General features: G+C 71.9%; 180 protein-coding genes, 2 pseudogenes and 1 riboswitch (2 of these 183 cut by a window edge). Of the genes and pseudogenes, 92 read left to right on the top strand and 90 right to left on the bottom strand.

Translation table 11 applies throughout. The features are described from left to right. From WME96_RS29650 to WME96_RS29630, 5 genes are all read right to left on the bottom strand, one after another. On the bottom strand, positions 1-2,944 hold the beginning of the coding sequence (locus tag WME96_RS29650; RefSeq protein ID WP_437284954.1) for an AAA family ATPase. Its footprint begins 3,017 nt before the window's first position; 2,944 of the gene's 5,961 nt are visible here — the first part of the coding sequence; its start codon is at positions 2,942-2,944; the stop codon falls past the left edge of the window. 320 nt (positions 2,945-3,264) lie between these two features. After that, complete coding sequence (locus WME96_RS29645) at positions 3,265-4,026, bottom strand: acetolactate decarboxylase (RefSeq protein ID WP_437284953.1); 762 nt, start codon at positions 4,024-4,026, stop codon at positions 3,265-3,267. After that, entirely contained in the window at positions 4,007-4,471 is a 465-nt protein-coding gene (locus WME96_RS29640) for a MarR family winged helix-turn-helix transcriptional regulator (protein WP_437284952.1), read from the bottom strand. Before WME96_RS29640 ends, WME96_RS29645 begins: the two co-directional genes overlap by 20 nt. 129 nt (positions 4,472-4,600) lie before the next feature. Then, a complete protein-coding gene (locus WME96_RS29635; protein ID WP_437284951.1) occupies positions 4,601-5,740 on the bottom strand; it encodes a GIY-YIG nuclease family protein in 1,140 nt (379 codons plus the stop codon). Between the two features lie 214 nt (positions 5,741-5,954). Beyond that, the gene (locus WME96_RS29630; RefSeq protein ID WP_437284950.1) at positions 5,955-6,410 is read right to left on the bottom strand and encodes a DoxX family protein; all 456 of its coding nucleotides are present in this window, start codon (positions 6,408-6,410) and stop codon (positions 5,955-5,957) included. A gap of 215 nt (positions 6,411-6,625) precedes the next feature. On the opposite strand from WME96_RS29630, the gene WME96_RS29625 reads away from it, so the two are divergent. Continuing rightward, the gene (locus WME96_RS29625; protein ID WP_437284949.1) at positions 6,626-7,561 is read left to right on the top strand and encodes a LysR family transcriptional regulator; all 936 of its coding nucleotides are present in this window, start codon (positions 6,626-6,628) and stop codon (positions 7,559-7,561) included. Positions 7,562-7,709: 148 nt separating this feature from the next. Here the strand turns inward: WME96_RS29625 and WME96_RS29620 are convergent, their stop codons facing one another. From WME96_RS29620 to WME96_RS29590, 7 genes and pseudogenes are all read right to left on the bottom strand, one after another. After that, positions 7,710-8,390, bottom strand: coding sequence for a hypothetical protein (locus tag WME96_RS29620; RefSeq protein WP_437284948.1), 681 nt, complete (start codon positions 8,388-8,390; stop codon positions 7,710-7,712). Continuing rightward, positions 8,387-8,776, bottom strand: a complete 390-nt coding sequence (locus WME96_RS29615; protein ID WP_437284947.1) for a hypothetical protein — start codon at positions 8,774-8,776, stop codon at positions 8,387-8,389. Before WME96_RS29615 ends, WME96_RS29620 begins: the two co-directional genes overlap by 4 nt. Positions 8,777-8,858: 82 nt before the next feature. Next, positions 8,859-9,362 carry an SRPBCC family protein gene (locus WME96_RS29610; protein WP_437284946.1) on the bottom strand — a complete coding sequence of 168 codons (504 nt, stop codon included), beginning with the start codon at positions 9,360-9,362 and terminating at the stop codon, positions 8,859-8,861. Continuing rightward, positions 9,337-9,699 carry an ArsR/SmtB family transcription factor gene (locus WME96_RS29605; protein WP_437284945.1) on the bottom strand — a complete coding sequence of 121 codons (363 nt, stop codon included), beginning with the start codon at positions 9,697-9,699 and terminating at the stop codon, positions 9,337-9,339. The genes WME96_RS29610 and WME96_RS29605 overlap by 26 nt, the downstream gene beginning before the upstream one ends. Before the next feature lie 205 nt (positions 9,700-9,904). Further along, complete coding sequence (locus tag WME96_RS29600; protein ID WP_437284944.1) at positions 9,905-10,990, bottom strand: hypothetical protein; 1,086 nt, start codon at positions 10,988-10,990, stop codon at positions 9,905-9,907. A 282-nt stretch (positions 10,991-11,272) separates the two neighbouring features. Continuing rightward, positions 11,273-11,935 carry a Gfo/Idh/MocA family protein gene (locus WME96_RS29595; RefSeq protein ID WP_437292376.1) on the bottom strand — a complete coding sequence of 221 codons (663 nt, stop codon included), beginning with the start codon at positions 11,933-11,935 and terminating at the stop codon, positions 11,273-11,275. Positions 11,936-12,025: 90 nt separating this feature from the next. After that, a pseudogene (locus WME96_RS29590) lies at positions 12,026-12,369 on the bottom strand (Gfo/Idh/MocA family protein); the annotation flags it as partial. Positions 12,370-12,886: 517 nt separating this feature from the next. Between WME96_RS29590 and WME96_RS29585 the strand changes: the two are divergent. After that, positions 12,887-13,924 carry a hypothetical protein gene (locus WME96_RS29585; RefSeq protein ID WP_437284943.1) on the top strand — a complete coding sequence of 346 codons (1,038 nt, stop codon included), beginning with the start codon at positions 12,887-12,889 and terminating at the stop codon, positions 13,922-13,924. Here WME96_RS29585 and WME96_RS29580 read toward each other — a convergent pair. The 6 genes from WME96_RS29580 to WME96_RS29555 form a co-directional block, all read right to left on the bottom strand. Next, on the bottom strand, positions 13,921-14,295 hold the full coding sequence (locus tag WME96_RS29580; protein WP_061617915.1) for a hypothetical protein: 375 nt from the start codon (positions 14,293-14,295) through the stop codon (positions 13,921-13,923). The genes WME96_RS29585 and WME96_RS29580 overlap by 4 nt on opposite strands. 70 nt (positions 14,296-14,365) lie before the next feature. Then, positions 14,366-15,400, bottom strand: coding sequence for an aspartate-semialdehyde dehydrogenase (locus WME96_RS29575; RefSeq protein ID WP_437284942.1), 1,035 nt, complete (start codon positions 15,398-15,400; stop codon positions 14,366-14,368). A 167-nt stretch (positions 15,401-15,567) separates the two neighbouring features. After that, positions 15,568-16,830, bottom strand: coding sequence for a glucose-1-phosphate adenylyltransferase (locus WME96_RS29570; RefSeq protein ID WP_437284941.1), 1,263 nt, complete (start codon positions 16,828-16,830; stop codon positions 15,568-15,570). Positions 16,831-17,162: 332 nt separating this feature from the next. After that, positions 17,163-17,810, bottom strand: a complete 648-nt coding sequence (locus WME96_RS29565) for a hypothetical protein (RefSeq protein ID WP_437284940.1) — start codon at positions 17,808-17,810, stop codon at positions 17,163-17,165. 273 nt (positions 17,811-18,083) lie between these two features. Then, positions 18,084-19,742, bottom strand: coding sequence for a serine hydrolase domain-containing protein (locus WME96_RS29560; protein WP_437284939.1), 1,659 nt, complete (start codon positions 19,740-19,742; stop codon positions 18,084-18,086). Between the two features lie 158 nt (positions 19,743-19,900). Further along, on the bottom strand, positions 19,901-20,728 hold the full coding sequence (locus tag WME96_RS29555) for a TIGR02452 family protein (protein ID WP_437292375.1): 828 nt from the start codon (positions 20,726-20,728) through the stop codon (positions 19,901-19,903). Between the two features lie 320 nt (positions 20,729-21,048). Between WME96_RS29555 and WME96_RS29550 the strand changes: the two genes are divergently transcribed. Beyond that, entirely contained in the window at positions 21,049-21,513 is a 465-nt protein-coding gene (locus tag WME96_RS29550; protein ID WP_437284938.1) for a MarR family winged helix-turn-helix transcriptional regulator, read from the top strand. Positions 21,514-21,593: 80 nt separating this feature from the next. Next, positions 21,594-22,154, top strand: a complete 561-nt coding sequence (locus tag WME96_RS29545; protein ID WP_437284937.1) for a carboxymuconolactone decarboxylase family protein — start codon at positions 21,594-21,596, stop codon at positions 22,152-22,154. Positions 22,155-22,248: 94 nt separating this feature from the next. On the opposite strand, the gene WME96_RS29540 is transcribed toward WME96_RS29545, so the two are convergent. Beyond that, complete coding sequence (locus WME96_RS29540; protein ID WP_437284936.1) at positions 22,249-23,649, bottom strand: serine/threonine protein kinase; 1,401 nt, start codon at positions 23,647-23,649, stop codon at positions 22,249-22,251. Positions 23,650-23,975: 326 nt separating this feature from the next. Here WME96_RS29540 and WME96_RS29535 point away from each other — a divergent pair, with 326 nt between their 5' ends. The 8 genes from WME96_RS29535 (at position 23,976) to WME96_RS29500 (ending at position 37,871) form a co-directional block, all read left to right on the top strand. Then, on the top strand, positions 23,976-24,701 hold the full coding sequence (locus WME96_RS29535) for a hypothetical protein (protein ID WP_437284935.1): 726 nt from the start codon (positions 23,976-23,978) through the stop codon (positions 24,699-24,701). Between the two features lie 8 nt (positions 24,702-24,709). Continuing rightward, on the top strand, positions 24,710-28,735 hold the full coding sequence (locus WME96_RS29530; RefSeq protein WP_437284934.1) for a serine/threonine-protein kinase: 4,026 nt from the start codon (positions 24,710-24,712) through the stop codon (positions 28,733-28,735). A gap of 291 nt (positions 28,736-29,026) precedes the next feature. Then, entirely contained in the window at positions 29,027-30,064 is a 1,038-nt protein-coding gene (locus tag WME96_RS29525) for a deoxyhypusine synthase family protein (protein ID WP_437284933.1), read from the top strand. Positions 30,065-30,107: 43 nt separating this feature from the next. After that, on the top strand, positions 30,108-31,151 hold the full coding sequence (locus WME96_RS29520; RefSeq protein ID WP_437284932.1) for an NAD-dependent epimerase/dehydratase family protein: 1,044 nt from the start codon (positions 30,108-30,110) through the stop codon (positions 31,149-31,151). Positions 31,152-31,186: 35 nt separating this feature from the next. Continuing rightward, positions 31,187-33,073 (top strand): FAD-binding oxidoreductase, encoded by a 1,887-nt coding sequence (locus tag WME96_RS29515; protein ID WP_437284931.1) that lies wholly within the window; start codon positions 31,187-31,189, stop codon positions 33,071-33,073. 73 nt (positions 33,074-33,146) lie between these two features. Next, entirely contained in the window at positions 33,147-33,758 is a 612-nt protein-coding gene (locus WME96_RS29510) for a cytochrome c-type biogenesis protein CcmH (protein ID WP_437284930.1), read from the top strand. A 133-nt stretch (positions 33,759-33,891) separates the two neighbouring features. After that, positions 33,892-34,099: riboswitch (cobalamin riboswitch) on the top strand. A 257-nt stretch (positions 34,100-34,356) separates the two neighbouring features. Next, positions 34,357-36,855, top strand: a complete 2,499-nt coding sequence (locus WME96_RS29505; protein ID WP_437284929.1) for a ribonucleoside-diphosphate reductase subunit alpha — start codon at positions 34,357-34,359, stop codon at positions 36,853-36,855. Positions 36,856-36,914: 59 nt separating this feature from the next. After that, positions 36,915-37,871, top strand: coding sequence for a ribonucleotide-diphosphate reductase subunit beta (locus WME96_RS29500; RefSeq protein WP_437292374.1), 957 nt, complete (start codon positions 36,915-36,917; stop codon positions 37,869-37,871). A 21-nt stretch (positions 37,872-37,892) separates the two neighbouring features. Here the strand turns inward: WME96_RS29500 and WME96_RS29495 are convergent, their stop codons facing one another. Then, positions 37,893-38,192 carry a DUF7676 family protein gene (locus tag WME96_RS29495; protein WP_437284928.1) on the bottom strand — a complete coding sequence of 100 codons (300 nt, stop codon included), beginning with the start codon at positions 38,190-38,192 and terminating at the stop codon, positions 37,893-37,895. Between the two features lie 294 nt (positions 38,193-38,486). Here WME96_RS29495 and WME96_RS29490 point away from each other — a divergent pair, with 294 nt between their 5' ends. The 3 genes from WME96_RS29490 to WME96_RS29480 are packed head-to-tail and all read left to right on the top strand — an operon-like array spanning position 38,487 to position 41,006. Continuing rightward, positions 38,487-39,335, top strand: coding sequence for an MbnP family copper-binding protein (locus WME96_RS29490; protein ID WP_437284927.1), 849 nt, complete (start codon positions 38,487-38,489; stop codon positions 39,333-39,335). A 1-nt stretch (position 39,336) separates the two neighbouring features. Next, positions 39,337-39,870: a carboxypeptidase-like regulatory domain-containing protein gene (locus WME96_RS29485; RefSeq protein WP_437284926.1), complete on the top strand. Its 534-nt coding sequence runs from the start codon at positions 39,337-39,339 to the stop codon at positions 39,868-39,870. Continuing rightward, entirely contained in the window at positions 39,867-41,006 is a 1,140-nt protein-coding gene (locus WME96_RS29480) for an MbnH family di-heme enzyme (protein ID WP_437284925.1), read from the top strand. Before WME96_RS29485 ends, WME96_RS29480 begins: the two co-directional genes overlap by 4 nt. A 24-nt stretch (positions 41,007-41,030) precedes the next feature. On the opposite strand, the gene WME96_RS29475 is transcribed toward WME96_RS29480, so the two are convergent. Together WME96_RS29475 and WME96_RS29470 are read right to left on the bottom strand one after the other, a co-directional pair. Next, positions 41,031-43,301: a thrombospondin type 3 repeat-containing protein gene (locus WME96_RS29475; RefSeq protein ID WP_437284924.1), complete on the bottom strand. Its 2,271-nt coding sequence runs from the start codon at positions 43,299-43,301 to the stop codon at positions 41,031-41,033. Between the two features lie 246 nt (positions 43,302-43,547). Then, positions 43,548-45,638 (bottom strand): hypothetical protein, encoded by a 2,091-nt coding sequence (locus WME96_RS29470; protein WP_437284923.1) that lies wholly within the window; start codon positions 45,636-45,638, stop codon positions 43,548-43,550. Positions 45,639-46,073: 435 nt separating this feature from the next. On the opposite strand from WME96_RS29470, the gene WME96_RS29465 reads away from it, so the two are divergent. From WME96_RS29465 to WME96_RS29445, 5 genes are all read left to right on the top strand, one after another. Then, complete coding sequence (locus tag WME96_RS29465) at positions 46,074-46,778, top strand: alpha/beta fold hydrolase (RefSeq protein WP_437284922.1); 705 nt, start codon at positions 46,074-46,076, stop codon at positions 46,776-46,778. Between the two features lie 127 nt (positions 46,779-46,905). Next, the gene (locus WME96_RS29460; protein WP_437284921.1) at positions 46,906-48,438 is read left to right on the top strand and encodes an NfeD family protein; all 1,533 of its coding nucleotides are present in this window, start codon (positions 46,906-46,908) and stop codon (positions 48,436-48,438) included. Beyond that, entirely contained in the window at positions 48,435-48,908 is a 474-nt protein-coding gene (locus tag WME96_RS29455; protein WP_437284920.1) for an NfeD family protein, read from the top strand. Before WME96_RS29460 ends, WME96_RS29455 begins: the two co-directional genes overlap by 4 nt. Positions 48,909-48,959: 51 nt before the next feature. After that, a complete protein-coding gene (gene floA / locus WME96_RS29450; RefSeq protein ID WP_437284919.1) occupies positions 48,960-49,952 on the top strand; it encodes a flotillin-like protein FloA in 993 nt (330 codons plus the stop codon). Between the two features lie 186 nt (positions 49,953-50,138). After that, on the top strand, positions 50,139-51,764 hold the full coding sequence (locus WME96_RS29445; protein ID WP_437284918.1) for a hypothetical protein: 1,626 nt from the start codon (positions 50,139-50,141) through the stop codon (positions 51,762-51,764). A 198-nt stretch (positions 51,765-51,962) separates the two neighbouring features. Here WME96_RS29445 and WME96_RS29440 read toward each other — a convergent pair whose 3' ends face one another. Both WME96_RS29440 and WME96_RS29435 read right to left on the bottom strand, forming a co-directional pair. Then, a complete protein-coding gene (locus tag WME96_RS29440) occupies positions 51,963-53,048 on the bottom strand; it encodes a fatty acid desaturase (protein WP_437284917.1) in 1,086 nt (361 codons plus the stop codon). Between the two features lie 479 nt (positions 53,049-53,527). After that, on the bottom strand, positions 53,528-54,499 hold the full coding sequence (locus WME96_RS29435) for an FAD-dependent oxidoreductase (RefSeq protein WP_437284916.1): 972 nt from the start codon (positions 54,497-54,499) through the stop codon (positions 53,528-53,530). Between the two features lie 252 nt (positions 54,500-54,751). Between WME96_RS29435 and bluB the strand changes: the two genes are divergently transcribed. Beyond that, complete coding sequence (bluB, locus tag WME96_RS29430; RefSeq protein ID WP_437284915.1) at positions 54,752-55,420, top strand: 5,6-dimethylbenzimidazole synthase; 669 nt, start codon at positions 54,752-54,754, stop codon at positions 55,418-55,420. A gap of 43 nt (positions 55,421-55,463) precedes the next feature. Here bluB and WME96_RS29425 read toward each other — a convergent pair whose 3' ends face one another. The 8 genes from WME96_RS29425 to WME96_RS29390 form a co-directional block, all read right to left on the bottom strand. Continuing rightward, positions 55,464-56,807 (bottom strand): formylglycine-generating enzyme family protein, encoded by a 1,344-nt coding sequence (locus WME96_RS29425; RefSeq protein ID WP_437284914.1) that lies wholly within the window; start codon positions 56,805-56,807, stop codon positions 55,464-55,466. Between the two features lie 187 nt (positions 56,808-56,994). After that, a complete protein-coding gene (gene ilvD, locus WME96_RS29420; protein WP_437284913.1) occupies positions 56,995-58,872 on the bottom strand; it encodes a dihydroxy-acid dehydratase in 1,878 nt (625 codons plus the stop codon). A 55-nt stretch (positions 58,873-58,927) separates the two neighbouring features. Further along, positions 58,928-60,640 (bottom strand): cytochrome c/ABC transporter substrate-binding protein, encoded by a 1,713-nt coding sequence (locus WME96_RS29415; RefSeq protein WP_437284912.1) that lies wholly within the window; start codon positions 60,638-60,640, stop codon positions 58,928-58,930. A gap of 7 nt (positions 60,641-60,647) precedes the next feature. Further along, complete coding sequence (locus WME96_RS29410) at positions 60,648-61,259, bottom strand: SCO family protein (protein WP_437284911.1); 612 nt, start codon at positions 61,257-61,259, stop codon at positions 60,648-60,650. Beyond that, the gene (locus tag WME96_RS29405; protein WP_437284910.1) at positions 61,256-63,280 is read right to left on the bottom strand and encodes a cytochrome D1 domain-containing protein; all 2,025 of its coding nucleotides are present in this window, start codon (positions 63,278-63,280) and stop codon (positions 61,256-61,258) included. The genes WME96_RS29410 and WME96_RS29405 overlap by 4 nt, the downstream gene beginning before the upstream one ends. A 389-nt stretch (positions 63,281-63,669) precedes the next feature. Next, complete coding sequence (locus WME96_RS29400; protein WP_437284909.1) at positions 63,670-68,400, bottom strand: copper oxidase; 4,731 nt, start codon at positions 68,398-68,400, stop codon at positions 63,670-63,672. A gap of 479 nt (positions 68,401-68,879) precedes the next feature. Next, complete coding sequence (locus WME96_RS29395) at positions 68,880-69,116, bottom strand: hypothetical protein (protein WP_437284908.1); 237 nt, start codon at positions 69,114-69,116, stop codon at positions 68,880-68,882. Positions 69,117-69,162: 46 nt separating this feature from the next. Beyond that, positions 69,163-69,954, bottom strand: coding sequence for a class I SAM-dependent methyltransferase (locus WME96_RS29390; RefSeq protein ID WP_437284907.1), 792 nt, complete (start codon positions 69,952-69,954; stop codon positions 69,163-69,165). Between the two features lie 867 nt (positions 69,955-70,821). Between WME96_RS29390 and WME96_RS29385 the strand changes: the two genes are divergently transcribed. From WME96_RS29385 to WME96_RS29370, 4 genes are all read left to right on the top strand, one after another. Continuing rightward, complete coding sequence (locus WME96_RS29385) at positions 70,822-71,352, top strand: hypothetical protein (protein ID WP_437284906.1); 531 nt, start codon at positions 70,822-70,824, stop codon at positions 71,350-71,352. A gap of 274 nt (positions 71,353-71,626) precedes the next feature. Then, the gene (locus tag WME96_RS29380; protein WP_437284905.1) at positions 71,627-73,543 is read left to right on the top strand and encodes a type IV pilus twitching motility protein PilT; all 1,917 of its coding nucleotides are present in this window, start codon (positions 71,627-71,629) and stop codon (positions 73,541-73,543) included. A 1-nt stretch (position 73,544) separates the two neighbouring features. Beyond that, on the top strand, positions 73,545-74,618 hold the full coding sequence (locus tag WME96_RS29375) for a type IV pilus twitching motility protein PilT (RefSeq protein ID WP_437284904.1): 1,074 nt from the start codon (positions 73,545-73,547) through the stop codon (positions 74,616-74,618). 73 nt (positions 74,619-74,691) lie between these two features. Next, positions 74,692-75,510: an arylamine N-acetyltransferase family protein gene (locus WME96_RS29370; protein WP_437284903.1), complete on the top strand. Its 819-nt coding sequence runs from the start codon at positions 74,692-74,694 to the stop codon at positions 75,508-75,510. Positions 75,511-75,523: 13 nt separating this feature from the next. Here WME96_RS29370 and WME96_RS29365 read toward each other — a convergent pair whose 3' ends face one another. From WME96_RS29365 to cysS, 4 genes are all read right to left on the bottom strand, one after another. Then, positions 75,524-77,158 carry a DUF1592 domain-containing protein gene (locus WME96_RS29365; protein WP_437284902.1) on the bottom strand — a complete coding sequence of 545 codons (1,635 nt, stop codon included), beginning with the start codon at positions 77,156-77,158 and terminating at the stop codon, positions 75,524-75,526. After that, positions 77,155-78,546 (bottom strand): DUF1552 domain-containing protein, encoded by a 1,392-nt coding sequence (locus tag WME96_RS29360; protein WP_437284901.1) that lies wholly within the window; start codon positions 78,544-78,546, stop codon positions 77,155-77,157. The genes WME96_RS29365 and WME96_RS29360 overlap by 4 nt, the downstream gene beginning before the upstream one ends. Before the next feature lie 360 nt (positions 78,547-78,906). Further along, the gene (locus WME96_RS29355) at positions 78,907-81,432 is read right to left on the bottom strand and encodes a LamG-like jellyroll fold domain-containing protein (protein ID WP_437284900.1); all 2,526 of its coding nucleotides are present in this window, start codon (positions 81,430-81,432) and stop codon (positions 78,907-78,909) included. Between the two features lie 644 nt (positions 81,433-82,076). Next, entirely contained in the window at positions 82,077-83,612 is a 1,536-nt protein-coding gene (gene cysS, locus WME96_RS29350) for a cysteine--tRNA ligase (protein ID WP_437284899.1), read from the bottom strand. A 363-nt stretch (positions 83,613-83,975) separates the two neighbouring features. On the opposite strand from cysS, the gene WME96_RS29345 reads away from it, so the two are divergent. Further along, on the top strand, positions 83,976-85,031 hold the full coding sequence (locus WME96_RS29345; RefSeq protein WP_437284898.1) for a class I SAM-dependent methyltransferase: 1,056 nt from the start codon (positions 83,976-83,978) through the stop codon (positions 85,029-85,031). A gap of 135 nt (positions 85,032-85,166) precedes the next feature. Here WME96_RS29345 and WME96_RS29340 read toward each other — a convergent pair whose 3' ends face one another. Then, positions 85,167-86,732: a serine/threonine-protein kinase gene (locus WME96_RS29340; protein WP_437284897.1), complete on the bottom strand. Its 1,566-nt coding sequence runs from the start codon at positions 86,730-86,732 to the stop codon at positions 85,167-85,169. A gap of 118 nt (positions 86,733-86,850) precedes the next feature. On the opposite strand from WME96_RS29340, the gene WME96_RS29335 reads away from it, so the two are divergent. Further along, positions 86,851-90,807, top strand: a complete 3,957-nt coding sequence (locus WME96_RS29335; RefSeq protein ID WP_437284896.1) for a protein kinase domain-containing protein — start codon at positions 86,851-86,853, stop codon at positions 90,805-90,807. Between the two features lie 311 nt (positions 90,808-91,118). Continuing rightward, the gene (locus WME96_RS29330; protein ID WP_437284895.1) at positions 91,119-91,901 is read left to right on the top strand and encodes a hypothetical protein; all 783 of its coding nucleotides are present in this window, start codon (positions 91,119-91,121) and stop codon (positions 91,899-91,901) included. Between the two features lie 53 nt (positions 91,902-91,954). On the opposite strand, the gene WME96_RS29325 is transcribed toward WME96_RS29330, so the two are convergent. The 5 genes from WME96_RS29325 to WME96_RS29305 all read right to left on the bottom strand — a co-directional run bounded on the left by WME96_RS29325 (position 91,955) and on the right by WME96_RS29305 (position 97,738). Then, positions 91,955-93,994: a protein kinase domain-containing protein gene (locus tag WME96_RS29325; RefSeq protein WP_437284894.1), complete on the bottom strand. Its 2,040-nt coding sequence runs from the start codon at positions 93,992-93,994 to the stop codon at positions 91,955-91,957. Positions 93,995-94,093: 99 nt separating this feature from the next. Beyond that, entirely contained in the window at positions 94,094-94,729 is a 636-nt protein-coding gene (locus WME96_RS29320; protein WP_437284893.1) for a hypothetical protein, read from the bottom strand. A 26-nt stretch (positions 94,730-94,755) separates the two neighbouring features. After that, a complete protein-coding gene (locus WME96_RS29315) occupies positions 94,756-95,277 on the bottom strand; it encodes a hypothetical protein (RefSeq protein ID WP_437284892.1) in 522 nt (173 codons plus the stop codon). 69 nt (positions 95,278-95,346) lie between these two features. Further along, positions 95,347-96,363 carry a fibrinogen-like YCDxxxxGGGW domain-containing protein gene (locus WME96_RS29310; protein ID WP_437284891.1) on the bottom strand — a complete coding sequence of 339 codons (1,017 nt, stop codon included), beginning with the start codon at positions 96,361-96,363 and terminating at the stop codon, positions 95,347-95,349. A 196-nt stretch (positions 96,364-96,559) separates the two neighbouring features. Beyond that, positions 96,560-97,738, bottom strand: coding sequence for a PAS domain S-box protein (locus tag WME96_RS29305; RefSeq protein WP_437284890.1), 1,179 nt, complete (start codon positions 97,736-97,738; stop codon positions 96,560-96,562). Positions 97,739-98,077: 339 nt separating this feature from the next. Between WME96_RS29305 and WME96_RS29300 the strand changes: the two genes are divergently transcribed. The 5 genes from WME96_RS29300 to WME96_RS29280 all read left to right on the top strand — a co-directional run bounded on the left by WME96_RS29300 (position 98,078) and on the right by WME96_RS29280 (position 104,975). Beyond that, the gene (locus WME96_RS29300) at positions 98,078-98,977 is read left to right on the top strand and encodes a 1,4-dihydroxy-2-naphthoyl-CoA synthase (protein WP_437284889.1); all 900 of its coding nucleotides are present in this window, start codon (positions 98,078-98,080) and stop codon (positions 98,975-98,977) included. A 461-nt stretch (positions 98,978-99,438) separates the two neighbouring features. Continuing rightward, complete coding sequence (locus WME96_RS29295) at positions 99,439-101,319, top strand: glycoside hydrolase family 9 protein (protein ID WP_437284888.1); 1,881 nt, start codon at positions 99,439-99,441, stop codon at positions 101,317-101,319. 214 nt (positions 101,320-101,533) lie between these two features. Beyond that, positions 101,534-103,474, top strand: coding sequence for a DEAD/DEAH box helicase (locus tag WME96_RS29290; RefSeq protein WP_437284887.1), 1,941 nt, complete (start codon positions 101,534-101,536; stop codon positions 103,472-103,474). A 200-nt stretch (positions 103,475-103,674) separates the two neighbouring features. Further along, positions 103,675-104,007, top strand: coding sequence for a DUF4398 domain-containing protein (locus tag WME96_RS29285; RefSeq protein ID WP_437284886.1), 333 nt, complete (start codon positions 103,675-103,677; stop codon positions 104,005-104,007). Between the two features lie 17 nt (positions 104,008-104,024). Further along, complete coding sequence (locus WME96_RS29280) at positions 104,025-104,975, top strand: OmpA family protein (RefSeq protein ID WP_437284885.1); 951 nt, start codon at positions 104,025-104,027, stop codon at positions 104,973-104,975. An 85-nt stretch (positions 104,976-105,060) separates the two neighbouring features. Here the strand turns inward: WME96_RS29280 and WME96_RS29275 are convergent, their stop codons facing one another. After that, complete coding sequence (locus WME96_RS29275; RefSeq protein WP_437284884.1) at positions 105,061-105,849, bottom strand: hypothetical protein; 789 nt, start codon at positions 105,847-105,849, stop codon at positions 105,061-105,063. Positions 105,850-106,025: 176 nt separating this feature from the next. On the opposite strand from WME96_RS29275, the gene WME96_RS29270 reads away from it, so the two are divergent. Continuing rightward, complete coding sequence (locus tag WME96_RS29270; RefSeq protein WP_437284883.1) at positions 106,026-107,240, top strand: NAD(P)H-dependent flavin oxidoreductase; 1,215 nt, start codon at positions 106,026-106,028, stop codon at positions 107,238-107,240. A gap of 52 nt (positions 107,241-107,292) precedes the next feature. On the opposite strand, the gene WME96_RS29265 is transcribed toward WME96_RS29270, so the two are convergent. Then, positions 107,293-108,078: a hypothetical protein gene (locus WME96_RS29265; protein ID WP_437284882.1), complete on the bottom strand. Its 786-nt coding sequence runs from the start codon at positions 108,076-108,078 to the stop codon at positions 107,293-107,295. 186 nt (positions 108,079-108,264) lie between these two features. On the opposite strand from WME96_RS29265, the gene WME96_RS29260 reads away from it, so the two are divergent. After that, positions 108,265-109,107, top strand: a complete 843-nt coding sequence (locus tag WME96_RS29260; protein WP_437284881.1) for a CPBP family glutamic-type intramembrane protease — start codon at positions 108,265-108,267, stop codon at positions 109,105-109,107. Positions 109,108-109,218: 111 nt separating this feature from the next. Here WME96_RS29260 and WME96_RS29255 read toward each other — a convergent pair whose 3' ends face one another. Next, positions 109,219-109,980: an SDR family oxidoreductase gene (locus WME96_RS29255; protein ID WP_437284880.1), complete on the bottom strand. Its 762-nt coding sequence runs from the start codon at positions 109,978-109,980 to the stop codon at positions 109,219-109,221. A 290-nt stretch (positions 109,981-110,270) separates the two neighbouring features. Here WME96_RS29255 and WME96_RS29250 point away from each other — a divergent pair, with 290 nt between their 5' ends. Beyond that, complete coding sequence (locus tag WME96_RS29250; RefSeq protein WP_437284879.1) at positions 110,271-110,468, top strand: hypothetical protein; 198 nt, start codon at positions 110,271-110,273, stop codon at positions 110,466-110,468. A 45-nt stretch (positions 110,469-110,513) separates the two neighbouring features. Here the strand turns inward: WME96_RS29250 and WME96_RS29245 are convergent, their stop codons facing one another. Then, positions 110,514-111,776 (bottom strand): SLC13 family permease, encoded by a 1,263-nt coding sequence (locus WME96_RS29245; RefSeq protein ID WP_437284878.1) that lies wholly within the window; start codon positions 111,774-111,776, stop codon positions 110,514-110,516. A 165-nt stretch (positions 111,777-111,941) separates the two neighbouring features. On the opposite strand from WME96_RS29245, the gene WME96_RS29240 reads away from it, so the two are divergent. Together WME96_RS29240 and holA are read left to right on the top strand one after the other, a co-directional pair. After that, positions 111,942-112,448 (top strand): hypothetical protein, encoded by a 507-nt coding sequence (locus WME96_RS29240; RefSeq protein ID WP_437284877.1) that lies wholly within the window; start codon positions 111,942-111,944, stop codon positions 112,446-112,448. Positions 112,449-112,543: 95 nt separating this feature from the next. After that, positions 112,544-113,602: a DNA polymerase III subunit delta gene (holA, locus tag WME96_RS29235; protein WP_437284876.1), complete on the top strand. Its 1,059-nt coding sequence runs from the start codon at positions 112,544-112,546 to the stop codon at positions 113,600-113,602. Positions 113,603-113,706: 104 nt separating this feature from the next. Here the strand turns inward: holA and WME96_RS29230 are convergent, their stop codons facing one another. The 5 genes and pseudogenes from WME96_RS29230 to WME96_RS29210 form a co-directional block, all read right to left on the bottom strand. Then, the gene (locus WME96_RS29230; RefSeq protein ID WP_437284875.1) at positions 113,707-114,543 is read right to left on the bottom strand and encodes a hypothetical protein; all 837 of its coding nucleotides are present in this window, start codon (positions 114,541-114,543) and stop codon (positions 113,707-113,709) included. A 692-nt stretch (positions 114,544-115,235) separates the two neighbouring features. Further along, positions 115,236-116,126 (bottom strand): annotated as a pseudogene (locus tag WME96_RS29225) (PA4780 family RIO1-like protein kinase); the annotation flags it as partial. Positions 116,127-116,475: 349 nt separating this feature from the next. Then, the gene (locus WME96_RS29220; protein WP_437284874.1) at positions 116,476-116,991 is read right to left on the bottom strand and encodes a putative immunity protein; all 516 of its coding nucleotides are present in this window, start codon (positions 116,989-116,991) and stop codon (positions 116,476-116,478) included. A gap of 113 nt (positions 116,992-117,104) precedes the next feature. Continuing rightward, positions 117,105-118,001, bottom strand: coding sequence for a DoxX family protein (locus tag WME96_RS29215; RefSeq protein ID WP_437284873.1), 897 nt, complete (start codon positions 117,999-118,001; stop codon positions 117,105-117,107). Positions 118,002-118,106: 105 nt separating this feature from the next. Continuing rightward, a complete protein-coding gene (locus WME96_RS29210; RefSeq protein WP_437284872.1) occupies positions 118,107-118,685 on the bottom strand; it encodes a superoxide dismutase in 579 nt (192 codons plus the stop codon). A gap of 441 nt (positions 118,686-119,126) precedes the next feature. On the opposite strand from WME96_RS29210, the gene WME96_RS29205 reads away from it, so the two are divergent. After that, positions 119,127-119,831, top strand: a complete 705-nt coding sequence (locus WME96_RS29205; protein ID WP_437284871.1) for an NADPH-dependent F420 reductase — start codon at positions 119,127-119,129, stop codon at positions 119,829-119,831. A 33-nt stretch (positions 119,832-119,864) separates the two neighbouring features. Here the strand turns inward: WME96_RS29205 and WME96_RS29200 are convergent, their stop codons facing one another. Further along, entirely contained in the window at positions 119,865-120,515 is a 651-nt protein-coding gene (locus tag WME96_RS29200) for a glutathione S-transferase family protein (protein ID WP_437284870.1), read from the bottom strand. Positions 120,516-120,694: 179 nt separating this feature from the next. Further along, the gene (locus WME96_RS29195) at positions 120,695-121,378 is read right to left on the bottom strand and encodes an HAD family hydrolase (RefSeq protein WP_437284869.1); all 684 of its coding nucleotides are present in this window, start codon (positions 121,376-121,378) and stop codon (positions 120,695-120,697) included. A 141-nt stretch (positions 121,379-121,519) separates the two neighbouring features. On the opposite strand from WME96_RS29195, the gene WME96_RS29190 reads away from it, so the two are divergent. The 8 genes from WME96_RS29190 to WME96_RS29155 all read left to right on the top strand — a co-directional run bounded on the left by WME96_RS29190 (position 121,520) and on the right by WME96_RS29155 (position 132,471). Then, positions 121,520-122,833, top strand: a complete 1,314-nt coding sequence (locus tag WME96_RS29190; protein WP_437284868.1) for an efflux RND transporter periplasmic adaptor subunit — start codon at positions 121,520-121,522, stop codon at positions 122,831-122,833. Beyond that, positions 122,830-126,120, top strand: coding sequence for an efflux RND transporter permease subunit (locus WME96_RS29185; RefSeq protein WP_437284867.1), 3,291 nt, complete (start codon positions 122,830-122,832; stop codon positions 126,118-126,120). The genes WME96_RS29190 and WME96_RS29185 overlap by 4 nt, the downstream gene beginning before the upstream one ends. Before the next feature lie 44 nt (positions 126,121-126,164). Further along, positions 126,165-126,434 (top strand): IS66 family transposase, encoded by a 270-nt coding sequence (locus tag WME96_RS29180; protein WP_437284866.1) that lies wholly within the window; start codon positions 126,165-126,167, stop codon positions 126,432-126,434. 662 nt (positions 126,435-127,096) lie between these two features. Then, complete coding sequence (locus WME96_RS29175) at positions 127,097-127,984, top strand: alpha/beta hydrolase family esterase (RefSeq protein ID WP_437284865.1); 888 nt, start codon at positions 127,097-127,099, stop codon at positions 127,982-127,984. 193 nt (positions 127,985-128,177) lie between these two features. Beyond that, positions 128,178-129,980, top strand: a complete 1,803-nt coding sequence (locus tag WME96_RS29170) for an acyl-CoA dehydrogenase (protein WP_437284864.1) — start codon at positions 128,178-128,180, stop codon at positions 129,978-129,980. Positions 129,981-130,085: 105 nt separating this feature from the next. Further along, entirely contained in the window at positions 130,086-130,601 is a 516-nt protein-coding gene (locus WME96_RS29165) for a sirohydrochlorin chelatase (RefSeq protein WP_437284863.1), read from the top strand. 200 nt (positions 130,602-130,801) lie between these two features. Continuing rightward, positions 130,802-131,488, top strand: a complete 687-nt coding sequence (ribA, locus tag WME96_RS29160) for a GTP cyclohydrolase II (protein WP_437284862.1) — start codon at positions 130,802-130,804, stop codon at positions 131,486-131,488. Positions 131,489-131,490: 2 nt separating this feature from the next. Then, complete coding sequence (locus tag WME96_RS29155) at positions 131,491-132,471, top strand: universal stress protein (protein ID WP_437284861.1); 981 nt, start codon at positions 131,491-131,493, stop codon at positions 132,469-132,471. Between the two features lie 115 nt (positions 132,472-132,586). Here WME96_RS29155 and WME96_RS29150 read toward each other — a convergent pair whose 3' ends face one another. The 7 genes from WME96_RS29150 to glmU form a co-directional block, all read right to left on the bottom strand. Further along, positions 132,587-132,940, bottom strand: a complete 354-nt coding sequence (locus tag WME96_RS29150) for a Na+/H+ antiporter subunit G (RefSeq protein WP_437284860.1) — start codon at positions 132,938-132,940, stop codon at positions 132,587-132,589. Beyond that, positions 132,937-133,215 carry a K+/H+ antiporter subunit F gene (locus WME96_RS29145; protein WP_433927343.1) on the bottom strand — a complete coding sequence of 93 codons (279 nt, stop codon included), beginning with the start codon at positions 133,213-133,215 and terminating at the stop codon, positions 132,937-132,939. The genes WME96_RS29150 and WME96_RS29145 overlap by 4 nt, the downstream gene beginning before the upstream one ends. Continuing rightward, complete coding sequence (locus WME96_RS29140) at positions 133,212-133,709, bottom strand: Na+/H+ antiporter subunit E (protein ID WP_437284859.1); 498 nt, start codon at positions 133,707-133,709, stop codon at positions 133,212-133,214. Before WME96_RS29140 ends, WME96_RS29145 begins: the two co-directional genes overlap by 4 nt. Next, on the bottom strand, positions 133,706-135,364 hold the full coding sequence (locus WME96_RS29135) for a monovalent cation/H+ antiporter subunit D (protein WP_437284858.1): 1,659 nt from the start codon (positions 135,362-135,364) through the stop codon (positions 133,706-133,708). Before WME96_RS29135 ends, WME96_RS29140 begins: the two co-directional genes overlap by 4 nt. Next, on the bottom strand, positions 135,361-135,705 hold the full coding sequence (locus tag WME96_RS29130; protein WP_061620654.1) for a Na+/H+ antiporter subunit C: 345 nt from the start codon (positions 135,703-135,705) through the stop codon (positions 135,361-135,363). Before WME96_RS29130 ends, WME96_RS29135 begins: the two co-directional genes overlap by 4 nt. Continuing rightward, positions 135,706-138,621, bottom strand: a complete 2,916-nt coding sequence (locus WME96_RS29125; RefSeq protein ID WP_437284857.1) for a monovalent cation/H+ antiporter subunit A — start codon at positions 138,619-138,621, stop codon at positions 135,706-135,708. Positions 138,622-138,942: 321 nt separating this feature from the next. Further along, a complete protein-coding gene (gene glmU, locus WME96_RS29120; RefSeq protein WP_437284856.1) occupies positions 138,943-140,367 on the bottom strand; it encodes a bifunctional UDP-N-acetylglucosamine diphosphorylase/glucosamine-1-phosphate N-acetyltransferase GlmU in 1,425 nt (474 codons plus the stop codon). 165 nt (positions 140,368-140,532) lie between these two features. Between glmU and WME96_RS29115 the strand changes: the two genes are divergently transcribed. Both WME96_RS29115 and WME96_RS29110 read left to right on the top strand, forming a co-directional pair. Then, a complete protein-coding gene (locus tag WME96_RS29115; RefSeq protein WP_437284855.1) occupies positions 140,533-144,306 on the top strand; it encodes a hypothetical protein in 3,774 nt (1,257 codons plus the stop codon). Between the two features lie 5 nt (positions 144,307-144,311). Then, positions 144,312-145,811 carry an OmpP1/FadL family transporter gene (locus WME96_RS29110; RefSeq protein ID WP_437284854.1) on the top strand — a complete coding sequence of 500 codons (1,500 nt, stop codon included), beginning with the start codon at positions 144,312-144,314 and terminating at the stop codon, positions 145,809-145,811. On the opposite strand, the gene WME96_RS29105 is transcribed toward WME96_RS29110, so the two are convergent. The 5 genes from WME96_RS29105 to WME96_RS29085 form a co-directional block, all read right to left on the bottom strand. Next, positions 145,777-146,277, bottom strand: coding sequence for a host attachment protein (locus WME96_RS29105; RefSeq protein ID WP_437284853.1), 501 nt, complete (start codon positions 146,275-146,277; stop codon positions 145,777-145,779). The two genes, WME96_RS29110 and WME96_RS29105, sit on opposite strands and share 35 nt — an antisense overlap. Before the next feature lie 630 nt (positions 146,278-146,907). Beyond that, positions 146,908-147,405: a hypothetical protein gene (locus WME96_RS29100; protein ID WP_437284852.1), complete on the bottom strand. Its 498-nt coding sequence runs from the start codon at positions 147,403-147,405 to the stop codon at positions 146,908-146,910. 110 nt (positions 147,406-147,515) lie between these two features. After that, positions 147,516-148,124 carry a hypothetical protein gene (locus WME96_RS29095; RefSeq protein ID WP_437284851.1) on the bottom strand — a complete coding sequence of 203 codons (609 nt, stop codon included), beginning with the start codon at positions 148,122-148,124 and terminating at the stop codon, positions 147,516-147,518. Between the two features lie 833 nt (positions 148,125-148,957). After that, complete coding sequence (pip, locus tag WME96_RS29090) at positions 148,958-149,920, bottom strand: prolyl aminopeptidase (protein ID WP_437284850.1); 963 nt, start codon at positions 149,918-149,920, stop codon at positions 148,958-148,960. A 142-nt stretch (positions 149,921-150,062) separates the two neighbouring features. Then, positions 150,063-151,907: an AMP-dependent synthetase/ligase gene (locus WME96_RS29085; protein WP_437284849.1), complete on the bottom strand. Its 1,845-nt coding sequence runs from the start codon at positions 151,905-151,907 to the stop codon at positions 150,063-150,065. A 298-nt stretch (positions 151,908-152,205) separates the two neighbouring features. Here WME96_RS29085 and miaB point away from each other — a divergent pair, with 298 nt between their 5' ends. The 4 genes from miaB to WME96_RS29065 all read left to right on the top strand — a co-directional run bounded on the left by miaB (position 152,206) and on the right by WME96_RS29065 (position 156,135). Beyond that, a complete protein-coding gene (gene miaB, locus WME96_RS29080) occupies positions 152,206-153,687 on the top strand; it encodes a tRNA (N6-isopentenyl adenosine(37)-C2)-methylthiotransferase MiaB (protein ID WP_437284848.1) in 1,482 nt (493 codons plus the stop codon). Position 153,688: 1 nt separating this feature from the next. Further along, on the top strand, positions 153,689-154,261 hold the full coding sequence (locus WME96_RS29075; RefSeq protein WP_437284847.1) for a gamma carbonic anhydrase family protein: 573 nt from the start codon (positions 153,689-153,691) through the stop codon (positions 154,259-154,261). Further along, on the top strand, positions 154,258-154,458 hold the full coding sequence (thiS, locus tag WME96_RS29070) for a sulfur carrier protein ThiS (protein WP_437284846.1): 201 nt from the start codon (positions 154,258-154,260) through the stop codon (positions 154,456-154,458). The genes WME96_RS29075 and thiS overlap by 4 nt, the downstream gene beginning before the upstream one ends. Positions 154,459-154,671: 213 nt before the next feature. After that, on the top strand, positions 154,672-156,135 hold the full coding sequence (locus WME96_RS29065) for a VanW family protein (protein WP_437284845.1): 1,464 nt from the start codon (positions 154,672-154,674) through the stop codon (positions 156,133-156,135). An 87-nt stretch (positions 156,136-156,222) separates the two neighbouring features. Here WME96_RS29065 and WME96_RS29060 read toward each other — a convergent pair whose 3' ends face one another. Beyond that, positions 156,223-157,440: a cytochrome P450 gene (locus tag WME96_RS29060; RefSeq protein WP_437284844.1), complete on the bottom strand. Its 1,218-nt coding sequence runs from the start codon at positions 157,438-157,440 to the stop codon at positions 156,223-156,225. A gap of 288 nt (positions 157,441-157,728) precedes the next feature. Here WME96_RS29060 and WME96_RS29055 point away from each other — a divergent pair, with 288 nt between their 5' ends. The 3 genes from WME96_RS29055 to WME96_RS29045 are packed head-to-tail and all read left to right on the top strand — an operon-like array spanning position 157,729 to position 160,966. Next, positions 157,729-159,099, top strand: a complete 1,371-nt coding sequence (locus tag WME96_RS29055) for an ABC transporter substrate-binding protein (RefSeq protein ID WP_437284843.1) — start codon at positions 157,729-157,731, stop codon at positions 159,097-159,099. Further along, positions 159,096-160,094: a carbohydrate ABC transporter permease gene (locus WME96_RS29050; RefSeq protein ID WP_437284842.1), complete on the top strand. Its 999-nt coding sequence runs from the start codon at positions 159,096-159,098 to the stop codon at positions 160,092-160,094. The genes WME96_RS29055 and WME96_RS29050 overlap by 4 nt, the downstream gene beginning before the upstream one ends. Further along, on the top strand, positions 160,091-160,966 hold the full coding sequence (locus tag WME96_RS29045) for a carbohydrate ABC transporter permease (protein WP_437284841.1): 876 nt from the start codon (positions 160,091-160,093) through the stop codon (positions 160,964-160,966). The genes WME96_RS29050 and WME96_RS29045 overlap by 4 nt, the downstream gene beginning before the upstream one ends. A gap of 495 nt (positions 160,967-161,461) precedes the next feature. On the opposite strand, the gene WME96_RS29040 is transcribed toward WME96_RS29045, so the two are convergent. After that, positions 161,462-162,424, bottom strand: coding sequence for an MBL fold metallo-hydrolase (locus WME96_RS29040; RefSeq protein ID WP_437284840.1), 963 nt, complete (start codon positions 162,422-162,424; stop codon positions 161,462-161,464). Between the two features lie 202 nt (positions 162,425-162,626). Continuing rightward, positions 162,627-163,598, bottom strand: a complete 972-nt coding sequence (locus WME96_RS29035; protein WP_437284839.1) for an aldo/keto reductase — start codon at positions 163,596-163,598, stop codon at positions 162,627-162,629. Between the two features lie 290 nt (positions 163,599-163,888). Here WME96_RS29035 and WME96_RS29030 point away from each other — a divergent pair, with 290 nt between their 5' ends. After that, positions 163,889-164,443 carry a hypothetical protein gene (locus tag WME96_RS29030; RefSeq protein ID WP_437284838.1) on the top strand — a complete coding sequence of 185 codons (555 nt, stop codon included), beginning with the start codon at positions 163,889-163,891 and terminating at the stop codon, positions 164,441-164,443. A 22-nt stretch (positions 164,444-164,465) separates the two neighbouring features. On the opposite strand, the gene WME96_RS29025 is transcribed toward WME96_RS29030, so the two are convergent. After that, the gene (locus tag WME96_RS29025; RefSeq protein ID WP_437284837.1) at positions 164,466-165,428 is read right to left on the bottom strand and encodes a LysR family transcriptional regulator; all 963 of its coding nucleotides are present in this window, start codon (positions 165,426-165,428) and stop codon (positions 164,466-164,468) included. Positions 165,429-165,704: 276 nt separating this feature from the next. Here WME96_RS29025 and WME96_RS29020 point away from each other — a divergent pair, with 276 nt between their 5' ends. The 4 genes from WME96_RS29020 to WME96_RS29005 all read left to right on the top strand — a co-directional run bounded on the left by WME96_RS29020 (position 165,705) and on the right by WME96_RS29005 (position 170,567). Then, a complete protein-coding gene (locus WME96_RS29020) occupies positions 165,705-166,253 on the top strand; it encodes an ester cyclase (RefSeq protein WP_437284836.1) in 549 nt (182 codons plus the stop codon). 567 nt (positions 166,254-166,820) lie between these two features. After that, entirely contained in the window at positions 166,821-168,149 is a 1,329-nt protein-coding gene (locus WME96_RS29015; RefSeq protein WP_437284835.1) for a vanadium-dependent haloperoxidase, read from the top strand. An 85-nt stretch (positions 168,150-168,234) separates the two neighbouring features. Then, positions 168,235-169,353 carry an acyl-CoA dehydrogenase family protein gene (locus WME96_RS29010; RefSeq protein WP_437284834.1) on the top strand — a complete coding sequence of 373 codons (1,119 nt, stop codon included), beginning with the start codon at positions 168,235-168,237 and terminating at the stop codon, positions 169,351-169,353. 299 nt (positions 169,354-169,652) lie between these two features. Beyond that, a complete protein-coding gene (locus WME96_RS29005; protein WP_437284833.1) occupies positions 169,653-170,567 on the top strand; it encodes a hypothetical protein in 915 nt (304 codons plus the stop codon). A gap of 100 nt (positions 170,568-170,667) precedes the next feature. Here WME96_RS29005 and WME96_RS29000 read toward each other — a convergent pair whose 3' ends face one another. Continuing rightward, positions 170,668-171,879 carry a vWA domain-containing protein gene (locus WME96_RS29000; protein ID WP_437284832.1) on the bottom strand — a complete coding sequence of 404 codons (1,212 nt, stop codon included), beginning with the start codon at positions 171,877-171,879 and terminating at the stop codon, positions 170,668-170,670. 385 nt (positions 171,880-172,264) lie between these two features. On the opposite strand from WME96_RS29000, the gene WME96_RS28995 reads away from it, so the two are divergent. From WME96_RS28995 to WME96_RS28985, 3 genes are read left to right on the top strand one after another with little or no spacing between them, the layout of a single operon-like run. Next, on the top strand, positions 172,265-173,197 hold the full coding sequence (locus WME96_RS28995) for an ABC transporter ATP-binding protein (RefSeq protein ID WP_437284831.1): 933 nt from the start codon (positions 172,265-172,267) through the stop codon (positions 173,195-173,197). Then, positions 173,194-174,030, top strand: coding sequence for a hypothetical protein (locus tag WME96_RS28990; protein WP_437284830.1), 837 nt, complete (start codon positions 173,194-173,196; stop codon positions 174,028-174,030). Before WME96_RS28995 ends, WME96_RS28990 begins: the two co-directional genes overlap by 4 nt. A gap of 5 nt (positions 174,031-174,035) precedes the next feature. Then, positions 174,036-175,127 (top strand): hypothetical protein, encoded by a 1,092-nt coding sequence (locus WME96_RS28985; protein WP_437284829.1) that lies wholly within the window; start codon positions 174,036-174,038, stop codon positions 175,125-175,127. A gap of 82 nt (positions 175,128-175,209) precedes the next feature. Here the strand turns inward: WME96_RS28985 and WME96_RS28980 are convergent, their stop codons facing one another. From WME96_RS28980 to WME96_RS28950, 7 genes are all read right to left on the bottom strand, one after another. Further along, positions 175,210-177,018 carry a hypothetical protein gene (locus WME96_RS28980; protein ID WP_437284828.1) on the bottom strand — a complete coding sequence of 603 codons (1,809 nt, stop codon included), beginning with the start codon at positions 177,016-177,018 and terminating at the stop codon, positions 175,210-175,212. Beyond that, positions 177,003-177,332 (bottom strand): hypothetical protein, encoded by a 330-nt coding sequence (locus tag WME96_RS28975; RefSeq protein WP_437284827.1) that lies wholly within the window; start codon positions 177,330-177,332, stop codon positions 177,003-177,005. Before WME96_RS28975 ends, WME96_RS28980 begins: the two co-directional genes overlap by 16 nt. 26 nt (positions 177,333-177,358) lie before the next feature. Then, positions 177,359-178,399, bottom strand: coding sequence for a Kelch repeat-containing protein (locus WME96_RS28970; RefSeq protein ID WP_437284826.1), 1,041 nt, complete (start codon positions 178,397-178,399; stop codon positions 177,359-177,361). 219 nt (positions 178,400-178,618) lie between these two features. Further along, complete coding sequence (locus WME96_RS28965) at positions 178,619-181,186, bottom strand: TonB-dependent receptor domain-containing protein (protein WP_437284825.1); 2,568 nt, start codon at positions 181,184-181,186, stop codon at positions 178,619-178,621. Positions 181,187-181,429: 243 nt separating this feature from the next. Then, positions 181,430-181,918 (bottom strand): GNAT family N-acetyltransferase, encoded by a 489-nt coding sequence (locus WME96_RS28960; protein ID WP_437284824.1) that lies wholly within the window; start codon positions 181,916-181,918, stop codon positions 181,430-181,432. Between the two features lie 135 nt (positions 181,919-182,053). Further along, a complete protein-coding gene (locus WME96_RS28955) occupies positions 182,054-182,176 on the bottom strand; it encodes a hypothetical protein (protein ID WP_437284823.1) in 123 nt (40 codons plus the stop codon). Between the two features lie 65 nt (positions 182,177-182,241). Continuing rightward, positions 182,242-182,493, bottom strand: coding sequence for an addiction module protein (locus WME96_RS28950; protein WP_437284822.1), 252 nt, complete (start codon positions 182,491-182,493; stop codon positions 182,242-182,244). An 810-nt stretch (positions 182,494-183,303) separates the two neighbouring features. Here WME96_RS28950 and WME96_RS28945 point away from each other — a divergent pair. After that, entirely contained in the window at positions 183,304-184,176 is an 873-nt protein-coding gene (locus tag WME96_RS28945) for a hypothetical protein (RefSeq protein ID WP_437284821.1), read from the top strand. Positions 184,177-184,193: 17 nt separating this feature from the next. Here the strand turns inward: WME96_RS28945 and WME96_RS28940 are convergent, their stop codons facing one another. Then, positions 184,194-184,430: a hypothetical protein gene (locus WME96_RS28940; RefSeq protein ID WP_437292444.1), complete on the bottom strand. Its 237-nt coding sequence runs from the start codon at positions 184,428-184,430 to the stop codon at positions 184,194-184,196. On the opposite strand from WME96_RS28940, the gene WME96_RS28935 reads away from it, so the two are divergent. Continuing rightward, positions 184,389-184,526, top strand: a complete 138-nt coding sequence (locus WME96_RS28935; RefSeq protein WP_437284820.1) for a M48 metallopeptidase family protein — start codon at positions 184,389-184,391, stop codon at positions 184,524-184,526. The two genes, WME96_RS28940 and WME96_RS28935, sit on opposite strands and share 42 nt — an antisense overlap. 31 nt (positions 184,527-184,557) lie before the next feature. Here WME96_RS28935 and WME96_RS28930 read toward each other — a convergent pair whose 3' ends face one another. Both WME96_RS28930 and WME96_RS28925 read right to left on the bottom strand, forming a co-directional pair. Next, on the bottom strand, positions 184,558-185,505 hold the full coding sequence (locus tag WME96_RS28930) for a hypothetical protein (protein WP_437284819.1): 948 nt from the start codon (positions 185,503-185,505) through the stop codon (positions 184,558-184,560). Between the two features lie 436 nt (positions 185,506-185,941). After that, positions 185,942-186,871, bottom strand: coding sequence for a hypothetical protein (locus tag WME96_RS28925; protein WP_437284818.1), 930 nt, complete (start codon positions 186,869-186,871; stop codon positions 185,942-185,944). A gap of 489 nt (positions 186,872-187,360) precedes the next feature. Between WME96_RS28925 and WME96_RS28920 the strand changes: the two genes are divergently transcribed. From WME96_RS28920 to WME96_RS28895, 6 genes are all read left to right on the top strand, one after another. Continuing rightward, entirely contained in the window at positions 187,361-189,295 is a 1,935-nt protein-coding gene (locus WME96_RS28920) for a hypothetical protein (RefSeq protein ID WP_437284817.1), read from the top strand. Beyond that, positions 189,292-189,876: a hypothetical protein gene (locus tag WME96_RS28915; RefSeq protein WP_437284816.1), complete on the top strand. Its 585-nt coding sequence runs from the start codon at positions 189,292-189,294 to the stop codon at positions 189,874-189,876. The genes WME96_RS28920 and WME96_RS28915 overlap by 4 nt, the downstream gene beginning before the upstream one ends. Before the next feature lie 106 nt (positions 189,877-189,982). Further along, entirely contained in the window at positions 189,983-190,354 is a 372-nt protein-coding gene (locus WME96_RS28910) for a hypothetical protein (RefSeq protein ID WP_437284815.1), read from the top strand. A 314-nt stretch (positions 190,355-190,668) separates the two neighbouring features. After that, positions 190,669-190,818, top strand: a complete 150-nt coding sequence (locus WME96_RS28905; protein WP_437284814.1) for a hypothetical protein — start codon at positions 190,669-190,671, stop codon at positions 190,816-190,818. Between the two features lie 399 nt (positions 190,819-191,217). Next, entirely contained in the window at positions 191,218-192,195 is a 978-nt protein-coding gene (locus WME96_RS28900) for a phosphorylase family protein (protein WP_437284813.1), read from the top strand. Positions 192,196-192,311: 116 nt separating this feature from the next. Next, positions 192,312-194,450, top strand: coding sequence for a tetratricopeptide repeat protein (locus WME96_RS28895; RefSeq protein WP_437284812.1), 2,139 nt, complete (start codon positions 192,312-192,314; stop codon positions 194,448-194,450). A gap of 316 nt (positions 194,451-194,766) precedes the next feature. On the opposite strand, the gene WME96_RS28890 is transcribed toward WME96_RS28895, so the two are convergent. Next, positions 194,767-196,671: a DUF4215 domain-containing protein gene (locus tag WME96_RS28890; protein WP_437284811.1), complete on the bottom strand. Its 1,905-nt coding sequence runs from the start codon at positions 196,669-196,671 to the stop codon at positions 194,767-194,769. 547 nt (positions 196,672-197,218) lie between these two features. On the opposite strand from WME96_RS28890, the gene WME96_RS28885 reads away from it, so the two are divergent. From WME96_RS28885 to WME96_RS28870, 4 genes are all read left to right on the top strand, one after another. Beyond that, on the top strand, positions 197,219-197,488 hold the full coding sequence (locus WME96_RS28885; RefSeq protein WP_433927297.1) for a hypothetical protein: 270 nt from the start codon (positions 197,219-197,221) through the stop codon (positions 197,486-197,488). Between the two features lie 472 nt (positions 197,489-197,960). After that, entirely contained in the window at positions 197,961-199,343 is a 1,383-nt protein-coding gene (locus WME96_RS28880) for a protein kinase domain-containing protein (RefSeq protein WP_437284810.1), read from the top strand. Positions 199,344-199,564: 221 nt separating this feature from the next. Next, positions 199,565-200,359: an alpha/beta fold hydrolase gene (locus WME96_RS28875; RefSeq protein WP_437284809.1), complete on the top strand. Its 795-nt coding sequence runs from the start codon at positions 199,565-199,567 to the stop codon at positions 200,357-200,359. Between the two features lie 13 nt (positions 200,360-200,372). Further along, positions 200,373-202,310 (top strand): PAS domain-containing sensor histidine kinase, encoded by a 1,938-nt coding sequence (locus WME96_RS28870; protein WP_437284808.1) that lies wholly within the window; start codon positions 200,373-200,375, stop codon positions 202,308-202,310. Between the two features lie 61 nt (positions 202,311-202,371). On the opposite strand, the gene WME96_RS28865 is transcribed toward WME96_RS28870, so the two are convergent. After that, positions 202,372-204,042, bottom strand: coding sequence for an NTP transferase domain-containing protein (locus WME96_RS28865; RefSeq protein WP_437284807.1), 1,671 nt, complete (start codon positions 204,040-204,042; stop codon positions 202,372-202,374). A gap of 208 nt (positions 204,043-204,250) precedes the next feature. Between WME96_RS28865 and WME96_RS28860 the strand changes: the two genes are divergently transcribed. The 6 genes from WME96_RS28860 (at position 204,251) to WME96_RS28835 (ending at position 212,427) form a co-directional block, all read left to right on the top strand. Then, the gene (locus WME96_RS28860; protein ID WP_437292373.1) at positions 204,251-204,712 is read left to right on the top strand and encodes a (2Fe-2S)-binding protein; all 462 of its coding nucleotides are present in this window, start codon (positions 204,251-204,253) and stop codon (positions 204,710-204,712) included. Beyond that, positions 204,709-206,844 (top strand): molybdopterin cofactor-binding domain-containing protein, encoded by a 2,136-nt coding sequence (locus tag WME96_RS28855; RefSeq protein WP_437284806.1) that lies wholly within the window; start codon positions 204,709-204,711, stop codon positions 206,842-206,844. Before WME96_RS28860 ends, WME96_RS28855 begins: the two co-directional genes overlap by 4 nt. Positions 206,845-206,855: 11 nt before the next feature. Next, positions 206,856-207,449, top strand: coding sequence for a hypothetical protein (locus WME96_RS28850; RefSeq protein WP_437284805.1), 594 nt, complete (start codon positions 206,856-206,858; stop codon positions 207,447-207,449). A 157-nt stretch (positions 207,450-207,606) separates the two neighbouring features. Beyond that, on the top strand, positions 207,607-208,767 hold the full coding sequence (locus WME96_RS28845) for a hypothetical protein (RefSeq protein WP_437284804.1): 1,161 nt from the start codon (positions 207,607-207,609) through the stop codon (positions 208,765-208,767). A gap of 153 nt (positions 208,768-208,920) precedes the next feature. After that, the gene (locus WME96_RS28840; RefSeq protein WP_437284803.1) at positions 208,921-209,505 is read left to right on the top strand and encodes an SgcJ/EcaC family oxidoreductase; all 585 of its coding nucleotides are present in this window, start codon (positions 208,921-208,923) and stop codon (positions 209,503-209,505) included. Positions 209,506-209,949: 444 nt separating this feature from the next. Continuing rightward, positions 209,950-212,427 (top strand): SGNH/GDSL hydrolase family protein, encoded by a 2,478-nt coding sequence (locus WME96_RS28835; RefSeq protein ID WP_437284802.1) that lies wholly within the window; start codon positions 209,950-209,952, stop codon positions 212,425-212,427. Positions 212,428-212,460: 33 nt separating this feature from the next. Here WME96_RS28835 and WME96_RS28830 read toward each other — a convergent pair whose 3' ends face one another. Next, positions 212,461-213,198: a hypothetical protein gene (locus tag WME96_RS28830; RefSeq protein WP_437284801.1), complete on the bottom strand. Its 738-nt coding sequence runs from the start codon at positions 213,196-213,198 to the stop codon at positions 212,461-212,463. Between the two features lie 232 nt (positions 213,199-213,430). Between WME96_RS28830 and WME96_RS28825 the strand changes: the two genes are divergently transcribed. The 3 genes from WME96_RS28825 (at position 213,431) to WME96_RS28815 (ending at position 218,557) form a co-directional block, all read left to right on the top strand. Beyond that, positions 213,431-213,841: a CBS domain-containing protein gene (locus WME96_RS28825; protein WP_437284800.1), complete on the top strand. Its 411-nt coding sequence runs from the start codon at positions 213,431-213,433 to the stop codon at positions 213,839-213,841. A gap of 67 nt (positions 213,842-213,908) precedes the next feature. Then, positions 213,909-215,648, top strand: a complete 1,740-nt coding sequence (locus WME96_RS28820; protein WP_437284799.1) for an acyl-CoA carboxylase subunit beta — start codon at positions 213,909-213,911, stop codon at positions 215,646-215,648. Between the two features lie 2 nt (positions 215,649-215,650). Continuing rightward, positions 215,651-218,557 (top strand): biotin/lipoyl-containing protein, encoded by a 2,907-nt coding sequence (locus WME96_RS28815; protein WP_437284798.1) that lies wholly within the window; start codon positions 215,651-215,653, stop codon positions 218,555-218,557. A gap of 88 nt (positions 218,558-218,645) precedes the next feature. Here the strand turns inward: WME96_RS28815 and WME96_RS28810 are convergent, their stop codons facing one another. After that, positions 218,646-219,410 (bottom strand): zinc-dependent peptidase, encoded by a 765-nt coding sequence (locus WME96_RS28810; protein ID WP_437284797.1) that lies wholly within the window; start codon positions 219,408-219,410, stop codon positions 218,646-218,648. A gap of 166 nt (positions 219,411-219,576) precedes the next feature. Between WME96_RS28810 and WME96_RS28805 the strand changes: the two genes are divergently transcribed. Further along, complete coding sequence (locus WME96_RS28805) at positions 219,577-221,835, top strand: 5'-nucleotidase C-terminal domain-containing protein (protein WP_437284796.1); 2,259 nt, start codon at positions 219,577-219,579, stop codon at positions 221,833-221,835. Positions 221,836-221,941: 106 nt separating this feature from the next. After that, entirely contained in the window at positions 221,942-222,568 is a 627-nt protein-coding gene (locus tag WME96_RS28800; protein ID WP_437284795.1) for a glutathione S-transferase family protein, read from the top strand. A 12-nt stretch (positions 222,569-222,580) separates the two neighbouring features. On the opposite strand, the gene WME96_RS28795 is transcribed toward WME96_RS28800, so the two are convergent. Continuing rightward, on the bottom strand, positions 222,581-223,324 hold the full coding sequence (locus WME96_RS28795; protein WP_437284794.1) for a formylglycine-generating enzyme family protein: 744 nt from the start codon (positions 223,322-223,324) through the stop codon (positions 222,581-222,583). A gap of 92 nt (positions 223,325-223,416) precedes the next feature. On the opposite strand from WME96_RS28795, the gene WME96_RS28790 reads away from it, so the two are divergent. From WME96_RS28790 to WME96_RS28775, 4 genes are all read left to right on the top strand, one after another. Then, entirely contained in the window at positions 223,417-223,839 is a 423-nt protein-coding gene (locus WME96_RS28790; RefSeq protein ID WP_437284793.1) for a hypothetical protein, read from the top strand. Between the two features lie 145 nt (positions 223,840-223,984). After that, entirely contained in the window at positions 223,985-224,704 is a 720-nt protein-coding gene (locus WME96_RS28785) for a hypothetical protein (RefSeq protein WP_437284792.1), read from the top strand. A gap of 144 nt (positions 224,705-224,848) precedes the next feature. Continuing rightward, on the top strand, positions 224,849-225,553 hold the full coding sequence (locus WME96_RS28780; RefSeq protein ID WP_437284791.1) for a hypothetical protein: 705 nt from the start codon (positions 224,849-224,851) through the stop codon (positions 225,551-225,553). Between the two features lie 21 nt (positions 225,554-225,574). Continuing rightward, complete coding sequence (locus tag WME96_RS28775; protein ID WP_437284790.1) at positions 225,575-227,146, top strand: NFACT RNA binding domain-containing protein; 1,572 nt, start codon at positions 225,575-225,577, stop codon at positions 227,144-227,146. Positions 227,147-227,154: 8 nt separating this feature from the next. Here the strand turns inward: WME96_RS28775 and WME96_RS28770 are convergent, their stop codons facing one another. The 4 genes from WME96_RS28770 to WME96_RS28755 form a co-directional block, all read right to left on the bottom strand. Further along, the gene (locus tag WME96_RS28770; RefSeq protein WP_061613874.1) at positions 227,155-227,613 is read right to left on the bottom strand and encodes a tellurite resistance TerB family protein; all 459 of its coding nucleotides are present in this window, start codon (positions 227,611-227,613) and stop codon (positions 227,155-227,157) included. Positions 227,614-227,638: 25 nt separating this feature from the next. Then, positions 227,639-228,418 (bottom strand): HAMP domain-containing protein, encoded by a 780-nt coding sequence (locus tag WME96_RS28765; protein ID WP_433927276.1) that lies wholly within the window; start codon positions 228,416-228,418, stop codon positions 227,639-227,641. Between the two features lie 329 nt (positions 228,419-228,747). Beyond that, positions 228,748-229,785: a hypothetical protein gene (locus tag WME96_RS28760; RefSeq protein WP_437284789.1), complete on the bottom strand. Its 1,038-nt coding sequence runs from the start codon at positions 229,783-229,785 to the stop codon at positions 228,748-228,750. Between the two features lie 215 nt (positions 229,786-230,000). Next, the gene (locus WME96_RS28755) at positions 230,001-230,123 is read right to left on the bottom strand and encodes a hypothetical protein (protein ID WP_437292443.1); all 123 of its coding nucleotides are present in this window, start codon (positions 230,121-230,123) and stop codon (positions 230,001-230,003) included. Here WME96_RS28755 and WME96_RS28750 point away from each other — a divergent pair. Next, positions 230,105-230,296: a pyrimidine/purine nucleoside phosphorylase gene (locus tag WME96_RS28750; RefSeq protein WP_437284788.1), complete on the top strand. Its 192-nt coding sequence runs from the start codon at positions 230,105-230,107 to the stop codon at positions 230,294-230,296. The two genes, WME96_RS28755 and WME96_RS28750, sit on opposite strands and share 19 nt — an antisense overlap. Here WME96_RS28750 and WME96_RS28745 read toward each other — a convergent pair. Then, positions 230,257-230,686, bottom strand: partial view of a glycoside hydrolase family 43 protein gene (locus WME96_RS28745; protein ID WP_437284787.1) — the 3' end only. The gene runs 1,211 nt beyond the window's last position; the window shows 430 of its 1,641 coding nt (coding positions 1,212-1,641); its start codon lies off the right edge, out of view; its stop codon occupies positions 230,257-230,259. The two genes, WME96_RS28750 and WME96_RS28745, sit on opposite strands and share 40 nt — an antisense overlap.

Below are 230,686 nucleotides of genomic sequence, written 5' to 3'. Positions count from 1 at the left end.
TCCAGAAGACGATCTGCTGTCCGAACAGCGTGAACACCGAGCCCTTCGCGGTGAGGGACTGGCCCCTGTCCGCCAGGTCGTGGGCGAGCTTGCCGAACCGATAAGCCTCCTCGTATCGCCCGAACCACGGGCCGAGCACCCGCGCGAAGGCGGTGTACGCCTGCGCGGAGGCCTCGGCGTTGCCGTGGCGCAGGCTGAGCTTGACCATGCGCGCGACGAGCAGATAGTGCAGGTTCTGGTCCACGAAGTAAGCAGGGATGGCGACGCCCATCAGGACGCTCACCGCGACCTTGATCTCCGGGTGCGCCATCGGGGGCAGGTGGATGAGATCCTCGATCGGCCGGTCGCCGAGGGCCTGCAGGACGCTCTCGGTCTCCTCCTCGATCTGCGCATCGGAGACATGGAGCGGCAGGTCGATGTCCCAGGCGCGCAGGCACGACAGCCCGATCTCCACGGCGCGGGCGCACTGCCCGCGGGTCACGTTCAGCGCGACGGCGATCTCGACCACGGCGGCCCGCTCGATCGGGGTCCTCGCGCGATCGATGAGCTCCCCGAGCAGCCGCTCGGCGTCCTCGAAGCTGCCGGTGACGTACGCGGCGCGCGCGCGCTCGAAGGTCAGGCTGTAGGTCAGATCGTACTGCGCCTCCCAGCGGTCGTCCGAGAGCAGGGCCATGCCGGCGGCGAAGAGGGCGGCGGCGGACTCGTAGGCCGCCGCGGCCTTGGCCCTCCTGCCGGCGCGGAGGTTCAGCGCGGCGAGCTCGTCCCGCTCCGCCCGCGAGCGGAGGAGCGCGGCGCCGCGGTTGAGGTGGTCCACGACGTCGAAGAGCGCGTCGTCGCGCTCTTCGACGCGCCGCCCCCTCAGGAGCAGCCGGCCGATGCAGAGGTGCATCTCGGGGAGCTGCGCCGCCGGGATGAGCGCGTAGGCGGCCTGCCGCACCCGGTCGTGGAGGAACCTGTAGGAGCCGTCCCGGCGGAGGATCAACCCCTCCTGCTCGGCCTCCGCGAGGGCCTCGCCGAGCTCCTGGAGCGGACGGTTCGCGACGACAGCGAGGGTGTCGCCGGTCAGGCTGCTGCCGAGGCACGCGGCGAGCTTGAGCGCGTCCTGCGCGCGGCCCGAGAGCCGCTTCAGCTTCCCCGAGAGCAGCTCGACGACGTTGTCGGTGAAGCCCTTGTCGCGGATCGCGGCCGTGTCCCACCGCCACGCGCGCTCCTCCGCGTCGAAGGCGATGAGCCCCTCTTCGTGCAGCGCGATCAGGAACTGGATCACGAAGAAGGGGTTGCCGCCGGTCTTCTCGTGGATCAGCGCGGCGAGCGGCTCGACCTTCTCGGGCCGGGCGTGGACCGCCTCCGCGACGAGCGCCCCGACGTGCGCGGTGGACAGCGGCGCGAGGACGATGTCGGAGATCGAGGCGCCGCGCTTCTGCGCGTCGGCCAGGACGAGCGACAGCGGGTGCGCCGGCCCGACCTCGTTGTCCCGGAAGGCGCCCACGAGCAGGAGGTGCCCGGCCTCGGCGTAGGTGACGAGCTGCTCGAGGAGCTGGAGGCTGCCGGCGTCGGCCCACTGCAAGTCGTCGAGGAAGAGGACCACGGGGTGCTCCCGCTGCACGCACGCCGCGACGAAGCGCTGGAGCGTGGCGTGGAACCGGCGCCGGGCATCGGGGGCCGGGAGCTCGGGCACGGGGGGCTGCGGGCCGAGCAGCAGCTCCAGCTCGGGGAGCACGTCGACGAGCAGCCGGCCGTTCGGGCCGAGGGCCTCCCGGAGGCGCTGCTTCCAGCGCTCGATCTGCTCCTCGCTCACGCACAGGATCTCCTGCACGAGCCCCCGGAAGGCCTGGAGGAACGCGAGGTAGGGGATGTCCCTCCTGAGCTGATCGAACTTGCCGGACAGGAAGAAGCCCCGCTCCCGCGCCACCGGCCCGCGCAGCTCGGCGACGAGCGACGACTTGCCGATGCCCGAGTAGCCCGACACCAGCACGAGCTCCGGCCGGCCCTGCGCCGCCACCCGATCGAGCGCGTCGAGCAGCGCCTCGACCTCGCGCTCGCGGCCGTAGAGCCGCTGCGGGATCTGGAACCGGTCGGAGACGTCGCGCAGGCCGAGCGCGAACGGCTCGACCGTGCCGCCTGTCCGCCACCGGGAGAAGCACTGCTCCAGATCGTGCCGCAGGCCGAGCGCGCTCTGGTAACGCTCGTCTGCGGCCTTGGCGAGCAGCTTGAGCACGATCGCCGACAGCAGCGGGGGGATCGAGGGCACGACCGCGTGCGGCGGGCGCGGCCTCTGCGCGATGTGGCAATGCACCCATTCCACGGGATCGCTGGCGTGGAAGGGCAGGGTGCCCGCCAGCATCTCGTAGAAGGTCACGCCGAGGGAATACAGGTCCGCGCGCTCGTCGACCCAGCGGTTCATCCGGCCTGTCTGCTCGGGCGCCATGTACGCGAGCGTCCCCTCGATGAGCGCGTCGTGGGCGGGGGCGCGCGACTGGCGGGAGGCCAGGCAGGCGATCCCGAGATCGGTGATCTTCACCTCCCCGGTCTCGGGGTTATGAAGCAGGTTCTGAGGCTTGATGTCCTTGTGAATGACGTGATGTCGGTGCAGCTCGGCGAGCGCGCCGGCGAGGCGGAGGGCGAGGGGAAAGAAGCGATCGAGCGGCAGCGGCCCGTCGATGAGCTGGTCGAGCGAGCGGCCGCCGAAGTCCTCGAGGATCAGCGCGACCTGGTCGCCGTACGCCTCGATCGCGCGCGGCTTGACGACGGCCGGCGTGTCGAGCGTCCCGGCGATCTCGTGCTCGTGGTGCAGCCGGCCGAGGGCGCGCGGGCTCGCGTGGTCGCGCCGCAGGACCTTGAGCACAACCGGTCGACCGTCCTGCCGATGCCGCGCTCGGTAGAGGATCGTGTCTGCCCCTTGGTGCAGGACCTCCAGCACGAGATAGCGTGAACGATCGGGCATAGGGAGATCCTAGAAGGCCGGAGCGGCCTCCCGGGCGCCAGCGTCGATGGGATGTTGCCAAAAGCGCCGCGCTTCGCCACGGACAAATGGCGGCGCGCTCTCGCGCACAGGCTGACCGCCCGCAGCGAACGCCTACGCTGTTGGGCGCAGAGAGCCCGGACCTTCCGTATCCGTCTCGGCCGGATGCGAGGGAGCTCCACGAGGAACGTGGCGCCGGCGCCAGGTTTGCTCTCGACGCGGAGGGTGCCGCCGTGCGAGGTCACGGTCCAGCGCACGATGTAGAGCCCGTGTTGATACCGTGTTGATACGGAGATCGAGCTTCAACGCGCCGGCAAGAGGACGCGCGCTCCGCGAGCGAGCGTCACGCTGTCCACGTGGCCCATCAGAGGTCGCTCCGGCAGGACGACGTGAAAGTGCGTGTTCGACCCCATGTGCGTGAAGACGCCGTGGTGGCGCTTCGAGAAGAAGCCCACCAGCGTCCCTTCGGCCGCGGGGAGCGTTCCGCTCACGGACGCCCGGACATGGTCCGCGTGCCCGCCGCCGGGGGCGAGCTTCCTCCCGTCGATGACATGCCAGCTCAGGTCGCGGAAGCTCCCCCGCACCTGGACCGGGACGGCGTCCTCCGCGTCGATGCCGCGCTCCCGCAGTAAGGCCTCGATGCGCGCGTCGATCTGCCCGTCCGGCACGTCGGCGTCGAGCGTCGCCTCCTGCCAGCGCGCGACGCTCGCCACCACGAAGAGCGCCGCCTGCTCCTCCGCCCCCGCGGGGCGGACGTCGAGCGTCCCGTCGTCGCGCGCATAGGACGTCCAGATCGCGTCGTCGACGACGGTCACCTCGCCGCGCAGCTCGCTGAGCGCGCCGACGCCGAACGCGTGCGGGCCCGGGACGACGTCGCCGATGCGCACGGCGGGCCCCGTCTGCCCCTCGTGCATGATCGCGCGGAGCGCGCCGAACGAGCGGACCGACACCGCGGCCGGCGCGCTCCGCGCGGACCCCGCGGCGGTCTCTCCCGAGGGCGCGCAGGCCGCGATCGAGGACAGGAGAAGGGCTCCGACAGGAACGCTAGCTCGCCTCGCTCGCATGGGATGGCTCCTCGGTCGCGCGCCGGAGCGCGCTGTTCAAGATGTGCAGGGCGCGCACCACGGCGTCGCGCTCCGCGCAGGGGATGGCGTCCAGGATCGACTGGAACCGCAGCAGGCTCTGCTCTTCCAGCCTGCCCGCCAGGCGGCGCCCGGCCGCGGTGAGCCGCAGGCGGCGGACCCGCCCGTCCGCCTCGCTGACGTCCTGCGCCACGCGGCCGTCGTCGCGGAGGCGCTGTATCAGCCGGGTGACGTTGCTCTTGTCGACGCCGAGCGCCCTCCGCAGGTCGCTCTGCGAGAGCTGCACGCCCGCCTGCTCGGCCTCGGCGAGGATCGCCAGGGCGTGCGCCTCGCGCGGCGCCACCTCGACGCCGCAGGGCGTGCGCTCCTCGTCCAGCAGCCCGAACCCGCGCACGAAGGCGCGCACCTCGGAGCGGAGCTCTCTCATGGTCACCACGCCAGGTGAGCACGGATAGTTGCGCATGGCAACCATTTCGTTGCGTAGAGCAACCATCTCCTCAACGCCGCGGGGCGTCCCCGGCGCCGGGCGCGGGGGCGCCGCGGCGGGCCCCGGCGGCTATGCGCTGGAGCCAGGGGGCGGCTGCGTGCGCGAGAGCTCGTCGGGGTACCGCTGGAACCACGACGACAGCAGCAGCACCTCGTCGATCTCGCCGAGCGGCACCGGCGCGGCCGCGGGCTCGACGGGGCCGAAGACGTCGGCCGCGAGCCGGGCGAGCGCGCGGTGATCGTCGTCCGAGCGCGGCGCGGGGACCTCGGCGCGGACGCTGCCGCGGCGGACGAGGTAGACGCGGTCGTCGCCCTCGTGGCCGGGGACGGTGTAGAGGAACGAGAGCGACCCGAGCGCGAAGCGGAGCCGCTGGAGCTCCCCGCGCAGGGCGGTGAGGCGCTGGATCCTGTCGCGCAGCGCCGCGGCGCGCTCGAACTCGGCGCGCTCGCGGCACGCCTCCATCTCGTCGCGGAAGCGGCCGATCGGGCCCTCGCTGTGGCCCTCGAGGAAGGCGCGGGCGAGCGCGACGCGGTCGGCGTACTCCCGCGACGAGCAGCCCGCGACGCAGGGGCCGAGGCAGCGCTTGATCTCGTAGCGGATGCAGCCGGGCGTGCGGCGCTCCAGCGAGAAGAGCGATCGCTGGTCGTCGAAGCGCATCGGCACGTCCTCGGCGCAGTCGCGCAGCCCGAGCGCGTTGGAGAGCGCGCGCACGGCCTCGCGGACGCGTCCCGCGCCCGTGAACGGGCCATAGTAGAGCGCGCCGGGGTCGCGCGCGGGGCCGCGCACGACATGGAGCTTCGGCGCCGGCCCCCGCGTGACCTTGATGAAGGCGTAGCGCTTGAGGTCGCGCTTCATGGCCACGTTGAAGCGCGGCCGCAGGCGCCGGATGAGCCTGAGCTCGGCGAGGAGCGCCGCGAACTCGCTCGGACAGTACTCCCACGCAACATGGCTCGTCGCCCGCAGGATGCGCGCGCCCTTCTCCTCGGGGTCGCAGCGGAAATAGCCGAGCAGCCGCGTGCGCACCCGCTTCGATTTGCCGACGTAGAGGACCGAGCCGTCCTCGCCGAACATGCGGTAGACGCCGGGCCGGTTCTCGGCGCCCGCGCGCACGAAGCCGCGGAGCAGCGCGAGCCGCTCTTCGTCGGCAGGTCCCTTCCGCGCCGGGAGCAGCGCCTCGCGCGACATCGGCGCATGTTCTTGCCAGTCCATGGCGGCCGCGCAAGGCGGGCTGCGCGCGGGGGCGGCGTCGACAGGCGAGCTCGGGAGACGCGGGAGGCGAGCTCAGGAGATGCGGAGTGAGCGTCCGTCGACCGGCGAGCCCGGGCACCGCCGTCCACGCCTGCCGGCTCTACCTCGTGGCGCGCCGGAGCGAGCGCGACGCACGATGGGAGCGCGCGTCGGGGCTGGATGGGCGCTGTCCTGCTCAAGCGGCGCTCTCGGCCGCCTTGAGCTTGCCGCGCTGTGCGCCGGAGCGCTCCGCGGCGCCGGCGTCGACGCGCGCAGCGAGCATCGGGCGGAACGCCGCGCGGTACGCGTAGGCGAGGTAGATCTCGAGGGCGAGGACGAGCCACGCGACAGGGTTCGGCGGCGTGAGGAAGGTGTGGAACGCGACGATGTTCACGACGATGGGCGCGAGGAGCGCCAGCGCGAGCGGGACGTAGCGGTTCGAGAGCAGGAGGGCGCCCGCGACGACCTCGGTGCCCTTGAGCAGCGGGAGCAGGTACCCGCTCGCCGCCAGCGCGCCGGCGAAGCTGGCGGCGGCCTCCGGGATCGGCGGCTGCGGCAGGAACTGCAGGAAGCCGTTGAGCCCGAAGACGAGGAACACGAGCCCCTGGAGCGTGCGGGCGGCGGCGGGAGCGAAACGTTTGATGTTGTTCATGACACGAGCCTCGCTGGGTGAGGCGGGCTCTCCCGGTCGGAGCGCCCGCCCCCCTGATGTGGTCGCTCGCGGCGCCCGGTGCTATTGTGCAACGGTTCAACTCAGCGTTGCGCCAGCGCAACGTGACCGGTGCAACACGGCCGGCGCGTCCCGACCGGGGCCACCAGGCCGCAGCTGCCTCGCAGGAGGCGCTTCCACCCCCGCGAGGTCCCCGCATGCCTTCCCCCCGCGCGACAGCCCGACCCCAGCCGCCCCGGGCGCCCCAGCTCGACGAGATCGCCGCCTTCGCCCGGGTGGCGGAGCTGGGCTCGTTCACGGCCGCGGCCGCGCAGCTCGGCGTCCCGAAGTCGACGGTGAGCCGCGCGGTGACGCGCCTGGAGGAGGGCCTCAAGGTGCGGCTGCTCCAGCGGTCGCCGCGCGCCGTGGCGCTGACGGACGCGGGCCGCCGCTTCTTCGGCGACGTGGCGCCGCACATCGCCGGCCTGCGCGACGCCGCGCGGGCGCTCGACGCCTACCAGGGCCAGCCGCAGGGCCTGATCCGGCTGAGCGCGCCGCCCGACAGCGGAGGGTCGTTTCTGGGCGAGATGCTGGTCGAGCTCAGCGCGCGCCATCCGCTGCTCTCCGTCGAGGTGGACCTGTCCTCTCGCCAGGTGGATCTGGTGCGCGAGGGCTTCGACGTGGCGCTGCGGGCGACGCGCGAGCTCCCGGACTCGTCGCTGGTCGCGCGCAAGCTGCTCGACTCCGACGTGCAGCTCTTCGCTGCCCCCTCGTACCTCGCGCGCCGCGGCCTCCCCCGCGCGATGGACGAGCTGGCCGAGCACGAGCGGGTGATGTTCCTTCCGGGCGCCCGGCGCGGCCAGTGGCCCCTCGACCACGCGGACGCCGTCTGCAATGCGATGGCGACCGGGCGCATCGCCACCGACAACTTCCAGCTCATCCGCTCGGTGCTCCGCGCGGGCGGCGGCATCGGGCCGCTCCCGCGCCTCCTCGCCGCGCCCGACCTGGCGAGCGGGCGCCTCGTCCATGTGCTGCCCGAGTGGTCGGAGCGCGCGGGGACCCTGTACCTCGTCTACCCCAGCGCGCGCCACGTGGCGCGGAACGTCGCTGTGTTCCGCGACTTCGTCGTGGCCTGGGTGAAGCGGCTGGCGTGAGCGCGGCGGCCGGCTCGCGCGCCCACCTCGCCGCGGCGCTCGACAGAAGAGAGATTTCAACGCCAAGGCGCAAAGGCGCCAAGGCACAAAAATGCATGGCAATTGTTGAGCTCGGCGAGCCCGAGCCCGCGACGCCCGTATCGGCGGCTCACCGGTCGAAGGCGAAGAGCACCAGCGTGGTCTGGTCGAGGCTGAAGGGATAGAACCCGGCGGCATAGCAGCCGATGAGCGGGTGGAAAGGGTTCCCCTCGAGATCATCGCTGCCCTCGGCCAGCTGCCACTCGATGCACTCGAGGGCATCCATGTAAGCGTAGGCGAGATACCAGCGCGCGGGCTCCACGCCGTCGCGCGGCAAGCGCGCCTCGACGTCGAGATCTGGAGAGAGCTTGTTCCAGAGCACGAGGTCGCCGACGCGGAGGAACAGATCCCCGGGGCGAGGCGCCGCGCCGGTCTGGAGGTCCACGCAGTGCTTTGCCTGATCTTGCAGCGTCCAGCCGCGAGCCTTCGAGTGGCGCGATGACAGCGGCTTCAGCGCCGAGAACTTCCAGTCCCACGGCTGTTTGCACACGCGATCGCGGAGCGCGGTGAACTCCCGCCAGCCGCCCCGGGCCGATCGCGTCTCCACGGCGGCCGGAAAGACCTCCGGCAGGTGCGTCCGCGCGCGCACGTTGTGCTCCCTCAGGAGCCGCGCCGCCCGCGCTTCCGCCGCCGGATCGCGCGGCGGAACGAACCAGTCGGTGGCCGCCCACTCGGCGAGGATCTGCCGGATCGACGCGGTCGCCGCCCCGTACTCGCGCTCGGCCGGATCGAAGTCGAGCGTCCCTCTCACGGCGAGAACCTCCCGAGCGTCGTCCTTCGCCCGTCGTGCTCCAGGCGAACCAGCGCGACGCCCTCCTCGCCGCCGGCGATGCCGACGCCGGACACGAGCGATCCGATGACGGGGGAGAGCTCGGTTGTTCCCAGCATGTAGATGCGCCCGGCGGGGATCAGCTCCTCGACCGCCTCGCGGAGCGCGCGCACGGCCTCGCCGAAATCGACGGTCGTGTCGCCGAGCTTGCGGCGCGCGAGCGCGACGATGCGTCGATCGCGCTCGCTGAGCGCGATCCCGTCGAGCGGCTCGGTTCGCCGCCGGATGCCGGAATCGCCGCGCGCTACAGACCCGGAGATTCGCCTGGATACGAGCTCGCTCCCGGGGCCGGTGAAGACGGGGATCACACGAAGGTTCTACACCCCGCACGAGCCCGCGGCAACGGGGGCGCCCGCCGCCTGGACAGGCCCCTTCACGCGGCCAGGAGGCTCATGACCGCTGGAGCTCCGCGAGCAGGTCCTCGAGGCGGTCGTAGCTGATGCCAGCGCCCTCGGCCATCCCGGTCGAGAGGACGATGTCGCGCACCTCCAGCGACGGATAGCGCACCGTGACCGTCATTCGTGTCTTCCCGCCCTCCTCGGTGAAGACCGATGTCACCACGGTGACGGTGTCCGGATACTGCTCGAAGATCTCGGTGAACACGAGCCGGCTCGGCGGCGAGATCTCCCGGTATTCGCCGTAGAAGGCGAACTCGCCCCCGGGGTGGCGGTTCACGAAGCGCCACGCGCCGCCCGGGCGGAGATCGATCTCGCAGACGGGCACCGAGTAGCCCTCGCCCAGGCAGCCCCACCACCGCTTCACGTGCTCGGGCTTCGTCATCGCGTCGAACACGAGCTGCCTCGGCGCGTTGAACACGCGCGTCATGCGGACCTCCTGCTCCGACGGGGTCGAGACCTGGAAGCTGTCCTTATTCACCGCGCTGCTTGCGATCATGGCTCTTCTCCTCCTCTGCTGTGAGCTCTTGCAGGTACCTGTCCAGCCGATCGAGCCGCCCTTCCCAGAGGTGCCGGTAGTGCTCGGCCCAGTCGACCACTTCCTTCAACGGACTCGCCTCGATCCGGCACCGCCGCCACTGCGCGTCACGCCGCCGCTCGATGAGCCCCGCGCGCTCGAGCACCCGGAGGTGCTTCGAGACAGCCGGCATGCTCATGTCGAACGGCGCCGCGAGCTCGGTGACCGAGCACTCGCCCGCAGCGAGGCGGGCCAGGATCGCCCGGCGCGTCGGGTCCGCCAGGGCTGCGAACGTGGTGCTGAGCTGGTCGGTCGGCATGGGTACTTAACCGATTGGTTAATTAACCTGTTGGTTAAATACGGCGCGGACCCGTGCCTGTCAAGGAGATCCAGCGCGATGGCGCGACCCGTGGCCCGAGATCCTTGATGCAGCTGGATTGAAAAAATGCAGCAGGGCCACCGCGCGGCAGCGCGGTGGAGCGGTTCTTCCCGGCGCGGCGCGCCGGGTGCCGGCCGCCGGGGAGCTACTTCGGGAGCTTCATCACGGTGCCGCCGGCGCTGTTCGTCCAGTAGACGCTGGTGGCGTCGACAGCGATGCCGAGCGGGTGGTCCTGCCCCGTCGCGAGCGTGATCGGCGCATCGTCGCCGAACCGCGCCGCCATCACGGTGCCTCCGTCGTTGGTCCAGTACACGCCGGCGCCGTCCACCGCGATCCTTCGCGGGTTGCGTTGCCCGTCCGCGATCACGACGGGATCGCCGCCCTCGAGCGGCGCCGCCATCACGGTGCCTCCGTCGTTGGTCCAGTAGACGTGCGTTGCGTCCACCGCGATGTCCTGCGGCTTGCTCTGGCCGTCCGCGATCACGACGGGATCGCCGCCCTCGATCGGCACCTTCATCACGGTGCCGCCCTCGTTCACCCAGTAGACGTGCGTCGCGTCCACCGCGACGGCCAGCGGTGAGTCTTGCCCCTCCGCGAGCGCGACGGCGTCGCCGCTGCCGTCGCTCGGCACCTTCATGACCGTGCCCAGGCCGCCGCTCGTCCAGTAGACGCTCGCCTCGTCGGCCGCGATGTCCAGCGGGTAGGTCTGGGCGCTCGCGAGGAACTCGAAGGCGCCTTCGAGCGATGTCAACATGATGTACTCGAGGCCCGTATCCGCATAATAGACGTTGCCGGCGCCGAGCGCGATGCTCACGGGATAGAAGGGAGGATCTGCCTCGATGAAGAGGGTTGCGTTGCCGCCGCCGACCGGTACCCACATCACCTTTCGAGCGCCAGGATCGACCCAGTAGACCGTGGTGTCGTCGACAGCGATGTCGGCCGGCGCGACGCCGCCCGACGCGAGGACCAGGGGCTCGCAGCGCGAGTCCACGCACGCCTGTCCCAGGCAGTAGTGGCCACAGGCGCCGCAGTGCTCCGGATCGGAGCTCGTGTCCGCGCAGGCGCCGGAACAGAACGTCAGGCCATCGTCGCAGGCGGCCACCCCGCCCCCGCCGGAGCCGGACGCCGCCGCGCTCGTGGCCTCGGAGGTCGCAGGATCGAAGTCTCGGCTCTCGGGGCTGCACGCGACAGCCGAACAACAGAGGATGCTCATCAGGAGAAAGCGCTTCATGGAGCGCATCGTATACCGAAGCCTCTCCCCTCGACGTCGCCGACAGCACGGCCACGCCGGGAGAGCGGCGGGCGCGCTGCTCGTGACAGCGCCGGACGCGCGCCGCCTAGTTCCGCCGGGCAGAAATCCCGCCAGGGATCTGCCTCGCGAGAAGAGAGATTCAACGCAAAGGCGCCAAGGCGCAAAGACGCAAAAAGTCATGAAATAATTGATTTTTTTGCGCCTTGGCGCCTTTGCGTTGAAATCTCTGCTGATGCCTGGCCGGACTCCTGGCGGGCGGAACTAGCCCTTGTCCGGCGGCGGCCCCCGGAAGGCGTCCAGCCCCGCGACCGGCTCCAGCTTCACCGGGCGCCCCTCGCGCGCCGAGGTGTAGATCGCCTCGATGAGGCGCATGTCCTGGAGCCCCTCCTCGCCCGGCGTGTGCGGCGGCCGGTCCTGGCGCACGCACTGCGCGAAATGGTCCATCTCCAGGGCGAAGTGGTTCTTCTCGGGCAGCTTCCGCTCGCTCGCGTCCTCGATCGGGCTGCCTTGCATCTTGCGCGAGACGCGCATGCGGAGGCCCTGGTACGGGAACGCCGGGTCCATGTCCGCCCAGCCCTCGGGCCCCATGACGCGGAGGCGCTTCGACTGGTGGCAGCTGTAGCTCGTGGAGCAGACCGCGCGCGCCCCGCTCGGGAACCGCAGGAAGAAGTCGACCGTCTCGTCGACCTCGCGGAAGCGCGGGTCGTCGGGCGTGCTGTAGGCCGACCCGAGCACCTCGATCGGCTCCTCTCCCGTGAGGTAGCGCGCCGCGTTCAGGCAGTAGATCCCGATGTCCGGGAGCGCCCCGCCCCCGGCGAGCGCCTTCTTCAGCCGCCACTGGTTCGGGTCGCCCTGGTGCTGGGCGTTCACCGCCGTGATCGTCTTGATCGGGCCGATCTCCTTCGCCCGGCAGAGGCGGATCATCTCGCGGTGATGGGGCTCGTACTGGAGCCTGTAGGCGACCATCAGCTTGCGATTCGCCTTCTTGCACGCGTCGATCATCTCCGTGCACTCGGCCGACGTGTTGGCCATCGGCTTCTCGCAGAGCACGTGTTTGCCCGCCTGCGCCGCGCGGATCGTGTACTCCGGTGCATGCTGTTGGGCAGCACGATGTAGACGACATCGACGGCCTTGTCGTCCTTCAGGCGGTCGAACGTCTCGTAGCCGTAGACGCTCTTCGGATCGATCCCGTACTGCCCGGCCACCCGCGCGGCCTTCTGCGCGTCTCCGCTGACGAGCGCCGTGGGCCGCGCGTACTTGCACTGGCCGAAGGCCGGGAGGAGCTCCTCGAGCGAGAGCCGCCCGAGGCCCACGATGGCGAACCCGACGCGCTTGTCCGGGGCGAGCGGGGCGGGCATCTCCTCGGATTCACGCTCGGTCGGCGCCATCAGGCGAGGCAGCTTGACGGGCGCCGGCGAGTCCGGGGACGCGCCCGCGCCGCTCTCCGCCCTGGCGCACGCGGCGCCCAGCTTGGCGATCGCGCCCGCGACCACGACCCCGCCGGCGGTCCGCAGGAGGCCGCGCCGGGATACCATGTCTCCGGATCCACCCATCGAGAGGCTCCTTGTCGTGGAAGGGCACCCGACCCCTCCGGCGGGCCGCAGGCTTGCACGGCCGCGCAGCGCGCGAGCGTCGGGTGCGGCCGGATTCTCGCCCTCGGACGGCGACGTAGCCGCCTGAGGAGCGCGAGCACCAGCCGGCCCACGCCGGAGGCGGCCGAGGCGAGCGCGAGCGGCGCCGCCCCCCGCGGGCCCGCGCGCGCCTCATTGCCGTGTTTCGCGCGGGACGCGGCTTGGATACGCTGTCTCGCGAGCTCGCTCGTCACGCCCGTGGATCCGGGGCCGAGCACCCATCGTTCGAGGCCCCGCACCCGACATGTATCGAACCGCCGCGTCCCGCCCGCCCGAGCCACCCCGCGAGTGGCAGCTCCTCGTCGAGGCCCGCCTGTACGAGCACCTCGGCGTGCCCGAGGCCTGGCTCGCGCGCGTCGGGAGCACCGTCGCGCTGCTCCTCGGCGCGCGCGTCCTCGTGCCCGAGCACCACGGCGAGCAGCGCGCGCGCCTCTTCGACGACCTGCGGCGGGTCGCGGGCCAGCCGCCGCCGCTCCTCGCGCCCGGCTCGTTCGGCCTGGAGCGCGTGTGCGCGCCGGGCGAGGAGGAGGCCTCACCGCGGCACGTCGCGGTCTGCCCCTGGCCGGACGGCGCGGGCATGACGCTGGGGGGCATCGCGCGCTACCTCCCGGGCTCCCGCTTCGAGCCCGGCGCCGCGGTCGAGGTCGCCGCACAGCTCGCGCGCGCGCGGCTCGCCGTGCCGCACGCCGACTTCACGTACGCTCGCGTCATCGTCTTCGAGACGGGCGAGGTGTGCGTCGCGCCGCCGCTGCCCGAGACCGAGCGCTCGGCGATGCCGAGTTACACCGGGCTCGAGTTCCTCGACACCCTGGGGATGAGCGCCTCCTCGCTCGACGTCTCGCTCGACGTTCGGGCGCCCGCCTTCGGCGTGGCGTCGGCGCTCTTCGAGCTCGCCACGGGCTTCGGCGAGGCCGGCGCCGAGGCGAAGCGCCGGTTCCTCTCCGGCGCGGCCGCGGCGCAGCCCGCGCGCCCGCGCCACCCGCTGCCGTCCGACCTCGGGGTGAGCGACCGCGAGATCGACGGGCTCGTCGCGCGGGGCACGTCGGGCGAGGCGCCGCTCCCCGAGCTCGCGCAGGCGCTCGCCGCGCTGAGCCAGGCGCTCGACGGCGCGGCCGCGCTGGGCCGCGCCGTGCGCGCGTGCGTCGCCGCGGCCGCGCCCGCGCCGCCGCACGTCCAGACGTCGGACGGCAGGCGCGTCTACATGCTCTTCCCGGACGTGCAGGAGCTCCCCATCGGGGCCGGCTGGCCCGGGGGCGGCGCCGTGACGACGCCGCGGCGCTAACCGCAGCGCGGCACCTCGTCCAGGCTGAAGAAGACCTGCTTGCCCAGCGAGCGGGACAGCTCGACCATCTCGTCGGCGCCCTTCGAGGGGCCGCCGATCCGCAGGCACGCGTCGCAGCGCGCGACGAGCCGGCGGGCGACGGGGTGGAAGATCTCGTTGAAGATCTCGTCGCCGATCTGCCGCGACCCGGCGTGCTCGATGAGCGGCAGCGCGAACCACTCGCCGAGCACGGGGAGGTGGCCGGCGCGGAACAGGCGCACGGCCATGTCGTTCATGGCGCGGACGTTGGCCGCGATCAGGGCGGGGTCGTCGTTGGTGCCGGAGCGATACGGCCCGGCGACGAGGATCATGAGGGGCTGGGCGGTTGTCATCGTCTTGAGTCCGGAAGGGGAGCGTTGAGTCCGGAAGGGGAGGGCGGCGCCGCCCGGGCGGGCGCGCTGGTCAGGGGGCCTGCAGGTCCCGATCGGCGCTCTGGAACCAGCGCGTCGCGATGCGGACCGCGTTGGTGGCCGCGCCGAGCCGGAGGTTGTCGCCGACCACGGTGAGGCAGACGCTCTTCCGGTCGCGGTCCCGCGCGTCGGGGCGGATCCGCCCGACCAGCGCGAGGTCGCGGTCCTGCACGCAGTGGAGCGCGCTCAGGCCCTCGCCCGCGGCGCCGGGGAGGTACTTCACGTAGGGCGACAGCGCCGGGTCGCTCAGGATGCTCGTCACCCGCTCGAGGTCCACCGGCCGCTCGAACGTGACCCACGCGTTCTCGTAGTGGCCCACGGCGACGCCGACGCGGCAGCACTGCGCGGAGACGCCGAGCTCGGGCATGCCGAGGATCTTGCGGCTCTCGAAGATGAGCTTCCGCTCCTCGGAGGAGAAGCCGCTCTCGTCGGTGCCGCCGTTGTGCGGGACGGTGTTGCCCGCGTAGCCCGACAGCTTGAACGGCAGGCCCAGCCGATCGAGGGCCTGGTAGCCGTCGCGCGCGTCCGCGAGGAACGCGTCGAGGGCGGCGATGCCGGCGCCGCTGACCGCCTGGTAGGTGCTCACCGTGACCGCGCTCAGCCCGAACTCCCGGCGCAGCGGCGAGAGCGCGAGCGTCAGCGGGATGGTCGTGCAGTTCGGATTGGCCACGAGGCGGACCGACTCGTCGACGATGCTCGAGTTCACCCCGGCGGTGACGAGCGGCACCTTCGGGTCGGCGCGGTACGTGTTGCTCTTGTCGATCACGCGGTACCCGAGGTCGAGCAGCCGCGGCACGTACCGCTTGCTGTGCTCGTCATCCAGGGCCACGAACGCGAGGTCCCCGCGGGGGGCGTCCTGCGCCTCGAGGCGCGACGCGCCGAGCACCTCGTACGACTTGCCGTCGAGGGTCAGCTCCTGGTCCCGGCTCGCGAACAGGGCGAGCGTTGCGCCGGGCCACGCCCGCGCGATGAGGGTGATGGTCTCGCGACCGACGAGGCCCGTAGCGCCGAGAATGCAGATTCGCATGGGACCGCTCTTTACCAGAGCAGGGCCCAGCCGACGAGGGGCCTGGCGAGAGGGCGAGACAGCCGGATGAGCACCGCGTTATGATGCGGTGCGTTATCCTGAATCGATGGGAACGTTGGCGGGGACGTCCATGGGGACGTCGACGGAGGAGCGACGGGGGCGTGCGCTCAGATGATCGTGCCCGGGGGGACGACGGCGTTCTTCGGGACGACCACGACGCCCTCGCGCGCCGCGTAGAACTCGGCGTCGGTGTCCTCGCGATCGGGCAGGTTGCGGATCACCACCCCTTCGCCGATGCGCGCGTTCTTGTCGATGATGGCGCCGTCGATCTTGCACCCTCGGCCGATCCCGATGGGGGGCAGCCCCCGCGTGCTCTCCGGGGCCTGGACGTGGAACAGGGACTCGTAGTCCGCGCCCATCATCACCGTGTTCGACATGGTGACGTGGGGCCCGATCGACGAGAGCTGCCCCACGACCGAGCGGCAGATCTTCGACTCGATGATCCGGCTCCCCTCGGCGAGCAGCACCTGATCGAGCACCGAGCCGGCCGTGACGTGGGCCGGGGGGAAGAACTGCGGGCGGGTGTAGATCGGCCGCTGCGGATCGTAGAACGAGAACGGAGGGTTGGTGTCGGTGAGCGCGAGGCTGGCCTCGTAGTAGCTCCGGATCGTGCCGATGTCCTCCCAGTACCCGTCGAACGTGTAGGTCACCATCCGGTGGGTGTCGAGCGACTGCGGCAGGATGTGCTTGCCGAAGTCGGACGAGTTGTCGCGCTCGAGCATCTCGTAGAGCGCCTTCGCGCGGAAGATGTAGACGCCCATCGAGGCGAGCCACGGGTTCTTCGGGTCCGGCGTCTGCCGCACGTTGTCGAGCAGCTTCATGTCCTTCGGCTTCTCGATGAACTTCACCACGCGCCCGGCGTCGTCGGTGTCCACGATGCCGAGGCGGGAGACCTCGGCGGTCGGGACGGGGCGCACGGCGAGCGTGACGTCGGCCCGGGTCTCGCGGTGGCGGGCGAGGAAGGGCTCGTAATCCATGCGGTAGAGGTGGTCGCCCGAGAGGATCATGACGTCGCGCGGGTTCGGCGACTTGACCTCGACGAGCTGCTTGCGGACCGCGTCGGCGGTGCCCTGGTACCACTCGCTGTGGTTGGGCGTCTGCTCGGCGGCGAGGATCTGCACGGCGCCCGCGGAGAAGACGTCGAACCGGTACGTCTGCGTGATGTGGTTGTGGAGAGAGACCGAGTTGTACTGCGTGAGGATGTGGATGCGGTTGAAGCCCGAGTTGAGGCAGTTGCTGATCGGGATGTCGACCAGGCGGTACTTGCCCCCGGTCGGGACGGCTGGCTTCGAGCGCAGCTTGGTGAGCGGGTAGAGGCGGCTTCCGACGCCTCCGCCGAGGATCAAAACCACCACGTCGTTGTGCTTCAAGCGGACCTCCGCGAGGTGAGAGGGGACGGTTCGACGCCCGGAGCGATGGGCGCGACTAGACTAGCCGAACATCGTGATCGGTCGAGCCGAATACCGGCGCGCGCGGGGCGCGGTGGCGTCGCGGCCCTCGCTATCACCGGAGCGCCCTCAGGGCAACATGCGTGGTGAGGCGGAGACGCGGAGACGCCGATCTCCGGCGTTTGTCGTGCGTTCGAGGTGGGGATTGGACCGGCGCGCCCGCGCCGCGCCGCCTCGCCGCAGCGGCGATGAGCGGTGGCGGGCGGGCGCGCGGGGCCTTCAGGCGAGGAGAGAGTCGACAGCTTCGCCGGAGCTCAGCGGGGCGCCCCGGAGCCCTGCGTGCCGCCCGCGTTGCCGCTGCCCTGGCCCGGGCTCTGGGCGCCGGTGCCCGTGCCCGTGGTGCCACCCTTCTTGTTCTGCGAGCCCGTGGTGCCCGAGGCGCCCGTCGTGCCCGTGGTGGGCGACTGCTGGCCGCTGCTCGTGTCGCCCCGGAAGCCGCCGGGGGTCCCCGCGCCCGGGCCGGTCGCGCCGGTGCCCGTGCCCGTCGCGCTGCTGCCCGAGCCGGTCGCGCCGGTGCCCGTCGCGCCGGTGCCCGCGCCCGTCGCGCCGGTGCCAGTACCCGTCATACCGCTGCTGCCGGCGCCGGTCATACCGCTGCTGTCGGTGCCGGTGCCCGTCGCGCCGCTGCCCATGCCCGTCCCGGAGGCGCCCTGCCCGGTCCCCATGTCGCTGCCGGTGCCCATGCCGCCCATCGAGGGCTGACCCGTGGTGCTGCCGGTGCCCGGAGCGCCGCTGGCCCCGGTGCCGCTCGCGTCCGAGCCCCACGGCGACTGCGTTCCCGTGGTGCCCTGAGAGCCGCTGGCCCCGGCCGGGCTCTGCGCAGGCTGCGAGTTGCTGGAACACCCGATACCGCCGAGAGCGATCAAGGCCGAAAGCGCGACAGAGTGAACGAGATATCTCATGGTCGATCTCCTCGCTGCCGCCCGAGACGGGCGATCAGCGTTGAAGCGAGCCTCCAGTTCCCCGGAGGCTCGCTGGAAGAACAACGGAAAGCCGTTGAATGAGCGGAGCCGGCGCAATGCACGAGGCGAGCCACCTCCATGGCACCGCCGGAAAATCGGTAGCCGCCGCGCTGCCGTTCAGCGAGCTCTACCGTCGTTTCGTGTGGGGGCGCTCTGCCACAGGTGTGGCACGATGGCTGAGACCGCGGCGCGACGGCAGGGCCGCAGGCGAGCTCAACGGCAGCGCGCTGGCCGGGCGTTCCGGCGCGCGCCCTCCCAGGCGGTCGCGCCCGTCTGCTCCTCCACGCTGAGCGACGTGATCAGCGGGTCCGGCGAGGTGTCCACGCGCACGGCCACCGACAGCGCGCCGTGCTCGCAGCGGAGGCCGAAGCGCGCCGACGTCGCGCTCTCCACCATGGCCGAGCCGTCGAGCGCGCACGCGCCCATCCGCGAGCCGACGTCGCGCAGCTCCTGCCGCAACGTCGTGAGGTGATCCTCGGGGAACCAGCCGGGGCGGAGCCTGCGGTCGAGCACGTCGGTCCGCGCGCGACCGATGACCGAGGCGACGGCCTGGGCCGCGCGGCGGACGGAGGGGGAGGGCGGGACGACGCGCGCGACCATCGCGCCGGTGGCCTGGAGCCTGCCGAGGACCTTCTCGTTGAGCGACTCGAGGTCGGCGCCGGCCACGTTGGCGAGCGAGACGACGCCGACGCCGCGCTCGGGCAGGAGGACCACCGAGGCGGAGAAGCCGTCGATGAGGCCGTTGTGGAAGACAACGTGGCCGAGGTCGCAGTCCTCGCGCACGTGCCAGCCGAGGCCGGGGCCGTCGGCGCCGCCGGCGGCCGGGAAGGCCGAGCCGTTGCGCGCCATCATGTGCGACTCGCGCACCGTGCTCCGCCGCAGGGCGCCCGTCTCGGGCGCGTCGCGCGCCGGCCAGGCGGCGAGCTGGAACCCGATGAAGCGGCCCATGTCGGAGAGGCTCGCGTAGAGCCCCGCGGTCGACTCGGAGGCCCCGAGCCGCCACGGCAGGATCGGCGTCACCGCGCCGCCGGCGCGCACGTGCGGCGACGCGAGCGAGGCGGGCGGCACCTCGGCGCCGTCCCAGGCGGCGTCGCGCATGCCGAGCGGCGCGAGCAGCGCGTCGTGCACGTAGCGCCGGTAGGGGACGCCCGCGGCGCGCCCGACGAGCAGCCCGAGCAGCGAGTAGCCGAGGTTCGAGTAGGACGTCTCGGTGCCCGGCGCGCTCTCGAGCCCGAAGCCGTCGAGCGTGGCGAGGATCTCGCGCTCGGTGACGTCGCGCGCCGTGGACGCCGGGGAGAACACGCCGAGCCGGGGCAGGCCGGAGCTGTGCGTGAGCAGGTCGCGCACCGTCATCGGCCGCGAGTCGCGCGTCGGGTAGACGACGCCGGCGAGCGCGGGCAGGTAGCGCGCCGCCGGGGCGTCGATCGACAGCCGCCCTTCGTCGCGGAGCCGCAGTATCGCCGCGGCGGTCAGCGCCTTCGTGATGGATCCGATGCGGAAGCGCGTGTGCTCGTCGACCGCCCCGCCCAGCGCGACGTCCCGCACGCCGATCACCTTCTGGATCGCGAGCTCCTCGTCGATGACGACGCCGAGCGCGAGGGCGGGCAGGCGCTCCCGCTCCGCAGCCCGCTGCGCCAGCCCCTGCACCTCGGCCGTCACCGAGCGCAGCCTCCGCCCGCGCTCCGGATCGAGGAAGCGCGGGGTCGGCGCGGGCTCGCTGGCGAAGCGCTGGACGAGCGGCGCCGGGGCGGCGGCCTTCACGGCGCGCGGCGCGGGCGGGGCCGACGCGCATCCGCTCACGATCGGGAGCGACCCGGAGAAGAGGGCGGCCGTCGCGAGGAGCACGGCGAGCTTGTTGTCAGTCGTCCTCAAGGCGGAACCATGAGTATCCCCCCTCAATCATGGTCCGACCAATCGAAATGAGCCGACGCAGGATTTCCGCTTTCGATTTTTCCATTGGGGGTAGACGGGAGGAGTGCCCTCGACGTGCGCCGGAGGGCATGTCTCCCAGGGTGTGACCCGCGCTGGCGCTAGGCGCTGGCGAACCGCTCGCGGAAGGCGCGGTAGTTCGGCTGATCGTCGCCCCGGTCGTACACAGCGAACACGACGCGCGAGAACGCCCCGCGGAAGCGCGGGTGCTCCAGCGTCTGCGCGAAGACGTCGGCGACCTCGCGGGGGTCGTTGCGGAAGACGCCGCACCCCCAGGCCCCGAGGACGAGGCACCGGTGCTCGTGCGCGCCCGCCGCGGCGAGCACCGTGGCCGCGCGGCGCTCGAGGGTCGCGCGGATGTCCTGGTCCACCGAATCGTCCCGCAGGAGCGCCTCTCCGGCGTTCGGCGCGGGCATGGTGATGATCGAGAGCGCGAAGGGCCGCTCCAGCAGCGCGTGCTGCTCGTCGCGGAAGAACGGCACTTCCGGCGAGTAGATGAGGTGGTCTGTGTACAGGAAGCTCCCCGAGGCGCGGTTCTGGTCGTAGTACTCGCGCTGCTCGACCAGGCACGCGTACAGCGCGGAGCACCGGGCGAGGTCCTCCTCCTGGGCCTTGGCCCCGCGCAGGAACCCGCCCCCGGGGTTCTTGGCAGACGCGAAGTTGAGCGCGACGACGCGGGCCTCGCCCTCCTGCTCGACGAGCCGCCGCCCCGCCGCCCCCGTGGTCTCCTCGGTGACCTCGATCACGGGCGGCCTTTCGAGGCGCACCGTCGGCTCCCACGTGTCGAGTGAGCCGGGCCGGTAAAGCACGGTCCCCTTCACCGCGGCGAGCACGCGGTCGCGGATGCGGACCGTGGCGCCCGAGGGCGAGGTGTACTCTCCCCGACTCCCGATCTGCACGGTGTCGGCGGCGACGCTGGTGAGCTTCATGGCGCAAGGATTGGCGAGCCGCGGCCCATCGTCCAGCGAAACGCGCGCCGCCGCGCGATCCCCCTTCACCGGCGTCTCTGCGGACGCCGTCACCGGCTCCTGCGCCGCGACACGGCCGGCCTCGGCCTCGCCGGGCACCTCGCGCTCGAGCGCACCGCCGTGCCCTCGGCCGGCGAGGCGCTCGGCCTGCTCGCGCTCGGGCTCGGCCCCGCGGGCGCCGCGTTCTCCGCGTGGGACCACGCGACGAAGCACGGCGACCTGCCGCAGCAGCATGATACTTGTATTGACAATTGATTCCTCCGCGTTACGCTCGGTCCACGATGCGCGACCAGTTCACGGCCGACGGCGGGATCATCCTCGACAACGCGCTCGGCTACTGGGTGTCGCGCGTGTACCTCGCGTCCCGCGCCGCGATGTACCGGCGCTTCCGCGCGCACGGCGTCGAGGTCACGCCCGAGCAATGGATGGTGCTCGTCCGGCTGTGGGAGCAGGAGGGCGTCACGCAGACGCACCTCGCCGAACGCACCTTCCGGGACGTGCCCACGATGAGCCGCATCCTCGCGCTCATGGAGCGCGACGGGCTGGTCGAGCGCCGTCAGGACCCGACGGACCGGCGCGCGCGGCTCGTGTACCTGACCGCGCGCGGGCGAAAGCTCCGCAAGGCGCTGTCGAGCGAGGCCATGGCCCTGGTCGACGCGCTGCGCGCCGGCATCCCGGAGGACGACCTCCTCACGACCCGGCGCACGCTGCAGCGCATCCTCGCGAACCTCGAGCCCGAGGGCTGAGCGCGGCGCCGCGCCCCGGCCCTGCCCTTCGACGCCCATTTACTTGTATTGACAACCATTTGCCCCGAGGAGACTCCTTCATGAGCCAGCCCGCCGCCGCGTCCGCGCATCCCGCTGCTTCCCCCCACTTCCCCGCCCACACGCTCGACACGGCGCCGGCGGCGGCGCGCCCTGCGCTGGCGCAGACCGCGCAGAAATTCGGGTTCCTGCCGCTGCCCGTGGCCCGCTTCGCGACCTCGCCGCTCCTGGTGCGCGCCTTCGACGAGCTCAAGGCGCTCTTCGAGGGGGCGACGCTCTCGCCGGTGGAGCGCGAGGTCGTGGTGATGGTGGTCGCGGCCGAGAACGGCTGCGATCTCTGCCGCGCGATGCACCGCGGGCTCCTCCTCCGCGCGGGCGCGCCGCCCGCGGTCGCCGCCGCGCTGTTCGAGCGAGCGCCGGTGCCCGACGCGCGCCTCCAGGCGCTGGCGGCGTTCACCGAGGCGGCGCTGCGCGAGCGCGGTCAGGTGTCGGACGCCGAGCTCGACGCCCTCGTCCAGGCCGGCTTCACCGCCGAGCAGGCCCTCGAGGTGATCGTCGGGATCGCCGCCTTCACCCTGTCGACGTTCGCGAACCGGATGACCCGCAGCCACGCGCTGCGCTGACGCGCCCGGGGTCGGCGGCGCTCGCAGCGCCCCGCGCCCGCGCGCCCCGCGATCGCAGCGCCCCGCCAGCGCGCTCGTCACGCGGGGCGCCTCGTCACGCGCGGCGCCGCGCGGGCGCCTCGCCGCCGTCGAGGCCCGCTGTCGCGCTCGGCGTCGCGAACACCCCCCGCACGTCGTCGGCCGGCGCCCACAGCCCGGCGCACATCAGCGCGCCCCCCGTGATCTCGGGCGGCGTCGTCGGGCGCGCCTGCACCTCGTCCGCGTGCACGCACACGTTGACGTGCACGCGCGCGTCCGCCCCGTCGCGCCGGGCCAGCGCCTCGTGCAGCGCCGTCGCGAACTCGAGCGCCGCGCGGCGCTCGCCGTGCTGCTCGGCCGCGTCCGCCGGCAGCAGGCGCACCCCGAGCACCTCGTTGCCGGTGGTCGAGGCCAGGATGAACCCCGCGCTCGAGAGCTGCGACTCGGCCATGTCGAGCACCTGCCCGATGTCGGCCGCGAGCCCCTCGTCGAGGTCGTCGGAGCCGCGCGTCCGGACCTCCAGGTACACCGCCACCGCCGGCACCGTCGGGTCGGGCCCGCTCTGCACGCCCGACGCGGGCTCGCCGATCGCCTCCCGGAGCGCGCGCACCAGCTCTTCCACCGAGCTGAATCGCCGCTCCCGCCGCTTCTCCATGCAGCGGAGCACCACCGCGTCGAGCTCGAGAGGAAGCGGGACCCGCAAGCTCGGGGGCATCGGCGGCTCCTCGAGGTGCTTGCGGACCATCTCGTCCATATCGTGTGTATGGAATGGTAGTCTCCCCACCAGCATGCGGTGGAGGAGCACGCCGAGCGCATAAACATCCACCCGAGCATCGATGGGGCCGCCAAGGATCTGTTCCGGCGCCATGATCGATGGCGTCCCGGGCATTCTTCCGGCGGTCGTCAGCCAGGTCTGACCCTCCTCGGGCCCCATCAGCTTTGCGATACCGAAGTCGAGCAGCTTCACGGTGCGCGGCTTGCCGGAGCAGATGAAGATGTTGCTCGCCTTGACGTCGCGGTGGATGATCCCCGCGGCGTGCGCGGCCCCGAGCGCCGCACAGATGGGCTCGAACAGCTCCAGCGCTTCCCGGGGCGCGAGCCGCGTCTCGGCCCTGATCAGCGCGTCGAGCGTCTGCCCCTCGAGGCGCTCCATCGCATAGAAGGGCTGGTGGTTGTCCATCTCACCTACTTCGTAGATTTCTACGATGTTGGGGTGGGAGATGAGCTGCAAGGCTTCGATCTCGCGAGCGAATCGCTCGACCACCCGGCGAGAGTGGGCTACCGCCTCGCTCAGCACCTTCACCGCGGCGGGCCTCCCGGTTCGGGCGTGCCTCGCTCCATAGACAACGCCGCAACCGCCGCGCGCGATGAATCCCTCGAGGATGTAATCGCCGGCGACGGTGCCCGGCGGGAGCTCGCCGCGGGCGCTGGCCCTCTCGACATCGGAAAACGGCCTCGTCTCGTCTTCTTTCGTCATCTCCCCTCACCGCGCGGCGCGTCAAGGGCTGCCGTGCGCGCCGCTGTCTCGCTCTCGTGCGATCTTTGGTGAACCGGTATATGCAGGAGCGTTTCCAAATGGTAACTTAAACTTGGCCGCTACTCGACACTGAAACGCTGGGACCGTCGCCGAAAGGGGGAACCGAGATGTTCCTTTGCTGTACGCGGACTGTTGCGCTGCTCGCAATACCTCTGGTTACTACCGCCTGCATCGGGGCCGAGATCGACGAACAACCGGATGAACCGATAGAGGAGGCCGAGGAGGCCATCGTCATCGGGAATAGCCTGATTGCCAACAGGCTGGCATTGAACGCGCTCACGCAGACCGCCCTCACCCCGCTCACGCTCAGCCAGACCGCGCTGACCCCGGGCTCCCTCAGCCCGAGCTCGCGCGCGGCCATCCAGAATCCGGGAACGGACGGCACCCTGTCAAGGGAGCTCCTGCGGTACGTCGTGAGCTGTGCGCTGAGGCCGGACCAGTCGTTCTCGTTCTCGTGGACCGACAGCAGCGGGGTCACACACGCGGAGACCTACGCCGGCAACCTCGGGATCGCGGACTGGTGGGTCTACGGTCCGCTGACCGATTCCTACTTCCAGCGCTGGATCTCGGCGTGCCTCGCCTCGCGGACGAACTGGTACGGCGTCTCCGTGAACATCTCCCTGCGCGGCACCCAGAACCCGCTGGCCTCGCCGGCGGGGGAGCGCTCGGCCTACACGGTGAGAGAGGGCGCGTTCTGGGGCAACGTGTTCAGCCCGACGCCCTATCTGCGCTCCTGCCACGCGCCCGAGGGCATCAACCGCGCGCGGAGCCTGAAGCGAGATTGTGCGGCAGGTCACCTCGCCAGCGATCCGGCGACCGGGGGGACGGTCACGCAGGCGTGTGGTCCTATCGCGCTCACGGGCTCGTGCGATACGATCTGCAACCGCGAGCCCGATGCTCTCGGCGGCTTTTACTCCCGATGTCTCGACAATCCCGCGACCTCGTCCACGGCGTACACGGAAGTGGTGATCACGTCGTTCTTGCCCCCGTAGGATCGGGGATGCGCTTCGAGGCAGCGCGAGGCGAGGAGCCGGACGGCGCGCCGGTCGAGGGCAGGCGCTGCCCGTCGTGCGGGCGGAGGAACCAGGGCTCGTGTCCCGAGTGCCCGGCGCACCATCGGCCGCTGCCGTATGACGCGACGGTGCTCGACATCACCGAGGTCGTCCAGGTCGCGCTGCCCCGCTTCGCCGGCTACCGGACCCTCAGGATCCTCGGGCAGGGCGGCTTCGGCACCGTCTTCGAGGCCGAGCCCGAGGGCGGCGGGGCGCCGGTGGCCATCAAGCTCGCGCGCGCCGATCGCCGCGGGGCAGGGCCGCGCCTGCGCCGTGAGATCAACGCGCTCCTGGCCGTGGGCGCCCCCTGCGTGCCGGCCGTGCTCGCGTGGGGCGCGCTGGACGACGGCTCGCCATACGCGGTGCTGACGCGCGTCGCGGCGCCGACGCTCGCCGCGCGCCTCGCCGCCCGCCCGGCGCCGCGCGTCGACGAGGCCGCGCGGCTCGGCCTCGCGACGCTCGGGGCCCTCGATGTCGTCCACGGGCGCGGGTACGTGCACTGCGACCTCAAGCCCGAGAACATCTTCGTCGACGGGGCAGGGGAGGCGACCCTCATCGACCTCGGCATCGCCCGCGTCGTGGGGCGGCGAGGCGCCGCCGAGGACGAGGATCTCGCCCTCGGGACGGCGGAGTACATGGCGCCGGAGCAGTCCGCCGGGCGCGCGGACCTCGACGCGCGCGCCGACATCTACGCGATGGGCGTCATCCTCTACGAGCTCTTCGCCGGCCGGCCGCCGTTCTGGGGGCCGCGCGCGGCGGTGCTCGAGGACCACAGGAGCCGCAGGCCCCCGCGCCTGTCGTCGCGCGCGGCCGTGCCGAGGGCGATCGAGGAGGTGGTGCACCGCTGCCTGGCCAAGGACCGGAGCGAGCGGTTCGCCAGCGCGACCGAGCTCCGCGCCGCGCTGGAGCTCGCGCTCGCGGACGAGGTGGCGGCGAGCGAGCGCGGCCGGCCGCAGGCGGCAGGCGGCGCCACGCGCCGCGCGGCGGGGCTGCTGTTCTTCGAGGGCGCGGCCGATCGCGCGGTCGTGCAGCGCCGGGTCCGGGCGCTCGGCGGCGAGCTCGCGCACGCCTCCGGCTCGCGCTACGCGGCGGTCTTCGGCCACGAGGGCGCCGCGAGCCCCGCGCGCCACGCGCAGCGCGCGGCCGACGAGCTCCTGCGGGAAGGGCTGTGCGAGCGGGTCCTGATCGATCTCGCGCCCGTCTCGGTCCAGGTCCGGCCGGGCGGCGCGACGCGCTTCCTGAGCCCGCTCTTCTCGCGCGCCGAGCGGTGGCCCGCGGCGTCCGGGCCGCCGGGACCGTTCCTCACGCCCGCGGCCGCGGCGGCGCTCCCCGAGGCCCCCGTCGCGGCGGAGGACGAGGTCGCGTGCGCGCCGACGCTCGGCTCGGTCGGCGCGGTGCGCGAGACGACGGATCCGGGCGCGTTCATCGGCCGCCGCGAGGTCCTCGAGCAGCTCCTCCGCGCCGCCGAGGAGGCGGTCCGCCTCAAGCAGCCCACGGTCGTGTCGGTGCTCGGCGAGCCCGGGTACGGGAAGAGCCGCCTCTTCGCCGAGCTCGGCAAGAAGGTCCGGGAGCTCTTTCCCCAGGCCAAGGTGATCGAGCTCCGCGCGCAGGAGCCCACGAGCGGCGCCGAGGACGCGACGCTCCAGGAGCTCGTGCGCGAGGCGCTCAACGTCCCCGACGCGCCCCCGCAGAGCGCCGCCCGCGCGGTGATCGAGGAGCGGCTCGGCGCTGCGCTCGGCGAGGAGCTCGGCGCGGGGCTGGCGATGGCGCTCGGGTGGGTGGACGAGCGGACGGGCAGCGACGTCTTCCCCGAGATCGAGGCGCTCAAGGCCGCGCCGGGCGCGCTCCGCTCGGCGCGCATCCGGGCGGCCGGCGAGTGCCTGCGCCAGCGCGCGGCCTCCGCGCCAGTGCTCGTCCTCCTCGACGACGCGCAGTTCGCGCACGACGCGACGCTCGCGACGCTCGAGTACGCGGCGCTCGCGGACGGGGCTGCGCCGCTGTGGATCTGCGCGATGGGGCGCCCGGCGTTCGCCGAGGTGCACCCCTCCTGGGGCGAGCGGGCGGCGCGGCGCGAGGTCGTCCGGCTCGGCGCCCTGGACGCGGAGAGCGCGCGGGCGCTGTGCCGCCGGCTTCTCCTGCCGGCGCGGGACGTGCCGGAGCAGGCGATCGATCGCCTGCTCGAGCGCTCGCAGCAGGTGCCGCTGCTCCTTGTGGAGCTCGTGCACGGGCTCAAGCGGGAGGGGATCCTGCGCCGGCACCCGCGGGGCAACGCGTGGTACCTGGCGACCGACGAGCTCGATCGCCTGCCCACGCTGCCGCTGCTCGATCCGCTCGCGCAGGGGGAGATCGCGGCGCTCGGGCCGGCGCTCGGCGCGCACGCGCGGCTCGTCGCGCTGCTCGGCGCCGAGGTGTCGCTCGACGAGATCGCGGGCGTGCTCGACCACCTGGACCGGCGCGGCGAGGGCGCGGCCTTCCCCCTCGACGCGCGGATCGGGACCGAGCGCCTGGTCAGGGCGGGCGTGCTCGTCGCCGATCGGAAGGGCCGGCTCGGCTTCCGGCACGCGCTGATGCGGGAGGCGATCGCGCACGGCGTCGCCGAGGCGGAGCGGCGGAGCATCCACGTCGCGGCCTACGAGCACCACCGGCAGGCGGCCCACGAGAGCCGGGAGCAGCGGTGGTTCAAGATCTCGTACCACGCCGCCGAGGCGGGGCTCGCGGCGGTCGCGGAGGAGGCCTACCTGGAGCTCGCCGAGCGGGCGAGGGCGCGCCACGTCTATGTCGAGGCGGAGCTCCACTACAGCCGCGCGCTCGCGCAGCCGGTCGAGGGGCGCGGCGCGCGGCGGAGGGCGGCGTACAGGGGCCGGGGGCTGATGCGCTACCGGCTCGGCCGCTACCACGACGCGCTCGGCGATCTGGAGCGCGCGCGGGCGATGGCGGTCGAGGAGGGCGACAGGATCGAGCAGATCGAGCTCCTGCTCGACGAGGCCACGGCGCTCGACTGGATGAGCGACTACGGGAGATCGAAGGAGCGGGTGGAGCAGGCGAGGGAGCTCGCGCAGGGCGAGCTGCCGCCGGCGCTCACGGCGCGCCTGTCGATGGGGGTGGGGCGCTCGCTCATCCACGAGGGCCGCGAGGACGCGGCGGCGCCGCCGCTCGAGGACGCGGCGGCCCAGGCCGAGGCCGTCGGCGACGACGGCTACGAGACGCTGGTGATCTCGCTGCTGCTCCTCGGCTTCGTCTATCCAGGGCTGGGCAAGCTGGACCAGGCAGGGGCGGTCCTGGAGCGGGCGATCCGGATGTGCGAGGCGCGCGGCGATCGCCTGCACCTTGGGTCCGCGATCAACAGCCGAGCGCTCCTGCGCGCGTGCCTCGGGGACCACGAGGGCATGATCCTGGACACGTGCCGCCTGCTCGCCATCTCACGCGAGCTGGGGCTGGGGACGATGGAGCTCGTGGGGGAGTTCAACCTCGGCGAACATTTCTACCTGATGGGCAACGTGGACATCGCGATGTCCCATGTGGAGCGGGCCGTGGCGCTCGAGCGGCAGCAGCGGGGGGACGAGGCGCGGCCGGTGGTGCAGCTCCTCCTCGCGAGGGTGCTCCTGTACCGGGGCGAGGAGACCAGGGCGCGGGAGATCATCGAGGCGATCCGGAGCCAGCAGGAGAGGGCCGCCGTGGAGGGGCGCGGGGGCATGGAGATGGCCCCCTCGGAAGAGGTGCAGTGGTCGATGATCGACCTGTCGACGCGGGAGGCGACCGACGAGGCGTGGGACGAGCTCGAGGAGCGGTCGGCGCGCTTCTCGGTGGGGCAGGAGCAGATCGAGGTCATCGAGGCGCGGGCGCGGGCGTGCGCGCGGCGCGGCCGCCACGCCGAGGCGCGCGCGGCGCTCGAGCGGGCGATCGAGGCAGCGGGGAGGATCCCCAACGTGATGCGGGAGCGGCTCGAGCGGCAGCGAGGGAGCCAGCCCGGATGAGCCTCTTGCGCTGATCCCGCCGGGGCGCTGCGACAGGCCCGCCGCTGCGAGGCCCGATGGCCTACGTGCGGAACCATGGCCGAAGCGTCCGGCCATGGGGGCGCATCGAGGGGGTCGAGGCGCTCGCCCTCGGGCTTGACACGATTGTCGTAATGCGTGCTACGGTGCCCCCGAAGCCACCCGACGCTGCGATGGCGGCCCGGCCCGCGCCGGTCCGTAGGGCGTCCCTGGTGGCCTGCGCGACCCGAGACCACCGGGACGACCTCCGTGGTCGCCGAGGCTCGGTGGAACATGGCTGGGACGAAGAGCGCGTCCACGACGCTGCCCCTGCTCACGTTCGTTCTTCGCAACTACAAGAATTTCAACGCCCGCGCGACGCGCGACGCGCTCCTCGCCTACTGGGAGCACATCGAGCGTGGGGGGAAGATGTTCTGGGCCGTGGCCGGGGCGATGTCCTCGGCCCAGCTCGGCATCACGCTGGCGCCGGCCATCCGCGCCGGCCTGATCCACGGCATGTCGGTGACCGGCGCGAACCTGGAGGAGTCGCTGTTCCGCCTCGTCGCGCATGACGCTTATCACGACTTCCCCGACTACCGTTACTTCACCAAGCAGGACGACACGCGGATCCTCGAGAACCGGATGCGGCGCGTGACCGACACCAGCATCCCCGAGGACGAGGCTTTCCGTGCGGTGGAGAAGCACATCGTCCCCATGTGGGAGCGGGCGACGGCGCGCGGCGAGCGCCGCTTCTGGCACGAGTACTTCTACGAGCTGGTCCGGGCGGTCGAGCCCGCGCTCCACCGCGGACCGCCCGAGGAGTGCTGGTTGCTCGCCGCCGCGGAGGCCGGGCTGCCGCTGGTGGTCCCGGGACACGAGGACTCGACCTTCGGCAACATCTTCGCGTCCTACGTGAGGCGGGGCGAGTGCAGCGCGAGCATCGTGAAGTCGGGTATCGAGTACATGGCCGATCTGTACGATCAGTACCGCGCGCTCAGCGCAGGCGCGGGCGTCGGGTTCTTCCAGATCGGCGGGGGCATCGCGGGGGACTTCCCCATCTGCGTGGTGCCGTCGCTCAAGTACGATCTCGACGAGCCGGCCCGGCCCTGGGCCTACTTCTGCCAGATCTCCGACTCGACGACATCCTACGGCTCGTACTCCGGCGCCACGCCGAACGAGAAGATCACCTGGGACAAGCTGACCGCGGACACACCCATGTTCGTGATCGAGTCGGACGCCACCATCGTGGCGCCGCTCCTGCTCGGAGCGCTGCTCGAGTGCAAGAGCCACCCGGCCGAGGCGCGGGCCATCATCGAGGCCCACGGCGCGTGAGCGTCGGCGGCTCTCCTTACCCCTGAAGCGAGGTTGCAAGACGATGAGCAAGAAGAAGGTCCTGATCACGGGCGGCGCGGGCTTCCTCGGGATCAATCTGGTGCGGCACCTGCTCGAGCGCGGCTATGAGGTCACGTCGCTCGATCTCCTGGACTTCGATTACCCCGAGCGGTCGCGCATCCGCGAGGTGCGCGGGGACATCCGCGACGCGGCGGTGGTCGACGCGGCGGTGAAGGGGCAGGACTTCGTCGTGCACACGGCGGCCGCGCTGCCCCTGTACACGCCGGAGGAGATCTACACGACCGACGTGATCGGCACGCGCGTGGTCATGAGCGCGGCGCGCCGCCACGGCGTCGAGCGCGCCGTGCACATCTCCTCCACGGCCGTGTACGGCATCCCCGACCACCACCCGCTCAGCGAGGACGACCGGCTCGACGGCGTGGGCCCGTACGGGCAGGCCAAGATCCAGGCCGAGCTCGTGTGCCTGGAGGAGCGCGGCCGGGGGCTCGTGGTGCCCATCATCCGGCCCAAGTCCTTCATCGGCCCGGAGCGGCTCGGGGTCTTCGCGCTGCTCTACGACTGGGCGCTCGACGGCAAGGGCTTCCCCATGATCGGCGACGGCAAGAACCGCTACCAGCTCCTCGACGTGGCCGATCTCTGCGAGGCCATCTACCTGTGCATGACGAAGGACGCGGCGGTCGCCAACGACACCTTCAATATCGGCGCGAAGGACTTCACCACCATGGGAGAGGACTACCAGGCGGTGCTCGACGCGGTGGGCAAGGGCAAGAAGATCGTGCCCTTCCCCGCGGCGCCGGCGGTGCTCGGCCTGCGCGCGCTGGAGGCGATGGGCCTGTCGCCGCTCTACAAGTGGGTCTACGAGACGGCATCGAAGGACTCGTTCGTGTCGATCGAGAAGGCCGAGCGGCAGCTCGGCTTCGCGCCGAAGTATTCGAACAAGGACGCGCTGGTGCGCAACCTCGAGTGGTACCGGGCGCACCGGAGCGAGTTCGAGAGCCGCTCGGGCGTGACCCATCGCGTGCCCTGGAAGCAGGGCGCGATCGGCCTGTTGAAGGCGTTCTTCTGAGCCAACTGAGGTCGTCGACGGTGAGAGGTGATGACATGGATCAGGAGCGAGGGTTGCGGTCGCGCATCGAGCGCGCAGGAGCGAACGTCGCGAGCCGGCTGGGCTGGGGTTCGCGGGGTGGTGGCGGCAGGACACCGGCGCCCGCGGCGCCGCTCGGTGACGAGGAGGAGGCGCTCGACGGCTGGGGCTTCAAGGACACGCGCTTCGTCGTGAAGCCGGACGGCCACGTGACGCTCACGGGACGTCGCTACAACCTCAGCGGGCTCGATCTTCCGAAGTTGCTGCCGTGGCTGTCGGGCATTCTTCAGGCGCCGCTCGCCTACGACAACCGCAACGTGCCCCGCTATCCGCCCGCGGTTCCCGCCGCGCGGCGCGACGAGGCGCTGCTCGAGGCGCTCCGCGGCTTCCTCCGCGACGATCAGGTGAGTGACGAGCCGCTGGTCCGGCTGCGGCGTGGCCACGGCCACACCGGGGCCGAGATCTGGGCGATTCGCTACGGTCGGCTGCCCCGCGTCCCCGATCTCGTCGTTTTCCCCGAGGCGCACGCCGAGGTGGAGCGCCTCGTCGAGGTGGCGCACGAGCGCGGGGCCTGCCTCGTCCCCTTCGGCGGCGGTACCAATGTCACCGACGCCCTGCGCTTGCCCGTCGACGAAGCGCGTGTCGTCATCGTGCTGGACATGCGCCGCATGAACAAGCTGCGCTGGGTGGACCCGGTGAACCGCACGGCGTGCATCGAGGCGGGCGCCACCGGACGGCACATCGCCGCCGAGCTGGCCAGGCACGGGCTGACGCTCGGACACGAGCCCGACAGCGCGGAGTTCTCGACGCTCGGCGGGTGGATCGCCACGAACGCGAGCGGGATGAAGAAGAACCGCTACGGCAATGTCGAGGACATCGTGCTCGATGTCACGGCAGTGACGGCCCGAGGCGTGATTGAACGTCCCGCCGTGGGCCCGCGCGAGAGCGTCGGCGTCAACCCGAAGACCTTCCTGTTCGGGAGCGAGGGGAACCTCGGTATCATCACCAGCGCGGTGGTCAAGGTCTGGCCCCTGCCCGAGGTGCAGCGCTACGCGAGCGTGATCTTCCCGGACCTCGAGCGCGGCTTCCAGTTCCTCTACGACCTGCAACAGAGCGGCGCCGTTCCTGCGAGCGTGCGCGTGATGGACAACACCCAGTTCCATTTCGGACAGGCGCTGAAGCCGGCCTCGAAGGGCCTCGCCGCGCGGCTCAAGAGCCAGGCAGAGGCGCTCGTGGTGACGCGGATCAAGGGCTTCGACCCGCACAAGATGTGCGTGGCGACGGTGGTCTTCGAGGGCACGGCCGCGGAGGTCGCCTTTCAGGAGCGAACGCTCCGGGCCATCGCGGCGCGCCATGGTGGCCTCCAGGGAGGCGCCGCCAACGGGGAGCGTGGCTACCAGCTCACGTTCGGTATCGCGTACATCCGCGATCTGGCGTTCGAGCACTGGGCCATCGCGGAGAGCTTCGAGACAAGCGTGCCATGGTCGCGCGCGCTCGAGCTCTACGAGCGGGTCAAGCGCCGCGTGGAGCTCGAGCACGAGCGCCGCCGGCTACCCGGAAGGCCCTTCTTCACCGGTCGGATCACGCAGGTCTATTCGACTGGCGTCGCGATGTACTTCTATCTCGGTTTCTACGCGAAGGGCGTCGCCGACCCCGTTGCGGAGTATGCCGCCCTCGAGCACGCGGCGCGTGAGGAGATCCTCGCCTCCGGCGGCACGCTCTCGCACCACCACGGCGTGGGGAAGATCCGGCAGGACTTCCTCGGCGAGGTGTACTCCGAGGGCGCGCGGACGGTCATTCGCGAGGTCAAGCGCGCGCTCGATCCGGACAACCTCTTCGGCGCCTCGAACCACGGCGTGCGCGGCGCGGTCGCGCTGGCCGGCGAGACGGAGCAGGCGCCGTGACGGTGCCGCGCGGTGACCAGCGCGACATCGTGTCGCAGGGCCGTGGAGGTCGATAGCGGTAGTCTGTCTCGCCATGAGCCAGCGAGAGCACCGCGGCGCTGCGGATGCCCCGGTCCGTGCCCCTCACCGCGCGCGCGACGTGAGCTCGACGCTGCGTGTCCGATCGCCGCGGAGCTCGCGCGGGCGTCGCGCGGCGGCGCTGGTCGTCGCCGTCGCGGGCGTGGTCCTCAGCGGTAGGGCCACGCCCGCGACGACCAGCACGGCAGCGGGCGAGCTCGCCGACTCGACAGCGGCGCCCGGCGAGAGAGCGCTCGAAGGGCGCCTGCTCGCGCCTTGTTGCTGGGATCAGACACTCGACATCCACGAATCGCCGGTGGCGCAGGAGCTTCGTCGCGAGATCCGAGCGCGTCTCCGCCGGGGCGAGGCCGTCGACAGAGTCGAGCAGGACCTCATCGCGCGTCATGGGGAGCGTATCCGTGCGGCGCCTTCGTCCGGCGTCCTTGGCCAGGTTGCCCTGGGCTTGATGCTCGGCATCGCGGCGTCGTTCCTCGGGATCTTCGCCCTGCTGCGCTCGTGGAGGCGGAGCGCCGCGCAGCCGGCTCCGTCCAATCTGGCCATCGCGGCGCCTGTACGTGACGAGTACGACGAGCGCCTCGACGACGAGCTCCGGAGGCGCGACGCGTGAGCACGCCCTCGCTGTGCACCCTTGGCGCGGTTGTCGCGCGCCGGGCATCGATGGTCGATGGCCGGTCGTCGCTCCGCTCCTCTCCTCAGGTGCCCGCCACAACATCTCGCTTGACCTGCGCCCCGCACCGCAATATGTAGTGGCTCATGTTGGTGCCTCGGGCTTCGGCCCGGGGCTCAAAAGGGAACCCGGTGCGAATCCGGGGCTGCCCCGCAGCGGTAAGCGAGAACGATCTCCACGACGAGCACTGGCCCTCGGGCTGGGAAGCGGTGGACCGTAGGAAGCCGGCGAGAGCCGGAGCGCTCGCGAGCCCGAAGACCTGCCAACGTCCAGCGCCGGGGAGACATCCCGCGCCGGTTTGACCTGGAAGCCTCGAGGGAGGCGGGTAGGTCCGAGCTGGCGCAGACTCTCGCGCTTGTCCCGGTTCCGACCCCCTCCCGCGTTGTCTTCCTTTCGCCCGCGGGGGCGAGCGGTCGGTCCGAAGGGCTCTCCTGGAGAGCCTTGCGCGCTCGCGCACATCGGCTGGCTTCTTCGCTCTCGCGGCATCGACGCGAGCGGTCCGGTACCGCTCCGACGAAGCTCGACGAGGAGGATTGCCATGCTGAGCGACACAGTGACGATGAGCAACGGCGCGGCGCCGTTGCGGGCGCGGGGCGCGAGGAGCGGAGGCGCGGAGGAAGCGCTCCCGCACACGACGATGCGGGTGAAGAAGCGCGACGGGTCGAGCGAGCCTGTCGACGTCAACAAGATCGTCCGGGCCGTGAGCCGCTCTTGCGCGGCCCTGTCCGACGTGGACGCGCTCCGCGTCGCCACCAAGACCATCAGCGGCCTCTACGACGGCGCGACCACGCGCGAGCTCGACCAGCTCTCCATCCAGACGGCGGCGTCGCTCATCGCAGAGGAGCCGCAGTACGCGAGGCTCGCGGCGCGCCTGCTCGCGACCTATATCGACAAGGAGGTCCGCAATCAGGAGATCCACGCCTTCTCGCAGTCCGTCGCCGTCGGGCGGCGGCTCGGCCTCATCAACGAGCGGCTCCACAGCTTCGTCGCGCAGAACGCCCGCAAGCTGAACGACGCGATCGAGCCGGGGCGGGACCACGAGCTCGAGTACTTCGGCCTCCGGACGCTCTACGATCGCTACCTCCTGAAGCACCCCGAGACGCGCCTCGTCACCGAGTCGCCGCAGCAGTTCTTCCTGCGCATCGCCTGCGCGCTCTCCGAGACGGCGGCGCAGGCGGTCGAGCTCTATCGCCTGTTCTCGTCGCTCGACTACCTCCCGAGCTCGCCCACGCTGTTCAACGCCGGGACGAGCCACGAGCAGCTCTCGAGCTGCTTCCTGCTCGACTCGCCCGAGGACCACCTCGAGACCATTTACCAGCGCTACACAGACGTCGCGATGCTCTCGAAGTTCTCGGGTGGCATCGGGCTCGCCTACCACCGCGTGCGGTCGCGCGGCTCGCTCATCGAGAGCACCAACGGGCACTCGAGCGGGATCGTGCCGTGGCTCAAGACGCTCGACGCGTCGGTCGCGGCCGTGAACCAGGGCGGCAAGCGCAAGGGCGCCTGCTGCGTCTACCTCGAGCCGTGGCACGCCGACGTCGAGGAGTTCCTCGCGCTGCGCGACAGCACCGGCGACGAGGCCGCGCGCACGCACAACCTGAACCTGGCGAACTGGGTCCCGGACCTGTTCATGAAGCGGGTCGAGGCGGACGGCGAATGGAGCCTCTTCGACCCGAAGGAGGTGCGCGACCTCCCCGATCTCCACGGCGACGAGTTCGAGCGCCGCTATGCCCAGGCCGAGGAGGCGGGCATCGCAAAGAAGACAATGAAGGCGCGCGAGCTCTACGCGCGGATGATGCGCACGCTCGCGCAGACCGGCAATGGTTGGATGACGTTCAAGGACAAGGCGAACCGCGCCTGCAATCAGACGGCGCTGCCGGGCCGGACCGTGCACCTCTCGAACCTCTGCACCGAGATCGTCGAGGTGACCTCGAAGGACGAAGCGGCCGTGTGCAACCTGGGCTCGATCAACCTCGCGCGCCACACCGTCAACGGTGAGGGCGGCGCGGTCGCGTTCGATTTCGAGAAGCTGGCGCGCACCGTGCGGACGGCGGTCCGCCAGCTCGACCGCGTCATCGACCTCAATTACTATCCCATCGCCGCGACGAGGCGCTCGAACCTCCGCTGGCGGCCGGTGGGGCTCGGGCTCATGGGCCTGCAAGACGTGTTCTTCCAGATGCGCTTGCCCTTCGACGCCGGCGCCGCGCGGGACCTCTCGAGGCGGATCTCCGAGGAGGTGTATTATCACGCGCTCTCGACGTCCGCGGACCTCGCCGCCGAGAAGGGGCGCCACCCGGCGTTCGACGAGACGCGCGCCGCGCGCGGCGAGCTCCAGTTCGACGCGTGGGGCGTGGTGCCGGAGGACACGGCGCGCTGGGAGGCGCTCCGCGCGCGCATCCTCGCCGAGGGGCTGCGGAACTCGCTGCTCGTCGCGATCGCGCCGACCGCCACGATCGCGTCGATCGCAGGCTGCTACGAGTGCATCGAGCCGCAGGTGTCGAACCTGTTCAAGCGCGAGACGCTCTCTGGCGACTTCCTCCAGATGAACCGCTACCTCGTCGCGGAGCTCAAGCAGCGCGGCGCCTGGAACGACGCGGTGCGCGCCCGTCTCAAGCTCGCGGAGGGCTCGGTCCAGGGGCTCGACGAGCTGCCGGAGGAGGTCCGCGCCGTGTACCGGACCGCCTGGGAGATCCCGATGCGCTCGCTCATCGACATGGCGGCGGAGCGCGGCGCCTTCATCGATCAGAGCCAGTCGCTGAACCTCTTCGTCGAGAACCCCACCATCGGCCAGCTCTCGAGCATGTACTTCCATGCATGGAAGAGGGGGCTCAAGACGACGTATTACCTCCGATCGCGCCCCGCGACGCGCATCGCCAAGGCCACCGTGGATGCGCCCCCGGACCGGGCGCCCGCGGGCGACGCCGGGCCCCGCGAAGGCGGCGGAGGGACGGCGGCGCAGGCGCCCGCGGGGGCGAAGGCTGCCGCGGACGTGGCGTGCGCGCTCGAGAACCCCGAGGCGTGCGAGGCCTGCCAGTGAGCCGCGTCGGCCGCCCCGCGCGCCTCCTGGATCCGGGCCAGTGCCTCACGCTGCGCCCGATGGCCTATCCGGCCTTCTTCGAGATGTACCGCGCCGCCATCAGGAACACATGGACCGTGGAGGAGGTCGACTTCTCCACGGACGTGGGCGACCTGAGGAGGATGACCGACGCGGAGCGCCACCTCGTGCAGCGCCTCGTCGCGTTCTTCGCCACCGGAGACTCCATCGTGGCGAACAACCTCGTGCTCAACCTGTACAGGCACATCAACGCCCCGGAGGCGCGGATGTACCTGTCTCGGCAGCTCTACGAAGAGGCGCTGCACGTCCAGTTTTATCTGACGCTCCTCGACACGTACATCCCCGATCCGGAGGACCGCCACCGCGCCTTCGCGGCCGTCGAGACCATCCCCTCGATCCGGAAGAAGGCCGATTTCTGCATGCGCTGGATCGACTCCATCCAGTCTTTGAATCAACTGGAGTCGCGCTCCGAGAGGCGGCAGTTCCTCCTGAACCTCGTCTGCTTCGCCGCGTGCGTCGAGGGGCTCTTCTTCTTCGGCGCTTTCGCGTACGTGTACTTCCTGCGCTCGCGCGGCCTGCTCCACGGGCTCGCCGCGGGCACGAGCTGGGTCTTCCGCGACGAGAGCGCGCACATGCGCTTCGCCTTCGAGGTCGTGAGCACGGTCCGGCGCGAGGAGCCCGAGCTCTTCGACGCCGGCCTCTCGCGGTCGATCCTCGAGATGATGGATGAGGCGATCGACTGCGAGGCCCAGTTCGCGGACGATCTCCTCGGCGCCGGCGTCGCGGGCCTCTCGGCGCGCGACGTGCGCCGCTACCTCGAGTTCTGCGCGGACCAGCGGCTCGTCACGCTCGGCATGCCGAGGCGCTACGGGGCGAAGAACCCGTTCTCGTTCATGGATCTGCAAGACGTCCAGGAGGTCACGAACTTCTTCGAGCGCCGCGTCTCGGCGTATCAGGTCGGCGTCTCGGGGGAGGTCGTCCTCGATGGGGTGTTCTGATGTCCAACGGACTCAGGCGCCTCATCCGCATATCTGCGGGCGCCGAGGCCCATCGACCGGCGCTGGCTCGGGCGGCACGCCCGCGAAGCGCGCGCGCAGGTCCATCCAGAGCGCGAGCCTCGACCAGTCCGGCTCCTTGACGGGCTTCATGCGCTCCTGGTCGAGCCACGGGTTCGGGAAGAACACCGTCATCATCTGCTCGTCCCGCCCGCTCCAGAGCCCCGATCCCCGGCTCCTCGGGCGTCCGTTCGCGTCCAGATCGCGGTAGAACGCGGCGCGCGCGCACTGCCGCCAGCGCGCGAGCTCCCGAGGGCCTCTCAAGCGCTCTGAGGCGTCGCTTCCTCGAGGAGTCTCTCGGTAGCCACGTCGCCTGTGGATGCGACCCTGACAGCCATCTGTCGAGCTGCCTCAGGTGCGTCTACACTGGCTTTTTCTAGGCGCTCCTGGGGCACACCTCGCACGGATGCCGCCGGCACCCTTCGGAGGGCGCCGCGAGGTGCGACAAATTGATGCATCCCAGGAGAGCCGACCGTCGAGTAGGCTTCGCTCCGCTCCGGCGCGGCGGTGACGACGCTGCGGCCTCGTAGCTTGAAAGGTTGTCCGATGGTTGGTTCAATGGCTCGCGTCACGTTCCTGGGCGTGACCTGTCTCGCGGCGCTGAGCGGGTGCGGCGAGGGCGACGAGGACGTCGCCTCGAAGACGTTCGCGCTGAGCTTCGCCGCCAAGGTCGGCGACAAGCCGTTTTCCTGCACGACCACATTCGACGGCGTCGGCACGACCCGATCGGCGGTGAAGCCGCTCGATTTCCGGATGTACGTCTATGACGTCCGGCTCGTGCGCGACGACGGGTCCGAGGAGCCGCTCTCGCTCGAGCAAGACGGCACATGGCAGCGCGACAAGGTCGCGTTCCTCGACTTCGAGGACGGCACGGGCACATGCGAGACCGGCAGCCCGGAGACGAGGACCGAGATCGTGGGCACCGCCCCGGCCGGTGATTACGCCGGCGTCCGGTTCAGCCTGGGGTTGCCCCCGGAGATGAACCACCTGGACGCGGCGACAGCCCCGGCGCCCCTGAACATTCCCGGTATGTGGTGGTCGTGGAAGGGCGGCTACAAGTTCGTCCGCCTCGACCTCATCTCGACGATGAACCCGACGTACTTCTTTCACCTCGGAGGTACGAAATGCGAGGGTACCGTCAGCGAAGGCTTCTCGTGCGCGGCCGACAACGTCGCCGACGTGCGTCTTGACGGCGTCGACCCGGAGTCGAGCACCATCGTCTTCGATATCGCCAATTTCTATGCCGAGTCCGACCTCGACCACCAGGTCGACGGCATGACGGATCGCACCTCCGGCTGCATGTCGTTCGAGGGCGATCCCGAGTGCCCGCCCGTCTTCAAGGCGCTCGGCATGGGCTTCGACGGCGCGAGCCCTTCCGCTCCGCAAACCGCGTTCCGGGTGGAGTGAGATGTACCTTCATCGGCCAGCGGCCAGCCTCATCGCGCCGCTCTTGATCTGCGCGCTTGCCGGCTGCGGCGCCTCCGACGAGGACATGGACGAGCCGAGCGACGCGGAGGTCCTTCCGGGCGACCCTGGCTTCCAGCGCGATCCGGCGCTCAACGTGGACAACATCAGCGCTGCTGCGGAGAAGCGCAGCCACAACATGGGGCAGAACTGCATGGGCTGCCATCAGCCCCATGGGCCCGGCAAGGGGCTCTTCACCGCTGCCGGGACGGTGTACGCGCCGTCGGGCACGCCGGTCGCAGGCGGAACGGTCGAGCTCCGCACAGCCGCGCAAGGCGAAGGAGATCTCGTGCTCTCGGTCGCCATCGACGGGAACGGGAACTTCTTCACGACCGAGCCGCTGCCCTTCCCGGACGAGGCGCTGTTCTTCTTCCTGCGCGCGCCGGCCGGAGGGGGGACCAACAACATGCCTTTTCCAAGCATCTCAGGAGCTTGTAACCTGTGTCACAACGAGCAACGCCGCATTCTGCTGGAGTGACCCGCGCAAGCACGTCGGCGGCGCTCCTCGCGCTCGCGGTGGCGTCCTGTGGCGGCGAGGCGGAAGCGATCCCGCCTGTCGATAGCTATGAGCTCGCCCTGCCCGTCGGCTTCCCGAAGCCGTGGGTGCCGCCCGACAACCCGATGACCGAGGCGAAGGTCGCGCTCGGACGCGCCCTGTTCTTCGACAAGCGCCTCTCGGGCAACGGGACGATGGCGTGCGCCTCGTGTCATGAGCGCGACAGGGGCCTCGCCGACGGCAAGGTGACCCCGACCGGCTCGACGGGGGACGCGATTCCGCGCAACGCGATGGGGCTGGCCAACGTCGCCTATTTCCCGCTGCTCACGTGGGGCAACCCCACGCTGGCGTCGCTCGAGGAGCAGGCGCTCGTCCCGATGTTCGGCGAGAGCCCGGTCGAGCTCGGGATCACCGGGGCCGAGGACGTCGTCCTCGGCCGGCTCCGCGGCGATGATGCGTACAAGGCCGCGTTCGTCGCCGCGTTCCCCGGCGAGAGCGAGCCGATCACGCTCGACACCGTCGTGAAGGCGGTCGCGACGTACGAGAGGACGCTCATCTCCGGGCGCTCCGCGTACGATCGTTTCACGTACGGCGGAGAGGCGGGCGCGATGTCCGAGGCCGCGTTGCGCGGCATGGACCTCTTCTTCTCCGAGCGGCTCGAGTGCTATCACTGCCACAGCGGGATCAACTTCACGACCGCCTTCCGGAGCGCCGAAACGAAGCAGGCGGAGATGGATTTCCACAACACCGGCCTCTACAACCTCGGCCCGGACGGGAGTTATCCGCCCGGCGGAGAGGGGCTGTTCGAGTTCACCGGCGACCCGGCGGACAAGGGGAGATTTCGCGTTCCCTCGCTGCGCAACGTGGAGCTGACGGCGCCCTACATGCACGACGGGAGCGTGGCCACCCTGGAGGAGGTCGTCGACCACTACGCCGCAGGAGGCAGGACCATCAAGGACGGGCCGTTCGCAGGTGTGGGCAGCAAGAACCCGAACAAGAGCTCGCTCATCAGGAGTTTCACCATCACGCCAGAGGAGAAGGCGGATGTCGTGGCCTTCATGAAGAGCTTGACCGATCCGGAGTTCGCGGCCGTCGTGGATGGCGCGCAGGCGCCGTAGCCCCCGGCAAGCGACGCTAGCACCTCACGCCTGCCTCCGGCCGCGCGCGACCAGCAGCGCGCCGCCGAGGAGCGCGAGCCACGGCGCCGGCGCGCCGCTCGCTGGTGGGCCGCCCGCGGCGCGACAGTCGCAGCCGTCGCCGCCGCCGCCGAGCCCGCCGGCGGTGCCCCACGAGGGCAAGGCCCCGCCCGATGAGCCCGCCGTGCCCGACGCCGTCGCGCTCGACGCGGCCACGCTCGACGCCGCGGCGCCGCCGCCGCCTTCCCCGCCCGGACAACCCCGGTGCGCGAACGGCCCGGCCGCGGTCGGGCAGTCGTCATCCAGGTCGCCCACGAAGTCGTTGTCGTCGTCCGCGTCGCAGTCGTCCCCCACGCCGTCCCCATCCGCGTCGGTCTGAGCAGGGTTCGCCGCGGCCTTGCAGTTGTCGCAGTCATCCCCCACGCCGTCGGCGTCGGTGTCGGCCTGATCCGGGTTCGGGACGGCAGGGCAGCTATCCACGCCGTCGATCACACCGTCGGCGTCGGAGTCGAGGACATCCTCGTCGCAGGCGTCGCCGGTCCCGTCCTCGTCCGCGTCGCCCTGCCCCGGATTGGCCGCTAGCGGGCAGTTGTCCGCGTCGTTGTGAACGCCGTCGCCGTCGTCGTCGATATCGCAGGCGTCGCCGACGCCGTTCGCGTCGGAGTCCGCCTGATCGGGGTTCTGCGTGCGAGGGCAGTTGTCGCCCACGACCACGCCGTCACCGTCACCGTCGACGGCGCCGGGCGTCGGCGCGGCGCACGCGGCCCAGGTCGACGACAAGGGCTCGCCGGTCTCGACCGCGCCGGTCACCCCGTTCCCCCCGCTCGCCGCCTGGGCGCCCTCGGTGAGGTCCAGCCGGCAGCTCCCGCCGTCGGCGGACAGCGGCGCATGCCGTGCGACGTCGTCCGCCGCGTCGGCCAGGTAGGCGCTCCGCGCCGTCCCCGGATCCGGCCCGTCGAGCGATTCACCCGTCTTGTCGACGGGGGCATTCGGCCCCGTCGCGCCATAAAAAACGTAATCGACGTCCTTCACGAGATCGCTCACGCCGTCCCAGGTAAACAGGATGAGACACTCGTGGTCGTTCGTCAGCCCGCGCGTCTCGCCCACCGAGCCAGGGAGCGGCACCCGCATGTCGGGCACCGCGGCGGCCGACTTGCTCTCCCCCTCACCGAAGGTGCCTGCGTTGTGGATCTCATAGGTGGGGTGCGAGCCCCAGCCCGTGAACGTCCTCGTCTCCCCGCACCCCATGCGAAAGCACTCCGCGCCTCCGAGCGACACCGTCTGGACCTCGCCCGGGCCGATCCTGGCCCCGTCCGGGAAGCGCACAAGGAAATCATTCGTGTTCGGGAGCGAGGGGCGCTCTGCGACGATCTGGTAATAATATCGATAGTCGGCGAGATAAACGTCGGACAGGTCGACCGGGGCGCGGCCCGGGTTGTAGATCTCCACGAACTCCGCCGCCGCCGGGTGGACGCGGAGCTCCGTCAGGAGGAGCTTCGCGGGGCTCGACACCCGCGCGCGCATCCGGCCGTGGAGCGCGTCGAGCTCCAGCGTGACGACCTGCCCCGCCGCAGCGCTGAACGCCCCGCTGGACGATTCCTGCGGGGCGTAGCTCCAGCCGTTCGCCCCGAGCTTCGTGCTCGAGGGGCCCTGCGCCGCGAACTTGAAGAGCGCGCCGGGGAGCGCCGTCGGGGCCACGAAGCGGTACGTATGGACATGATCGCCCGCGACGCGATCGCCGAGGCGGCCGTCGTCGCGCGCGACCGTGATCGTCGAGGTCGAGCTCCAGTCGGCGTCGCCCACGGAGCGCTGCCAGTCTCCGACCGCGACCCACACCTGGGGTGCGCCCTCCGCGTTCATCGAGGCGCTGCGCGAGTCGGAGGTCGATTCGGTCGCCGGCAAGAACCCCTGTGCGGTCAGGTCGCGTGTGTCGTAATAAAAGATGACATCGTGGGGCGCTGTCCCGCCGGCCAGCGTGAAACGCAGGTTGTCGCCGGTGGCCGTACCCGCGCCGCCGTCGCGGAGGTCGACGCCGTTGCGCGAGATCTTGTACTCGACCGCTCCCTGCGCCGCGAACGAGACGATCGCCGTGAAGATGCCGTCCCCCGCCGCCGCGTCGGGGGCCGCTCCGTCGTCGCGCAGGGGCGCGCCGGCGCGCGCGTTCCAGGCGCCGAGCTCCGGCGCAGAGCCGGTCACCGTCGGCAGGGCGAGCGCGGTCCTGGCCAGGAGCGAGAGCAAGGCGAAGCTGAGACCGACCGATGAACGGCGTCGTCGCACGTGGCCACCTCGGTGCCGGGGCGAAATATCCGGACGTGTGAACCCTAGCGCAGGACGGACGAACAACGAAGTCACAAAGCAGGAAGAGAGCCAGCGCTCGTGTGGCGCGCGCGTGTGTCATCCATCGATGTGCGCTGAATCTGGCCTTCAGTCGCCTCAGCGCCGCGGAGAGGCCTCGACGTCGCGGCGAGGACGCCGTGGCCGGGCCGCGCGGCCAGCCCGGTGGGACCGGGCTCGACCTCGTCGTCACCGCGAGACGACCGCAGTGACGGGGCGAGGCAGATCCTCACGATGCGGCACGCCCGCGAGAACACCCTTTGCGCCCGCCTGGCCGGCGAGGTCGCCCACCCCGTCCAGCAGGGCGTGCGCCCTCGCGTAGTCCAGCGCCGCGCCGGCGGTGTCGCCCCGCTCACAGCGCAGGTCGGCGCGCGCCCTGAGCACGGCGGCCTGACCCGCGCGGTCGCCGAGCGCCTCGCAGAGCCGGAGCGCATCGTCGTAGTCGCGCTCCGCGCCCGGGAGCGCGCCCCGCTGGCGGCGCAGGTCGCCGCGGGCCTTGAGCGCGACGGCCTCGCCGCGGCGGTCGGCGCTCTCCCGGTACAGGAGGATCGCATTGCCGTAGTCGCGCGCCGCGAGCGCCGTCTGCCCCTCTCGCAGGCGCAGGTCGCCGCGGGCCTGCCACGTGCGCGCGTGCGTCTGCTCGTACCCGAGCGCCCGGAGGAGCTCGGGCTGCGGGACGACCTCGCGCGCGGCGCGGGGGATCGCCCCGCGGCGCTCGTCGGCGCTGCTCGGCGGCGACCGGAGCTGGCTGAGGACGCGCTCCTCCACGCCCTCGAGGATGTAGAGCGCCCGGTCATAGTCGCGCGCCGCGCCCGCGAGGTCGTCCTCCCGGAAGCAGAGATCGCCGCGGGCCTTCAGCACGTTGGCCTCGCCGAGCCGGTCGCGGCAGGTCCTGAGCAGCATGAGCGCGCAGCCGTAGTCGCTCGCCGCCCCCTGCGCGTCCCCCTGGTCGAGCCGGAGGTTGCCGCGCGCGAGCAGCCCCATCGCCTCTCCCGTCCGGTCGGCCGCTGCCCTGAAGAGCGGCAGCGCCCGCTCGTGGTCGCGCGCGGCGGCCGCGAGATCCCCCTGCCGCCTCCGCAGGTCGCCGCGGAGCAGGAGCGCGGTCGCCTCGCCCCGCGCCTCGCCGGCCGCCTCGAACGTGGCGAGCGCCTCGCCGTAGTCCGCCGCGGCGGCCTCGAGCTCGCCCTCCCGCACGCGCACGCCGCCGCGCGCGAGGAGCTCCTTCGCGCCGCGGACGCGATCGTCCTCGGGCAGCGGCGTGCACCGCGACGCCGCGCGCTGCGCGCTCGCGCGCACGGCCTTGCGCAGAACGTCGCGGTGGCCCGGCCGCCCGCGATCGCGGGCGGCCGGCGTGGCCCGGAGCGTCCCGAAGGTGCCCCGCCGCTTGCTCGCGAGCTCCGCGCGGCGCGCGCCCTCGAGCGCCGCCTGCGCGCGCGCGCGCAGGTCGGGCAGCGCGTCTCCCGCGAGGCGCGCCGCGTCGTCGAGCAAGCGGTGCTGGACCTCGGCCGGCAGCCCGAGATCGAGCACCGTGCAGGCGTCGACGAGCACCCGCGCCAGCACCTCGCCGCCCCGCCCGCCGTCCCGGAAAGGCGCCGTGTCGAGGGCCGCCAGGAGATCGCCGGCGACGCGCCGGCGCATCGCCGCCTCGGGCCGCCCCTCGACCGCGGCCGTCCAGAAGAGGAGCGCCTGCATCGCGCCCGCCGCGCCGCGGAGCAGGGCGTCCCACCGCCCCGCGTCGCCGGCCACGTCCTTGCGGGCCACCTCGCGCATGGGCGCCGTCAGCCGGTAGGTCTGGGAGCGCTGCTCGAACGACACGAGCCGGCCGTGCACGAGGAGCTGCAGCGGCCGCGCCGCGGAGGGCGCGGGCCTCCCCGCCGCCGCGGCGACCACCTCGAGCGGCGCGCCCGCCGCCGGCAGCGCGGCGAGCGCGTGCACCACGCCGCGCGCGTCCTCGCCCAGCGACTCCAGCGCGTCGCCGAAGACCACCCCCAGGATCTCGCCCTCGGCGCCTTCCGGATCCAGGTACATCGCATTTTTGCGCACGTACGCTTCGGCCGACATCCCCGTCCGGCGCAGCGTGGCGGCGGCGATCTCGATCGGGGCTGGCAGATACCCGAGCGCGGCGATCAGCGCATAAGCCCACTGGACCTCGGCGGCCGGCGGCGCGTCCGTCCCCCATGCACCCTGCGAGAGGACGGACAGCGCAGCGGAGATCGAGAGCGCCGAGACGTTGAGCTCAGCTGTCTTCCGATCTCCCGACGTGGAGCGGAACCTCGACATTTCGCCTCTGTTCATTCCAGAAGAGCTGGTTATCCGCGCAGGCGGCGCCGGGCTGTCGGCCCTTGACGACACGCCTGCTGGCTCCCGATGAGCCTGAAGTCTGCTGCTATGGCGCGGAGCTTAGCGCGGCGCAGGACGCGCTCAACAGCCTTCCAGGGTTTCGTGCGGCGCCGCGGCCGGCGCGCCGCGCTCCGTATCATCGCGCCGCGCCCGCGCTGGCACACGCCCGGCATTGGCTTGCCGCTCATGCGGAAGCGCCCTCGACGAGGTGGAATGAGCGGAGCCTGCGCCGAAAGCCGGCCTGGCGCCACGAGCTTGTCCGTGCCGCGGCGGGCGCGCCGAGAGAAGATCTTGCTCAGGCCCGAGCGCCCTGCGAGACGACGAGGGGCGCCGGAGGAAAGCCGCGGGCGGGAGATCCGGGCCGGCGGCGCGGTCGTGTTTGTGACCGAGACGGGCAGCGGGAGGCCGGCGGTGCTCCTGCCCAGCATGCTGATCAGCGGCATGAGCTACGGGCCGATCGTCGAGGCGATGCGGCGGCGCGCCCGGGTGATCGTCATCGAGCTGCCCGGCTCGGGCCGCGGCGGGCGGCTCCGCGCGCCGTGGACCCTGGAGCAGTACGCGCGCTGCGTCGCCGAGGCGCTCCAGGCATTGCAGCTCGAGGGGGTCACGCTGATCGGTCACTCGATGTCTGGCGCGGCGGCGCTGGTGGCCGGCGCCCTGTACCCCGAGCGGCTGTCGGGGCTCGTGCTTGTCGGTTCCGTCGGAGTCGGCTCGCCGCGGTCGCTGCTGGCGCTCGTCCTCGGGCGCATGGCGGACATGCGGATCGAGCCCCGGTTCGCGGTGCGCGCGGCGCCCGCGTTCCTCTACAACCTGCTCGTCCACACGCGGAGCGCGCTGCGCTTCGTGCGGCTCGCCGCGGAGGCGGAGCTGAGCGGCTACGCCGCGCGCCTGCGCGTGAGGACGCTGATCGCATGGGGCGCGCGCGACAGCACGGTGCCGCTCGGCTCCGCCCTCGCGCTGAAGCGCCTGATCCCCGACGCGACGCTCGTGGTCTCCTCGAAGGGGAGCCACGACTGGATCGTGGAGCGACCCGCGGAGTTCGCGGACGCGGTGGCGAGCTTCATGGATGGCGGCGGTTGAGCGCGGGCGGGCGCTGACCGGCCGCGCGAGGGGGGTATCGGGGCGCGCCGGCGTGCGCTAGCCTCGTGGCGGGGTCTTCGTCGTGAATCTCGGCAGCGCGGCGCGCCGCCGTGAGAGGGAGTGGGGATTGACCGGTTGGTGGCGCCTGGTGGAACAGGCAGCGAGGCGGGCGCGGCGCGCGATCCCGCTCCTCGCGCTGATGGCGACGATGGCGCTGTGCCGCCCCGCGCGCGGCGAGGCGGCCCCGGCGTCGAGCGGGGGCGCGAGCGGCGCGGCCGCCGCCCCCGCGCCGCCGGGCCCGCGGCCTCTCCCGCCGATCCCCGGCGCGGGGAAGGTCACCGTTGTCGCGATCGCCGGCACGATCGATCTCGGCCTCTCGCCCTTCCTGGAGCGCGTCGTCGCGGCCCAGGGCGAGGGCGATCTGCTGGTGCTCGACATCAGCACGCTCGGCGGGCGCATCGACGCCGCGCTCGCCGTCCGGGACGCCCTGCTGCGCGCCCGCGCCCGCACGGTGTGCTGGGTCAACCCGCGCGCGATCTCGGCCGGGGCGCTCATCGCGTTCGCCTGCGACGTCATCGCCGTCGCCCCCGGCGCCACGATCGGCGCGGCGACGCCCGTGCAGATCGGCGAGGGGGGCGAGATGAAGCCGGTCGCCGAGAAGGTCGTCTCGTACATGCGCAAGGAGATGCGCGCGACCGCGGAGGCGAAGGGCCGGCGCGGCGACATCGCCGAGGCGATGGTCGACGCCGACGCCGAGGTCCCCGGGCTCGACGAGAAGGGCAAGCTGCTCACGCTGGACGGCCCGCAGGCGCTCGCGTGGGGCGTCGCCGAGGTGCAGGCCGGCACCGAGGCAGAGCTCCTCGGCGCCCTGGGCCGCCCCTCGCCCGGCGAGATCGCGCGTCCGCGCCTCAGCTCTGCCGAGGCGCTCGCGCGCTTCCTCTCCGATCCCACGCTCTCCGGGCTCCTCATGACCCTCGGGATGCTCGGCATCCTCCTCGAGCTCTATGCGCCGGGCCACGGCGTCTCGCTCGCCGTCGGGCTCTCGTGCCTCGGGCTGTTCTTCTTCGGGCACCACGTGGTGAAGCTCGCGGGCTGGGAGGAGATCGCGCTCTTCGCCGCCGGCGCGATCCTCATCGCCGTGGAGCTCCTCGCCCCGGGGCACGTCGTGCCCGGCGTCGCGGGCGCGGCGTGCGTGGCGAGCGCCCTCGTGCTCTCGCTCCTCGACCTCGAGCGCGTGCCGATCGACGTCGCCTGGCACGCCGGCTGGCTGCCGCGCGCCCTGGCCACAGCGAGCGTCTCCCTCGCGGCGACGGCGGTGCTCGCCGCGGTCGCCGCCCGCGTCGCGCCGAGGACGCGGCTCGGGCGGCGGCTCGTCCTCGACACGGCGATCCGCGCCGTCGCCACCGGGAGATCTCCCGAGGGCCCCGCGGCGTCCGCGTCGCCGCTCGCGGATCGGCTCGGCACGGCCGCCACCGATCTGCGCCCGTCCGGCAAGGTCGAGATCGATGGGCGCCGCGTGGAGGCGCTCTCGGCGTTCGGTTACGTCGAGGCGGGCGCCCGCGTCCGCGTCCTCCGCGCGGAGGGCGGCCGGCTCGTCGTGAGGGCGATCGCGCGCAGCGCGGAGGACGCGGACGACGCGGGCGAGGAGGCCGGACCGTGACGCCGGTGCTGCTCGTCGTCGCGCTGCTCGTGGCGGGCCTCGTGCTGCTCGCCATCGAGGTGCTCGTCATCCCCGGCATCGGCCTCGTCGGGCTGCTCGGCGGCGCGGCGGTGCTCGGCGCGGTCGCGGTCGCGTGGGCGACGCTCGGGGCCGCGCACGGCCTGCTCGCCCTCGGCGCGGGCGTCTGCGCGACAGGGCTCCTGTTCTGGGCTCTCCCGAGGACCGGGGCGGGCCGCAGGATGGTGCTGCTCGAGACCCAGCGGAGCGGGCGCGGCCCGGACGCGCGGCTCGCCGCGCTGGTCGGCAAGGAGGGCAGGGCGCTCACGCCGCTCCGCCCCGCCGGGACGGTCGAGATCGAGGATCGCGCGGTCGATGTCGTGACCGACGGCCTCTACGTGGAGGCCGGCACGCCCGTGCGCGTGGCGAGCGTGGAGGGGAACCGGGTCGTCGTCGAGCCGCGCGAGCCCTAGGGAGCGCGGGAGCGGCGGCCCTTCACGGACAGGGACGGGTGGAGAGGGGATATGGAGATCATCTCGGTCATCGTGATCGGCGGGCTCGTGCTCGTCGCGGTCATCGCGACGCTGTACATGGTGCCGCTCCGGCTGTGGGTCGCCGCGCAGGCGTCGGGCGCCGGGGTGTCGATGCTCACGCTCATCGCGATGCGCCTGCGCCGGGTGCCGCCCGACCAGATCGTCAACGCGCGGATCAGCGCCGTGAAGGCCGGCCTCGAGGGGGTGTCGGTCGACATGCTCGAGGCGCACTACCTGGCCCGCGGGCGGGTGGAGGCCGTCGTCAACGCGCTCATCTCGGCGGGCAAGGCGGGGATGGAGCTCGACTTCTCGCGCGCGGCCGCGATCGACCTCGCCGGCCGCAATGTGCTCGAGGCGGTGGCGATGTCGGTGAACCCGCGGGTCATCGAGACCCCGAAGGTCTCGGCGGTGGCCAAGGACGGCATCCAGCTCCTCGCGATCGCGCGCGTGACGGTGCGCGCCAACATCGATCGCCTGGTCGGCGGCGCGGGCGAGCAGACGGTGCTCGCGCGCGTCGGCGAGGGCGTGGTCTCGACCATCGGCTCGGCCGACGACTACAAGCACGTGCTCGAGAACCCCGACACCATCTCGAAGAACGTGCTCAAGAAGGGCCTCGACGCCGGGACGGCGTTCGAGATCCTCTCGATCGACATCGCCGACGTGGACGTGGGCTCCAACATCGGCGCGAAGCTCCAGACGGAGCAGGCCGAGGCGGACAAGCAGGTGGCGCAGGCCAAGGCGGAGTCGCGCCGCGCGCTGGCGGTCGCGCAGGAGCAGGAGATGAAGGCGCGGACGCAGGAGATGCGGGCGAAGCTCGTCGAGGCCGAGGCGACGATCCCGCTCGCGATGGCCGAGGCGCTCCGCACGGGCAAGCTCGGCGTGATGGACTACTACAACATGCGCAACGTCATCGCCGACACCGAGATGCGCCAGGGCATCGCCGGCACCACGGGGGGCAAGCCCGACCCCGTCGGGGAGTCGTGAGGTGCCGCCGCGGGACGTCGCGGGCCCGCGCTGGGCGTGGCTCGCCCGCCGCGAGGGGCTCGCGCGGCGCTTCGTGCTGGCCGAGGTGCTCGGCCCGCCGCGGGCGCTGTCGCCTCTACCGTCGCTTGCGCCCACCGCCGGCCCCGCGGCGGGCGATCCGCGCCCGCAGGACGCTGGACGGGCGCCATGGATGAGCTCGGGGACTTCCTCGGCTACGCCCTCGCGGCGGCCTGGCTGATCGCCAAGCTCGTCATCAAGCTCGCGGGCCGCGACGACGCGCGCGACGCTGCGCCGCCCGAGCGCGCGGGCGAGGCGCAGCGCGTCGCGCCGCCCGATGAGGCCGCGCCGGCCGCCGACGTCGCGCCGCGCAGCCGGGCGCCGCGGGCGGTGGTGCCCTTCGGCGCCGCGCGCGCCCCCGACGAGGCCCGGCAGCGGGCGGCGCTCCTGCGACTCGGCGAGCTCGACCGCAGCGCCGCCGCGCTCGGCGAGTCGGTGCGCCACGAGCGGGCGAACCGGCGCTTCGCGGACGCGCTCACCCGGTTCGTGCCGGAGGAGATCGCGCGCGCGCGGGCGGCCGCCGAGGCGGGCGCCCCGGCGCGCGCGGTGGAGGTCGCGGCGGACGACATCGAGCTCGTGCTGGGCGAGATCGCGGTGCTCGCGCGGCAGCGCCGCGATCCGTCGCTCCTCGCCGAGCTCGGCGACGCGGACGCCCTCGCGGAGGCCTGCTACGCCCCCGTGATCGCGTTCGCGCGGGCCGAGGGGCTGCCGCTCCGGAGCGGGTTCCCGGCGACGCAGCTCACGCCCTTCGACCTCGCCATCTGGACGGGCTTCATCCCGACGTCGATCGCCCCCATCTTCCTGCCCGCCGATTTCTTCGCCACGCCGCTGCGCTGGCCGGCGCTCGCGCACGAGATCGGCCACGATTTCCTGGCCTCGATCGACGACCTCGAGCCCGCGCTGCGCCGCGAGCTCGGCCTGCCCGACGCGGGCGCGCGGCCGCGCTCGCTCGCGCTGGACGACAGTGACGTCCCGAGCTCCGAGCTCCGGCGCGTGTTCGGCGCCTGGTTCGAGGAGATCTTCTGCGACGTCTTCGGCACGCTCATGTTCGGCCCCGCCTACGTGCTCACGATGAGCGAGCTGTTCTTCCAGGAGGGCGAGCCGTACGCGTCGCTCGCCGTCCACAGGGACGTGACCGGCGCGCGCTACGACGAGCACCCTCCGCCGCACCTGCGCGTGCTCATCGGGTGCATGGTCCTCGAGCGCGTCGGGCTCGGCGAGAGCGCGCGCGGGCTGCGGGAGGCGTGGGCGCGCCGCCACGCCGAGGTGAGCCTCGATCACCTGATCTGGCCGGTGAGGGGCGCGTGGATCCCGCTCCCGCTGCAGCCGTGCGCCGAGATGGCCGCGTCGATCGTGGAGCGCCTCTATGCCGGACCGCTGCTGGCCCTGTCGGGGTTCGGCCTGCAGGACATCAGCGGCCTCGATCACGGCCCGCACGAGCACCAGGAGGCGCTGCGCGCGCGCGACGCGCTGCTCGCCGGCCGGGTGCCCGCGGTCCGCGACGCGCGGGCGCTCCTCGCGGGCGCGGTGCTGGCGGCGCACTGGGCGCCCGAGCGGGCGCTCGCGATCCTGACCAGGGCGCGCGCGGCGATCCCGGCGCTCGGCACGGGCGAGCGGCGCCCCGACGCTTTCGCGCCGGCCCGGGGCGCGTCCGGCGCCCCGCTGGACCGCCGCGCCGTGACCGAAGCGCTGCTCTTCCGGGAGATCCTGCTGCCGCCGAGAGCGCTCCGCGGCCGCCGCCGCGCGCGGCTGTAAAGCGGCGCTCGGACGAGAATGGTTGAATCGCCAGGACCCGAGGGGCGTCCATGAGAACGAGCCTGGACGCCAGAGAGGCAGGGAAGGCGCTCTCCGATTCTCTCGGCGTGCCTGCGTGATGGCGGTATTTTTATTGGAATCGGAGCGGCAAACGCGGCCGAGCACCGGGCGGTGACGGGTCTGCCCGCGATGATCGGATCAGAGGGCGTCGAGCTCGGCGGCCGGCGCCACCGGGGGGATGGTGTGGATCGTCGGCGCGCGCGGCGCGGCGAGGCTGCCTGCCGCGATCAGGGGCAAGGGCGCGCGCGGTGGGGGGAGGCTGTCCGACTGGAGCTTGAGGAGCTCCTCGCGCTGGTGCTTCCACACGGTCCGGTACCGGAAGAACGGCACGGCCGGGTAGAGGTGGTGGATCAGATGATAGGTCTGCCCGAAGAGCAGCACGTTGAGCAGCGCGCTGTCGACGGCGCGCGTCGCGCGATACCGGTTCTGCGCGGCCGTGATCCCGTGCGGGTAATGAGGCAGGTAGTCGAACGCGAACGCGAGGAAGAAGATCGCCACCCGCGCCGGCACGATCCAGTAGAGGACCGCGAGCTCACCGACCCCGAGACCGAAGGCCAGCGCCACGAGCGCGAGCATGGCCGCGAGCGTCGCGACCGTCTCGAGCCGCTCGCCGCGCCGCTGCGCGCGGTAGGAGCGCAAAAATAAATAGTAGTAATGAAGGTCCTGTGTCGCCCACCGGAACGGGAGGAGGTACCACGGGCCGCGACCGCTCCAGTGGTCGGGATCCCGATCCGCCTCGTTCGTGTGCTTGTGATGCTCCATGTGGAAGTGACGCACGGCCGGGAACGGCGCCATGAGCAGCAGCCCCGACAGCCGACCGACCACGCCGTTCAGCAGCGCCGAGCGCGCCAGCGACCGGTGCGAGGCCTCGTGCATCGGCGTGAAGGCCGCATAGGCGGCCACCGCCGCGGCGAGCACCGCCGGCACGGTCGACACCCAGCCCGCGATGCCCGCGACGACGGCCGCCGCCCAGAGCGCGTACGACCCCGCGAAGAGCACCAGCGTCGGCCACTCGATCGGCCGGGTCTGCAGCAACCCGCTGGCCAGCGGCAGGACGCTCCAGAGCGCGGGCCGCCCCGACGGCCGCCCTGATGGCCGTCCCGACGGCCGCCCCGACGGCCGCCCCGAGGGGCGGCTGCAGCGATTCTCGTCGTTGTTCATGGTGACATTCCAGGCCGCCGGCCGCCCCGATGGACGACTGAGTCGATTCTCGTCGTTGTTCATGGCGTTCAAGACTCCCGGGGGAAGCTTCGGTTCTTCAGATTTGTGACAGCGGACGATGCACGCCGGACCCTGTGGAAGCGCAAGCGAAGGTTCGACCACCTCGGGACCGCGCTCTGGGATCGCACCGAGAGGTCGTCAGCGGCCAGCGATCTCCAGCGCGAGGTCCTCCTCGGCCATTCCCTCGAATGCCTCGATTGATCAGGGGAGCGCCGTGGGCGGTTCCACTGCGAGAGAAGGCGGGAGTTGCTCGCAGACGAGCACGAATCCAATCTAGCAGCCTCGCAACAGGAGTACAACGAGACTTTCGGAGCAATGCGTTGGGCTTCTGGTTAGCTGGATTCCAGAAGCAGGCTCGGCAGTTACGCTGCCGCGTCTCGTTCGCTTCCGGCTTCCGGCCGCATCGCTCCTGCGAAGGGCCGTTCCGAGCGCGTGGCGCCGGGAGCTCGGGAGCGTCAAAAGAGTGCTGACGCGGGGCTGCCCTATACGCAGCAGCGCGTCGAAGCGTCGACGTGCCGCATCATCGAGCGCACCTCGTCGGCGCAGCCCCACGCGAGCGTGTATCCGGCGCCGCCGTGGCCGTAATTGTGGATCACGCGGCCTTCGCGCTCGAGGCGAACGGCGTTCCGATACGGGCGCAGCCCGGCGCGCGCGCCGGCCAAGCGGCCTGGTCTGAGCCCCGCCGCGCGCACCCGCTGGAGCATCGCGTCAGTGCGCTCCGGGTCAGGCACCAACGAGCGGTCGTCAGCGGACGGAACAACACAGCCGCCAATCACGATCTCGCGGCGCCGCGGGATGACGTAAATGAGCGCTGATTCGTCCCTTTCATCACCCAGTGCGACATCTGGGTCGATATCGCCTGGCTCCGTGATCGCGACCTGGCCATAGAGGCCGAGGAGCTCCGCGTCGCCCGTGAGCGCGCGCGCCCCGAGCCCGGTGCAATTCACGACGCAGTCGCCCTCGACCGCGGCGAGCGATTGAACGCGCTCGACGCGCACCGGGCTGTCGAGCTGCGACTCCAGCCAGGGCAGGTGCAACGACGGCTCGATGCGCGGCGCCGTGAACCGGAAGCCGTGCGGCGCGCCGAGCGGGTGCGGCCCGGCGTCGATCGAGAGGTCGGGCACGCACGGGGCCCACCAGGGCGGGCGCGTGTCGTCCGCGGACTCGAGGCAGGTCAGGACGTCGACGCCCGCTTCCGGGTGCTCCCGCGCGATGCGCGTGAGCTCGTCGAGGCTCTTGCGCGACCACGCGTTGACGCGCTCGGGCGGGCTCGCCCGGAAGGGATACCACAGCGCGGCCGCGGCCGCGGACGTCGTGCGCTCGCCGCGCTCGGCCGCGATCACCTGCACCCGATGGCCGTCGCGCTGGAGCACGACCGCCGTGGTCAAGCCGATCACCCCTGCGCCCACGACGGTGACGTGCAGCTCCGGGGATCGCCCTTCCGATGGATCCACGAGCGCGCTCTAGCATGCTGCACCCCTGCGTCGAGAGCGCGCGCCGCGCTCCGGTGCCCGGCGGCGGTCGCGCGTCTGTGCCATGCAGCCGGCGGCCGTCCCTCGCGCTTCACCCCGCGCCCCGGACGGCGCCGCGCGGCCGCCGTCGTGCCCGCGCCGCGCGCGCTGCCGCCGCCGCGTGGGCGGTGCTACCCGTCTCGTCCGCTGCGCCAGGATCGCCGGTGTCCGGCGGCGCGGCGCGCGCGAGGGACCATGTCGAGCTACCGCTTCAACGATCCGGAGATCGCCGCCGTGTACCGCGCCATCCACGAGCGGCGTGACATGCGCCACTTCCTGCCCGATCCGGTGGACAAGGACGCGCTCGCCAGGCTGCTCGCGGCCGCGCACGCCGCGCCGAGCGTGGGCATGATGCAGCCCTGGCGGTTCGTGCGGATCACGGCGCCGGAGCTCCGGCGCGACATCCACGCGCTCGTCGAGGCGGAGCGCCTCGCCACCGCGCGCGCGCTCGGCGAGCGCGAGGACGAGTTCATGCGCCTCAAGGTCGAGGGCGTCCTCGAGTGCGGCGAGCTGCTCGTCGTCGGCCTGATGGCGGGGCGCGAGGCGCACGTGTTCGGCCGCCGCACGCTGCCCGAGATGGACGTCGCCTCGGTGGCCGCGGCCATCCAGAACCTGTGGCTCGCCGCGCGCGCGGAGGGGCTCGGCGTCGGGTGGGTGTCGCTGTTCGAGCCGCGCGACCTCGCCGCCCTGCTCGGCATGCCGCCGGGCAGCCGGCCGCTGGCGATCCTCTGCGTCGGTCACGTGGCGGAGTTCTACGATCGGCCGATGCTCGAGGCGTGCGGCTGGGCGGCGCGCCGGCCGCTCTCGGAGCTCGTCGCCGAGAACGCCTGGCCCGAGGACGGGGCCGCAGGCCGCGGCGCGTGACGGCCGCGCGCCCGCGAGGCGAGCGCGGCGGCGCCCCGCGGAGCTACAGATCGCGCGCGCACCGGGCCCCGATGTTGTTCACGCGATCGGTGGGGTTGCCGGCGTCGCGCTCGGCCACGCGCATGTCCTTCGCCGGCGCGCGGAAGCTCCCGCCGCGTTGCACCCGCATCGGATCGTCGCCCTCCGGGCGGCGCAGCTCCACGCAGTCGATGCACGGCGTGAGGAGCTCGTCGTGCGACCAGTCCATCACCCACTCCCACACGTTTCCGGCCAGGTCCGAGTGACCCCATCGCCCGTCTCCCCTCGGCTTCGAGCCGACCGGCAGGATGTCGCTCAGCGCGCAGCTGCGCGCGGCGCTCCCATCCCCAGTGCAGTCGAACGCGGCGCGGGTGACGTCGACGTCGTCCGCTCCCCACGGGAACGTCCGGTGCTCGTCGCCCCCGGCAGCCGCGTAGTTCCATTCCGCTTCGGAGGGCAGCCGGCCGCCGTCCCACGCGCAGAACGCGAACGCCTCGAACCAGGTGATGCAGTTGATCGGCAGCTCCTCGTTGGCCCCGGGCTCGTCGGTCCACGTCCAGAGGTTGTCGCCATTGCACTTCAGCGCCGATTTCAGCGCCGCAGTGTTCGACGTGAGCATACCTCTCCAGTTCGCGATCCACCCGCTGCCGTCGACGTGCGGGTGCCGGCCGGCCCCGATCGCGGGCGGGTTCGCCTGTACGCCCTGTCCGGCGTCCACGAAGGCGCGGAATCGCCCGACCGTGATCTCGTACTTGTCGAGCCGGAAATCGCTCACGGCCGCAGGGAACGAGTCGTCCGTGCTCGATATACCGTCGTAGCTCCTCAGGTACGTGCCGCAGGGGACCAGCGCGCCGGCGCAGCAGTCCTCCGTGGCGCCGGGCCCGCAGGTCGCCCCGGCGCCGTCGCCGCCGTCCGTACAGCTCGGCGGCACCTCCGCCACGTCCGCGGAGCCGCACGTGTTCGGGCAGCCCGGCTCCCCGCACGTGTCGCAATCCGTCCCGTCGCACCCCCCGCAGGCCCCGGAGGCATCGCACACCTCGCCGCCGTCCTCTCCGCAGGGCGTTCCCGCGGGCCGCGGCCGCTCCGCGCACGCGCCGTTGATGCACACGGCCTCCGTGCAGTCGCCCTGCGGCGAGGGGCACTGCGCCGCATCGATGCAGGCGTCGCTCGAGCCGCCGCTGCTGCCGCTGGTGCCGCCGTTGCTGCCGCTGCTGCTGCCGCCGGCCCCGCTGCCGGTGGTGCCGCTGCCGGTGGTGCCGCCGGCCCCGCTGCCGCCGCTCCCCGCGTCGTTGTCGCTGGGGAACAAGCGAACCTTCTGGCTGCAACCGAACACGAGCGAGACGGACGCAAAGAACACCAATGATCTCATGTGTGCCAAGATACACCACCGCTCGCGTCATGTCGCCGCGCCCGATGGCGAATCGGCGCGGAAACGCGCGGGGGCCCCGCGGCGGCCAGGGCGGCCGCCGCGGCAGGGGCGCCGCGCGCGTCGCTGTGTCGTGGGCTCTCCGGGGCTCGTTCAGGCGGAGCGGCGATTCGAGCTCACCCGCGACTCGTCACGCGCGCCGGCCCGGCTCGATCTGATTGACGTCGCGGACAGCGCCGTTCGCGGCGCTCGTGGCCATGAGCGCGTAGGCGCGCAGGGCAGGGGAGACCTTCCGGTCGCGGTTCGGCCGGAACGCGTCGGCGCCCTGCGCCTCGGCCGCGCGGCGCCGGCGCTCGAGCTCCGCGTCGCTGACGAGGACGTCGATCGTCCGGGCGGGGATGTCGATCCGGATGCGGTCGCCCTCCTCGATGAGCGCGATGGCGCCGCCCTCGGCGGCCTCGGGCGAGACGTGCCCGATGCTCAGGCCCGACGTCCCGCCGCTGAACCGGCCGTCCGTGATCAGGGCGCACGCCTTGCCGAGGCCCTTCCCCTTCAGGAACGACGTCGGATAGAGCATCTCCTGCATGCCAGGGCCGCCCTTCGGGCCCTCGTACACGATGACGACAACGTCGCCCGAGCGGATCTGGTCGTTCCAGATCGCGTCGCACGCAGCCTCCTGCGAATGGAACACCCGCGCCGGCCCCTCGAACTTCCAGATCGACTCGTCGACGCCCGCGGTCTTCACGATGCAGCCGTCCGCGGCGATGTTGCCGTAGAGCACGGCGAGGCCGCCCTCGCGGCTGAAGGCGTGGTCGACGTCGCGGATGCAGCCCTTCACCGCGTCGTCGTCGGTGTCGGCGAAGTACTTGTCCTGCGAGAACGCGACCGTGGTCGGGACGCCGCCCGGCGCGGCGAGCGAGCGCTTCTTCGCGGCCGCCGTCGCCGTGGGGCGGCGGATGTCGTTCTCGTCGATCGCCTCGCCCAGCGTGCGCGCGTGCACCGTGCCCGCCTCCCGGTGGATGAGCCCCGCGCGGTCGAGCTCCCCGAGGATCGTCAGCACGCCGCCCGCGCGGTGCACGTCCTCGACGTGGTAATGCGACGACGGCGCGACCTTGCAGATGTTGGGCACCTTGCGCGACATGCGGTCGATGTCCGACATCTTGAAGTCGACCTGGGCCTCGCGGGCGGTCGCCAGGAGGTGGAGCACCGTGTTCGTCGAGCCGCCCATCGCGATGTCGAGCGCCATCGCGTTCTCGAACGCCTCGAACGTCGCGATGCTCCGCGGCAGCACCGAGGTGTCCCCCTCGACATAGTGCTTCTGCGCGAGCGCGACGACGCGCTTCGACGCCGCCTCGAAGAGCTCCCAGCGCGCCGCGTGCGTCGCGAGCAGCGTCCCGTTGCCGGGCAGCGCGAGCCCGAGCGCCTCGTTGAGGCAGTTCATGCTGTTGGCCGTGAACATGCCGGAGCACGAGCCGCAGGTCGGGCACGCCGACCGCTCCATCGCCGCCAGATCCGCGTCCGTCACCTTGTCGTCGCTGGCCGCGATCATCGGGTCGATGAGGTCGAGCTTCCGGATGAGCGGCTTGCCGTCGCGGTCATGCGTCCCGACGATCTTGCCCGCCTCCATCGGACCGCCGGAGACGAAGACGGTCGGGATGTTGAGCCGCATCGCCGCGAGCAGCATGCCGGGCGTGATCTTGTCGCAGTTCGAGATGCACAGGAGCGCGTCGGCGCAGTGCGCGTTCACCATGTACTCGACGCTGTCGGCGATGAGCTCCCGGCTCGGCAGCGAGTACAGCATGCCGGCGTGGCCCATCGCGATGCCGTCGTCGATGGCGATGGTGTTGAACTCGACGCCCCACCCGCCCGCGGCGTCGATGACCTTCTTCGCCCGCTGCCCCACGTCGTGGAGGTGGACGTGCCCCGGCACGAACTGCGTGAAGCTGTTGGCAATGGCGATGATCGGCTTCTCGAAGTCCGCATCTTTCATGCCGGTGGCGCGCCACAGCGCGCGCGCCCCTGCCATGTTGCGTCCCTGAGTGGATGTACGACTGCGGTATCCGGCCATGCCGGGAACCTACTCCGTTCCAGCCTTGGCGCCTAGCCGACAGGCGGGGCCGGCGTCAGGGGACGACCTCGACCCACGCGGACACGGGCGTGAGCTCGGTCGAGCCCGCATCGACGGCGGTGAGGCTCGCCCCGTACGCGCCGACGCGCCGGTTCCTGCCGAAGGTGATCGCCGGGCCCGGGCCGGGATCGAAGCCCCGCAGCCCCTCGAGCGCCGCGATGAGGCCGGGGCGGGTGAGGTGGGCGCCCGCGCGCTTGAGCGCCTCGACGAGGACGCGCGAAGCGGCGTAGGCGCTCGCCTGGAAGGCGATGTGCCGCGGCGGGATGCGGTGGCGCTCGAGGAACGACGCGAGCGCGCGCTGGGCGAGCTGCTCCGCCTCGTCGAGGGGGTCCGGGTGGAGGAGCAGCACCCGCGCGGCGGCGGCGCGCCGGAGCGAGTCGGGATCGCGCCGCAGCAGGAACGCGGGCGCATAGAGGGCGGGGCGCGGGCCCGCGGAGGGCGGTGACGCGGCGAGCCAGCGCGAGAGCTCGTCGCCCTCGCCGGCGAGCAGGACGGCCCGCGCACCGAGGCGCGCCGCCGCGTCGGCCAGCGCGGCGGCGTCGAAGCGGCCCGGCTCGAAGGGGCGCGAGACCGGGGGCGGCAGGTCGCGGCGCAGCGCCTCGGCGCGCGCCCCGCGCAGGAAGGCGTCCCCTCGCGGGTCGGCCGGGTGGACGACGAGCACGGCCCCCGCGCCCGCAGGGGCGGGGGCGTCGGCGAGGTGCGCGACCGCGACGCGCGCGAGCATGTCGAGGCCGGGCTGGAGGTGGAACACGACGCCATATCCCGGATCCGCGGCGGGGAGCCCGGCGCCGAGGGGGCCGACGAGCGGCACCTCGTCGGCCGCGAGGCGCGCCGCGGCGTCGCTGCGGTCGTCCGCGTCGCCGCCCCAGACGCTCCCGACCAGCGCGAAGACGCGCTGATCCAGGAGGCGCGAGGTCGCGCGCGCGCCGTCGAGGGACTCCTCGCTGTCGGCCACCACGAGCTCGAGCCGCCGGCGGAACACGCCGCCCTGCGCGTTCACCTCGGCGAACGACGCGGCGAGGACGTCGCGGGCCGCGGCGCCCGCCGCGGCGAAGCGCCCGGTGAGCGGGAGCGCGGCGCCGAGCCGGAGCGCCTCCGGCGAGACGCCCGGATCGGCGTCGCGGCCGAGGCAGCGCAGGTAGGCGACCAGGTCGGCGAGGTGCGCGCCGTCGAGCCGGTAGCGCGGCATGACGAGGTGGAGCTCCCGCCCGCCCGGCGCGCGCCCGTCGCGGACGGCGGCCGCGAGCGTCGCCTCGGTGTGCGGGCCGCCCGGGCGATCGGCCGAGAAGAGCCGCTCGGGCGTGAGCGGCGGCGCGGCGACGCCGCCCTCCGCCGTGCCGTCACCGCTCCGGCCGTGACAGCTGGCGCAGGCCGCCGCCTCGCCGTGCAGCGCGGCGCCGCTCGCGCCGAGGCGCCCCTCGACCGGCTCCCCCGAGGCGAGGGCCCCGCGGTGGAAGAGGCGCCTGCCGCGCAGCGCCGCCGGGCTCAGCTCGGCGCACGACGCCGCCTCGCCGCACGACGCCGCGCCGGCGCACGGCGCCGCGGCGCCCGTCGACGCGGCCGCGGCGCTCGGTGATGCGCCGCACGCGCCGCACGCGCCGCACCCGGCGCCCCTCAGCGCGGCGGCGAGGCCGAGCGCCGAGAGCGCGGCGGCGAGGCCGAGCGCCGCGAGCGCGCCGCGCCGCCGCTCCGTCACGAGCCGGCCCATCTCCACCTCACGGCGGGTCGTTGAGGTGATCCACGAGGCGCACGATCGTCTCGGGGCGCTCCGTGGCGGTCGTCTTCAGCCACATGCCGGTCCTCGTGTCGCCGATCAGCAGCGTGGAGGTGTGCTCCTCGGGCTTCTTCGTGAGCCCGCCGAGGCGCCCGAGCACCGTGTCCACGTTCTGCGGGGTGCCGGTCAGGAAGCGCCAGCCGTGGCCCGCGTTGAACCTCGCGGCGTACTGCTTCAGCACCTTCGGCGTGTCGTTGACCGGGTCGACCGTGATCGTGAGGATCATGATCTCCTTGCCGGCGCGCTTGCCGAGGAGCGCCTGCACGCGCGCGAGGTTCGCGGTCATCGTCGGGCACGCGCCCTTGCACGAGGTGAAGGCGAAGTGGATGAGAACCTTCCGGCCGCGCAGGAGGTCGGTGTAGAAGCGGCGCGGGCGCCCGTCCTGGTCGACGAGCTCCGTGTCGGTGAAGTACGCGGCCGAGGCCGCGTCGTCGCTGGCGGACGCGCCGCCGACCTGCGCGCGCGTCCGCTCGGGCGCCGGCTCCCCGGCCGGGCTCGCGGCCGGCAGCGCGAGCGCGAGCGCCGCCGCGAGCAGGGGTGCGCCGCGCCTCATCGCGCGCCTCCCGCGTCCGGGGCGTCGCCGGGCGAGGCGGCGTGGAGGTCGCCGGGCGAGGCGGCGTGGAGATCGATGAACGGCAGCGCGCCGAGCGGGGCGTTGCGCGACTCCGCCGCGAGCAGGAAGCGGTACTGACCGGGCTCGGGGGGCGTGAACGTCACCGAGAAGGCGCCGTCCGGCTCGGCGCGGGGCTGCACGGTGTCCCGGAAGCCGACAGGGAATCGGAAGATCATCACCTTCATCTCCTTTGCTTCGAGCGGAGGCGCCGAGGCCTTCGGCGTCGCGCGGAAGCGCAGCGTCGCGGGCTTCGACACCTCGAGATCGGCGCCCGCGTCGAAGAGCGGCTCGACGGTGAGCCCGGGCGAGCGGTCCTCGGCCGGGACGGCCGAGGGCGCGACCGTCGCCTCGAGGCAGGCGGAGACGCCGCGATCGCGGAGCAGCAGCTCGACGTCGTGCACGCCCTCGTCGCCGAGCCGGACCGTCGCGGCGTACACGCCGGGCTGCACCTCCTTCAGCGATCGATCCTCGAGGAGCGCCGCGCGGGGCTCTCGCCCGTAGTTCGAGAGCGTGCCCATCGGCGCCATCATGCCCTCGACGTAGTAGTAAAGGACCTTGTCGGCCGGGCTCGCGACGATGGCGCCGTTGCCCTCGGGCAGGACGGCGAACGGCGTGGCGCCCCTCCCGCCCTTGGCGGCCCGCGGCGGCTGCTGCCCGACCTGGACCTCGACGACCGCGGGCTTGCCGGGCCGCTCCAGCGAGGGCAGCTCGATGAGCGAGACGCGGCTCTCGCCGAGGTTCCTCACGTAGGCGTACATGTCCGAGAAGGCGACCGCGTCCGGGCCCGCGAACCCGGGGAGCGTGTGCGCGAGCGCTCCCACGGAGGCGTCGAGGATCGACACCTCGCCCTTCGCGGGGTTCAGCGCGAAGGCGAAGCGGCCGCCCGGCGCGAACGCGACCGCGCTGACGCCGGCCTTCACCGCGACGCGCCCCGCGACGGCGCGGCGCCCGGCGTCGAGGATCACGATCTCGCCCCGCGGCTCGTTCGCGACGTAGACGGCGTTCGCGCCGTCGCTCGCCGCGACGGCGGCGGCGCCCTCGCCGACCTCGATCTCGGCGACGGGCTCGAGGGTGCCGGTGTCCACGGCGGTGACGGTGCGGGCGTCGCGGCTCGTGATCCAGGCGGTGCGCCCCTGGCTCGAGAACGCGAGCTCGTGGTGACCGGGGCCGGCGCGCAGCGTCTTCAGCACGCTCGCCGCGCGCGCGTCGACGACGCTGACCGTCCCGTCGCCGTCGTTGCCGACCCACACGGTCCGCCCGTCCGGCGCGACCGCGACGCGCATCGGCTCCGCGCCGACGGGCACGTTGGCCGTCACCAGGCTGCGCCTCGTGTCGACGACGGCGAGGCCGCGCCCGCCCTGGAGCGTCACGTAGAGGCGGTCGCCGTCCGGGTGGAGCGCGAGCGACGTGGAGCCCGCCGCGAGGGTGACGATGCTGCGCAGCTTGGTCCGGGTGAACGCGAGCTGCGGGTTGATGACCGACAGCGTGTTGTCCTGGTTCTGCGTCCACAGGAGGTACGCGTTCATGTCCACGTCCGGGCGGAGGGCGATGCGCCCGGCCATGAAGCTCCTGATCTTGTCCTGGCACCCGGCGTCGTCCGGCGGCGCGTCAGCGCGCCTCGACATCCACGCGAGCGGCCCGAGGTCGCGCGCGGGCGCACCCGTCACCGCGTCGGTGATCGTGAACACGGCGGTCGCGTCGGTGCGCGCCTCCGGGCGGTCTCCGGCGCCGGGGAGCGGCCGGAGCTCGAAGGCGATCGACAGCCCATCTCGCTCGACCCGGCTCACGACCGGGCTCCGCTCGCCCTCGCGCGGGCCCTCCGCGGGCGCCGCGGCGGCAGCGGGCGGGGCAGGCGTCTCCCGCCGACTGCAGGCCGGCGCCGCGGCAGCGCCGAGGACGCATGCGATCAGCATCGACGCATCCCAGCCAATCGCCCCGAACAGCCTGTTCGAATCTGACACGCGTTCTCTCCTGGCATGCACACACCGGCGTGCGCCTCGCCCGGACGCGCGCGCCCGGCGCGACCCATCCGATCGCTGGTTCGGGCCGTCGCCGATGTATCGGCGAAGTCGCCGCCCGGTGTTCGAGATACCGAATCTGTAGGCGCGCGACATCGCGGTCAAAGGGAATCTCGCGTGATCTTCGGCCTGTCTCGTCCGCGGACAGAGCGACATCGCGATCGTCTATGGGCGGAGACGCGAGCGCCGGCGCGCACGGAGCCGTGTGTCTCGGCGAGAGCTCGTCCGACCCGGCTCACCGTCGCGCCGCGCCCCGGCCGGCGGGGCGCGGGCGCGCTGGAGAGCTCGTGGATTGGTGGCGGGGGCGAGCCGGCGTGACGTGACGAAGGCGCTTACCGCGTGACGCGGAAGATGCCCCAGAGGCCGTCGGAGACCTTGAAGCTCGGCTGGTCGAGGTAGAGCCGGTCGCCGGGGACGGCGAACTTCCCGCCCGCGCCGAAGAACGGGACGACGTTGTGGTGCGTCATGGCGCCGACGGGGTGCTCGACGGCGATGTTCAGCACCTCGTCGTTCTCGCCGATCCGCCGGGAGTACGCCCCCGCGGCGAAGGGGTTGTGCGGCCACTCCGCGCCCCAGAGCGCGAAGGCGTGCTGGCGCCGGTGTGCGGACGGATTCACGATGCGCACGCGCAGCTGCTGCGCGGCGCGGGCCCTGAAGATCGGCGTCGCCGGATCGTCGCCGGCGAAGATATCGCGCAGGTCCCTCTCGTTGAGCTCCACAAGCGCGAGCTCGGGCTTGATCCCGAGCCGCGCCCAGAACGGCTCGGTGCGGTAGTTGAAGGCCTCGTGGCCCGTGTCCTCCGCGTCGTCCTCGGCGCTGTAGTTCCGGAGGGCGGTGCCGCAGTTGAGGCTCTCATCGGCGCACTGGAACTTCTCCTTGTCCGAGTGCAGGGCGACCTCGTCCTGATAGACGAGCACGAACTCCCGGAACGATCGCCTGGCGCCGTGCTCGTCCGTGAAGGTGATATCCGCCTGGGCGCGCGTGCCCCGGTCGGTGCGCCAGGTGGCGCCCTGAGGCTCGACGATGAGGGCGCCGACGGCGCCGTGCATGCCGTGGTTCACGACGTCGGCCATGTCCTTGAGGTTGATCGCGCCGTACTCGACGGCCCGGTGCTCGCCGAGGTCGAGCCTGCCCTTCTGGGAGATCTCGCCGGCATACCACGTGTATTCGCGGGACTCGCCGGGCGCGACGGTCTGCACCGGGTTGTGCCCGACGTTGGCCCCGTCGTCGGTCCTGACGTCGTAGGACACGAGCTGCGGGTGCAGCGAGACGTGGTTCGACGGCCTGACCTGGTTGGTGTTGAACCCGTCGACGATCGGCGGATTGTAGTTCCAGTGCGGCGTCTTCGGCAGCCTGCGAGGCAGGTCGTTGACGAGCGTCACCTTGATGCAGTCGCCCGCGGCGGCGCGCAGGATGAGCGGCTCCGGGGCGTAGTCCTCGTCGCGGAGGCGCGGAAGATCCTCGTCGTGGACGAACAGGATCGCATCAGGATCGTAGAGTTTGAATTTCTCGTTGTAGGTGAGGCGGCCGCCCGGCAGGTTGTCCTTCGCGGTGATCGCGTGGACGGTATACCTGGTCACGGGCGCGTCCGCGGGGCAGATCGGGAAGCGCCTGGGCCCGTGCGGCGCCTCGTCCCGGGCCCGGGGCAGCGGCCGGAGGCCCGGGGTGCCCCGCGGGTGGATCCTCAGGATGCCCCACATGCCGTCCCAGAGGTCGTCGGTGGTCGCGCTCTGGTACATGTAGTCGCCGGGGCCACCGGCGCTGCGCGCGGAGGCCGTGGGCCCGAGCCCGAGCTCGAAGTGCTCGGAGATGCCGAGGGGTTGAGCGTTCGTGAAGCCGCTGTCCGGGTCGGCGACCTCCCTGAGCCATTTCTTGCCGTTGATGGAGAGGACGTGCTGTTCCTCCTGCGCGCCCTGGAGGAGGCGCACCCGGACGTCGTCGCCCTCATGCGCTTCGAGCAGGGGCGTGTACGGATCGCGGTGGACCCGGGAGCTGAACACATTGTGCATCTCCCCCTCGGCGTTCGCCTTCTGCTTGACCTCGCCCGTATGGCAGTCGCGCTTGGCGATGCGCAGCGGGATCGGCTCGTTGCGGTAGTTGACGAGCCCTCCGCCGGGATCGGCCGCGGAGATCGCCTCCGGCGCGAACACCTTGCGGTGCTCGACCGCGAGCGGGAGCGGCGCCTCCTGCACCGTCGGCGGGTTCACCGGGTCGCCGCACTCGTCGAAGAGGAGGGCGAAGTCGGCGATGGCGAGGTTGAACTCGCGGAACGGCCTCAGCGGGGAGCCCCTCGGGGGAATGATGTCGGCCTGGAAGCTCGTGGGCCCGCCGTCGAAGCGCGTGCCGAACTGCGTTCCTGTCTTGGGGTCGAACCATTCCGAGCCGGGCGGCTCGACGACAAGCCCCATGTAGAGGCCGTGCTGCTGGTGAGAGGAGGGGCCGAAATGGTCGTGAGAGAAGGAGGCGTTGAGGGTGCGATCCTGATCTTTCTGATTCACCACCGGGGAAGCCCACCACCGCTGCACCGTGGTCTGCAGGCCGTATCCCGCGTGTGGCATGCGGTAATGTTGCTTCGGGATCAGCCGGACGCGGATGCCGCCCTCCTCGGTCGAGCCGTCGGCCCAGAAGGCGCCGCCGAGCGCGTTGGCCGCCGCGATGCGCTGCAGGACCTCCTGCGCCGCGAACGTCCCGTCCTCGTAGTTGAAGCCGTTTCCCGAGCCGTCCGAGGACGTGACGTCGAACTTCACCAGGTGGATGTGCTGGCCGACGGTGTCCGTGGGCGTGTAGATCTGGAACGGGTCCTCTTCCAGGGCTTCGGGGAGGCGGTTCGTCGCCTCGAAGACGACGCACTCGCCCGATTCGGCGCGGACGAACAGCGGCTCCGGCGGCCGGCGGCCCGCCAGCGTCGCGTCGACGTCCTGCTCGAGGACCTGGATGCGCATCTGCCGGTCGCGCCAGCGGTGCCGGTTGACAACGGCGTCGAGCTGGATCACGGCGCTGCGATACTTGCGCAATCCCGCCTCCGGCGGGCAGGGGTTCGCATAGGGCGCGCCCGGCGCCGGCGGCTGGCCGTTCACGACGAACTTCGATGGCTCACCTTCCGGCGTGAACGCTGGATACGCCGCCGCAGGGAATCCTTCTGGCGTCGTGACCCGCTCCGCCCGAGGGGGGACCAGGCCGGCGTGGAAATCCTGGGCGTCGAGCTCAGCGGGCGTCCCCGCGTCGGGCAGCAGCTTGAGGTTTGCCTTGATCAGGTCCACAGCGAACCTGCGGCGCTCCCCGCCGAAGATAGCGCCGCCCGGCGGCACGCTCGTGACGATGTGGCGCGGGAGCCCGCCGTCGACCACGAGATCGCGCGGCGGCTGAGAGGCCCTGTGGCCTTCCTGGGCAGCGATGTAGAACGGATACCCCGGCAGCGCCGGCCGCACCTTCTTGCGGCCGCCGGGCAGCTCCACGACCGTGGGCTTGTAGGTCGGCATGGGCGGCATCCCGAGCTCCGGAATGGGCACCACCGCGGGGATGGGCGTCCCGCCCTTGATCTCGCCGTCCGGCAGCAAGCGATCGCGCGTGCCGGCCTCGAAGACGTCGTGGTTGCGGATGAGCTCCCACATGCCCTGCGCGAAGTGGGGATACAGGTGGCAGTGGAATATCGCGTCTCCTGGCGTCAGGTTGACGTTGCCGGCCCGGGTGATGTTGTAAGTGAAGGCCCCGCCCGGACCGATGGATTGCGCGTCCAGGGTCATGCCGTTCTCGTTGTTCGGCGCCTTCAACCACTGGTGGGAATGGAGGTGGAAGACGTGCGTCTCCTTCGGGCCTGCGTGGATGTTCCTGATCCAGACGGGATCGCCGAGGTAGGCGTGATGGACGTTCGAGGGGTCGTCCGGGAACAGCGCCCGCGTCGCGCGGCCGCGCCTGTCCCGCTCGACGACCATCGCTGGATCGCCGTTGGCCCACGAGGTCAGGAAGAACTCCTCGTACTTGCACTCGACGCACTCCTTGCTGGGGCCGATCCGCTGCCGGTTGGCGAGGAGGATCGATCCGAACCCGGAGGCGCCGTAGTTGATCCCGAAGCCGTCGCGCACGCCGTGGAAGTCCTCGTCCTTGTCGAGCTCCGGGAACGCCTGGACGGCCCTCAGCTCGTCGTGGAAGAGCGCCGTGAACTCGCGGAACCGGCCCCGGGCCACCGGGATTGGTCCGTCGAGCTGGCTCTCGTCGTAGCCGGCGATGATCGCGTTGAGGTCGCCGTGGACGATCTCGTTGTCGTCGTTGAGCATCCTGAGGATCGGCTCGCCGCGCTCGTCCACCGCGTCGTAGTCGATGAGCGGCGTGCCGTCGGGGTTCGTCCCGGAGAACGAGGCGGCCTTCAGCTCCTCGGCCGTGACCTGCGACCGGTAGGCGATCGCCCCCGCCGGCTCGACGGTGACCGCGCCGAACAGCCCGAGCACCGTCAAGGCGCCGTCCCCCTCGCCGCCGCCGGCTATCGGGGTGCCGCTGTGGAAGAGGAACGTCCCCTCGCGGTCGGCGAAGAGCTCGTAGCGGCGCGTCTCGCCGGGGTCGGCGAGGGAGTCAGGCCCGTCGCCGACGTTGCCGCCGAGCGCGTCGATGTCTCTGATCTGGAGGCCGGCGACGTGCACGGACGCGCTCCTCGTCCTCGGGGAGTCGCCTGGTCGCCTGTTCGCTGGCCGGAGCAGGTTGGTGAACTTGATCTGGAGCTTGTCCCCGACGTTCACGCGCAGCACGAGCGGCCTTGGCCGCTTGCCGGGCCGCAACATGACGTTGCCGGGGCGGAGCGGCTCACCCGGCCGGATGGGCACGACGTCCCGCTTGAGCGCGTACATCATGCCCTCGGGGTTGAACGACCCGAATCGATTGTAAACGTAGACCTGATCGAGCGCCACGACGTCGGCGTACACGGTCCTGCCCGTCGTGGCGCGCTCCTCCGTCACCCTCTCGACCGCTTCACGAGCCTCGTCGGTCGGCTCGTCGTCCGGGCCAACGCAGCCAGCCAGCCCGAGCGCCACGGCAGCCCAGCCAAGCGCTTTGAGCAGTTTGTTTCTGAACAAGTTACCCCCCTATCCGGCGCGCACACACACACACGTGCGTCTTACCCTGGACGTCCAGCGCTTCCCGCGCTCGTCCAGAGCTTCACCACCGACATGGCTGGCGGCCGTCCGCCGAAGACTGGCCACCAGAGCCGGACCGAGGTCCGGGTAAGCGACTTTGTGAGATTGATATATTGTCGTCAAATAGAATTGCTCGCGTCCGCCTGCGGCGCCGCTGTTCCGGGTGGAACACGAGCTTTACGACGATCGCGTGCTCGATCTGGGCTGTGGGTATGCTGGAGAGTCGAGCGCGTCTCCCGCCACGCAGGCGCCGACGGACGGGACGACAAGGGGCTGTGATGGCGCTCCTCGCCGAGGCGCTCGATCCGCACGTCCTGGCCAGGAGCGCCGCCAGGCCCCTCGACGGGGCGGGCTCCCGTCCACGACGTCGTGACACGCCGTCCCGGCCGCGCTGCGCGGCGAGCCTCGCTGGCGGGGGACTATCGGCCTTGCGGCTTCGACCACCGATCCACGGCGACCATCGCGGCGCCGAGACCATCGATGTACGTGCCGTGCCGGAACGTCGCGCGCTTGAGCGCCGCGACCAGCGTGACCAGGATCTGGCGCGCCTCGTCCCGCTCCCGCCGCAGGTCCTGGACCTCATCCCGCGACGGCCGGTTGACGGCCGCAGGTTGCCCGGCGTCCTTCGTGCCTGTCTGCTTTGTTCTCTCGGACATGGGTCTCATCCTCCCATACCAAAGTAGCGCTCTCCTGCCCGCGTCATCAACCTCCTGATGAGGTATTTGAATCGCTGTTCGTATCCCGGCCCACGTCGGCTTCGGAGCGCGCGACGAGGGTGACGAGGCCGCGCGCGATCTCGCGATGAACGACGCGGAAGCCGGCCGCTTCGAGCGCGCCGCAGACCCAGTCCGGGGAGAGCCGCAGCTTGCGATAGAAGCTCGCTGACATCCTCCACCGGCCGTCTTCTCGGCTGCGCGTGTGGACGATGTCGTGCACCTTGACGGTCTCCGGTTCGTACTCGAGGAAACAGGTCATGATCACATCGGCCGAGTCGTGAACCGGGATGAACCGATCGACGCCCTCGAGCTCGCGGGTGAGGTCGCGAAACGTGAGCGCGAGCCGGCCGCCCGGGGTGAGCCGGCGGGCGCAGCCGGCGAACATGCGCTCCACGTCGGCCTTGCTGCCAAGATGAGGGAGCGTGTCGCCCATGCACACGGCGAGCTCGCAGAGGGGGCCTGATCGCTCCAGCGCCTCGAGGAGATCGGCTTGCACGAGGTCGACGGGGAGCTGCCCGCGGCGCGCGGCGAGCTCGGCGAGGAGCTTGTCGGAGGTGTCCACCGCCGTCACCCGGAACCCGAGCTGCGCCAGCGCGAGCGACTGAAAGCCGGAGCCGCACCCGAGGTCGATGGCCTCGCAGGGGCGCTCGGGGCCGGCGCGCAGGCCGAGGCGCTCGAGCAGCGCGCGCTGCTCGGCGACCTTGGCGTCGTGATCCCCGAACATCCGCGAGTAGTGTTCGGCGAGGAGCGTGTCGTAGTGATCGGCGACGGTGGGCATGGCTCTCTTTCTCCGCGGCCATCCTACAGCCGCGGGCGAGCCCGCCGCACGAGCGCCCCGCGTCGAGCACGCCGAGCACGCCAAACACACACGGACGCACGGTGGCGCACCAGAATCGTGTGCGCTCGAAAATTTCTGTTCTGCTTTGACGTGTTCGTGATATCTTGATTGGAACGCGACTTTTACTCCGACATCGAATCTGGCGTCATCGATGTTGGAAGGCATCGGGAATGATCCCGGAGCGATGTTGAGGAGGGAGAGGTCGCGCTGCTGTGCGCAGGTGGTTTCGTCGGACGGGGAAGAATGAGATACGGCGCGCTTCGACCGAGCGCGCCTGTCGCTCGCGCGGGCCTGACGCTCTTCGAGAGCGCGCCTCGCGCGAAGCGCGCTGACGGCCCCGTCGGCAGACCAGCCAGGCAAGCCGGAGAGCCCGGGCGAGCGGTCAAGCCGGGTGACCAGGCAGCCGGAACGACGAACGAGCCAGAACGACAGGCGAGCCAGAACACCAGGTGAGCCCAGGCGAGCCGCGCCGCGCTCTCGCGCGCGCCGCTCAGCCAGCGCCGGTCGGCCTCGCGCTCGCCAGGACGCGAGAAGCGGACCGAACGGTGAACGCCGGTGAACGCCGGTGAACGCCGGTGAACGCCGGTGGCCTGTGACGCAGTCCGAGCGACGCTCGGCGCGAGGCGGCGCGTCGAGCGTGGCAGCCGGCTGAACAGCGCGGGTCCTGGTGCTGGTAAGCGCTGCTGAGAAATGAGTTGCGGAAAGTGCCAGTCTCAGGCACGATCAAAGGTTTTTGCACCGGGGTGTCTGCGGTCTCGCCGGGTGGACGCGGGCCGCGGAACACATCGGAACGAAGGAGCGGAGTGCATGAAGACGGTTGGCAATTGGCTCTCCAGGTGTTCGCGATCGCTCGTCGCGGCGGGCGTGGCTGCGCTCCTCTCCTCCACGCCGAGCGCGGCCTCGGCAGAGGGCCCGGGCGCGGCGCAGCAGGCTGCGCCCAAGGCCGCTCCCGCGGCGGCCGGGGTCGCGGAGAGCGCGCCTCTGGCTGAGTCCGCTGATGCCCCCGGTGCGGGGGAGTGGGACAGCTACTCCGTGGAGGTGTACGGCATGCTGGTCTCCCGCGCGGGGAAGGTCGCGACCCTGCTGCCGCTCGTGGCCACGACCGCGACGCCCGTCGCCGCGGGCACCAAGGCGGTGCTCTTCCGCAGGATCGAGGATCCCAAGAGCTCGAGTCCGGCGAAATGGGTCGAGATCGCCAGGGTGACCATGAAGAAGATCGAGTCGACCGGCAACATGCAGCTCACCATCGACTCGGAGCACCAGGCGGCGACCGGCGACAAGGGCAAGAGACCGGGGCACTTCGTGAAGGGCGCCCGGCTCAAGCTCGCGATCCAGTAGCGCCGACATCGCCTGTCCGCCGAGGGGCCGCGGCGTGAGCTGCGTCGCACCGGGCGGCGCGGCGATCGCGCGTTCGCGCGTTCACCGCGCGGCGTACCGGGAGCGGGGCAGGGGTGGGAGCGGCGGCGCGAGCAGGGGAGGGGGCGGCGGTGGTCGCGTGGACCACGCCTGCGGCGCGCGCGGTCCACCTGCGGATCTCGACGGCCACGCACGACATTTTGAAACGCCGGGCCTCATCGTTGGTAGAGTCGACTTGCGGAGACGAGCGACGACGATGAACGCCCTTCGATCCTGGCTCTCGCAACTGAATCGCGCCGAGGTGACCGAGTTCGCCGTGGCCACGGGGCGCATGCCCAGCGTCAAGGTCTCGGGCGCCTTCCAGGCGGTCGATCCCGCCGCCCTCTCGACGGAGGACATCCTCATGCTCCTCAGCGCGCTCGGCGGCGGCCGCTTCATCGAGACCCTCGGCGCGAAGCCGTCGCAGTGGCACATCCGCATCGAGGGCATCGGCGCCATCTCCGTCGTCGCCGCGCGCCAGGGCGACCTCGTGCACGCCCGCATGACGCGGATGCAGCCCTCGACCGGCGCGTCCGGCGCCGCGGCCGCCGGATCCGGCGCAACGGCGGCCGCCTCCGGCACCGCGGCGACGGCCTCCGGCGCCGCGGCCGCCGCGGCCGCGGCGCCGCCTGCCCGCCCCTCGCAGCAGTTCTCCATGCGGGAGCACCTCGCCCCCGATGAGGCGCAGCGCCCGCCGCGCGAGCCCGAGGCGAAGCGCACGAGCTCCTCCGAGATCGCGATCGACCTCCGCGGTGCCCCGCCTCCCGCCGAGCCTCGCCCGGGCCGCGCCTCGACCCCGCGCCTCGACCCGCGAGCCGACGAGGCGCCGGCCGCCGAGCGCGCCCCGCCGGCCCCGCGCGCGCTCACGCCGCTGCCCCAGGAGCCCCGCGCCGCGCGCGCGGCCGCGGCGGGCGCGCGGGCGCGGCCCTCGTCCGCCGACATGCAGGCAGGCGCCCTCGACGGCCTGCTCGCCATGGCGCGCGACCAGGGCGCGAGCGACCTCCACCTCGTCGCCGGCCGCCCGCCGCTCCTGCGCGTCGCGGGCGAGCTCGTGCCGCGCGGCGATCCGCTCGACCCGGCCGCGGTCGAGTCGCTCCTGCTCCCTCGCGTCCCCGCGCGCCTCGCGCCGGTGCTCGCGGCCGAGGGCTCCTGCGACTTCGCCCTCGAGCTCGGCGCGCTCGGCCGCTTCCGGGTGAACATCGCGCGCCACCGCCAGGGCTACAAGGGCTGCTTCCGCCTGATCGCGCGCAGCATCCCCACCCTCGCGTCGCTCGGCCTGCCGGACGCCATCGGGCTCGCCACCCGCCATCACCAGGGACTCATCGTGATCACGGGGCCGACGGGCCACGGCAAGACCACGACGCTGACCGCGATCGTCGATATCCTGAACCGCGAGACGAGCCACCACATCATCACGGTCGAGGATCCCGTCGAGTTCGTCCACGCGCGCGGCAAGGCGATGATCAGCCAGCGCGAGGTCGGCACCCACACCCGCTCCTTCGAGAACGCGCTGAAGGCGTCGCTGCGCGAGGACCCCGACGTCATCGTCGTCGGCGAGCTCAGGGACACGGCGACGGTCCGGATGGCGCTGGCGGCGAGCGAGACGGGCCACCTCGTCCTCGGCACCATGAACACCCCGAGCGCGGCGAAGACGATCGATCGGCTGATCGACCTCTTCCCGCCCGGCGATCAGCAGCAGGTCCGCGTCACGCTCGCGGGCGGCCTCCGGCTCATCGTCAGCCAGCGGCTCCTGCCGAGCGCCGACGGCCAGCGCATGGTCGCCGCGGCCGAGGTCCTGCCCGGCTCGGTCGCGCTCTGGAACCTCATCCGCGACTCCAAGACGTTCCAGATCCCGAGCCTCCAGCAGCGCGGCAAGGGCCTCGGGATCATCCGCCTCGACGACTCGCTGGCCGAGCTCGTCCGCGCTGGCAAGACCACGCTGGAGGCGGCGCTCGCGGTCGCGGAGGCGCCCGACGAGCTCGAGGCCGTCCTCGCCGGCAAGCGGCAGCCCGCGCTGACGCCCGACAGGCGGCCGCCCGCGCCGCCGCCGGACGCCTCGAAGGCCGCCGCCCCCGAGGCGGGCAAGGGCCTCTTCGAGCGCGCGGGCGCGCTCTTCGGGAAGAAGGGAGGCTAGCGTGGCCAGGATCGACCGCCTCTTCGACGAGCTCCTGTCCAGGAAGGGCAGCGACCTACACCTCGGCGTCGGCTATCCGCCCCTCGTCCGCGCCCGCGGCGAGCTGATCGCCGTGCGCGACACGCCCCTCGACACGGCCGAGATGGAGGCGCTCCTCTTCGAGATCACCACCCCCGAGGAGCGGCGGCGGATCGTCGACGAGCTCGACCTCGACTTCGCCTACTCCTACGCCGACAAGGCGCGCTTCCGCGCCAACTACTTCTACAAGACCACCGGGCTCGCGGCCGTCTTCCGCACCATCCCGAGCAAGATCCTCTCCCTCGACGACCTCGGCTGTCCCGAGATCATCCGCCGGCTGTCCGATCGGCCGAGCGGCCTCATCTTGATCACGGGCCCGACGGGCTCCGGCAAGTCCACGACGCTCGCGGCGATGATCGACCACATCAACCGCTCGCGCGCCTGCCATGTCCTCACGATCGAGGACCCCGTAGAGTTCGTGCACAGCCCCATCCGGGCGCAGATCACGCACCGCGAGGTCGGCCCCGACGCGGGGAGCTTCGCGAGCGCGATCCGCAGCGCCGGGCGGGAGGACGCCGACGTGATCCTGATCGGCGAGCTCCGGACCAACGAGACCATGAAGCTCGCCTTGCAGCTCGCGAGCTTCGGCGTCCTCGTGTTCGGCACGGTCCACACGAACAGCGCCGCGGCGACGATCGACCGCATCATCAACGCGTTCCCCGCCGACGAGCAGCTCCAGGTCCGCGGCATGCTCTCCGAGAGCCTCGCCGCGATCATCGCCCAGCAGCTCCTCCGCACGAAGGACGGCGCCGGCCGCGTCGCCGCGCACGAGATCCTCGTCGGATCGAGCGCGCTCTCCGCGATGATCCGCGAGGGCAAGACGTTCCAGATCACGAACCTGATGCAGGCCGGCCGCTCCGCCGGCATGCAGACGATGGACATGGCGCTGGAGCGGCTCGTCAAGAAGGACACCATCTCCGTCCAGGCGGCGCTCGAGAAGGCGATCGACAAGGACAGCTTCCAGCGGCTCTTCGCCGAGCCGCAGGCGCTGTCTTGATGAAGAAGTGTTTCGCCGCGACCCGGGCGGCGCCGCGCGCGCCCGGGCCGGCGTATCCTCGCAGGAACGAACCATGCAGCCGACCGCACAGGACAGCCATCCGCTCGACCTCGACGCCTACCTGAACCGCATCGGCTACCGCGGAGCGCTCGCCCCGACGCGGGAGGTGCTCGACGCGCTCCACACCGCGCACGTCCGCTCGATCCCGTTCGAGAACGTGGACGTCCTGCTCGGCCGCGGGATCCGCATCGACCTCGGCAGCGTGCAGGCGAAGCTCGTCCAGGCGCGCCGCGGGGGCTACTGCTTCGAGCACAACAGCCTGTTCGTCGCGGTGCTGCGCCGGATCGGGTTCAAGGTCACGACGCTCATCGCGCGGGTGCGCTTCCTGCAGAGCGACATCACCCCGCGGTCTCACATGCTGTCGCTGATCGACATGCCCGGCGGGCCGCTCCTCGCGGACGTCGGCTTCGGCGGGCCGGGCCTCTCGCGGTCCGTGCGGCTCGTCGAGGGCGAGCTCCAGCCGCAGGACGTCGATGTGGTCAGCCTCCGCCGGGAGGGCTCGTCGTTCTGGGTGCTCGAGTCGAGGATGGGCGAGCAGCCGCAGGACCTCTACGCGTTCACGCTCGAGGAGAACCACCCTGTCGATTACGAGGTGGCGAACCACTTCACGTCGACGCACCCGGGCTCGCTGTTCGTGAACAACCTGATCGCGGCGCTCCCCACGCCGGAGGGCCGCGTGACGCTGCGCAACCGCACCCTGGGCGTGCTCCGTCACGGCCAGCTCGAGCGCGTCGAGCTCGACCGCGAAGCGATCGTCGGCGTGCTCCGGGATCGCTTTGGGCTGGAGCTCCCGGCCGGGGCGCAGCTCTCCTGCCCCGGCCTGGACGCCTGAGGAGGGGAGAGGGCTACTCCCGGCGGACGCGGGCGCGCATGTGCTCGGTGCCGGCGAGGCGCGCGAAGAACTCGAGCAGGCCGATCTCCCCGCTCATCAGGCCCTGCTGGACTTCACCGATGGCACACTCGGAGCCGAGCGCCCCGCCGTAGGTGTAGGTCGACCCGAGCTTGCTCACGCACTCGGTCACCTCCGGCGTCGCGGCGAGCGTCTCGGCCAGGCCCCTCGCGCCGACCACGGGCCGCTCCTCGCCCGCGACGGCGATGTAGCCCGAGTCGTCGATGGCGAGCCCGCCCTCGTCGGCGCGGTAGCGCCCCGTCTCGTCGAAGTGCTCGAGCGCGAAGCCCGTGGGATCGAACTTCGCGTGGCACACGTTGCAGCCGTCGGCCGAGATGTGGATCTGCTCATAGCGCGCGCGCGTGGTCGTCTTCCCCGGATCGGGCTTCGTGATCGCGGGGATGTTCTCCGGCGGCGGGGGGATGTAGCCGCAGAGGAACCGCTCGAAGACGAGCAGGCCGCGGTGCGTGGGCGACGAGCCGTCCATGCGCGAGTTCCCGGCGAGGATGGACCCGTGGGCGAGCAGCCCGATGCCCCGCTCCGCGGGCCGCTCCACACGCTGGAAGCCCTGACCGGTGACGTTCCCGTACCCGTAGAAACCCGAGAGCTGGGCGTCGAGGAAGGTATACGGCGCGGTCAGGAGCTCGGTGACGCCCGCGCCGCGGGTGTAGATGACCTCCTCGAGGAAGAGGCGTGTCTCCTCCTGCATGAGGGCGCCATACGTGCTGAAGTCGGGGAGGTTCTCCTTCGCGATCCCGTTGACCTTCCCGTAGCTGAGCCACTGCTGCAGGAAGCGGCTCAGCGCCTCGTGCCCGCGCGGCGTGCTCAGGAGCGCGCGCGCCTCCTCGACGAGCGCCTCCGGCGACCCGAGCTCCCCGCGCGCCGCCTTGTCGAGCAGCTCGGGCGTGGGCGTCGTGCCCGTGTAGTTGTAGGCCAGCGCCGTCGCGATCTCGTGCTGCGACAGCGCATAGCGACCGCCGCTCGGCGCGCCGATCTCGGAGCGGTAGAACGCGTGGGGCGACTGGATCATGGAGACCAGCGTCCACTTGAGCCCGACGCGGAAGTCGGACTTCCCGCTCACCGACGTGTGGAGCGCCAGGAGCTCGCCCTTCTCCTCCTCGGTCACCGGGCGGCGGAACAGCCGCAGCCCGTGCCGGGCGACGAACTCGGCGGCGCACTCGGGGCCGGGCTGCGTCGCCGCGCACGGGAGCGAGGCGGCGAGCGCGGCCTCCGCGGTCACGACGTCGGCGACCTCCTCTGCCGTGCTCAGCAGCTCCTTCGCGGTCTGGGCGCCGACCTGCAGGGTCTCGGCGTCGTTGGTGAAGCCGAGCTCCGAGGTCGGGTCCGTACCCAGCCGCACGCCCGACCACGCGGCCGCGCCAAGCTCGGGGAAGATGTCGCGGAGGCTGTTCTCCAGCTCCAGGGCGGTGAGCCGCCGCAGCACCGGAGCGCCGACCTGCGCCTGCTCGCACGAGCCGCCGGGGATGACAGGGCCCTTCTCGGGATCGACTTCACCGCCGATGTTGCCCGCGCCGCACGCGAGGACCGATGACGAGAGCCCGGCGATCAACCACGTTTGCCAGCGGTTCATGACTTCAGCTCCTGGATCGGCCGCGCCGGGGTCGCGCCGAGCTTCTGGATGGAAACGCCCATGGCCTCGCCGAGCGTGGCCAGCATGTTGACGTGGTCGGTGTCGACGTCGACGACGCCGCGGCTCGCGATGCGGCCGCCGGCGTTGCCGATCAGGATCGCCGGGAGGTACGAGTGGACGATCTGGTTCCCGGAGAGGTAGACGTCGTGGACGCTCGAGTTGTGATCCGCGCCGTCGCCGATCTCGCTGCACACGTAGATGAGCGAGTTGTGCAGGACGGTGTTGCCGGGATCGAGCGGATCGGGCTGGTCGAGGAGGGTGAGCAGCTTCTCCGCGAGCCGCGCGAAGAACCAGCTCTGGACGGTCGCGAACTCCGTGCGACCCGGCGCCTCCCGGGAGTGCGACGTCGCCCCGTGGTACGCCTTCGCGCTCCCGGGGCCTCCGTCGAAGTTCATGGGGAGATCGCAGTTGACCCACAGGTTCTGCATCGTGACGACGCGCGCGGTGCCGCACACCATCGCGTTGGCGGCGACCTCGAGGTGCGCGTCGACGACGCTCCGCAGGTTCGCGTGCTCGAAGACGCTCTTGCCCGCCAGGGCGTCGAGCGCCGGGAGCGCCGGTCTGCTGCTGCAGCCGTTCGTGACCGGCCTGTCGCCCGCCGCCTTGAGCGAGCGCACCGACTCGAGGTGCACCCCGAGCTTCTTCTGCTCGCTGGTGAGGCCCGAGAGCGCGCGCTGCATCTTCTCGATCTGACGCTCGGTGAGCCCCAGCGCCTCGTTGCGGAACGCCGTCTCGTCGGCGGCCGGCGCGCTCCCGTCGCCCTGCTGCCCGCCGCCGACGGCCCCGAGCATGTCCGCCGCCGCGGCCGCGGGGTCCTCCGTGGGGCGCACCCAGACGCCGCCGTGCCTGATCAGGTAGGAGTTCTTGTCGAACCCGGTCCCGTCCTGGTTCCTCGGGTACGGGTTGGCGCCGAGGTTGTAGGCGTCGACGCCCAGCGCCTGCGCGATGAGGTGATCGATCGAGTCGGCCCCGGCGCCGTCCTTGACGCCGGTGAGCACGCCGGAGACCGCCTCGTGGTTGCTGAAGCCGTTGATGCCGAGCCCGCGGCAGACATTGACGTATTTGCCGAATGGCGCGAGCGGCGAGAGGACGGTCGAGCCTTTCAGGAAGTCCGCTCCCGCGCCGTACGGCTCGGCGTACTCCATGGGCATGCCGTGGGGCACGAAGTAGATGAACAGCCGGACCGGCGCGGCGCTCGGCTCGGCCATCGCCAGATTGCTCATCCGGAAGGCCAGCGGCGCCGCGATGCCGGCCCCGAGCGCCTTCAAGAAGACGCGTCGGCCCAGCGCAAGATCGCTCTTTTTGTGCTTGTTCTCAAGATAACGCATCTCGTCGTCTCCATTCGGGCAAGCAAGAAAGCCCCGTGGATGATCACCGTCGTGTCGTCGCGCTGTCGTGGCGTGACGCCGCCGCCCGGTCGGCGTCGCGACGGCGTGACGCGCCGTCACGCGCGCCGCTGCAGCGGCGTCGTCCTGTCGACATCGCGTGTGTCGCGTCTGTCGTGTTTACATCGTCAAGAAAGATAGGTTGGTATTCAACTTATCTCACGGCTGGCGCGCGAAGCAACCGCCGCGCTGGCGATATCGTGCTCTCGCGGCCCGGCATGCAGACGCCAGGGCGCTCCGCGCGGGGGCGGCGGAGCGGCTACCCGGCCGCGCCGCCGCCCCTCGCCCCGGGGCTGGGGAGGATCAGTGGACGCGGCTGATGCCGCGGCGGATGAACGCCGAGCGGCTCGCGGCGGCGTCTACGGGCGCGCCGAGCCGCGCCGCGGGCGCGCCGGCCGCGAGGGCCGGAGCAGGCTCGCAGACCAGCGCCGCCAGATCCTGATTCCGGCGTCCGAGATCGTTCAGCGTGCGCAGCTCGCCGGTCACCGGGTCAGAGATGGTGATCCCGGTCATGAAGCCCGACAGGGACGTCTCGCCCCCGGGGAACCTCGGGTTCACGTGCAGGAACGGCGTCCCGGTCTCCGCCCCGCCGTGGCACCCGTTGCAGGTGTTGAGCGAGAACTTGTGCCGCGCCTCGTTGTTGAGGATGCCCGGAGCGGTCCACGCCGTGAGGTTGTTGAACGACGAGCCGCCGAGGAACGGAGCGCCCTGGAACATCTCCGGCACCGTGTGCCGCTCCGCGATGATATCGGCCTCGTTCTGGTTCACGAAGTCCGCGAGCGTGGGCGTCCCGTCGAAGCCGAGATCCGGCGTCAGCTTCACGGTCTCCGGGCGCAGGAAGCCCGTGTCCGCCGAGAGGACGAACTCGCGCAGCTCCCACGGCCCCGCGAGCGCGATCTCGTTGGTGCGGAGCTGCCCCAGCGAGCTCCCGTTCGGCCTGCCGGGCGCGGCGTTCCGACCCGCGAAGCGCGTGGTGATCTCCTGGAGCGCGGCGTTGTACTCCTCGGACGGGAAGGGCAGGCTCCCGAGGGCGTGCCACGCGTTCGCCCAGTCGAGCACGTCGGCCTCGGTCGACGCGGGGAGCTTGTACTCCAGGATCACGGTGAACTGCTGCGCGAAGCCCTGGCTGAAGACGCCGAACACGAACCTGCCCTCGCCCGCGTGACCTTCGGCCAGGTTCCGCACGTCGATGCGGTTGACGATGCCGAGCAGCAGCAGCGGCGCCCGCTGGAGGTCGAGCGACCCGTCGGCGTTCCGCGGCCACTCGTCGAGCACGACCTGCTGGATGGCGGGGCGCGCCGGGATCGTGAAGCCGTTCACGACCTGATCGGACAGCCAGCTAGTGAAGAGCTCCTCGACCATGGCCGGCGCGTCGGCGGGCGTGGGCGCCATGTCCTCCATCAGGCGCGCGAACGTCCACGCGCCCGTCCGCGGATCGTCCGGCGGACCATCGGACGTCGTGCGGATCGGATCCTCGACCACGCTGAGGTGCTTCACGAAGATCTCTCGGCTCGTCCTGACGAAGCACCCCGTCGGCTCGGTCAGCTCGTAATTGAGGGTTCCCGACGCGGCGAGGAACTCGGGCGAGTTGAAGTTGAACACGGAGAACGGGATCTGGTGGACTCCGGGCTCCGCGTCCTCGCTGCCGGTCACGGTGACCGGGAACGTCACCGTGGCCCCGGGCTCGACGCCGGGGAAGAACTGGGGATCCGCGAAGACGTTGATCCCCACGTCGCCGGACGACTGGAGGAAGTAATCCCCCGGGAAGCACGCGCCGACATCGTTGTTGGTGACGGCGACCTGGTAGGTCACGGGGGTGTTCGGCGCGACCGGCCCGCTGCTCTCCGGCGTGACCGTGAGCGTCGTCGGCCGCCTGATGCAGGAGAGCTGGCCGATCTCGTTGACGGTCGTCGGGCTGGCGGAGAGCCAGACCTCGTCGAGCAGGCCCATGAATTGCTGCTTCTGCGGGTTGTTGCCGATGTGGATCGGCGCGTTGATGTCGGCGATCGTGCCCGGCGCGCTGATCTGGCCGAACTGCTCGCCGTTCAAGAAGAGCCGCACGAACCTGCCGTCGTAGATGCCCGCGACGTGCGTCCACACGTTGGCCTCGATCGCGGCGCGGGAGGTGACCGTCCGCCCGTCCTGGAGGGTCACGGAGAACCGCACCTCGCCGTTCCGGACCACGAGCGCGAAGCTCGAGTCTCCGTTGCCCTTCTCCTGCGCGATCGTCCGCACCGTCGACCCGGACACGGAGGTCGGGTTGACCCACGCGGCGACCGCGAGGTTCTTCCCGAACGTGAAGCGGGGATCGTCGTCGACGGTGACGGTGTCTTTCTTGTTGTCGAAGGAGATGCCGAGGCCGCTGATGCCCTGCGCGCAGGCCGCCCCTGCGGAGCGGGTGGCCGTCGAGCCGTTGCCCGACGAGTCGAGCAACTCTGTCGTCGAGCCGCCGCAATCGTCGAACTGCCAGAAACCGACGCCCGGCGGGCCGACCGGCGGATCGACAGGGCCACCGCCCACGCCGCCGCCATCGCCGCCGGTGCCGGTGGTGACGGTGGTGACGCTCGAGCTGCTGCTGCCGGTGGCGCCGCCGGCGCCGCCGCCGCCGCCGACACCGACGCTGACGCCGACGCCGCCGACGGTCACGGCGATCCCCGAGCCGGTCGGCGCGTCCGCCTCGCCGAGCGCCAGGTCCGCATCACCGAATGAGCCTTCATCGACGCCATAGCTTCCGCATGCGGCGGCGCCCAGGGCGACGAGGGCGAGCACTGCAGCCGAGCTGGTTTTGGTTGCTAGAGGATGGGCGAAGCCGAAGGAGAGGTTCCGCATCTACGTTCTCGTTGGGTAAGAGTTGACCGCGCGAGCGCCGGCCGATTGCAGCCGGTGACGCGAGCAGGCGTCGGTGTGACCCGATCGGGCTGTCCGGGCTTGGGCGCTTGTGCGAGTCGCCTGATTGGCAACCGCTATGCCCGATCTGAAGGAGCGATTTCCCCCCTGCCGCGTCGATGCCCGTTGTGCCTGGCCATGATTTCGAAGCCCGACTCTGGCACAGCTGGCTCAGCTACAATACGACGCCGGATGGGCTCGTCGCCGGACAAGCACGCTTCCAGCACTTCCGCTCGTGCGTGCACCGAGGCGCGGCCGACAGCGCTCCTCGCGTCTTGCTGGATTCCGCACGGCGACCCCCTTCGTTCAGAACGCAGCGCGGCGAGCGCCGGCCGTGCCGCGACGCGATGGCGTCATGAAGGTGTGCCGGCGTGTCCCGCCGCGCAGCGGCGGCCCCGGCTCCGGCAAGATTCCGGCGCGCGGTGGTCTATCGGTCCTGTCACGGACTCTGATACAGGCGTTCGACGGCGGAGCTCATCCGCCTTGAAGAAGGGCCCAGCGCGACGCCCTCGGCCTCAGCGCCTCTCGTGCGCCTGCCCGCCGCGGGGGGCCGGTCCGGGTCCGTCTCCCGCGCGGGAGCGCTCCGCTCAGGTGCTCCAGCGCGGGCCTTGCGGCGTGTCTTCGAGCACCACCCCCGCTTCGGCGAGCAGGTTGCGGATGGCGTCCGCCTTGGCGAAGTCCTTCGCCTTCCGCGCGGCCTGGCGCATCGCGATCAGCCGGTCGACGGCGGCGTCGCCGCCGCGCCCCGCCGCGCCCTCGGCCGGGGCGAACGCGTAATCGGCGACGAGCGCCGGATAGAGCGCCGGCTCGACGACCTCCACCCCGAACACCGCGAGGTGGCGCGCGATGGCGCGATAGACGGCGAGCAGCGAGGCGCGGTCGTCGCATTGCTCGATCCCCGCCGAGTAGAGCGCGCTCACGTAATCGAAGAACGCGGCCACGGCGTTCGGCGTGTTCAGGTCGTCGTCCATCGCCTCGATGAAGCGCGCGATGAAGCGCTCGGTGTGCTCCCCGAACCGGCCGTGGACATACTGGTGGCGCATGCGCGGGACGCGCTCCTCCTCGGGCCGCTGCGACGCGTACGCGCCCGGGGCGAGGGGCTCGTCGCCCGCGCCGCGCAGCTTCTCCGCGAGGACCGCCGCGAGCTTCTTGATGCGCGCATAGCCCTGGGAGGCCTGCTGGAGCAGCTCCCAGCCGAACGGGAGCTTGCACCGGTAGTGCTGCGTCACGAAGAACCACCGCGCCTCGTCGTGCCCGTGCCTGGACAGGAGCTCCTCGATGCAGATGACGTTACCGAGGCTCTTCGACATCTTCATGTCCTTGAGATCGAGGTGCTCGGGGTGCAGCCAGTAGCGCACCCAGGGCCTGCCGCAGAGCGGCTCGCTCTGCGCGATCTCGTTCTCGTGGTGAGGGAACATGTTGTCGATGCCGCCGCCGTGGACGTCGAAGTGGTCGCCGAGCAGCGCCGTGCTCATCGCCGAGCACTCGATGTGCCAGCCGGGGCGCCCCGTCGGCCAGGCGTCCTCCCCGGTGCGCCAGGCCGGCTGGGTCGGGTCGGTCGGCTTCCAGAGGCTGAAGTCCGCGGGGTGCCGCTTCCGCCCGAAGTCCTCCTCCACGCGGCCGCTCGCGCCGACCTCCTGCTCGTCGACCTTGCGCCCCGAGAGCTCACCGTACGACGCGCAGGTGGCGACCTCGTAGAAGACCTCGCCGTTCACCGTGTACGCGTGGCCCTTCTCGATCAGGCGCTTTATCATGTCGACCTGCTCGTCGACGAAGTCGGTCGCGCGCGTGTAGGCGGCGTAGTCCTTGATGTGGAGCTTGCGGCAGTCGCGCCGGAACGCCGCGATGTTCCGCTCGGCGACGTCGACGGCGCCCTCGCGCTCGTTCGCGCGCTGCATGATGCGGTCGTCGATGTCCGTGTAGTTGATGATGCTCAGCACATGATAGCCGCGGTACTCGAGGTAGCGGCGGAAGACGTCCCAGAAACAGTAGGTGCGCGCATGGCCGATGTGCATCGGAGCGTAGACCGTGAGACCGCATGTGTAGATGCGCACGATCTTCGGCTGGGCGGAGACGAAAGGCTCCTTCTTCCTGGTGAGCGTATTATGGACCTTGAGCGGCATCGGCCACCTGCGTGAGTGTGCGAGCTTTCTTCTGGACCGGCTACGCTACCCCGGCCCCGCCGCCCGGTCAACGCGGAACGTCGGCGCCTTCCGCGAGGATTCCCGAGAGTTTTCGGGCTTTTCCGGCGGCTCTTGTGCCTTGGCTGCCCTGGCGCGGGCCCGGGTGAGGCGGCGCTTCTTGTTCGCTCCTGCTCGCTCCTCGCCCGCTCCTCGCCCGCTCATCGCCGCCGGCGCGTTCGCCCCGCTGCTGCCCTGTCTCGCGCCGGGATGGACACCCGTCCTCGCGCTGGTCTGCGCGGAGCTCGCCGCGCTGGACGCTTGCGGCCGTCGCCTCTTCAGTCTACGCCGCCGTGCATGCACACCATGTCCAGAACGGTCCTGTTCGTCCTCGCCGGCGCGCTCACCGCCTGCGCGGGGAGCCCCCCGCCCGTCGAGAGCGCTCCGCCGCCTGCCCCGCCTCCCACGCAGGCTCCGCCGCCCGCGCCGGCCGCGCAGCCGGAGGTCGCGGCGCCGCCCCAGGTGGATCCCGCAGAGGAGAAGAAGAAGGCGGAGCTCGCCAAGCTCGCCGAGGACACGAAGGCCATGGAGGCCAAGGCCGACCAGGAGGCGGCGCGCTTCGACGACGCGCTCAAGGCCGAGGTGAAGGCGCTCGTCGCGGCCAATCACCCGAACACCGGCGCGGCGCTCCGCGCAGCGCTCAAGGGGAAGCACCGCGCTCCGGGCAACGCCGAGCGGGACGCGGCCCGGCACCCGGTCGAGACGCTCGAGTTCTTCGGCCTCAAGCAGACGAGCACCGTGATCGAGCTCGGGGCGGGTGAGGGCTGGTACACCGAGCTGCTCGCGCCCGTGCTCGCGAAGAAGGGAAAGCTCATCGTCACGTCGTTGGATCCGAACGGCCCCGCGGACTCGCGCAATACCCTCTACGGAAAGCGGGTGAAGCGCCTGCTCGACAAGTCGCCCGACCTGTTCGGCAAGGTCGAAGTCGCCGTGATCGACCGGGATAACCCGAAGCTCGGGATCGAGGGCAAGGCCGACCTCGTGATCGCCATTCGCGAGGCGCACGGCTGGCACCGAAACGGCAAGTTCGACACCTACGTCGCGGAGGCGTTCAAGGCGCTCAAGCCGGGCGGCGTCTTCGGCATCGTGCAGCACCGCGCCAAGCCCGACGCGAACCCCGACGAGAGCGCGAAGCAGGGCTACCTCCCGGAAGCGTGGGTGATCCAGAAGGTCGAGTCGGCGGGCTTCAAGCTCGGCGGCAAGTCCGAGGTGAACGCCAATCCGAAGGACACGAAGGACTACCCTGAAGGGGTCTGGACGCTGCCGCCGAACTTCCGCCTCGGCGACAAGGACCGCGCGCGCTACGCCGCCATCGGCGAGAGCGACCGCATGACCCTCAAGTTCGTCAAGCCCGCCCGCTGAACCGCCGCGCCCGGCGGCGCCGCGAGCCTCCTCGATCGGCTCGCGGCGCGCCCGCGGCGCGCTCCTCACGTCGACCAGGACATCGCGCGTGCGCGCCGGGGCGCGCCTCGCCGGTCGCCTCGACCGCCGTCCGCCTCACGCGGGCGCGTGATCTCCGTCCGGCGGCCGGCCGACCACGCGGCGCATCGGGATCGTGGCGCCCGGGGCGCCCGAGGCGCGGTGGGAGGCGAAGCCGAGGCCTTCGAGCAGGGCCGGCGACGCATAGACGCCGGGCGCCGCCGTCTCCGGCAGGCACGACGAGAGCTCGACGACGTTGCCGCCCACCATGGACCCGTCCTCGGTGAGCACCACCTCGCCGGCGTGGAGGCACAGCCGGATGCCGACCCGCCGATCGCGCTGCCCGGCCCGGTCGAGCCGCTCGTACAGCGAGAGCGCGGCCGCGATCGCGCCGCGGCGCGCCTCCTCGCCGCCCCGCTCGTCGCGCGGCCAGTCCGCCGAGAGCAGCACGCTGGTGCTCGTGACCGCGAGCGGCGAGAAACCGGCGGCCGCGAGGTCGGTCATCGCCTGCGGGAGCACGGCCTCGAAGTCGGTCAGGAACGAGTCGGTGGGCGTCTCGAGCGCCCGGGTCTCGGCGAGCACCTCGACGAGCAGCCCGATCGCCAGGCGCCTGACCCGGCCCCCTTCCATGGCGTCGGGGCGTACGACCCGCTCCGTGGCGGCCCGGACCTCCTCCAGGAACGCGGTGACGTCGGGCTGGCGGCCCGCGGGGTCCTTGCTCATGGCCCGCACGACGATATCGTCGAAGGCCGGGTCGACCGGCGCGTGCAGGCTCGGGCGGGGCGGCGCCTGGTGCAGGTGCAGGTGGCGCAGCACGGGATACGCGCTCGCCGAGAACGGCATGGATCCCGCGATCATCGTGTAGAGCAGCGCGCCCAGCGCGTAGACGTCGGTGCGCATGTCGACGGGCCGGTTGAGGAGCTGCTCGGGCGACATGAACGCCGGGGTCCCCACGACGTGCCGCGACGACGTGAGCGAGAGGTCCGTCGTGTCGAGCAGCTTCGCGATGCCGAAGTCGAGCAGCACGACCCTGGGGCTCCCGCTCTGCTGCCCGCCCTGCTCGCACAGGATCACGTTCGACGGCTTCACGTCCCGGTGGATGATCCCGACCGCGTGCACCGCGGCGAGCGCGCCGCAGAGCGGCTCGAGGATCGCGAGCGCCTCGTCCGCCGGGAGCCGGCCGCGCGAGAACAGGTGCTGCTCGAGGCTCCTGCCCTGCAGCAGCTCCATGGCGTAGTAGGGCCGCCCGTCGTCGAGCCGCCCGACGTCGAGGATCTCGACCACGTTCGGGTGCCGGATCCGCCCGATCGCGTCCACCTCGCGCTGGAAGCGGAGCACCACGTCGGCGCGCGAGACCAGCTCGGCGTGCATCACCTTGACCGCCGCCGGCGCCCCGCTCGCCGCGTGCACGGCGCGGTAGACGACGCCGAACCCGCCCTCGGCGATGACGCCGTCGAGGAGGTACTCGCCGGCCCTCATCGCCGCGGCGATCGGGATGCGCGGGCCGTCGCCGTCTCGCTCGCGCGTCTCGAGCGTGCGCTGGTCCCATGTCGCCGACGTCCCGAGCGGCGGCCCGTCCACGACGGGCGCGTGGGTCGACGGCGCGACAGCGGACGACTCATCGTCTCGAGAGGAGTTCTTCATACATGACAGGTGCGGAGTTCGCGCGCTACTGTAGTCGTAAGCCGGGGTCCAATGCGACCCTTGGCTGCCTCGGCACCGCTGAAACATGCACCGTTGCGCGGTATGTCACGGGCGGCTCATGGGGGCTGCGCCGTGCGTCAGAGACGGCTTCACGCCGCCGCCCGGCGCGCGCGATGCCGTGGAGCGCGCGTCGCCCGCCGTCCCGGGCTTCACCCTCCTCGGCCCGCTGGGCCACGGCGGGTTCTCCGACGTCTGGGCCGCGCATCGGGGCCACGACGGCGCGCCGGTGGCCATCAAGGTCGCGCGGCAGGCGACCCGGCTCGTGCGCGAGCGATTCGAGCGCGAGGCCGCGCTCGCCGAGCGCGTGGGCGTGCCGCACGTCGCGCAGCTCTACGAGCGCGGCGAGCTCGCCGATGGCCGGCCGTACCTCGCGATGGAGCGGCTCTTCGGCCGCACCCTCGCCGAGGAGCTCGCCGCGCTGCGCGCGCCGCTCGATCCCGACCTCGTCGCCGGGCGCGCGGACGCGATCCTCGCCGTGCTCGAGGCGACGCACGCCCGCGGCGTCGTCCACCGCGATCTCAAGCCGGAGAACCTCTTCCTGCTCGGCTCGACCGGCCGCGCGGTGCTGCTCGATTTCGGCCTGGCGAAGCTCGCCACCGCCGAGGGCCAGCCCGCCGCGTCCGCCGCCGCGACGCGCGCCGGCGACGTCGTCGGGACCCCGGAGTACATGGCCCCCGAGCTGCTCCGGGGCGACGCGGCGCGGATCGACGCGCGCGCGGACATCTATGCCTTCGGCGTGATCCTGTTCGAGCTGCTCACGCTGCGCCCGCCGTTCGTCGGGGACGAGAACGCCGTCGAGCACGGCCACCTCGCGCTGCGCCCGCCGCGGCCGGGCGACCTCGCCGAGGTCCCCGAGGGGCTCGAGGAGCTCACGCTCGCCTGCCTCGCCAAGGACCCGGCCCGCCGCCCGGACAGCGCCGCCGCGCTCCGGCGCACCCTGCACGCCCTGCGCGCGCGGCCCCCCGCCGACACGATCCCGCCGCCCTCCGCGCCGCGCTCGGCGCCGCGCTCCGCGCCCCGGTCGTCGGCGCAGGCCGACGGCCTCGCGACGGCGGCCGCCGAGGGCAGGCAGCCCGTCGCGCTGCTCTTCGCCGAGACCGGCGCCGGGCCGGTGATCGCGGCGGTCGGCGGCCGCCGCGGCTTCATCGCGCGGCAGCGGGGGCAGCGCTGCGTCGCCGTGTTCTCCGCGAGGGACGTCGACGACCCGGCCCGGGCCGCCCTCGCCGCCGCGCGCGAGCTCGCGCAGCGCGGCGGCGTGCGCGTCGCGCTGCACCTCGCCAGCGTGCGCCTGCGCCGCGTCGCCGGCGGGCTGCACGCGGTCTACGGCACCCCGGTCGAGCGCCCCGAGACGTGGCTCCCGGCCGAGCCCTGGTGCGGCCTCGCGATGACCGGGGAATTCGAGCGCGCGCTCCCCGACGAGGAGCTCGCGCCCACGCCGCCGGACGCGCCGGACAGCGTGGCGGAGCCGCCGCTGCTCGGCCGCGACGACGTGCTCTCGGCGCTCGCGGGCAGCGCGACCGACGCCTTCGACGGGACGTGCCCCGGCCTGTTCACGCTGGTCGGCGACGCCGGCCTGGGCAAGACGCGCCTCACGGCCGAGGCCGCCTGCATCGCCGGCGTGCCGGTCCCCGACGTGCGCGTCGTCGCGGTGCGCGCGCTCCACCCCATCCACGGCGGCGCGTCGCACGCCGTGCGCTCGCTCCTGCGCGTCGCGCTCGACGCGCCCGACGAGGCCCCCGACGACCCGCGCGCCCTCTGCGTGGCGCGGCTCGGCGAGCCGCTCGGGGCCGCCGCCTGGGAGGCCGTCGCGGCGGCGCTCGGCTGGGCGAGCGCCAAGGGCGGGCGGCCGTCCGGCGCTGCCCGCCACAGCCTGATGCTGGCGCTCGCCGAGTCGCTCCGCGGCCGGGCGCGCCGCGGCCCGCTTGCCGTGATCCTCGACGACGCCGACCAGGCGGACGACGTGCTCCTCGACGCCCTGGAGTACGCCACGCTCGACGGCGAGGGCGTCCTCCTCTGGGTCGTCGTGGCCGCGTGCCCGCGCTTCGAGCAGGCCCGCCCGAGCTGGGGCCAGCGCAGCCAGCGCCACACCCGCGTGACGCTCGCGCCGCTCGCCGAGCCGGCGGCCATGGATCTCGCCTCGCGCCTGCTCTTGCCGGCGGAGTACCCGCCCGCGGAGACCCTCCGCCGGCTGGCCGGCTGGGCGGGCGGCAACCCGGATTGCCTGCGGCAGATCGTCCGCTCGCTCAAGCACGCGGGCGTCGTGCGCCGGCGCGCCGGCGGCGGCTTCTACGTCGCGACCGCCGAGGTCGAGGCGCTGCCGCCCGTGCCGGCGTGGCAGTGGCTCGCCGCGCGGCAGCTCGACGACCTGCCGCCGGAGCTCGCGGCGTGCGCCCGGGTCTGCTCGGCGCTCGGCAAGTCGTTCGATCGCGCCGAGCTCGAGGCCGTGCTCGACGGCCTCGATCGCGCGGGCGCCGCCGGGCCGATGGTCGACGCGGGCTTCGGCCTCGCGGCGCTCGTCGAGCGGCGGATCCTGCTGCGCGAGGTCGACGGCCGCGGCCGCGCCGGCGAGTGGCACGCGTTCCAGAACGCGATCCTCCAGGAGGCCGTCTACGAGATGCTGGACCCGACGCACCGCGCCGCGATCCACCGGAGCGCCCTCGGCTACTGGCGGGCGCAGGTGGCGGCCGGCTCGACCGGCGGGCTCCGCGCGCTCGCGCGCCACGCCGCCGCGTGCGGCGAGCGCGCCGAGGCCGCCGACGCTCACCTCGCGCTCGGCGATCTCGCGTCCGCGCGGCACGACGCCGTGGAGGCGGACCAGCGCTACGACGCCGCGCTGCACGTCGCCGACCCGGCCGACGCGGGCCGGCGCGTGCGCGCGCTCGCGGGGCGCGGCAGGAGCCGGTACCGCATGTGCCGCCTCCAGGAGGCGCGGGCCGATTTCGGCGACGCGCTCGCGCTCACCCGCGCGCTCGGCGACGCGCACCTCGAGGCGACGCTCCTGCTCGAGGACGCGACCGCGCTCGACTGGGCGTTCGAGTTCGAGGAGTCGGCGCGCCGCGTGGAGGAGGCGCGGCCGCTCGTCGAGGCGCAGCGCTCGCCCGAGCTCTCGCTGGGCCTCCGGGTCGCCGAGGGGCGGACCTTGTGGCGGCGGGGGCGGACCGAGGAGTCGACCGCGGAGCTCGCGGCGTGCGCCGAGCGCGCCGCGGCGTCAGGGGACTACGACGCCCGCGTCCTCGCCCTGATGATGCTGTCGTTCCAGCTCGCGTCCGCGGGGCGCTGCGACGAGGCCGAGGTCGCCTTCCGGGACCTGATCGCCCTCGCGGCGGGCGCCGGCGACCTGTTCCACCTGTGCGCGGCGTACACCAACCGCACGGCGCTGTGGGCCTGGAGCTGGTCCTTGCCGGGCGCGGTCGACGACCTGCGGCGCGCCGTCGATCTCGCGCGCGAGCTCGGCAATCCCTGGCTGGAGAAGGTCGCCTCGTACAACGTCGCCGTGCTGCTCCACTGGAGCGACAGGCAGCGCGAGGCGCTCGCGCTCGCCCGGCGCTCCCGCTGGCTGGAGGAGCAGTCCTCCGAGCGCCCGATGCCCCAGACGGCGATCCTGATCGGGCAGATCCACCTCGCGCTCGACGAGTACGAGCAGGCGAACCAGCTCGTCCTCTGGATCGAGCGATCGTGCGCCCTCGGCCCCGGCGACCTCGCCGACTACACCTTGCTCCGACTCGTGCTCTCCGAGGTCGGGGTCCGGCCGGCCGGCCCGCCCTCTCTCTCGTGGAGCGCGGCGATCGAGCTCGCGAAAGAGCTGCCCTTCGTCGAGGTCACGCTGCTGCTCCTGTACTGGCGCGCGCGGACGGCGCTGCGTCGAGGACACACCGATGAGGCCGCGGAGGCGCTCGCGGGCGCGCGGGAGCGCCGCGGGGACAGCCCCATGTGGCTGTCCCGCTTCGGCGAGCTCGAGCGCGCTCTGGACGAAGCCACGCGAACTCCGGACGTTCATCCAACCCTGTCGGCCTGAGTCGACAGAGCATGTTCCGTCGTGTGTTCAGGCGAGTCCGTAGTTCCGTACAAGCGCTGTGTACTGGTTTTCAGTATTGCGCGTCTTCCGCCAAGGTGAAACAATTGCAATTACAGGAAGAGCGAGAGCACCGGCAGCAAGGCGCCTCAGTTCTCTTGATTTCGTGAGGTCCCTTGGAGGAAATCTGCATGTTGGCGATCCGATCCGTCGCTGTCGGTCTTGTTTGCGCTGGTGTGCTCACGGCGGGGTGCCTCGGTTCATCGGACACTGAGCCGACGGACCCTGCGCCGATCGAGTCGGCGGAGCTGCCGATGCGGCGCGAGGTGGCGCCCATCGGCGTCAACGGCCTGAAACCGAGCGATTTCTGGGCGACCGACAACCGCGCCGCGCTCCGCGCGCTCGGCGCCGCTGCGCTCGTCGCCGCCGGGGACGTCCTGGTCGCGACGCCGCTGCTCGCGACCGCCGGCGGGAGGAGCGTGCTCGATCATCTCATGCGCTGCGCGCTGCCGCTCGATCGCGTCGTCTACGGCCCTGGCGGCGAGGCGTTTTACGGTGAGTTCGGGTTCGCGCCCGCGTGGACCGGGCGCGCTCTCAACACCTCGGAGCAGCGGTGGGTCTCGGCGTGCATGTTCCAGCACCTGAACGGCTCCGGCGAGCACGTCGATATCCTGCTGGATGGCAGGCACTCCGCGCTCGATTTCCCCCGGGACGAGGCGCCGTTCACGGAGTTCGTCGTGGAGGACGCCACGACGTACGGCAATGCCTTTCTCCCCGGGGCCATCGTCGGATTCACCTGCATCAACCCCGACATCGCGGGGGCGCTGTCGGCGCCCTCGCTGAGCTGCCCGCTGGACCTCAACCTCCTCGTCCTGGAGCGCTCCTGCGGGGTCGTACCGACGTGCGGGATGGCCTTCGTGGGGCTCTGCGATCTGGTCTGCGCGAAGGACGCCGCCGGCGACCAGACGTGCCACACGCTCCCGCTGCTCGGGCCGCTCCTCGCACCGCTGCTCGGGTCGGCCTATCCCGAGACGATCCGGACCGAGCTGCGCGACAGCGACATCCTCCCGCTCTACCCCGGCTGCGGCCTGCTCTGACCGGCGCCGCGCGCGGCCCGGCCGGCGCCGGGGTGAGGCGCCGCGCCGACTCGCTACGTCCCGAGCCGCGCCTTGAGCTGCTGAATCGCCTCCGCGATCGCCTTGTCGTCGCGGAAGCAGCACGGGTCGGTCCGCCTGCACCGCGCGCCGTGCAGCACCTGGAGCTCGAACAGCGTGCGCTCGTCGCCCTCGGCGGCGGCGCGGCCGAAGAGCGCCCGCTTGCCGTTGCAGGTGGCCTTGCGGAACGCGTAGGTGACGCGGAGCGCGGGCGTCGCGCGCGCCATCACCGCGGGCCGCGCCAGGATCTCGCTGGCGCGCCGGGCGGCCTTCGTGCCCCCGCGCGCGCGCACCACGTCGAGCAGCACGTCCAGCCCGCCGGTGCCCAGCTTGTTCGTGAGCAGATCGAAGACCTGATCCGCCGCCGGGTTGTCCTCCTCGAACGCGATCCCTGCCACGGTGGATATGACCTCCTCGCGCAGGCCCCTGCTCAGCAGCATCTCCGGGTCGGCCTCCGCGAGGGCCAGCATCGATCGCGCCGCGTTCACCCAGTTCCTGGTCGCCACCGCCCGGCTGAGCTGCGCGCGCACCGCCCTCGGGCCGGTGGTGTCGTCCTCGGGCGGCGCGCTCGCGGGCGGCGCCGGCGGCGGCGCGGCTGGTGCGGGCGGGGGCTCCACGGCGACCACCGCGGGCGCCGCCGGGGTCGCCGCGGGCCGCCGCAGGGCGAGCCAGATCGCGCCGCCGCCGATCGCGAGCGTCGCCAGGCCCGCCAGCGCCACCGCGAAGGGGACCCAGCCGGCCGAGGGCCTGGCCCGGCCGTGCGCGTGCGCGAGCAGGGTCCGCCGTGGCCCCGACCAGACCGGCTGAGCCCTGGGCGCGGCCTGCCCGGCCTGCCCCGGCGCGGGCTGTCCCGCCTGTCCCGGCGCGGGCTGTCCCGCCTGCCCCGGCGCCGCCTGCCCGGCCCGCCGCGGCGCGGGCTGCCCGGCCAGCCCCGGCGCCGCCTGCCCGGCCTGCCCCGGCGCGGTCGTCGCGACCGCCGCCGGAGCCGGCGCCGCCGCGCGCGCGACCGCCGCCAGCGCCTCATCGAGCGCCGCGATCGCGTCGTTCGCCGTCTGGTAACGGAACGACGCGTCGTGCTCCATGAGCCGCGCCACGACCTGCTCGACCTCGCGGGGCACCTCCAGGTCCGGCGCGCGCGCGCGGAGCGGCGGCGGCCCGGCCGGCCCTTGCTGCTTGAGCCGCTCCACGACGTTCTTCGCGTCGAACGGGTGCTGTCCGGTGAGCATCTCGTAGAGCACCAGCCCGAGCGCATACAGGTCCGCGCGCGCGTCCACCGCGTCCATCCCGCGCAGCGCCTCCGGCGCGAGGTACGCGAGCGTACCGAACACCTCGCCGGCGCTGGTGAGGGCGGGGCGCGGGCTCGACGTCTTGCGGACCTGGCTCGACAGGAGATCGACATCCACCTTCGCGAGCCCGAAGTCGATGAGCCGCACCTGATCGTGCGTGTCGAGCAGGATGTTCTGCGGCTTCACGTCGCGGTGGACGATCCCCTTCTCGTGCGCCGCCGACAGCGCCGACGCGATCTGGCGCGCGACGCGGAGCGCCCGCGCCGGCTGCAGCCGCCCCCCCGCGGTCACCTCCTTGAGCGGCGTGCCGGCGACGTACTCCAGGATGAGGAAGTACGACGCGTCGTCCAGCTGACCGAAGTCGATGGCCGCGACGACGTTCGGGTGCCGGATGTGCGCGCCCGCGACCGCCTCGCGCTCGAACCGCGCCACGAGCTCCGGCATCCGCCGCGCGAGCGGCCTGAGCAGCTTGATCGCGACCTGCTTGCGGAGGTGCACCTGCTCGCCGCGGTACACGGCGCCCATCCCGCCCTCGCCGATCAGCTCGTGGACGCGGTAGCGCCCCGAGATCAGGCTCCCGACCAGCGCGTCGTCACCCGCGGCGGCGGCCGCCGCCTCGATGTCCTCGGCGAGCGCCGAGCTCGAGAGCTCCTCCGGAGGCGGCGCGGCCGGCGCTCCGGGCCGCGCCACCGTGAGCTCCTCGATGTAGGCCGACTCCAGCGGCTCCTCGGATCCCGGCGTCTCCGGCATGCGGCGCAGGATATCAGGAGAGCCGGCGCCCCGGGCAACCCGCGCGGCGCCCGCGTCCGCCGCGGGTGCGCGGGAGTGCGCGCCGCGGGGCGACGCGCCTCACAGGAGGAACGAGACGCCCAGCGAGAACGCGGGATACCCGAGTCGCATCGTCAGCGTGACGTTCTCCGTGAAGTGGAAGCGCCCTCCGACGAACACGACCGGCGAGACCCCGGGGAGCACGCGTCGGTCCACGTCGCCGAGGTAGAGCGAGAGCCCCGGCTCGCCGAAGACGGACCACCGCCGGTGAAGCCAGAAGTTCCACTGCATCACGACCGAGCCGAACAGGTAGTTCGACGCGTCCCCGTACTCGTCGACCTCGGTGCAGACGCGCGTGCCCGCAGGCCCGTTCTCGAACCGCGTGCAGTCGCCACGGTAGTTTCCTCTGCCCCCGTAATGAATGCCGTCGATGCCGAAGCCGATACCGACCGAGTCGTTGAGTTTCTGGATGAAGCCGTTCGGGGCGATGTCGATGGTGGCGCGGAACCCGGCGCCGACGCCCGCCCCGACGCCGGGACCCAGCGGCTCGAACGGCGCGATGAGCAGGTGCGGCTCCAGCTCGACCTTGTAATCGGGGCGGTCGCCGGGGCGCTTGATCGTCATCTGCGCTTCGCCGACCCCGGCCCACCCGACCGTCAGCGCCACGAACGAGAGCGCAGCGGCCAGCAGGCGCGGCGCGCGAAGCTGCGAAGTCATCGCTGTCTGCATGATCTCGGTCTCCATCAGCATGCGCCGCACGTGCGCGAGCCGTTCGGGCACATCACCGGTGCGCCGCCGTCGAGGCAGGTGACGCGGCACTCGCCGCCCACGTTCTCGCAGAACACCTCGCACGAGCCCCGGCACTCGACCTCGCAGGTCGTGACGTTACGGCAGGTCACGACGCTGTTCGATCCGACGATGACGCCGCACCGGCTGGTGTCGTGGCACTCGTACCGGCAGCCGCGGTCGCAGATGGCCCCGCACGACGCGGTGTTGTGGCACTCGAGATCGCAGTCGTCTCCGCAGGAGGCCGAGCACTCGTCGACGTCGAAGCACTCGAACGAGCACCCGTGCTCGCAGACGGCGCCGCAGCGATCCATCTGAAAGCAACGCTGGTTGCAATTGTCACCGTCGCAGCCGAGGTAACACTCGTCTCCCTGGGAGCACTCGCACGCGTCTCCCTCCACGCAGGCGGCGCTGTTCCAGCAGCTCGCCAGGCAGAGGCCTGCGAGGAGCATGAGCAATGTCAGTGCATAGAAGCGCATGTCCGGGCGAGCATACCTTCGCCGCCCGAGGGTGTCACGAAATCCGCGGAGGTACGCCCGCCGCGAGGCTCACCACCGCGCCCAGCGGGAGATTCGCCTCACGCGGGTATGGAGGGTGCCGTCGCTGGCGAGCGCGAGCCGCTCCGCGATGTGCGTCCCGAGGTGGGGACCCCAGCCACCGTCGTCGAACGGCGCGTCCGCGTCCGCGCCGAGGTTGTACTCCCAGCATTGCGCGTAGTGTTGCGTGACGTTCTGGTGCTCGAGCGCGCAGTTCCCCGGGGACGGGTCGCCGTCGTGATCGTGGGACGACCACCCCGACATGAAATGGGCAACGAAGATGTCGGCGTTCCCTGTCGTGTGCTCGGGCCGGAGGAGCTTCATGGTCTCCGGGTCGATGCCCTCCGCGCTCGCGCGCATGACCTCCTTGACGGTCCCCTCGAGATCCTCGATCTCGTCGCGGTACTCTCGACCGACGACGTAGAGCGAGCCCCGGTAGAAGTTCTGACCGAGCCCCGGCTCTCCCCTGGTCCCGAGCCGCTCGGCGTAAGGGATGTCCCAGAACTGCAGCGTCTTTCCCGCCTCCGACCCGACGCTGTTGTAGAGGAGCGCCCACCCGCCGCCGTCCGTCACCAGATCGCACCATGCGGCGAACTCCGGCTCAGGGCCGGGCCCGTCCGGATCGAGCGAGTAGACGTCGCTCGGCAGGCCGCGGGGGACGTCCCCGCACCGGGCGTATGTGCACCCCTTGTTCACCACGCCGTCACAGTCCTCGTCCTCGGCGGTGTCGCAGCGATCGGGCGCCGGCAGCACCTGGCCAGCGCACGGGCCGTATTCGTTGCCCTGCTCGTCGCAGACCCTCAGGCCGGCGCGACAGGCGCCGCGGTTCAGCGTGCCGGGCGGTCCCCCGTAACAGGCGTCCTGGCTTCCAGGATCGCAGGGGCGCCCGCCGCCGCCGCCGGCGCTCGCGGCCGAGCCGCCGCCGCCGGCGCTCGCGGCCGAGCCGCCGCCGCCGGCGCTCGCGGCCGAGCTGGCCTCGTCGAACCTCCGCACCTTGGTCGAGCAGGACGGCGCGGCGGCGAGCAACACGACGGCTGCGCAGCAGGCTCCTGCGACCGAGCCCTCGCCGAGTACGATGCGACCTTTGCGTGTGCGAGCGTCTGCCACGCTGCCTTATACACCAGCCGCCCCGGCGTGTGCACCGGCCCGTGCGCCGGGGGGCGGGGAGGCTTCGCCGCCGCGCGCCGGGGGGCGGGGAGGCTTCGCCGCCGCGCGCCGGCGGTCGTTACAGGGGGCGGACGTGGGCCGGGATCTGGCCGCTTTGCAGCGCGAAGGTGATGGCGCTCTGGAGGGTGCTCTTCGTGAGGATGCCCGCCAGATCGAGCCCCAGCCCGACGAGCGTCTGCGCCACCGCCGGCCGGATGCCGGTCAGGATGGTCCTTGCGCCGAGGAGCTGCAGCGCCTTCGCCGTGTCGACGAGCGCGGAGGCGACGCGCGTGTCGATCTCCTTGAGCCCTGTCACGTCGAGGATGACAATCTGCACCTGCGTCGACTGGACTCCATCGAGCGCGACCGACATCACCTGTCCGATCCGCTCCGAGTCCATCTGGCCCACGAGCGGCATGACCACGATGCGATCGGTGATCGGGATGAGCGGCGTCGACATCGCCTGCATCGAGTCGCGGAGCCGCGCGAGCGTCCGCTCGAGCTCCCCGTGCACCTCCTTGTAGGACGTGACGTCGTGGGCGGTGCCGTAGACGAGCCGGCGCGACGGCTCCTCGGACGCGTCCATGTGCGCGGTCCACGCGAGCCACTTGTACGATCCGTCCTTGCACGCATAGCGGTTGTCGAACCGGATCGTCGTGCGGCCCTGGAACAGGGCGGTGGCCTCGGCGAGCGTCGCCTCGCGGTCGTCGGGGTGGACGAACTCGATGAACGGCTTGGCGGTCATCTCCTCGGGAGACCAGCCGAGGGTCTGCCTCCACGCCGGGTTGGCGTGGCGGAAATACCCGTTTGCGTCCAGGGTCACGAGGAGGCCGACCGAGACCTGGAACAGCTTCTCGTACACCGTCGCGAGGTGCGTCACGCGCGCGAGCTCATCCGCCCGCTCCCGGTCGCTCGTCACGTCCATCGCCGTGGCGTAGATGAGGCGCTCCTCGGGGGCGTCGTCCATGTCCACGCTCGCGGCCCAGCCGAGCCACCTGTACGAGCCGTCCTTGCACCGATAGCGGTTGTCGAACCGGGCGTGCGTGTGCCCCTGCAAGAGCTCGGCCGTCGCCGCGAGCGTGGCCTCGCGGTCGTCGGGGTGGACGAACTCGATGAACGGCTTGCCCCGGAGCTCGTCGAGCGACCAGCCGAGGATCCGCTCCCAGGCGGGGTTCAGATCATGGAAGTGGCCGCGAGCGTCCGCCGTGGCCAGCAGCCCTGCCGAGACCTGGAAATGCTTTTCGTGGCTCAAGCCCATGTCCTCCCCTGCACGGTCACGGCGCGCGCTCCTCGTCGCGCCCGTCTGCTTATCCGGTGTTCCCCGCCCGAACGCAGGTGAGCGCCGTCCCGCGCCGTCCGGCCGGAGCGCGCGGGCGCACACCGCCAAAGCGAGGTCGACCCCACCGATGCGTCGGAGCTCGCTTGTCCACGAGATCGACTTTTATGTCAAGGGTGTCCGTGGCGCCCTGGCGCGACCGAAAGGGGCGGCCGGAGCCGTGGGTAGGCGCGCGTCTCTCGTCGGCGCCCACTGTCGGTGTCACCGCGGTTGCCAGGCCACCATGAGGCGGGTAGGGTCCGCGCCCACAAGGAGTGGACCATGACAGTCTCTACGATTTTCGACCCGGCGCGCTGGCGTGAGGTCGAAGGGTTCTCGTTCGAGGATCTCACGTACCACCGCGCCCTGGACCAGGGCACCGTGCGCATCGCGTTCAACCGCCCCGAGGTGCGCAACGCGTTTCGCCCGCGCACCGTCGACGAGCTGTACACGGCGCTCGAGCACGCGCGCACGACCGCGGACGTGGGTTGTGTGCTGATCACCGGCAACGGGCCCTCTCCCAGGGACGGCGGCTGGGCGTTCTGCTCCGGCGGAGACCAGCGCATCCGCGGGAAGGATGGATACAAGTACGAGGGGGCGAGCGCGGGGCAGGCCGATCCGGCGCGGCTCGGCCGACTCCACATCCTCGAGGTGCAGCGGCTCATCCGGTTCATGCCCAAGGTGGTCATCGCGGTGGTGCCCGGCTGGGCGGCCGGCGGAGGTCACAGCCTCCATGTCGTCTGCGACATGACCCTCGCGAGCCGCGAGCACGCGATGTTCAAGCAGACGGACCCGGACGTCGCGAGCTTCGACAGCGGGTATGGCTCGGCGCTGCTCGCGCGGCAGGTCGGGCAGAAGAAGGCGCGGGAGATATTCTTTCTCGGGCTCGACTACACGGCAGAGCAGGCGGCGGCGATGGGGATGGTCAACGCCGTCGTCCCCCACGCCGAGCTCGAGGAGGAGGCGCTGCGGTGGGGCGCGATCATCAACTCGAAGAGCCCCACCGCGATGCGGATGCTGAAGTACGGTTTCAACCTGCCTGACGAGGGGCTGGTCGGACAGCAGCTCTTCGCCGGCGAGGCGACGCGGCTCGCCTACGGCACGGAGGAGGCGCAGGAGGGACGAGACGCATTCTTGGAGAAGCGGCGTCCAGATTTCAAGCGCTTTCCCTGGCACTACTGATCGCGGCGCGCCGCCCGGTCCCCGGCGGGCGCCGCCGCCCACCTCGGGCGGCCGACGATCGCGCATAAGTATTCGAAATCAGAAAGAAAAATCTTGATGAACTCGGCGCTCGAGGCGAGACGGTCGCGGCGGCATGTTCTGGTAATTTTGTAAAATTTTGTCGTTGACGGATGTGGTACGGCGGGTTCACTGCGTCGTGACGCATGATCTCGATGACGCCGCAACGCGTGATACCCGAGGCGAGGACGTCACGAGATCTCGACGCGCCCTCGGCCCGCATCCGCGCTTGACAACGACACCGACTCCATCGATTGTTGCGCGGTCATAAGGTTCCGTGCGCGTCGTCTCTGCTGCGGGACTGTCAACTTTAGCTGGAGATGCTGATTATGCTTTTGGCTTCAAGGTCGGCTGGTTGGAAGCGTTCGTGGCTGTCTCTGGGAGGGCCGCTCCTTCTGGCGCTCGTGGGCGGCCTCGCCGTGGTCGGCTGCGGCGACGACGATCCCTCGAATGGCACGGGCGGGTCGGGCGGGTCGGGCACGGGCGGGTCGGGCACGGGCGGCGCCGGCGGCGCCGGCGGAGCCGGCGGAGCCGGCGGCGAGGAGCCGATCGAGACGGTGCCGCCGTCCGGTGATGAGCTGATCCGCGTCAACCAGGTCGGGTACCTGCCGAACGCAGCCAAGTTCGCGACGGTCGTCGCCGCGGCGGACAAGCCGCACGAGTGGGAGCTCGTCGACGCCGGCGGCACGGTGATGGCCCGGGGGGCGACCCACGTCGTGGGCACCGACGCGAGCTCCGGCGAGCACGTGCACACCATCGACTTCACCGACTTCGTCGCGGCCGGCCAGGGGTTCACGCTGCGCGTCGGGGACGTGTCGAGCCACCCGTTCGACGTGAGCCCGACCATCTACTCTCAGATGAAGTACGACGCGCTCGCGTACTTCTATCATAACCGCTCCGGCATCGAGATCCTGGAGCAGTACGTGGGCCCGGACCACGCGCGTCCGGCGGGGCACATGCCGGACCAGGCGCCCTGCGCCGCGGACATCGGCTGCTCGTACACGCTCGACGTCACCGGCGGGTGGTACGACGCCGGCGATCACGGCAAGTACGTGGTGAACGGCGGTATCTCCGCGTGGACGCTGCTGAACCAGTACGAGCGCCTCGTCGCGCTCGGGTCCACCGTGGGCGACTTCGGCGACGGCAAGCTGAAGATCCCCGAGAACATGAACCAGATCCCGGACCTCCTCGACGAGGCCCGGTGGGAGATCGAGTTCTTCCTCAAGATGCAGGTGCCGGAAGGCGAGGAGAACGCGGGCATGGTGCACCACAAGATCCACGACGCGGAGTGGACCGGCCTGCCGCTGGCCCCGCACGAGGATACGCAGCCGCGGTACCTGCGCCCGGTCAGCACCGCGGCGACGCTCAACGTGGCCGCCTCCGCGGCGCAGGCGGCGCGCATCTGGCGCGAGCTCGATCCCGCGTTCTCCGAGGCGTGCCTCGAGGCCGCGACGCGGGCGTGGGACGCGGCGAAGGCGAACCCGGAGGTCATCCCGAACGAGGGCGAGGTCGTGGGCGGCGGCGCCTACGGCGACGGCGAGCTGAGCGACGAGTTCTACTGGGCGGCCGCCGAGCTCTTCATCACCACGGGCGACGCCAAGTACCAGGCCGAGCTCGCGGCCTCGCCCTACACCGAGGAGCTCCTCGGCGCGCCCGGCACGTTCAGCGCCATGACGTGGGGGCAGGTCGACGGGCTGGGCGCCATCTCGCTCGCCGTGGTCGACGCCCAGCACTCGGCGGCGGAGCGCGAGGCGGCGCGGACGAAGCTGACCGCCATCGCCGACAAGTACCTCGATGTCATCGGCGCGGAGGGCTACCGGGTCCCCTTCAAGGCGGACGAGACCGGGTATCCCTGGGGCTCCAACTCGTTCGTGCTCAACAACATGCTCGTCCTGGCGCTGGCGCACGACTTCACCGGCGAGCAGAAGTACCTCGACGGCGTGGTGTCGGGCGCGGACTACATCCTCGGGCGCAACGCGATGGACAAGTCCTATGTCTCCGGCTACGGCGAGAACCCGCTGAAGAACCCGCACCATCGCTTCTGGGCTGCCCAGCTCAGCGACGAGTACCCGGCCGCCCCGCCGGGCGCGGTCTCCGGCGGCCCGAACACCGCGCGTCAGGACCCGATCGCCATGGAGCAGATCGACGCCGCGTGCGCGCCGCAGAAGTGCTATATCGACGACATCGAGGCGTGGTCGGTCAACGAGATCACGATCAACTGGAACGGCCCGTTCGCGTGGGTCGTGTCCTGGCTCGACGAGAAGGCCACCCAGACCGGCCAGTGACGTGAAGCGCCGCGCGGTCACACGGACCGCGCGGACCTCACGGACCGACCAGACCGACCAGACGAACCGCCGCCCGGCCCCGCCATCCCGGCGGGGCGAGCCGCGGCGAGCCTCGGGCACGCCGCAGGACGGCACGCCGCGGGACGGCGCGCCGTCCCGCGGCGTGCGATTGGCCGCGACAGCCGTCCAGCTTCTGCTAGGTTGCGCGGCTTTCATGAATCCAGACTCACCGATCGACGCCTTGCCCGCGCCGCTCGCGGGCGCGCTCGCCCGCCGCGGCTTCACCTCCCTCACGCCCGTTCAACAGGCCGTCCTCGCGCCGGAGCTCGCCGGCCGGGACCTCCGCGTCTCCTCGCAGACCGGCTCGGGAAAGACCGTGGCCATCGGCCTCGCGCTCGCCCCCCGCCTCGAGCGCGCCGTCGCCGAGCGCGCCGCCGCGGCCTCGCCCGAGGGCGCGCCCCGGACCACGGCGGCCCCGGCCGCGGTCATCATCGCCCCCACGCGCGAGCTCGCCGCGCAGATCGCCGGCGAGCTCGGCTGGCTCCTCGCGCCCCTCGGCGCGCGCGTCGCCTGCGTCACCGGCGGCACCAGCTTCGGCGCGGAGGCGCGCTCGCTGCGCCGCGATCCGCTCGTCATCGCCGGCACGCCCGGCCGCCTGCTCGACCACCTCGAGCGCGGGACCGTCGATCCGCGCGGCGTCGTCGCGCTCGTGCTCGACGAGGCGGACCAGATGCTCGACCTCGGCTTCCGCGACGAGCTCGAGGCGATCGCCGGCCGGATGCCCGCGGACCGCCAGACCCACCTCGTCTCGGCCACCTTCTCGCGCGACGTCCGCGCGCTGGCCGATCGCTTCCAGCGCGACGCGGTGAGCGTCGAGGGCACGCGCCCCGGCGCGGCCAACGGCGACATCGCGCACGTCGCCCACCTCGTGCTGCCGGCCGAGCGCGACGCGGCGCTCGTGAACCTGCTGCTCCTCGCGCCCGGCGAGCGCACGCTCGTCTTCGTGCGGACGCGCGAGGGCGCCGCCGAGCTCGCCGACAAGCTCACCGCGCTGGGCCTGCCCGCGGGCGCCCTGAGCGGCGACCTCGAGCAGCGCGAGCGCACGCGCACGCTCGACGCGTTCCGCTCCGGCGCCATCACCACGCTGGTCGCGACCGACGTCGCCGCCCGCGGCATCGACGTGCCCGAGGTCGGGCGCGTCATCCACGCCGATCCCCCGGGCGACCCCGAGATCTACACGCACCGGAGCGGCCGCACCGGCCGGGCGGGCCGCAAGGGGACGAGCGTGCTGCTCGTCGCGCCGTTCGCGCGCGAGCACGCGCTGAGGCTGCTCCGGCGCGCGCGCGTCGAGGTCACGTTCCGGCCCGCCCCGTCGCCCGCCGACGTGCTGCGCGCCGCCGACGAGCGGCTCGCGGCCGAGCTCGCCGCCGCGCGGCGGGTCGACGCGGCCGACGCGAGCGCGGCCGACGCGGCCGACGCGAGCGCGGCCGACGCGGCCGACGCGGCCGGGGAGAGCGCGCGCGAGCGGTCGGGCCCCGCGCCCGAGCCGCGGCTCATGCAGCTCGCCGCGCGCCTGCTCGCGGACATGGACGCCACCGAGCTCGTCGCGGCGCTCCTCGCGCGGGCGAAGCACACCGGCCCCTGCGCCCCGCAGCCCGTCACCGCCGTCGCGCCGCCCCGGTCCGAGCCGCCGCCGCGCGATCGCGCCGCCGGGCATCGCGGCGACGCCGTCCGCCACGGCGGCGCCGTGTACCGCCCCGCCGGTCGCCGGGACGACGCCGGCCGCTTCGGCGGCGCTGCGCTCCGCGGCGACGTCGCCCCTCGCGGCGGCGCCGCTCGCCGCGGCGACGTCGCTCCTCGGGGCGGCGCCGCGCGCCGCGGCGACGCGGAGCACGCCCCGCGCCTCCCGTTCGTGCCCTTCCAGGTCAACTGGGGGGAGCGCCACGGCGCCGATCCCCGGCGCCTGCTCGCCCTCGTGTGCCGCCGCGGCGGCGTGTCGAGCCAGCAGATCGGCGCGATCCGGATCGGCAGCACCGCGTCCGTCGTCGAGGTGGCCTCCCCCGCGGCGCCCGACTTCGCGCGCGCGGTCAACCAGCCCGACGCGCGCGACGCGCGGATCCGCATCGTCCGCGCGAGCTCGATGCGCATCGACTAGCCGGAAGACCAGCCGCGCCGCGCGCGCGCGGCCGCGCCGCGAGCGCGGTCCCGCGCGCTACGGGGATAATTGCCTTGAAAGGCAGGGGTTTCCTGATTTCTTGACGACCTCAGGTGTTGTACAAGGGACGGGTGAACCGAAGCCCGAACAACAAGCCAGCCACACGCCGTCTTGCGAGCCCGGCCGCAGTGCTCGCAGCATTGCTCGGTCTTGCCCTCGTCGGATGCGGCGGCAGCGTGCCCCCGCCGAACGACCAGCTCGCCGCGTCGCAGGCCGCGATTCGCGCGGCCGACGAGGTGGGCGCCGGGACCGACCCGCAGGCCACCCTCCACCTGAAGCTCGCCAACGAGCAGATCGAGCAGGCCAGGCAGCTCATGCAGGCCGGCGAGAACGAGGCCGCCCTGCCGCTCCTCGAGCGCGCCGAGGCGGACGCCGAGCTCGCGCTGGCGATCGCGAAGGCGCGCGCCACGCAGGCCCAGGCGGAGGACGCGCTGAAGCAGGTCGAGCAGCTGCAGCAGGCGGGGGTCAAGTGAAGCGAGAGGTGAAGGTGATGGCTTCTGGAATGAAGAACCTGTCCTTGCCGGCCCGGTCCCTCGCGCTGTGCGCGGCGCTCTACGCGGCGTCGGGGTGCAGCGCGGCGATGCCGCCGAAGGAGCTCGTCGAGGCCCGCACGAGCTACAAGCGCGCGGCCCAGGGCCCGGCGGCGAGCCTCGCGCCCGCCCAGCTCGACACGGCGAAGCAGGCGCTCTCCCGCGCCGAGGGGGCCTTCAACGAGGAGCCCGAGTCGCAGCAGGCGCGCGACCTCGCCTACATCGCCGACCGCAAGGCGCGGGAGGCCGAGGCGGCGGCGGCGCTCGAGCAGGCGCAGCGCGACAAGGCCGAGGCCGAGCAGAACTTCAAGGAGCTCTCGCACGAGCAGCTCGCCACCGCGAAGGAGGCGCTGCAGACGAACCAGCAGCAGATCGAGCGCGAGCGCCAGGCGCGCGCCCAGGCCGAGAGCGGGCGGCTCCAGGCCGAGAGCGCGCGCACCGAGGCCGAGAAGGCCCGCAAGGAGGCCGAGGCGGCGCGGCGGGAGGCCGAGCGCGTCGCGAACGCGGCGCTCGCGAGCCTGAAGGAGATCGCCGCGGTGAAGGAGGAGAAGCGCGGCGTGGTCATCACGCTCTCCGGCGCCGTCCTGTTCGCCTCGGGCAAGTCCGAGCTCCTGCCGATCGCCAAGGAGAAGCTCAACCAGGTCGCGACCACCCTGAAGGACCAGGGGTCGCCGCCGCTCCGGATCGAGGGGCACACCGACTCGACCGGCTCCGCCCAGGCGAACCGCAAGCTCTCGCTCGATCGCGCCGACGCCGTGAAGAACCACCTCATCAGCGTGGGGCTCCCCGCCGACAAGATCACGACCGTCGGCCACGGGCCGGACCGCCCGGTGGCGGACAACGCGAGCGTCGAGGGCCGCGCCAACAACCGGCGCGTCGAGATCATCGTCAACCCCACCAGCGCGCAGTGATGCGCGCCCCGGGCCGCGCGCCCCGTCGGGGTGGCGGCCCGGGAAGGCTGCAGCGCGGCCCGGCGCGAGCCCGTCCGCGCCGCCGTCACCGCGGGCGGCGCGCGTCGTCACCCGAGGGGGCGCGCCGCGCGAAGGGCCTCGGGGCGGGCGCGCTGCCGGCGTGGATCGCCGCGCCCCTGGCCGACCGGGGCCTCGACGGCGCAGGCTCGGCGCGCGCCGCGCCGGCCGCGATCTGCGCCTCGAAGGCGTCGAACATCGCGGTGAGCTGGCGGTAGCACCGCTCGACGAGCTGCAGCGCCTCTCTCTGCGCCTCGTCGTCGAGCTCGAGGGTCTCGATACGAGCGTCGTTGCATTCCTCGAAGACGTCATGGGCCTTCTCGACGTCGAGGTGTGTCTGGGAGAAGTAACGCAGGCGGCGCCGCTCGCCGGTGCGCTCGAGGTAGCGCGCGAAGCGCTCGAAGAACACGTGTCCCGCGGATTCGAGCGTCAGGAGCAGGGTGAGCTGACTGGCGTCGTGGCGCGCGGTGAACGCCTCCGACATCAGCGCGAAGCTCGCGCTCCGCGCGGCGTCATGAGGCTGCGCGAACAGCTCCGCCGCCGTGGGCAGCTCGATGCCGAGCGCCTTCAGATCCGCGACGAACCAGCGGTCGTGCCCCGCGTCCTCGAGGCGGTGGCAATGGATCATGCGCTTGTATTCCGGATCGGTCGCGCGCTCGTCGCTGATGCGCAGGATCTCCTGGAATGTCATCACGAAGAACGTCAAGCAGAGCGGAAAGGGCGCGAGCTGCTCGATGGGCGGGTTCTTCTCGAGGCGGGCGAAGAACGGGTGACCGGTGAAGCGTGCCTGATGGCGCAGGATGTGTTCTTGGATCATTTTCATGGCCTGGTCTTCTCCGAAAGCCGCAAATTGATGCAAACCGTATACCGAAAAATGGCCAATTCGGTAAGCTGCCATGCCGTCCAGAGCGAGGTTTGCTGTAAGCTGTTGCCAGCGGGTGAGGGCAGGGGTGGGAGCGCAACATGACCAAGACGAAGAGTGCGAGGGAAGCAGTGCACAAACTCGATCGGCGTACGTTTCTCGACCTCCTGGGGCTCGGTGGGCTCACGCTGTCGATCGGCGCGGGGTGCGGGCCGGCCGGCGCGGCGTGGGAGGAGGACGAGCGGTTGTCGGGCCAGTCGAGCGCCGCATTGCGGCTCTCGCTCACGACCCGGCTCACGACGGATTACGGTGTTCGATACCCGCTCGCCAGCGCCGGCATGGCGTTCGTCAGCCTGCCTCCGCTCGTGGCCGCGGTCTCCAACGCGGGTGGGATCGGCGTGCTGGGCTCGTCGACCGAGCCGCCGCCCGTGGTGCAGGCGCGCATTCGAGCCACCAGGGCGCTCACGTCGAACCTGTTCGGCGTGAATTTCATCGTCGAGACGGGGCCTGGGGGCTCCTTCGTCACGCAGGAGCATATCGACGTCTGTATCGCCGAGGCGGTAGAGCTCGTGGTCTTCCACTGGAACGCGCCCGAGGTCGCCTGGGTCGACGCGCTCCACGCGGCGGGGGCCAGGGTCTGGGTCCAGGTGGGCTCGGTGGCGGCGGCGCGCGCCGCGATCGCGGTCGGCGCGGACGGGATCATCGCGCAGGGGTCTCAGGCAGGCGGCCACGCCCGGGCCACGCTGACGAGCAGGGACCTCGTGCGCGAGATCCGCAGGCACGTGAACCCTGCGCTGCTCCTCGCGGCGGGGGGCATCGCGGACGGCGTCAGCGTCCTCAAGGCGCTCTATCACGGCGCCGACGGCGTGGTCGCCGGCACGCGCTTCGTCGCGTCCACCGAGGCCTACGCCCACCCCGATTACAAGGCTCGCCTCGTGGCGGCGGGCGCCGGGGCCACGGCGATACAGACCTTCTTCGGCCCGGAGTTTCCGGATCAGCGCCAGCGCGTCCTGCGCAACCGCGTCGTCAGGCAGTGGGCCGGGAAGGAGTCGAGGATCCCGGTGCCGCCGCCCCCGCCCGCCACCATCGGCACGACCGTGCTGTTCCCCGGAGTCCTGGACATCCCTTATGTGATGCCCAAGTTCAGCGCCATCGTCCCCACGCCGGACACGGTGGGCGATCTCGAGGAGATGGACATGCCCGCCGGCTCCGAGAGCGTCGTGACCGTCAAGAGCGTCAAGCCCGCGGCCGAGATCGTGACGGAGATGATGGGCGAGGCGCAGGCGATCCTCGACCTGCTCGGCGGCCAGGTGCGCAGCGCCGAGGCGATCGAGGCGGCCAGGTAGTCCGACGACGACGCGTCGGACTCTGGCAGGAACAGGAAGAGGAGAGCCTCGGTCAGGGGCGGTGGACGTCGTCCCGCGCCGCACGCCGTGCGAACGGGCGCAGGGCGTGCGCCCTCACGCTCTGGACGCCGGCGCCTCTCGCCGGCTCTCGCCTTGACGCCGGGAGCCCGGCGCGCGCCGCGGCATCGGCGATCTGCGCCTCGAGCTCGTCGAACATCCCGTGGAGCTCGCGGTAGCACCGGTCGACGAGCTGTAGCGCCTCCGCCCGCGCCTCCGGGTCGAGGACCATGGACTCGAGGCGAGCGTCGGTGTCCTCCCCGAGGACGCCGTGCGCCTTTCCCATGTCGAGGTGCGTCCGGGAGAAGTAGCGCAGGCGCCGCTCGCCGATGCGCTCCAGGTAGCGCGCGACGCGATCGAAGAAGACGTGCCCCGCCGAATCGAGCGCCAGCAGCAATGCGAGCTGGCTCGCGTCGTGGCGCATCCTGAACGCCTCCGCGACGAGCGCAAAGCTTGCGTCGCGCGCGGCGTGGTGAGGCTGGCCGAAGAGCTGCGCCGGCGTGGGGGGCTCGATGCCGAGCACCACCAGATCGTCGAGGAACCAGCGGTCGCGACCGGCGTCCTTCAGGCGATGGCGGTGCACCATCCGCATGTACTCCGGATCCCACACGCGCTCGTCGCAGACGCGCAGGATGTCCTGGTACGTCATCACGAAGAACGTCAAACACAGCGGGAACGGCGCGAGCTCGGCGAGGGGCGGATCGGCCTCGAGTCGGGCGAAGAACGGGTGGTCGCTGAAGCGCGTCTGGTGGTGCACGAGGTGCTGCTGAATCGTTTTCATGGCCTGTCTACTGCTCCGGGGGCTCGCGTGATTGCAAAGCTGATTGCAAAACGCATACCCGGAGCCGTTACGGCCGCGTTCGCCGTACCGCGACGGTCGTGAATTATGTTGTCGGACGATCGACGGCGGGACGGCCGCCGGGCTTCCGCGTTGTGCTGCGGCCGGCCGCGGTGATAAGCACGGCGCGTGATCGGACGCTTTTTCCGAGGGATCTGGCAGGAATACGTGATCGACCTGCGCGACCGGCTCGACGCCGAGGCCGCGCTTTACCGGAGCACCACGCCGCCGGGCGAGGTCAGCCGCCGCATCGCGAGCGTGTTTCTCACGGTGATCGGCGTGCTCATCTTCGTCCGCTTCGCCGGCAACGAGAACGACACGCGGTGGATGGTCCAGGGCCTGCGCGCCGTGGGCCTCGATGACGTCGCGGCGCGGCTCCACGACGCGCTGAACACCTCTCCGGACCGCCGGTTTCACCAGCGGATCGTCTGGGCGGTCGGCCGCCTCACCGGCTATCTGGTCCCGACCCTCCTCGTCGCCCGCCTCGTGCTGCGCGCGCCGATCCGGAGCCTCGGCCTGCGCGTCCGCGGGACGGCGCGGCACATGTCCATCTATGCCTTCTTCTTCGCGGTGATGGCGCCCGTGCTGTACGTCGCGTCGCTCTCGCCGGCCTTCCAGGCGAAGTACCCTTATTACAAGCTCGCGCGGGGCGAGGACCTGTGGCCGTGGTTCTGGGGGTGGGAGGCCCTCTACGCCGCGCAGTTCGTCGCGCTGGAGTTCTTCTACCGCGGCTTCTTCATCCACGGGATCCGCCGCGCGCTCGGCTATTCATCCATCTTCGTCATGATGGTGCCTTACACGATGATCCATTTCGGCAAGCCGCTGCCCGAGACCCTCGGCTCGGTGCTCGCCGGGTTCATCCTCGGCACGGTGAGCCTGAAGAGCGATTCCATCTGGGGCGGGTGCGCGATCCACGTCGCGGTCGCGACGTCGATGGACCTGCTCTCCCTCTCTCACCAGGGGCTCTTGTGAGCTCGGACAGGCACGCAGCGGCATCGAGGGGCGCGCGGGCCGCGGAGGGCGAGGTCGACGGCGCCCGCGCGGAGCGGGGGAAACGCCGCGGCGGGAGGTCGGGGGTGGACGTCAGGCCAGGGTCCTGCCGCCGTTCACGGACAGCTTCTGGCCCGTGATGAACCTGGCGGCGTCGGACGCGAGGAACGCGACGGCGTCGCCGATCTCGTCCGGCGTCCCCATGCGCCGGAGCGGGTTGCCCGCCGCGTAGGACTGCTTGTGGGCGTCGGTCAGGCCCTCGCTGGCGTGGCGCTCGACCGGGATCCACCCGGGCGCGACCAGGTTGACCGTGATCCCCCACGGGCCGAGCTCCTGCGCCCACGAGCGCGTTAGGCCGAGCTGCGCCCCCTTCGCCGACACGTAGTTCGAGAACTCGGGGACGCCCTGCTCGAACACCTCGGAGCCGATGTGGATGATCCGCCCCGCGCGGCGCTCCTTCATCTCGGGCACGACCGCCTGCGAGAGGAGGACCGGGCTCTTCACGAAGAACTCGAGCTGGTCGAGGCAGTGACGCCAGGTCAGCTCCTCGAGCTTCACGTACGGCTGCGGGCCCGTCGCGTTGAGCACGAGCACCTCGACGGGGCCGAAGCGCGCCCGCACCTCGCCTACGAGGCGGACGACGTCCCGCTCGTCGCGCACGTCGGCCTGGAACGCCTCAGCCTCGCCACCGCTCCGGCGGATGTCCTCGACCACGCGCGTCGCTCCCTCGCGCCCGCCGAAGTAATTGACCGCCACCCGCGCGCCGGACCCCGCGAGCTTGCGCGCGATGGCCGCGCCGAGGCCGCGGGAAGCGCCAGTGACAAGGGCGACTCGTTTCGATAGATCGTGCGCCATTCAGGGCCTCTCCAGGAGATGGGTGACCGCGGTTCGCTCGCCTCTGCGCGGGAGATCGGCCGCTCCGGCGCGCCTCCGGGAGCCTCGCTCCCGCGCGGCGCTGCGGGCCGCGCGCGCAGAGGGTCGAGCGCGGTCACGGCAGGTGTAGACACTGTGATACAGCAATACAAGATTTTTCCGTCTGCCGTTCTTCAATGACGTCGGGCACAGGCCTGCTCGTCCCTCCGGAGCGACGCTATTTCAACGCACCGCGCTACTCCACCCGCGCTGATGGGCGTATGCTGGATCACATGAAAACGCGTGTCGTTCCTCAGGCCCTGCGACCTCTCGTGATGCTCGTCGTGGCCCCTGCTTTCTGCGCCGCCGTGGGCATCACCGTGATCCACGCGTGGATCGACGGGCGGCGCAGGCCGCCGCAGCGGCGGCTGCCCGGACGCGCCGCGGCGCGGCATGAGCGCCCCCGTGCGCGCGAGCAGGCGCAGCTCTGATCGACACGGTGCGTCCGGCGCGCGACGGCCGGATCAGCGCGCGGCTCAGCGCACGAGCAGGAGCCAGAGGAGCGCGGCGGCGGTCGACGCGAGCGTCACCGGGACGCCCACCCGGGCGTAGGAGCGAAAGCCGATCTCGCGCTCGGCGCCCACGGTCTCGACGACGATGATGTTCGCCACCGAGCCGAGCAGGGTGAGGTTGCCCGCGAGGGTGGAGACCAGGGCCGTCGCGATCCAGGCGAGGTGCGGATCGGGCTGGCTCTGGATGTACGACTCCGCGAGCAGGATGAACGGGACGTTCGAGACGATCTGACAGCCGACGAGCATCGCGATGCTCAACCCGAGGACGCCCATCGTCGGCCCCGCGGGCAGGAAGGGGCTCGCCGCACGCAGCGCCTGCTCGGGCATGCCGGTCTTCTGCAGCCCCGCCACGACGATGAAGAGGGCGCCGAAGAACACGAGCACCGTCCACGAGACCCGCTCGAACAGGACGTTCGCGTCGCGCCGGTGCAGCAGGATGGCCGCGGTCGCGCCGCCGATCGCCGTCCACGCGAGGTTGGCGCCGAGCACGAAGAGGACCGAGACGACCGCGACGCAGACGAGCGGCGCGAGGGCGCTCGGCCGCGCGCCCTGCGACGACGCCGGCGCGGGCTCGGGCGCCGGCGCAGGCTCGTGGGGGAGGGCGCGCGCCGCGAGCCGGCGGCGGAGCAGGAGGTGCAGCGTCACGGCCGTGACGGCGAGCCCGACCAGCGCCGCCGGGCCGGCCTCCAGCAGGTACGCGCGGTACGAGATGCCGGAGAGGTGGCCGACGAGCATGTTCTGCGGGTTGCCCGCGAGCGTGAGCGCGCTGCCGGCGTTGGCGCCCATCGCGAGCGCGAGGAGGTACGGCACGCGATCGAGCCCCGCGCGCCGGGCGGTCCGGTCGACGAGCGGCGCGAGCATCACGCAGACCGAGTCGTTCAGCAGCACCGCGGAGGCGAGCCCGGAGCCGAGCGTGACGAGGTAGAGGAGGCGGACCGGCGACAGGCGCCGCCGCGCGACCCACGCGGCGGCGCGCTCGAAGACGCCGGCCATCTCGAGCGACGCCGCGAGCAGCATCATCCCGAGCAGGAGGCCGATGGTGTTCGGCTCGATCGCCGCGAACGCCTCGTGCGGGGTCAGGCCGGCGCCGGGGTCGAGCACGCTCAGGAGGACCATGGCGCACGCGCCGGCGAGCGCGCCGGCAGGGCGCCCGATGGGCAGGATCGCCAGGCGCCGCGCCGCGATGAGCACGTACGTCGCCGCGAAAACAAGGAGGACGGACCACACGGCGCGGCATCAGAGCGATCCGGCGCGCGGCTGTCAAACGGGGCCGCGGCGCCGAGGCGGGCGGACGCGGAGGCGCCTCGCCGCCGGCGCGCATTCCGGCTAAGCAGCGACGGCCGTGGACCGGCGCGGGGGCGGAGCTCCCGGGCTCCGCGGGAACGCCAAGGCATGGGCAGGCAGCTCTCGACCCCCACCGCGATCCTCCTCGGCAGCGCCATGATCGCCGCCGCGGTCTACCTCGGCCTCCGCCACGGCCCGGCCGCCGTCGCCCCGGACGCGCGCGCCGTCGACGGGGCGGAGGCGCTCCAGGCCGGGCCGGCGGCCTCCGCGCCGCCGGCGCAGCGCGCGGGCGCGACGGCGCCGCCGAGGGCGCCGAGCGTGCCGCGCGACGAGATCGCGCGGCAGGCGGCGCGCGCGCTCGACGCGCACCGGCCGGCGATCGTGGCGCGCTGCTACGAGCCGGCGATCGCGGCGCAGCCCGAGCCGCGCGCGGTGAAGTACGTCTTCAACATCACGTTCGACGCGCAGGGCCGGCAGATCGCGCGCGGCCTCATCGAGGACCGCGAGACAGCGCGGCCCGAGGTCACCGCGTGCCTGGTCGGCGCGCTGCCGCCGGTCGAGATCGCGCCGCCGGGCGCGAACGTGCGCGTGGACGTCCCGTTCTCGCTGCCGTGACGGAGGCCCGGGCTCGTCGGGCCGGGCGCGAGCGCGTCGCCCTTGACGCACCCGCCTGAACGCCCGATGCCGGAGCGGTGACGCCCGACCAAGCCTTGAAGGAAGCGACAACCGGCGCGCTCCGCCCGGTCTACGTGGTGCTCGGCGAGGAGCGCTGGCTGGTCGATCGCGTGGTGAGCGCGATCCGGGAGGCGGCGGCCAAGGGGGGGATCGCCGGCTTCAACGAGGACAAGTTCACCGCGGGCGACGCGTCGATCGAGTCGATCCTCGGCGCCGCCCGCATGCTCCCGATGATGGGCCCGCGCCGCTTCGTGCTCGTCCGCGGCGTCGACCGGTGGGAGAAGAAGGACGACAGCGACGACGGCGACGGGGAAGACGAGCGCGGCGCGGGCGGCGCGGGCGGCAAGCGGGGCGTGTCGAAGCAGCTCAGCCCGCTCGACGCGCTCGCGGAGTACGCCAAGGCGCCGTCGCCGAGCGCGGTCCTCGTCCTCGTCGCGCCGAAGCTCCACGGCCAGCGCCGGATCGTCACCGCCGCGAAGAAGGGCGACTTCCTCGTCGCGTGCGAGCCGTTGAACCGCCGCGCGCTGCCCGGCTTCATCACGACCATGGCCCGCGAGAAGGGCAACCCGATCGCGGGCGACGTGGCCGAGCAGCTCGCCGAGCTCGCCGGGCCCGAGCTCGGCTACGTCGTCGACGCGATCGAGCGGCTCTCGCTGTACGTGGGGCCGAAGCAGCCGATCACCGAGGACGCGATCGCGCAGGTGGTCATCCGCGTCCGGCAGAGCACCGTCTGGGAGCTCATCGACGCGCTCGGGAGGCGGCGCCTCGACCGCGCGCTCGCGGCGCTCGCCGACGCGTACGACCCGCGCGACGGCGGGCTGCGCCTGCTCGGGGCGGTGTCGTGGTCGGTCCGGCAGATGGTGAAGTTCGAGTCGGCGCTCGCCGCGGGCGCGAGCCAGGCCGAGGCCGCCCAGCGCGCCGGGGTGGCGCCGTTCAAGGCGAACGACGTGGCGCAGTCGGTCCGCCAGCTCCCGAAGGGCGCGCTCGCCGGCTGGATGCGCATGCTCGCCGAGACCGACCTCGCCCTGAAGAGCAGCCGCCGCCCGGCGCAGGCGGTGCTGGAGACGATGCTGATCGAGATGTGCTCGCGCTGAGCGGCTGGCTCCGGTGTCGTCGTTTCCGCAGGCGTACTCGGCGGCGGGGACGGCGCCGCCCCAACGCGATCGATTGTGAGCGGGCTAGCCCGGTCTGCCGTCCTTCACGGCTGGACGGCCTGGATCCCTGTCGCCTGGGCCCCGCGGGTGATGTTGACCCTGCACTCGGCAAACGGACAGTCCGAGACCTTCACGCGCTGGTAGAAATCGGTGGTGCCGAGCGTGCCGGTGCCCACGGGCATGCCCTCGGGGATGGGGACGAGAAATTCGGTGCCGCCCGGCACCTCCGGGGCCGCCTCCGCCAGGCTGGAGTCGTAGCCATCCCAGCCATTCTTGGCCCTGCACCACGCGCGGTTCAGCTCTCGTTCGTCGTAGGTGAAATAGAAGCCCTGGGTCGGGTCATACCAGGGATCTGCGGGATCCACGTCGACTCCCGGCTCGATGAGGACCAGTGCTTCCGTTCCTCCCACGATGACGCCGGCCGGTAGACGCAGGCGGCGTTCGACGAACCAGTCTACCGCGACGGCTGTCATGGGTTCACCGCCGATCCGGACCGTCAGCCGCTGGGGGCCGCCGCTCGACGCGAGCTCCTTCACGGGGTCGAGCTCGAATGCGGGATAGCTGCATCCCCAGCCGAAGTCCGAGGCGAACTTCCAGCCGCCGGAGGCCACTTGCGGGATCCGCACTCCATCGATGTCGACCTCGATGTCGTCGTAAAAATGACACTCCTCGGCGGAAACCCAGCTGTTGGCCACACAGAGGCCGTCGTCGTTGAGAACCACGGTGACCTTCCCCTTCCCCTCATCGAAGACGCCGCATGCGCCGAGGGTCAGCCGAGCGGCGGTCAGCGCCGTCCCGGGCGAGTCGGGGGGGGCGGGGGTGGCCTCTCCTTCCAGCGGCACGCGCGGGCTGCACGCGGCGACTGCGATGGAGACGATCACGACAAGGCCGCGTCTCATGACGTGAACCGGAGCGCCGGCCAGGTCGGCATGCGGAGCTCGGGACCGCGAGAGGAGCATGGGAGCCATGGTAACACGCTGCCGACACGGCACCAGCGCTGCTCCGGCCCGCGGGCGACCCCACGCGGGACCTATCAGGGGTTCCGGCGCGTGCCCGAACGCCGATCGCTGGTGCTCACCGAGATGACGACACGGCGGCGTGGCCGCGACGCCTCCTGCGGCTCCCCGTGCTGCGGCTCCCCTTGCTGCGGCTCCCCTTGCATCGCCTGGTGCTGTTGAGGCCTGTGCGGCGCCTCGTGGCGCTGCGGCCTGTGCGGCGCCTCGTGGTGCTGCGGCCTGTGCGGCGCCTCGTGGTGCTGCGGCCTTTGCGCGGCCTGGTGCTGCGCGGGCCGTTGCGCCGTCGCATGCTGGGCCGACCGATGGTCTGGCCCCTGCTGCTGTGGTCGCTGCCTCGCCTCGTACTGCACCGGCGGTCGTCCTGATGGGTGCTGCGGTGGCCTCTGGGCAGGCGCGTTGCCCGCGTACGGCTGCCTCGGGTCAGGCCCGGCGTTGTGCGGCCTTTGCCCTGGTCCGTGTTGCTGCGGCCTTCGACCGCCCCCGTTCCCGGCATGCGCAGCCGGCCTCTCCGCCTGCCGCGGTCGGTCCCGCGGATCGGCCGTTCGCCCCTCGGTCGTGGGCGCCTCGGGCGCGGGCGATTGGGCGGCCTTCGGCGCTCCCCGCATGCTGATGCCCTGGCGCTCGCGGCGCTTGCGCTCGTCGTGGTTCGCGTCGCCGATGAGGTCGAGCACAGCGCGGGTATCCACCCTTCGCTCGGAGACCCAATGGCGACCGGTCAATCGGGTCTCAGGCGTGAGCGCGCTGTTGGCGTAGAGCTCCCACATCTCCTCGCCATAGGCGGCTCGCCGCTGCTCGGGCACGAAGCGCGTGAGGAAGCGATGGAGATTGTCGACGTCACGGAGCAAGAGCTTCCTGGCGTTCTGGTTCCTCGCGGCGTCCACCGATTGGGGGAAGTCGATGATCACCGGCCCGTCGGCGCTCATGAGCACGTTGAAGTCCGACAGATCGCCGTGCACGACGCCGGCGCACAACATCCGCACGACCTCGCCGATCAGGCGATGGTAGACCCACCTGGCCTGATCTCGGTCCAGGCTCGTTTCGGCGAGGCGAGGCGCGGGGTAGCCGTCGGCATCGGTGACCATCTCCATCAGGAGGACGCCGTCGATCGCGTGGTACGGCGTCGGCACGCGGACGCCTGCGTGGCGCAGGCGGTAGATCATGTCGACCTCGGTCGAGCGCCAGGCGGCTTCGTCCTGGGCCCGGCCGTGGCGCGAGCGTTTGTCCATCGCGCGCTGGTCGCGGCTGTTGCGCACCCTGCGGCCCTCGGTGTACGCCGCTCGGTTCTTGAAGCTGCGGTTATGCGCTTCTTTGTAGACCTTCGCGACGCGCAGCTCGCCGCCCGACCGGACGAGGAAGACCACCGCTTCCTTTCCGCTCATCAGCGGCCGCACAACCTCGTCGATGAGCCCTTCGTCGACCAGCGACGCGAGGTTGCTCGGAATTTGCATGTTCTCGTGGGTCTTCGTTTCGTGGGAGGAAAAATCTCCCGGCCTCCTCTTGCCGCAAAAGATGGTGCGCTGCAACCGTACCGGATGCTTCGGCGGCCGCGTCGCGCTCTGGTCGCCGCGGTGCGTCATCCACGGCTTAGACGGTCCGCGCACCCCGCGGTGAGCTGGTGCCGAGGTGCTGCTCGCGAGGACACCGGCATCTCTGCGATGGACGAGGGCGCCGAGCTGCGCGTCGACGCCCTGATCCAGTCGCTCTGGCGCGACCTCGACCTGGATCGGGCCGCGCCGCACGCACTCGAGCAGACCGAACCGGGAGAACGTCACGTCCTCTCGCGGCAGCGGCGTCGGCTCAGTCGACGAACACGTTCCAGCAGAGTGCGTTTCGCAGTTTCTGGTCGTCAAGGACGAGGTCTCGTATCTCGTCGGGCAGTCGTTCCCACTGCCACTGGCGTTCGGCTCGCGCGGCCGCGTCCCCCTGGCCCGATGGTGCGGCTTCCCTGGCAGCCCTGATGGCGTACGCCGCAGCCCCTAGCTCATGGGCGGCCACATGCGCCACGGCCACCGCCTGACCCGCCGAGAGAGCGGCCATCCGGGCGGCGGGGGGCGCCTCGCGGCCTGCGGCGTTGGAAGCGAACGCCGCGTTGTGACACTCTCTCATCGTGGCCTCACCTCGGGTCCACGCCCGCACCAGCGCGATAGCCCTACGCGGCCGGTCATCCTCTGGGCTGTACGCATCGAAGAACCCCAGGACGTGCTGTGCGCAGTCAGCGGACCAGAGTGCCAACGCGTGATGGGTGCCGTCATCCAGGAGCCCTCCGCGGCGGATCGTGATGAACCGTGGGTCACGTTTCTTGGGAAGAATCATGGTGCTCCTCCGTGCGCTGTCCATCGATATACCCGATCGACAGCGCAACACCGGGACATCGCGCACCGCCAGCGGGCCCCACGCCCGGAAGGCGCCAGGGTGGGTAAAAATCGTCAGGTGGACACGGGGCGTCCGAGCAGGCGCTGCCGGAGCTCGGGGTTGCGGATCGAGCCGGTGATCGCGAGCAAAACGAGCACGATGATCAGCGGCAGGTATTCCGGAAGCGTGAAGCCGCGGGTCATGTTCGTGGCCAGAGCGCCGGAGAAGTAGCCGACCATGAGCACGAGGGCGATCACGGAAGAGCGCGGGATGAGGAAGAGGATCGCGAGGCAGATCTTCGTGATGCCGAGCGGCACGGTGATGTCCGTGATGCCCAGCCGCTCGATGAACGCCGCGCCTTCCTGGTTCGAGGGGGGCATGAGCTGGAGGATGCCGCTCGCCAAGGTGGCGAGGGACAGGAGGACGGTCAAGATCCACGAAACGGTCTTGCCGGCCTTGCCCGGGTTCGGGACGGACTCCGGACTCCGCGCGCGGGTGAGAAGCTCCGGCGTGCGGAAGTACGCGCCGATCGTCATCACGAGGATGAGGACGAACGGGAACCACGGCCAGTTGCCTTCGACGTCATGCGTGAGGCCGGTGGCCGTCGCGCCGCCGAGCACGCCGACCATCATCACGAAGCCGAGCGTGGCGGTGCGGGGAACAAGAAGGAGAACGGCGGCGATGATCTCGAGCGCGCCGATCAGGTAGCGATGATCCCAGACGCCGATCGCCTTCACGAAGTCGGCGTTGGGGGTGCCATCCGGGATGAAGAATTTCGCCAGACCGGAGGCGAAGATCATGAAGAGCGCCAGCAGGACGGTGGGCGTCCAGCCGAGGATTTGCCGAGAGCGGGTCGTCATGTGGCCCCGATGATAGCAAATCAGCAGCATATCGCCGCGATCTGCTTCGTCGAGGAAGATGCCGGTCGGCGGCGCGCCTTGGCCGCGCCGTCGAAGGCGCGGGAAGAGCACCCTACACGACCGCGCGCTCGCGCTCTGGATCGAGCTCCAACAGGTTGGAATGATCCTCGTCGTTGGTTGCGGGCGCGCTGGCCATCGCCTTCGGGGCCTGAAGGGTCACAGCTTCGAGGCGGCGTGGTCCCAGTTCACCAGCTTCCACCATGCCTCGACGTACTTCGCCCGGGCGTTGCGGTAATCGATGTAATACGCGTGCTCCCACACGTCGCACGTGAGCAGCGGCGTCTTGCCCTCCGTGAGCGGGCATCCGGCGTTGCCCGTCTGCACGATCTCCAGCTTGCTGGAGCTATTCTTCACCAGCCAGGCCCAGCCCGAGCCGAACTGGCCGACGGCCGCGGCGCTGAACTTCTCCTTGAACGACGACACGCTTCCGAACGCCTCCTCGATCGCCGCGCGCAGCGCGGCGGTAGGCTCACCGCCGCCCTGCGGCTTCATGCTGTGCCAGTAGAACGTGTGATTCCACACCTGAGCCGCCTGGTTGAAGACCGCGCCGGACGTCGTGCGGACGAGATCCTCGAGGCTCTTGCCCGCGAGCGCCGCGTCCGCGGCGACGAGCTCGTTCAGCTTCGTGACGTAGGCGTTGTGGTGCTTGCCGTGGTGAAAATCGAGCGTCTCGGCCGAGATGTGGGGAGCCAGTGCGTCTTTGGCGTACGGGAGCTCGGGAAGAGTGAAGGTCATGGTTCTGTTCCTCGTGTTGCGTGTCGACGGCCGCGCGCTCGTCGCAGCCCGTTGTGAGTAGCTCGGCGGAGGCCTTCGGGGGGCGCTCCAGCCACGAATCGAACGTCCGCGCTTCGCGGTCCAACAGCCGCTCCACGCCGCCGGGGCCGGCGGCACCGTAGCAACCCCGGACGGCGCGCGTGGCGCCTTGCCAACGAGTTGGCAGGTTTCCATCCATTTGGAGAGACGGCCTCCCGGCCAGCGGTTCCGTGGCGCCGCTGACCGACCACAGCCGACCGGGGCCGGCGCAACGCCCTCCTGCGCGGGCCGGGGGCGGCTCGTCGTGGTACAGCCCGTCCCGGCGTGAGCGGCGCGAGCGATCGCCCGTCTGCGTCGGACGATGCACCTGGACCGCCGGCCTCCGCGCTCGATCGTGGGCGGCGCGGCTCGAAGGAGTGACGAATGAGGATCGGAATCATCGGCGCCGGCTTGATCGGCGGGTCGCTGGCGAAGCTGCTGGGGAAGCTCGGCCACCAGGTCGTGATCGCGAACTCGCGCGGGCCGGACACGCTCCGCGAGGTCGCCGCCGAGACCGGGGCCACCCCCGTCACGGCCGCCGAGGCCGCGCGCGGCGGCGAGATCGTGGTCGTCACGATCCCCCAGCGCGCTGTCGTGGACCTGCCGAAGGATCTCTTCGCCGGCGTGCCCGCCGACGTGGTCGTGATCGACACCAACAACTACTACCCGGTCCGCGACGGCAGCATCCCGGCCATCGAGGCGGGGCAGGTCGAGAGCGCGTGGGTCGCCGAGCAGATCGGGCGGCCGGTGGTCAAGGCGTTCAACAACATCTACTTCGAGAGCCTGCTCGCGAAGGGCAAGCCGAAGGGCACGCCCGGGCGCGTCGCGCTCCCGATCGCGGGGGATCCGCCGGAAGCGCGGGCGAAGGTCATGCGCCTCGTCGACGAGCTCGGCTTCGATCCGGTCGACGCCGGCGGCCTCGAGGACTCGTGGCGCCAGCAGCCGGGTACCCCCGGCTACATCCACGACCTCGACGCGCCTCGGCTGAAGCAGGCGCTGGCCGCGGCCGAGCGGAGCCGCGTCCCCGAGTACCGCAAGGCCTCGGACGACTGGCTGCGATCGCTCATCGCATCGCAGAGCCCGAGCTGATCGGATCGGCTGACGCTGCGGCCCTGCGGCGCCTCAGGAGCCCTGGAGGGGCGGGACCTCCGGGAGCTCCGGGGCGTCGAGCCCCGCGAACGGATCGCGCCAGGCGTCGAGCTGCCACAGGCGCGCGTGCCAGGCCGCGACATGCGGGTAGTCCGCCAGCGGCAGCCCGGCGAGATCCGCGAACGGAAGCACCGACGCCACGCGAAAGTCCGCATACGAGACCGCGTCCCCGACGAGCCAGTCCCTGCCGCTCAGGACCTGATCGAGCAGCGTCGCCGCTTCGGCGAACCCCGAGAGCCCCTCTGCCACGATGTCGTCGCGGATGGGACCGAGCCCGTAGCGCTGCTTCGTCACGCGCTCGAAGTGGACCTTGTCGCACGCGGCGATGAAGTTGTGCGTGCCCCAGCTCAACCAGCGGATCATCTCCGGTTGTGCGGCGCCGGTGCGCCAGAAGTCCGAGCCCATGAGCTGCGAGAGGCGGCACGCGATCGCGTCCGTCTCCCAGAGCGACTGGTTCCCCTCGACCAGGATGGGCAGGCGCAGGTTCGGATTCAGCGCTCGAAACTTCTCCCGCTGTGACGGGTCGAGAGGCGCCGCGTGGACGCACTCCACGGGTGCGTCGAGGTGGCGCGCCACGGCAACGGCGACCCGGGGGTTCAAGTTTCGGCTGAAGTACAGTCTCATGGTTCGTCCTCTCCTGCCAGCTCGCTCTGTGCGCCCATGCGGAGCTACGACATCGCTCACGTTGATCAAGCGAGAGATGAATCGCCAGGACGCCAAGGCAGGATTCTCTTCCTGGCTTCCCTGGTGTCCTGGCGATTCGAAGCTCTGCGCTCTTCAGGCGGTCTCAACCGTCTGTCGCTCTAGCCGAGCAGCGCCTCGAGCACGCCCTTCGCCTGGAGATCGCGGAAGCTGTGGGTCGGGGCGCAGGCCTCGAGCTCCGCGAGGGTGTAGGTGCCGGTGGCCACGGCGATCGACTCGGCGCCGATCGCCCGGGCGGCCGCGACGTCCTTGGGCGTGTCGCCGATGACGACGACGCGGCACGCCTCGAGCGGCGCCTCGAGCGTGGCCGCGCCGCGCGCCGCGCCGATGCGCAGGAGCTCGTCGCGGCGCTCGTGATCGCAGCCGAAGCCGCCGAACGCGAACCGCTCGTAGATGCCGACGCGCGTGAGCTTCGCCTGCGCCCCCGCGCGGACGTTCCCCGTGCCGAGGCCGACGGCGCACCCCGCTCGCCGGGCGGCGGCGTCGAGCGCCTCGAGGACGCCGTGGTGCACGCGGGTGTCGCCCGCGAGCGACATCTCCTCCGCGAGGACCTCGACGTAGATCGCGAGCAGCGCGTCGATCGCGGGCTCGGTGACCTCGCGCCCGAGCGCCTCGAGCCCCGCCCGGATGATGGCCCTGTCGGTCATGCCGGCGAACGAGAACCCCTCGCACGCGTCGCTCCGGCCGGCGGCCCGGGCGAACGCGCGTTCCATGGCGCGCCGTCCAGCGCCGCCGGTGGAGAGCAGGGTGCCGTCGATGTCCCAGAGCAGGACGGTGGGGTGCATGTCCCCATGGTAGATGCGGCGCCCGTGAAGGGCGAGCGCGGAGGCTCGGCCCGCGGGCGCACGGCACCCGGACACTCCGCAGCCAGGCCGCCCCGCGAAGCACGCGCGCTCGTCCAGAAGTTGCGCTAAGCCTCGAACTCGATGGCGCTCCAACCGATCCGCGTCGCCGCGCTCGCCCTCGTGGCGGGGCTCCTCTTCCTTGGATCTCCGGCCTGCAAGAAGGGCGAGGAGGCCTCGCCCGACCAGGGGCGCAGGCCAGGGAAGCAGGGGATGAGCTTCCCCGTCGAGGTCATGCCCGTCGCGGCCGAGCGCGTCGAGTACGCCATCCCCGCCGTCGGGACGGTCGAGGCGTTCGAGCAGGTGCAGCTCACCGCGCGCGTCGCCGGCGTCGTCGAGGCGGTGCGGTTCATGGAGGGCGACGAGGTCAAGGCGGGGCAGGTGCTCGTCGAGATCGACCCGGCCCGGTACAACCTCGCCGTCCGCGCGGCGCGCGCGACGCTCGACCGCATGACCGCCACGCAGGCCGAGGCCGCCGCGGGGCTCGAGCGGCGCGAGGCCGAGGGGGCCGAGGGCGTGTTCAGCAAGGAAGACGTCGCGTCCTGGCGCTCGAGGGCGGCGACCACCGCCGCGCAGGTCGCCGAGGCGAAGGTCGCCGTCGACCAGGCGCTCCTCAACCTGCGCGACGCCTACGTGCGCGCGCCCATCGAGGGGAAGATCCAGACGCGCACCGTGCAGACCGGCCAGCACGTGGCGGTCGGCACCGTGCTCGCGACGCTCCTCCGCCGCGATCCGCTCCTGCTCCGCTTCCAGATCCCCGCCGCCGACGCCCCGCGCGTCAGGCCCGGCATGGAGGCGCGCTTCCTGGTGAAGGGCGACGCGCGCACCTACGGCGCGAAGCTGACGCACGTCGCCGACGCGGCCGATCCCGCGACGCGCATGGTCGCCGTGACCGGCGAGGTGCTGGGCGAGGGCAAGGAGCTGCTCCGCCCCGGCACCTTCGCCGAGGTGACCGTGCCCGTCGGCGCGAGCGGCGACGCGCCGGTGATCCCGCAGACCGCGGTGCGGCCGAGCGAGCGCGGTTTCCTCGCGTACGTGGTCGACGGCACCACCGCGCGCGAGCGCGTGCTCTCGCTGGGGCTGCGCACGCCGGACGGGCGCGTCGAGGTCAAGTCGGGGCTCTCCGCGGGCGAGCGCCTCGTGGTGCGCGGCGCGGAGGCGCTGCGCGAGGGGGCGCAGGTCCGCGTCGCGCCGCCCGGGAGCATGCCCGGAGGCCAGCCCGCGGGGCACGCCGGGGAAGGCGCCGGCGCGCCGCCGGCCGGCTCGGCGCCGGCAGCTCCCGCCGACGCGCCGCCGACCGGCTCGGCGCCGACGGGACCCGCCGGCGCCGAGCCGCCGGCGCCGGCAGGCTCGGCGCCGCCGACCTCTCCCGCCAGCTCGACGCGGAGCGCGCCATGAACCTCACCGAAGCGTGCCTCAGGAAGCCGGTCTTCGCCTGGATGCTGATGGCGGCGACCATCGTCTTCGGCCTCGTGGCCGTGTCGCGGATCGGCATCAGCCAGTTCCCCGACGTCGACTTCCCCACGATCACCATCTCCGCGACGCTGGAGGGCGCCGCCCCCGAGATCATGGAGCACGACGTGGTCGAGCCGCTCGAGGAGGCGGCCGTCCAGGTCGAGGGCATCCGGTCGATCACGTCGACGTCGCGCCAGGGCAGCGCGTCGGTCACCATCGAGCTCGACCTGTCGCGCGACGTCGACGTCGCGCTCCAGGACGTGCAGACGAAGATCTCCCAGGCGCAGCGGAACCTGCCGCTCGACCTCGACCCGCCCGTCGTCTCGAAGAGCAACCCGGAGGACCAGCCGATCATGTGGGTCGGGCTCTCCGGCCCGTTCTCGCCGCAGCTCGTCGCCGACATCGCGCGCTACCGGCTGAAGGAGAAGCTCCAGACGGTGCCCGGCGTCGGCGAGCTGACCCTGGGCGGCTACCTCGAGCGCAACGTCCGCATCTGGATCGACGCCGACCGCCTCGCCGCCAAGGGGCTCACCGTCGCCGACGTCACCGACGCCCTGCGCCGCCAGCACATCGAGCTCCCCGCCGGCCGGCTCGAGACCGAGGGGCGCGAGGTCAACGTGCGCGTCATGGGGGAGGCGCTCGACCTCGCGACGTTCAAGCGGATCGTCATCCGCCAGGGCAACCCCGCCGCCCAGCCGGGCGCGGCGACCGCCGGGCCGACAGGTCCGCCGTCGTCGGCGCGCGCCACCGTGTACCTGGAGGACGTCGCGCTCATCGAGGACGGCTTCGAGGACGTCCGCCGGCTCGCCCGCGTGAACGGCGAGCCCGCGCAGGGCCTCGGGGTGAGGAAGCAGCGCGGCTCGAACGCGGTCGAGGTCGCCCAGGGGGTCCGGGCCGCGCTCGCGGAGGTCCAGAAGACGCTGCCCGAGGGGATGGAGGTCGGGGTGAACTTCGACTCGACGAAGTTCATCGAGGAGTCGGTCCACGAGATCGAGCTCGAGCTCGGCATGGCCGTCGCCCTCACGGCCCTCGTCTGCTGGATGTTCCTCGGGTCGCTCTCGAGCACGATCAACGTCGTGCTCGCGATCCCGATGTCGCTGCTCGGCACGGTCGCGGCGATCTATTTCCTCGGGTTCACGCTGAACACCTTCACGCTGCTCGGGCTCTCGCTCGCCGTGGGCATCGTCGTCGACGACGCGATCATGGTGCTCGAGAACATCCACCGGCACGCCGAGGGGGGGAAGGACCGCGTCCGCGCCGCCCGCGACGGCACGGCCGAGATCACCTTCGCGGCGCTCGCCGCGACGCTCGCCGTCGTCGCGATCTTCATCCCGATCATCTTCATGGAGGGGGTGGTCGGGCGGTTCTTTCTCCAGTTCGGCGTGACCCTGTGCATCGCCGTGCTCCTCTCGTACCTGGAGGCGATCACCCTCGCGCCCGCGCGCTGCGCGCAGATCCTCGACGTCTCGCGCGAGGGCCGCAGCCGCGTCGGGCGGCTCGTCGACCGCGGCTTCGAGAAGCTCGCCCGCGGCTACGGGTGGACGCTCGCCCGCGCGCTCCGGTTCCCGGTCGTGGTCGTCCTGCTCGGCGCGCTCCTGTTCGCCGGCGCGATCGTCACGATGCAGCGGCTCCCGACCGAGTTCGTCCCGTCGCAGGACCAGGGGCGGCTGCTCGTCCGGCTGCAGACGGCGGTCGGCTCGGACATCGAGGAGACGGACCGGCTCTTCCAGCGCGCCGAGAGGTTCGTGGGCGAGCATCCGGCGGTGTCGCGGGTCTTCGCGGTGGTCGGCGGCTTCGGCGGGGGCGCCGTGAACACGGGCATCCTGTTCGTCACGATGAAGCCGACGGACGAGCGGACGATGTCGCAGGCCGATCTCCAGGGCGCGCTGCGCAAGGAGCTGAACGGCTACGCCGGCCTGCGCGCGGTGGTCCAGGACATGTCCCAGTCGGGCTTCACGGCGCAGCGCGGGTTCCCGGTCGAGTTCTCGATCCGCGGCCCGGACTGGGGGGAGCTCACGAAGCACAGCGAGCGCATCCGGGGCGAGCTCGCGCAGAGCGGCCTCGTCGTGGACCTCGACACGGACTACCAGCTCGGCATGCCCGAGCTGCGCATCACGCCCGACCGGGCGCGCGCGGCGGACCTCGGCGTGAGCGTCGAGGCGATCGCGACGACGCTGAACACGCTGGTCGGCGGCGGTCGCATCGCCAAGTACAACGACGACGGGCGCCGCATCGACGTGCGCGCGCGCCTGCTCGCCGAGCAGCGGAGCCGGCCCGAGGACCTGGCGCGCATCCAGGTGAGGAGCGCGTCGGGGGCGCTGGTCCCGCTGACGTCGGTCGTGAGCTACGAGGAGCTCCCCGCGCTGCAGGCGATCACGCGCCGCGACCGCGAGCGCGCGATCTCGATCTTCGGCAACATCGCGCCGGGGCACTCGCAGGGCGAGGCGGTCGCGCGCGTCGAGGAGCTCGGGCGGGACCTGCCGGCCGGCTACCGCCTGGTGCTGGGCGGCGCGAGCGTGACGTTCCGCGAGTCGATGGGCGGCCTCATCTTCGCGCTCGTGCTCGGGATCCTTGTCGCGTACATGGTGCTGGCGTCCCAGTTCAACTCGTTCCTGCACCCGGTCACGGTGCTGACGATCCTGCCGCTGTCGATCGCCGGCGCCGCCTTCGCGCTGCTCTTCTCCGGGCAGACGCTGAACATCTTCAGCATGATCGGGATCCTCCTGCTCATGGGGATCGTGAAGAAGAACTCGATCATCCTGGTGGATCACGCCATCGAAGTGCGCCGCGAAGGCGGACGCACGACCGACGAAGAAGCGAGGCGCGGCGGAGCGGCCCATGAGGAAGCGCGCCGCGAAGGCGCGGCCCACGAGGGAGCGCCCGGCGAGGGGGGGCGCGGCGCGGGGGCAGTGGAGGTCATGGACGCCCGCACGGCGATGCTCCGCGCCGGCCCGGTGCGGCTGCGCCCGATCCTGATGACCTCGATCGCGACGTTGATGGCCGCGGTCCCGTCGGCGCTGGCGCTCGGCCCCGGCGCCGAGATCCGGGCCCCGATGGCCGCCGCGGTCATCGGAGGACTGCTCGTCTCCACGGCGCTGAGCCTCCTCGTCGTGCCGGCGTTCTACGTGCTCGCCGACGACGTGCAGGGGCGCGTCGCGCGGCTCCGGGCGCGGCGCGCAGGGCGAAGCGCGCCCGCCAGCACGGCGCACCCGGCCACGCCGCAGCAATAGCGGCGCCCTCCCTCCACCGGCGGCGTTACCGGCGTGGCGGCCCCATGGAGAGCGTCTGGCCCACCGCGGTCAGCGGCGGACCGGTGATGATCGCCTCGCTGCCGGAGCGCCCGATGGACAGGTACCTTGCCGATCCGAGCCTCCTGGCCCACCTGTTCGTCCACGAGCTCGATGACCACACGCCCTGCTACCGACAAGACGTGGAGTCCGACCGGCACGGTCTCCGCATCGGCCGCGGCAACATGACACGCTGGCAGTACAATTGTGGTCGGGCAGTCCGGCGATGGCCGCGATCCGGCGCCCACCCCTCTTAACGCGGCGCTCCGAAGGAGCCCTGCCAGCCATGTCCTCCCTCGGCCTCGAAGAACCCCGTGGGCCGGTCGATTGGAATTGACACCCGTAATGTGAGCGTTCACATTCCAGTCGAGGGCCATCCTTTTGTTTCGGTTTGCTCGGGTCTTCCCGAGTACCGGGCTCCTCGTCAATCTGAGCCATTCGGTCGATTTTTACACCGATCCTGTTCGCTCGGCCGTCGCGGAAGCGATCGCCGATCGATGGTGATCGGCGTTTTGCCAGGAGCGATCCGATAGAGGACGCTACAACCCTCGCTGGTTCGACGGCTGTCGTGAAATCCTGGTTGCTGTCCACCGGAGATGATTTCGTCGAGAATCCGGCGATGCTGGCGAAGCGACCGGGAGGTGAGTGTGCGAGTCGCCGTTGACGCGATCGAATCGTTTTGTTTCCTTTTCACCTGATTCCGGTACGTAGGAGACCTGTGATGCAAGATCAAACGTTCAGTCGACTCGCCCTTTGTGCCACCCTTGCGAGTTGGGTCGCGATTTCGTGCGCCCCCGCCGAGTCCGACTCGAACAACGACGGAGGGGGCGGAGGGGGCGGAGCGACGGCGACCAGTTCCGTCAGTAGCGCGAGTAGCAGCGCGAGCGGCAGCGGCGTTACGACCTCTAGCAGCACCACCGTGGCTGGGACCGGCGGTGACAACAGCAGCGGGAGTGGCGGGGTCGAGCCGACTGGCAGCGGCGGCAATGGCATGGGCGGCTGGCCCGAAGGCGCCATTCCCATGGGGAACGCGCCTGTGCCGAGCGCAGGGTGCGGCAAGGCAACCACGCTGACGACCAAGGAGTATACGATCTCGAGCTCGGGCCAGAATCGCGTGTACTACGTCGATATGCCCAAGAACTACGACATGAACAAGCCCTACCGGCTGTTCTACACCTCACATTGGATCGGCAGCCGCTGGCAAGACGTCGAGGGGCAAGACTTCTACTTTCTCAAACCGCAGATGGAGGCCGACGGAGAGCAAGCCATCTTCGTGGCCCCCTCCTCGGACGGCGCAACGTGGCAAGAGAAGGACCACGCGCTGTTCGACGACATCATGGCGTTCATGAATGAAAATGTCTGCTACGACACGACCCGCGTGTTCGCGACCGGCTTCAGCTTCGGAGGGATGATCACCTATTCGCTGTCGACGAACCATCAGGCGGAGATCCGTGCGGCCGTGGGCATCGCCCCGGCCAACTACAACATCTGGTTGCCTGAGAAGACGCGTAAACCCATTGCCTGGATGCACACGACGGGCATGAGCGACGGGACTTGCCCGTGGGTGAACAACGAAGGTCAAAAGAGAGGGGCCAAGTTCATCGCCCTCGAAAAGGCCGAAGACAACGGCTGCACGATTCCGGACAACATCCCGACTTCAAACGGCGCGTACAGCTGCTACGATTTCAAGGATTGCGATCCGGAACATCCGACGCGGGTGTGCACCTTCGGCGGCGGGCACACGAACATCGACGGCAATCCGAACTGGATTCCCATCGAGTCGTGGAAATTCTTCAAGCAGTTCTGACCGACGTCCTCGCCGCGGACGGGACCCTCGCCCGCCCGTAGCGCCGCGCTCGAGGCGCCTCGCGTCCGCGAGCGCTCGCCGGACCCATGGCCGCGACAGGCCCTCGACATCCCGCGTCGTGCGCGCCTACCTTGCGCCGAGGCCGAGGCCGAGGCCGAGGCCGAGGCCGAGGCCGAGGCCGAGGACAGGCACCATGACCGCTCCGCAGAACCCGCTGCTCAACGACCGCGACGTCGACTTCCTCCTCTACGAGGTGCTCGACGCCCCGCGCCTCTGCGCGCTCCCCTGCTTCGCGGATCACGCGCGCGAGACGTTCGACCTCTACCTCCAGAGCTGCCGGCGGCTCGCGCGCGAGGTGCTGTTCCCGACGTACAGGCCGGTGGACGCGTCGCCGCCCCGCTTCGAGGAAGGCGCGATCTCCGTGCACCCCGCGCTCAAGCAGGTCTTCCGGCCGCTCGTCGAGCTCGGGATGCTCACGGCGACGCGGCCGGCGGCGGTGGGAGGTCAGCAGCTCCCGCTCGTGGTCGCGACGCTCGCCGGCGCGTACCTGATGGCGGCCAACCTGAGCGCGTGCGGCTACCTCGGCCTGACGACGGGCGCGGCGCACCTCATCGAGGCGTTCGGCGACGACGCCCTGAAGGCCACGTTCATGACCCGGATGTACGCCGGCGAGTGGACCGGGACGATGGCGCTCACCGAGCCCCAGGCGGGCTCGAGCCTGGCCGACGTGCAGACGCGCGCGGCGAAGACCGACGCGGGGCACTACCTCATCCGCGGGTCGAAGATCTTCATCTCGGGCGGGGACCACGACCTCACCGAGAACATCGTCCACCTCACGCTCGCCCGCATCGAGGGCGCGCCGCAGGGGATCAAGGGGGTGAGCCTGTTCGCCGTGCCGAAGCGGCGGCCCGAGCGCGGAGAGCTCGTCCCGAACGACGTGGAGGTCGCCGGCATGATCCACAAGATCGGCTGGCGCGGGATCCCGAGCCTGGCGATGAGCTTCGGCGAGCGGGGGGACTGCCACGGGTACCTCGTGGGCAGCCCCCACCAGGGCATCGCCTACATGTTCCAGATGATGAACGAGGCGCGCATCATGGTGGGCGTCAACGCCACGGCCACCGCCTCGGCGGCCTACCACGAGGCGCTCGGCTACGCGCTCGCCCGACCGCAGGGCCGGCGGCTCGGCGCGAAGGACCCGCAGGCGCCGCAGGTGCCGATCATCGAGCACGCCGACGTGCGCCGCATGCTGCTCCGGCAGAAGGCGATCGTGGAGGGCAGCCTCGCGCTGGTCGCCACGACGGCGATGTACGCCGACCTCGCGGACCACGCGGCCGACGCGGAGGAGCGGGAGCGCGCGCAGCGGCTGCTCGACCTGCTCACGCCGATCGCCAAGACGTTCCCGGCCGAGAAGGGGTTCGAGTCGAACGCCCTCGCGGTCCAGGTCCACGGCGGCTACGGCTACTCGAGCGAGTACCTGCCGGAGGCGTGGCTCCGGGACCAGAAGCTCAACTCGATCCACGAGGGGACGACGGGGATCCAGGGCCTGGACCTCCTCGGCCGCAAGGCCGTGGCCGGGGGCGGCGCCGCGCTCGTGGCGCTCGGCGGCGAGGTCCAGCGGGCGATCGGCCGGGCGCAGCGCGCCGGGGTCGATCCCGCGTGGGGCGAGCGCCTCGGCGTGGCGATGACGCTGGTCGGCGAGGTGACGGCGCACCTCGCCGAGGCGGGGATGCGCGGCGACGTCGAGCGGATGCTGCGGCACAGCGCGGACTACATGGAGCTCGCCTCCACCGTGGTGGTCGCCTGGCAGTGGCTCGCGATGGCCGCGGCGGCGCGGGAAGGGCTGGCCGCGGGCGCCTCGCCCGCCGGCTTTTACGAGGGCAAGCTCTGCGCGGCGCAGTACTGGTTCTCGACCGAGCTGCCCCGGGCCGAGGCGCTCGCGGCGCTCTGCCGCTCGGGCGAGGACTCGTACGCGCGGATGAAGCCGGAGTGGTTCTGAGGCGCGCGCGCCGCGCGCGGCTCGAAGCGCCGGGGCGCGCCGTGCGCCGTGCGCCGTGCGCCGTGCGCCGTGCGCCGTGCGCCGTTAGAAGAGAGGAGCTGTCGCATGGGTCGCACGAAGAAGGCCGTCATCCTGGTGGGGCACGGGGCGCCGGCGGCGGACTGCCCGCGCGAGCTCGTCACGCGCCTCAAGGCGCTGGAGGGCCGGCGCGCGGCGTCCGGGGGCGGGCCGCCGAGCCCGGAGGAGCGCGAGGTCGAGGCGAAGGTCCGCGCCTGGCCGCGCACGCCGGAGAACGACCCGTACCGCGCCGGCATCGAGCGGCTCGCCGCGGAGCTCGCGCCGCTGCTCGACGGCGCCGAGCTCCTCGTCGCCTACAACGAGTTCTGCGCCCCGACGCTGGCCGAGGCCGTCGCGACCGCGGCCGCGCGGGGCGCGGACGAGATCGCCGTGATCCCGTCGATGATGACCCCCGGCGGCGTCCACTCCGAGGTGGAGATCCCGGAGGCGATCGCGCGGCTCCGCGCCGAGCACCCGTCCGTCGCCCTCCGCTACGCCTGGCCCTTCGACCTCTCGGCGGTCGCGCGCCTGCTCGCCGCCCAGCTCGCGCGGGACCTCGGCTAGGCCGCCGGGGCTGCGCAAATGTTGCCGCTATGTCCGCGGAGCAACAACTTGGAGAGCTTACCTTGTCCCTGTCCGATGCTTACGCTACTTGATTGACGCCGCCTTCAGGGGTGGCCGTACAAGGGCAGGGTAGCGGGCAGACACGACGCGCCGTTCCTTGCTTGACACGAGACCCAGGATTCCTCCACCAGGAGAGCGAGATGTACGTCCCGACGACGGCGATCCGGCCTCAGCTCGATATTCGCGCCCAGGCACCCGTGCCGACGAAGCACGGCGTCTTCCAGATGTTGGTGTTCCACTGGGGTGGGACCGCGAGCTCCGACCAGGGGCTCTCGCCCGACCACGTCGCCCTGATCATGGGCGACGTGCGCGGCAAGTCGGACGTCACCCTCCGCGTGCACTCGGAGTGCCTCACGAGCGAGGTGTTCGGCTCGCTGAAGTGCGACTGCCGCGAGCAGCTCGAGTCGGCCCAGGCCGAGATCGGCCGCCGCGGGCTCGGCGTCGTCCTCTACCTGCGGCAGGAGGGGCGCGGCATCGGGCTCGCCAACAAGATCCGCGCGTACCAGCTCCAGGCGTTCGGCCACGACACGGTCGACGCCAACCGCATCCTCGGCCTGCCCGACGACGCCCGTGGCTACGAGCCCGCCGCGGCGATGGTCGACCACCTCGGCATCGAGTCGATCCGGCTGCTCACGAACAACCCGGACAAGGTGGAGGCGCTCCGCGCGCTCGGCGTGCGGATCTCCTCGCGCTCCCCGGCCATCGTCCCGGCCAACCCGTTCTCCGCGCCCTACCTCGAGGCGAAGCGCCTCCGGATGGGCCACGCCATCCCGTCGCTGCGCGACGGCGCGGCCGCCGAGAGCGCCGCGGCCGGCGACGCCGAGTAGCGATGACCGAGAGTCTGAAGGAGCCGGAGGCAGGCGACGGGCAGCCCGAGACGGGCGGGGCCGAGACGGGCGGGGCCGAGCGGTTCCGTTCGTTGCTCGTCCCCGTCGATCTGACGGCCATCTCGGACCGCGTCCTCGGCCGAGTCGCGCTCCTGCCCCTGGCCGACGGAGCTCGCGTCACGCTGCTTCACGTCGTCCCCGGCAACCTCCCCGTCAGGGCCCAGGACCGCGCCGAGCGGGATGCCAGAAGAGCGCTCGCGGACGAAGCGCGGCACCTCGCGAAAGCTCTGCCCAGGGGCGTCGACGTCGAGCCGGTGGTGAAGATCGGCAGCTCGGCCGCGGAGATCGCAGGCTGCGCGACCTCGACGGGGGCCGAGCTCATCGTCATGGGTCGCGGCGGCGGCCGCGCGCTCCGGGACACCTTTCTCGGCTCGACCGCGGAGCGCGTCATCCGCCGCGGGCAGCTCCCGGTCCTCGCGGTTCGGCTGGCTCCTCGCGCGGTGTACAGCCGGCCCGCGGTCGCCCTCGACCTCGAGCAAGGATCCACGGATGCGCTCGCTCTGATGCTCCGGTTGATCCCGACCCCGCGGCCGCGTGCCACGGTGATCCACGCATTCGACACGCCCTATCGCGGCGTCGCCTATCCCAGCCTCTCGGAGGAGGACGCAGAGGAGTGGCGCAGCGAGCTCGAGCGAACAGCGACACAGCAGATCGCGAAGCTGCTCGCTGCCTCGCTGGCGCAGGCCAAGGTGCGTCCAGCAGACGCGCCGCCCTGGAAGACGCATGTCCGGTGCGGCTCCGCGCGGCGCGTGATCGAGAAGGCCGTCAAGAAGGCAGAGAGCGACCTCCTGGTGCTCGGCACCCACGGCTATTCCGGGGTCGCTCACGTCTTCCTCGGGACGGTCGCTGGAGACGTGCTGCGTCAGGTCGCCTGCGACGTGCTGGTCGTGCCTGCTCGGCCACGCGCCGAGGAGCCCGAGTGAGCCTGCGTCCTGCCCTCATCTTCCTCGGTGGTCTGGTCGTCCTCATCGTCTGAGCTGAGCTCCTGCTCCGCGGCTCCTGCTCCGCGGGCGGCGCGCACCGCCGCGGCGCTGACGCTCAGGAGTCGCGGCGCAGCGTGAGCGGAGGGGGCGTGTCGGCCGCTCCCGCGGCGCGGCGGCGGAACAGCGCCACGCGCGCCAGGAGCAGCGTGGTCACAGGGACCGTGATGGAGAGCATGATGATGATGAGCCACGGGTGCAGCACGGGCCGGGACTCGATCATCGAGAAGTAGAGGATGCCCGCCAGCGCCACGCACCAGCTGCCGAAGGTGTACGCGAGCGCAGGGGGATGCATGCGCAGGAAGAAGTCTGGCAGGCGCAGGAACCCGAGCGCGGAGATGACCACGAACAGGCCGCTCAGCACGAGCAACGCCGCGACCACCGCCTCGACCCAGAGGGGGAGCTGGTTCATTCGATCACCTCGCCTCGCAGGATGAACTTCGCCATCGCGGATGAGCTCACGAAGCTGAAGAGCGCGATCAGCAGCGCGGCTTCGAAGTACGTGTCGCTCCGGTGACGGATGCCGAGCACCAGCATGACCAGCATCGCGTGGAAGTAGAGCAAGTCGAGCGCGAACACGCGATCCTGCGCCCGCGGCCCCCGGATCAACCTGATGACCACCAGGACCGACGCGACGGCGTAGCAGCCGAGCGCGAAGGCGATCGCGCCAGACAGGAGTGCGCTCATTCGAAGATCTCCCTGAGAGGCTCCTCGTAGCGAGCCTTGAAGCGGGCGACGAAGGCGCCTTCGTCACCGACATCCCACACGTGCAGCAGGAGCGCGCTGCGATCGAGCGCGAGCTCCGACCACACCGTGCCCGGGACCACGGTCGTCACCATGGATAACGCGGCCAGCCCGAGGGGGTCACGCAGATCGAGGGGCACGATCACGAACTTCGACTGCGGTCGCCGCCATCGCCAGGTGACCACGCCCCAGGCGACCTCGAAATTCGAGACCAGGACGTCGTAGCCGACCCTCAGGATGAAGCGCACGACGACCAGCGGCCGCCGCACCCGGGGGTTCGTCAGCCGCAGGGTCGAGGTGAGGAGCGGCACCGCCAGCGCGAGCCCCAGCCCCAGGACGATCTGGCCCACGCTCGTGGAGCGCGCGAGCGCCAGCCACAACGCGAACAGCGCGGCGGACAGGAGCGGCGCGGGCGCGAGCTTCTCGAGGAAGGTCACGGTGCGCCCTCCGCTTCGATCACGGCGCGCGTCGGTCCCGGACGAGGCCTCATCGACAGGACGGCCTCGATGTACGCCTCCGGCGCGTGCAACCCGGCGGCTGTCGCCCTCGTGGTGCGTAGGACCGGCTCAGCGAACAGCGTGAGCAAGACGCAGCAGAGGAGGAGTCCGAGGACGGAGGCGGCCTCGACGACCTTCAAGCGGGGCGGGAGCCGCTCACCCCTCGACCAGAAGTGTCGAATGCCCGCCCTCGCGAGGGAGATGGTGGCCGCGAGCCCCGAGAGGAGCAGCAGCCCGAAGAGGAGCCACGCGGCGGACGGGACGGGGGCGCCGGTGCTCGCGTGGCCGCCCCCTCGGGGCGACAGGAGGGCGGTCAGCAACGAGGCCTTCGCGACGAAGCCTGAGAGCGGCGGCAGCCCTGCGACGAGCAGCGCGCAGACCATGAACGCCAGGCCGAGCAACGCGAGGGACACGGGGAACGCTCGGGCGACGAGCGGCGCCTCCTCGTCATCGAGGTTGGTGTCCTCGCCCGGCTCCACATCGAGGTCCGGCACCCGCCGCTCTCCATCGGAGCCGATGCGCTCCACCAGCTCGACGAGGAGGAAGAGAGCGCTCACCGCCAGCGTGGCGCTCAGCATGTAGAACAGCGCCGCCGACGTGACCGCGGGGGTCCCCGTCCCGAGCGACGCGAGGAGCGTCCCCGACGACACGATCACCGAGAAGCCCGCGATGCGCCCGAGGGACGTGGAGGCCATGAGGCCGATCGCGCCGAAGGCGAGGGTCGCGAGCCCTGCGTAGAGCAGGACTGTCCCCCCGAACTGCGCTGAAGCGCCCGCGGAGAAGAACAGCGTCCACAGGCGCACGAGCACGTAGATACCCACCTTGGTCATCAGCGCGAAGAGCGCCGCGACAGGCGCGCTCGTGGCCGAGTAGGCGGGCACCAGCCAGGCGTTGAGGGGCCAGATCGCCGCCTTGATGAGGAACGCCACGGCGAGGACCGCCGCGCCTGCATGCAAGAGCCCGCGATCGCGCGCCGGGACGAGCGCGAGCTTCTCGGCGATGTCGGCCATGGAGAGCGTGCCCATGACGCCGTAGAGCACCGCGAGGCCGACGAGGAAGAGCGACGACGCGAGCAGGTTGACCGCGATGTAGTGGAGCCCCGAGCGCACCCGCGGCCACCCGGATCCATGAAGATGCAGGCCATACGAGGCCGCGAGCATCACCTCGAAGAACACGAAGAGGTTGAAGAGGTCTCCCGTGAGAAAGGCGCCGTTGAGCCCCATCAATTGAACCTGGAAGAGCGCATGGAAGTACGCTCCTGCACGGCCCCACGCGGCCTCCGCGTACACGGCAGCGCAGAGGCTCACCACGCCGACCAGCACCAGCATGAGCGCAGAGAGCCGGTCCGCGACGAGCACGATCCCGAAAGGCGCCTCCCAGTTCGACATGAGATACACACCGACGGCGCCGGGCGAGCCGCCAGCGTTGGCGCCGCGCATGATCTCCAGCGCCACGAGGAGGCCTGCCAGGGCCGCGCCGATATTGGCGATCGACTTGGCGCGCTTGCGCTTCTCGCCGAGCAGGAGCAGCAGGGCGGCCGTCATCAGCGGCAGCACGACGGGCGCGACGATGAGGTGCGGGAAGCGCTCGGTCACGGCTCCTCCCGCGTTCCATCCACGTGGTCGGTGCCGCTGAAGCCGCGCGAGGCGAGGAGCACGACGAGGAAGAGCGCCGTTGTCGCGAACCCGATCACGATGGCCGTGAGCACGAGGGACTGCGGCATCGGATCCGTGTAGTGCTGGAGATCGGCGGGCACGCCAGGTCGCACGATCGGCGGCTTGTCGATGAAGATGCTCCCCATGCTGAAGATGAAGAGGTTCACCGCGTAAGAGAGCAACGTGAGCCCCATGATCACCTGGAAGGTCCGCGGGCGCAGCACGAGCCAGATCCCGGATCCGCCGAGCACACCGATGACGAGCGCGAGCAGGGCTTCCATCTAGCTCGTGCCCTTGCTCGTCGACGACGCCGGGCTCTGTGCTGGTCGCCGGTGCGCACGCAGCGACTGGTGAGCGAGCGCCGTGAGGGTGAGGAGCGTCGCGCCCACGACGACCGCAAACACGCCGAGGTCGAAGAAGGTGGCGCTCGGCAGGTGGACCTCGCCGACCAGCGGCAGCCTGACGTGCGCGGTGTGCGTCGTGAGGAAGGGGTAGCCGACGGCGAGCGCGCCGAGGCCCGTCGTCGCCCCGAGCAGCAGTCCAACGGCGATCCAGCGCGCCGGACGGAGGCGCGCGCGCGCCTCCAGCCAGAGCGCCCCCGAGACCATGTACTGCATGAGCATCGCGATCGCGACGACGAGTCCGGCCACGAAGCCGCCGCCTGGCTCGTTGTGCCCACGAAGGAGGAAGTGCGCTGCGACGAGGACGGAGACCGGCAGGAGCAGGCGTGCGATGATCGCCGGCACCATCATGTATCCGCGCGCGGCGTCCTCGGCCGTGCGCGGCTTCACGAGATCGGTGACGACATCGGCCGGAAAGGCTCTCTGTTGCTGGGGCTGCTCGATGCTCTCCGGGGGCGGCCGAAAGCGGCGCAGGAGGGCGTAGACCGTGAGCGCGACCGCGCCGAGGACCGTGATCTCGCCGAGCGTGTCGAAGGCACGAAAGTCGACGAGCATGACGTTGACGACGTTGGCGCCTCCTCCTTCCGGCAGCGCGCGGGCGAGGAAGAACGGTGAGATGCTGTGCGGCGCCGGCCGGGTCAGCATGGCATAGGAGAGCGCGGCGAGGCCGCTGCCGCCGCCGATCGCGAGCAGCAGATCGCGCGCGCGCCGCACCCTGTCGCGGGCCCTGACAGGCCTCGAGATCCCTTCGATGCGCATCGGCAACCAGCGCAGCCCGAGCAGGAGCAGGATGGTGGTGATGACCTCCACGACGATCTGGGTGAGGGCGAGGTCGGGCGCCGAGAACCACATGAACGTCAGGCAGGTGACGAGGCCCGCGCCGCCCATCAACGTGATCGCGATCAGCCGGTGGAACTTCGCCATCACGGCGGCGCCGACCGCGCAGACCGCGCCGATGACCCACAAGAGCACGAACGCAGGCGACGCGGGGAGCCGGTCCCGGTCGCCCCACTCCAGCGGGACGCCGCGCGCCGCGAGGAGCGCGAGGAGGAGCGCGACCGCGATGATCGCGAACATCTGCGTCTGGAGCCGTCGAGTTCCGACGAGCCGGAGGGCCCTTCGCGAGAGGCGCGTGAGCCCGAGCAGCGCGCTCTCGAACAGCCGCCTTGCGTTGAGCCGTCCGACGAAGGGCGTATCCTGGAGTCGCCCCTGCTCCTGGTGCTTGCGCAACCAGAGGTACCCGACGACGCCGCCCGAGATCGCGACGAGGCTCATGATGAAAGGCGGGTTGAAGCCGTGCCATACGGCGAGGCTGTACTCGGGGAGCGCCCCGCCGACCACCGGGCGGGCTGCGGCTGCGAGCGATGGTCCGATGGAGATCGCGGGCGCGACGCCGACGATGAGGCAGCTGAGCACCAGGAGCTCCATCGGCGTCCGCATCCACCGCGGGGCTTCTTCCGGCTGCCGAGGAAGATCGGTCGACGGGGGGCCGAAGAAGATGTCGTAGCCGAAGCGCAGCGAGTACACGACCGCGAAGACCGCCGCGATCGTCGCCAATACCGGGAGCGCCACTTCCACCGAGCGGTGCGCGGACAAGAACACCGTCTCGGCGAAGAACATCTCCTTCGACAGGAAGCCGTTGAGCAGCGGCACGCCGGCCATCGCGCCGCTCGCCACGAGCGCCAGCGCGCCGGTGTGAGGCATGGAACGAATCAGGCCATTCAAGCGACGGATGTCGCGCGTCCCGGTCTCGTGGTCGACGACGCCCGCGGCCATGAACAGCGAGGCCTTGAACGTCGCGTGGTTCATGATGTGGAAGACGCCGGCGACGGCGGCGAGCGAGCTGTTGAGCCCGAAGAGGAGCGTGATGAGGCCGAGGTGGCTGATGGTCGAGTAGGCGAGCACGCGCTTCAGATCGTTCTGGAACATCGCGATGTACGCGCCGAGCAGGAGCGTCGTCATGCCCGCGCCGCTGACGATCCAGAACCACAGCTCGGTCCCCGAGAGCACCGGCCAGAGCCGCGCGAGCAGGAATACGCCCGCCTTCACCATGGTCGCCGAGTGCAGGTAGGCGGACACCGGCGTCGGCGCGGCCATCGCCCGCGGCAGCCAGAAGTGAAACGGAAACTGAGCGCTCTTGGTGAGCGCACCAAGCAAGATGAGGGCGAGCGCGACCGGGTAGAGCGGGTGTGCCCGCACGAGGTCGCCCGAGGCGAGGGCCACATCGAGCTCGTAGCTGCCGACGATGTGGCCGAGGATGATCACACCGCCGAGGAGCGCGAGCCCGCCCGCGCCGGTCACGGTGAGCGCCATGCGCGCTCCCCGCTGCGCGTCCACCCGGTGATGCCAGTAGCCGATGAGCAGGAACGAAACGAGGCTCGTGAGCTCCCAGAAGACGACGAGCTGAACGAGGTTGCCCGAGACCACGACGCCCAGCATCGCGCCCATGAACGCGAGGAAGAACGCGTACAGGCGCGCCACCGGATCCTCGGGGGACATGTAGTAGCGCGCGTACAGACAGACGAGGGCGCCGATGACGGTGATGAGCACCGCGAACATCCACGCGAACCCGTCGATCCTGAGGACCAGATCGAGACCGAGCGAAGGCACCCACGAGATCGTCTCGCGAATCACGCCCCCGTCGCGCACCCGCGGGAACAGGCTGATGACCCAGGCCGCCGCGCCGGCCGACACGAGCCCTGCGCAAGCCGCCAGCTCGGACCGCGCCCGCGTCGGCAGGAGCGCGGTGAGCACGCTTCCGAGGAACGGCAACAGGAGCAGGGCGACCACCGGCATGGCGCGCGAGTGTACTTGCTGACCGCACCGGTTTCAGCCAAAAGGCGGGAGGGGTCGCAGCGTTTCCGACACTGCGTGGCGGCGCCAAGGTGCCCGTCGAACGAACCGCTCCGCGGAGCGGTTCGTTCGACATCAGGCGCGCCTGTCACGACCGAGCCAGCGAGTCGCGCCGCGAAGAGATGTCGTGACGAGACGGGACCCGATCGCCGGCAAAAGCGCTCAAGCGGAAGATATCGTGAGCTCGAACAGGAGTTCCCACGGTTCTCAGGATGCCGCGCGACCTCGTCGGCCCCGGGGCCGGAGGTCGCGCACCCACGCCCGCTACTTCTTCGCGGCGTCCTTCAGCCGCGCCTTGAGCCGCGCGGCGTAGCCTTCCTTGTTCTCCTGCTTCACCCGGCCGATCGCGAGCGCCTCCTCCGGCACGTCGCGGGTCACGGTCGTGCCCGTCGCCACGTAGGCGCCCGCGCCGATCTTCACCGGGGCGACGATCTGCGAGTCGCTGCCGATGAAGGCGCCGGGGCCGATCTCGGTCCGGTGCTTCCGGAAGCCGTCGTAGTTGCAGAAGATCGTCCCGGCGCCGACGTTTGCGCCCTCGCCGATGTCGCCGTCGCCGAGGTAGGCGAGGTGGTTCGCCTTCGCGCCCTTGCGGACCACCGTCTTCTTCGTCTCGACGAAGTTGCCGATGTGCGCGTCGGCCTCGATCTGGCTGTCCGGACGGAGGTGCGAGAACGGCCCGATCTGCGCGCCGGCGCCGATCGACGACTGCGAGGCGACCGTGTACGGCTTCACGGAGGCGCCGGCCTCGACGACAACGTCCGTGAGGACCGAGCCCACGTCGATGCGCGCGCCCGCGCCGACGCGCGTCTGGCCCCGCAGCACCACGGCGTGCTCGATGACCGCGTCCGGCTCGACGACCACGCCCGCGTCGATACGGGCGCTCGTCCTGATCGTGACGCCGCTCCGGCGCAGCGCGTCGGCGATGCGGCCGTAGAGCACCTCCTCGGCCGCGGCGAGCTGCGCGCGATCGTTGATGCCCACGAGCGAGCCGACGTCCCTGGCCACGACCGCCGCGGTGCCGCCGGCCTTCGCCGCCTGCGCGACGATGTCGGTCAGGTAGAGCTCGCCCTGGGCGTTGTCGGTCGTCAGCCCGGCGAGCGCGCGCCCGAGGAAGGCGCTGCGGGCGAGGTAGACGCCGGGGTTCACCTCGGCGATCGCGCGCTCCTCGGGGCTCGCGTCCTTGTGCTCGCGGATGCCGATCACGCGGCCGGCGCCGTCGCGCAGGATCCGGCCGTAGCCCGTGGGGTCGGCGACCCGCGCGGTGAGCATCGCGATCGGCGCGTCGGGGGCGCCGTCGAGCGCCTCGCGGAGCTGCGTGAGCTGCCACGGATCGAGCAGCGGCGTGTCGCCGCAGAGGATCAGCACCGCCTCGGTGCTCGCCTCGATCTGCGGCATGGCGCAGCGCACCGCGTCGCCGGTGCCGCGCTGCTCGGGCTGGAGCGCCGTGCGGACGGCCTTCCCCCGGGCGCCGAACGCCTTGTCGAGGGTGGCGGAGACCTCGTCGCGGCCGTGGCCGACGACGACCACGACGTCCGAGGCGCCGGCGGCGATGGCCGCGTCGACGACGTAGTGGAGCATCGGCCGGCCGCAGAGCTCGTGGAGCACCTTCGGTCGGGCGCTCTTCATGCGGGTGCCTTGGCCGGCGGCGAGTACGACAGCGGTGAACGGGGCTTGTTGGGCGGTCGCCATCGCCCGCAGCCTACCACCGTCAGGCCCGCCGCCGTCCCCGCCGCCGTGCAGTGAGCGTGGAGAATGCGCGCCGCGTCACGGTCCCGCCCACCCGCGCGAGCACGAAGGGCCTACCACCTGGAGCGGAATCGTCTACCCTGGAGGTGTCTTGGGGAGGTTGTCGTCATGCGCAGGCGCACGCTGCGTTCCTCGGCCGCGGAGGTGTTTCGGCTGGTTGCGCTCGCCGCGGCCGGGGCGGTGGCGGCCTCGTGTCACGAGCCGCTCGACACCCGGCGGGTAGCGCCCCCCAAGGCGACGCTCGGCGACGACGTCTTCGGCGTGCTCTGCGACCGCGTGGGCGCGTCGAGCCTGAACGAGGACCACACAGGCGCCTCGTACCAGCGCGTCTGCCACTACGACAGCGAGGGCCGCTACGAGGACAGCGTCGACGTGGCGCTGCTGCCGCCCGTCTCCGGCGAGAAGGCGGAGCGGGCGCGCCGGCTCGGCGTGGCGAAGGTCGAGGCGATGGCGCGGTGGCGCGGCGACCTCGTGCGCGCCGTCAACGCCGCGGTGCCCGACGTCGAGATCGACAACGTCGCGGCCGGGGAGGGGGGCGGGAAGATCCGGCTGCACGACGCCTTCCTGAGCCTGTCGCAGACGATCGCGCCGCTCTACGAGACGAACCCGTTCGAGGCGGGGGCGCCCCCGGTGCTGCCCGAGTCGACGCGGGGGATCGGGCGGCTCGCCGCGGCGTTCGCCGGCAGCGAGGAGGCCTCGGGCAAGCTCGCGCAGATCGGGGAGCGGAAGGGCTACCGGCCGGCCGGCGTGGCGCTCGGCGCGGCGCGGGCGGCGCTCGAGTACCCGGAGCTCCGCGCGATGACGCGGGCGTCGCTCGACGTCCTCGGCCCCGGCGGGGCGGGGGAGGCGGCCCTCCAGGCGCTCCTCGCCGCCGGCAAGGGCGAGCTGCTCGCGATGGAGCCGACGACCTCGCGCGAGGAGCCCCTCGCGATCGACGAGGCCACCGCGCAGCCGAGCCGGCCGCGCACCCTGGTCGAGCTCGCGGGCGCCGTCGCGCTGGCCGAGCACCCGCGGTTCGCCGAGCGCGACGCGGCGCCGCCGCGCTACGTCGCGCGCCGCGACCGGCGCGGCTTCGCGCTGCCCGCGGGGGAGGGCGTCCCCGCGCCGTTCGCCGACGAGGACGGCGACGGCCTCGCCGACGTCGACGCGTTCGGCCGCTTCGTCGACGCGGCCGGGACGCCGCTCCCGCTCGACCCGCCGTTCGCGGTCCCCGGCGTCGCCCCGTCGCAGGAGCCGGACCGGTTCGGGCGGCCGTCGCCGGAGCGCTACGCGTACATCGACACGTCCCGCACGCTCGCCGCCGCGGCGCTGCGCTCGATCGCGCCGCTCCTCGACGCGACCCGCTACGCGGGCGACGGGGACCCCGCGCCGTGGAAGACCGAGCACGAGGGGCTCATGTACGCCCTCGCCGGCTCGTACCTGCTCTTCGGCGACCGCGAGGAGGCCCGGTACGATCCCGCGCGCGGGAAGGTCCTGCCGCCGGACGCGACGTGCGACGGCTGTCTCCGGTACCGCCGCTTCCGCGGGGAGGACTCGCCGCTCGCCGACCTGGCGCACGCGGTCGGCCAGGTGCTCGCGGACCGGGACTCGGACGCCCTCCTCGTCACGCTGATCGATCTGCTGGAGAACCACGAGGCGGAGCTCGCCCGCATGACCGGCGCGGCGCTGCGCATCCGCGATCTCGCCCGCGAGCACGACCGGCTCGCGGCCGAGGGCAAGGAGCCGGTCGCGGAGATCGCCGACGAGGCGCCGCTCGGGGACGAGCTGGCGGCGGTGCTCGGCAGGGCCGTCGAGCAGCCGGGGCTCGTGGCGCGCCTGCTCGAGGCGCTCGCGAGCGACGCGCTCCTCGCCCAGCACGGCGGCGCGCGGCACGCCGGTGATGCGGTCGCGGCGATGCTCACGACCCGCGACCAGTACGCGTACAACCCGAGCAACCTGAACGGCCCGGCCATCAACCTCTCCGTCGGGGCGCCGTCGACGGCCGACCCGCGGACCCCGGTCGACCCGACGAAGCCCAGGGCCGGCGACAACCGCTCCAACATGGAGCGGCTGATGCACCTCATGCACGACACCGCCGGCGTCCGGCAGTGCAACAAGGAAGGCGCGGTCGTGACCGTCTTCGGCCTCACGGTGCCCTTCGTCGAGTTCACCGAGTGCGAGCTGTTCCAGATCGACGACCTGGCGGCCTTCTACCTCGACTCGCTGCTCCCGGAGGGGCACCCGAAGCGGGCCGAGCTCGAGGTGAAGCCCTCGGCCCTCGCGCTCCTCGTGACCGACTCCATCCTCGAGTCGGCGAGCGGCATCACCGGGCTCACGGGCCACCCGACGTCGGCCGCGCTCAGCCGGCTCATCTACTTCGGCGCCGACTCGGAGCGGTACCCGGGCCTGCGCGACCTCGATCCGCTGCGGGACCTGGCGAACGAGACGACCAACCAGTTCATCTCCGGGTCGCTCGAGCCGGCCGGGACGATCCACTGCCCGAGGAACGCGCTCGGCGTGAACGAGTGCAGCACCCCGGAGAACCTGATCCGGGTGCGCCACCCGGGGACGACCTTCCTGATCGAGCGGCTCGGGCTCGGCGCGTACCTGAGCCCCATCGTGCAGGCGTTCGCCGAGGTCGGCCCGGACACGACGGGCGAGGCGATCCTCATCGATCTCTTCAGCACGGCGTACCGCCACTGGCCGGGCAAGGAGCACGGGCCCGAGTGCATCAAGGCGGGCTCGCCGGCGACCAACACCGCGTACTGCTCGGAGGCAGGGGCCAACTCGTACGAGCCGCTCCTCGCCGACGTGCTCCGGGCCGAGGACGTCCTCGCGTCGTCGGTCGCGTTCGCGAAGATGGCGACCGACCCGTCGGCCCCGGTGACGGTGCAGCGCGGCCCGAGGGCCGGCCAGGCCTGGACGAAGGCGCAGGCGATCGAGAAGCTCGCGCGGATCCTCTTCAGCGCCGACCACGCGGCCAGCGTGGGCATGGTCGACCGGTGGGGGAAGAAGACGGCCACGTGGGCCGACGGCCGGACCCAGGAGCAGCTCACCGGGTTCACCCTCCTCGCCGACGCCCTGAACCGCATCGACGCCCGCTTCGAGGAGAGCAGCGCGCCCGACGCCGCGGAGCGAAAGGGGCAGTGGAAGCGCGCCACGGACGAGCTCATCGACGCGCTGCTCGCGGTCGAGGGGTCGGGGCCGGAGGCGCGGTTCAAGAACCGCGCGCTCCCGCAGATGGGCGCCGTGGTCCTGCGCGCGCTCCGCGAGCAGCTCAACGCGCGGTGCCCGGATCGCGAGACCACCGGGCGGTGCGCCTGGGCGCAGAAGGAGCTCGGCGCCAAGGTCGTCGACCTGGTGAGCCACCCGCTCTTCGCGGGCCTCGCCGATGTCATGGAGTCGATCCGCGCCCACGAGCCGGCGCGGCGGGAGGTCGAGCGGTTCCTCTCCGCGATGCTCGACGCGGACGGGGACGCGTTCCCGGCGCTGCTCGCGACGGTGGTGGACGGGGCGCAGATCCTCGCCAACGACGACGTGCTCGCGCCGCTCCTCAGGACGGCGGCCGTGGCGCTGAGCCCCGCGGGGGACGCCGAGGGGCCGGGCGCGGCCGACGCCGGGCTCGAGGCGCTCAAGGCGCTCAACGACGATCGGTACGACAGATACCACGCGATGGATCACATTCTCCCGGCGCTGGTGGCGCCGATGGCGGACGGCCGCGCGCCGGTCCAGGTGTTCCTGGACGCGATCGCCGACGTGAACCGCTTCGACGCCGAGAGCGCCGCGCCGCTCTCGGCGGAGGACTACCGGCAGGTGTTCCTCTCGACGCGGGATTTCCTGCTCGATGAGACCCGCGGGCTCGAGCAGATCTACGCCATCATCAAGAATCGACCTCACGAGTGATCCCCGTGCAGAAGCTCATGATCCGCGCGGCGATCCTCGCGGCGGCCGCCGCCGGGGCGCTCGCCGTGCCCGCGGGGGACGCGGGCGCGGCCGGGCTCTATTTCACCGATCGCGGCGTGCGCCCGTCGTCCCGCGGCGGGGCGTACATCGCCGGGGGCGACGACCTCGGGGCGATCGCCTACAACCCCGCGGGCGTCTACGAGGCCGGCACCCAGATCCTGATCGACGCCGGGCTCTTCGAGTGGCGCAGCCAGTACACGCGCCAGGCGATCGTGCGCCAGGTCGATCCGAACACCGGCGAGCCGACGGGCGCGAGCTTCGTGCAGACGATGGCCCCCGTGACCGGCACCGCGCCGGTGCTGCCGATCCCCACGCTCGCGGCGTCGTTCAAGGTCGACCCGCAATGGGTCGTCTGGGGCGGGGTGTGGGCGCCGTACGCGGCCATCGCCAGCTACCCGGAGCAGGTGAACGGCATGCCGGCGCCGCAGCGTTATGCGCTGTTCACGATGGATGGCTCGCTGCTCGCCTTGCTCGGGGTCGGCGCGTCGTACGCGCCGTCGCCGACGTGGCGCCTCGGCGCCTCGATCGGCGCGGTGGTGGGCACGTTCAACAGCCGGATGGTCGTCTCCGGGTGCGTCCCCGAGCGGATGTTCTGCGCGCCCGAGGACCCGGAGTGGGACATCCACTCGGAGCTCTCGGTCGGGCCGATCGTGGCGCCGACGGGCCAGCTCGGGGCGCTCTTCGTCCCGAGCCGGGCGTGGCGCGTCGGCCTGGCCTTCCAGCTCCCCGTCTGGGTGCGCGCGCCGGCCACCGTCCGGGCGCGGCTCCCCGCGGCGCCGTTCTTCGAGCGCGCCGTCCAGGAGGGCGAGGACGCCGACGTCTCGTTCGACCTGCCCTGGATCCTCCGCGCCGGCGTCGAGGCGCGGGTCGAGGACGACCTGCGCGTGGAGCTCGGGCTGGGCGTCGAGGGCTGGGGCATGCACGACGACATCCTCGTCGAGCCCGACGGCCTGGTGCTCCGCGACGTCGTCGGTTTTCCTGAGGAATTTCGAGTACCTGCGGTCGAGTTCCCCCGGCGCTTCGAGGCCTCGTTCTCCGCGCGGCTCGGCGGCGAGTACTCGGTCGAGCTCGCGGGCAGGCGGTGGGATCTGCGCGCCGGCGCGAGCTTCGAGCAGACCGCCGTCCCGCCCGAGTACCTCACGGTCCTCACGATCGACGCGACGAAGGTGACCGCCGCGGCTGGCCTCGGCGTGCACCTCGGCCGGTGGCGGCTCGACGCGAGCTACGCGCACGTGTTCGCCGCGGGCGTGAAGGTGGATCCGGCGGACGCGCGGGTGCCGCAGGTGAGCCCGGTGCGGGCCAACCCGCCGGAGCACCCGAACACCATCAACGGCGGCGCCTACAGCGCCCGCGCGAACGTCGTGGGGCTCGGCGTCGCCTACACGTTCGAGGCGGCGCCGGAGGACAGCGCTACTCCGCGCGCAGCTCGCGCAGCCGCTCGGTGAGCCGGGGGCCGTCCAGCCAGCTCAGGTCCTTGTCCACGCTCGACTCAATGTGGTTGCTGACCTGCTTGCTCACCGTCCCGCGGAGCAGGCCGAGGAAGTGCGGTGGAGCGATGAGCACCAGCGACTCGTAGGCGTGCTCGTTCAGGCCCTTCTCCAGCACCTCCGCGAGCTCCTGGGCGAACTTCTGCTTCTCGACCTCCTTGGGATCGGTGTCGGGCGCGGCGCCCGGACGGCCCAGATACGTGCCACCCCCGCCGCCGCTGATGTTGCCGTTCCCGCCCGGGGTGCCGTTCGGCTTCCGGCCGTGCGCGTCGGCCATCAGATCCCGCACGCGCGCCCGGCTCTCGTCATGAGTGTAGGACTCGAGCAGGGTGAAGCCCTTGCCCGCAGGCTCTTCACGATAGAGCTGGGCGCGGCTTGCGTCGGAGACCAGGATCCACGTCTTCCGTGCTGCCTTGTTTGCCATAAGCCTCCACAGGGAATCAACCCTTCCCTTTGTCTACGTTAAAGACCGACCCCCCCCAGCGCAAGCGGCCAGAGAGCCCAAACCGACGAGATTCGACCGGATTGCACGCAAGGGCGCAGGATCGAGCAGGCTCATCCTCCTCCATATGCATGAATTCGAGGAGAACGGGGGAGGGCGAGAGCGGCTCAGGAAGTTGTTGAGCGCGAAATACGGTTCTCGGTGTACGAGCCAAGGCCGCAGCAGGCGGCTCGGTATCTGGAGACGTGACGACCGATCGCACCCTTCGAGGCCATGGCCCCGACGCGGGCTCAACCGCAGGGCCCCGGACCTGGTGACCTCGCGACGGCTGGCCCGTCGCCACGGACCGCCGTGATCGCGTCGCTGTCTGAGAGGCTCACCCACGCCGTCGCGCTTGGGGACGAGGAGGCGGCCCGGGTCGTTCCGGCGATCGGTCCGCTGCTCGGCCTGGCCGCCAGCACCGGAGGGGCGAGCACGGGTTGACCGGGCGCCCGGGTAGGACAGATGCGGAGACGCGCGAGGGATCTGGCGAGGACCGCCGAGCTCCTCGGCGGCTCCGCGCCTCAGCCGGCGAGGACGAGCCGATCGGGGAGCTCGGGGGGCGACGCGCCGTCAATCCTTGAGCACCTTGAAACCAGCCAGCCAGCCCTCGTCATTCTCTCCGGGATAATAATAGATATACGGATAGCCGGCAGGGTTATCGTGCCATGGCGCGAGCTCATTCCCGCTGGGCTGGTCGTAGCGAAGCGTGATCCGTGACATGTAGTCAATCCAGTGCAGGTAGGGAACGGGGGGAGTATCTCTCACCTCGACCCCGCACGAGATGCCAGCCGAACCTTCGATCGACTGAAACAGCACGCATACCTTCGCGTACGGCCAAGTATAGGGGAGGTCGACTTGGCCCACGAAGTGGGTGTTGACCTGTACCTCGTGAGCTTCGGTTGCTGTGAAGTCCTCCGAGCTCACATGTGTACAAACCTGTCCAGCGCCATAAGCGTGGCAATCGAAATGATGGTATCTTCTTATCTTGCTGGCCGCGCTGCTGAAGGTTCCCGACGCGACGATGAACCCGACCACGAACGAGGCGACCAGAGTGGGACTGATTTTCATGCTACCTCACGTTCTTCGCCGCGAACGCGCACGGAGTGCCCATGCAAGGCAGCGCGCCATGCGATGCCGCGAATCAACGGGTCCACAGTGCCTGTTGCGACGAAGGAAGTTTATTGACAGTTGGAGAATATGACGGGATTTGCGACATTGGCCGCTTCGCCGTCTGGTCTCTTCAACACGATATCGATGGCGCAGTTGACTGAATATTTGGAATGTGCAACTGCGGCGAACTGCTGGGTTGCTTTCTGGTGCGTCGCCCATCGGAGCTGGGCCACGCACCGCCGGTCCTTGCACTCGACGTCTTCGAGGTCGAAGCCGAGCCGCTCGGAGAGCGCGCCCAGGTCGGTCCGCAGCGATTTGGAGGCCTGCGGCGCCCAGGTCGGGTCCACCTGTGCCCGCTCGAAGTCCTGGAGCGCCGTGGCGAACCTCTCTTGAACGCGAGCACTCTCGGCCTCGTCATCCACGGCTTGATCCGTGGAGCTATCTTGTGGTTGGGGCGCCTCTTGCCCCCGCAGCTCCGCGAGCTCCTCCTCCAGGCGAGCGAGCCGCGCGCTCGTCATGGCTTCGTCGGTCCGGGGCCGACGGCCGCGATCCGGCTCGCTCGCCGGCGCTCGCGCGACGTCCGCCACCGGCTCCGGGGCGCTCGGGAGCTCGTTCTTGCCGGCCACGACGGCGGCAGCGATGCCCGCCGCCGCCCCCACCAACGCAACCGATGCCATTCGCAACCACGACATTGCATGCCTCGAGAGGCCCGCTGGCGCTCCAGATCCGGGCGCCGGGGCGGTTCCCCGGCGGCGGATCACCGCCGCTGGCCGTGTTACAAGCCTCGACCACTCACTCGCCTCCACAGCCCGGTGAGCGATCTGTGTTGCTCCTGTCCCATCCTCCTCTGGCCGTACAGCGCAGCTTCCTCGGCGCCCGGCCGCCAGGTGCACGGGACGTGATGAAGCCCGGCCGTCGATGCCGGGACGACCCATGAGAGCCGGTGTGCATCGCGGCGGCGCAGCCGCTCAGCTCCAGCCTTCATGTCCGGACGATTCCTGTCTTACGTTGCCATGGAGAAGAACCGTCCAGACGAATAGAGCAAATGCAAGCTCCGGGCCACCACCTGGCACGTGGTCTCGGGCTCGTTCCGGCGAGAAATTGCAGAGAGGCGAGGGCCGTACGGCGTGACATGCCACGGTGCGGGGCGTGACATCTCATGCTCACTACGGTCGGCTGGCACGTGCCACGTGGCACCGCTCGGCTGGCACGTGCCACGTGGCACCGCTACGAGCGGGCGTGCCATCACGCCATCGACGAGCCAGCGGCTCCGGCGCCTCGCGCCGAGCACGCGCACGGACCCAGGAGGTCTCGGTCCCGTCGCGGCGATGCACCTAAATGCGATCGCGCTGGCCGGGGACGCGGACGAAGGCGGCTCGCAGGAAGGGCGCTCCGGTGCTCATGCGGCGATCGTACCGCACGCTCGCCTGCGCGCGCTCGCCTGCGCGCGCTCGCCTGCGCGCGCTCGCCTGCGCGCGCTCGACCGAGCAGAGGGGCGGCCGGCCGCTCGTCAGCGGAACCGGTCGGTCGCCTCGACCAGCTCGTGCAGGATGCCCGGTTCCATCGCCGAGTGCCCCGCGTCCGCCACGATGCGCAGATCGGCCTCGGGGAACGCACGGTGGAGCGCCCACGCGCTCTCCGCCGGACAGACCACATCATAACGGCCCTGCACGATGACGGTGGGGATATGGCGGATCCGGTGCACGTCGTCGAGGAGCTGCGTCTCTGTGGTGAAGAACCCCTTGTTCATGAAGTAGTGGCACTCGATCCGGGCGAACGCGAGCGCGAAGTCGTTCCCCGCTGTCTTCGCGACGAGCTCGGGGTTCGTGAACAGGCAGCTCGTCCGCCCCTCCCAGACGCTCCACGCGCGCGCCGCCCGCTGCTGCACCTCGGGGTCGGGGCTCGTGAGCCGCCGGTGATACGCGGTGAGCAGGTCGCCCCGCTCGGCCTCGGGGATGAACGTGAGGTACTCCTCCCACGCGTCCGGGAAGAGCGCGCTCGCGCCCCGCTGATAGAACCAGTCGAGCTCCTGCTTCCGCAGGAGGAAGATCCCGCGCAGCACGAGCTCGGTCACGCGCGCCGGGTGCCGCTCGGCGTAGGCCAGCGACAGCGTGCTCCCCCACGAGCCGCCGAACACCTGCCACCGCTCGATGCCGAGGTGCTCGCGGAGCGCCTCCATGTCCGCGACGAGGTGCCAGGTGCTGTTCTCCTCCAGGCACGCGTACGGCGTGCTCTTGCCGCAGCCCCGCTGATCGAAGAGCACGATCCGGTAGGCGGCCGGGTCGAAGAAGCGCCGCTGCTTGGGCTCCGTGCCGCCCCCGGGGCCGCCGTGCACGAAGATCACCGGCTTGCCGCGCGGATTGCCCGACTCCTCGAAATAGATCTCGTGCACGTCGGAGACGCGGAGCCTGCCGGCGCGGTACGGTTCGATCTCGGGATACAGCGTCCGCCTCTGCGTGCCTGTCATGGTCATGCCGCCCCGCTCCCGTCCGTCGACCGGCGCCCGGATGGCGCCAGGGTGCGCCCAGCGTACGCCAATGTGCGCCGCGAGGGGAAGGGCGGGGCGGCGGGGCGCGGAGCCGCCCGGCGGGGTGCGGAGCCGCCCGGCGGGGCGCTCAGCCGGGCGGCGCGGCCTCGCGCGGCTCGGCCCTGGTCGCGCCGCTGTAGAGCGCGTCGAGCACGGGAGCGTACTTCTGGAGCACCACGCGCCGCTTCAGCTTCAGGGTCGGCGTGAGCATCCCGTTCTCCGCGGTGAAGTCCTCGTCGGTGAGGGCGATCTTCTTGACCTTCTCGAACCCCTTCGCGTCCGACGAGCACCTGTCGACCTCCGCCTGGACGCGCGCGATCACCCGCGGGTGCTTCAGCATCGCGCCGGGCGAGTCGAACGTGAGCCCCTCGCCCCGCGCCCACTCGGCGAGCGCCGTCAGCTCGGGCACGATCAGCGCCACGTTGAAGAGGCGGTTGTCGCCGTACACCATCGCGTTGTTGATCAGCGGAGACAGCTTGAGCTTGTCCTCGATCGGCGACGGCGCGACGTACTTGCCGTTCTCCAGCTTGTACTGCTCCTTGATGCGGCCCGTGACGTGGAGATAGCCCTCCTCGTCGAGGTAGCCGAGATCGCCGGTGCGGAAGCCGCCGTCCTCCGTCATGACGGCCTTGTTCTCCTCGTCGCGCCTGTGATAGCCCACCATCACGTTCGGGCCATACACCACGATCTCGCCCTGTCGCGAATCGTGCGTCGAATCATGCGTCTCCGACCTGTCGATCTCGACCCTCACGCCCGGGATCGGCTTGCCCACGGTGCCGAGGCGGCGGGCTCCCGGGTAGTTCACCGCGACGACGGGCGACGTCTCGGTGAGGCCGTATCCCTCGTAGACGGTGATGCCGAGCGCGTCGACGAACTCGGCCACCTCGTAGGAGAGCGCCGCCCCGCCGCTGATCGCATATTTCAGCTTGCCGCCGAACTTGTCGCGGATCTTCGAGAAGATGACCCGGTCCGCCGCCGCGAGCGTGAGCCGCTCGACGAGGCCGAGCGCCTCGCCCTTGTTCTGCTTCGCCGCGGCGCGCAGCCCGGCGCGGAACAGGCCCTGGATGAGCGCGGGCTTCTCCGTCATCTGCTTCTGCACGCCCTCGTAGATGCGGCAGAAGATGCGCGGGACGCTCATCAGCACGGTGGGGTGGACCTCGGCGAGGTTCGCGACGATCTTGTCGACCGACTCGCTCAGCGCCATCGACCCGCCCACCGTGACCATCACGTGGAGCTCGCCTGTATGGCCGAACGAGTGCGCCCACGGGAGGAACGACAGGCTCCGGTCGGCGCTGCCGAACGGGATGAGATCGAGCACCGCGCAGACGTTCGACGCGATGTTGCCGTGCGAGAGGATCACCCCCTTGGGGTTGCCGGTCGTGCCCGAGGTGTAGATGAGGCACGCCGTGTCCGCGGCGGTCGGCTCGATGGCCGGGGCCGGGCTCTTCTCGCCCGCGGCGAGCAGCGCCCCGTACGAGATGCTCTGTGCGCCGGGCGCGCCGCCCGGCTCCTTCGGCTCGAAGAGACAGACGATGTGCTTCAGCGAGGGCGCCTTCTCGGGGAGATCCCTGCACTTCTCGTAGATCTGCGGCGTGGCGACGATCGCGCCCACGGCCTCGCAGTCGTTGATGATGAACGCCCACTCGGCCGGGAGCTGCGCCTCGTACATCGGCACGACCGCGACTCCCATGCTGAAACAGGCGTAGGCCGCGACCGCCCACTCGACACGGTTGTTCGAGATGAGGGCCACGCGGTCCCCGCGCTGGACGCCGAGCGACGCAAGGCCGCCGCGAAACCTGGCGACGAGATGCCCGAACTCCGCATAGGTGATCCAGCTCCAGCGGCCGTCCGCCTTCGTGCCGAACAGCGGCCGCGGACCGTAGAGGTTCAGTGAGCGGTCGAGCAGTTGTACCAGGTTCTCCAGCTTGGCCATCGGATCTCCTCCCACATCGATTGTTACCATGGCACCGCGACGGACCTGCGCGTTTTTATCGGCTCGCGGCGCGGGTATCGGCTCGCGGCGCGGGTATCGGCTCGCGGCGCGGTGCGCGGGTGTCGTCGCGTGGAGGGCGTGGAGGCTGGACGAACTGGCCCGGCGGTGCGCCGCCTCCTGCGCCGGGCGGGGCCGGGGCCGGGCGGCTAGGCGCCGCGCGCGCGGCGCGGGCCCTCCCGGCGCGCGGCGGGCGAGGTGGCGGCCCCGGGAACCTTCTGTTAGAGGGTGCATCGCTTCGATGCCCCGGTATTCGATCACGACGTTCGGCTGCCAGATGAACGTGCACGACTCCGAGCGGATGCACGAGGTGCTCCGCCGCGCCGGCTACACGGAGGCCGGCGGCCCCGAGGAGGCGGACGTGCTCGTGCTGAACACGTGCAGCGTGCGCGAGAAGGCCGAGCAGAAGCTGCGGAGCGAGGTGGGGCGGCTCGCGCGCTGGAAGCGGGAGCGCGCCGAGCGCGTGGTCGTCGTGGCGGGGTGCGTGGCCCAGCAGGAGGGGGAGCGCCTCCTCAAGCAGATGCGGGCGATCGACGTCGTGGTGGGGCCCGACAACATCCCGGAGCTGCCCGGCCTGCTCGGCGACGTTGCGCTCGGCGGGCTGCCTGTCGCGCGCACGGTGTTCGACCTGGACGCGCCGCGGTTCCTCGTCGCCTCGCCGTCGCCCTCGACGCGCGCCGCGGCGACCGCGTTCGTCACGATCATGAAGGGCTGCGACGAGCGCTGCTCGTTCTGCATCGTCCCGTACACCCGCGGGCCGGAGCGGTACCGGGCGAGCGACGAGATCGTCGCCGAGATCGCCGCGCTCGTGGCCGCGGGGACGCGCGAGATCACGCTCCTCGGCCAGACGGTGAACAGCTACCGCGACCCGCTCGGGGCGCTGCCGCGGGCCCCGGGCGCGAGCGCGGACGACCCGGACGAGAGCGAGTTCGCGGCGCTGCTCCGGCGGATCGCGGCCGACGTCCCCGGCCTCGCGCGCCTGCGCTACACGAGCCCGCACCCGCGGCACCTCACGCCGTCGCTCGTCCTCGCCCACGCCGAGCTCGCCGTGCTGCCGCGCCACGTGCACATGCCCGTGCAGTCGGGCAGCGATCGCGTCCTCCGGCGGATGATCCGCCGCTACACGCGCGCCGAGTACGTCGCGAGGACGCGGGCGCTCGTCGAGGCCGTCCCCGGGCTGACGCTCTCGACCGACATCATCGTCGGCTTCCCGGGTGAGACGGAGGACGACTTCGCGGCGACGCTGTCGCTCGTGCGCGAGGTGGGGTTCAAGGGGCTGTTCGGCTTCAAGTACTCGCGCCGCCCGCACACCCCCGCGCTGAAGCTGCCGGACGACGTGCCCGAGGACGTGAAGGGCGCGCGGCTCGCGCGCCTGTTCGAGGAGAGCGAGGCGCTGCTCGCCGCCCACCTGTCGGGCCTCGTCGGGACGACGCAGGAGGTGCTCGTCGAGGGGCGCGACAAGGAGCGCGGGGGTGAGCGCGGCGCGGGCGGGGCGCTCTGGTCCGGCCGGACGGGGCGCCACGAGATCGCGCACATCGAGGGCGCGGGGGAGCTCGACCTGCTCGGCGAGGTCGTCGAGGTCTCGATCGCGCGGGCGAACAAGCACTCGCTCCAGGCCGAGCTCACCGAGGCGGCGCGCGCCGCGGCGCGACAGCAGCCGCGGGGCGACGCGGGGCGGCCGGCCCGGCGCTCGCTGCCGGTTGTCGCGGCCGGGGGGGGCTGACGTGGCGCTCGTCCTGGCCCTCGACGGCGTGTCGCCGCGGCTCGGGCGCGACGTGTTCCTGGCGCCGAACGCGACGGTGATCGGCGACGTGGAGCTCGGCGACGAGGCGAGCGTGTGGTTCGGCGCGGTCCTGCGCGGGGACATCGGCGCGATCCGCGTCGGCCCGCGGAGCAACGTGCAGGACCTCGCGTGCCTGCACCTGACGGCCGGCGTGTCCCAGACGATCGTCGGCGCCGACGTGACCATCGGGCACAGCGCGATCCTGCACGGCTGCCTCGTCGGCGACGGGTGCCTGATCGGGATGGGGAGCATCCTGCTCGACAACGTCGAGATCGGCGAGGGCTCGGTGATCGCGGCGGGCGCGGTGGTGCCGCCCGGCAAGGTGATCCCGCCGCGGTCGCTGGTGCGCGGCAACCCGGCCCGGGTGATCGGCGAGGTGCGGCCGGACCAGGCCGAGCTCGGCAGGATGGGCGCGGCGAGCTATGTGGAGAACGCGCGGCGCTTCCGGGCCGCGCTCGCCGCGACGGCGGCCGGAGCGCCGGGCGTCGCGCCGCACGAGGTGAAGAAGCCATGAACATCACGGTGAACGGGGAAGCGCGCGAGGTGCCTGCGGCGGTGACGGTGCGGAGGCTCGTCGAGATGCTCGGGCTGACCGAGGGGCCGGTGGCGGTCGAGCGCAACGGCGAGGTGGTGCCGCGGGCCGAGCACACGGCGGCCGAGCTCGCCGAGGGCGACGTGATCGAGATCGTGCACTTCGTGGGCGGCGGCTGAGGCTGCCCGGCGGCGCCCTTCCTGTAAGGAGAGATTCAACGCAAAGGCGCCAAGGCGCAAAGGCGCAAGGAGAGAAGATAAAAAATCTTCTTGCCTTTTTGCGTCTTTGCGTCTTTGCGCCTTTGCGTTTTCTTCTCCTCCCCTCTTCCCTGCCAAACGGCGCTCTAGCGATCTTCCAGATCGTCCGGGATCCGGCTACGATGCCTGGCTGCCATGGATACGAGGGCCCTCGTCCTGGTCTTGGCGCTCGGCGGGTCGGCCGGCGTGGGCGCCGCCCTGGCGGTGCGCGGCGCGCTGCCCGCGTCGCCGGTGGTCCACGGCCTCTCGATCGGCGAGCGCTTCGTGCCGGACGGCGCCTCGCCGGCGGCCTGGCTCGCGGCGCGGCGCGACGCGCTGCGCGGGCGCGAGATCCGGCTCCGCCACGACGACGTGGAGCTGACCGCGACGCTCGGCGAGGCGGGCGTCGAGATCGACGTCGACGAGACGCTCGCGGCCGCGCAGCGCGTCGGCCACGAGGGCCCCTGGGCGCGGCGGATCCGGGAGGCGCGGCGGGCGCGGCGCGGCGCGATCGACGTGCCGCTCGTCTGGGCGGTCGACGAGGACAAGGCCCGCGCGCTGCTCGAGCGGCTCGCCCCCGAGGTCTACCGGGCGCCCCGCGACGCGCGCCTCGACCTCGCGAACCGGCGCAAGATCCCCGAGCAGGCGGGCCGGGAGCTCGACGTCGACGCGTCGCTGAAGGCGCTGCGGGCCGGCGCTCACGAGTCGTACGAAGAAGAGGAGCGCATCGAGCTCGCGGTCCGGACGATCGCGCCGGCCGTCGTCGTCGACGACCTGGTGAGCGTCGACGTGACGCGGGTCGTCGCGGCGTACGAGACGAAGTTCAAGCGGCACGGCAAGGAGGCCGGGCGCGCCGTGAACATCAAGAACGCCGCGTCGAAGATCGACGGCACCATCCTGGCGCCCGGCGAGACCTTCTCGTTCAACGCCCATGTCGGCCCGCGGACGCGCAAGAACGGGTTCACCATCGCCCCGGAGATCCTCGGCGACGAGACCGTCCCCGGCTACGGCGGGGGGACGTGCCAGGTCTCCAGCACGCTCTTCGCCGCGTCGCTCTTCGGCGCGCTCGAGACGCCGGACCGCCAGAGCCACTCGCGCCCGAGCGCCTACATTCCGATGGGGCTCGACGCGATGGTGACCTACCCGGAGTCGGACCTGAAGATCAGGAACACGCTCCCGTTCCCGATCATGATCCACGCCTACCTGCCCTCGCCCACGGTGCTGCGCGTGGAGATCCTGGGCGGCGACCCGGTGGCGGAGGTCGTCCACCAGATCGACGCCGAGCACACCGACGATTTCATCCGCCGCATCTACGTGAAATCCGAGCTGTCGGAGGGCAAGGTGCGCCGCCACCAGAAGGGCTCGTGCGGATACGACGTGAGGTCGTATGTCAAGGTCCGGTACAAGGACGGCCGGGTCGGCGAGCGCAGCTATACGAGCGAGTACAAGCCCGCGCCCGAGGTGTTCTGGGTCGCTCCGGGTTACGACCCTTCGACGCTCCCGGAGCTCCCGGAGCACGCCAGGGCGGTGGAGGAGCTCCAGGAGGGGGAGCTCCCGGCGGAGACGCGGGAGGCGCAGGCCGCGTCCCCGGAGGCGCAGGGCGACGGCTTCTCGATGTGAGCGGCGGCGCGGAGGTCCCGTGCGCCGCCGCGGCTCCTCCGTCGCATCGCGTGGGCGCGCCCTCCAGGGAGCGCGGGGGGCGCCGCTTCAGGCGCTGCGAGCGGACCGGTCGAAGCGCAGGCGGAGGCTCTGTAGCCCGCGCAGGCTGAACATCCTGCGCCACACCACCGGCTCCGGCTCCCGCGAGAAGGGCGGCAATCGCCGGAAGATCTCCTCGAAGGCGATCTTGCCCTCGAGCCGCGAGAGGGGCGCGCCGACGCAGAAGTGGATGCCGAACCCGAATCCCACGTTGCCGCGCTGCTCCCGGGCGATGTCGAACCGGTCCGGATCGGAGAACTGCGCGGCATCCCGGTTGGCCGACGCGATGATCGGCACGACGATCGCGCCCTTCGGGAGGGTGACGCCGGAGAGGGTCACGTCCTGGGTCGCCTGCCGCATCAGGAACTGCGCGGGCCCCTCGTAGCGGAGGACCTCCTCGATGAAGCCCGGGATCAGCGACGGGTCCTCGCGGAGGCGGCGGAGGGCGTCGGGGTTCTCGAGGAGCGCGAGCGTGCCATTGCCGATGAGGTTCGTCGTCGTCTCGTTGCCCGCGATCAGGAGCAGGACCACCATGCTGAGCACGTCGTCCCCCTTCAGCTCGCCGTACTCCACCTCGCCGCGGATGAGGTCGCTGATGAGATCCTCGCGCGGCTGCCGCTTCCGCTCCGCGATCAGCTCGTGGAAATAGGCGCGCATCTCGCGGCGGCTCCGGAGCACGCGCTCCACCTCCGCGTCGCTCAGCTGGCCGACGCCCGAGCTCACGGCGTCGTCGGACCATCGCTTGAAGTCCTCGCGGCGCGCCGGATCGACGCCGAGCATCTCGGAGATGACCGTGACCGGCAGCGGCACGGCCAGGTCCTCCATCATGTCGAAGGTGTCCTTCGCGAGGATGCGATCGAGGTACTCGGTCGTGATCTCCCGCACCCGCTGCTCGAGCCGCGCGATCGCCCTCGGCGTGAACGCGCCGCTGACGAGCTGGCGCACCCTGGTGTGGACCGGCGGATCGCTCATGAGGAGGTTCACGTCGCTGACGGCGACCGGCTCGCGCTGGAGCCGCTCGTCCTGCCGGCTCGTCCTCGCCACCATCGTGTCGGACGAGAAGAGCTCCGGGTGCTTGAGGACATAGACGACATCGTCATAACGGCTCACCGCCCAGAAGCCGCCCGGATCGACCTGGCACACAGGCGCCTTCTCGCGGAGCGCGGCGTAGACCGGATAGGGATTCTGCGTGAACTCGGGCGAGGCGAGGTTGAACGCGTGACTCATGGTTCCCTCCACGAAGCAAGCTCAGCTTGTGGTCTGGCATACCATGCGGCCTGGTGAAGGCAACATCGCCGGAGAAAATCGCCGGACCGAAGAAAGGACATAACGGTAACTCCGGAGCATCGCGTGGTCGTTCTTGCGTTCCCGGAATATTCCACTGGGACGGTGGATGACATCGGTGTAAATCGCCGCGGCAGCCGGGGGATCGGGGGTGAGCCACGGTCCGGCTCGGTCGCAGGCCAGGCGCCGGAAGCGAGCCCTCTGCGGCGAGATCACGTGAGCAGAGAGCACATGCAGAGGGCGCGAGCACCGGGGACGAGTGGAGATCCCGAGCGGCTGCCGGGCCGTCGCGCGCTCCTCGCCGGCGTGGGGGCGACCGCGGGCCTGCTGCTGCTCGGCTGTCGCGGCGAGCCGGTCGACGTGCGCGATCAGGCCGCGATCGCGGCCGGCGGCAGCCGGGGTTACGCCGGCCCGGCGATCGATCTCGCCTTCTGGACGGGCTTCACCGGGGGCGACCGCCCGCCGATGGAGCGGCTCGTCGAGCGGTTCAACCGCGAGCACGACAACATCACGGTGCGGATGAGCGTGACCCGCTGGGGCGACTTCTATCAGAAGCTCCCCGCCGCGGTCGACAGCGGCAATGGCCCTGACGTGGCCGTCATGCACGCGGACCAGCTCGCCACGGCGGCGGTCCACCGCACCCTCGTCCCGCTCGACGAGGTGACCGACGCGCTCGGCCTCGGCGCCGGCGACTTCTCCCGGACGCTCTGGGACGCCGGCGTCTACCGGGGTCGCCGCTACGGCATTCCCCTCGATGTGCACCCCCTCGGCCTCTATTACAACCGCGCCGTGCTGGCCGACGCAGGCCTCGGCGACGCTGCGCTGCCGCGCTCCCGGGGCGACTACATGGCGGTGCTCGAGCAGCTCAAGCAGCGGGGGATCCAGGGATCGTGGGTGTCGCCGGTCCTGTTCACCGGAGGGCTGATGTTCCAGTCGCTCCTGTGGCAGGCCGGCGGAGAGCTGTTCTCGGAGGACGGCGCCCGGGCCACCTTCAACTCCGAGGCCGGCGTCGAGGCGCTGGGCTTCATGCTCGAGCTGATCCAGCGGGGGTACAGCCCCCGCGACGTCGGCCAGGACGCGGACAGCGTCGCCTTCACCAACAACCGGAACGCGTTCATCTGGAATGGTATCTGGATGATCAACGTCTACCGCGCGATCCCCGGGCTCGAGTGGGGCGTCCTCCCGGTGCCCACGATCGGCGCGCAGCGGGCGGTCTGGGGCAACTCGCACAACCTCGTTCTCCCGCGCCAGCCCGCGTCCGGCCAGGGCCGCCTCCAGGCGTCGGTGGTCTTCGTCGACTGGCTGAGCCGGCATTCGCTCGAGTGGGCGAAGGCCGGCATGGTGCCTGCCCGGCGCGAGGCCCGCGAGAGCGCCGCGTTCCAGCGCATGACCGAACAGGCGATCTTCGCCGAGCAGATCCCGGTGGTCCGCTTCCCGCCGGCGATCGCCGGCGTCGACTCGGTGCGCGCGTCCACCCTCGATCTCGCGGTGAACGAGGCCGTGCTGCTGAGGTCCCCGCCGAGAGAGGCCCTGAACCGCGCCGCCCGCGAGGCCGACGCGCTGCTCTCGCACAACCTCAGGAAGTTCGGGAGGGCGCTGTGACAACGGTCGACGTACCCCTCGTGGAGCCCGGCCGCGTCGCCGCAGACGGCGGCGCGCCGCGCGCTGCTCCTGGCGTGGGCCGGCTGCGGCGCGACGCCGCGCGCCCGGGGCGGTGGGCGCCGTACCTGTTCCTCGCGCCGTACCTCGCGCTGTTCGGCCTCTTCGTCGTGGTGCCGATCGTGCTCGGCGTGTGGCTCAGCCTCCATGACTGGGACCCGTTCCTGCCGACAAGGCCCTGGGTCGGGCTCGACAACTACGCCGACCTGTTCCGGTCCGGCTCGCCGATCCGCGGCAATTTCTGGCGCGCGCTGCGGGCCACGGCGCTCTTCACGGCGTTGAGCGTGCCTGTCCTGGTGACGCTCCCGCTGCTGCTCGCCCTCGCGCTCAACCAGCGCTTCCCGGGCCGCTCGTTCTTCCGGGCCATGTTCTTCGCGCCCTACGTGCTCGGCGTGGCGGTCGTGGCGCTCATGTGGCGGCTCCTGCTCGACCCGCACATCGGCGTGGTCAATCACCTGCTCGGGAAGATGGGTTTGCCCTCGGACACGGGCTGGACCACGGCGGTCCCGTGGGTGTGGGTCTCGCTGGTGGGGATGACGGTGTGGTGGACCCTCGGCTACAACGCGGTGATTTACCTCGCCGGTCTGCAGAACATCCACCACGAGCTCTACGACGCAGCGCGCATCGACGGCGCGACCCGCTGGCAGCAGTTCCGCCACGTCACCGTGCCCGGGCTCAGGCCGGTGTTCGTGTTCGTCGTGACGATGACCGTGCTCGCGTCGGCCAACATGTTCGGGCAGGCGTACCTGGTCACCGGGGGCGGGCCGGGCAGCGAGACCCGCACGACCATCATGTACATCGCCGAGGAGGGGTTCCGGAACTTCCGGCTCGGCACCGCCGCGGCCATGAGCTACGTCCAGGCCTTCTTGCTCGCGCTCGTCAACATCGGCATGTTCCTCCTGTTCTTCCGCAGGGGCCGCGACGAGGAGATCCAGTGAACCTCCGGTCGTTCGCGCCGCTCGCGGGGAGCCGCCCTGTCCGCCGGCGGAAGATCGAGAGGGCCCTGTCGTACGCCGCGCTGATCGTGCTCGCGGTGGTCTATCTGGCCCCGGTGATCTGGATGGCGCTCACCTCGCTGAAGTCGCCGCCCGAGGCCACGGCGGTGCCGCCCACGCTCGTCCCCGCGCGGCCGACGCTGGAGAGCTACGAGGCGCTCGCGGGCGCGAGCTCCGGGGCGCCCGTGTTCCGCTGGCTGCTGAACAGCATCCTGGCCGCCGTGGCCCACGCGCTGCTCGTGCTCGCCACGGCGGCCCCGGCGGCCTATGCGCTCGCGCGCATGGAGTTCCGCGGCAAGCGGCTCGTGCTCGCGGCGATCGTCTCCACGCTGTTCATCCCGCCGATCATGTTCCTGCCGTCGAACTACCTGATCGTCAGGGCCCTCGGCTGGCTCGACAGCCTCCCGGCGCTCGTCGTGCCGCCGGCCGCCTCGGCGTTCGGCGTGTTCTTCCTGCGCCAGTTCTTCCTCGGCCTCCCGCGGGAGCTCGAGGAGGCGGCGGCGCTCGACGGCGCGAGCCGGCTGGTCGTGTTCTGGAAGATCGTACTGCCGCTGTCGAAGCCGGCGCTGGCCACGCTGGCGGTGCTCAGCTTGCTGAGCAACTGGAACGACTTTCTCTGGCCCATCTACGTGCTGTTCAACACGGACAAGCTCACGCTGTCGCCCGGCCTCGCGCTGCTGCAAGGGGCGCACGCCACCGATTATGCGCTCGTCACGGCCGGCGCGATGGTGGCGAGCGTCCCGATCCTCGCGGTGTTCATCGCGGCGCAGCGGTACGTGATCGAGGGTGTCGCCCGCACCGGCCTCAAGGGGTGATCGGCGCGCGGGGCGCGACGACGCGGGCGCGACGACGCGGGGCACGACGTCGAGAAACGCCTTGAAACGCCGCGCAACGTGAGCGCGACGGCGACGCCCCGGAATGGACATTTCCTGTCCGCGCACGTCCTCGACGTCGCTTGACCTGGAGTCGCTCTCGGGGGAAACTCTCGGTCCACGGCGGCTGGCGGCGCCCCCTTCGCGCGGCCTCGCGCCGCGTTGTGACGGCTCGTCCCTGGTTTCATGAGGATAAGAAACCACAGAGGCACAGAGGGCACAGAGGAGAGAGAATGACTCTGGTCCCTCATCCTCTGTGATCCCTGTGCCTCTGCGGTTCGTCTCCTCCTCCAACACGGAGCCGGGGGCGAGCCCGGGCGACGCGGTAGACAGACGCCGCGAATCGCCTGTCGCCAGGGACGACTGGCGTGCTCTTGGCTTATCTTTTCTTCACCCTTGCCCTGGTGGATGGATGACCATCGTCTTCTTCTGGTTCCTTCAGCGCGGCCTCCGCGCGAGCTCGGCCATGAGGCCGAAGATCTCGAGCAGGCCGGGCGGCGCGAGCTTTCCTCCGCTGAACTCGCGGTAGAGCGTGTGCACGTTCACCGCGATGCGCTCGGCGTCGCTCCAGCTCGCGTAGTCGCCGAGCGCGATGTCGCGGGCGGCGTCGGCCGGGGACATGCCGGCGTCGTAGCGGCGCCGCGCCTCGTCGCGGATGTACACGAGGTAGTCGCGGACCGCGCGCACGCCGCTCCGATCCGTGATGGGGCCGTGTCCGGGCACGATGACGTCGACGTCGGCCGCGAGGATCGCGTCGCAGGCCTTGATCCAGTTGCCGACCGGCCCTGCCCACATGATCGGCGTCACGTCGATGAAGAGGACGTCGCCGGTGTAGAACACGCGATCCGCGGGCACGTGCACCAGCAAATCGCCGCTCGTGTGCGAGGGGCCGACCTCGAGGAGGCGGACCTCCTTGGCCCCGACCGTGAGCGTCAGCTCTCCGTCGAAGACCCGGGTGGGTGCGGTGGGGGCGATGCCGTCGAAATCGAAGGCTCCGAAGCAATGGAGGAGGTAATCGCCCAGCGCGCCGGCGGCGCCGCTGCGCGCTTGCCGCATGATCGTGGCGAGCATCGGCGCGGGGATCTCGTCCATCTCGGCGGCGCTGGCGCGCGTGGCGACGATCGTCGCGCCGGCGACGAGCGCGTTGCCGTAGCAATGGTCGCCGTTCGCGTGGGTGTTCACGACCGTGCCTATCTGCGCCGCGGCGGGGGTCGCCGCGCGCATGGCGTCGAGCATCTCGCGCGTGCGCTTCAGGTCGAAGAGCGTGTCGACGAGCAGCGCCTCGCCGTCCGAGGTGACGAGGCCCGCGTTGCTGAGCCCCCAGGTGCCCGCCGGCTGGAGATAGGCAAAGCAGCCGTTGCCCACGTCGTGCAGCCCCTGTTCATACCGCCATCCGGCCATGGATACCCCCTCGTGCCCGAGCGCCCCTTGGCGCGTCTACGGGCCTCGGAGCGTAGGTCATGCGCCGGCCGCTCTGGAATCGAAATCGGCCCGTCCGACGGCGCTGTTGCCGCGTGCGGGAGCGGCGCGCGCGGCGCGAGGCGGGCGTGCGTGGCGCGAGAGGGGAGGGCGAGAGGGGGCCGCGTACTCTTCGCGAGCGCAGCTACCAGGCGTAGGCCTCCGGCGCCTCGCCGCCGGGGCCCGGGAAGATCTCGTCGAGGCGCTTCATGTGCTCCGGCGTCAGCTTGATCTCGAGCGCGCGCAGGCTGCCGTCGAGCTGCTCGGCGGTGCGCGGGCCGATGATGGGCGAGGTCACGACGGGGTTCTGGAGCAGCCACGAGAGGGCCACGTCGGCCGGCTTCTCGCCGAGCTCGGCGCAGAACGCCTCGTAGGCCTCCAGCCTGGGGCGGGCCTTCTCGATGCGCGCCTGCGCGTCCGCGGACGCGCGCCGGCCCTCGCGCGCCTTCTGGAGGGCGCCGCCGAGCAGGCCGCCGGCGAGCGGGCTCCAGGGCAGGACGCCGAGCCCGAACGCGCGGCACGCGGGCAGGACCTCCAGCTCGACGGTGCGCGCGTTGAGGTTGTACAGGCTCTGCTCCGACACGAGGCCGAGGAAGTGGCGCTGCGCGGCGAGGCCGTTGGCCTGCGCGATCTGCCAGCCGGCGAAGTTGCTGCTGCCCACGTAGAGGACCTTGCCCTCGCGGACGAGCTGCTCCATCGCCTGCCAGATCTCGTCCCAGGGCGTCTCCCTGTCGATGTGGTGCATCTGGTAGAGATCGATATGGTCCGTCTGCATGCGGCGCAGGCTCGCCTCGCAGGCGCGCCGGATGTGATAGGCCGAGAGGCGCCGCTCGTTCGGCCCCTCGCCCATGGGGCCATAGACCTTCGTGGCGAGGACGATGCGCTCCCGCCGCTCGCCGCCCCGGGCGAGCCAGCGGCCGACGATCTGCTCGGTGATCCCCTCTCCCCGCTTCCGGCCGTACACATTGGCCGTGTCGAAGAAGTTGATCCCGTGCTCGAGGGCCCGGTCCATGATCGCGAAGCTGTCCTGCTCGCTGGTCTCCGGGCCGAAGTTCATCGTGCCGAGGCAGAGTGGGCTGACCTTCAGGCCAGTGCGTCCGAGATTGCGGTAGTTCATGGCGACCGGAGGGTAGCAAGGCGGCCCGCCAGCGCGCCATATGCGGATGCTGAACGCGCGGTAAGGTTTCGCCGGAGCCGCGCGCCGTGAAGCCGGCCCGGCGGGCGAGGGATCCGAGCGCGTCGGCGAGCTCGGGGGAGCCGCGCTGCGGGCCGCGCGCGGGGTGGCGAGGGCGCGGTGGGAGCGCGGCGCGCGGCCAGCGCGGGAGAGCCGCGCCGGCGCGGGAGCGGCTTCCTTGATGCGCTGGCGTGCTTCACATACGCTCTTTTGCGAGGGGCGAGGAGAAGACCATGTGGCAGCACGAGGACACGGAGATCCAGCACGCGGAGGACGTCCACGACGAGGCGCGGGGGATGCGCGGCGTCCGGTTCACGATCGATATCGGCCACATCGACCCGCTCGACGCCGCCGCCCTGTGGTGGGATCAGCACGGCCAGGCGCGGGAGCTCTTCCCCGGCACCGCGTGCACGATGCAATCGGGATCGTACCGGGAGCCGAGCTTCGTCCTCAGGACGAGCGTGGATCTCCCGGGCATCGGCGCCTTCATGCAGACGGCGCGGTACTCGGCGCAGCGGGAATCGCCCGATGTCGTCGTCATCAGCGCCGACGTGTTCGAGGAGAACATGCTCTGGTCGCGAGGGATCGTGACGTCCCGCTTCTCGCCGGGCTCCGGCGGGACGACGCAGCTCGAGGTGACGAGCCTGTACGCGCCGCGGGTGCCGATAACGATCCTGAACCAGGCGTCGTTCGCCGCGGCGCGCGCGCACCAGCGGCGCTACCTCTCGGGGCGGCGCCCGACGGCCGAGGAGAGGGAGCAGTTCCTGGCGGCGATCGGCGCTGTGTAGCGCGCGGGGAGGGGAGCGCGGCTCAGGCGCGGCGCTGGCGGCGAGGCGGTGAAGGCGGCTCGGCGCGCGGCGTGGCGGCGGCCAGCACCGCGGCCTCGTGCGCGGCGAAGCGCTGCTGGAGGAAGTCGACGAACAGCCGCGCCCGGGCGGGCAGGAAGCGCCGGCTCGGATAGAGGACGTTCACGGCCGAGCTCGGCGCGGGCAGGTCGGTCAGCAGCGGCACGAGGCGCCCGGCGTCGATGTCCGCGGCGACGTCCCAGATCGACTTGAAGGCCAGTCCGTGGCCCGCGACGGCCCAGTCGCGCGCCAGGTCGCCGCTGTCGGCCACGAGCCGGCCGGAGGGGCGGACGGTGTGGAGGCCCTGCGGGGTGCGGAAGGTCCACGAGAGCGGGCGCATGCCCGGGCGCTGCAGCACGATGCACGCGTGGTCGTCGAGGTCCGCGGGCGCGCGCGGCCACCCGCGGCGCGCGAGGTAGGCCGGCGCGGCGCAGAGCACGCGGCGGCTCCGGGCGAGCCGGCGCGAGACGAGGCGCGAGTCGGCCAGCGCGCCGATGCGCACGGCCACGTCGACGCCGGCCTCGAGCAGGTCCACGACGCGGTCCGACAGGCTCACGCGCACGCGGAGCTGCGGGTGCGCCGCGGCGAAGTCGGCCGCGGCCGGCCCGATCCACTGCCGGCCGAGGTCCACCGGCGCCGACACGTGCAGCACGCCGCGCGCCTCGGCCTGGCCGGCCGACACAGCGAGCTCGGCCTCGCTCACGTCGGCGAGGATGGCGACGCAGCGCTCGTGGTACGTCGCGCCCTCCCCGGTGAGCGTGAGGCGCCGCGAGCTGCGCTGGAGGAGGCGCACGCCGAGCGCCGTCTCCAGCCGCGTCATGCGCTTGCTCGCCACGGCCGGCGAGAACCCGAGCTCGCGCCCCGCCGCCGAGAGGCTGCCGCTCGCGACGGCGCAAACGAACAGCCGCATGTCCTCGAGCTCGACCATCGCCCGCTCCCGACGCGGATCCGACCTCGATCGGCCGCGAGGCGCGCAGGGTAGCGGCGAGGGCGGTCATCTTCAACTTTTTCGAAAAGCTGGTTCGGCGATCGGCGCCGTTCTCCTCCATGGTGGAAAGGATCAAGGTGGTCCTGTGGCCGCGCCGGGGCGGGGCCCGGGTCCAGCAGGGCTTCGGGCTCGCGCTCCAGCGCTGCCGCCAGCGCTGCCTTTTCGAGCGTGCGCGCTGGCCGGCCGCTCAACCGCGTCATCCCACGGAGACATGTCATGAGAAATCCTGTCTTGATCAGCGCCCTTTCCCTCTCGCTCTTCATCGCCGCGAGCGCGTGCTACGTGCAGGGCGCCGGCGCGGAGGACCTGCCCGCGCCGCGGTCGACGGTCGTCGACGCGAGCCTCCCGAGGGCGCAGGCCGACGCGGAGATCCTCGCGGCGCGGCGCTTTTACGCCTTCTGGAACACCGGCGACACGGCCTATCTCGACGCGGCGATCGCGCCGAGCTTCACCGATCGCACCTTGCCCAGGGGGCGCCCGCAGGGCCCGCCCGGGCCGGCGTTCGCGTCGAAGAGCTTCCGCGCGGCCGTGCCGGACCTGAGCTGCGAGGTGGAGCAGCTCTTGGTCGCCGGCGATCGCGTGGTGGCGCACCTGCGATTCCGGGGCCATTTCACGGGCACCTTCGGCGACAGGAAGGGCGCCGGGCAGGCCGTGGACTTCATCGCCACCGACATCCTGCGCGTGCAGGACGGCCGCATCACCGACAACTGGCACATCGAGGACAACCTGACGCTGTTTCAGCAGCTCGGCCTGGTGGCGCAATAACGAGCGCCGGGCGGGCGGAGGGCCTCGGGGTCGAGGAGGAGCAGATCCCGAGATCGCCGCCGGCGGAGGATGCCGCGCTGGACCCGGGGGCGCCGCATTGATACGGCGCTGCCGAGGGGCATTGCTGGTCCAAGAGAGATGGAACCACAGAGGCACAGAGGGCACAGAGGAGAGAGGAGAGATGAGAGAGAGAATAGGACTATTTCTCTCCTCTGTGCCCTCTGTGTCTCTGTGGTTCAAATTCTTCCCCGATGTGCGCTACACGGCCGCCGCGTCGGGGAACCATTCGCCGTGGGCCCGAACGGGACGCGGCACGGGAGGCGGACGCGCGCGACGGGGGGCGCCGCGAACCGCCTGCAGCCGGTCCGGGCCGTCAAGCTGCGCGAGGTAGAGGTTATCCGGCAACTCCTGCCGCCGATTGAATTTACAGACCGCGGCGGGAATCGTAAGTACGAGATCGGGGCCGCACACGTTTGTGCGATGGTTGCACCTGATCTTGCCAGGGAGTATTCGATGCTTTTGTCCAGACGTGACCAAAGGGACGCGTGCGTCTCACACAATGCCGGAATGGCAGCGCGTAAGCGGAGGGGGCTCCTGGCGGCGACGCTGGCGGTCGCCGCGCTCTCGTGGTCCGAGGATGCCCGGGCCAACCAGGAGGTCCGTGACTGGAACACGGTCATGGCGCAGATGGAGCCGCTGACGGGGTTCTTCATGGCCTCGAGGCTCTCGGCGCTTTTGCACGTCGCGATCCACGACGCGCTCAACTCGGTCCCCGAGACCGCTCGGTATCACACCTACCTGCCGCCAGTGCACACCGAGGAGCCCGCCTCCCCCGAGGCGGCCCTCGCCGCGGCAGGGCGGACGGTGCTGGCGACGTACATCGATTTTTACGCGAACCAGAGCCTCCCGCCCGAGTTCTCGAACCCGGGTCTGGCGGACCTGTTGCCGATGGTGGAGACCCTCTATGACACGCAACTGGCGGCGATCCCCGACGGCCCCGAGAAGACGGAGGGCATCCGGATCGGCGAAGCGGCGGCCATCAACCTGTGGAACGAGCGTCTCGGCGACGGGTGGAACAACCCGGATGGCCTCGAGTTCGAGTTCCTCGACAACGACGGCGACGACAACCCGATGACCGGCCTGCCCGGGGAGTACGTCATGCTCGACCCGGCCGACACATTCCCCGGCACGTCGCAGCCGTTCTTCTTCTGGTGGGGAGCCATGACCCCCTGGACGATGGAGTCCAACGACCAGTTCCTGTGCGCCCCGCCGCCAAACCCGAGGAACGGCGCGTTCCGCAGGGACATGGAGGAGACCCGCGCCTACGGCGCCGTGGACAGCGCCGTGCGCACCCCTCAGCAGAGCTTCGAGGCCCTCTGGTGGGAGGCCTGCGACGGGTTCGTCTTCAGCGGCACGTACGCGTTCACCCGGCAGCTCGTCACGGATTTCGAGCTGGACAACTACGAGGCCGCGCGGGTGTTCGCGCTCGCGCTGCTCACCCAGGCCGACGCCATGATCTCCAACGTGAACAGCAAGAACTTCTACCATTTCTGGCGGCCGATCACGGCGATCAACCACTACCATCCGGGCTCCGACTGGAAGCCGCTCATGACCACCTCGCCGAACCAGGAGTACCCCGCCGGCCACCCCATGGTCAGCGGCGCGACCCTCTACGCCCTGATGGAGTTCTTCGGCGGCGGCCGCCTGGATGAGCCGCTCGTCGGCACGAACACCTGCGGAGATATCGTGTTTTCCTCGCTCAAGGACGCGGTCGAGGGGGTGATCAACGCCCGCGTGTGGGGGGGCATCCACTACCGTGGCTCGGGCGAGGTAGGGGCCCGGACGGGCAGGAAGATCGCCAGATATGTGCACAGGAACTTCCTGGAGCCCCTGTAGAACAGCGGCGCGATAACGGCTGAGACCCTCCCGGCCGCCGTTTCCGCCGGGTCCCCCTGGGCCGCCGCAGCCTACACTCCTTCGCATGTCTGCCTCCTCACCCCCGCTGCCCGTCGCGACCGACCCCGGCGTGCTGGTCGAGCGCGCCCGCCGGCTCGCGGCGCTCGTGCTCGCTCCGGCGGCGAACGCCACGGATCAGGCCGACGCGGTTCCCCGTGAGCACCTCCGCGCGCTCGCGGACGCCGGTCTCCTCGGGATCGCGACGCCCGCGCGCCATGGCGGCCAGGGCGCCCCCGCGCGGGTCGCGCGCGAGGTCCTGGAGATCCTCGCCGGCGCCTGCGGGGTGACCGCGTTCGTCCAGATGCAGCACGCGACCGCTGCGTGCCCGCTCATCACGCGCGGCGACAACGAGGCGCTCAAGGAGCGCGTCCTGCCGCGCCTCGCCGCCGGCGAGCGCTTCTGCACGGTGGGCTTCTCGCACGTCCGCCGCCCGGGCCCGCCGATGGTCCGGGTCGAGCCCGACGGCGACCACGTTCGCCTCCACGGCACCGTGCCGTGGTTGACCGGCCACGGGATCGCCCACGACGCGGTGATCGCCGGCGCGCTCCCCGATGGCCGCCTGATGTACGTGCTGACATCGCTGCAGGCCGGGGAGTCCATCGAGGTGTCGCCGCCGCTCCGCCTGAGCGCGATGAACGCCTCGGCCACGGTGTCGCTGACGCTGCGCGATCTGCGCGTCGGCCCCGAGCAGGTGATCGCCGCCGTGACGCGCGAGCAGCAGGCCGCCCGCGACGTGGCGGGCCTGCTGACGCCGTCGGCGCTCTCCCTGGGCGTGGCCGGCGCCGCCGCCGCACTGCTCGCGGAGCTGGCCGAGCGCCGCGGCAGCGCGCACCTGGCCGGCGCCGCGCGGGCCTTCGACGACGAGCGGGAGGCCGCGCGGGCCGAGGTCGACGACTGGGCGGAACGGCCGGAAGCGGCGGGATATGGCGAGCAGGCGGTCCGCATCCGCGCCTGGTGCATCGATCTGGGCGTGCGGGCCGCGCACGCGGCGGTCGCCGCGACCGGCGGCAGCGCCAACCTGCTGGATCATGCCGCGCAGCGCCTCTTCCGCGAGGCGATGCTGTATTCGCTCACGGCCCAGACGCGCGACCTGCAGGCAGCGACGGTGCAGCGGCTGCTCGATCGAGGCGGCGGTCGGCCGTGAGGGCGGATCCGGGGGATGGACGACTCGGGTTGGGGGACCCGACCCAGGTTGGGGGACCCGACCCAGGTTGGTGGGGGACCCGACCCAGGTTGGTGGGGGACCCGACCCAGGTTGGGGGACCCGACCCAGGTTGGTGGGGGACCCGACCCAGGTTGGGGGACCCGGGGGGACCCGACCCAGGTTGGGGTATCCACCATCCGCCATGGCGCCGCCACGTGCCTGAAGCGCGCGCCTCGTCCCAGTTCCCTTGGTTTTAGCCTTCTGAACCGCTGGTACGCGATCTGCCATGGCCGCGGCGCATGGGAGACGCCGACATCACCTTGCGCCACCTCGCCCGCAGGCGCCCCGGGGACCTGGCGCGCGCCTTCGTCCCCGAGGGCCGCCCCATCGAGGTCCTCGGCTGGGTCGACAGCCAGGTCACGAACATCGAGCGTCGCATCGACAAGGCCCTTCGCTTACGTGTCGACGGCGAGCCGCGGGTGCTGCACGTCGAGTTCTGCTTCGCGCTCCGCGACGACGTCCCGGATCGCGTCTTCGAGTACCTCGGCTTCCTGTTCGCCGCGCTCCGGCTCGAGGCTCCCGGTGCGCCGGTGCCGCCGATCGAGAGCGTCGCGGTGGTCCTGTCAGGTCGCAAACGACGCTTGCCGGCGACAGGTAAGCGCCGCATCGCCTGGCCAGGGCGGCCGTTCAGCGGCGCGCACTTCCGCGTCGACGCCGTCTACCAGCGCACAATCAAGGAGCTGCGGGCGCGCGGCAGCGTGCTCTGGCTGGTGTTCGCCCCGCTCGCGCGCGACGCGACGGCTGCGGCGCTGCGGCAGGTCGTCGCGGAGATCCACGCCGGAGCGGCGAGCGCCGAGGAGCGGGCCGAGCTGTACACGGCGCTGCTGGTGATGGCGACCATCGATCCCTGGGGGCATAATCTGCGGAAGGAGCTCATCGTCATGGTGGAGGACAAGGAAGAGGGGCTGCTCCGGCGCACGCCGATCATCGGGGAGATGATCATCGAGGCCGAGCAACGCGGGGAGAAGTCGATAGCGGAGCTGCTCGGTCGCCTCTTCACGCGGCGGCTCGGGAGGCGCCCTACTCCCGACGAGGCGCGCTCAATGGTCGAGCGAGCCCGCGCGATCGGCCCGGGCGAGGTCGCGGATGCGTTGCTCGATCTCGAGGGCGATGCGCTGGTTCGCTGGCTCGCGGAGCCGATTCCCCCCTCGTGAGCCGCCGCCTGTCTCCCGCGCCCGCCGCGCGACCAGCCCTGCGCCCGCGCCGCTCGCCCCGACCCATGCTGGCCATGAATCGAGGCGAGCGGCCGTCAGCTCAATACGCGAGCACCTCGACGCCTGAGGCGAGCGCGCACGCGCCGTCCAGGGGGTCACCGCCCGTGCGGAGGATCTCGGACGGCTCCGGCTCGCGGTAGACACCGGAGAGCTCGATGTCGACCATGCGCAGGATCGCGCGATCGAGCTGGGTCACGTAGTAACAGGGGATCGTCGGCTCCTTGTGGGCCCCGCCGACCCCGGAGTCATCCGTCAAGAAGAGGTACCGGCCGCCCGTCAGCTGCGCGGTCGAGCGCATGGTGAGCTCGGTGAGCTCGTCCACGCCGCTCGACGCGACCGGATAGACGTGCACCCCGCGATCCTGGAGGGCCCGTATCCCGTCGGCCATGTCCGCCGCGTTGCCGTCGTGGTGGGGCGCGTCCGCGACCCAGAAGGCGAGGCGCGCGGCGTCGCCGTCCGTGCGCCACGAGAGGTCGGCCGCCTTGAAGAGCGCCATGTCGGGCGCCTCCGGGAAGTCGCCGCCGCCGTCGGCCGTCTGCGCGGCGAGCTTCTCCTGGAACTCGACGGGATCGTCGCGGAAGTCGAACCACCGGACGATGTAGTCGTCCTCCGTGTCCTTGTAGACGACGAGCGACCAGCGCTGCGCGGCGTCCGGGTACCTGGCGAAGATGGCGTCGGAGAGCGCGATGAACTCCGTCTGAAGGTACGTGATCTCGTCGCCCATGCTGCCGGTGGTGTCGATGATGAGCGAGATGTCGAGCGTCTCCCTCGTCCCCGGGGGCGCCGCGAAGAGGCTGCGCGCGGCCTGGTGGTCGGCCTCGGTGAAGGGCAAGAGGCCCGGGAGCTGCTGCGCATGGAGCGAGCTCCGGTACGAGAGGAAGAAGTCGAAGTTGCGGTTGTCGTCCCAGACGCCCGCGGTCAGCGTGCCAGGCTCGACGCCGCCGCCTCCGCTGCCCCCGCCGCCCCCGGCGCCTCCACCGCCCCCGGTGCCGGTGCCCCCGCCGCTGCCGAGGGAGCCGGAGTCGCTCGGGGCATCGCCGCCCTCCGCCCCTGGACCCCCCGCGCCGGCCGAGGCCGAGGCGCCGTCGCCCGTGCCTTCGCCCCTCCCCGGGACGGCGCCCGTGCCGGCGCCCCTCCCCGGAATCTCGCCGTCGCCGCCGTGGACCGGGTTCGAGGGGGTCGAGCCGCCCGAGCACGCACCCAGCGCAAGAAGGCTCCCCACCATGAAAGCGAAACGGAAACGGGTACGCATCGGGTCTCCTTGGCCGCGAGGGGCCTCACGCGTCGACGTCGGACGCAGCCGGAGAGGCCGCAATGCATGGCGCATACCGGGCCCGAACCGCATGATTTCCGGCGCTTGCGCGGCGGCGCGCGGCGCGTTCTGTGCCAGGGCGCGCCGGCACGCGACCCCGACGACCCAGGCGCTCACGGCGCCGCCCCCTCGACCTCGGCTTCCAGTCCCCTGAGCAGGAGCCGAAGCCCGTAGAGGAGCCGAAGCCCGTACCGGAACCGCGCCTCGTGGTCGGCGCTCGCGAGGCGCGGGAGCACCGCCGCGCGGCGGGCGACGCGCCTGTCCGACCCGAGGAGCGCGCACGAGGCGTGGTGCGGCCCCGCGTGAGGCCGCCTATGCTCCCGCCGTGCTCGCCATCGAAGCCGCCGCGCTCCGCAAGACGTACGCGGGCCTCTTCCGGCGGGACGGCCCCGAGGCCCTGGCCGGCCTCGATCTCGCCGTCCCGCGCGGCGCCGCGTTCGGCCTGCTCGGCCCGAACGGCGCCGGCAAGACGACCTTCATCAAGACCCTCCTCGGCGTCGTCCGCCCCACCTCCGGCGTCGTCCGCGTGCTCGGCGGCGCCCCGGAGGACCGCGCCGTCCGCGCCCGCATCGGCTACCTGCCCGAGCGCCTCCACCTGCCGCACGCCTGGACGCCGGTCGCCTTCCTCGCCAGCGTCGCCCGGCTCAAGCGCCTCCCGGTGACCGAGGCCGCGCTCCTTCGCGACCTCGACCGCGTCGGGATCGGCGACAGCGCCCGGCGCCGCATCGGCGGCTTCTCCAAGGGCATGAAGCAGCGCCTCGGCCTCGCCGCGGCCCTGCTCGGCGCGCCCGACCTCCTCGTCCTCGACGAGCCCACCGACGGCATCGACCCCCTCGGCCGCGCCGAGATCCGCCGCATCCTCACCGAGGAGCGCGCCCGCGGCGCCACCCTCTTCCTCAACTCGCACCTGCTCTCCGAGACCGAGCGCGTCTGCGACCGCGTCGGCATCCTCGCCGGCGGCCGCCTCGTCCGCGAGGGCGCCCTCGAGGCGCTCTGCGGCAGCCCCACGCGCTACCGCGTCCGCTTCGCGCCCGGCTGCGACCCGGCCGCGCTCCTCCCGCTCGGCCTCGTCGCCCGCGACGCCGAGGGCGCCTTCACCTGCGACGCCCCGGGCCCCGAGGAGCTCAACGCCCTGCTCGACCGCGCCCGCGCCCGCGGCGCCCTGCTCATCGAGCTCGCCCGCGACATGCGCGACCTCGAGGACGTCCTCGCCGAGGCCCTCGGCGCGCCCACCCCCACCGCCGGAGCCTCGCCGTGAAGACCGTCCTCGCCATCGCGCTCGACCTCCTCCGCGAGGCCGCCTCGCGCCGGTGGTTCCTCGCCCTCGGCGCCGGCATCACCCTCCTGCTCGGCGTCGCCGGCTTCACCCTGCGCATGGACGTCGTCGACGGCGCCCTCGCCGCCACGCGCTTCTTCGGGCAGGTCGTCCACACCGACATCACGTCCGTCGACGTCGCCCTCCGGCCCGTCTTCCGCGCGGCGGCGTACGTCATCTTCTACGGCGGCCTCGGCTTCGGCGTCCTCGCCTGCGCCGACTTCGCCCCGAGCCTGCTCGCGCCCGGCCGCATCGAGCACCTCCTCGCGCTCCCCGTCCAGCGCTGGGAGCTGCTCGCCGGCACCTTCCTCGGCGTGCTCGGCCTCGCCCTGGCCGGCGCGCTCTACGGCGCGGGCGGCCTCACGCTCCTGCTCGCCGTGAAGACAGGCGTCTGGACCCTCCGCCCCGTCCTCGCCGCCCTCCTCGCGAGCGTCACCTTCGCCGCCCTCTACGGCGGCATGCTCGCGGCCGCCGTGTTCGCGCGCAGCGCCGCCCTCTCCGCGGCGACGGGCGGCGCCCTCTTCCTCGCGGGCATCGTCGCCGGCTACCGCGAGCGCCTCGCGACCTTCTTCGAGACCGGCGCCCCCCGCGCCCTCTTCCGCGCCGTCACCGCGCTCCTGCCGCGCGTCTCCGCGCTGGCCGACACCTCCGCCGATCTCGCGGCGTCGACGCCCGTCGAGGGGCTCGACCTCGCGAGCCAGCTCGCCGGCATCGCCGTCTTCGGCCTCGCCGCCGTCGCCTTCGGCATCTGGGGCTTCGAGCAGAAGGACTTCTGACCACCATGCGCCACCGAGCCTGGCTCCTCGCCGCCGTCGTCCTCCTCGGCCTCGCCGCGTGGCTCATGTCGCGCGGCGACAGCAAGGCCACCGCCGCGCGGAAGCCGCGCGTGGAGTTCCCGCGCCACCCGGAGATCACCGAGCTGGAGCGCAACTCGCGCCGCCTCACGCTGCCGCCCCCGCCGCAGGACGACCCGAGCATGGAGCGCCTGGGCCGGCGCGACCCGGTGCTGACGGCCCTGCCCACCGACAAGGCGACGTCGGCCCTCGTCTTCGAGGCGAGCGCCATCAAGGAGTCGCCGGCCGGCAAGCTCTGGCTCGACTGCATGCTCGCGGAGCGCGGGATGAAGAGCTTCGACGAGCTCAAGGACGAGCTCGGGATCGACGTGCTCGAGGACATCGACCGGATCGCGGCGACCTCCGGGGGGCTCGTGGTCGTCTCGGGCCAGCTCGGGTCGGCGCGCCTCGAGTCGCTGCGCGGGAGCCGCCGCGCCCACGGCGCGCGCGGGGCGCTCTTCGAGGAGGAGGGGCGCGCGCCGGTGCTCGGCCTCTGGGGCGACGGCCTCCTGCTCCTCGGCAGGGACGCGGAGGCCGTCGAAGCCGCGATCGACCGGCTCGAGGACAAAGTCCCGCCGGCGTCGCCGGTGATCCCGGCGTGGGCGAGCTACGGGGACGCGTACGGGGTGCTCTCGGCCGACGACCTGGCGGCCTTGCTCGAGGAAAGCCAGCCGGAGATCGCCGAGCGCCTGCGCGGCGCGGTCAGCCAGGTGGAGCTCCACATCGACGCGTCGGAGGACATCGCGATCGTGGCCGACGTGACGGGGCCCGTGAAGGCCGACATCGACGACCTCGGCAAGACGCTCGGGACCACGCTCTCGCTGGCCCGTCTGAAGGCGCAGACGGACGGCGAGGAGGAGCTCACCGAGCTCCTCGACCTGGCGCGGGTGAGCCCGCGCGAGGGCCGCTTCCTGCTGGATCTCGCGCTGCCGCTGCCGATGATCCAGAAGGCGATGAGCCGCTGCGGGGCGCGCTACCGGGGCGACACGGCGCCGCCGGTCGAGGAGGGGCGGGGAGGGGAGGCGGGCGAGGCGCGGTGATGGCGCGCTCGTAAGGGCGTGCTCCCCCGCCGGAGATCGCGCGCACGCGGGTGCGGCCGTGAGCGAATCGTGTGGTGCAGGTTCAGCGCAGGGCGACCAGCATCCGGGCGAAGTCGCAGACCGCCGCGGGGCCGCCCAGGCCGAGCACGAGGCGGATCACCGCCTCGGCGTGCAGGTAGTGCTCCGAGGCGATGTAGGCGAACAGCGCGGGATCCGTGAGATCGATCGTGCGGCGCCAAGCGCTCGCCCGCGCGCGCGCCGACCAGATCGCCCGCCATGCGCTCTCCGGCAGGATCGCCAGCGCCGCGCGCAGGGCGCCGTCCTCCGTGTCGGGCATCTGCAGGATCGCGCGCGCCGTGGCCTCGATCTCCGGCAGCAGGCGTGCGCGCTCCGCGTCCGGCAGCGAGGCCCACGCGCTTGCCCAGCCGCGCAGCCGCTCCTGAGGCGACGAGGGCTCCGCTCGCGCGCTGCGCCCGGCGCTGCCGTCCTCCGTCGCCGCGACCGGCGCTCCCTCGCCGAGGGCCGCGCGCACCGGCGCCGGGAGACCCGTGCGCAGCGCTGCCCGCGGCGCCGGTGCATCCACCCCTTCCTCCACGACCCAGCGGAGCGCCGGCGCCCAGCGCGCCTCGGGCAGGGCGGCCCACACCGCGTCGGGGATCGCCAGCAGCCGATCCCTCGCCACGGTGCGCTGCGCCTGCCCCGCCGCGATCGCGTCGAGCACCCGCTCCGCGAGCGGCGCCGCGCGCGCCGTCGGCAGCATCGGCAGCGCGGCGGCGATCCCCTCCACCCGGTCGTCCTCGTCGAGCCCCTCGCCCGCCTCCATCCAGGCGAGCGCCTCGTCGAGGAGCGCCGGGCGCAGCGCGCCGTCGGCCAGCGCGGCGGCAGCGCAGAGGCCCTCGAGCCGCCCGCGTGCGCCGAGCGCGCGCACCTCGTCGACGAAGAGCGACAGCACCTCCCGGCGCGCCTCGCCCTCGACGAGCGTCGCGGCGATCCTCAGCGTGTCGTGGATCGGCACCTCCACCGGCCGCTCGTGCGCGGCGATCTCCGCGCGGAGGTGCGCCTGCCGCTGCTCCGGGGAGAAGAGCTCCGCGAACCCGGGGACGCCCCAGAGCGGCTCCCCGCTGCGGAGGAGCGCGCCGCAGAGTGCCGCGCGGCGCTCGCCTTCCAGCGTGCGCGCGTACTCCAGCACGAGCGCGAGCTCGCCGCCCGTGGCGTGGTGCTCGGCGAAATCGAGCACCGCCGCGAACCCCTTGTCCGTCGAGAGCCGCGCCGCGCCCTGCGCGCCGAACAGCAGCGCGCCGAGCCGCGCCCCCGCCGGCTCGACCGCGGTCGAGGGCGCCGCCGAGGCGGTCCCCCGGGCGGGTGAGCCCGCCTCACCTGCGCGATCGGGGACCCCCGCCGCGGCCGCGGCGAGCGCGGATTCGTGGCGTCGGGCGCGGTCCAGCCGGAGCGCGATCGCCGACAGCGTCGATTCGTCGGAGGACCAGATCGAGCCGTCGCCGCGCTGAGGCTCGCGCACCAGGTCGAGCAGCGCGGGGAGCGAGGCGTCGGGGAACAGCGCCAGGTTGGACCGGATGAACCGGCGGCGCGCCACGAAGTCCAGGCGCCCGAGCCGCTCGACCGCCTCCTCCCAGCTCCACAGCCCCTCGGCGAGCGCCCACCTGCGCAGCGCGTCCGGGAGCCGGCGCTCGGCCCAGGACCACCGCTCCAGGAGCTCCCGCGCCCGGAGCTGCCGCACCATCGCCGCGGCCCGCGCAGCCCCGGCGTCCGCCTGCTCGAACGCCTCGTCCGCGAGGCGCCACGCGGAGAGCGCCTCCCGCTGTCGTGCTCCGCCGCAGATGCATGGTTCACCAGGGCCGGTCACTGCCTCTTCTTTCAGTTCTCGTTCCACCCGGGCTGCTTCGATAAATCGCCCCGGATCTCCTTGGCCTGCTTGCTGAACGCCTCGAACTCGGCGCACTTGCCAGTAGGATCCTTCTTGTCGTCCCGGTTCTCGAACTTCTCATGGGCCTTGTTCAAGGCGTCCTGGATGGCCGGATCGGTCTCCTCCTTGTCCGCCATGCCCGCGTGGCGCAAGCCGTCCGAGAAGGCCCCGTGCTTCTTCTTCTTGTCCTGACCGGGGATGTTCGAGATCGTGGCGTACGCCATCAGCCCCAGCGGGTCGACGAGCGCGGGGCCGCGCGCGAGATCGGGAGTCGGCCCCACGCGCGGGCGACCAGGAGGCGCCGAGCTCACTCGAGCGGGATGGATTCCACCGAGCTGGTGCCCTCGTTCGCCTCGCCGACGCCTCCGCCGAGCGCGATGAGCTCGTTGGCGTTCCTGTCGACGAGGCGATGGAGGATGCGCGGCGTCTTCAGCGTCGCGACCTGCTCCCAGCCGTCACGGGCGTCGTTCAGCCGGTAGACGACGCCCTCGGCCGCCGTGAAGTAGAGGGTGTCGTTCAGGCTCACGGCCGCGCAGCCGAAGCCGGCGACGGGCGACTGCGTCGGCAGGGCCGGCCCCTCGGACCAGGTCTCCGTCGCGGGGTCGTAGATCTGAGCCTCTTTCGGGAACACGCCGCTCAGCATCCCGCCAAGGACATAGAGCTTGCCGTCCACCACGCCGCCGCAGTGGTCACGCACCTTGAACGGCTGCGGGTGCTCCTCCCACGCGAGCTTGTCCGCCGCGAGATCGATGCTGAGGAACGTCTCGTAATACGTCTCGGTCTCCGTCCCGCCGTCGATCTTCCAGCCGCCGGTGACGTAGAGGGTGCTGCCGACGATCTGGACGTCGAGCGACGAGCGCGAGTCCGGCATCGGCGGCAGCGCGGTCCACGCGTCCGCCTCGGCGTCGTAGACAGCGAAGTCGTCGAGCGTGAGGAGGTCGAGCTCCTCGCCGCGGTGGCTCCTCGAGGTCATGCCGCCGAGCCGGTACAGCTTGCCTTCATGGGTGAAGAGCGCGCTCTGCTGCACGGGGACGTCCGGTCCCGCGACCTCCTCCCACGCCGCGTCGGGCTTCGAGAGGTCGAGCCGGCGCAGGTTGGGTATCAGGCTCTCCACCGAGGAGTCGTGCGCCTCGCCGATGTGACCGCCGTGGATGTAGAGGTGATCGTCGAGCACGCGCGCCGCGAACGCGGCCAGGGGCTCGGGGAGCGCTGTGTAGTCGGAGGGCGCGGGGCCCGTGTCCGGGTCGTCCGCGGGGCCGGGGCCCTCTCCGTCATCGCCGCAGGCCGCGACCGCGGAGACAGCGAGCGCGACCGCCAGAGCGTGAATCGAGGCTCGGCTCAGGTGCATGGGAGCGTTCCTTCCGGTGGGGTGAGACTCCCTCGCGACAAGGCGACGCTGGCGCGAGAGGCACGGGGACGATGGTTCCACGAACGCCGGCGCGGCGTCCAGCGGGCGCGAGCGCGCGCCCGCGCTCGGCGAGCAGCCTGCGCTTGCCGTCGTGGTCGAACTTCCCGAGCTTGTCGTGGGGCACACGTCGTTGACGTTCTGGTCCGCGGGCCCGAGGCGTCAGAACCCGCCTTCCAGCCCGAGGATCGGGACGGTCACAGGCCCGATCTCCTCGGGCTCGCACGGCGAGAACGCGTCGCAGATCGCGGGGATGTACTCCTTCGACAGCGTGGTGTTGAGCACGTCGAGGACGAGCGACAGCCAGCCGGTCTTCCCGACGGACCAGCGCTTCTCCAGGCGGACATCGAGGCGCAGGAACGGCGGCAGCCGCTCCCAGCGCGCCTGGCCGCCGGCGGCGGGCTCCGGGCCGCCGGGGACGCCGCTGCCGGGCGGGGGGATGGAGCCGCCGGCCTTCTGGGGGAGCCCGGAGTAGAAGACGGCGCGCCCGCCGGCCCTGTACCCGCGGCCGAGATCGTAGGTCAGCGCGAGGTTCGCCACGTGGGTCCGGTCGACCGAGGTGACCTGCGTGGTCCGGCCGAAGCTCCGCGTGGAGCGGGACAGCGTGTACGACGCGAATCCACCGATGCGCCGGGTGAGCCGCCGGCGGGCCGACAGCTCCAGGCCAGTCGCGGCGCCGAGCGCGCGGCCGAGGGCGCCCTCGTCCCCGTCGATGCCTCCGACGCCGAGCGCGTCGGTCATGTCGAAGAACGCGTTGTGGAACACCGTGGCCGACGCGGTGATGTCCTCCGGCAGCTCGAGCTCGACGCCGGCGCTCGACTGGAAGCTCCGCTGGAGTCCGTCGCCGAGGCTCGGGCGGAAGCCGGGGACCGGGACGATGAAGCTCGGCATCTGGGAGGCGAGGCCGTGCGCCTGCACGAACGTCACGCCGGGCGCCACGGTGAGCCGCGCCGAGAGGCGCGGGTCGGCGGCGAGCGCGACCTCGCTGTCCGAATGGTAGAGCTCGAGCCGGAGCCCGGGGGTGACGCGCAGGCGCGGCGTGACCGCGATGTCGGACTCGATGTAGCCGCCCACGGTGACGTCGTAGCGGGTCGAGAAGAGATCGTTGAAGGGGTCGTCGTCGTCGACGCCGCCGGGGGGAGGTTCGGCGTCGATCCCGAGATCGAACGAGTTGCCGTCGAGCACGGCGTCGATGCCGGCGCGGATCGGCGTCTCGTCGCGCAGGCGATGGTCGAGCGTGAGGCGCGCGCCGAGGCTCCGGGTCAGGGCGCTCTGGTCGTCTCCGATGCCCGTCTCGTCGTGGCCGAGCGTCAGCGCGCCGCGCAGCGCGCTGCCCGCGCCGTAGGCGTGGTCGTACCGGAGATCGATCCGGTGAAACGTGGTGTCGAAGAGGGTCGTCCTCTTGCCCTGTTCCTCGTCTGCGAGGTAGTCGCGGGCGCCGAAGGCGAAGAGGCTCAACCGGCCTCCCGGGACGAGCTCGTAGGAGATCCGGGCCTGGTAGTCCCAGTAGTCGAGCGCCACGCCGGGCGCGGCGAGCGAGAAGAGCAGCGCCGTGTAGGAGTAGCGGCCTCCGACGAGCGCGACCCCGCGGCCGCCGGCGAAGGGGCCCTCGACGAGACCGCCCACGTCGAGGAGCCGGAGCGAGCCCTCACCGTGCCAGTCCGGGAGCGGCGGTGTCGTCTCGCCGGCGACGATCCCGCCGGCGTACCGCCCGTGGCGCGCCGGGTAGCCGCCGGGGTAGAGGTCGACGCGGTCCACGATGCCGGGGTGGATCACCGAGGGGCCGAGCCCGAGGTGATAGAGGTAGGGGACGCGGATGCCGTCGAGGTAGTAACCGACGTTGCCCGGCGGCGAGCCGCGGACGTAGAAGAAAGGCAGCCCCGAGACGATCGGGGTCACCCCGGGGAGCATCTCGATGGCGCGGTAGGGGTCGCCGAACGCGCCGGGGACGAGCCTTACCTCGCCGCGGCTCAGGGTGGAGACGCCGGGGGCCGGAAGCTCGCCGCGCACGGTGACCTCGAGCGGTTGCGGCGGGCCCGGGGGCGGGCCGGAGGCCGGGGGCGCGGCGGCGGCCGAGGGCGCGGGGGCGGGGCCGGGCGCGGCAGGGGCGGGCGGCGCGGCGCTGGGCGGCGCCGGGGGCGCGGGCGGCGCGGCCTCGGTGAAACGGACCTCGACGCGGATCCTGGCGGCGACCGGCGCGCCGTCCCGGGTGGCCGGCGCGAAGCGGAACGACGTTGCGGCGGCGACGGCGGCCGACGCGAACGGCTCCGGCCCTTCCTCGGGGACCGCGGAACGAACGGTCCCGTCCGCGTTCACGGTGAGCACGAGGCGGACCGTGGCGTCGCCGTGCGCCCCGTCAGGGTAGCCGGCGGCGAGCGGCGTGAGCGGGGTCGGCGGGACGAGCCCGGCCGCCGACGGCGCGTCGCGGGACGGCGCCGCCGAGGGCGCGTCGCGGGACGGCGCCGCCGAGGGCGCGTCGCGGGGCGGCTCCGGCGAGGGCGCGTCGCGGGACGGCGCTGCCGAGGTGGCCTCGCGGGCCGGCGGTGCGCCGGGCGGCGGTGGGTCGGGCGCGGCGAAGGCGCGGCCCGGCGCGATTGCGAGCGCGAGCAGCGCGGCGGCTGCCGTGGATGTCCGGAGGAAGCCGGCCGCCGCGCAGCGGAGAGGCGGCGGCGCGAGCACCGGAGCAGAGCACGGCGCCGCGAGGCGCGGGGGCGAAGGGCGCGACACCATCGAGGGGTTCACATCATCGGCGCTCTGGCCGACGTCCTGAGCGGCTTTTTCTGGAGGGAGTGCTCGCGCGTCCGGGTCACCCTTGCCTGGATGCTTCCGGGGCAGGACATCCTTCGCCAGATCCTTCCTGGGCCGACCGCCGCTCATCGCCTTCACCGCGGCCGTGCCGCCGCGCGGCCGGTCACGACCAACGTGGCCGTGGCCGACCTCTCGCGGCTCCGGCGCGACCGGCGCGGCGGCGCGCTACTGGGACGGTACGTCGGTGAGCGGCAGCTCCATCACCACCTCTTCCCCACTCATCTGGCCGTTGGGGCGGAAGCCCAGGCTGCGGTAGAACCCCTCGGGGCTGTCGGGGCCCGGCACGTAGGACAGCAGCAGCGACGAGAAACCCCCCTTGCGCCGCACGTACTCGATGACCTGCAGCATCGCCGCCCGGCCGACGCCTCGCCGCTGGAAGCGCTTGTCGATCATGAAGCGCCACACGGCGATCTCGGGCTTCTCCGGCGGCGGGGAATCCAGCGAGTGGTCTTCCAGCATGACGAAGCCCGCGGGCTCGTCACCGCAGTAGATGGCGCGGTACCAGGCCTCCGGCGCGAAATGCGCCTGGGCGAGCGAGACCGCGTTGGTCGCGACATAGCGCTTCTGGTTCTCGGCCACGGAGAGCTCGAGGATGGCGTCGAGGGTGTCGCGCGTGATCTCGCGCAGGGAAACGGGGGGAGTGTCGTCAGGCATCGTGTCGTCCGTAGAAAGCAAGGGATGGACCGGGGCAGCCGGCGTGGAGGCTGAAGGGGCCACCGTCACGGCCTTGGTTGCGCAGGCAGAGTAGCACATGCGCGAGACGAGCTGCGCCTGGACCGGGCGCAGGAGCTAGCAGAAGCGCTGCTCGCCGCGCTCCTCTCCTCGCTGCTCTCCCCGTTGCTCGGCCTCGATGATCATCTCCCCGATGATCGGCGTGCGCCGGAGCAGCCCCTCTTCCTTGTCCTCCACCATGACGACGAGCTCCCTCCAAAGATTACTTCATCTGCTTCTCGTTCCGCGCGCGCGCCGGCAGGAGCTCAAGGAGCTTCACGACGGCCCTTCGCGGCCGCCAGGATGCGGCGCCGGGCTTCCGGCCAAGGGACCGGTGTGACGACCCCGGCGTCGACGTCGGCGAGACGTTGCTGGATCTCCTCGTCCCACGCCGCCTCGACATCGTCGGTCGTCTGCTCGGGCTCGTCGAGGCTCTGGATCAGCGCGGCCGCGACGGCGGCTCGCTCCTTGGCGGACAGGCGCAGCGCCGCGACCAGGACATTCTCGGCGTCGCTCATGATGCAGCCATCTTACCGCAAGCTCGGCCGGGTCACGAGCCGGGCCCGCCTGGCCCAGGACGACCCGTCGAGGCGCCGGAAGTCCTTTCCCGGTCGCGCAGCTCGCGGCGACCTCGAGATGGGTCGGGTCGCCGCGTACAGCTCGCGGTGACCTCAGGCTGGGTCGGGTCGCCGCGCAACCTGGATCGGGGCGCGGCAACGCCAATCTGGGCCGGCGCGGCGACGCATCCGGAGCGGGAGGCGGTTGGATCGCCCGCGAGGACCGAGAACGATGCTCGGGGGGCGGTTCAACCGGCCCATCACGACCGAGAACGATGCTCCGGGGGCGGTTCAACCGGCCCTCCACGGCCGAGAACGATGCCCGGGGGCGGTTCAACCGGCCCTCCACGGCCGAGAACGATGCCCGGGGAGCGGTTCAACCGGCCCATCACGACCGAGAACGATGCTCGGGGGGCGGTTCAACCGGTCATCCACGACCCCGATCGCACCTCTCCGGGCGATTCGACCGCCTCCTCCCGGCTGCCTCCGGGGGAGCGCGCGCGGTTCCGTGCGGCCGCAACCCGTTGCGCGCAACCGCTTGCGGACCGGCGCAAGGCGCGCCGCGCACCACGGCCCTCCCCGCGCGCGAGCTTCCCGGCGGCGCCGCGCCGTTCCGGCCTGATCCGCCGAGCATCGACAGCGCGCCTCGCCGTGCTGGCATGGCTGTTGACTTCTCGCGGCGCCGTCGCCCGAGGGCGACCGCGAGTTCCCCCGTCTCCGTTCTTCATCACTGCACCGACGGGGCCCGCTCACATTGCGAGGGAGAAGCCGATGCCGAGATCCAAGCCGAACACGAAGAAGTCTTCCCCGGCCAAGCCTGGCGCGCCGAGCGAGGCGGCCAAGGCGTTTGCGCTCGTCGAGCCCGAGCTCGACGACGTCCGCGAGGTGGTGCCGATCAACGTCGATGTCCCCCGCGCCGTCTCCGTGGCCATCGGGGCCGTCCCACACCTCCAGGCGCTGCGCCCGCGGTTCGTGGAAGAGCTCCCGAGGCACCCCCTGAGCCAGCTCGACAAGCTCCAGACGTATGCGCTCGCCGCCTGGTACGCGCACCTGCTCGCGCTGCCAGCCTCGGGCGGGCAGGACGCGCTCAAGCGGCTGCTCGAGGAGGCGGCGCCGCTGCGCGAGGACCTGCTGGTCGCCGCGGAAGCGCTGGCCCACAAGGGGATCGTCGACGCCCAGCGCGTGGCCGAGATCCGCAGAGGTCACGGGCACCTCGACACCGCCAACGACCTCGTGGCCCTCGCGGCGTTGTTCGGCGAGGTCTGGGACGCCGTGAAGAACAGGACCACGGTCGAGTGGGAGGACGTCGAGCGCGCCTCGCGGCTCGGGCCGGAGCTGCTCGTGGCGCTCGGGGCCCGCCAGCAGCCGGGCCTGCCGGCGCCGAAGGCGGGCGACGCGGCCGAGCGGCGCGCGCGGGCGTTCACGCTGCTCGTGAACGCCTACGACGCGTGCCGCCGCGCGGCGTCGTACCTGCGCTGGAACGAGGGCGACGCCGACGCGATCGCGCCGTCGCTGTTCGCGCGGGGCGGGGGGCGCAAGCCGGGGGCGGGGAAGAACAACACGGCAGGGGGCGGCGAAGGCGAGGGCGACGGCGCGAGCGCGGAGCCGGGCGGCGAGCCGCTCCTGGAGCCCACCGTGGTGTAGCGGTTCCCCGCCAGCGCTCACGCGCCCGGCGCGCCCGCAGCTTCGTTCAATGCCGGATCGATCGAGCCGGCATGCCCCTCCAGATCCATGCGTGTTCGTGCGATCGCGTACGGAGCCGGTTCCGTGCAAGAACAGACTTCCTCGACCGTCCGAACAACCAAGGACGGAACGATGGCAACTCGACAGGTTGTGGTTGAGCCCTTGTCGACTACGTGCTCGCCCACGAGCTCGCGCACCTGGTCCACGACCACCATGGGCGGGAGTTCTGGGCAGCGCTCGGCAGGGTGATGCCCGACGACGAGGCCAGGAGGGCCCGCCTGGGCGAGCTCGGGCCAGCGCTCTTGTGGTGACGCAATCGGGCTCGCTGCCGCCTGCGGGAGCTCACGAGGGGCGAATCGGCTCCGCGAGCCAGCGGACCAGCGCCTCGCCCTCGAGATCGAGCAAGGCATCCTCGACCTCGCCCGGACCGAGCGCGCGGGCGCGCTCGACGATCGAGCGCTCTTCGTCGGCGGTCGGCCGTCGCCCGAGCCGCCGCGCGAAGAGACGACCGAGCAGCGCGGCGATCGCCTTCTGCTCGCCGCGCTCCTCTCCTCGCAGCTCCCCCCGTTGCTCGGCCTCAATGATCATCTCCCCGATGATCGGCGTGCGCCGGAGCAGCCCCTCTTCCTTGTCCTCCACCATGACGATGAGCTCCTTCCGCAGATTATGCCCCCAGGGATCGATGGCCGCCATCACCAGCAACGCCGTGTACAGCTCGGCCCGCTCCTCGGCGCTCGCCGCCCCGGCGTGGATCTCCGCGACGACCTCTCGCAGCGCCTCCGCGGTCGCGTTACGTGCAAGCGGCGCAAACACCAGCCAGAGCACGCTGCCGCGAGCCCGGATCTCGGCGACAGTGCGCTGGTAGACGGCGTCGACGCGGAAATGCGCGCCGCTGAACGGCCGCCCCGGCCAGGCGATGCGGCGCTTACCTGTCGCAGGCAAGCGTCGTTTGCGACCCGACAGGACCACCGCGACGGTCTCGATCGGCGGCACCGGCACACCAGGGGCTTCGAGCCGGAGCGCGGCGAACAGGAATCCCAGGTACTCGAAGACGCGATCCGGAACGTCGTCGCGGAGCGCGAAGCAGAACTCGACGTGCAGCACCCGCGGCTCGCCGTCGACACGTAAGCGAAGGGCCTTGTCGAGACGGCGCTCGATGTCGATGTTCGTGACCTGGCTGTCGACCCAGCCGAGGACCTCGACGGGGTGGCCCTCGGGGACGAAGGCGCGTACCAGGTCCTCGGGGCGCCTGCGGGCGAGGTGTCGCAAGGTGATGTCGGCGTCTCCCATGCGCGGCGTCCACGGCAGATCGCGTACCAGGAGATCAGGAGGCCAAAACCAGGGGATTTCCGGGCGAGGCGCGGCATCGCCAGGTGGCGGCGCCATGGCGGGTGGCGGCGTCGCGAAGCGCGGGGGCTCCTCGAGGAGCCCCCGCGGCTGCTTGCGTGAACGGCACGGGCGCCGTGCCTTGGCCGACATGCCGCCGTGCACCGCCGCCTGGCGCGAGCTGGCTTCGACGGCGCGCGAAAACCGAGATCGATGTCTGGAGGCGGCTCGCAGTCGGGCGGGACGGGCGGCGAGCCGCTGCTGGAGCCCACCGTGGTGTAGCGGTTCCCCGCCAGCGCTCACGCACCCGGGGGCCCGAGGAGGTGCTCCTTGCGGAGAAGATGGACGAAGCCGAGTTCGCGCGAGAGGTCCGCACCCTCCCGCTGCCGCCCGCGTGAGCTCACGAGGGGCGAATCGGCTCCGCGAGCCAGCGGACCAGCGCCTCGCCCTCGAGATCGAGCAAGGCGTCCTCGACCTCGCCCGGACCGAGCGCGCGGGCTCGCTCGACGAGCGAGCGCTCTTCATCGGGCGTCGGGCGTCGCCCGAGCCGCCGCGCGAAAAGACGACCGAGCAGCTCCACGATCGCCTTCTGCTTGCCGCGGTCCTCTCCCCGTTGCTCGGCCTCGATGATCATCTCCCCGATGATCGGCGTGCGCCGGAGCAGCCCCTCTTCCTTGTCTTCCACCATGACGATGAGCTCCTTCAGCAGATTATGCCGCCAGGGATCGATGGCCGCCATCACCATCAGCGCCGTGTACAGCTCGGCCCGCTCCTCGGAAGTCGCCGCGCCCGCGTGGATCTCCGCGACGACCTCCCGCAGCGCCGCCGCGGTCGCGTCACGTGCGAGCGGCGCAAACACCAGCCAGAACACGCTGCCGCGCGCCCGCAGCTCCTTGATTGTGCGCTGGTAGACGGCGTCGACGCGGAAGTGCGCGCCGCTGAACGGCCGCCCCGGCCAGGCGATGCGGCGCTTCCCTGTCGCCGGCAAGCGTCGTTTGCGACCCGACAGGACCACCGCGACGGTCTCGATCGGCGGCACCGGCTCGCCCGGCGCTTCGAGGCGAAGCGCGGCGAACAGGAAGCCGAGGTACTCGAAGACGCGATCCGGAACGTCGTCGCGGAGCGCGAAGCAGAACTCGACGTGCAGCACCCGCGGCTCGCCGTCGACACGTAAGCGAAGGGCCTTGTCGAGACGGCGCTCGATGTTCGTGACCTGGCTGTCGACCCAGCCGAGGACCTCGACGGGGTGGCCCTCGGGGACGAAGGCGCGTACCAGGTCCTCGGGGCGCCTGCGGGCGAGGTGTCGCAAGGTGATGTCGGCGTCTCCCATGCGCGGCGTCCACGGCAGATCGCGTACCAGGAGATCAGGAGGCCAAAACCAGGGGATTTCCGGGCGAGGCGCGGCATCGCCAGGTGGCGGCGCCATGGCGGGTGGCGGCGTCGCGAGGCGCGCCCGCCGCGCCAGCAAGACCCCGCCCCGCGCCACCCCGCACTCCCTCCACCCTCGCGCGTCGCAACCGCGTCAGTCCATCGAGCGCTGGCGGCCTCCTCGCGCCGGCCGACGCGCCGACACCCGGAAACCGGAGCCCGCAGAACCTGGAATAACTCCGGCTCGCGGCGTCGTTGTTGCGGGCGCCCGATGAAGCCGCGAACACCGACTCTCGTTCTGGCCGCGGTCCTCTCCGCGGCCTGCTCCAGCCCCTCCAGGCAACCCGCGCCGGACCAGCGGAATGCCGGAGCCGAGGAGACGGCCACCCCGCCGCCGTCTCCTCCACCACCGCCGTCCCCATCACCGCCGTCCCCGAAGCTCCGCGCTGTCGTGCGGACCGGCGGCGCCCTCGCGCGCGCCCCGCAAAACGACGCGCTGTACCTGGCCGATGAGGACCACGCCGTCGTCCGGCGCATCCCGCTGCCGATCGACGTCAGCACGCCGCCGATCGCCGTCGCGGTCCCCGGGCGCCCCGCGCAGGTCCTCGCGCTCGACGGCCGCGTGCTCGTCACGATCCGAGATCCCGGGCTGCTGCTCGTCCTGCGGCCCGATCCGACAGCGGGCCTCGTCGAGGTCGCGCGCGTGCCGCTGCCGGCCGACGCGTGGGGGCTGGCGATCACGCCGGACGAGCGCACCGCCCTCGTCACCAGCGCGTGGACCGGCAAGGTCTCCGCGGTGGATCTGGCCACCACCACGAGGTCATGGTCGATCGACGTCCCGCGCGAGCCCCGCGGCATCGTGATCCGCGAGGACGGCGCGGCCGCGTACATCACCCACCTCACGTCGGCGGCGCTCACCCGGATCGACCTGCGCTCTCCACCCCAGGCGCGGCCTGTCGCGCTCCCCGCGTCGCCCTACCGCGCCCCGCCGGACGCGCCGCGCGCCGCCTCGCTCGGCTACGCGGCCGCGCTCTCCCCGGACGGCCGCCGCCTGTTCGTGGCGCGCCACGCGCTCGGCGCGCTCGGCGATCTGGCGTGGTTCGGCGCCGCCACGGTCGACGTCCTGCAGACCGGCAACGACGAGCCCCTCGCGCCGCGCCGCCGCGAGGGCGCCCCGATCCGGACGGCGCCGGCCTTCGACATCGACATCCTGGGTGACCCGGAGCTCGAAGCCCCGAGGACCGAGCTCGCCCCGTTCGTCCAGCCGCGCGCCCTCGTGGTCCGCGCGAGCACCCGCACGCTGCTCGTCGCCAGCGAGGGCACCGACGCGCTCGTGGAGCTCGACGCGCTCTCGGTCGAGCCGACGCTCCGGCCCCTCCGCACGTACCCGCTCGGCAGCGCGCCGGCGTTCGACAAGGCGACGCCCGGGTCCCTGGAGTTCCTGTCGCGACGGGTCGGCGCGGCGACCCTGTGCGGCGCGCCGAGCGGCGTCGCCCTCTCCAGGGATGAATCCCAGGCCTGGGTGTACTGCCGCTCGACAGACACCCTCGCCATCGTCCGCCTCGACGCGCACGATCCGGAGGTCCCCCACGAGCCGGGGCCCGTGCCGTTCATCCGGCTGGCCGAGCCTCCGCTCTCCGAGCAGGCCGCCATCGGCCGGAAGCTCTTCTACAACGCGACCGACTGGACCACGAGCGGCGGGCTCGGGTGCGCCGGGTGCCACCCCGACGGGCGCGACGACGGCCACGTGTGGCACGAGGTCAGCGGCGACGACTTCGCCAACTTCTTCGGATCGGCCGACAACCGGCCCATGGAAGGGCTCGCGGGCGGCGTGGCGCGCCAGACTCCCATGCTCGCAGGGCGCGTGTCGGCCGAGGGACCTTATGGCTGGAACGCGCAGAGCGAGAGCCTGGCCGCGCGCATCCGGGAGGGCTTCGGCCTTCACCGATGGGGGATGGGCGGCGGCGCGGACGCCGAGCTCGCGCTGCGCGCGAGCCACCTCGCCAGCTTCCTGCGCGACGGGCTCGTGCCTCCGCCCAGGGAGACCCGGCCGCTCACGCCGGAGGAGAAGCACGGCTTCGCGCTCTTCACGAGCGAGGCGGCGCAGTGCTCCCGCTGCCATGTGCCCGAGACCGAGTACACCGATCGGACGGGTTACCCGATGCCGGGCCTCGGCGAGAGGCCCGGGTTTTACCGGGAGAAGAAGGGCACCGTCTACAAGACACCCTCCCTGCGCTTCGTCGCGGGGACTGCGCCCTATTACCACGATGGCTCCGCGAGGACGCTCGAAGAGCTCGTCGAGAAGAACGAGGATCGCATGGGCCGCACCAGCCACATGTCGAGGAAAGACAAGGCGGCGCTCGTCGCCTTCCTGAGGACGTTATGAAGAAGCTCTCGTGGATCGGTACAGTCCTGCTCGGCGCGCTCGCCCCGGCGCAAGCCGCGGAGCCGCCGAGCGCCCAGTCCGTCGAGCCGGACGGCGCCGCCGTCGAGTCTCGGGTAGAGACGGGGGAAGCGCCCCCGGACGGCGGAGGCGGCAAGGAGGCGCCCAAGGTGCGCGCGCTGGAGGAGGCGCCGCCTGCGTCCGAGCGGACGCCGCGCCCCGCGGCGGCGGAGTGGGACGCCGCCGAGCCGGTGCGGCTCGCGAGGGACAGGAGCGGCGCCGCGTGCAAGGCGCGGATGCGGCGCGAGTGGCTGCGCATCGACTGCACGGCGCCCTCGCTGGCCATGGTGAGGACGCTCGGGGCGAGCGCTGGCGAGGCGTGGTTCGGGCTGGACCAGAAAGCGAGCGACGGGCTCGCGACGGGCGTCTCCGTGGTGTTCCCCGTCCGGCTCGGGGATCGGCGGGTGATCGAGATCGGATCGGAGAGCTTCGAATACCGCGGTCAGGTCGGGTTCTCGACCAGCTTCGTGATCTCCGAGCAATGGATCGACGGCGACGCCGGGCCGCTCGTGAGCGTGCTCTGAGGCCCGGCGCATCCGCCGGGCCTTGTCCGCCTGGCGTCGTCCCGGATCGGGGCCTCGCGGTCGGACCTGCTTGCCCGGGCGCGCGCGGCGTGCCTTGATGGCGCGCGTGACGACGGGGTTCTTCGAGGCAGGTGGCTTTCGTTTCCGGCTCGACCGCGAGGGGGCCGAGGTGAGCGGCGGGCCGGCGCGTCCGGTCCAGGCCAGGATCGAGCCCGACGAGGCGGGCCTCGACGGGGACGAGCCGCTGGCGGAGCTCCTGGGCCGCCGGCTGTCGGCGCTGCTCGGCGCGCCGGTCAGCGACGAGGAGGGGATCTTCGACCTGGCGGTCGAGCGCGATGGGGCCGTGGTCGCGGCCGTTCAGCTCTCGTGCGGCGAGGACGACGAGGACGTGCTCGAGCTGCTCGGCGAGCGGGCGCCGTCGCTCCAGGTGCGCGCGCTCGTCGAGGCGCTCGTCGAGGCGCTGCGCGGCCCGGGCTGACCTCGCGCGGCACCGGAGCGCCCGGGCCAAAGGAGGGTCGCCGATTCGGTGGGCAAGGCCGGCCATCCAGCGCCAAGACCGCCTGTCGCGTCCGGACCCGCGCACGCCTTCGGCGTCCGTGGGCTGGTACAGCGTTCGCGAAGTCCGTTCCTGGATCGGCGGTGCACCAACCCAAGCCCTCGTGGCGGGTCGCAGCTCGAGCGTGGCGAGCACGCCCGCGCTCCGTCACGGTTGACGACGCGGTTTTACCGGTTCACCCACGAACACGTGCGGCTCTGAATCCATCCACCCAGGGAAGGAGCGATCTACTCGCGGTGATGGACAAGTTGGCGGAGCGCTATTCCACGTGCGATGTCTACATTATCTGGCACAGCCGCAACGTTCACCACGGCGCCAGGAGAGAGCAGTTCAGCGCGCTGCACGGCCAGCGCTTTCGCTTCGTCAACATGCCTCCGCATGCATAGCGGGCCCATCAGAGCAGCCGAGCTTCGGTGCGGGGCCCATGTCCAAGCCGCACGCCTCCCCTGAGCACGCCACGGCGGTCCCCTGACGGGACCTGCTCGAGCTGCTGATGACGGACTTCCCTTGGACCCTCGCGCCGATCGAGTCGCTCGGTCGGCGGCGGCGTTGCTCCGTCGGGTGTTGTGCGCGCGGGAGATCATGCTCCAGCGACGGCCCATGGGGCCATCCGTCGGCTGCGACAGCCGGCGCCGCCCTTGCCGTGCCCCGCCGCCGTAAGAGCCGAGGCTGCTGCTGCAGCAGCCTCTGCAGGAGGGGTACCGACCGTCGGGAGCGTAGGGGCCGTAGGTCCTTGAGTCCCACCCCTATCGGCCCCGGCTTGTCGCATGCTACGCTGAAGGACGATGGTCGAACGAACGACGCGCTGCCATGACCTTCGAGGGAAGATCGATTTCGGCATCCTGACCATCCGCGAGGATGAGATGGAAGCCGTGCTCCAGCGGTTTCCAGCAGAATTCACGATCTCCTCCGAGCAAGGGCACCGCGAGTACAACCTTGGCGAGGTGGGGATCCCCGGTAGCGCGGAGCGCTACCTCATCGCAACGACTCGATGCCTCGACCCGGGAAACATCGAAGCCCAGGCCACGGCGAGCGACATGCTTCGCGACCTCGCCCCGCAGTGGCTCTTGGTCGTCGGCATCGGCGGCGCGGTGCCCGACGAGGAGTGCGCGCTGGGCGACGTCGTGGTGTCGTCGCGGATCTACGACCTGACAGTGTCAGCCATCTCGCGCGGCCGAAACGAGGAGTTCTCGATCGCGGGCGGCACCATCCACCCGGCGGCCGGGGCAAAGGTGGCCAATCTGCCTGCCATCCGTGATCAGCTCGGCTCATGGCACGATGAAGCGTCGATAGGCCGACCGCGTCCATCGGTCAAGATCGAGTCCGACCGGCTCCTCGGTGACGTGGCCTGGAACAAGAAGGTGATTGCCGCGCTAAGCCCGCTCACGGAGGGCCGGCGTCCGCACCCCGTTGCGAAGGTCGGGCACATCGCGGCCAGTGACACGCTGATCAAGGACATCCACCGGCCGAAACAGTGGCTCAAGGTCGCGCGCAAGATCCAGGCGTTCGAGATGGAATCCGCGGGCGTCTACAGGGCGGCGAAGTCGTGGAGACCCGAGGTTCCCGTCGTCGCGATCCGCGGGCTGAGCGATGTGGTCGGCTTCAAGCGCGAGGGGGAGTGGACGGCGTACGCTTGCCACACCGCCGCGGCGTTCGCGCTCGCTTTCGTGAGGTCGCGCCCCATCGAGCCGCGCTCCTCCGCGGAGTGCGAACGCCATGGCGACGCCGCGCCGCCATCGGCTGGCGGTACGCCCTCCCCCTGACGCGCTCGCCGGTGAGCGCCGGCCCGGCGAGCGAGCGCCCCCCCTCGGCGAGCGAGTCCCGCACCCTGCCTGTCGTCGGGCGTTGCGTGGGGCGTGATGAACTCCTGTCGGAGGTCGTGCTCGAGCTGTCCCAGCCGCGGGTGGCCCCGATAGCGATCCTCGGGCCCGCTGGCATTGGCAAGAGCACCCTCGCGCGAGCCGCGCTGCACGACGGCCGGGTCGTCGCACGGTATGGCGAGCGCCGTTACCTCGCGCGCCTCGACGCCGCGTTGAGCGCGGATGCCGCGCTGAGCGCGATCGCGGACGCGCTGGCCGTCTCGCTGGGGCCCGACCTGTGGAGGGGGATCCACGATGCGCTGCGATCCGCCCCTGCGCTGCTCGTGCTCGACGACGCCGAGAGCCCCTGGGAGCACGACCGCGAGCGGATGGAGACCCTGCTCGGGAAGCTCGCATCCATCTCCGGCTTGGCGCTCGTGGCCTCGATCCGCGGAGCGGAGCGCCCCGGAGGCGTCGCGTGGCGGGACGCGATCCGCGTGAAGCCGCTGGCCGATGCGCCCGCGGTGGACCTGTTCTGCAGCATCGCGGGCGAGGAGCACCGGAACTCGGAGCTTCTCGCCGATCTGCTCGCTGCGCAGGAAGGCGTGCCGCTCGCGATCGCACTGCTCGGACACCTCACGGAAGGCGCGTCCGTCGCGACGGTGAGCGCGATGTGGCAGGAGCAGCGAACGGCGTTGCTCGCGCGCCCTGGGCGTAAGCACAAGCTCACGCATTGGGGAGTGTCGCTGGAGCTGTCGATCCGCTCTCCCCGCATGACCACCAAGGCGCGCCGTCTCCTGCGCCTGCTCGCGGCGCTGCCGGACGGGATCGCCGAGGAGGACCTCGACGCGTTCTTGCCGCGGAAGGGCCGGCGGGCGGCGCAGGTGCTCGGCCAGGTGGGACTGACGCGCTTCGAGGGAGGTCGGGTGCTGATGCTCGCGCCGGTTCGCGAATACGTGCGTGACGAGCACCCAGTCGACGCCGAAGGCCTCGAGAATGCGATCAGGCACTACCGCACTCTCGCGCAGCGGTCCGGGAGTCAGGTGGGCAGTGCCCTGGGGGAGAAGGCGGTGGCGAGGCTGCTGCACGAGATGGCCAATGTTGACATGGCTATACGCAGCTCGCTCTCGGGAACACGGCCACGCCCGATGCGCCTTGCAGCGATCGACGCGGCCATCCGGCTGTCGCAGTTCGCGCAGTTCTCGGGCCGCACGTCCCCATCCCCGCTCGAGGCGGCGCGCAAGGCCGCAAACGCGCTCGGCGACCAGCGTCGCGAGGCCGCCTGCACGATCGCGCTGGCGTACCAGCACCGCCTGTCGAGCCAGCTCGAGGAGGCGGGCAAACTTTTCCGGGTAGGGGCCGCTCTCGCCCGGCAGACGAACGAGGGGATGTGGGAGGGCAACTGCCTGATCGAGCTCGGAAACATTGCAGTGCTCCAGGCGCGCTTCAAGACGGCGATGAGCCAGTACCAGGAGGCGCGGGCGCTGTTCGCGCGGGTCGACCGCAAGGGTCATCCCCCTCAGGTCGGCTACCTGCTCCGCGAGGTGGACGAGGACGACCCCGACGACGAGCAGGTGACCAGCCAGCTCGAGAAGGCCAAGAAGAGTGGAGATGTGCTGGGACAGGCAGAATGCTTCCAGCGGATCGGAAACGCGGCCAAGGGGAAGGCACAGCTCGCCAAGGCGGAGGAGGCATATATGGAAGCGCTCCGTCTTCTCAGGCAATCGGGCTGGCTTCTCGGGGTGGCCAACTGCCTGGTAAAGCTCGCAGAGACGAGATTCGCGCAGAGGCGCCTCGAGCTCGCGAGGGAAGACGCCGGCGCCGCGCTGCTGCTCTACAGTCCGGCGGACCACCTCCCGGGGCAGGCGCGATCGCACCACGTACTCGGCATGATTGCGCGGAGGGTGGGCGAGCACGCGGCGGCGCGGGCCCACTACACGGCGGCGTTGCGGTGCTGGACGGAGATCGGCAATCCGCTGGAGGTTAGCCACCAGCACCGCCACCTTCTGAGGCTCGCGTCGGGGCCGCGGGAGATGCTCCACCACCTCGTGCAGATGTGCGTCACCGTGACGCAGAAGACATCGGACGAGCTCTCGCCATACACCAGGCACATGCTCCGCAAGATGGCGCGCCGCACGGCGCGCACCGTCCTTTGGATCGGTGCGGTGGCGGTCGTCGCCGTGGCGATCGTGCTGCTCGTGCTGCTGCTGCTGCGATGATGAGGGCCACGCGGTACGTGGCATAGTGCTGGTACAGCGTTCCCGGAGTTCGATTCTGGAGCGGCGGTGCACCAGCCCAGGCCCTCGTGACGGCTCGCAGATCGAGCATGGCGAGCACGCGCGAGGCTGACCCGCGGGTTCCCTGCATCAACGTGCTCATCAAGAACGCCTGACTCCAGAATCGCCCGCCTTCCTTGGTGGAGGCGTAGGACCGGTCAGGTCGCCTGGCGCCCGAAGGGGAACGCGGGCACAGACCCCCGACCTCCATTGACCTCTCACGGTTGAGCCTCTCAGCCGCGGGCGACGCCAGGCCGGCTCAGCGCGGGATCAGGTTGCGGCAGCCGCTGCCGCAGTCGTCCCCGTCGAGGTTGTTGCCGTCGTCGCACTCCTCCACGGCCTGCACGACGCCATCGCCGCAGAACTCGCCGAGCCGGCAGTCCGCTCCGCACTCGCCGTAGCCGCCGTCGTTCACGCCGTCGTCGCACTGCTCGCCCAGGCCGACGATGCCGTCGCCGCAGATCGGCGCGCACTCGCTGCGCGCGGTCGCGAACCCCTGCAGCGTGAGCTTGAACGTCGAGGCGGCGGTCTGGCGCTCGGCGTGGAACACGGCGATCTGGTAGACGCTGCCGTCCACGAGGCCGAGGTCGACGTTCCGCGCCGGGATGACCTCGTCGCCTTCCGCGGCGTAGGTCACCCTGCCTGCCCCCGAGGCGTTGATGACGAGGTGCCCGGTCACGGCGCTGTGGATGCCGCCGACGTCGACAGCGAGGCGATCGTTGATGAACACCCACACGTCGTCGTCGCCCGTGAAGTCGAGCACGTACTCCTCGCCCGCCGTGTACTGGAACCAGTAGCGGATCTCGCTCGTGAAGTGGAAGTTGTGATCCGGAGTGCCCTCCTCCTTCAACCAGCTCCCATCCCCGTAGCTCGGGAAGATGTCGGCAGGGACGCGCTCGGCCGCCGGCGTGAACGAATCGCCGTCGACAGGGAAGAACAGCGGGTTCCCGTCGTAGGCGGCCTCCAGGTATCTCGCCCAGTAGACCCCGCCGCGCTCCTCGCAGCCGCGGAACTCGGGGCTGTGGATGTCGCCGCAGGAGGCGGTGTTCTCGGTCGTCGAGGTGCACGGCTCCCCGTCCTCCTCGTTGCCCACGTTGCCGCAATAATGCGCGCTCTCCGGGGACAGCAGGGACCACTGCTCGCCGTCCGCGCCCCACCGGTTCACGAAGCGGCCGTCGCCCGTGTCCCACAGCGTCAGGGTGGTGACCGTGGTGCTGTTGGTGCCGGGCACGTCACGGTACCAGTCGGCGAAGCTCTGCGCGCTGGTGACCAGGCTGTTCGCGGCCGCCATGTACGTCGGCTTCTTCCCGGCGTCGAGCCGGGGCGCGACCATGCCGAACACAGGCGCGCTGCGCCCGGGGCCATTCGGCTGGAAGTCGGGGTGGGCCGCGCGGAAGTCGCGGTACACCGCCGGCACAGCCATCGATCCCGAGGGCTGCGGCACGACGCAGTCATACCCCGGCTCTTCCGTGCACGCCGCCGAGCAGCCGTCGCCGTCGATGTTGTTGCCGTCGTCGCACTCCTCGGCGAGCACGAGGCCGTCCCCGCAGCGGGAGGCGCAGGAGCCCGCGGAGCAATCGGGCTCGGCCTGGCAGCTCGTCGAGCAGCCGTCGAAGGGCAGCGTGTTGCCGTCCTCGCAGCTCTCTGCGCCCTCCCGCGCGCCGTCGCCGCAGGCCGTCGGCGTGCACGCGCTCGGGCTGCCCTCGCATTTGTGGCCGACCTCCACCTTGCACGTCGGCGAGCAGCCGTCGCCCGGGTCGGTATTGGCGTCGTCGCAGAGCTCCGGAAACACCACGGCGCCGTCCCCGCAGCGGGCGATGCGCACGCAGGCAGCTCCCGGCACGGCGCACGACCAGCCCAGCTCGACCGAGAGGCAATCCCCGGGACAGCCGTCCCCGCCCGCGACGTTGCCGTCGTCGCAGGCTTCGTCCGACGTCAGGACTCCATCACCGCAACGGAACGTGGCGCCGTCGTCGCCCACGCCGATGTCGTCCCCGATCCCCGTGGCGCCGCTGCCGGCGCTGCCGGCGCTGCTGGGACCACCCCCGACACCCGGTCGCCCGTCGCCGGGCGTGCCCTCGTTGGACGCAGAGCAGCTCGCCACCAGGGCGAGGCAGCTCGCGATGACGATCGTCGAACCAGGCCGCGAAAAACAAGGACGCATGACCTCCTCCTTCCGGTCGCCCTGGACCTTGCGGGGGGCGTGACGTGGCGACAGTCTCTCACATGGGTGCCCTGCGCTCGAGCGCCTCGTGCGCGCGTCGCCGCCCGCTCGGGCGTGGATTGAAGTCGACCACCTCGCCGCGCGGATAAATCCCGACACAGCGTCGCCTTCCCGCGACAGCGGAAGCTCCGCAGCACGCATCGCGTCGTGGAAGCTCGTTTCTTGTCTCGTGATGGCGAAGAATTCGAATTCCAGAGGCACAGAGTACACAGCGTTGCTTTGTTCTCTCCGATGTGCCCTCTCTCCCCCTGGGGTCCCTTCTCTTCATGAACAGGGATGAGCCTGGGCCTCTTCAACCGGTGTTGCCTCCTCGCGCGCGCGATCCGGAAGCCCCGTGGCCAGCGGCTCTGCGGCGCGACGTGGGCGCATCGTTCTTCGAGCGCGCGAGCGGCAATCCGAGCGGGGCGCGGGGCGGCTTGACAGATTTTGACGAGGCCACGATAATTTCGGCCCCACGACGACTAGGCCGGGGGAACAGGAGGCCGACGTGACCTGGACGATTATCTCGGATAAGAAGTACGAGAAGACGCTCTCGAAATCGGGGCTCATGGGCTCCGAGGAGCGAAAGCTCAACGAATGGCTCGCCCTCGTGCCGAGCAAAGGTCCGTTCGACGCCGCCAGGGAGCTGCACATCGACTGCACGAAGCTCAAGGGCGTGTCGGACGAGTGGCACCTCTACCTGGGGAGCTACCAGCGCCTGTTCTTCACGGTGACGGGGTTCGAGCAGGTCGAGCTGCTGGGCGTCGGGCACACCTGAGGCGCCGCGGGCCTCGCCACCGAGGCCGTTGACGCCGCCGACGCGAAGAGACGGCGACGCGCATCGCGCCCTCCGCTCCCGGCCAGCGCCCGTACCGACCTGGCCACGACGCTGCGTCCGGCTCGATCCCGAGGGGAACAACATCGAGATCGTCCACCACGGCGGGCGAACAGGTCGGCGGACGGTATCGCGATCACGTTCTGACCTGGGCGAGCGCGCCGCCAGGCGCGCATCCACCACCCTTGCGCACCTTGTGATGGATCCGGAGACTCCTGAGCGAGGCACTTCCATCCTTCCTGATTCCAGCTTCGCTCTCCCGGTGCTACGCTGACCGACATGCCCCGGTCTCGGGGGCCAGGAGCGTTGTCGCATCAGCGCGTCAATGAGCCTGGCCACGACGACGGCACGGAGGGTACCGCTCGTGTGGCAAGCATCGGCTTCGGGTGGACGTTCTGACGCTAACCTCCAGAGCGTGGACAGCGCGCGTGCCGTCGCGGCGCGCTCTGACCGCTCCGGCGACGCCGCTCCCGCTTCGTCTGTCGGCGGGCGGGGTGACGCGGCGCAGGACCCGCGGCGCAACCAGCTCGTCGCGGGGCGGTACAAGCTCGTGCGGCTCGTCGGACGCGGCGCCATGGGCGAGGTGTGGCGAGCGCACGACGGGGCGCTGCGGGTCGACGTCGCGCTCAAGCTCCTCGCGGTCCAGCGCGAGGGCCAGGCGGGCACCGCGCTGGAGCGCTTCCGGTTCGAGGCCCAGGTCGCGGCGCAGCTCGCGCAGAAGACGGACCACGTCGTCGCCGTGCGCGACGTCGGCGACGATCCTGCCGTGGGGCCGTACCTCGTCATGGGCTATGTTCGCGGTCGATCCCTGAAGCAGCTCATGCAGGAGCGGGGGCCGATGTCCCCGGCGGAGCTCGCCCCGCTCCTCGGCCAGATCGGAGAGGCCCTCTCGGTCGCGCACGGCCTCGGCATCGTGCACCGCGACATCAAGCCGACGAACGTGCTGCTGGAGGAGGGGCGCGACGGTGAGGTGCGCGCCAGGGTCGCGGACTTCGGCATCGCCAAGTGGATCCGGAAGGAGCTGCCAGCCGACTTCCCCCGTCGAACCGACGCCGGCGTGGTGCTGGGGACGCCGGCGTACCTGAGCCCGGAGCACACATGCGATGGGGACACCGGCCCGCACTCGGACATGTGGGCGCTCGCTGTCGTCTCGTACGAGGCGCTCACGGGCCGGCTGCCCTTCGCGGGCCACACCATGAGCGACGTGATCGCCTCGATCCTGGCCCGGGCGCAATCGCCGCAGCCGGCGCTGTACCCGGAGGCGCTGCCAGTGCTCTCGGCCTGGTTCGAGCGCGCCTTCGCCCTCGATCCGACGGAGCGATTCCCCTCGATCGAGGCCATGGTCGCCGCCTACAAGGCCGCGGTCGGCCCGTCGGGCGCGCCGGCGCGAGCCGAGCCCGCGCGCCGGGGCAAGCTGGGCCTCGCGGCCGGCCTCGTCGTGGCGCTCGGCGTCGTGCTGTCGACCGGCGCGCTGCGGGCGCAGGCCGAGGTCCCCGCCGCGCTGCGGGCGTCGAGCGTCGACGCGCGCGCCGCCGCCGTCGTTCGCGCCGCGCAGGCGCGCATCGCCGCCCAGGCGAGCCCACGCCCAGCCGCGCGATCGGAGGACGCCGCGGCGGTGGGGGCCGCCGTCCCTGCGCCCGAGGAGGCCTCCGACCCCGCGGCCGCGCCGCGCACCCCCTCCGCGCAGGACGCGCGCCCGGCCGACCCCCGCCCGGCGCCGCGGAGCGCCCGCGGCAACCGCGCGACGGGCGCGCGAGGCGTGTCCACCGAGCGCGAGCTGCTCAGGACGCGCCACTGAGGGTCGTCGGCGACGACCTCCCTCGAGGTCGTGTCCAGCGTCGCCCGACGCTGTGCGCTCTCCCGGACACCCCACGAGTCTTTTCCTCGCGGCGAAATCGACCGTGTTCGACATGCTCGCGCGGCGGCCGCGACGGCCGCGGCCGCTGCGGTCGCCCGGCCGGGTGGCGGGGCGCGGATCCCTCTGTTATGTCAGTCCCTGGCACACAAGGAGCGTCGCTGGTGAGCGTCCGCAAGCGTCACAATGTGAAGGTCATCGGCCGGGGTGACGTCGACATGATCTTCGCGCACGGCTATGGCTGTGATCAGAACATGTGGCGCCTGCTCACCGGCGCGTTCGAGGATCGTCACCGCATCATCCTGTACGACCTCGCCGGTTGCGGCGGCTCGGATCTGTCCGCGTACGACCGCGGGAAGTACGACACGCTCGAGGGGCACGCCCGCGACGTGATCGAGATCCTGGGAGAGATCGCGACCGGGCCGGCGGTGTTCGTCGGACACTCGGTCAGCGCGATGATCGGGCTGCTCGCCGGGATCGCGGCGCCGGAGCGCTTCCGCGAGCACATCATGGTCGGACCGTCGCCCTGCTACATCAATGACGGCGACTACTTCGGCGGGTTCACGCGCGACGACATCGATTCGCTCCTCGACGCGCTCGACAGCAATTACCTTGGTTGGGCCAGCGCGATGGCCCCGACCATCATGGGCGCGCCGGATCGGCCCGAGCTCGGCGAGGAGCTGACCAACAGCTTCTGCAGGACAGACCCGGAGATCGCCAAGCACTTCGCGCGCGTGACCTTCCTCTCGGACAACCGGGCCGATCTCCCCAGGCTCACCGCGCGCTCGCTCATCCTGCAGTGCTCCGACGACGTGATCGCTCCGCCCTCCGTGGGCGAATACCTGCACAAGGCGCTGCCGAACAGCACGCTTCGCGTCATCGAGAACATCGGTCACTGTCCTCATCTCAGCGCGCCCGGCGCGATCGTGCAGGCGATGCGAGAGTTCCTCGAGGCGTGAGCCGGGCCGGTCGATGAGCTCCGCCGGGGAAGGCTCAGGCGACGCGCTCGACCTCTACGAGCTGGCCGCGTGCGGCCTGCTCACGACCGCCGCCGACGGGACGATCGAGCGGGTCAATCGTACCATGTGCGCCTGGACGGGGTTCGCCGCGGCCGAGCTCGTCGGCAAGCGGTTCCAGGATCTGCTCACGATCGGCAGCAAGCTGTTCCACTACACCCACTGGATGCCGCTGCTGCAGATGCAGGGCTCGGTCGCCGAGGTGCAGCTCGAGCTCGTGCGCCGCGACGGCCGCGTGCTCCCCATCCTCGTGAACGCCGCCCGCCGCGCGGGCCCGGCCGGGGCCGCCTCGTCCGCTCGGCCGCCGGTCGACGTCGCCGTGTTCATCGCGACGGACCGCCGCAAATACGAGCGAGAGCTGCTGCTCGCGAGGAAGCGGGCGGAGGAGCTCCTCGCGAGCGAGCGGCAGGCGCAGCAGGCGCGGGCGCGCGCGGAGGCCCGGCTGCGGCTCGCGCTCGACTCGGCGCACCTGCGCGTCTGGAGCGTCGACGTGACGACCGGCGCCCGTCACTACGAGCGCGACGTGGCCTCGCTGCTCGGGCTCCCTCCCGCCGACGAGCTGGCCCCCGAGGCGTTCGCCGAGCGCATCCACCCGGACGACCGCGCCGCCGAGGCGGCCGCGTTCGCCGCGGCGATCGATCCGGAGCGCCGCGCGACGTACTCGATCGAGCACCGGCTCCTCGGTCATGACGGCGTCGAGCGGATCGTCCGCTCCACCGGGCGCGCGTTCTTCGACGACGGCGGCAAGCCGGTCCACTTCAGCGGCGTGATCGAGGACGTGACAGACCGCCGGAGGAGCGAGGAGGCGCTCCGGCAGCGCGAGAACGAGTTCCGGACGCTGGCCGAGAACTCGCCCGATGTGATAGCGCGCTTCGACCGGGCGCACCGCTACGTGTACCTGAGCCCCGCCGCCGAGGGGCTCATCGGGAGGCCCGTGGAGGACCTCCTCGGAGAGCGGGTCGGCCGGGGCGGGCTGGGGGACGCGGACGCGGCCGCCTGGAACGCGGCGATCGACGAGGCGTTCGCGGGTCGCCATGGCACGCTCGCGTTCTCCTACGAGGCGCGGGACGGCCGCCTGCGCGAGTTCCAGGCGCACGTCGTCCCCGAGCGCAACAGCCGCGGAGAGATCGCCACGGTCCTCGGGCTCACGCGCGACGTGACCGCCCTGCGCCAGCAGCAGCGCGAGGCGCAGCAGCGCGCGATCCTGGCAGAGCAGCTCATCGGGATCGTCAGCCACGATCTCCGCAATCCGCTGAACGCGGTCCTCCTGGGAACACAGCTGCTCGGGGACGCCGACGCCGAGCTCCAGGGCGTGATCGCCGGCCGGATCACGGCCGCCGCCGACCGCGCCATCAGGCTCATCGGGGACCTGCTCGACTTCACGCAAGCGAGGCTCGGCGGCGGCCTGCGCGTGCAGCGCCGCGAGATCGATCTGCACCTGTTCGCGGCCGGCTTCCTCGACGAGCTGAGGCTCGCGTGGCCGGGCCGTCGGGTCGAGCACCGACGCACGGGGGACGGCCTGGGGTCCGCCGATCCGGATCGCCTCGCGCAGATCCTCACCAACCTGGTGAACAACGCGCTGACGTACGGCACCCCGGACGAGCCGGTCACGGTGACGACGGTCGTGGCCCGGGACGCGCTCGAGGTCCGGGTGCACAACACGGGGCGGCCCATCCCGCAGGAGCTCCAGGCGCGGATCTTCGAGCCGATGCAGCGGGGAGCGGCGCAGGTGGGGCCGGGCGCGCGCAGCGTCGGGCTCGGCCTCTACATCGTGCGCGAGATCGCGAGCGCGCACGGCGGCCGGGTGAGCGTCCGCTCGACGGAGCGCGAGGGGACCACGTTCACCGTGGTGCTCCCGCGCGCCCAGGCAGCAGCGCGCGCATCGCAGGGGTGACGACGTCGGCGATCGCGCGGCGCCAGGCGTCCGCCATCTCCTCGCCCGGCGCGGCGGCGGCTCAGCAGCTCGGGGGATGCGCCGGCGCGTGGCTGTCGAGCGCGCGCACGTCATCGACCGTATCGACGTCGATCGCCCCGCCCGCCCAGTCGATCGCCGCGACGCTCTCGGCGCGCAGCAGCCGGCCGGCGCCCTGGTCTCCTTCGAGGCGCGACAGGGCGTCCCAGCGCGATCGGTCGAACACCGCCGGCGCGCCCACGACGCCGCTGAACCGCGACGCGGCGATCGGCGCGCCCGCGAGCCACGCATTCCGCAGGGCGGTGAGGTGCTCGACCGTGATCAGCGGCTGATCCGCGAGCGCGATCAGGAGCGCGTCGGCCTTCGAAGCCTCCGCCCACCGGACCGCGGCGCGGATCGAGGAGGCGATGCCCTCCTCCCAGCCGTCGTTCGCGACGAGCGCGACGCCCAGATCGCCGAGCGCGGGCGCGACCGCGCCGGCGTGGGCGCCGAGCACGACGCACACCGGCCCGGAGCGCGCCTCGATGCACGCCGTCGCCACGCGCCGGACCAGCGGCGCCCCGTCGAACTCGACGAGCTGCTTGGGGCGCCCGAGGCGGCGCGAGCCGCCCGCGGCGAGCACGGCCATCGCCAGGCCCGCGTGCAGCGGTCGCGCGCGGTCGCGGAGCTTCCCCCCCTGCGCCCGGCGCGCGACGGCCTGGAGCTCGCCCACGACCGAGAGCGCGATCTGCTCGGGCGTCTCGGCGCCGAGATCGAGCCCGATCGGCGCGTGGATCCGCGGATCGTCGCCGGGGCCGCGGCCGAGCTCGGCGAGCAGATCGCGCGTGCGGCGCGCGGGCCCGAGCACGCCGATGTAGCGGGCGCGCGACGCGAGGGCGGCCGCGAGCGCGTCGCGATCCGGCGTGCGCTGGTGGTGCATGATCACGACGTACGGCTCGGCCGCCGCGTCGATGAGCGCGCGGAGGCGATCCGTCGCGCCGCCGGTCGACAGCACGCGATCCGCGGCGGCGAACCGGGATCCCTGGCGGATGACGGGGCCGGCCACCGTGACCCGGAATCCCACCGACTTCGCGAGCGTGACGAGGGGGACCGCGTCGTGGCCGCCCCCGAGCACGAAGAGCTGCGGCGACGGCGCGATCTTCTCGACGAGCACGGTGATCCCGGCCGCGTCGAGCTCCACGACCCCCGCCGGCCCCCGCGCCGCGCGCTCGATCGCGGCGCGCGCGGCCGGATCGGTCACGGGGCGCGCGAGCGCGCACGGCGGGCCGAAGGCGAGGCGCGCGCCGACCGGGACCGCGGACGCCGTCGAGCGGATCACCGTGACCAGCGTGCCCGTGGTCTCCTCGGCGAAGCAGGCGCCGGCGAACGCGAGCGCGTCGTGGGTCGCTCCGGCCTCGACGCGCTCGAGCAGGACGTCGACGACGCCGTTGCAGCCGAGCCCCACGCCCCACGGCTCCCCGTCCTCGGTGGTCGAGTCGTAGGTGACCACCACGGCGCCGTCACGGCACCGGTGCTCTCCGCGGAGCATCACGTCGCCCTCGAGGCAACCGCCGCTCACGCACCCCGACAGCCATCGATCGCCGGCGACAAGCATCCGCGCGCCGGGGCGGCGGTACGACGACCCGGACACCCGCACGACGGTCGCGAGCAGAAACGGGGACCGGTCCGCCACCAACTTCGTCGCTTCCCGCACGATCCGCTCGAGCTCGTTCATCCGCGCGGCATCATCATCCTTTCGCGACGCTCCCGCCAGGACGTTCATCGTCGCTGGACGCCGCGCGGCGCCCTCACGCGTCGCGGCCCGCGTGGAGTCCCCGGGATGTAACGGGACGATGTCAGGCGCTGACCGATGTTGAAGAAACAATAAGAAGGGATGACGTCGCTTGACGGCGCGCCAGCGCAAAAGTATGGCCTGGACGGCCATGAAACTCCATATCAACGGCGCTGTTCGCGAGGTCGATGCCGCACCGGACATGCCTCTGCTCTGGGTGATCCGGGATCTGCTGGGATTGACCGGCACCAAGTATGGCTGTGGCATGGCCCAGTGCGGCGCCTGCACGGTCCACATCGACGGCAAGCCCGCGCGCTCCTGTGTCCTGCCGGTGTCGAGCGTCGGGGCGCGCAAGGTGACGACGATCGAGGGCCTGTCTGCCGACGGGTCGCACGCGGTGCAACAGGCGTGGGCGCAGGCCGACGTGGTGCAGTGTGGGTACTGCCAGTCCGGGCAGATCATGACCGCGGTCGCCCTGCTCGAGCAGAAGCCGGATCCGACAGACGCCGACATCGACGCTGCGCTGTCCGGAAACGTGTGTCGGTGCGGGACGTATGGTCGTGTTCGTGAGGCGGTGATCCTCGCGTCGCGGCTCAAGCGAGGTGGCAAGTGACCGTCTCCCGGCGTGACTTCTTGCAGGTGACCACGGCCTCCGCCGCGGGGCTCCTGCTCAGCTTCTACGTGCCGGAGGGGGTCCGCGCCGCGCCGAAGGCGGCGCAGCCCGCCCCGCTGTCGCCGAACGCGTTCGTGCGCATCGGCACGGACGACTCGGTGACCGTGGTGCTCGCGCACTCCGAGATGGGCCAGGGCATCTGGACCGGGCTCGCGATGCTGATCGCCGAGGAGCTCGAGTGCGACTGGTCGAAGGTGCGGTCGGAGCACGCGCCGGCCGCGCCGGTGTACGGCCATCCGGTGATGCACTTCCAGATGACCGGCGGGTCGATGACCACGAACAGCGAGTTCGATCGGTATCGCACCGTCGGCGCGATGGCGAAGGACATGCTGGTGCGCGCGGCGGCCGCCCGGTGGAAGGTCGCGCCCGCGGCGTGCGTCGCCGCGAAGGGGGTCGTCACCCACGGCAAGAATCAGCTCACCTACGGCCAGCTCGCCGAGGACGCGATGAAGCTGACCCCGCCGGCGAAGGTGAAGCTGAAGGAGCCGAAGGACTGGAAGCTGATCGGCACCCCCGTGCGCCGCCTCGACACGCCGGAGAAGATCTCGGGCAAGGCGCAGTTCGGGATCGACGTGCAGTTCCCCGGGCTGCGCACCGCCGTGGTGCTCCGCCCGCCGGCGTTCGGCGCGAAGCTCGTGAAGTTCGACCCGGCGGACGCCCTCAAGGTGCCCGGCGTCGAGAAGGTCGTCCCCACCGCGAACGGCGTCGCCGTCGTCGCCGCGCATTTCTGGGCCGCCAAGCTCGGGCGCGACGCGCTCCGCGCCGAGTGGACGAAGCCCGAGGGCGGCGGGGTCGACACCGGCAAGCTGCTCGACGAGTTCCGCGCGCAGTCGCGCAAGCTCGGCGCGATCTCGACCCAGGTCGGCAAGGTCGAGGACGCCCTGGCCGCGGCCAGGTCGCGGCTCGTGGCGGAGTACGACGTGCCCTACCTCGCGCACGCGCCGATGGAGCCGCTCAACTGCACGGTGAAGATCGACGGCGACCGCTGCGAGATCTGGACCGGCACGCAGTTCCAGAGCGGCGACCAGATGGCCGCGGCGAAGATCCTCGGCACGGCGCCCGAGAAGGTCCAGATCCACACGCCGTTCCTCGGCGGCGGCTTCGGGCGGCGCGCCAGCAGCACGAACGATTTCGTCGCGGAGGCCGTGACGGTGGCGAAGGCCGCCGGCGTGCCGGTCAAGGTCGTGTGGACGCGCGAGGACGACCTGCGCGGCGGCTTCTACCGCCCTGCCTTCGTCCACCGGATGCAGGTCGGCGTCGACGCGCGCGGCCTGCCCGTGGCGTGGGATCACGTGGCCGTGGGCCAGTCGATCGTCGCCGGCACGCCGCTCGAGCCGTTCATCGTCAAGAACGGCATCGACCACACCTCGGTGGAGGGGATCGCCGAGTCGCCCTACGTCGCGAGGACGCCGGCGCTCCGCGTCTCGCTGCACTCGCCGAAGACGCCTGTCCCCGTGCTGTGGTGGCGCTCGGTCGGCAACACGCACACCGCCTTCGCGGTGGAGAGCATGGTCGACGAGCTGGCCCACGCCGCCGGGCAGGATCCGCTCGCGTACCGCCTCGAGCTGCTCAAGGACAAGCCGCGGCACGCGAACGCGCTGAAGCTCGCCGCCGAGAAGGCGGGCTGGGGCACCGCGCTCCCGGCGGGGCGGGCGCGCGGGCTCGCGATGCACGAGTCGTTCGGCTCGATCGTCGCCGAGGTCGCCGAGGTCTCGATCGAGAAGGGGCGAATCCACGTCCACCAGGTCACCTGCACCGTCGATTGCGGCACCGCGGTGAACCCGCTCGGCATCGACGCGCAGGTCCAGAGCAGCGTCGCCTTCGGCCTCACGGCGGCGCTCTACGGCAAGCTGAACCTGGTCGAGGGGCAGGTCCAGGAGAGCAACTTCCACGACTATCCGATGCTCAGGATGTTCGAGATGCCGCGCGTCGCCGTGCACATCATCCAGAGCGAGGCGAAGATGGGCGGCATCGGGGAGCCTGCCACCGCGCCGATCGCGCCCGCCGTGGCGAACGCGGTGTTCGTGTTGACCAAGCAGCGGCTGCGCTCTCTGCCGTTCCGTCTCGCCTAGGTGCCGACCCTATGATCCGATCTTCTCTCGTGCTCGCCTTTCTCCTCGCCTCGTGCGGGGGGCAGACGCCCGGGGCCTCGCAGGCCCCCGCGCCGTCGCCGGCCGACCGCCAGGCCGGCCTCGCTGCGTTCGAGACCGTGCGCGGCGTCCTCCAGCACCCTCGCTGTCAGAACTGCCACCCAGCCGGCGACGTGCCGCTGCAGGGCGACGAGGGCCGCCTGCACAACCAGCTCGTGCTCCGCGGCCCCACGGGCCACGGCATGGCCGGCGCCGAGTGCACGACGTGCCACGGCCCGACGAACCCGCCGAACAGCTTCGGCATGCACGTGCCGCCGGGCGTCTCGAAGGGCTGGCACATGCCGCCCCCCGAGATGAAGATGGTCTTCGTCGGCGTCGCCCCGCGCGCGCTGTGCGAGCAGATCAAGGACCCGGCGCGCAATGGTGGCAAGGACATGGCGGCGCTGCGCGTCCACCTCGAGGACCCGCTCGTGACCTGGGGCTGGAACCCCGGCGCCGGCCGCACGCCCATCCCGACGCCGTATCCCGAGTTCGTGGCCGCCTGGGAGACCTGGGCCCGCGCCGGCGCGCCCTGCCCGGGCGGGTGACCGACCTCCCTCCAGGGACGCCACGACGGGACGCTGATGTCGGCGCCGATCGCGGGCGGCACGCCGGCGCCGATCGCCACCGGCCAGGGCCGGATCACCGGCATCGCGGTCGACGAGAGCGGGATCTACTGGGCCGACGGGTAGCGAGGAGGACATCATGCGACGATCGCTGGATCTGATGGTGTGTCTGTCGGTGGCCGTCGTGCTCGGGGCCTGCGCCGACGACGAGGGCGGGGCGGCGACGGGCACGGGCGGCAGCGGGGCGACGAGCGCCTCGGGGAGCGGCTCGGGCACGGGCGGCGCGACCCCGGGATCTCCCGCGCACGAGGGCGGCGGCCCGGCCGCGGGCAACCCCGACGGCGCGTGCGCCGTGCCGGCCGAGGCGCGGGCCGTCGACACCTCGTCTCCGACGACCGTGATCGGCGACGGCACACCCGAGAGCTGCACCTCGGCGGCGGTCGTCGCCGCCGTCGCGGGCGGCGGCGTCATCACGTTCGATTGCGGCCCCGACCCGATCACCATCACGCTCGAGGAGACCGCGAAGATCTTCAACGACACCGGCCCCGAGATCGTGATCGACGGCGGCGGGCTCGTGACCCTGAGCGGCGGCGGTCAGCGGCGCATCCTCTACATGAACACGTGCGACGAGGCGCAGGTCTGGACGACGCCGAACTGCGACAACCAGGATCACCCGCGCCTGACGGTCCAGAACCTCACCTTCATCGAGGGCGACTCGACCGATGAGGACGACGAGGGCGGCGGCGCCATCTTCGCGCAGGGCGGGCGCCTCAAGGTCGTCAACTCCCGCTTCTTCAACAACGCGTGCGATCCGACCGGCCCCGACGTCGGGGGCGCCGGGATCCGGGCCTTCATGCAGTACAACGGGCTACCGCTCCACGTGGTGAACAGCACCTTCGGCGGCGCCGAGGGGTACGGGAACGCGTGCGCGAACGGCGGCGGGATCAGCAGCATCGGCGTCTCCTGGACGGTGATCAACAGCCTGTTCTCCCACAACCGCGCGCTCGGCAACGGCGGCAACCCCGCCGAGGCGGGCACGCCGGGCGGCGGCAGCGGCGGGGCCATCTACAACGACGGCAACACGATGACGCTCACGCTCTGCGGGACGCGGATCGAGCGGAACGAGGTGAACGCCCACGGGAGCGCGATCTTCTTCGTGAGCAACGACCACTCGGGGAACATCGTGATCGATCGATCGGTGATCACCGGGAATCTCGGCGGCTCGTGGTACCCGACATACCCGCAGATCTCGAACCACGACGACACGCCCATCACCGTGACGGACTCGACAATCCAGTGAGCGCGGGAGGGCAGCGCCTCACAAGGAGCTCGTCATCGCCGGATCCCGCGGCGATAGGGGCCCGTCTCGAGAGATGACCACGAGGGCACGGCCCGCAGCGCGCTACGAGCGCGCCGGTTGACGCCTCGCGCCACCTCGATGTAATGGCGCTTCATGGTTCGACCCTTGCTTGCCGCGGCTTTGCCGCTCCTGGCCCTCGCGTGCGCCCCGGCCTCGCCGCCGCCCGCCGCGCCGGCGGCGCCCGTCGCGGCGGCGCCCGCGCCGGCCGCCTCTGCGGCGTTGCCCGACGCGCGCGAGCAGCAGGCGCTGGGAGAGCAGCTCGCCGCTGCCTTCTGCGATACATGGAACCGGCACGACATGGATGCGTTCGCCGCGCTGCAGGCCGAGGACGCGGACTTCGTGAACATCTTCGGGATGTGGTGGCACGGGCGGCCGGAGATCCGGAAGAACCATGTCGGCATTCACGAGACCGTCTTTCGCCAGAGCCGCCTCACCAGCGTGCGTGTCGAGACGCGCTTCGTCGCGCCGGAGATCGCGGTGGTCCGCTGGGCCTGGGAGCTGACGGGCGTCGTCACCCCCGATGGCAAGCCCGTGCCCGACATGCAGGGTATCCTGGTGCACGTCGCGCGGCGCGAGGGGGATCGGCTCCGGATCGTGACGACGCAGAACACGCAGGCCACCGCCGACGCCTTCCGCGCGGTGCGCAGCATGGGTGCGCCGGCCAGCCCGGCGCCGTAGTCGCTCGCCGGTCGCGCCTCGCGCGGCGCTCGACGGCCCGACCCGGACGGGCGTCGCGGGCTCTGGCAGGTACGGGCCGCCCAGGGCGAGGAGCCCATCGTGCGCCCTGCGGCGGCAGGCGCGAGGGGGGGCCGCCTGGCTTTCGCGGGACGCATGCTCCGGTCGATGTCGTTGCGCAGGCGTCCAGGGTGCTCACGGCCCTGCGCCGCGCGATCCACGACGTCGCGCAAGCATCAACTCCAGGATAGAGAGCGAGTCCGAGCGTCCTCTTTTCGTGTGCTGGTTCGACGTTCAGGGTGATATAAGACAAGCTACTTCCGCGCTCTCGCGAGGGGCTCCGCGCGGGAAGCGCGCTTGTCGATGGGTGCAGATCGGAACGCCGACCGGGGCGGGTCAAAGCCTGGGTCGGGCGGATCTGCGTCACTATCATCCTGGGGAGACGTCATGAACAACACGGACATCGAAAATCCTTTCGGTGGTGTGCTGACGCGGCTTGGTCCCGTATCGGCCGCGTTCTCGGACCTCAATTCACTCGTCTCTGGCCGCCTCCACTCGACGGCATGGAAGGTGTCGGCGTGGGTGCGCGCTCCGCGCGTCCTCCAGCTCCACGAGCACGCGGGCCATTCCGGGCACGGACGACGCTACTGGGTGAATCACGACGCGCTGTGCGCCGACGGCGGGTACCTGGAGCGCCCCTGGACGTGCCCGCCGGGCGTCTCGAGCGTGATCCTCGGGCTCGATGGAGTGCAGCTCCCTCCCGGCGTGTCGTCGTCGCCGGACTTCGCGCTCCAGCTGCTCGACAGCACCAGGACGAACGTCCTCCACACGACGTCGTTCACGCCCACGAGCGCGATCGCCCACGTGGCCACGCCGGCGATCGCGGTGACCCCGGGCGTGCAGTACTGGACGCGCCTCGCCGTGTGCTTTGCTGGACAGGCGACGTTTCTCTGCGACCGGATCCGGGTCCGCCCGGTCGCTACGTCGGGGATCTTCGCCGCCCCGTTCGTGCGGATCGACGCGCATCCCAGCCTGCTGCACGACTCGAACGAGGTCCGCCACGAGGATCCGGCCTTGTGGCCAAACCCTCGCTTCGCGATGCACACGTCGTTCGCGAGCATGCGCTTCCGCACGTCCGCCACGATGCTGGCTGTCGAGATCTACGACACAGCGAACCGAGGGCTCGGTGACCGGGGGAGGCCTTCCGTGTTCGTGGACAGCGAGCCGCTCGACCCTCCGCTGCCGGTCACGAGAGATCGGGTGAGCTATCACGAGATCCGGATCCCGTCCGGGCGCCGCGCCGACCGCGAGGTGGTGGCTCACGCCGGCCCCCAGCTCTACACGTCCCACCCCCCGCCCACGAGAGAGCATCGGGGCGTGTACCTGTCTGCCCTGTACGTGCCGGCCGACGCACGGCTCGACGTCCTGCGACCGCCGGCGGCGCGCCCTGACATCCTGTTCGGCGACTCGAAGGGGACAGGGTACTACTCCTCCCATGTCGGGAGCAACTCGATGCACTTCCAGCTCCACGAGCGCGGCCTCTCGCTCATCACGTACGCGGCCGGCGGGTGGTACCTTGCCGCGAAGACAGGCACCGGGCTGACCGTGGCGGCGTGCAAGCCGCTGGCCCGCGAGCTCGTCAGGCACCATCCGGCGCGGCTATGGCTCCAGATCGGCCGGAACGACCTCGCCGGCCAGACCCTGGGTACGATCCAGAACCTGGCGACGCAGCTCGGCAACCTCTGCGACGCCTGCCACGAGCTGCTGCCCGATCTCACGATCATCGTCCCGACGATCACGCGCGAGGTGAACGAGCCCGACGTCGCGGGCGGCTCATGGAACGACTTCCGGGCGCTCCAGCGCGCTCTCGTGACGGGGAGGGACTACGTCAGGATCCAGGACTGGGCCTCCGCGTGGACAAGGGCCGAGGCGGCGCAGTTCACGGCCGACGGCGTGCACCCGAACGACCGCGCGCAGGAGCATTGCGTCGCGCTGGCGATGGGCGAGCTTCACCCGTACTCGCCAAGGCGGATAAGCTCCCTCGTCGGGTGGTGGGAAGCCGACGCGGGCCTCGGCGGTGGTGAGATGTCCAGCGTGACCGCGACGGGCAACACCCCGCCCGCGGTGACCATCTCGGGGACGGCCACGCGCGCCTTCCGTCTGCGCGTCGAGGTGACGACCGCGGGCGTGCCGCCGAACTCCCGGCTGCGGTGGTCCATCGACGAGGGTCGGTACTGGGAAGAGATCGATGTCCCGCTCGGCGCGAGCGTGCCGCTCCCCGGGACCGGTCTCACGCTGACGATGCCGACGGGCATCGCCTACGCGAACAACGTCGTCTACACGTGGAACGTCCGCCCCGCGAGCTGGGCCGACCTCTCGGGCAACGGGAACCACCTGGGGGTCGAATCGGCCGCGTACGCCGGTCGGTACGACGCTGTCGCGTTCAGCGATCAGCCTGGAGTGCTCTGGGCACCCCAGCAGGGAATGCGCCTGCTGGGGCTCAACCTCACGGCGCCCTACGCCGTGGCGGTTGTCGCGACGCTCGGGTCGATGACGCCCTCCCGCGCGCTCGTGGGGCGGCAATCCGCTGGAGACGGCGTTCTCCTGTACTCGACGAGCTCGACGAGGATGTCGCTGGCCGACGGGACGTTTCAGCTCGACGCGAATGGCGTCGTCGCGACGGCGCCGCACGTCTACGTCGCTGTCGTCGACGGGGCGAACAGCCGGCTTTACGTCGACGGCGTGGCGGCGGTCACCGGTACCCTGAGCAACGCCCCGCTCACCGGGATATGGTTCGGGCTCGATCGCGTCGACGGGTGGGCGTCGGACGGCCGTCACCTCGCCGCCGCGCTGTTCGGTGGTCGGCCGTCCGATGACGAGATCGCCTGTCTCACCGCGCGGTGGCGCCAGAAGTACAGGTTCTAGCGACAGGCGCGGCCGGCCGCCGCGGCGGCGTCCTCAGTCGACGCTGACGGCGGTCACGGCGGTCCAGTCGTTGCGGCCGTCGGCCGAGACGAAGTGGAAGCGGAGCGCGTCCTCGTGGCGGGCCGTCGAGACGATGGCCGCGCACGCGCCGACGAAATCGTCGCCGCGGCAGGTGTCGCGCAGATCGCCGCCGTCGTCGAGCACGCCGACCCGGACGGGCGTCGCGGGCTCTCGCAGGTACGGGGCGGCGATGAGCTCGGCCGGGGTCGACGGGGAGGGGACGCCCGCCTCGAGGTCCCAGAGGCGAAGGTGCTTTGCGTCGGCGAGGTGGGCATAGAGCCGCTCGACCTCCTTGCCGGTGTCCTCCTCGACGGCGAGGGCGAGGAGGAGGATACGGTCGCCCTCGCGGCCGCGCGCGCGGGCCTTGAACGCGACGGGCGCGCGCAGGGTGACCACCGTGGGGAAGCGGCCCTGCGGCGCGCTGAAACGGACGAGGGTGCGGCCTAGGGGGCGAGGGGGCGTGAGGCCGGCCGGGGCGCTCGGATCCGCGGGGAAGAGGAGGTATGCGGCGAGGAGGAGCACAGGCTCGGGCGCGCCGCGGAGGAGACCGTCGTGGCCGGAGGCGATCTCCAGGCCGGTGAGGTCGAGGCGAAGGCGGAAGGCGCGCACGCGCCTCGCGGCCGGCGCGGCGGAGGCGGGCGGCGCGGCGGAGGCGGGCGGCGCGGCGGACGCGCCGCCCTTGCGGGATTTGCCTTTGCGCTTTCGGGCCATCGAGGGGGCAGAGAGATACCATGATCGTCAGCGGATCGACGGCGGCTCGAGCAGCGGCGCGCGATCCGGCCCGGCGAAGGGCTTGCGCTCGCGCGCAACCGCTGCGAGCGCGCGGGCCGGTCACGCCCCGAGCCGCGGTGACGAGGGCACCGCGACCGCCGGGCTCGTCCAGTGGTCCGCGTCTTGCAAACCCTCTGGGGCATCACGGACGCCAAGCGCCGGCGGAGGCCTCATGAGCACTTCCACTCTTCGCATCCAGGACTGCATGACCAGGAGCCCGCACTCGATCGGCGCCGATCAGAAGGTCGGCCTCGCTCGTTCGCTCATGCGCGGTCACCGCGTCCGGCACCTGCCGGTGCTGCGCGGCGGCCGGCTGGTCGGCATGATCTCCGAGCGGGACATCTACTGGATAGAGACGCTCAAGGAGGAGGAGGGAGATGACCTCCTCGTCAGCGAGGCCATGTCGCCGAGCCCGTACGCCGTCGCGCCGGACGCGCCGCTCTCCGAGGTGGTCCGCGAGATGGCCGAGCACAAGTACGGCTCGGCGGTGGTGCTGAAGGGCGAGCACGTCGTCGGCGTCTTCACGACGACCGATGCGCTGGCCGTGCTGGCGGCGCTGCTCACCGGGCAAGAGACCGCCTAGCGGTTTCGAGGCCGATGTCCTGCTGACGACGCTTCCCCGGATGCTGCCATGGGGTACGATGGATCTCGTGTCCACGACTCCCCTCGAGCGTAACGATGCCGTCGCGAAGCCCTCCGCCCCCGTCCCCTCGCTCGACGATCCGCTCGACGACCGGTCCAGGGAAGCAGCCGAGCCGGCCTCGACGTACGACGCCGCGCTGAGGGAGGCCGAGGAGCTCCGGCGGCGGCCGTATGTCTCGGCGGGCGTCGAGAACATCATCCGGCAGCACGGCAAAGGCCGGATGACGATCTGGGAGCGCATCCGGGTGCTCACGCCGGAGCCGCCGCGGGTCCTCTTCGAGAACTGGGGGCCGAACCTCGACGGCGCCTCGCTGGTCACGGCGATCCTGCGCATCGGCAGCCGCGACGTCGCGCTGTACGGCCACGATTTCACCGTCCGCGCCGGGTCGATGGACGCGACGAACGGCCGCAAGCTCGCGCGGCTGTTCCAGATGGCGGGCGAGCGGGGGATCCCGCTCATCGGCCTCAACGACAGCGCCGGCGCCTACGTCCCCGCGGGCGTCGGCGGGCTCGACGGTTATGCCGAGGCGTTCGCGGCGCTGCGCAAGATCAGCGGCGTGGTCCCGAGCATCATGTGCATGTTCGGGTTCAACGCGGGCGGCGGCTCCTACCTGCCGCGGCAGGGCAGCTTCGTCATCCAGCCTGGCGACACGTTCTTCGGCCTGACCGGGGCGGCGGTCGTCAAATCGGTCCTGGGCGAGGTGGTGTCGCCCGACGAGCTCGGCGGCCCGCGGGTCCACGGCGCCTCGGGCGTGGCCGATCTCACGGTGCCTGACGAGGTCGGCGCGCTCCGCACCACCGTCCGCCTGCTCGGCTACCTGCCGAGCAACAACCGCGAGAGCCCGCCGTTCCAGCGGACGAGCGATCCGCTCGACCGGGAGACGACCGAGATCGACACGCTGCTCCGCCGGGCGATCTCGTCGCCGACGGGCTACAACACGCCGCTCGATATCAGCATCATCATCCAGCGCATCTGCGATCACGGCGACTATTTCGAGGTGCAGCCGCTGCGCGCGCGCAACACGATCACGGCGTTCGGGCGGGTCGGCGGGCGCGTCGTCGGCTTCGTGGCGAACAACAGCGCTGTCGCGTCGGGGCAGATCGACGTGGCGGCGGCTTACAAGAACGCGCGGTTCATCCGCTTCTGCAACCTCTACAATATCCCGATCATCTTCATGGAGGACACCACCGGGTTCCTCCCTGGCAGGGAGCAGGAGGCGATGGGCATCGTGCAGGCCGGCCGGGCGATGCTCGACGCGATCATCGACGTGCGCACCCCGCGCATCTTGCTGCTCGTGCGCAACGCCTTCGGCGGCGCCTACGCCTCCTTCAACAACTACGCGACCGGCGCGGATGTCGTCCTGGCGCTCCCCACGACGCGCGTCGCGGTGATGGGGCCCGCCGGCAAGGAGTTCGTCTACAAGGACGAGCTCCGCAAGGCGCGCGCGCAGGCGAGCGCCAGGGAGAAGGCCGGCGTCAAGGAGCGGCTCGGCCGCGGCGCGGAGGAGGCGAGGGCGAAGGCGGAGGCCCGCGACGAGGCCGCGGCGTGGCTGAAGGCCAGAGAGGCCGAGCTCAACGCGCGGTACGAGCGCGAGCTCATGAACCCGCGCGAGGCGCTCAGCCTGGGATCGATATCGCGGCTCGTGATGCCGCGCGAGCTCCGCGCGGTGCTCGGCGAGAACCTGGAGTTCTTGCTCCGCCATTACCAGCCAGGGCCGTTCGTCGGCGTTCAGCGGGAGTTTCATTGATCATGGGTGCGTCCGAGGGCAAGCGCGGTTACGACCGCAATCCGATGGTGGTGCGGGACCGCAGGCTCGGCCGATCGAGCTCGGCGTGGGTGCGCTCCTTCGCCGCCGAGGACGTGCGGCCGCTGATCGTCGGCCGGGGCCCGATCCGGAAAGAGGCGATGGATGTCTTCGCCCAGATGGGGATCGAGCACCACGGGATCCTCCTCTCGGAGAAGGACTCGATCGTCTACACGCACGCGCTGGCGCCCGAGCTGCGCTGCCTCCACCCCGCGCGCGTGCACCGGGTCAAGGACTACACCGGCGCGACGAAGGACGAGCGCGTCACGCTGATGCACGAGATCGTCGCGATCGCCCGGGCGGGCGGCTACACGCACGTGTTCGCGGGGTACGGCTTCATGGCCGAAGACGAGGAGTTCGTGCGCACGCTCGAGGAGGCGGGGCTCGTCTTCATCGGCCCTCGCTCGTCGGTCCAGCGCGCCGCGGGGCTCAAGGACGAGGCCAAGCGCACGGCGCTCGCGAGCGCGGTCAGCGTGACGCCCGGCGTCGACGACGCGACCCGGCGGATCGTGCTCCGCAAGTGGCCCGATCACGCGGCGCTCCGCGCGGCCGCGGCCGAGCGCGGTCTGTCGATCGAGGGCGCGCGGCGCTCCGGGGAGGTCCCGCTCGCCGAGGCGGCCGACGCGCTGCTCTCGGCCGCGTACGCGCGGCGCGTGGATCTCTACACGACGGACGAGCTCTGCGCCGAGCTCGAGCGGGCCGCGGCCGAGCTCCTCGCCCGCCACCCGGGGCGGCGGATCCGGCTCAAGGCCATCGGCGGCGGCGGCGGCAAGGGGCAGCGGCTCCTCGCCGGCGTCGCGCCCGACGCGGCGGATCCCGCGGCCGCGGCCCGCGCGCGGGCGGCCGAGGTCCCCGCGCTGGCGCGGGAGGTCCTCGCGGAGGTGAAGGCCGGGGGCGTCGGCGACAACAAGAACATCCTGCTCGAGCTCAACGTCGAGGAGACCCGGCACAACGAGATCCAGCTCATCGGCAACGGCGCGTGGTGCGTGGCGCTGGGCGGGCGCGACTGCTCGCTGCAGATGCACGAGCAGAAGCTGCTCGAGGTGGCGATGACGCAGGAGGGGCTGAGCGAGGCGATCGGCCGGGCTCGCGCGGGCGGCGACGACCGCCGCGCGGCGTCGCTCGAGCGCGAGCTCGCCTCGCTGGCGCGGATGGAGGCCGAGGCGGAGCGGTTCGGGCTGGCGGTCGGGCTGAACTCGGCCTCGACGTTCGAGTGCATCGTCGAGGGCGATCACCACTACTTCATGGAGGTCAACACCCGGATCCAGGTCGAGCACCGGGTGTCGGAGCTCTGTTATGCGCTCCGCTTCGAGAACCCGGATGATCCAGCCGACGCGTTCGAGGTGACCTCGCTCATCGAGTGCATGGTGCTCCTCGCGCGCCACGGGGAGCGGCTCCCTCGGCCGATCCGCGTCCGCAGGGAGGCCTCCGCGGTGGAGGCGCGCCTCAACGCCACGAACGGCGCGCTGGAGCCGCACGCGGGCGGCGTGGTCGTCTTCTGGAGCGATCCGCACCCGCACGAGATCCGCGACGATCAGGGCATCTGCGTGAAGAACCCGGATACGGGGGTGTTCATGCATTACCGGCTCGCCGGCGCCTACGACAGCAACATCGCGCTGCTCGTGACCTATGGCGGCTCCCGCGAGGAGGCCTATTCGCGTCTCTGCGAGATCCTGCGCACGACCACCCTGCGCGGCAACGATCTGCACACGAACCTCCTGTTTCATTACGGGCTCGTGCACTGGTTCATCGCGCGGGACGTCTGGGCGAAGCCGACGACGCGCTTCGTGGTCCCGTACCTCACGCAGGTCGGCCTGCTCTCGGTGGAGCTCGGGGGCCTCGATCTCGACGCGATGTGGGCCGAGCTCGGCGCCCGCCACGAGCGGCGGCTCGCGGCGCAGGCCGGGGCCGCCGACGGGGCGGGGGTGGCGCTCAAGAAGATCTTCGCGCTCAAGGACACGCTGGTGCGCCGTCCCGTGGAGAGGATCTGCGCGGAGCCGCACCTCCTGTCCGCGTGGCTGAGCCGGAACATGGGGTCATTCGAGATCCGGTCGGGGCGGGTGCGCTGGCTCAAGAACCCGGTCGAGGTGCTCGCGGACACCTACTGGCTGCTCCACATGGAGCCGCAGCCGCACGCCCCCGCGGTCCACGTGATCTGGGATCACGACCAGGCGCTCCTCTCGCGCGCGCTCGGGTTCTACGGGCGCCTCCGCGAGCGGATGAGCCTCGCGGGCAGCGCGCCGTCGTGGCCCGCGCTGCGAGAGGTCCTGTCCCGGGACAGCGCGCCTCCCGGCCACGACGACGAGCTCTGGCGGCGGGTGCGCGGCGCCCACCTGGGCTTCCAGGCGGGGCTCGAGCTGCTCGACGCGCTGGTCCTCGCGGGGGAGGCCGCGCGCTTCTTCGAGCTCGGGGTGCGGGAGGACGGCACGGTCGCCATCCCCGAGCGCCTGCTCGATCGCGAGCTGTCGGCCCGGATGCGCAAGGTCCTCGCGCCGCCGCCCGCCATGCGGGCAAACGAGATCGTCGCCGTCACCGGCGGCATGTTCTACGCGCAGGAGGCGCCGGACCGGCCCCCCTTCGTGACGAAGGGCAGCCACTTCGACGCGGGCGATCCGCTCTACGTGCTCGAGGTCATGAAGATGTTCAACAAGGTGCTCGCGCCGTTCTCCGGCACCATCGAGGAGGTGCTCATCGACGGCGGCGAGGGGACCATCGTGCAGAAGGGACAGCCGCTCTTCCGGGTGAGGCCGGACGAGGCGCTCGTGGAGGAGGACGCCGCGGAGCGCAAGCGCCGCCGCCGCGAGCAGACCCTGCGGTACGTCGACGCCATCTTCGACGCAGCGGGGCCCTGAGGGAGCGCGCGGCCGGGGGCGGCGCTGCGTCCGGACGCGGCGCCGGCGCCGGTCAACGCGCTCCAGGCCTCGGCCCCGCGGTGGGGGGTCAGCGGCCGGCCGGGTCCTGCCGGTAGAAGGCCTTCAGTTGATCGTAGAGCTCCGGGTGCTTCGCCCTGAGCTTCCGTGGCTTCTCGAAGAACGCCTCGGTGACGACCGCGAAGAACTCGGCCGGGTTCGTCGCGCCATAGGGATCGATGACCGTGCGCTTGAGGCTCGCCTCGTCGCGCAGGAGGCGCTCGTACTCGCGGCCGAGGATGCGCGCCCACGCCGCGTACATCGAGCGCTCGGGCAGCTCGGGCGCGCCGTCGGCGGGGCCGTCCTCCTGGTCGAGCTGATGAGCGAACTCGTGGAGCACGAGGTTGTGCCCGTCGCTCACGTCCGCCGCGCCCGCGAGGACGCCGTCCCACGCGAGCACGACCGCGCCGCGCGACCACGACTCCCCGAGCCGCGCGCGGTCCCCCTCGACGACGATGCCGCCCTCCCGGACCTCCCGGCCGCGGGCCACGTAGGTACTCGGGTAGACGAGGATGACCTCGAGCTCTGGGTAGTAATCGGTCTCGCGGTGCAGGAGCAGGAGGCACGCCTGCGCCGCCACCGTGACCCGGATCTCGTCGGTGATCTCGAGGCCGCCGCACCCCTCGAACGGCTTCTCGGCCAGAAAGACCTGGATATGTCCGAGCAGCTCCTCCTGGTCCTCGGCCGGAAGGCGGCCGAAGCAGGGCACGTTCCGGTCGAGGATCGCGCGCCACGCGGCCGGAAACGGCGCGCGGCGGACCGCGGCGCGCCGACGCCTCCTGAGAAAAGCGAGCATCGGCGCCCATCTTACCCGCGATCGACTCCGCGGATCGGCCATCGTCAGCGAATCAGGCCCTTGATCCGAGCGTGGAGGGGTGCAACAACCTGGTCGTACATATCCGGCGTGACTGTCGCCATGCGAAGCGACCTCGGCCGGAGCGACAGCGGGAAAGGAGCTTAGGATGAAGGGTCGACTCGTAGGGTACACGGCGATCGCCTCGGCGATCCTGGCCATGACCGCGATGGCCGCGTGCGGCGATGACGAGGGCGGCGCGGGCGCGCCGTCGTCGAGCTCCGGCGGTTCGGGCGGCGGCGCGGGCGCGCCGTCGTCCAGCTCCAGCGGTTCGGGCGGCGAGGGGGGAGCGATCGCGACGCCGAGCGGGGCCACGGCCGACTTCGCGCTGCTCGAGACCACCGATCTCCACACCAACATCCTCGGATTCGATTACTTCAAGCTGGTCGCGGATCCATCCATCGGCCTCGAGCGCACCGCGACGCTCATCCATCAAGCGCGCGCCGAGCTCCCGAACAGCCTCCTGGTCGACAACGGCGATACCATCCAGGGCACGGTGCTCGCCGACCATCAGGCGCTCGTCGATCCGGTCGCGTGCGGCGAGACGCTGGCCATCTACAAGGCCATGAACCACCTCGGGTTCGACGTCGGCGGGATCGGCAATCACGAGTTCAACTACGGCCTCGACTTCCTCTCGCAGGTGACCCACACGCCGTTCGACGTCGAGGGGCACGATCTCGCGGGCTCGGCCGCCTGCATGGGCCCGGAGTTCCCGCAGGTGAGCTCCAACGTCTTCAGCCTGAGCACCGAAGAGACGCTCTTCCCGCCGTCGGTCCTCGTGTCGAAGGCGATCACGGCGACGGCGCCGGGCGGCGGCACCGTGGAGAGCGAGCTCAAGGTCGGCTTCATCCACATCACCCCGCCGGCGATCCTGACCTGGGACAAGAAATGGCTCGACGGCAAGGTCTTCACGAAGGGGGTGAAGGAGGTCGCGGCCCCGCTGGTCGCCGATCTCCGCGCCAGGGGGGCCGAGCTCGTCGTCGGCATCATCCATGGTGGGCTCGACGACGCGCCGTACACGCCGACCCTCGAGAACCAGGCGTGGCACCTCGCCCACGTGCCCGGCATCGACGCGGTGCTCATGGGCCACTCGCACCAGATCTTCCCCAACCCGAGCAGCACGGTGTCCCAGTTCAGCCTGCCGGAGGTCGACAAGGACGCGGGCACTGTCGCCGGCGTCCCCGCGGTCATGCCGGGCTTCTGGGGCCAGCACCTCGGCGTCATCAAGATGGGGTTGCTCCACGACGGCGAGCGCTGGACGGTCGACAAGGCGAAGACCGTGGTCGAGGCGCGGCCGATCGCGACGACCTGCCAGGACGGGCTGCCGCAGGCGTGCGACGCCATGGAGCGCTGGCGCACGGGGGCGCCGTGCGCGTTCGCGACGCTGTGCGCCGAGCAGCCGGACAAGGCGAAGGTCTTCGTCGAGGCCGACCCCGCCATTGCGCCGCTCCTCGAGGCCGAGCACCAGGCGGCGATCGATTACGTCAAGACGCCCATCGGCACGAGCGATTTCGAGATGTCGACGGCGTTCGCCGACGTGGGCGACGTCAGCGCGATCCAGATCGTCAACCAGGCCCAGGCGGACTACGTCGCCCGCTACATCGAGCAGAACCTGCCGCAGTTCGCGGCGCTCCCCGTGCTCTCGGTGAGCGCGCCGTTCAAGTCCGGCTTCCAGGGCGGCAACGATTACACCGGCGTGCCGGCGGGGAGCATCGCGATCAACAACGCGGCGGACCTCTATCTCTACGCGAACACGCTCCAGGCGGTGAAGGTGACCGGCGCCGACATCCTCGACTGGCTGGAGAGGGCCGCGACGCGCTTCAACCAGATCGACCCGAGCGCGACGGACCCGCAGCCGCTCATCAACGTCGGGATGCCCGGCTACAACTTCGATATGTTCACGGACCGGCGGATCTCGTACGAGATCGACGTGACGCAGCCGCTCCCGCCCATGGGGATGAAGGCCAGCGGCCGGATCAAGAACCTCCTGTGGAACGGGGAGCCCATGGATCCGGCCGCCGAGTTCATCGTGGCGACGAACAACTACCGCGCGAGCGGCGGCGGCGGCTTCCCTGGGCTCGACGGCTCGAAGACGATCTTCGCCGCGCCGGACACGAACCGCGACGTGCTCATCGCGTACATCAAGGAGATCGGGAGCCTCACGCGGGCCGAGAACGGCTCCGACAGGAGCTGGCGCTTCGCCGAGGTCTCGACCGCTGGCCCCGTGACGTTCACCTCGGCGCAGGGGGCGCTCCCCAAGGCGGAAGCCGCGGGGCTGAACAACATCTCGCTGCTCGCGCAGGACGACGGCAGCGGCAAGATGCTCTCGGTCTACGCCATCGATCTGAGCATGCCTTCGTCGATGTAGTCGTCCTTTCGGGAGATCCCTGATCCGGAGGCGCGGTCCGATCGACGGCTGCACAGCGGTGCACGGCGCTGCTATGGAGGTGCGCACCGGACGGAGGTGCGTAGCGATGGTGACGATCTACGGGTGCAAGGGGTGCGGCTCGACGGTGATCGAGGCGGTCTGCAAGCTGCTCGGCGAGGAAACCAAATTCATCGAGGTGGCGCCCTGGGAGTCCGGGCCTGCCGTCGAGTCGTTGAGGGCGCTGAACCCGCTGCTCCAGGTGCCGACGGTCGTGCTCGATGACGGCACGGTCATGACCGAGACCGTGGCGATCCTCCTCTGGCTGCTGGAGCGTCACCCGGACACGGATCTCGCCCCGCGCCCCGGCGACCCGAAGCGCGCCGCATTCCTTCGACAGCTCGTCTTTTTCCCCTCGGCGATCTATCCCATGTACACGGTGGGCGATTTCCCCGAGCGGTGGGTGAAGGGCAAGGCGGCGCAGGACGAGCTCAAGGAGGCCACCGTGCAGCGCACGCTGAAGTGCTGGAGCGGGATCGAGGCGAGCTTCGGGCCAGGTCCCTTCTTCCTCGGAGAGCGGATGAGCGTGCTCGATGTCTATGCCGCCATGCTCTCGCGCTGGCGCCCGGGCCGGGATCGCCTCCGCGAGGTGGCGCCGCGCGCCGTCGCCGCGGCCGAGCGCGCCGAGGCCCATCCGGGCGTCGCCCCGGTGATCGCGCGCAACTTCGGCGGCTGACGGCCACGGGCCTCACGGCCCCGCCCTGGGCTCCTTGCAGCAGCGAAACCCGATCTCATAGAACCGGAACATCGGACCGTGCGAGTCGTTGGTGCCGCGGCACCCCGCCCACGGCTTGGACCAGTAGCCGCCCTTCAGCGACGACGGATGGGGCCACTCGGGCCGCGACGTCGACACCCACTCTTCCACGTTGCCGACGAGATCGACAACGCCGTACGGGCTCACGCACGCCGGGTACGAGCCCGACGGCTCGCCCTGCCAGAGCCGCTGCGTCTCGGCGGCGCGCACGGCCGGGTCGTTCGACGCGAGCCGCCGCTCGCTGATCCCCCGGTACGGCTTGCTCACGTTGCAGGCGGCCGGGTCCTGCGCGTACCCGTAGGGGAAGGGGAGCGCGGACGGCCCCTCGCACGCGAGCTCCCACTCGAACTCGGTGCAGAGGCGCTTGCCGGCGGCGGCGCACTCGCGCTCGGCCTCCACGTAGCGGAGCATCACGACGGGCAGCGCGCCCGCGCGGTTCGGCCACTCGTGGCGGTCCATGCACGTGCGCACCGGCGTGAAGCGCGGCTCGGCCGCGAACAGCCCGGGGAAGAAGCTGTAGCAATGGCCGCCACGGTAGCTCGTGCAGATCCGCTGCACGTTCTCGTGGTGCGTGCCCTCGACGAGCACCATGTCGGGCGGGCAAGGCGCCGCGGCCCCCGGCCGGGGCGGCGCGTCGGCCTGGGCGAGCAGCGGGGCGAGAAGGAGATCGAGGAGCACGCGGCCGCTCTCTATCGCAAAGCCGCGCGGCGCACGAGGGGCTGCGCGCGTCGCCGTCGCGCCGGAGCGCGCACCTGGGGTAGTCTCGCGGCATGAAAAGAACGTGGTTCGGGACGCGCCTTGCCGCGCTCGCCGCCCTGGCCTGGGGGAGCGCCTGCGGCGGCCACGTCGTCGTCGACGGGACGCCCGACGGGTCGGGAGGCGCGGGCGCGGCGAGCACCAGCGCGAGCTGGGCGAACGCCTCGGCCTCGGCGAGCACCAGCGGCGCGGGCGGCGGCGACCTGGCGACGACCTGCCTGTCCTACTGCCAGCTCGTCGCGGCGACGTGCCCGCGGGACCTGGGCGAGTGCAGCGCGTTCTGCGGGACGCTGCTGTCCCAGGCGCCGGAGTGCCACGAGCTCCTCGTACCGGTCTTCGAGTGCGCGAGGACCACGGTGGAGCAGTGCGACTTCCCCGCGCGCGAGTGCTCGGTGCTCGTGTCCGCGTACGAGAAGTGCGTCTTCGGCGCCGACTGATCGGACACCGAGCGCGCCGGCGGCGCCGGGGGCCCTGCGTCCGCGCGGGCGCGGCGGCCCGCGTCGAGCCGCCGCCTCGCCGCGTTCATCACGCGCTCGCGCCGCGCTCGCGCCGGAGCGCCCACCTGGGGTAGTCTCGCATCCCATGGAGACTTCGCGGCTCGGGACGCGCCTTGCTGCGCTCGCCGCCCTGGCCTGGGGGAGCGCCTGCGGTGGTAACGTCGTCGTCGACGGGATGCCCGACGGCTCGGGAGGCGCCGGCGCGACAGGCACCAGCGGGGTCGGCGTCGGCGTGACGAGCGCCAGCGCGATCAGCGTCGGTGTGACCAGCACCAGCGCGGGCTGGCCCAGCACCTCGTCCGTGACGAGCTCGTCCACCGGGGTGGGCGGGGGCGACGTCTGGTCCCTCTGCATGAGCTATTGCGAGCTCCTCCAGGAGAGCTGCGGGCCTGTGTCGCCGGACGGCTGCCGCGGCGAGTGCGACCGGCAGCTCGCCGAAGCGCCCGAGTGCAACGACCTGCTCGTTCCGGTCTTCGAGTGCGCGATGCCCAGCGCGAGCCGGTGCGACCTCATCCCGGCCGCATGCCAGCCGGACCTGCGGCGGTATGGCATGTGCGCGTCCGGTTCTGGGGCCGGATCCGACTGCGAGCCGTTCGTGTGCTCCGGCGGCGGCGACAGGACCTGTCATTGCAAGGGCTCGTGCCCGGGCGTGGACTTCGCTGCCGAGTGCCGCCCCTTCATGCCCACAGGCTTCGTCTGCTCCTGCTTCATCAACGGCACGGAGGTGGCCGTCTGCGAGGACGTCGGCCCGGCGTGCGATCTCGCCGAAGGCTGTTGCGGGCCGATCTTCGAAGAGCTCCGCTGAGGGGCGCGCGGCGTTTGCCCTGCGCGCGCCACGCGAGCTCCTCGGGTCAGAGATCCTGCCAGGGCGTTGCCTCGCGAGGGGAGAGAGAGCTCACCTCGCGCCGCGCTCGCGCCGGAGCGCGCACCTGGGGTAGTCTCGCGTCCCATGGAGAACTCGCGGCTCGGGACGCGCCTTGCTGCGCTCGCCGCCCTGGCCTGGGGGAGCGCCTGCGGTGGTAACGTCGTCGTCGACGGGATGCCCGACGGTTCGGGAGGCGCCGGCGCGACAGGCACCAGCGGGGTCGGCGTCGGCGTGACGAGCGCCAGCGCGATCAGCGTCGGGGTGACCAGCACCAGCGCGGGCTGGTCCAGCACCTCGTCGGTGACGAGCTCGTCCACCGGGGTTGGCGGCGGCGACGCCCGGTCGATGTGCGCGGACTATTGCGAGCTCCTCCAGAGGCGCTGCGGGTTCGCGTCGGACGGCTGCGGAGCCGCCTGCGATGACCTGCTCAACATGGCGCCCGCATGCAACGACCTGTTCGTGCCGTACCTCGAGTGCGCGATCGACGACGTGGAGGAGTGCAGCTTCTTCCCGACCAAGTGCGAGAGGCACCTGGGCCCATATTCGACGTGCGCGGTCGGCGCGGACTGCGAGCCGCTCGCGTGCGCCGGCGGCGGCGACAGGGCCTGCCATTGCAAGGGCTCTTGCCCGGGCGTGAGCTTCGCTGCCGAGTGCCGCCCCGGCGAGACCAACGGGGTCGTCTGCTCCTGCTTCGTCGATGGCATGAAGGTGCTCGTCTGCGAGGACGCCGGCCCGGCGTGCGGCCTCGCCAAGGGCTGTTGCGGGCCGATCTTCGACGAGCTCCGCTGAGGGGCGCGAGCGGCGTTCGCCATGGACGACGAGCAGGGGAGCGGGCAGGGCGGGGCGCTCGCCGACGCGGTCGCCGGCTGGGTGGGCGCGCGGATCGACGCGGCGCACGCGAACCCCGCGACGGGGCTCGTCGCGCTCGCTGTGTACGCCGGGGCGCGGCGCGTGCTCGGCGCCGGCATCGGGCCGCGCGTGGCCGGGGCAGGGGTCCTGCCGCGGGTGCCGCGGCTCCGCGCCGGCGCCTCGCACCCGCTGGTCGCCGCGATGCGGGCGCACCTCGTCGGCCGCAGCGTGCTGGCCATCGAGGTGCGGCGCGACGGGATCGCCGTGGTCGCGGGCGAACCGCTGCCGGGGGAAAAAGGTGGTGGGGATGAAATGGAGGCCGAGGCGGCGGGCGGGCCGGGGGCTCGTTCGGGGGACGCGCCGGGGCCTCGGCCGGAGGACGCGCCGGGGCCTCGGCCGGAGCTCGCGCCGGGGGCCCGCCTGGAGCTCGCGCCTGGGCGCCGCGGCGAGGCGCGGCTGCTCGACGCCGCCGGCGGCCTGATCCTCCGCTGGCCCCCGCAGGGGAGCGACCCGCCGGCGGAGATCGCCTACCCGGCGGATCCGTTCGCCGCCGGCGCGGCGCTGGTCGAGGCGAGCGACGCCGCGGCCGCCGCGCAGGAGAAGGCGGCGCTCGCGCGCGCGGTGAAGGCGCGGCGCGCGGCGCTCGAGCGCCGGGCCGAGGCGGTGCGCGGCGATCTCGGGCGGCTGGGGAGCGTCGCGCGCCTCCAGAAGACGGGGCAGCTCCTGCTCGCGCAGGGCGCGCGGGTGCCGCGGGGCGCCGCCAGGGCGCTGCTCGACGACTGGGAGACGGGCGGCACGATCGAGGTCGCGCTCGACCCGGCGCGCCCCGCGAAGGCGCAGGCCGAGGCCTTCTTCGCGAAGGCGCGGCGCTACCAGCGCGGCGAGGCGGTGATGCGCGCGCGCCTCGCCGAGACCGAGCGCGCCCTCGAGGCGGTCGCCGCGCTCGAGGCGGACGTCGCGGCGGCGGAGGCGCGGCCCGAGGCGCTGGAGCCGCTCGCGCAGCGCGCGCGCTCCCTCGGCGTCTCGCGCGCGGAGCTCGCCGGGGTGGGCGTCGTGGGCGGCGCCGCCGAGCCGGGCGCGTCCGGCGCCCGCGGCGCCCGCGGCGCCCGGGGCGCCCGGGCGGGGCGGGCTGCCGCGCGGCTGCCGTTTCACGCGTACCGGAGCGCGTCCGGCGCCGCGATCCTCGTCGGCCGGGGCGCCGAGGACAACGACGCGCTGACGACGAAGCACGCGCGGCCGCACGACCTCTGGCTGCACGCGAAGGGCGTCACGGGGTCGCACGTCATCGTGCCGCTCCCGAAGGGCGCGAGCTGCCCCGCCGACGTGCTCGTGGACGCGGCGACGCTGGCGGCGCACTTCAGCGACGCGCGCGGCGAGGCGGTGTGCGAGGTGAGCTACGTCCAGCGCCGCCACGTGCGCAAGCCGCGCGGCTCGGCCCCCGGCGCGGTGACGTACGACCGGGAGAAGGTCATCGCCGTCCGCATCGAGGCAGAGCGCCTGTCGCGGCTGCTCGCGACGAAGGAAGAGGGCTGACGCCGCCCTCAGGCGGCGAACGCCGCCCGGACCTGGTCGTTCAGGTGGGCGAGCCGGCGCGCCGGGAGCTCTGCCGCGCGGGCGAGCGACTCGATGACCGCGCGCTCCGCGTCGGAGACCCCCTCGCTCGCGTGGGCCACGGCCAGCGCGACGATGATGCCCTCCTCCACCGCGTCGCAGTCCATGAGGATCTCCGCGAGCAGGCGCACCCGGGGCTCGACGCCCGCCGCGGCGATCACCTTCAGGCTCGCCTCGATGAGGTAGCGGACGAGCTCCGCGTTGAGCTGGGTGCCGAGCATCGGCTCGATGAGCTGCCGCAGGGCGTCGATTTCCTCGGCGTCCACGGTGCCGTCGGCGTTCGCCACGAGCGCGCCGAGGTCGACGATCGGGGTCGGGTTGTACTCGTTCAGATCGAAACGAGCGCGGAGCAGGCCGGCGGCCTGCTCGACCAGCGCGGGGGGCTTCATGCGGCCTCCGGTCCGGCGATTCGCCTCATGACTTGCCACCTCTCGGCGCGCGGCGCCGCACCGTCTCGGCCTCGGGGAGGCCGAGGCAGAGCTGCGCTCGGAGCGCGCGCAGCCCCGCGAGCACCTCGGCCGACGCCGACTCGGCCTCGGCCTTCTCGATGGCCGCGTCGAGCGTCGCGAGCCTGCCTGTCTGGAGCGCCTTGAGCGAGTAGGTCATCTGCACGAACGTGTCGAACAGGTCGCCGAGCTCATCGCCCTTGCGCAGCCCTTCCCCGATGGTGAGCCGCGTCGTGCCGACCTGGCGGCACAGGCGCTTCATCTGGTGGACCGGCCCCACGATGCGCTGGGTGATGAAGATCCCGAGCACGCCGAGGACGACGAGGAGGAACGCGCCGCCGCCGATGAGGATGTTGAGCAGGCGCTGGCGCAGCCCCTCGACCTCGGAGCGCCGCTTCGCGACCTCGGCGAGGTTGCGCTCGTGCTCGCGGTTGGTCTTCTCGAGCTCCTCGTCGAGCGTGCTGCCGAGCTCGGATCCCTCGCCCCCGAGCGCGGCGGTGCTCATCTTCAGGATCTTCGCGCTGTTGGCGGCTTCCTTGAGCGCGAGCTCCGCCTGGGTGGCCGCGTACTGCGCCTGTTCGTTCGCGACGCTCGCGGTCTGCCAGACGATGATGCCGAGCACCACCATCACCGCGAGCACCACCGAGACCAGGAGCCCCGTGTACTTGAGCTGGAATCGCGGGTTCAGGAGCAGCTTGCGGCGGGCAGCCGGGCGGGCCGTGGCGCGATCGTGGGCAGGAGAGGTCATGAGGGCTCGTCAGAGGACATGCGACATTGCCGCATGTCCAAGATAGACCAGGAGCGGGCCGCGCCAGTGCGACCCCCCACGAAACGCACTGCGGTCTCCGTGGTACCGCATTCCGTGCGCCGGTCGCAAGGCCCAATCCGCGGGCGGGAGCTCGCGACGCGGTTCGCGGCCTGTGAGGGCCATGAGGTCGCGGCGCTGGTTCTCCGGGGTCGGCGCGGCGCCGCCGTGGCGGCGAGGCGTGATGGGCGGCGAGCGACGAGCGCGACAGCGGGCTCGGGGTGGCGTTCTTTCCGGCGCCCGAGGCGCTGCCGCTCTACCAACGCCTTCGGTCACTGGAGGCAACCGCAAGCGAGCGAGCCTTCGCGCACCGAAAAGCCGTCGGCGTCGGCGTCGTCGGTCCAGAAGAGCGGCTTGACGCCGCCGCTGCACTCCGCGTCCGGCGCGAGCGCGATGCCTTCGTTGTTGGAGTCCGGCAGCCCGCTGGGGTGCGTGAAGCGCCGCTCCAGCACGAAGCGCCCGAGCGCGTCGTCGATACCGAACACGGCGGATTGGTTGTCGCACGTGTCGTCGCAGTGAGCCCACAAGCTCCCGGTGTCACGGTCGAACTCGAGTCCCATCACGCCCGCGAGCGGCGTCAAGATGCTGGCGACCAGGGTGGCCGCGCCGCTCTCGTGATTCAGCGCGAGAGCGTACACCTTGCCGGTCTCTTCCACGCCCACCAGAAACAGGCCGGCGCCGTGCTCGCCGTAGTCGCTCGGGACGTAAGCTCGGGCCTTGCTCTCGTCGAAGAAGTGGTGCGCCGTGAGCAAGCTGTCAGGCGCCCAGGTGACCGCTTCCAGACCCGCGTTCGCGTCGACCTCGGGCAAGAGGGCGGTGAGGTTCCACTCGTGAGTCGCGGTCAGCGTCGCTCCGCCGGCCGTCACGTCGTAGCGCAACACGGACAGCCGGCTCACGGACGGATCGTCCGTGTCGCGCTCGGCGCACACGTAGACGCCCGCGGCGCTCGTGGCGGCGAGCGTCACTCCCTCCGCGTCGGGCGTGCCCCTGCCGTTCGGGTAACGTAGCCGTTTGCCGGAGGCCCAGTCATTGGACGTGTCCGGCGCGTAGCTCCCTCCGCTCTTCAACAATCGAAACAGCTTGGCGGAGAGGTTGTTGGTCGCCCACAGCGCTCCGGGGGCCTCGTAGGTCAGCCCGCTCAGATCGCTCTCGAACGCGTCCTCGCTGTCGAGCGTGCGTACCTCGGTTCCGCCGGGCCACGGCAATAGCTGCGTCGAGCCCGCCGGGCACGCGCCGGCACCGCCCGCCGCCGCGCTCGCTCCGCCGGCTCCGGCGCCGTCGGCTCCGCCAGCGTCCGCGGCGCCGGCCACGCCGGTCGAGCCCGCGACGGCCGCAGCGCCGCCGCTCGCTCCCGCAGCGCCTGTTTGTGCTGCGCTCCCGCTCGAGCCTCCTGCCGCGGACGAGGCGCCGACCGCCGACCTACCGCCTGCTCCGCCCGACGGCGCTGGCAGAGGCGGCTCGCCAGAGCCGCTGTCGCACGCAGCCACCCATGCCATCGCGACGACGGCCGCGTAACACCGGAGGTTCATCGCGCTCGCTGCGCTTTCTCGTGATCGCTCGGGTACACGTCGAGCGCCAGCGTGCCGCGCTGCGCCGCCGCTTCGGCCAGCCACACGCTGCGCTTCCCGGATGGATCCAAGAAGACCATGGGGCGAGCGTATCCCGGTGAAGTACCACGGTTCAACGGACGCCGCCGAGCGCATGGAAATGATCGCCGGAAGCTGCGCCGTGCGGCTCGACGGGCAGAGCAGCTTCGAGGCATTCGCCGCGGGACGCGGCGTTCAGGCGCAGGGATCGGGCACGAATGCGCGCGAGGCGTAGTCGAAATGGGCGAAGTCGGCGGGGTGCTGCGTGCCAGCGAGATCCTGGCAGGCCATGCCCACGAACGCGCCGGTGAAGTTGGGCAGGCCCGGCATCGTCGCCTCGTCGGAGAGGATGCTCGCGTCGAACGGCTCGGGGAGCCACACGAGCGGCCCTTGCCCGACGCGATAGCCGAAGTAGAGGCGCTCGTAGTCGACCTCGACCCGCAGCTCGACGGGCTGGCCAGGCGCGATCGGCACCGGCGGCGTGAAGGCGTCGAACACGAGCTGATCGGGGCGCCGGGACATCACGCGCAGGTGTTTGCCGTGCATGTCGTCGTGCGAGATGTACAGGTAGTGGAACTTGGAGCTGTTGTAATAGGCCACGAGCCCCGCCATCTGCTGGAAGTGC

It is taken from the genome of Sorangium sp. So ce406, from assembly GCF_051474675.1.
GTDB lineage: Bacteria > Myxococcota_A > Polyangia > Polyangiales > Polyangiaceae > Sorangium > Sorangium cellulosum_G.
The sequence above is the reverse complement of the archived record's forward strand: the minus strand, read 5'-3'. Positions and strand labels throughout refer to the sequence as shown.

Coding starts and splice junctions, on each gene's coding strand:
- WME96_RS29315 (WP_437284892.1), bottom strand. CDS start 95,277: ATGCGCTTCTATGCACTGACATTGCTCATGCTCCTCGCAGGCCTCTGC.
- WME96_RS29345 (WP_437284898.1), top strand. CDS start 83,976: ATGTCCAGAACGGTCCTGTTCGTCCTCGCCGGCGCGCTCACCGCCTGC.
- WME96_RS29205 (WP_437284871.1), top strand. CDS start 119,127: ATGAGGATCGGAATCATCGGCGCCGGCTTGATCGGCGGGTCGCTGGCG.
- WME96_RS28985 (WP_437284829.1), top strand. CDS start 174,036: ATGCGCCACCGAGCCTGGCTCCTCGCCGCCGTCGTCCTCCTCGGCCTC.
- WME96_RS28915 (WP_437284816.1), top strand. CDS start 189,292: ATGAAGAAGCTCTCGTGGATCGGTACAGTCCTGCTCGGCGCGCTCGCC.
- WME96_RS29255 (WP_437284880.1), bottom strand. CDS start 109,980: ATGGCGCACGATCTATCGAAACGAGTCGCCCTTGTCACTGGCGCTTCC.
- WME96_RS28970 (WP_437284826.1), bottom strand. CDS start 178,399: ATGCACCTGAGCCGAGCCTCGATTCACGCTCTGGCGGTCGCGCTCGCT.
- WME96_RS29470 (WP_437284923.1), bottom strand. CDS start 45,638: ATGTCGAGGTTCCGCTCCACGTCGGGAGATCGGAAGACAGCTGAGCTC.
- WME96_RS29625 (WP_437284949.1), top strand. CDS start 6,626: ATGCCTTCCCCCCGCGCGACAGCCCGACCCCAGCCGCCCCGGGCGCCC.
- WME96_RS29550 (WP_437284938.1), top strand. CDS start 21,049: ATGCGCGACCAGTTCACGGCCGACGGCGGGATCATCCTCGACAACGCG.
- ribA (WP_437284862.1), top strand. CDS start 130,802: ATGTACGTCCCGACGACGGCGATCCGGCCTCAGCTCGATATTCGCGCC.
- WME96_RS29100 (WP_437284852.1), bottom strand. CDS start 147,405: ATGAAAATCAGTCCCACTCTGGTCGCCTCGTTCGTGGTCGGGTTCATC.
- WME96_RS29505 (WP_437284929.1), top strand. CDS start 34,357: ATGCTGAGCGACACAGTGACGATGAGCAACGGCGCGGCGCCGTTGCGG.
- WME96_RS29520 (WP_437284932.1), top strand. CDS start 30,108: ATGAGCAAGAAGAAGGTCCTGATCACGGGCGGCGCGGGCTTCCTCGGG.
- WME96_RS29105 (WP_437284853.1), bottom strand. CDS start 146,277: ATGGCAAACAAGGCAGCACGGAAGACGTGGATCCTGGTCTCCGACGCA.
- WME96_RS29055 (WP_437284843.1), top strand. CDS start 157,729: ATGCAGAGGGCGCGAGCACCGGGGACGAGTGGAGATCCCGAGCGGCTG.
- WME96_RS29335 (WP_437284896.1), top strand. CDS start 86,851: ATGGGGGCTGCGCCGTGCGTCAGAGACGGCTTCACGCCGCCGCCCGGC.
- WME96_RS28960 (WP_437284824.1), bottom strand. CDS start 181,918: ATGCCTGACGACACTCCCCCCGTTTCCCTGCGCGAGATCACGCGCGAC.
- WME96_RS29490 (WP_437284927.1), top strand. CDS start 38,487: ATGGCTCGCGTCACGTTCCTGGGCGTGACCTGTCTCGCGGCGCTGAGC.
- WME96_RS29210 (WP_437284872.1), bottom strand. CDS start 118,685: ATGACCTTCACTCTTCCCGAGCTCCCGTACGCCAAAGACGCACTGGCT.
- WME96_RS29240 (WP_437284877.1), top strand. CDS start 111,942: ATGGGCAGGCAGCTCTCGACCCCCACCGCGATCCTCCTCGGCAGCGCC.
- WME96_RS29155 (WP_437284861.1), top strand. CDS start 131,491: ATGACCGAGAGTCTGAAGGAGCCGGAGGCAGGCGACGGGCAGCCCGAG.
- WME96_RS28800 (WP_437284795.1), top strand. CDS start 221,942: ATGGTGACGATCTACGGGTGCAAGGGGTGCGGCTCGACGGTGATCGAG.
- WME96_RS29125 (WP_437284857.1), bottom strand. CDS start 138,621: ATGCCGGTGGTCGCCCTGCTCCTGTTGCCGTTCCTCGGAAGCGTGCTC.
- WME96_RS29630 (WP_437284950.1), bottom strand. CDS start 6,410: ATGAACAACATCAAACGTTTCGCTCCCGCCGCCGCCCGCACGCTCCAG.
- WME96_RS29010 (WP_437284834.1), top strand. CDS start 168,235: ATGTCTGCCTCCTCACCCCCGCTGCCCGTCGCGACCGACCCCGGCGTG.
- WME96_RS29525 (WP_437284933.1), top strand. CDS start 29,027: ATGGCTGGGACGAAGAGCGCGTCCACGACGCTGCCCCTGCTCACGTTC.
- WME96_RS29605 (WP_437284945.1), bottom strand. CDS start 9,699: ATGCCGACCGACCAGCTCAGCACCACGTTCGCAGCCCTGGCGGACCCG.
- WME96_RS28770 (WP_061613874.1), bottom strand. CDS start 227,613: ATGAAGCCCCCCGCGCTGGTCGAGCAGGCCGCCGGCCTGCTCCGCGCT.
- WME96_RS29060 (WP_437284844.1), bottom strand. CDS start 157,440: ATGAGTCACGCGTTCAACCTCGCCTCGCCCGAGTTCACGCAGAATCCC.
- WME96_RS29565 (WP_437284940.1), bottom strand. CDS start 17,810: ATGAGATATCTCGTTCACTCTGTCGCGCTTTCGGCCTTGATCGCTCTC.
- WME96_RS29545 (WP_437284937.1), top strand. CDS start 21,594: ATGAGCCAGCCCGCCGCCGCGTCCGCGCATCCCGCTGCTTCCCCCCAC.
- WME96_RS28860 (WP_437292373.1), top strand. CDS start 204,251: ATGAAACTCCATATCAACGGCGCTGTTCGCGAGGTCGATGCCGCACCG.
- glmU (WP_437284856.1), bottom strand. CDS start 140,367: ATGGCGACCGCCCAACAAGCCCCGTTCACCGCTGTCGTACTCGCCGCC.
- WME96_RS28805 (WP_437284796.1), top strand. CDS start 219,577: ATGAAGGGTCGACTCGTAGGGTACACGGCGATCGCCTCGGCGATCCTG.
- WME96_RS28840 (WP_437284803.1), top strand. CDS start 208,921: ATGGTTCGACCCTTGCTTGCCGCGGCTTTGCCGCTCCTGGCCCTCGCG.
- WME96_RS29275 (WP_437284884.1), bottom strand. CDS start 105,849: ATGATCCAAGAACACATCCTGCGCCATCAGGCACGCTTCACCGGTCAC.
- WME96_RS29040 (WP_437284840.1), bottom strand. CDS start 162,424: ATGGCCGGATGGCGGTATGAACAGGGGCTGCACGACGTGGGCAACGGC.
- WME96_RS29170 (WP_437284864.1), top strand. CDS start 128,178: ATGACCGCTCCGCAGAACCCGCTGCTCAACGACCGCGACGTCGACTTC.
- ilvD (WP_437284913.1), bottom strand. CDS start 58,872: ATGGCCGGATACCGCAGTCGTACATCCACTCAGGGACGCAACATGGCA.
- WME96_RS28865 (WP_437284807.1), bottom strand. CDS start 204,042: ATGAACGAGCTCGAGCGGATCGTGCGGGAAGCGACGAAGTTGGTGGCG.
- WME96_RS28810 (WP_437284797.1), bottom strand. CDS start 219,410: ATGCTCGCTTTTCTCAGGAGGCGTCGGCGCGCCGCGGTCCGCCGCGCG.
- WME96_RS29145 (WP_433927343.1), bottom strand. CDS start 133,215: ATGAGCGCACTCCTGTCTGGCGCGATCGCCTTCGCGCTCGGCTGCTAC.
- WME96_RS29645 (WP_437284953.1), bottom strand. CDS start 4,026: ATGCGAGCGAGGCGAGCTAGCGTTCCTGTCGGAGCCCTTCTCCTGTCC.
- WME96_RS29165 (WP_437284863.1), top strand. CDS start 130,086: ATGGGTCGCACGAAGAAGGCCGTCATCCTGGTGGGGCACGGGGCGCCG.
- WME96_RS29300 (WP_437284889.1), top strand. CDS start 98,078: ATGACAGTCTCTACGATTTTCGACCCGGCGCGCTGGCGTGAGGTCGAA.
- WME96_RS29360 (WP_437284901.1), bottom strand. CDS start 78,546: ATGCGTTATCTTGAGAACAAGCACAAAAAGAGCGATCTTGCGCTGGGC.
- WME96_RS29385 (WP_437284906.1), top strand. CDS start 70,822: ATGAAGACGGTTGGCAATTGGCTCTCCAGGTGTTCGCGATCGCTCGTC.
- WME96_RS29610 (WP_437284946.1), bottom strand. CDS start 9,362: ATGATCGCAAGCAGCGCGGTGAATAAGGACAGCTTCCAGGTCTCGACC.
- WME96_RS28790 (WP_437284793.1), top strand. CDS start 223,417: ATGAAAAGAACGTGGTTCGGGACGCGCCTTGCCGCGCTCGCCGCCCTG.
- miaB (WP_437284848.1), top strand. CDS start 152,206: ATGCCCCGGTATTCGATCACGACGTTCGGCTGCCAGATGAACGTGCAC.
- WME96_RS29320 (WP_437284893.1), bottom strand. CDS start 94,729: ATGACTTCGCAGCTTCGCGCGCCGCGCCTGCTGGCCGCTGCGCTCTCG.
- WME96_RS28830 (WP_437284801.1), bottom strand. CDS start 213,198: ATGGCCCGAAAGCGCAAAGGCAAATCCCGCAAGGGCGGCGCGTCCGCC.
- WME96_RS29020 (WP_437284836.1), top strand. CDS start 165,705: ATGAGAAATCCTGTCTTGATCAGCGCCCTTTCCCTCTCGCTCTTCATC.
- WME96_RS29425 (WP_437284914.1), bottom strand. CDS start 56,807: ATGAGATCATTGGTGTTCTTTGCGTCCGTCTCGCTCGTGTTCGGTTGC.
- WME96_RS28925 (WP_437284818.1), bottom strand. CDS start 186,871: ATGGGAGACGCCGACATCACCTTGCGACACCTCGCCCGCAGGCGCCCC.
- WME96_RS29065 (WP_437284845.1), top strand. CDS start 154,672: ATGGATACGAGGGCCCTCGTCCTGGTCTTGGCGCTCGGCGGGTCGGCC.
- WME96_RS29250 (WP_437284879.1), top strand. CDS start 110,271: ATGAAAACGCGTGTCGTTCCTCAGGCCCTGCGACCTCTCGTGATGCTC.
- WME96_RS29365 (WP_437284902.1), bottom strand. CDS start 77,158: ATGAACCGCTGGCAAACGTGGTTGATCGCCGGGCTCTCGTCATCGGTC.
- WME96_RS29355 (WP_437284900.1), bottom strand. CDS start 81,432: ATGCGGAACCTCTCCTTCGGCTTCGCCCATCCTCTAGCAACCAAAACC.
- WME96_RS28825 (WP_437284800.1), top strand. CDS start 213,431: ATGAGCACTTCCACTCTTCGCATCCAGGACTGCATGACCAGGAGCCCG.
- WME96_RS29185 (WP_437284867.1), top strand. CDS start 122,830: ATGAACCTCACCGAAGCGTGCCTCAGGAAGCCGGTCTTCGCCTGGATG.
- WME96_RS28965 (WP_437284825.1), bottom strand. CDS start 181,186: ATGGTGTCGCGCCCTTCGCCCCCGCGCCTCGCGGCGCCGTGCTCTGCT.
- pip (WP_437284850.1), bottom strand. CDS start 149,920: ATGACCATGACAGGCACGCAGAGGCGGACGCTGTATCCCGAGATCGAA.
- WME96_RS29305 (WP_437284890.1), bottom strand. CDS start 97,738: ATGGGCTTGAGCCACGAAAAGCATTTCCAGGTCTCGGCAGGGCTGCTG.
- WME96_RS29150 (WP_437284860.1), bottom strand. CDS start 132,940: ATGAACCAGCTCCCCCTCTGGGTCGAGGCGGTGGTCGCGGCGTTGCTC.
- WME96_RS29370 (WP_437284903.1), top strand. CDS start 74,692: ATGCAGCCGACCGCACAGGACAGCCATCCGCTCGACCTCGACGCCTAC.
- WME96_RS29510 (WP_437284930.1), top strand. CDS start 33,147: ATGAGCCAGCGAGAGCACCGCGGCGCTGCGGATGCCCCGGTCCGTGCC.
- WME96_RS29410 (WP_437284911.1), bottom strand. CDS start 61,259: ATGAGGCGCGGCGCACCCCTGCTCGCGGCGGCGCTCGCGCTCGCGCTG.
- WME96_RS29325 (WP_437284894.1), bottom strand. CDS start 93,994: ATGCCGGAGACGCCGGGATCCGAGGAGCCGCTGGAGTCGGCCTACATC.
- WME96_RS28900 (WP_437284813.1), top strand. CDS start 191,218: ATGGTCGAACGAACGACGCGCTGCCATGACCTTCGAGGGAAGATCGAT.
- WME96_RS28890 (WP_437284811.1), bottom strand. CDS start 196,671: ATGCGTCCTTGTTTTTCGCGGCCTGGTTCGACGATCGTCATCGCGAGC.
- WME96_RS29190 (WP_437284868.1), top strand. CDS start 121,520: ATGGCGCTCCAACCGATCCGCGTCGCCGCGCTCGCCCTCGTGGCGGGG.
- WME96_RS28755 (WP_437292443.1), bottom strand. CDS start 230,123: ATGGTCTTCTTGGATCCATCCGGGAAGCGCAGCGTGTGGCTGGCCGAA.
- WME96_RS29035 (WP_437284839.1), bottom strand. CDS start 163,598: ATGAACTACCGCAATCTCGGACGCACTGGCCTGAAGGTCAGCCCACTC.
- WME96_RS29635 (WP_437284951.1), bottom strand. CDS start 5,740: ATGGACTGGCAAGAACATGCGCCGATGTCGCGCGAGGCGCTGCTCCCG.
- WME96_RS28845 (WP_437284804.1), top strand. CDS start 207,607: ATGCGACGATCGCTGGATCTGATGGTGTGTCTGTCGGTGGCCGTCGTG.
- WME96_RS29390 (WP_437284907.1), bottom strand. CDS start 69,954: ATGCCCACCGTCGCCGATCACTACGACACGCTCCTCGCCGAACACTAC.
- WME96_RS29640 (WP_437284952.1), bottom strand. CDS start 4,471: ATGAGAGAGCTCCGCTCCGAGGTGCGCGCCTTCGTGCGCGGGTTCGGG.
- bluB (WP_437284915.1), top strand. CDS start 54,752: ATGTCGAGCTACCGCTTCAACGATCCGGAGATCGCCGCCGTGTACCGC.
- WME96_RS29025 (WP_437284837.1), bottom strand. CDS start 165,428: ATGGTCGAGCTCGAGGACATGCGGCTGTTCGTTTGCGCCGTCGCGAGC.
- WME96_RS28835 (WP_437284802.1), top strand. CDS start 209,950: ATGAACAACACGGACATCGAAAATCCTTTCGGTGGTGTGCTGACGCGG.
- WME96_RS28955 (WP_437284823.1), bottom strand. CDS start 182,176: ATGGTGGAGGACAAGGAAGAGGGGCTGCTCCGGCGCACGCCGATCATC.
- WME96_RS28850 (WP_437284805.1), top strand. CDS start 206,856: ATGATCCGATCTTCTCTCGTGCTCGCCTTTCTCCTCGCCTCGTGCGGG.
- WME96_RS29595 (WP_437292376.1), bottom strand. CDS start 11,935: ATGATCCGCCTCTGCCGGGCGAAGGAGATCGGCCCGATCAAGACGATC.
- WME96_RS29395 (WP_437284908.1), bottom strand. CDS start 69,116: ATGTCCGAGAGAACAAAGCAGACAGGCACGAAGGACGCCGGGCAACCT.
- WME96_RS29440 (WP_437284917.1), bottom strand. CDS start 53,048: ATGAACAACGACGAGAATCGACTCAGTCGTCCATCGGGGCGGCCGGCG.
- WME96_RS29180 (WP_437284866.1), top strand. CDS start 126,165: ATGGAGAGCGTCTGGCCCACCGCGGTCAGCGGCGGACCGGTGATGATC.
- WME96_RS29580 (WP_061617915.1), bottom strand. CDS start 14,295: ATGACAACCGCCCAGCCCCTCATGATCCTCGTCGCCGGGCCGTATCGC.
- WME96_RS28815 (WP_437284798.1), top strand. CDS start 215,651: ATGGGTGCGTCCGAGGGCAAGCGCGGTTACGACCGCAATCCGATGGTG.
- thiS (WP_437284846.1), top strand. CDS start 154,258: ATGAACATCACGGTGAACGGGGAAGCGCGCGAGGTGCCTGCGGCGGTG.
- WME96_RS29220 (WP_437284874.1), bottom strand. CDS start 116,991: ATGATTCTTCCCAAGAAACGTGACCCACGGTTCATCACGATCCGCCGC.
- WME96_RS28750 (WP_437284788.1), top strand. CDS start 230,105: ATGGATCCAAGAAGACCATGGGGCGAGCGTATCCCGGTGAAGTACCAC.
- WME96_RS29280 (WP_437284885.1), top strand. CDS start 104,025: ATGGCTTCTGGAATGAAGAACCTGTCCTTGCCGGCCCGGTCCCTCGCG.
- WME96_RS28780 (WP_437284791.1), top strand. CDS start 224,849: ATGGAGAACTCGCGGCTCGGGACGCGCCTTGCTGCGCTCGCCGCCCTG.
- WME96_RS28950 (WP_437284822.1), bottom strand. CDS start 182,493: ATGAGCGACGCCGAGAATGTCCTGGTCGCGGCGCTGCGCCTGTCCGCC.
- WME96_RS29030 (WP_437284838.1), top strand. CDS start 163,889: ATGTGGCAGCACGAGGACACGGAGATCCAGCACGCGGAGGACGTCCAC.
- WME96_RS28870 (WP_437284808.1), top strand. CDS start 200,373: ATGAGCTCCGCCGGGGAAGGCTCAGGCGACGCGCTCGACCTCTACGAG.
- WME96_RS28785 (WP_437284792.1), top strand. CDS start 223,985: ATGGAGACTTCGCGGCTCGGGACGCGCCTTGCTGCGCTCGCCGCCCTG.
- WME96_RS29445 (WP_437284918.1), top strand. CDS start 50,139: ATGGATGAGCTCGGGGACTTCCTCGGCTACGCCCTCGCGGCGGCCTGG.
- WME96_RS28775 (WP_437284790.1), top strand. CDS start 225,575: ATGGACGACGAGCAGGGGAGCGGGCAGGGCGGGGCGCTCGCCGACGCG.
- WME96_RS29500 (WP_437292374.1), top strand. CDS start 36,915: ATGGCCTATCCGGCCTTCTTCGAGATGTACCGCGCCGCCATCAGGAAC.
- WME96_RS29195 (WP_437284869.1), bottom strand. CDS start 121,378: ATGCACCCCACCGTCCTGCTCTGGGACATCGACGGCACCCTGCTCTCC.
- WME96_RS29095 (WP_437284851.1), bottom strand. CDS start 148,124: ATGGCATCGGTTGCGTTGGTGGGGGCGGCGGCGGGCATCGCTGCCGCC.
- WME96_RS29555 (WP_437292375.1), bottom strand. CDS start 20,728: ATGAAGCTCACCAGCGTCGCCGCCGACACCGTGCAGATCGGGAGTCGG.
- WME96_RS29005 (WP_437284833.1), top strand. CDS start 169,653: ATGGGAGACGCCGACATCACCTTGCGCCACCTCGCCCGCAGGCGCCCC.
- WME96_RS29515 (WP_437284931.1), top strand. CDS start 31,187: ATGGATCAGGAGCGAGGGTTGCGGTCGCGCATCGAGCGCGCAGGAGCG.
- WME96_RS29575 (WP_437284942.1), bottom strand. CDS start 15,400: ATGCGAATCTGCATTCTCGGCGCTACGGGCCTCGTCGGTCGCGAGACC.
- WME96_RS28765 (WP_433927276.1), bottom strand. CDS start 228,418: ATGACCTCTCCTGCCCACGATCGCGCCACGGCCCGCCCGGCTGCCCGC.
- WME96_RS29265 (WP_437284882.1), bottom strand. CDS start 108,078: ATGAAAACGATTCAGCAGCACCTCGTGCACCACCAGACGCGCTTCAGC.
- WME96_RS29115 (WP_437284855.1), top strand. CDS start 140,533: ATGCGCAGGCGCACGCTGCGTTCCTCGGCCGCGGAGGTGTTTCGGCTG.
- WME96_RS29290 (WP_437284887.1), top strand. CDS start 101,534: ATGAATCCAGACTCACCGATCGACGCCTTGCCCGCGCCGCTCGCGGGC.
- WME96_RS29330 (WP_437284895.1), top strand. CDS start 91,119: ATGCGGCGCGAGGTGGCGCCCATCGGCGTCAACGGCCTGAAACCGAGC.
- WME96_RS29540 (WP_437284936.1), bottom strand. CDS start 23,649: ATGACGAAAGAAGACGAGACGAGGCCGTTTTCCGATGTCGAGAGGGCC.
- WME96_RS29485 (WP_437284926.1), top strand. CDS start 39,337: ATGTACCTTCATCGGCCAGCGGCCAGCCTCATCGCGCCGCTCTTGATC.
- cysS (WP_437284899.1), bottom strand. CDS start 83,612: ATGCCGCTCAAGGTCCATAATACGCTCACCAGGAAGAAGGAGCCTTTC.
- WME96_RS29530 (WP_437284934.1), top strand. CDS start 24,710: ATGCGCTTCGAGGCAGCGCGAGGCGAGGAGCCGGACGGCGCGCCGGTC.
- WME96_RS29085 (WP_437284849.1), bottom strand. CDS start 151,907: ATGGCCAAGCTGGAGAACCTGGTACAACTGCTCGACCGCTCACTGAAC.
- WME96_RS28940 (WP_437292444.1), bottom strand. CDS start 184,430: ATGGTGGTCGTGGACCAGGTGCGCGAGCTCGTGGGCGAGCACGTAGTC.
- WME96_RS28930 (WP_437284819.1), bottom strand. CDS start 185,505: ATGGGAGACGCCGACATCACCTTGCGACACCTCGCCCGCAGGCGCCCC.
- WME96_RS29015 (WP_437284835.1), top strand. CDS start 166,821: ATGGCAGCGCGTAAGCGGAGGGGGCTCCTGGCGGCGACGCTGGCGGTC.
- WME96_RS29585 (WP_437284943.1), top strand. CDS start 12,887: ATGTATCGAACCGCCGCGTCCCGCCCGCCCGAGCCACCCCGCGAGTGG.
- WME96_RS29415 (WP_437284912.1), bottom strand. CDS start 60,640: ATGGGCCGGCTCGTGACGGAGCGGCGGCGCGGCGCGCTCGCGGCGCTC.
- WME96_RS28945 (WP_437284821.1), top strand. CDS start 183,304: ATGCCGAGATCCAAGCCGAACACGAAGAAGTCTTCCCCGGCCAAGCCT.
- WME96_RS29600 (WP_437284944.1), bottom strand. CDS start 10,990: ATGAAGCGCTTTCTCCTGATGAGCATCCTCTGTTGTTCGGCTGTCGCG.
- floA (WP_437284919.1), top strand. CDS start 48,960: ATGGAGATCATCTCGGTCATCGTGATCGGCGGGCTCGTGCTCGTCGCG.
- WME96_RS29000 (WP_437284832.1), bottom strand. CDS start 171,879: ATGCGTACCCGTTTCCGTTTCGCTTTCATGGTGGGGAGCCTTCTTGCG.
- WME96_RS29200 (WP_437284870.1), bottom strand. CDS start 120,515: ATGAGACTGTACTTCAGCCGAAACTTGAACCCCCGGGTCGCCGTTGCC.
- WME96_RS29130 (WP_061620654.1), bottom strand. CDS start 135,705: ATGGAAGCCCTGCTCGCGCTCGTCATCGGTGTGCTCGGCGGATCCGGG.
- WME96_RS29340 (WP_437284897.1), bottom strand. CDS start 86,732: ATGAAGAACTCCTCTCGAGACGATGAGTCGTCCGCTGTCGCGCCGTCG.
- WME96_RS29380 (WP_437284905.1), top strand. CDS start 71,627: ATGAACGCCCTTCGATCCTGGCTCTCGCAACTGAATCGCGCCGAGGTG.